169 protein-coding genes and 1 riboswitch (2 of these 170 running past the window's edge) are annotated in these 230,686 nt (G+C 47.6%); of the genes, 4 read left to right on the top strand and 165 right to left on the bottom strand.

What is annotated here, in order from left to right; translation table 11 throughout:
• Together G9F48_RS04265 and G9F48_RS04260 are read right to left on the bottom strand one after the other, a co-directional pair.
• A protein-coding gene (locus tag G9F48_RS04265) for a YoaK family protein (RefSeq protein ID WP_070081855.1) crosses the window boundary here: on the bottom strand, nt 1-433 show its 5' portion. The gene continues 323 nt to the left of window position 1, outside the view; the window shows 433 of its 756 coding nt (coding positions 1-433); it begins with the start codon at nt 431-433; its stop codon lies off the left edge, out of view.
• Nucleotides 434-492: 59 nt separating this feature from the next.
• On the bottom strand, nt 493-927 hold the full coding sequence (locus G9F48_RS04260; RefSeq protein ID WP_003154085.1) for a NucA/NucB deoxyribonuclease domain-containing protein: 435 nt from the start codon (nt 925-927) through the stop codon (nt 493-495).
• 288 nt (nt 928-1,215) lie between these two features.
• On the opposite strand from G9F48_RS04260, the gene G9F48_RS04255 reads away from it, so the two are divergent.
• Nucleotides 1,216-2,427 (top strand): cytochrome P450 family protein, encoded by a 1,212-nt coding sequence (locus G9F48_RS04255; protein WP_165409069.1) that lies wholly within the window; start codon nt 1,216-1,218, stop codon nt 2,425-2,427.
• A 135-nt stretch (nt 2,428-2,562) separates the two neighbouring features.
• Here the strand turns inward: G9F48_RS04255 and G9F48_RS04250 are convergent, their stop codons facing one another.
• The 13 genes from G9F48_RS04250 to G9F48_RS04190 form a co-directional block, all read right to left on the bottom strand.
• Nucleotides 2,563-10,020, bottom strand: a complete 7,458-nt coding sequence (locus tag G9F48_RS04250) for a beta-ketoacyl synthase N-terminal-like domain-containing protein (protein WP_165409068.1) — start codon at nt 10,018-10,020, stop codon at nt 2,563-2,565.
• 13 nt (nt 10,021-10,033) lie between these two features.
• Nucleotides 10,034-26,335 carry a non-ribosomal peptide synthetase gene (locus G9F48_RS04245; protein ID WP_165409067.1) on the bottom strand — a complete coding sequence of 5,434 codons (16,302 nt, stop codon included), beginning with the start codon at nt 26,333-26,335 and terminating at the stop codon, nt 10,034-10,036.
• The gene (locus tag G9F48_RS04240) at nt 26,325-36,866 is read right to left on the bottom strand and encodes an SDR family NAD(P)-dependent oxidoreductase (protein WP_165409066.1); all 10,542 of its coding nucleotides are present in this window, start codon (nt 36,864-36,866) and stop codon (nt 26,325-26,327) included. Before G9F48_RS04240 ends, G9F48_RS04245 begins: the two co-directional genes overlap by 11 nt.
• A 17-nt stretch (nt 36,867-36,883) precedes the next feature.
• Nucleotides 36,884-50,311 (bottom strand): SDR family NAD(P)-dependent oxidoreductase, encoded by a 13,428-nt coding sequence (locus G9F48_RS04235; RefSeq protein WP_165410156.1) that lies wholly within the window; start codon nt 50,309-50,311, stop codon nt 36,884-36,886.
• A gap of 1 nt (nt 50,312) precedes the next feature.
• Nucleotides 50,313-65,267, bottom strand: a complete 14,955-nt coding sequence (locus G9F48_RS04230; protein ID WP_165409064.1) for a non-ribosomal peptide synthetase — start codon at nt 65,265-65,267, stop codon at nt 50,313-50,315.
• Nucleotides 65,268-65,306: 39 nt separating this feature from the next.
• A complete protein-coding gene (locus G9F48_RS04225) occupies nt 65,307-66,056 on the bottom strand; it encodes a polyketide synthase (protein WP_003154094.1) in 750 nt (249 codons plus the stop codon).
• A 9-nt stretch (nt 66,057-66,065) separates the two neighbouring features.
• Nucleotides 66,066-66,839: an enoyl-CoA hydratase/isomerase gene (locus G9F48_RS04220; protein ID WP_060674185.1), complete on the bottom strand. Its 774-nt coding sequence runs from the start codon at nt 66,837-66,839 to the stop codon at nt 66,066-66,068.
• Nucleotides 66,836-68,098: a hydroxymethylglutaryl-CoA synthase family protein gene (locus G9F48_RS04215; protein ID WP_032857383.1), complete on the bottom strand. Its 1,263-nt coding sequence runs from the start codon at nt 68,096-68,098 to the stop codon at nt 66,836-66,838. The genes G9F48_RS04220 and G9F48_RS04215 overlap by 4 nt, the downstream gene beginning before the upstream one ends.
• Before the next feature lie 51 nt (nt 68,099-68,149).
• Nucleotides 68,150-68,398 carry an acyl carrier protein gene (locus G9F48_RS04210; RefSeq protein ID WP_017417810.1) on the bottom strand — a complete coding sequence of 83 codons (249 nt, stop codon included), beginning with the start codon at nt 68,396-68,398 and terminating at the stop codon, nt 68,150-68,152.
• A 65-nt stretch (nt 68,399-68,463) separates the two neighbouring features.
• A complete protein-coding gene (fabD, locus tag G9F48_RS04205; RefSeq protein ID WP_165409063.1) occupies nt 68,464-70,704 on the bottom strand; it encodes an ACP S-malonyltransferase in 2,241 nt (746 codons plus the stop codon).
• 1 nt (nt 70,705) lies between these two features.
• Nucleotides 70,706-71,680 carry an acyltransferase domain-containing protein gene (locus G9F48_RS04200; RefSeq protein ID WP_165409062.1) on the bottom strand — a complete coding sequence of 325 codons (975 nt, stop codon included), beginning with the start codon at nt 71,678-71,680 and terminating at the stop codon, nt 70,706-70,708.
• 136 nt (nt 71,681-71,816) lie between these two features.
• On the bottom strand, nt 71,817-72,686 hold the full coding sequence (gene fabD / locus G9F48_RS04195; RefSeq protein ID WP_165409061.1) for an ACP S-malonyltransferase: 870 nt from the start codon (nt 72,684-72,686) through the stop codon (nt 71,817-71,819).
• A gap of 314 nt (nt 72,687-73,000) precedes the next feature.
• Nucleotides 73,001-73,678, bottom strand: a complete 678-nt coding sequence (locus tag G9F48_RS04190) for an MBL fold metallo-hydrolase (protein ID WP_003154103.1) — start codon at nt 73,676-73,678, stop codon at nt 73,001-73,003.
• Between the two features lie 1,076 nt (nt 73,679-74,754).
• On the opposite strand from G9F48_RS04190, the gene G9F48_RS04185 reads away from it, so the two are divergent.
• A complete protein-coding gene (locus tag G9F48_RS04185) occupies nt 74,755-74,964 on the top strand; it encodes a hypothetical protein (RefSeq protein ID WP_165409060.1) in 210 nt (69 codons plus the stop codon).
• Between the two features lie 397 nt (nt 74,965-75,361).
• Here the strand turns inward: G9F48_RS04185 and mutL are convergent, their stop codons facing one another.
• The 124 genes from mutL to G9F48_RS03565 form a co-directional block, all read right to left on the bottom strand.
• Nucleotides 75,362-77,239: a DNA mismatch repair endonuclease MutL gene (gene mutL / locus G9F48_RS04180; protein WP_165409059.1), complete on the bottom strand. Its 1,878-nt coding sequence runs from the start codon at nt 77,237-77,239 to the stop codon at nt 75,362-75,364.
• A gap of 15 nt (nt 77,240-77,254) precedes the next feature.
• Nucleotides 77,255-79,840, bottom strand: coding sequence for a DNA mismatch repair protein MutS (mutS, locus tag G9F48_RS04175; protein WP_094246926.1), 2,586 nt, complete (start codon nt 79,838-79,840; stop codon nt 77,255-77,257).
• A 116-nt stretch (nt 79,841-79,956) separates the two neighbouring features.
• Nucleotides 79,957-80,502: an outer spore coat protein CotE gene (gene cotE / locus G9F48_RS04170; RefSeq protein WP_003154111.1), complete on the bottom strand. Its 546-nt coding sequence runs from the start codon at nt 80,500-80,502 to the stop codon at nt 79,957-79,959.
• Between the two features lie 253 nt (nt 80,503-80,755).
• The gene (locus G9F48_RS04165; protein ID WP_003154113.1) at nt 80,756-81,187 is read right to left on the bottom strand and encodes a RicAFT regulatory complex protein RicA family protein; all 432 of its coding nucleotides are present in this window, start codon (nt 81,185-81,187) and stop codon (nt 80,756-80,758) included.
• A 2-nt stretch (nt 81,188-81,189) separates the two neighbouring features.
• Nucleotides 81,190-82,719, bottom strand: a complete 1,530-nt coding sequence (gene miaB / locus G9F48_RS04160) for a tRNA (N6-isopentenyl adenosine(37)-C2)-methylthiotransferase MiaB (RefSeq protein WP_003154116.1) — start codon at nt 82,717-82,719, stop codon at nt 81,190-81,192.
• 142 nt (nt 82,720-82,861) lie between these two features.
• The gene (locus tag G9F48_RS04155; RefSeq protein ID WP_165409133.1) at nt 82,862-84,040 is read right to left on the bottom strand and encodes a glycine C-acetyltransferase; all 1,179 of its coding nucleotides are present in this window, start codon (nt 84,038-84,040) and stop codon (nt 82,862-82,864) included.
• Nucleotides 84,041-84,052: 12 nt separating this feature from the next.
• Nucleotides 84,053-85,099: an L-threonine 3-dehydrogenase gene (gene tdh, locus G9F48_RS04150; protein WP_070081843.1), complete on the bottom strand. Its 1,047-nt coding sequence runs from the start codon at nt 85,097-85,099 to the stop codon at nt 84,053-84,055.
• Nucleotides 85,100-85,356: 257 nt separating this feature from the next.
• Complete coding sequence (gene spoVS / locus G9F48_RS04145) at nt 85,357-85,617, bottom strand: stage V sporulation protein SpoVS (protein WP_003154135.1); 261 nt, start codon at nt 85,615-85,617, stop codon at nt 85,357-85,359.
• Nucleotides 85,618-85,816: 199 nt separating this feature from the next.
• Nucleotides 85,817-86,611 carry a TIGR00282 family metallophosphoesterase gene (locus G9F48_RS04140; protein ID WP_003154137.1) on the bottom strand — a complete coding sequence of 265 codons (795 nt, stop codon included), beginning with the start codon at nt 86,609-86,611 and terminating at the stop codon, nt 85,817-85,819.
• A gap of 60 nt (nt 86,612-86,671) precedes the next feature.
• Nucleotides 86,672-88,231, bottom strand: coding sequence for a ribonuclease Y (gene rny / locus G9F48_RS04135; protein WP_003154140.1), 1,560 nt, complete (start codon nt 88,229-88,231; stop codon nt 86,672-86,674).
• 292 nt (nt 88,232-88,523) lie between these two features.
• On the bottom strand, nt 88,524-89,705 hold the full coding sequence (locus G9F48_RS04130) for a serine hydrolase domain-containing protein (RefSeq protein WP_077722212.1): 1,182 nt from the start codon (nt 89,703-89,705) through the stop codon (nt 88,524-88,526).
• A 168-nt stretch (nt 89,706-89,873) separates the two neighbouring features.
• Nucleotides 89,874-90,917 (bottom strand): recombinase RecA, encoded by a 1,044-nt coding sequence (recA, locus tag G9F48_RS04125; RefSeq protein WP_003154145.1) that lies wholly within the window; start codon nt 90,915-90,917, stop codon nt 89,874-89,876.
• 170 nt (nt 90,918-91,087) lie between these two features.
• Nucleotides 91,088-92,338 carry a competence/damage-inducible protein A gene (locus tag G9F48_RS04120; protein ID WP_165409058.1) on the bottom strand — a complete coding sequence of 417 codons (1,251 nt, stop codon included), beginning with the start codon at nt 92,336-92,338 and terminating at the stop codon, nt 91,088-91,090.
• Nucleotides 92,339-92,355: 17 nt separating this feature from the next.
• Entirely contained in the window at nt 92,356-92,937 is a 582-nt protein-coding gene (pgsA, locus tag G9F48_RS04115; RefSeq protein WP_003154147.1) for a CDP-diacylglycerol--glycerol-3-phosphate 3-phosphatidyltransferase, read from the bottom strand.
• A gap of 73 nt (nt 92,938-93,010) precedes the next feature.
• Nucleotides 93,011-93,910, bottom strand: a complete 900-nt coding sequence (locus G9F48_RS04110) for a helix-turn-helix domain-containing protein (protein ID WP_071391819.1) — start codon at nt 93,908-93,910, stop codon at nt 93,011-93,013.
• 18 nt (nt 93,911-93,928) lie between these two features.
• A complete protein-coding gene (locus G9F48_RS04105) occupies nt 93,929-94,720 on the bottom strand; it encodes a DUF3388 domain-containing protein (protein ID WP_003154149.1) in 792 nt (263 codons plus the stop codon).
• 128 nt (nt 94,721-94,848) lie between these two features.
• Entirely contained in the window at nt 94,849-95,106 is a 258-nt protein-coding gene (locus tag G9F48_RS04100; RefSeq protein ID WP_003154150.1) for a DUF3243 domain-containing protein, read from the bottom strand.
• 75 nt (nt 95,107-95,181) lie between these two features.
• Nucleotides 95,182-95,910, bottom strand: coding sequence for an elongation factor P 5-aminopentanone reductase (gene ymfI / locus G9F48_RS04095; RefSeq protein WP_165409057.1), 729 nt, complete (start codon nt 95,908-95,910; stop codon nt 95,182-95,184).
• Between the two features lie 58 nt (nt 95,911-95,968).
• Nucleotides 95,969-97,255: an EF-P 5-aminopentanol modification-associated protein YfmH gene (yfmH, locus tag G9F48_RS04090; protein WP_070081837.1), complete on the bottom strand. Its 1,287-nt coding sequence runs from the start codon at nt 97,253-97,255 to the stop codon at nt 95,969-95,971.
• Entirely contained in the window at nt 97,252-98,532 is a 1,281-nt protein-coding gene (gene yfmF, locus G9F48_RS04085) for an EF-P 5-aminopentanol modification-associated protein YfmF (RefSeq protein ID WP_014305019.1), read from the bottom strand. Before yfmF ends, yfmH begins: the two co-directional genes overlap by 4 nt.
• Nucleotides 98,533-98,683: 151 nt before the next feature.
• A complete protein-coding gene (locus G9F48_RS04080; protein ID WP_165409056.1) occupies nt 98,684-101,803 on the bottom strand; it encodes an MMPL family transporter in 3,120 nt (1,039 codons plus the stop codon).
• Nucleotides 101,803-102,258, bottom strand: a complete 456-nt coding sequence (locus tag G9F48_RS04075) for a MarR family winged helix-turn-helix transcriptional regulator (RefSeq protein ID WP_003154157.1) — start codon at nt 102,256-102,258, stop codon at nt 101,803-101,805. Before G9F48_RS04075 ends, G9F48_RS04080 begins: the two co-directional genes overlap by 1 nt.
• A 106-nt stretch (nt 102,259-102,364) precedes the next feature.
• On the bottom strand, nt 102,365-103,594 hold the full coding sequence (locus tag G9F48_RS04070; RefSeq protein ID WP_003154158.1) for an MFS transporter: 1,230 nt from the start codon (nt 103,592-103,594) through the stop codon (nt 102,365-102,367).
• Nucleotides 103,595-103,706: 112 nt separating this feature from the next.
• Nucleotides 103,707-104,432 (bottom strand): GntR family transcriptional regulator, encoded by a 726-nt coding sequence (locus G9F48_RS04065; RefSeq protein ID WP_015388224.1) that lies wholly within the window; start codon nt 104,430-104,432, stop codon nt 103,707-103,709.
• A gap of 124 nt (nt 104,433-104,556) precedes the next feature.
• Nucleotides 104,557-106,914 (bottom strand): FtsK/SpoIIIE family DNA translocase, encoded by a 2,358-nt coding sequence (locus G9F48_RS04060; protein ID WP_165409055.1) that lies wholly within the window; start codon nt 106,912-106,914, stop codon nt 104,557-104,559.
• A 134-nt stretch (nt 106,915-107,048) separates the two neighbouring features.
• The gene (locus tag G9F48_RS04055; protein WP_003154161.1) at nt 107,049-107,258 is read right to left on the bottom strand and encodes a YlzJ-like family protein; all 210 of its coding nucleotides are present in this window, start codon (nt 107,256-107,258) and stop codon (nt 107,049-107,051) included.
• A complete protein-coding gene (locus G9F48_RS04050; RefSeq protein ID WP_025851243.1) occupies nt 107,255-107,992 on the bottom strand; it encodes a ClpP family protease in 738 nt (245 codons plus the stop codon). The genes G9F48_RS04055 and G9F48_RS04050 overlap by 4 nt, the downstream gene beginning before the upstream one ends.
• Nucleotides 107,993-108,107: 115 nt before the next feature.
• On the bottom strand, nt 108,108-109,775 hold the full coding sequence (gene rnjB, locus G9F48_RS04045) for a ribonuclease J2 (RefSeq protein ID WP_165409054.1): 1,668 nt from the start codon (nt 109,773-109,775) through the stop codon (nt 108,108-108,110).
• A 178-nt stretch (nt 109,776-109,953) separates the two neighbouring features.
• A complete protein-coding gene (gene dapA, locus G9F48_RS04040) occupies nt 109,954-110,823 on the bottom strand; it encodes a 4-hydroxy-tetrahydrodipicolinate synthase (protein ID WP_003154166.1) in 870 nt (289 codons plus the stop codon).
• A gap of 30 nt (nt 110,824-110,853) precedes the next feature.
• Nucleotides 110,854-112,068 (bottom strand): aspartate kinase, encoded by a 1,215-nt coding sequence (dapG, locus tag G9F48_RS04035; protein ID WP_025649453.1) that lies wholly within the window; start codon nt 112,066-112,068, stop codon nt 110,854-110,856.
• An 88-nt stretch (nt 112,069-112,156) separates the two neighbouring features.
• Nucleotides 112,157-113,197 carry an aspartate-semialdehyde dehydrogenase gene (gene asd / locus G9F48_RS04030; RefSeq protein WP_003154169.1) on the bottom strand — a complete coding sequence of 347 codons (1,041 nt, stop codon included), beginning with the start codon at nt 113,195-113,197 and terminating at the stop codon, nt 112,157-112,159.
• A gap of 134 nt (nt 113,198-113,331) precedes the next feature.
• Nucleotides 113,332-113,922, bottom strand: coding sequence for a dipicolinate synthase subunit B (dpaB, locus tag G9F48_RS04025; RefSeq protein WP_165409053.1), 591 nt, complete (start codon nt 113,920-113,922; stop codon nt 113,332-113,334).
• Nucleotides 113,923-113,924: 2 nt separating this feature from the next.
• Complete coding sequence (gene dpaA / locus G9F48_RS04020) at nt 113,925-114,815, bottom strand: dipicolinic acid synthetase subunit A (RefSeq protein WP_025851250.1); 891 nt, start codon at nt 114,813-114,815, stop codon at nt 113,925-113,927.
• 156 nt (nt 114,816-114,971) lie between these two features.
• Entirely contained in the window at nt 114,972-115,229 is a 258-nt protein-coding gene (locus G9F48_RS04015) for a YlmC/YmxH family sporulation protein (RefSeq protein ID WP_003154176.1), read from the bottom strand.
• Between the two features lie 78 nt (nt 115,230-115,307).
• Nucleotides 115,308-116,543 (bottom strand): M16 family metallopeptidase, encoded by a 1,236-nt coding sequence (locus G9F48_RS04010; RefSeq protein WP_165409052.1) that lies wholly within the window; start codon nt 116,541-116,543, stop codon nt 115,308-115,310.
• A 39-nt stretch (nt 116,544-116,582) separates the two neighbouring features.
• On the bottom strand, nt 116,583-117,542 hold the full coding sequence (locus G9F48_RS04005; RefSeq protein WP_146276790.1) for a polysaccharide deacetylase family protein: 960 nt from the start codon (nt 117,540-117,542) through the stop codon (nt 116,583-116,585).
• Nucleotides 117,543-117,654: 112 nt separating this feature from the next.
• Entirely contained in the window at nt 117,655-119,778 is a 2,124-nt protein-coding gene (gene pnp / locus G9F48_RS04000) for a polyribonucleotide nucleotidyltransferase (protein ID WP_165409051.1), read from the bottom strand.
• A 174-nt stretch (nt 119,779-119,952) separates the two neighbouring features.
• Nucleotides 119,953-120,222, bottom strand: coding sequence for a 30S ribosomal protein S15 (gene rpsO, locus G9F48_RS03995; RefSeq protein ID WP_003154182.1), 270 nt, complete (start codon nt 120,220-120,222; stop codon nt 119,953-119,955).
• Between the two features lie 165 nt (nt 120,223-120,387).
• On the bottom strand, nt 120,388-121,329 hold the full coding sequence (gene ribF / locus G9F48_RS03990) for a bifunctional riboflavin kinase/FAD synthetase (RefSeq protein ID WP_165409050.1): 942 nt from the start codon (nt 121,327-121,329) through the stop codon (nt 120,388-120,390).
• 19 nt (nt 121,330-121,348) lie between these two features.
• The gene (gene truB / locus G9F48_RS03985; RefSeq protein WP_003154184.1) at nt 121,349-122,278 is read right to left on the bottom strand and encodes a tRNA pseudouridine(55) synthase TruB; all 930 of its coding nucleotides are present in this window, start codon (nt 122,276-122,278) and stop codon (nt 121,349-121,351) included.
• An 83-nt stretch (nt 122,279-122,361) separates the two neighbouring features.
• Nucleotides 122,362-122,715, bottom strand: a complete 354-nt coding sequence (gene rbfA / locus G9F48_RS03980; protein WP_003154185.1) for a 30S ribosome-binding factor RbfA — start codon at nt 122,713-122,715, stop codon at nt 122,362-122,364.
• Between the two features lie 16 nt (nt 122,716-122,731).
• A complete protein-coding gene (locus tag G9F48_RS03975) occupies nt 122,732-123,010 on the bottom strand; it encodes a DUF503 domain-containing protein (protein ID WP_003154188.1) in 279 nt (92 codons plus the stop codon).
• Nucleotides 123,007-125,151, bottom strand: a complete 2,145-nt coding sequence (gene infB / locus G9F48_RS03970; RefSeq protein ID WP_069013688.1) for a translation initiation factor IF-2 — start codon at nt 125,149-125,151, stop codon at nt 123,007-123,009. Before infB ends, G9F48_RS03975 begins: the two co-directional genes overlap by 4 nt.
• A 19-nt stretch (nt 125,152-125,170) precedes the next feature.
• Nucleotides 125,171-125,473: a YlxQ family RNA-binding protein gene (locus tag G9F48_RS03965; protein WP_003154192.1), complete on the bottom strand. Its 303-nt coding sequence runs from the start codon at nt 125,471-125,473 to the stop codon at nt 125,171-125,173.
• Nucleotide 125,474: 1 nt separating this feature from the next.
• Nucleotides 125,475-125,750 (bottom strand): glucose-induced regulator RulR, encoded by a 276-nt coding sequence (gene rulR / locus G9F48_RS03960; protein ID WP_003154193.1) that lies wholly within the window; start codon nt 125,748-125,750, stop codon nt 125,475-125,477.
• 13 nt (nt 125,751-125,763) lie between these two features.
• Nucleotides 125,764-126,885 carry a transcription termination factor NusA gene (nusA, locus tag G9F48_RS03955; RefSeq protein ID WP_003154195.1) on the bottom strand — a complete coding sequence of 374 codons (1,122 nt, stop codon included), beginning with the start codon at nt 126,883-126,885 and terminating at the stop codon, nt 125,764-125,766.
• Between the two features lie 39 nt (nt 126,886-126,924).
• Complete coding sequence (gene rimP / locus G9F48_RS03950) at nt 126,925-127,395, bottom strand: ribosome maturation factor RimP (protein WP_003154197.1); 471 nt, start codon at nt 127,393-127,395, stop codon at nt 126,925-126,927.
• A 239-nt stretch (nt 127,396-127,634) separates the two neighbouring features.
• Complete coding sequence (locus tag G9F48_RS03945) at nt 127,635-131,948, bottom strand: PolC-type DNA polymerase III (RefSeq protein WP_165409049.1); 4,314 nt, start codon at nt 131,946-131,948, stop codon at nt 127,635-127,637.
• Nucleotides 131,949-132,059: 111 nt separating this feature from the next.
• Nucleotides 132,060-133,754, bottom strand: a complete 1,695-nt coding sequence (gene proS, locus G9F48_RS03940; RefSeq protein ID WP_003154202.1) for a proline--tRNA ligase — start codon at nt 133,752-133,754, stop codon at nt 132,060-132,062.
• A gap of 31 nt (nt 133,755-133,785) precedes the next feature.
• Nucleotides 133,786-135,054: an RIP metalloprotease RseP gene (rseP, locus tag G9F48_RS03935; protein ID WP_007611459.1), complete on the bottom strand. Its 1,269-nt coding sequence runs from the start codon at nt 135,052-135,054 to the stop codon at nt 133,786-133,788.
• Nucleotides 135,055-135,060: 6 nt separating this feature from the next.
• Nucleotides 135,061-136,212, bottom strand: coding sequence for a 1-deoxy-D-xylulose-5-phosphate reductoisomerase (gene dxr, locus G9F48_RS03930; RefSeq protein ID WP_165409048.1), 1,152 nt, complete (start codon nt 136,210-136,212; stop codon nt 135,061-135,063).
• Nucleotides 136,213-136,267: 55 nt separating this feature from the next.
• Nucleotides 136,268-137,065 (bottom strand): phosphatidate cytidylyltransferase, encoded by a 798-nt coding sequence (locus tag G9F48_RS03925; RefSeq protein ID WP_007409796.1) that lies wholly within the window; start codon nt 137,063-137,065, stop codon nt 136,268-136,270.
• Between the two features lie 3 nt (nt 137,066-137,068).
• A complete protein-coding gene (locus tag G9F48_RS03920) occupies nt 137,069-137,851 on the bottom strand; it encodes an isoprenyl transferase (protein WP_003154211.1) in 783 nt (260 codons plus the stop codon).
• A 125-nt stretch (nt 137,852-137,976) separates the two neighbouring features.
• Nucleotides 137,977-138,534 carry a ribosome recycling factor gene (gene frr, locus G9F48_RS03915; protein ID WP_003154212.1) on the bottom strand — a complete coding sequence of 186 codons (558 nt, stop codon included), beginning with the start codon at nt 138,532-138,534 and terminating at the stop codon, nt 137,977-137,979.
• 2 nt (nt 138,535-138,536) lie between these two features.
• Nucleotides 138,537-139,259 (bottom strand): UMP kinase, encoded by a 723-nt coding sequence (gene pyrH / locus G9F48_RS03910; protein ID WP_003154213.1) that lies wholly within the window; start codon nt 139,257-139,259, stop codon nt 138,537-138,539.
• A gap of 145 nt (nt 139,260-139,404) precedes the next feature.
• Entirely contained in the window at nt 139,405-140,286 is an 882-nt protein-coding gene (gene tsf / locus G9F48_RS03905; protein ID WP_003154214.1) for a translation elongation factor Ts, read from the bottom strand.
• Nucleotides 140,287-140,385: 99 nt separating this feature from the next.
• The gene (gene rpsB, locus G9F48_RS03900) at nt 140,386-141,126 is read right to left on the bottom strand and encodes a 30S ribosomal protein S2 (protein WP_003154215.1); all 741 of its coding nucleotides are present in this window, start codon (nt 141,124-141,126) and stop codon (nt 140,386-140,388) included.
• Nucleotides 141,127-141,269: 143 nt separating this feature from the next.
• Entirely contained in the window at nt 141,270-141,743 is a 474-nt protein-coding gene (locus G9F48_RS03895; RefSeq protein ID WP_156735037.1) for a DUF6115 domain-containing protein, read from the bottom strand.
• Between the two features lie 27 nt (nt 141,744-141,770).
• Nucleotides 141,771-142,535, bottom strand: coding sequence for an RNA polymerase sigma-28 factor SigD (gene sigD, locus G9F48_RS03890; protein WP_003154217.1), 765 nt, complete (start codon nt 142,533-142,535; stop codon nt 141,771-141,773).
• Nucleotides 142,536-142,561: 26 nt separating this feature from the next.
• Complete coding sequence (cheD, locus tag G9F48_RS03885) at nt 142,562-143,062, bottom strand: chemoreceptor glutamine deamidase CheD (protein ID WP_003154219.1); 501 nt, start codon at nt 143,060-143,062, stop codon at nt 142,562-142,564.
• Nucleotides 143,059-143,688: a CheY-P phosphatase CheC gene (cheC, locus tag G9F48_RS03880; protein WP_014417781.1), complete on the bottom strand. Its 630-nt coding sequence runs from the start codon at nt 143,686-143,688 to the stop codon at nt 143,059-143,061. Before cheC ends, cheD begins: the two co-directional genes overlap by 4 nt.
• A 15-nt stretch (nt 143,689-143,703) precedes the next feature.
• Entirely contained in the window at nt 143,704-144,177 is a 474-nt protein-coding gene (gene cheW / locus G9F48_RS03875; protein WP_032874920.1) for a chemotaxis protein CheW, read from the bottom strand.
• Nucleotides 144,178-144,199: 22 nt separating this feature from the next.
• Nucleotides 144,200-146,218, bottom strand: coding sequence for a chemotaxis protein CheA (cheA, locus tag G9F48_RS03870; protein WP_156735039.1), 2,019 nt, complete (start codon nt 146,216-146,218; stop codon nt 144,200-144,202).
• 5 nt (nt 146,219-146,223) lie between these two features.
• Nucleotides 146,224-147,291 (bottom strand): protein-glutamate methylesterase/protein-glutamine glutaminase, encoded by a 1,068-nt coding sequence (locus G9F48_RS03865; protein WP_156735040.1) that lies wholly within the window; start codon nt 147,289-147,291, stop codon nt 146,224-146,226.
• Nucleotides 147,288-148,181, bottom strand: coding sequence for a MinD/ParA family protein (locus G9F48_RS03860; protein WP_020955825.1), 894 nt, complete (start codon nt 148,179-148,181; stop codon nt 147,288-147,290). The genes G9F48_RS03865 and G9F48_RS03860 overlap by 4 nt, the downstream gene beginning before the upstream one ends.
• Nucleotides 148,178-149,269 (bottom strand): flagellar biosynthesis protein FlhF, encoded by a 1,092-nt coding sequence (gene flhF / locus G9F48_RS03855; RefSeq protein ID WP_065180270.1) that lies wholly within the window; start codon nt 149,267-149,269, stop codon nt 148,178-148,180. Before flhF ends, G9F48_RS03860 begins: the two co-directional genes overlap by 4 nt.
• Complete coding sequence (flhA, locus tag G9F48_RS03850; RefSeq protein ID WP_003154231.1) at nt 149,269-151,302, bottom strand: flagellar biosynthesis protein FlhA; 2,034 nt, start codon at nt 151,300-151,302, stop codon at nt 149,269-149,271. The genes flhF and flhA overlap by 1 nt, the downstream gene beginning before the upstream one ends.
• 33 nt (nt 151,303-151,335) lie before the next feature.
• Nucleotides 151,336-152,415, bottom strand: a complete 1,080-nt coding sequence (gene flhB, locus G9F48_RS03845) for a flagellar biosynthesis protein FlhB (RefSeq protein WP_007409787.1) — start codon at nt 152,413-152,415, stop codon at nt 151,336-151,338.
• On the bottom strand, nt 152,415-153,194 hold the full coding sequence (gene fliR, locus G9F48_RS03840; protein ID WP_003154233.1) for a flagellar biosynthetic protein FliR: 780 nt from the start codon (nt 153,192-153,194) through the stop codon (nt 152,415-152,417). The genes flhB and fliR overlap by 1 nt, the downstream gene beginning before the upstream one ends.
• 6 nt (nt 153,195-153,200) lie before the next feature.
• The gene (fliQ, locus tag G9F48_RS03835; RefSeq protein ID WP_003154234.1) at nt 153,201-153,470 is read right to left on the bottom strand and encodes a flagellar biosynthesis protein FliQ; all 270 of its coding nucleotides are present in this window, start codon (nt 153,468-153,470) and stop codon (nt 153,201-153,203) included.
• A 14-nt stretch (nt 153,471-153,484) separates the two neighbouring features.
• A complete protein-coding gene (gene fliP, locus G9F48_RS03830) occupies nt 153,485-154,150 on the bottom strand; it encodes a flagellar type III secretion system pore protein FliP (protein ID WP_007409786.1) in 666 nt (221 codons plus the stop codon).
• Nucleotides 154,143-154,796, bottom strand: a complete 654-nt coding sequence (gene fliZ, locus G9F48_RS03825) for a flagella biosynthesis regulatory protein FliZ (protein ID WP_165409047.1) — start codon at nt 154,794-154,796, stop codon at nt 154,143-154,145. The genes fliP and fliZ overlap by 8 nt, the downstream gene beginning before the upstream one ends.
• Before the next feature lie 14 nt (nt 154,797-154,810).
• Nucleotides 154,811-155,173: a chemotaxis protein CheY gene (gene cheY, locus G9F48_RS03820; protein ID WP_003154238.1), complete on the bottom strand. Its 363-nt coding sequence runs from the start codon at nt 155,171-155,173 to the stop codon at nt 154,811-154,813.
• A 26-nt stretch (nt 155,174-155,199) separates the two neighbouring features.
• On the bottom strand, nt 155,200-156,336 hold the full coding sequence (gene fliY, locus G9F48_RS03815) for a flagellar motor switch phosphatase FliY (protein ID WP_165409046.1): 1,137 nt from the start codon (nt 156,334-156,336) through the stop codon (nt 155,200-155,202).
• A complete protein-coding gene (gene fliM / locus G9F48_RS03810; RefSeq protein WP_003154240.1) occupies nt 156,326-157,324 on the bottom strand; it encodes a flagellar motor switch protein FliM in 999 nt (332 codons plus the stop codon). The genes fliY and fliM overlap by 11 nt, the downstream gene beginning before the upstream one ends.
• Before the next feature lie 33 nt (nt 157,325-157,357).
• A complete protein-coding gene (gene fliL, locus G9F48_RS03805; RefSeq protein WP_014305005.1) occupies nt 157,358-157,777 on the bottom strand; it encodes a flagellar basal body-associated protein FliL in 420 nt (139 codons plus the stop codon).
• Complete coding sequence (locus G9F48_RS03800; protein WP_003154243.1) at nt 157,774-157,989, bottom strand: flagellar FlbD family protein; 216 nt, start codon at nt 157,987-157,989, stop codon at nt 157,774-157,776. The genes fliL and G9F48_RS03800 overlap by 4 nt, the downstream gene beginning before the upstream one ends.
• A gap of 39 nt (nt 157,990-158,028) precedes the next feature.
• Entirely contained in the window at nt 158,029-158,805 is a 777-nt protein-coding gene (gene flgG, locus G9F48_RS03795; protein WP_003154244.1) for a flagellar basal body rod protein FlgG, read from the bottom strand.
• Nucleotides 158,806-158,829: 24 nt separating this feature from the next.
• Nucleotides 158,830-159,270, bottom strand: coding sequence for a flagellar hook assembly protein FlgD (gene flgD, locus G9F48_RS03790; protein WP_003154247.1), 441 nt, complete (start codon nt 159,268-159,270; stop codon nt 158,830-158,832).
• Nucleotides 159,271-160,614 (bottom strand): flagellar hook-length control protein FliK, encoded by a 1,344-nt coding sequence (locus G9F48_RS03785; protein WP_165409045.1) that lies wholly within the window; start codon nt 160,612-160,614, stop codon nt 159,271-159,273.
• Between the two features lie 6 nt (nt 160,615-160,620).
• Nucleotides 160,621-161,235 (bottom strand): MotE family protein, encoded by a 615-nt coding sequence (locus tag G9F48_RS03780; protein ID WP_015388236.1) that lies wholly within the window; start codon nt 161,233-161,235, stop codon nt 160,621-160,623.
• An 11-nt stretch (nt 161,236-161,246) separates the two neighbouring features.
• Nucleotides 161,247-161,690, bottom strand: coding sequence for a flagellar export protein FliJ (gene fliJ / locus G9F48_RS03775; protein ID WP_003154253.1), 444 nt, complete (start codon nt 161,688-161,690; stop codon nt 161,247-161,249).
• A gap of 5 nt (nt 161,691-161,695) precedes the next feature.
• Nucleotides 161,696-163,012: a flagellar protein export ATPase FliI gene (gene fliI / locus G9F48_RS03770; RefSeq protein WP_165409044.1), complete on the bottom strand. Its 1,317-nt coding sequence runs from the start codon at nt 163,010-163,012 to the stop codon at nt 161,696-161,698.
• Nucleotides 163,009-163,764: a flagellar assembly protein FliH gene (gene fliH / locus G9F48_RS03765; RefSeq protein ID WP_165409043.1), complete on the bottom strand. Its 756-nt coding sequence runs from the start codon at nt 163,762-163,764 to the stop codon at nt 163,009-163,011. Before fliH ends, fliI begins: the two co-directional genes overlap by 4 nt.
• Complete coding sequence (gene fliG, locus G9F48_RS03760; protein WP_003154256.1) at nt 163,757-164,773, bottom strand: flagellar motor switch protein FliG; 1,017 nt, start codon at nt 164,771-164,773, stop codon at nt 163,757-163,759. The genes fliH and fliG overlap by 8 nt, the downstream gene beginning before the upstream one ends.
• 12 nt (nt 164,774-164,785) lie before the next feature.
• Nucleotides 164,786-166,396 carry a flagellar basal-body MS-ring/collar protein FliF gene (fliF, locus tag G9F48_RS03755; RefSeq protein WP_062623353.1) on the bottom strand — a complete coding sequence of 537 codons (1,611 nt, stop codon included), beginning with the start codon at nt 166,394-166,396 and terminating at the stop codon, nt 164,786-164,788.
• A gap of 42 nt (nt 166,397-166,438) precedes the next feature.
• Nucleotides 166,439-166,759, bottom strand: coding sequence for a flagellar hook-basal body complex protein FliE (gene fliE, locus G9F48_RS03750; protein ID WP_007409777.1), 321 nt, complete (start codon nt 166,757-166,759; stop codon nt 166,439-166,441).
• A 10-nt stretch (nt 166,760-166,769) separates the two neighbouring features.
• On the bottom strand, nt 166,770-167,222 hold the full coding sequence (gene flgC, locus G9F48_RS03745) for a flagellar basal body rod protein FlgC (RefSeq protein WP_003154259.1): 453 nt from the start codon (nt 167,220-167,222) through the stop codon (nt 166,770-166,772).
• Nucleotides 167,222-167,611 (bottom strand): flagellar basal body rod protein FlgB, encoded by a 390-nt coding sequence (gene flgB, locus G9F48_RS03740; protein WP_003154260.1) that lies wholly within the window; start codon nt 167,609-167,611, stop codon nt 167,222-167,224. The genes flgC and flgB overlap by 1 nt, the downstream gene beginning before the upstream one ends.
• A 353-nt stretch (nt 167,612-167,964) precedes the next feature.
• Entirely contained in the window at nt 167,965-168,744 is a 780-nt protein-coding gene (gene codY / locus G9F48_RS03735; RefSeq protein WP_003154263.1) for a GTP-sensing pleiotropic transcriptional regulator CodY, read from the bottom strand.
• A 37-nt stretch (nt 168,745-168,781) separates the two neighbouring features.
• On the bottom strand, nt 168,782-170,185 hold the full coding sequence (hslU, locus tag G9F48_RS03730) for an HslU--HslV peptidase ATPase subunit (RefSeq protein ID WP_014305002.1): 1,404 nt from the start codon (nt 170,183-170,185) through the stop codon (nt 168,782-168,784).
• Nucleotides 170,186-170,201: 16 nt separating this feature from the next.
• Nucleotides 170,202-170,747, bottom strand: a complete 546-nt coding sequence (gene hslV / locus G9F48_RS03725; RefSeq protein WP_003154267.1) for an ATP-dependent protease subunit HslV — start codon at nt 170,745-170,747, stop codon at nt 170,202-170,204.
• A 15-nt stretch (nt 170,748-170,762) separates the two neighbouring features.
• Nucleotides 170,763-171,680, bottom strand: coding sequence for a tyrosine recombinase XerC (xerC, locus tag G9F48_RS03720; protein WP_007409774.1), 918 nt, complete (start codon nt 171,678-171,680; stop codon nt 170,763-170,765).
• Between the two features lie 69 nt (nt 171,681-171,749).
• Nucleotides 171,750-173,057, bottom strand: a complete 1,308-nt coding sequence (trmFO, locus tag G9F48_RS03715; RefSeq protein WP_012117550.1) for an FADH(2)-oxidizing methylenetetrahydrofolate--tRNA-(uracil(54)-C(5))-methyltransferase TrmFO — start codon at nt 173,055-173,057, stop codon at nt 171,750-171,752.
• A gap of 64 nt (nt 173,058-173,121) precedes the next feature.
• Nucleotides 173,122-175,197 (bottom strand): type I DNA topoisomerase, encoded by a 2,076-nt coding sequence (topA, locus tag G9F48_RS03710; RefSeq protein ID WP_165409042.1) that lies wholly within the window; start codon nt 175,195-175,197, stop codon nt 173,122-173,124.
• A gap of 181 nt (nt 175,198-175,378) precedes the next feature.
• Nucleotides 175,379-176,278, bottom strand: a complete 900-nt coding sequence (gene dprA, locus G9F48_RS03705) for a DNA-processing protein DprA (RefSeq protein ID WP_165409041.1) — start codon at nt 176,276-176,278, stop codon at nt 175,379-175,381.
• A 64-nt stretch (nt 176,279-176,342) separates the two neighbouring features.
• The gene (gene sucD / locus G9F48_RS03700) at nt 176,343-177,245 is read right to left on the bottom strand and encodes a succinate--CoA ligase subunit alpha (protein WP_003154281.1); all 903 of its coding nucleotides are present in this window, start codon (nt 177,243-177,245) and stop codon (nt 176,343-176,345) included.
• A 28-nt stretch (nt 177,246-177,273) separates the two neighbouring features.
• Nucleotides 177,274-178,431, bottom strand: a complete 1,158-nt coding sequence (sucC, locus tag G9F48_RS03695) for an ADP-forming succinate--CoA ligase subunit beta (RefSeq protein WP_003154283.1) — start codon at nt 178,429-178,431, stop codon at nt 177,274-177,276.
• Between the two features lie 174 nt (nt 178,432-178,605).
• Nucleotides 178,606-178,887, bottom strand: a complete 282-nt coding sequence (locus tag G9F48_RS03690) for a FlhB-like flagellar biosynthesis protein (protein ID WP_007409769.1) — start codon at nt 178,885-178,887, stop codon at nt 178,606-178,608.
• Nucleotides 178,884-180,587, bottom strand: a complete 1,704-nt coding sequence (locus G9F48_RS03685) for a glycosyl transferase (protein ID WP_165409040.1) — start codon at nt 180,585-180,587, stop codon at nt 178,884-178,886. The genes G9F48_RS03690 and G9F48_RS03685 overlap by 4 nt, the downstream gene beginning before the upstream one ends.
• 16 nt (nt 180,588-180,603) lie before the next feature.
• Nucleotides 180,604-181,371: a ribonuclease HII gene (locus G9F48_RS03680; protein WP_007611398.1), complete on the bottom strand. Its 768-nt coding sequence runs from the start codon at nt 181,369-181,371 to the stop codon at nt 180,604-180,606.
• Between the two features lie 72 nt (nt 181,372-181,443).
• Nucleotides 181,444-182,292 (bottom strand): ribosome biogenesis GTPase YlqF, encoded by an 849-nt coding sequence (gene ylqF, locus G9F48_RS03675; protein WP_007409766.1) that lies wholly within the window; start codon nt 182,290-182,292, stop codon nt 181,444-181,446.
• 142 nt (nt 182,293-182,434) lie between these two features.
• The gene (gene rplS / locus G9F48_RS03670; protein ID WP_003154288.1) at nt 182,435-182,782 is read right to left on the bottom strand and encodes a 50S ribosomal protein L19; all 348 of its coding nucleotides are present in this window, start codon (nt 182,780-182,782) and stop codon (nt 182,435-182,437) included.
• A gap of 140 nt (nt 182,783-182,922) precedes the next feature.
• The gene (gene trmD / locus G9F48_RS03665; protein WP_003154289.1) at nt 182,923-183,654 is read right to left on the bottom strand and encodes a tRNA (guanosine(37)-N1)-methyltransferase TrmD; all 732 of its coding nucleotides are present in this window, start codon (nt 183,652-183,654) and stop codon (nt 182,923-182,925) included.
• Nucleotides 183,651-184,175 carry a ribosome maturation factor RimM gene (gene rimM / locus G9F48_RS03660; RefSeq protein WP_003154290.1) on the bottom strand — a complete coding sequence of 175 codons (525 nt, stop codon included), beginning with the start codon at nt 184,173-184,175 and terminating at the stop codon, nt 183,651-183,653. Before rimM ends, trmD begins: the two co-directional genes overlap by 4 nt.
• 4 nt (nt 184,176-184,179) lie before the next feature.
• Complete coding sequence (locus G9F48_RS03655) at nt 184,180-184,566, bottom strand: YlqD family protein (RefSeq protein WP_003154291.1); 387 nt, start codon at nt 184,564-184,566, stop codon at nt 184,180-184,182.
• A gap of 90 nt (nt 184,567-184,656) precedes the next feature.
• Nucleotides 184,657-184,902 carry a KH domain-containing protein gene (locus tag G9F48_RS03650; protein WP_007611392.1) on the bottom strand — a complete coding sequence of 82 codons (246 nt, stop codon included), beginning with the start codon at nt 184,900-184,902 and terminating at the stop codon, nt 184,657-184,659.
• On the bottom strand, nt 184,902-185,174 hold the full coding sequence (rpsP, locus tag G9F48_RS03645; protein WP_003154296.1) for a 30S ribosomal protein S16: 273 nt from the start codon (nt 185,172-185,174) through the stop codon (nt 184,902-184,904). The genes G9F48_RS03650 and rpsP overlap by 1 nt, the downstream gene beginning before the upstream one ends.
• 105 nt (nt 185,175-185,279) lie before the next feature.
• Nucleotides 185,280-186,620 carry a signal recognition particle protein gene (gene ffh / locus G9F48_RS03640; RefSeq protein WP_003154298.1) on the bottom strand — a complete coding sequence of 447 codons (1,341 nt, stop codon included), beginning with the start codon at nt 186,618-186,620 and terminating at the stop codon, nt 185,280-185,282.
• Nucleotides 186,621-186,633: 13 nt separating this feature from the next.
• The gene (locus G9F48_RS03635) at nt 186,634-186,966 is read right to left on the bottom strand and encodes a putative DNA-binding protein (RefSeq protein WP_003154299.1); all 333 of its coding nucleotides are present in this window, start codon (nt 186,964-186,966) and stop codon (nt 186,634-186,636) included.
• Between the two features lie 119 nt (nt 186,967-187,085).
• Nucleotides 187,086-187,856 carry a phosphotransferase family protein gene (locus G9F48_RS03630; RefSeq protein ID WP_128574587.1) on the bottom strand — a complete coding sequence of 257 codons (771 nt, stop codon included), beginning with the start codon at nt 187,854-187,856 and terminating at the stop codon, nt 187,086-187,088.
• 83 nt (nt 187,857-187,939) lie between these two features.
• Nucleotides 187,940-188,929: a signal recognition particle-docking protein FtsY gene (gene ftsY / locus G9F48_RS03625; protein ID WP_003154301.1), complete on the bottom strand. Its 990-nt coding sequence runs from the start codon at nt 188,927-188,929 to the stop codon at nt 187,940-187,942.
• A gap of 19 nt (nt 188,930-188,948) precedes the next feature.
• Nucleotides 188,949-192,509, bottom strand: coding sequence for a chromosome segregation protein SMC (gene smc, locus G9F48_RS03620; RefSeq protein WP_165409039.1), 3,561 nt, complete (start codon nt 192,507-192,509; stop codon nt 188,949-188,951).
• Between the two features lie 101 nt (nt 192,510-192,610).
• Complete coding sequence (rncS, locus tag G9F48_RS03615; protein ID WP_003154303.1) at nt 192,611-193,360, bottom strand: ribonuclease III; 750 nt, start codon at nt 193,358-193,360, stop codon at nt 192,611-192,613.
• 138 nt (nt 193,361-193,498) lie between these two features.
• Nucleotides 193,499-193,732, bottom strand: a complete 234-nt coding sequence (acpP, locus tag G9F48_RS03610; RefSeq protein ID WP_003154310.1) for an acyl carrier protein — start codon at nt 193,730-193,732, stop codon at nt 193,499-193,501.
• Nucleotides 193,733-193,816: 84 nt separating this feature from the next.
• Nucleotides 193,817-194,557: a 3-oxoacyl-[acyl-carrier-protein] reductase gene (gene fabG / locus G9F48_RS03605; protein ID WP_146283533.1), complete on the bottom strand. Its 741-nt coding sequence runs from the start codon at nt 194,555-194,557 to the stop codon at nt 193,817-193,819.
• The gene (gene fabD / locus G9F48_RS03600) at nt 194,550-195,503 is read right to left on the bottom strand and encodes an ACP S-malonyltransferase (RefSeq protein ID WP_165409038.1); all 954 of its coding nucleotides are present in this window, start codon (nt 195,501-195,503) and stop codon (nt 194,550-194,552) included. The genes fabG and fabD (G9F48_RS03600) overlap by 8 nt, the downstream gene beginning before the upstream one ends.
• Nucleotides 195,504-195,521: 18 nt before the next feature.
• The gene (gene plsX / locus G9F48_RS03595; RefSeq protein WP_003154319.1) at nt 195,522-196,520 is read right to left on the bottom strand and encodes a phosphate acyltransferase PlsX; all 999 of its coding nucleotides are present in this window, start codon (nt 196,518-196,520) and stop codon (nt 195,522-195,524) included.
• Between the two features lie 13 nt (nt 196,521-196,533).
• Nucleotides 196,534-197,100, bottom strand: coding sequence for a transcription factor FapR (gene fapR, locus G9F48_RS03590; protein WP_003154320.1), 567 nt, complete (start codon nt 197,098-197,100; stop codon nt 196,534-196,536).
• Nucleotides 197,101-197,206: 106 nt separating this feature from the next.
• Nucleotides 197,207-199,255 carry an ATP-dependent DNA helicase RecG gene (recG, locus tag G9F48_RS03585; protein ID WP_165409037.1) on the bottom strand — a complete coding sequence of 683 codons (2,049 nt, stop codon included), beginning with the start codon at nt 199,253-199,255 and terminating at the stop codon, nt 197,207-197,209.
• Nucleotides 199,233-200,135, bottom strand: a complete 903-nt coding sequence (gene sdaAA, locus G9F48_RS03580) for an L-serine ammonia-lyase, iron-sulfur-dependent, subunit alpha (protein ID WP_003154324.1) — start codon at nt 200,133-200,135, stop codon at nt 199,233-199,235. Before sdaAA ends, recG begins: the two co-directional genes overlap by 23 nt.
• Nucleotides 200,136-200,155: 20 nt before the next feature.
• Nucleotides 200,156-200,818 carry an L-serine ammonia-lyase, iron-sulfur-dependent subunit beta gene (sdaAB, locus tag G9F48_RS03575; RefSeq protein WP_003154325.1) on the bottom strand — a complete coding sequence of 221 codons (663 nt, stop codon included), beginning with the start codon at nt 200,816-200,818 and terminating at the stop codon, nt 200,156-200,158.
• Between the two features lie 142 nt (nt 200,819-200,960).
• Entirely contained in the window at nt 200,961-202,628 is a 1,668-nt protein-coding gene (locus G9F48_RS03570) for a DAK2 domain-containing protein (RefSeq protein ID WP_003154326.1), read from the bottom strand.
• 15 nt (nt 202,629-202,643) lie between these two features.
• Nucleotides 202,644-203,006, bottom strand: coding sequence for an Asp23/Gls24 family envelope stress response protein (locus tag G9F48_RS03565; RefSeq protein ID WP_003154327.1), 363 nt, complete (start codon nt 203,004-203,006; stop codon nt 202,644-202,646).
• 258 nt (nt 203,007-203,264) lie between these two features.
• Here G9F48_RS03565 and rpmB point away from each other — a divergent pair, with 258 nt between their 5' ends.
• Entirely contained in the window at nt 203,265-203,453 is a 189-nt protein-coding gene (gene rpmB / locus G9F48_RS03560; protein WP_003154328.1) for a 50S ribosomal protein L28, read from the top strand.
• Nucleotides 203,454-203,530: 77 nt separating this feature from the next.
• On the opposite strand, the gene spoVM is transcribed toward rpmB, so the two are convergent.
• The 17 genes from spoVM to G9F48_RS03475 all read right to left on the bottom strand — a co-directional run bounded on the left by spoVM (nt 203,531) and on the right by G9F48_RS03475 (nt 221,085).
• Nucleotides 203,531-203,611 carry a stage V sporulation protein SpoVM gene (gene spoVM / locus G9F48_RS03555; protein ID WP_003154329.1) on the bottom strand — a complete coding sequence of 27 codons (81 nt, stop codon included), beginning with the start codon at nt 203,609-203,611 and terminating at the stop codon, nt 203,531-203,533.
• A gap of 86 nt (nt 203,612-203,697) precedes the next feature.
• Complete coding sequence (locus G9F48_RS03550; RefSeq protein ID WP_003154330.1) at nt 203,698-204,342, bottom strand: thiamine diphosphokinase; 645 nt, start codon at nt 204,340-204,342, stop codon at nt 203,698-203,700.
• A gap of 65 nt (nt 204,343-204,407) precedes the next feature.
• Nucleotides 204,408-205,061, bottom strand: a complete 654-nt coding sequence (gene rpe / locus G9F48_RS03545) for a ribulose-phosphate 3-epimerase (protein ID WP_069013483.1) — start codon at nt 205,059-205,061, stop codon at nt 204,408-204,410.
• 1 nt (nt 205,062) lies between these two features.
• Entirely contained in the window at nt 205,063-205,953 is an 891-nt protein-coding gene (gene rsgA, locus G9F48_RS03540; RefSeq protein WP_007409752.1) for a ribosome small subunit-dependent GTPase A, read from the bottom strand.
• 14 nt (nt 205,954-205,967) lie between these two features.
• Nucleotides 205,968-207,911, bottom strand: coding sequence for a Stk1 family PASTA domain-containing Ser/Thr kinase (pknB, locus tag G9F48_RS03535; RefSeq protein WP_165409036.1), 1,944 nt, complete (start codon nt 207,909-207,911; stop codon nt 205,968-205,970).
• On the bottom strand, nt 207,905-208,666 hold the full coding sequence (locus G9F48_RS03530; RefSeq protein ID WP_015388247.1) for a Stp1/IreP family PP2C-type Ser/Thr phosphatase: 762 nt from the start codon (nt 208,664-208,666) through the stop codon (nt 207,905-207,907). The genes pknB and G9F48_RS03530 overlap by 7 nt, the downstream gene beginning before the upstream one ends.
• 5 nt (nt 208,667-208,671) lie before the next feature.
• Complete coding sequence (rlmN, locus tag G9F48_RS03525) at nt 208,672-209,763, bottom strand: 23S rRNA (adenine(2503)-C(2))-methyltransferase RlmN (protein ID WP_003154339.1); 1,092 nt, start codon at nt 209,761-209,763, stop codon at nt 208,672-208,674.
• 3 nt (nt 209,764-209,766) lie between these two features.
• On the bottom strand, nt 209,767-211,110 hold the full coding sequence (gene rsmB / locus G9F48_RS03520; RefSeq protein WP_003154341.1) for a 16S rRNA (cytosine(967)-C(5))-methyltransferase RsmB: 1,344 nt from the start codon (nt 211,108-211,110) through the stop codon (nt 209,767-209,769).
• On the bottom strand, nt 211,097-212,050 hold the full coding sequence (gene fmt / locus G9F48_RS03515) for a methionyl-tRNA formyltransferase (protein ID WP_165409035.1): 954 nt from the start codon (nt 212,048-212,050) through the stop codon (nt 211,097-211,099). Before fmt ends, rsmB begins: the two co-directional genes overlap by 14 nt.
• Nucleotides 212,051-212,054: 4 nt before the next feature.
• A complete protein-coding gene (gene def / locus G9F48_RS03510) occupies nt 212,055-212,537 on the bottom strand; it encodes a peptide deformylase (RefSeq protein WP_003154343.1) in 483 nt (160 codons plus the stop codon).
• A 24-nt stretch (nt 212,538-212,561) separates the two neighbouring features.
• Nucleotides 212,562-214,973 carry a primosomal protein N' gene (gene priA / locus G9F48_RS03505; protein ID WP_165409034.1) on the bottom strand — a complete coding sequence of 804 codons (2,412 nt, stop codon included), beginning with the start codon at nt 214,971-214,973 and terminating at the stop codon, nt 212,562-212,564.
• Nucleotides 214,970-216,190 carry a bifunctional phosphopantothenoylcysteine decarboxylase/phosphopantothenate--cysteine ligase CoaBC gene (gene coaBC, locus G9F48_RS03500; protein ID WP_165409033.1) on the bottom strand — a complete coding sequence of 407 codons (1,221 nt, stop codon included), beginning with the start codon at nt 216,188-216,190 and terminating at the stop codon, nt 214,970-214,972. The genes priA and coaBC overlap by 4 nt, the downstream gene beginning before the upstream one ends.
• A gap of 90 nt (nt 216,191-216,280) precedes the next feature.
• The gene (rpoZ, locus tag G9F48_RS03495; protein WP_003154346.1) at nt 216,281-216,484 is read right to left on the bottom strand and encodes a DNA-directed RNA polymerase subunit omega; all 204 of its coding nucleotides are present in this window, start codon (nt 216,482-216,484) and stop codon (nt 216,281-216,283) included.
• Between the two features lie 3 nt (nt 216,485-216,487).
• On the bottom strand, nt 216,488-217,102 hold the full coding sequence (gene gmk / locus G9F48_RS03490) for a guanylate kinase (protein WP_025851320.1): 615 nt from the start codon (nt 217,100-217,102) through the stop codon (nt 216,488-216,490).
• 7 nt (nt 217,103-217,109) lie between these two features.
• On the bottom strand, nt 217,110-217,379 hold the full coding sequence (remA, locus tag G9F48_RS03485; RefSeq protein WP_003154355.1) for an extracellular matrix/biofilm regulator RemA: 270 nt from the start codon (nt 217,377-217,379) through the stop codon (nt 217,110-217,112).
• 76 nt (nt 217,380-217,455) lie between these two features.
• A complete protein-coding gene (locus G9F48_RS03480) occupies nt 217,456-218,331 on the bottom strand; it encodes a YicC/YloC family endoribonuclease (RefSeq protein WP_003154356.1) in 876 nt (291 codons plus the stop codon).
• An 81-nt stretch (nt 218,332-218,412) separates the two neighbouring features.
• Nucleotides 218,413-221,085 carry a calcium-translocating P-type ATPase, SERCA-type gene (locus G9F48_RS03475; protein WP_165409032.1) on the bottom strand — a complete coding sequence of 891 codons (2,673 nt, stop codon included), beginning with the start codon at nt 221,083-221,085 and terminating at the stop codon, nt 218,413-218,415.
• A 119-nt stretch (nt 221,086-221,204) separates the two neighbouring features.
• Between G9F48_RS03475 and G9F48_RS03470 the strand changes: the two genes are divergently transcribed.
• Entirely contained in the window at nt 221,205-222,911 is a 1,707-nt protein-coding gene (locus G9F48_RS03470) for an Rqc2 family fibronectin-binding protein (protein ID WP_165409031.1), read from the top strand.
• A gap of 423 nt (nt 222,912-223,334) precedes the next feature.
• Here G9F48_RS03470 and G9F48_RS03465 read toward each other — a convergent pair whose 3' ends face one another.
• The 9 genes from G9F48_RS03465 to pyrF form a co-directional block, all read right to left on the bottom strand.
• Nucleotides 223,335-223,823 (bottom strand): precorrin-2 dehydrogenase/sirohydrochlorin ferrochelatase family protein, encoded by a 489-nt coding sequence (locus tag G9F48_RS03465; protein WP_156735063.1) that lies wholly within the window; start codon nt 223,821-223,823, stop codon nt 223,335-223,337.
• The gene (locus G9F48_RS03460) at nt 223,804-224,589 is read right to left on the bottom strand and encodes a sirohydrochlorin chelatase (protein ID WP_165409030.1); all 786 of its coding nucleotides are present in this window, start codon (nt 224,587-224,589) and stop codon (nt 223,804-223,806) included. The genes G9F48_RS03465 and G9F48_RS03460 overlap by 20 nt, the downstream gene beginning before the upstream one ends.
• The gene (cobA, locus tag G9F48_RS03455; protein WP_077722182.1) at nt 224,590-225,363 is read right to left on the bottom strand and encodes a uroporphyrinogen-III C-methyltransferase; all 774 of its coding nucleotides are present in this window, start codon (nt 225,361-225,363) and stop codon (nt 224,590-224,592) included.
• A 124-nt stretch (nt 225,364-225,487) separates the two neighbouring features.
• Nucleotides 225,488-226,081 carry an adenylyl-sulfate kinase gene (gene cysC / locus G9F48_RS03450; protein ID WP_003154363.1) on the bottom strand — a complete coding sequence of 198 codons (594 nt, stop codon included), beginning with the start codon at nt 226,079-226,081 and terminating at the stop codon, nt 225,488-225,490.
• A gap of 13 nt (nt 226,082-226,094) precedes the next feature.
• Complete coding sequence (gene sat, locus G9F48_RS03445) at nt 226,095-227,243, bottom strand: sulfate adenylyltransferase (protein WP_024085289.1); 1,149 nt, start codon at nt 227,241-227,243, stop codon at nt 226,095-226,097.
• 48 nt (nt 227,244-227,291) lie between these two features.
• Nucleotides 227,292-228,356 carry an inorganic phosphate transporter gene (locus G9F48_RS03440; protein ID WP_101563001.1) on the bottom strand — a complete coding sequence of 355 codons (1,065 nt, stop codon included), beginning with the start codon at nt 228,354-228,356 and terminating at the stop codon, nt 227,292-227,294.
• Between the two features lie 12 nt (nt 228,357-228,368).
• A complete protein-coding gene (locus G9F48_RS03435) occupies nt 228,369-229,070 on the bottom strand; it encodes a phosphoadenylyl-sulfate reductase (protein ID WP_003154369.1) in 702 nt (233 codons plus the stop codon).
• Between the two features lie 127 nt (nt 229,071-229,197).
• Nucleotides 229,198-229,302: riboswitch (SAM riboswitch) on the bottom strand.
• Between the two features lie 101 nt (nt 229,303-229,403).
• Entirely contained in the window at nt 229,404-230,036 is a 633-nt protein-coding gene (gene pyrE, locus G9F48_RS03430) for an orotate phosphoribosyltransferase (protein WP_007611309.1), read from the bottom strand.
• Nucleotides 230,033-230,686 carry the 3' portion of an orotidine-5'-phosphate decarboxylase gene (gene pyrF / locus G9F48_RS03425; protein WP_138092299.1) on the bottom strand. It continues 66 nt past the right edge of the window, so the window shows 654 of its 720 coding nt (coding positions 67-720); the start codon falls outside the window, past its right edge; the stop codon is at nt 230,033-230,035. Before pyrF ends, pyrE begins: the two co-directional genes overlap by 4 nt.

The raw sequence follows: 230,686 nt of genomic DNA, 5'->3' as shown, positions 1-230,686 counted from the left end.
AGCTGAGCAGCATAATCAGCACATAAACAGAAATGGCATCTGCAAAAAAGCAAGAGAACAAAGCAAACAGCAGCAAAACAGCTCCTTCAATAGCCAAAGCGGCAGTTACCGCAGGGGGCCAGAATGATTTCTTTTTATTGCCCACAAGCAAGGCCGCGGCAATAACGCCGGCAATAAATCCGATTAACGAGGTTAACGATTTGAGTACGGCAAGGTGCCATGAGTTGCCGATCGCCAGGCCGAACAGAACGATATTCCCCGTCATATTGGCGGTAAAGATATGTCCCAGGCTTAAATAACCGATCACATCCACAATTCCCGCTGTTAAACAAAGAAGTAAAAGTGCAATATTTCGGTATGTAGTCACTGTCAATGTGATCCAATCCTTTCTCATGCTGATTCCAACATATAAGTTTACTCTTCGCCATTTCATATGTCCAGCCGGCGCGCCGCTTTTTCAAAGCATAAAAAAACTCCGGCGAACCGGAGAAGTTACTGAACGATAAATAATACTCTCGTGCCGTCGGAATAGCCGCTCATTTGATTTCCAACCCATGAACCGGCCCCGCGGTTATCCGACGGGGTTACATATCTGATATCAGCCCCCGCCCCGCCTTCTGTGCAGACTGCCATGGGCCATTCATCACGGTCAAACCCGGGCTTTGTCGGAATTCCTTTCAATGATTCTTTCCTTCTATTCTCCGCTCCGCCCCGATCAATTGTACAAATCTCAGAATGACCTGCCGAAATGGCGTCTTTTATATGATTTCCCGTCTCCGGATATTTTGACAGCGGGAAATACAGCACCTGATCGTATCGGGATGCAGCATGAGCAGCACTGTCCGAATGGATGCCGGCGCCCGTAAGGCCGAACTGAAGAGAGATCACCAAAAGCAGACTTGCCGCCCATTTCATAAACGCATTCATTCACATCCTCCTTAAGAAGTTGATATGAAGCGTAAATATGTATATTAGCCGGATTTAACACACATGATGAAATGGCAAAAAAAGTTTGCTGTTTTGTTGATAATTAACGAAAATGGCGGCTTTACGATTTATCTATTGAACCGGCTTCTGTTTCCTTATATATTTTAGACATACTTATGAGCCGTTGTGATCAGTGTCTTCGGCAGATACAAGGAGGAATGCCGTCCGGTCGGCAGGCATCGGCTGTTGGTTATGTCTTTTCAAAAACATGAAGGCGGGGAAATCCAGATGGAAAAAACAATGTTTCACCCACACTCACCCGAGTTTCACGAAGACCCTTTTGCGGTTTTAAGCAGATTCAGAGAGCAGGACCCCATACATAAATTCGAACTGCAGCGTTTCGGAGGCACCTTTCCGGCATGGCTCATCACGCGTTATGATGATTGTATGGCGTTTTTAAAAGATGGCAGAATTACGAGAGATGTAAAACGGGTCATGCCGAAGGAGCTGATCGCGAAGCTGAATGTCAGCGAAGATATCGATTTTGTCTCAGAGCATATGCTGGCAAAAGACCCTCCGGATCATTCACGTCTTCGATCTTTGGTGCATCAGGGGTTCACTCCCCGGATGATTGAGCAGCTTCGCACCGGGATAGAGCAGATCACAGAAGAGCTGCTGGATGAAATGGAAACAAAAGCAGACCCTGATATTATGAGAGATTTCGCGTCACCGCTTCCGTTTATCGTCATTTCCGAGCTGCTCGGAATTCCGAAAGAGGACCGCGCCAAATTTCAAGTATGGACAAACGCGATGGTCGACACGTCAGAGAGCGGACAAGATGCGACCAACCAGGCTCTCAAAGAATTTAAACAATATATGAAAACACTGATCGAAGAAAAAAGAAAACATCCGGCTGAAGATCTGACAACCAAGCTTATTTACGCTGAAGAGGACGGCCAAAAGCTGAGTGAATCAGAGCTGTATTCCATGCTGTTTTTGTTAGTCGTTGCCGGGCTTGAAACAACGGTTAACCTTCTCGGCTCCGGCACCCTGGCGCTTCTTCTTCACAAAGACCAGATGGAGAAGATAAAGCGGCAGCCCGAAAATATCCAGACGGCGGTCGAAGAGCTTTTGCGTTACACCTCTCCCGTCATCATGATGGCGAATCGATGGGCGCTTGAAGATTTCACCTATAAAGATGTTTCTATTAAAAAAGGCGATATGATATTTATCGGCATCGGTTCAGCCAATCGGGACCCGGAATATTTCGATGATCCTGATACATTAAATATAGCGAGAACACCGAACCGTCATATCTCTTTTGGATTCGGCATTCATTTTTGTCTCGGGGCTCCGCTCGCCCGGATGGAAGCATCCATTGCCTTTACTTCGCTTTTAAAACGGTTCCCGAATATAGAGCTGAAAGGCGCGCCCGAGGATGTAACATGGAGAAAAAATGTGTTTTTGAGAGGGCTTGAAACATTGCCTGTCAGATTTTAATATCGCCCCCTGTTTATCGGGGGTTTTTTTAATGTCTTATAAACAGGAAATCAATATAATAGTGAATATTTAGTACATAATGAATTTAGTTCTATGTATAAAAAAAAACGGCCGGATTGCTCCGGCCGTTCTCTATTACCGTTTTACCAACTCATTTGTTTCGTCCAGCTTTTTTTTGAAAGATTTAAGGAAATTTGCGCTTATCGTTCCTTTGTTTGCGTACAGTTTTTCGCAGAATGCCTTAATGGCGTTTTGCGGCTTTGGTTCCGACAGCATTGTGACATGATTGGAAGAGTGGACGTCCAGCAGGTGAAAGTGTTTCATCTGGTGTTCCCATTCTTTCCAATACGCATCATGGTCTAACGGAATTTGTTCTTCCTCTGCTGTCAGATAACGTTCAAGATCCCCGAGAAACAAACCGCTTTTATTACGGAAGTAGTAGCATTGCAGCGCTTCCGGATGAGGCAGCGGCTTCATGTCATACTCTTCCATTCCGTAAGCGAGCTGCGTCTTCATCATTTGCTCCAGCTGCATCCGGATCGCTTCTTCGGATTTTGGCAGACCGCGCTTTTTGGCAAGGCCGATCAATTCTTTCAATACTTCTTCTTCCTCAGCCTGGACGGTAATGTCTTCTCTGCTGATTAATGCCTCTGCAAGGTTTTCAGGCTTAAGATATGCCGTAAGCATCGTATTGATCGTTTGCAGCATGACTGACTTAACAGATGGTTTTCTCTCTTTCCATTTTTCACTGTACGGGGTGTCGATCATGACGGCGCTTTTTACTGTATGACCTTCCTCCTGCAAGAGGCGCGCGGTTTCATATGCAAGCATTCCGCCCAAGGAATATCCGCCGAGGTCATAAGGGCCTTTCGGCTGTACCGCTTGGATGATTCTCATATAAGAAGCGGCCGTCTCTTCGATTCCTTGCAGCGGCTCTTTCCCTGTCAAACCTCTTGCCTGGATGCCGTAAAAAGGACGCTGACTCTTTTTGGCGAATGGCTGGTATGCTTCAACGCCTCCTGTTCCGCCGTGAAACCAAAAAACAGGACGGCCTTTTTCTCTTTCATTCAGCTTGACGAGTTCGGGAAAATTCCGGCCCGCCTCATGCGGTTGGTTCGTTTTTAACAGCATGCCGATCTCCTGAAGAGTGCTGCATTTCTGAAGAGCTTCCAGACTGATGCGGCTGTCTCCGTCCTCAAGTTTTGTCAGCAGCTGAATAGAGGAGATTGAATCAAAGCCGTATTCAGTCAGCGGCTTATTTTGATCAATTTCCGCTGCCTTCATCCCCAAAATGTCAGCCACAATGTCAGCTGCGCTCTCGCGGCGGAGCTGAGGGTCCTGGGAAACCGGTGCAAGGCTGATCTCTTCTGGCTGACCGCCGTTCCAATACTTGTGGTGTTCAAAAGGATATGTCGGAAGCGGCACTCTTTGAACAGATTTGCCTTGGTGGAGTCTGTCCCACGGTATATCCGCTCCTTTCACCCAGCAAAATGCAAGCTTTTCCAGATTGTTTTCAGCCAACAGCGTCTCCGTGACGACTGTACCGAGAGTCCCTTCCAGTAAAACGCCGATATCTCCTGATCCAGTCTGCTGACTGCCTGTAAAGAAGCTTTTCATTCCATTGCTTTCTTCGGAAAATGCTCTGTACTCTTTCAGTTTTTCCAGCAATTCATCTTGATTGCGGGCAACGAGTGCCAAGCGGCAGTTCATCGCCTCGCGGCCGGTCTGAAGCGTATAAGCAATATCCCGCAATGACGGAGTATCTCCAGTTTGCACAAAATCAGCCAGCTGACCTGCGGCCGCCTTAAGACGCCCTTCGCTCTTAGCAGAAAGCACGATAAGCTGCGGGTCATGCTCAGATTCTTTGTCTTTATGGCTCGGGCTGTACTGTTCCAAGACGACATGCGCATTCATGCCGCCGAAGCCATAGCTGTTAATTGCGGCCCGGCGCGGGATCGGTCTGCCCGTATGGTCGGTGAGCTGTGTCCATTCCTGATTGTCTTCGGTGAAACGGAAGCGGCTTTTTTGAATAACCATTTGCTCATTTGCAGCTGTAAATCCGGGAATGCCCGGGATGGTATGATGCTTCATGGCCATCGCTACTTTTATAAGGGCGGCCAGTCCGGAAGCGAGTTCGCCGTGCCCGATGCAAGGTTTCACGGTGCTGATATAACAAGGCGTGCTTTCCTCTTGATTTGCAGACTCGCCGTAACCCGCTTTGATTGCATTAAACTCCAGCGCATCTGCCATTTCGGAGGCAATGCCGTGCGCTTCAATATAAGTGACGGTTTGCGGATCAACATCGGTGTCTTCGTACGCTTTTTTCATCGCGGCCTTCATTCCCGCCGGATTCGGTGCATGAAGCGACATGCCTTTACCGCCGTGAGACACTCCTGTTCCTTTAATGACCATGTGAATATGATCGCCGTCTTCAATTGCCGCCTCAAGCGGTTTGATGATGATAACGCCCGCCCCTTCGCTTCTGACAAAGCCGTCGGCATCTTTTTGGAACGATTTCGCCCGGCCGTTTTTGCTTAAATATCCCATTGAGTCAAAACCGATAAAACCTTTCGGCGATTGCAGAATATTGGCGGCGCCCACGACAGCCTGCTCACATTCGTTATGACGGATTGATTGAACCGCCCTGTGCAATGCCACCAGCGTTGACGTGCAGGCAGCCTCGTAATATTCACTCGGTCCTTGTAAATTCAAGGCATATGATATCCTGTTCGGAATGATGGACGGAATGGCTGTTCCATTGTTCGGATCGCTGTTGCCCGCGGCAACGAAAACGCCTGTCGTCCTGCTTGATAATGCCTTATTTGTCAGGCCCGCATCCTCCATTGCCTTCCATGTATGCATCAAAAGCAGAAACTGCTCCGGCCCCATTTGTGATGCCTCTTTAGGAGAAATTCCGAAAAAGAGCGGGTCAAATTCGCCGACACCGTCAATAAAACCGCCCCATCTGAGACTCGTGTCATTCTCATCGCCGGCGTAACGGCGCCAGTCCCACCGGTCCGCCGGAATTTCGGTAATACAGTGATCCCCGTTTACGATGTGCCCCCAAAAAGACTGGATATCCGGGGATTGCGGAAACTGAGCCGACATACCGATAATCGCGATTCCTTGCTTGACATCGGCGTTATCACAAGGCGTATGCTGTTTCTTCGGTAAAGTGCGCTCTTCTGTTTCCGTGACCCCGGCCTCTTCTGAATGCTTATGATCGGCAAACAATTGAGAAAACTTGCTCTCATATGCTGACGCGAAGTGGCGGGTCAGCTCCTCCGCCGTCGGATACTCGAAAAACAATGTTGGATTCACATCGATGTCCGCCTCTTGGCCGATCTCTTTTGTCAGCCCGATCAGACTCGCTGAATCAAGTCCCAATTCCATGATATTCGCGTCAGAACGAAGAGATGACGCGGGTTCATCCATCATCTTGGCGAGCTTGCCAAGGACGTAGCTGCGGATATCATCTGTCAGACTGCCGGCAGAAATCGGTGCTCCCGCATTCTTAGCAGCCGTTCGGGCCGGCTGATTCATCTGTTCGGTTTTCGGGCGGAACCGTTTCAAGGCATAGCCTTCAAAACGCATCACCACTTCCGATCGGCTGCTGATGACATCTGCGTTAATCAGAATCATTTCCCCCGTTTGTTTGGCCAGCTTGATGTGCAGCCAGCAATCGGTAAGATTTTCCGGGCTGCTGAAGGTGACGGAATTAATGCCGAACGGCAGATAGTTTTCCGCCTCTGTTTGATCCAATAAAGAAAGCGAGGCCAAGTAAGCACTGTTGGCGATTAACGGATTTATGGCATAATGATGCGCTTGTTGTGAGTCGCTATTGTTCAGGTTCACTTTCGCTAAAACGGCATCAGTGCCTTTGTACAGGCGGGTGATCGTTTTAAATTCTTCTCCCCACACGACGGTTCCCGTTCCGTCTCCGTATAACTCATCTATCCGGCCCACTTCCCGGTAAGAGCGCTGAATGGCCGCCAGATCCGCGTGCTGCTTTTGAAACGGATACGGGCTGCACTCGGCATACGCCGCTATGCTCCAATCAGGAGACGTGCGGCTGCGGTGCATTATGCTCAGTTCAAATCCATCCCCGTTTTGTTTCGATTCTGTTTTCAGCTCGATGCGATCGCCTTTTTTTACGGTAATGGGGCTGACGTAATTCAGTTTTTTAATATGTCCTCCCTCTGCTTCAGGAAAAAGATCACAAAAATGATCGACTGCCAGACTGTTATATGTAGCGCCGACGAGTACCGGTTCTCCGCTGAATTTATGCCCTTTCACGTATGGGTCGTCATCACTGTATACCGCCTGAACGCCGGCAGCGTTTTCTGATTCACCGAAATGAAAAGAAGTCCCGTGGTCAAAAGCGTATGCCGGCAGATGAACGGCGTGCTCTTGCTGCAACTGATCAAACGTGATATTCTCTCCTTTTTCCCATTGCCGCGCACGCCGGCCGATATCAGAATCGGAGAAATTGGCATTCCGCTGATCCATGCGGTAAGCGGCCAGTTTTTCCGACAGTTCCTGAACGGAAGCAGCCGTAAATGCCGCCCGATACTCCGGATGATGCGTTCTTTTTTGCAGCGCGGATGCGATGGCGGCCGGATGAAGAGATGGCGTCTTTTCTAAAAAGGCCGCCAGTCTCTCAAGATAGGCTTCAAAACTCCATTTTGTTTTCGCTGACACAGGGAAAATATATTCCTCATTGCCGTGACGGGCATGATTAGAATTCGGATTGATATATTCTTCTACGATGAGATTTGCATATGCCCCGCCTGCCCCGAAGGAATTGATCATGCTTCTCCGCGGTATGATGTCTCCCGTCTCGGCATCCTTCAGACGCTCCCAATACTCGGTTTTCTCCTGCAGGTAAAAGGCCGTTTGTTCAAGCGCGATATTCGGATTTTGCGGTTTTGCATTAATGGTTGGAACTAATGTTTCCCGCTCCATTTGCAGCAGCACTTTCGCGAGCTGGGACATCCCGGAGGCCGCCTCTAAATGGCCGAGATTTGACTTGACGGATCCAAGCGCGCAAAATCGTTTTTTATCGGTATATTGCGAGAACGCGTTTGTCAGGGCAATGACCTCAATCGGATCTCCCAATACAGAGCCGTTTGCCGCTGATTCAACATAACTGATTGTTTCCGGATTGATTCCGGCCTTGTCAATGGAAGCCGCCATGAGCTTCACCTGCTGTTTCGGATCCGGAGCCGTGTACATCTGCCTTCCGCCGCTATGGCACAACGCGCTGCTTTTAATGATCCCGTAAATATGGTCTTTGTCGGCAACCGCTTTGGAGAGCGGCTTCAAGAGCACTGCTCCGACTCCTTCTCCCGGCATCAGACCCGTGCCGGTTCCGAAGCTTTTGCTTTCACTTCCCTGCTCAAGCAAATTCGCCCGATCAAGCGCATCATATTTAGACGGTTCAAGCGTGAGGTTGACCCCTCCGGCAATCGCCATGGAACAGCTGTTAAGCTTCAGGCTTTCACAGGCGAGATGAATGGCGCTCAGTGAGCTGGAGCATGCGGTCGTAACGCCCATGCTCGGACCCGTTAAATTGAAAAAGTGAGAAATGCGGTTGGCGATATGCCAATCCCCTCCGTTAGAGCTGAGCGCAGCTTTTTCCAATGACGGGATATTCCAGAAATATTGATTGTACATACTGCCCATAAATACACCGATCCCGCTGTCTGATTCCTGCCATTCGTTTACTCTTTCTAACGAGTAGCCGCCGTTTTCAAATGTTTCCCATACGGTTTCAAGGCTTAGACGGAGCTCAGGTGTCATCTCCATCACATGGTCTTCCCGGATGTCAAACAAGTGATGGTCAAAAGCGTCAATATGCTGCAGAAATCCGCCGTACCGTGTTTTGCGTTCTTCTTTTCGTGTTTCTTTTGCCATCGTTTTCAGAAGACCGGACTTCCATCTGTTTTCCGGAGCTTCCGTAATACAGCTGTCTCCGGCTTTTAAATGCTCCCACAGCTCATCGAGGGTTTCAGACTCGGGATAGCGGCCGCTGATGCCGATAATGGCAATGTCGTCACGATCAGAGCGATTATCGGTGACGGTTTCTGTTTCCGGCTTTGGCGCTTTTGGCTCTTTTTGTTCAGTGATAAATCGCCGTGTTTCCGTGACAAGCGGCACCGGTTCATTCATTGCAGGTTCCGGATGCTCCGTTTCAGGAGGCGCTTGATCGGCTCCGAATGCCTGTTGCAGCTTATCCGGGTAAGTTTCCAGCAAATACTCGGCAAGTTCTTTCGTATTCGTGTGTTCAAATAAGACCGTTTTCGGCAGCTCACCCGTCAATGTTTCCAGTTCACGGATAAAATTCACCTGCAAAATGGAGTCGATGCCGTATTTTTCAAAGCTGGTTTCCGCCTGAATGCGCTCGGGAGCAAGCTTTATGGACTTGGCTAACGTTTCTTTTATGAATTGCACCGTCCGGTCTGTGACTGAGAAAGACGGTTCTGTGAAATCAGCCGGCTCTTTGGAAGCCGCAATTTCTTCAACCGCCGTCGCGTCCGGCTGCTTTTGCCTGATGACGCCGTCGCTTTCTGCCGCCACGATCTGCTGGCCGAGGTGATGTGACGATTCCGCCATAAATGTAACGTACCGATATCCCTCGCTTTCCAGCGCAGACTGCCATGCTTCAGGATACAGCCCAGGGCATCCGGGAATGCGCAGTTTGGCGTCTTCATACAGCCACCAGCCTTCCAAAAGACCGAATGTCAGATGAGAATAAACCGAATGGCTGCTGATCTCATTTAATAGCAAAATCCCATTCTTTTTAAGCACCGCTTTGGCATTGCGAAGTGTCCGCCGAATATTTTTTGTCGCGTGAAGCACATTTGCCGCAATGACCGCGTCATATGCACCCGCCTCTATACCCTGCAAAGCCGGGGGCTCTTCCACATTAAACCGCTTATAAGTCAAATACGGATTGTCGGGACCGTATTCTTTTTCAGCATGCATGAAAAAGGCCTTTGACAGATCGGTGTAGCAATATTCTTTCACATGAGGTTTGACCTCTTTTAATCTTTTGAAAACGGCCGCGCTCGTCCCGCCCGTCCCCGCTCCGATCTCTAATATCCGGATTTCCGCGTTCGGGTCTTCTTTCAGGCGTTCTTCAATGAAAGCCGTCAATGTGTCAGCGAGCACCTCATTAAAGTAGTCTGCCGTTTCATTGTTTTTATAGATTCCTTCAACCAATTCCATTGAGGAATCAGGAAACAGAACATCAGTGGCAGAAACTCTGCCGGATAAAATATCCGGCAAAGCTCTGAGAGCGGTCTCCACTAAGGTGATCATCGCCTGTTTGCTGCTGTCCTTGAGTAAAGGAGCTTTCTTTTCATCCCATTCTTGCCACAGAACGTCCGCACGCTCTATCGGACCCGTTAACACATACGTACTGCCAGACTGTTTCAAAAAGCCTTTTTGCACCAAGATGGAGATGCTTTCTTCCAGCCACCTGCCGTAAAACCCCTGCATGACAGGCTGCGTTTCGTTTTCCGTAAAAAATCCGACAGATTTCAGCTGGCCTGCCAATAGTTTGTAAAGAAGATCTTCAGTGTTTTGCAAAGCCGTCCCCTCCTTAACTCAATTGTTGTACATGTCTTGTTACTTTAGGCTGATAGCTTCGCAGTTTTTGCATCGCCGAGCCGTGATGTTCAGGGTATACTTCTATCATTTCTTCCGGTTTTTCCTCCGGCTCTTCCGCCTGTTTCATCATGACGAACTGATTCAATGGGCCGCCGAGCAATCGTTCAAGCGCCGCCATTGCTTCGGGCGCTTCAATTGATCCGACTCCCGCCTGTTTCATCCGTTCTTGATATTCGGCAGATGATACGATTCCGACACTGCCCCAATAGCTCCAATTCATCACTGCCGCCGAATACGGCCGGACTTGAGCCAAATGAGCGGCAAAGGCATCTTTGAAACTGCACCCGGCAGCATAATTGCTTTGTCCGGCCGCTCGTGCAAATGATTGAACAGATGAGAAGAACAAAGCAAAGTCCAGCGGCTCATTTTGGAACACGCGGGCCATATTCACGCTGACATTGACTTTTGCAGCGAGCACGCTTTTCAAACGGCTTTCCGGCATATTCGCCAGGCTCTGATCCTCTAAAACAATTGCGGAATGGATGATTCCGTTAATTTGCGGGTGCGTGCGTTTAATCGTTTCATACGCCCTTGTGAGCTCATCCGGGTTTGCCGCGTCAGCTTCAATATAAATCGGCGCCGGCCCGAATTGGCTGAGTCTGTCGATTTTTTCCTGGATGGCGCTGTTATGTTTTCGTCTGCCGATCCAAACGACTCGCGCCTGATACGTTTTCACGGCATATTCGCTCCATGCCTCGCCGATGCCCCCCGCGCCGCCGATGACGACATAAACGCCGCCTTTTTGGTAAGCGGTCCGGCTTGACACCGGCTGCTGTACAGGAATAAGGCGCTGTTTGTACCAGTGATTGTTGCGGTACGCCCATGTATTTCCTTGCTCATCAAACGGCGCTGAGAACAGCTCCGCCTTTGAAACATCTTCCGGACATCCGGCATCAATCAGCCGTGTTTGCCAGTTCGGATACTCTTTTGCGAGCGAACCGATCAAACCGTGAATGCCTGCATGAGCCGGATCAATGATGTCCGCCGGCTGTACGGACTGTGTTTTTATTGTGACTGCAGTCAAGCTGATTCGCTTGCCTCCGTATCCTAAAGCAAGCATCGCCTTAATCACTCTGTACATCTGGATGACGCCCGCATCTTGAGCTTTCACCATGTCATCAGCGCTGTGAAAAGGAGCGATCCATACGATATGCCCGAAAGACCCTCTTGCTTTCAGCTCAGCCGCAACAGCCTCTATTTCATCCTCCGGGTTGATATGAAGCCGTTTCGCAGAAGGATGATGCAATTGAAAAGCCGCGCTTTCCTCATCCCCTGCGATAAAGACAACCTCTTCCGTCTTATATGCCGGGCTTTGGGCACGGAATTCCGCAAGATCCCATACCGGAGCCAGAAGGTTTGCTCCATTTAATGATGTTTCCGGCGCCGGGCCTTCCATCATTCTGGAAGAAATCCCTTTAATCCTGACACAGACGCGGCCTGTCTCATCGCATAAGTCAATGTCCAGCCGCTGTATTTTTTCATCCGTTCCCCGGGAGCTGACATACGCCCACATGCTTGTCGTGCACGGGCTGAAAATGTCCAGTTCCTCAAGGGCGAACGGCAGTGACAGCTGGTTATCATCTGCATGCAGCTTCAGTCCGATTGTCGCTTGCAAAGCTGAATCAAGCATACACGGGTGAAGAACGTATTGATCTGCCGTTTCTTCGAGGAAGGAAGGCAGACGGAGCTCAGCTAATGCTTGATTGCTTCCGATATGAATGTGCTGAATTCCTTGTTGTCCGGGACCGTAGTCAATGCCGATTTTGCTGAATAAGCCGTAACACTGTTCAGAAGTCAGCATGCTGCGACCGCATTGAGCTTTCAGTGCGCCTATATCACGGTGCGGAGCCTCACCGGCGCCGAGAATGCCGGCAGCCCCCTGACAGTGTATCTGCCTGCCGCTTGCTTCTGTTTGTGAATCCGTGTAAATGTCATACACGATTTCACCGTTTTCCCTCGGAATCAGGCTGATTTGCGCTTCAATCGGGCGGGTTCCCGCTTCTATCGGCCGAACCCAAACGATGTTTTTCAGACGGATGACAGACGGAACTTCCTTTTGCCCTTTGACTGCCTGAGCAACCGCCGCCCTGGCCATTTCCAAGTAGGCAACGCCCGGCATAACCGGCTTGCCTTTAATAAGATGATCGGTGAAAATCGTCTCTTGTCCCGTAAATTCGGATCGGTACCGCTGCTCTGTTAAATCCGATACATTCTCGTGAAGCAGCGGGTGCAGCACCCGCGACGTCGGCACAGCTTGCGGTTTTTCTGCTTTCGGCCGGTTGTCCGTGATCCAGTACCGCTCTTTCGCAAACGGGTAAGCAGGAAGACTCATCCGTTGGGGCTTGATATCAGAATATAAGCCGTCCCATTTGATATCCGCGCCCTGCACCCATAATTCCGCAAGCTTGTCATTCTCCCGGCGGCTTATCAGCTCTTCGATATCCGCTTCGCCGTTTGCGCCTGCCAGAATGGATTTCAGCGGGGTTTTACCCGCTTTTCCTTTATAAATGCCCGCTTTGTCATAACGTCCTTTCGCACAGCTCTTTAGCTTGTCCCGCAGTTCTTCGGCCGAGGAAGCGATAATGGCCGCTCTTTCTTCCATCGCATCACGTCCCTGCTGAAGCGTGTAAGCAACATCGGCAAGATCCGCATCCGTAAAAGAAGCTTGCGCCAGCTGCTGCGCCTGTTCCTGCAGACGTTCTTCTTCTTTGGCCGACAGCACAAAGATTTGAGGGTGTGTGAAAACAGCTGTTTTTCTTTCTTCCTTCGGGATATATTCTTCAATGACGACATGGGCGTTTACGCCGCCGATGCCGAAAGAACTGATTCCCGCACGGCGCGGCAGATGATTGCCGTTTTCGTCTTTCAATGCCGTCCATTCTCTTTTTTCCTGTACGATGTAAAACGGACTGTCTTTCAGCTTGATATACGGGTTGATGACCTCGCTGTGGAGGCTTTTTGCAAGTGTTTTATGCTTCATCTGCATCAGCACTTTGATCACACCCGCGACACCGGCTGCCAGTGACAGGTGGCCGATATTGGTTTTGGCCGATCCCAAACCGCAGTGACTCGCGTAAACGGCGGGATCGCCTGTTTTTTCGTACAGCTTTTGAAAGGCGGATTTCAGGCCGTTGATTTCGACCGGATCGCCAAGCTCCGTTCCGGTTCCGTGCGCTTCTATATAAGTGACGGTTCTCGGATCAATGCCTGCTTTGTCATAAGCCGTTCTGACGACTTCCGCCTGGGCTTTCGGGTTCGGTGTCGTCAAGGAGTTCGCGCGTCCGCCGTGGTTGACCGCGCTGCCTTTAATGACGCCGTAAATATGATCGCCCGCTTTTTCCGCTTCTGACAGCTTTTTCAAAAACAGAATTCCGGCACCTTCACTGACGGCAAATCCGTCCGCCCTGTCGGAGAACGTTTTGCATTTCCCTTCTTTGCTCAGCGCACCCGCTTTGTCATAAGCGATGTGGCCTTGCGGTGTGACGACGGTATTCACGCCGCCGGCGATCGCCATCTCGCAGTTCCCGTTTTCAATGGCGCATACGGCGTGATGAATCGCGACCAGCGAGCTGGAACAAGCCGTGTCGATCGGTTCACTCGGCCCGTGCAGATTGAGCATATAGCTGACGCGGTTCGGCCCTGCTGACGGACTCATATTTGCGGCTGACGCACCGCCGATATCCAGATCGGAAAACAGTGAGCCGTATCCGGTATTCCCCGTGCCGATATACAGGCCTGTTTTCGTGCCGGAAAGGCTTTTAGCGGAATATCCCGCATCTTCTATCGCCTTCCACGCATACATCATTAACAAGCGCTGCTGGGGATCCATCTGTTCGGCTTCCAGCGGTGAAATTCCGAAGAACAGCGGATCAAATTCCGCAACTCCGTCAATAAACCCGCCCCACTTTACATTTGTTTTGTTGGCTTCATTAAGCGGGTCACCGTAATACTCCCGCCAGTCCCAGCGATCCGCCGGCACCTCTGTTATACAGTCTTTTCCCTCTTCTAAATTGCGCCAATACTCATCAATATTTGCGGCCTTCGGAAACACTCCGCTCATGCCGACAATGGCGATCGGTTCCGGTTTATGTTCAGCCGCAGTCTGAACAGGCTGTACGGCAGTTTTTGCAAATCGTTTGTTCCCTGCCAGTCTGATGCCGCCATCATCTGTTACGCCGCTTTGTTTTTCTTCTTTCGGCTGTGTGCTGCCGGCAAATTGCGTTTGATAGTCTTCTGCTAAATGATGCGCCAAGGCTTGAATCGTCGCATATTCAAAAAATATGGTCGGTGTCAGATCAAGCTGATAAGTGTCATTCAGCTTGTTGGCGAATTCCGTCAGCGTAATGGAATCAAATCCGTATTGATTGAACTCCAATTCGATATCGATTTCTTCAATGTTTATTTTCAGAAGCCCGGAAACTTCTTTTGCCAGCAATTCCTGAAGTTTGGCCGCCAGGTCTTTCGGCGCAGGCGTTTCCTCCGTTTTCTTAACCGGTGCAAAAGCGGCTGCGGGAGTCTTTGGAAGCAGTTTTTCCCGCATTACGGCGCGGTTTCCTTCCATGACGAGCACACTTGTTTTCCCCATGCTCCATGCTTTGTAAAGAGCTTCTATTCCGGTTTCAGTGCGCATCGGCGTTACGCCGGTTCTTTTTTCGGTGAGCTTCGCCATTTCTTCATTGACTTGCATTCCGCCGTCTTTCCAAAGCGGCCAATTGATTGACAATGTGTGACCGTGGCGGTACATTGCCGTAACCAGCGCGTTGCGGTATGCCGCATAGCTGTCCATAAATGCGTTTGCTGCCGCATAATCCGCCTGTCCCGCATTCCCGGTGACACTGGAAATGGATGAGAAAACGATGAAAAAGTCCAGCGCTAAATGCTCGGTTGCTTCATCAAGGTTGACAAATCCGTCCGTTTTAGGAGCCAATACACTGTAAAACTCTTCGGTTGTTTTCTTTGCGATATATTGATCTTTCATCACACCCGCGCTATGAATGATGCCGTGAAGGCCGCCATATTCCGTTTCAATTGTTTTGACCAGGTCTGCCGCAGTTAGAGCGTTTGTTACGTCAGCCTGTTTGTATTCCGCTTTTGCTCCGAGTGATTCAAGCGATTGCAGCTGCATCCGCTGATTCTCGCTTAATGCGGAACGGCCTGTCAAAACCAGTGTCGGCTTTTTGACTTTCCGGGCAATTTCTTTCGCGAAAATAAATCCTAAACCCCCGGCCCCTCCGGTAATGAGATAAATGCCTCCGTCGTTCCACGGAATGCGTATTTTTCCGCCGGACACGGCCGTTTCTTTGACATCTGCGCTGTATCGGATGCCGTTTTCATATTTGATATGGCTGTCATCAGCCCTTGTTTTATTTTCTCTGATGATGTCTGTGATTCTGCCGTTTTCCGCCGGTTCTATTTCAATCAGCTGGGTTTTCAGTTTTTTATGTTCCAGGCCGGCTGTTTTTAGCAGAGCTGAAATCCCTGAGAGCAGCTGATGCTTATCTGTTTTAGCGAGAACCGTCTGGATAAGGACGTCTCCTTCCGTCTCTTCCTTCAGCAGTTTTTGCAGCGTCTCCAATATCCGTCCTGTATAATCACGGAAGCGCGTCGCCGCTTTCCCGTGCGGGGAGGTCATTTCAATACATTCAGCTCCCGCGGCTTCAACGGCTTGTTTTAATCCGGCGTCTGTGTCACAAAGCATTACGATATGCCGGGCAAAAACGGGTTCCGTTTGAACGGCAGTTTCATCGCTTCGTGTCCATACCGGCTCAAGCATGAGCGTTTCCGGAGCTTTTTCTTTTTTCTCAGGTTCTTTTTCAGCCGTTCTGAATGACAAACCTTTCAGCCTTACGCACACCTTGCCATTTTCATCACAAATATCAAGATCGCGTGTTTCAACCTGGCCGGCTTTGTGGTCTTCAGAAAGTCTGGCGTATACCCACATCTCGGCAGCGCATGCGCTGAATACTTCAAGCTCCTGAACCGCAAACGGAAGCATCAGTTTTTCATCATTTGTTCCGGTTAATATGCTTGATGCCTGCAATGCAGAGTCCATTAAGCCCGGATGCATGACATACTCCTGTACCGTGTCCGCACAAGCCGCATCAAGAGACAGTCTGCCCAATACGAAATCATCACCTGTATAAATCGCTTTGACACCCCGGAAAGCCGGGCCGTAATCAAAACCGATTTTGCGGTACATATCGTACACTTCATCTGCAGAAAACGGTGTCTCGGCGGATTGTGATCTCAGTTTTTGCAGATCAATGACCGGAGCCTTTGCGTCAGGGCGGACTGATACTGCCCCTTGGCTGTAAACGGACGGCTGATCTGTTTCCCGGCCGCAGTAAATGTCGAATTGAACGTCATTTGCCGTTTCGGGAATGAGACGGATGTTGACATGAACCGGCTCGTCTTCAATGGTAATCGGCCGCACCCAAACCGTATTCTTAAGCTTGACGCTTCCTTGTCCGGCCGGAACTTCAGATGCCTGTTCCATTGCTGCGCGCGCCATTTCAAGATGTGCCACACCCGGTAAAATCGGCACGCCTTTTACAACATGATCCGCAAGGTAAAATTCTTCTCCTGTATAGATTGAGCTGAACCGCTGTTCTGCAAGGTTTGAAGTATTTCTGTGCAGAAGCGGATGAAGCGCGTCTTGTTTTCCGGCAGATACAGTGCTTGTTTTTTCGTGTTTTCCGGTGTGTTTCGCCGCCCAATAGAGGTCTTTTGCAAAAGGATACGACGGTAGGCTCATGCGTTTAGGCGGCCGGTCTCCATACAGCTTCGCCCAATCGACGTTCAGCCCTTTGGCCCATAATTCAAGCAGCTTCGCGTATTTGCCTCGTGCCATCCATTTTTCAACGGCTTCTTGAATTTCTTCATCTTCCGTCAGCATTTGCAGCGTGCCTTTGTCTATTCTTCCTCTGTACAAATCCGCATGCTTATCTCCAGTGATAAACTGTGACAGTTTTTCCTGCAGTTCTTCTGCGGATCCGGCAATAACCGCCAGGCGTTCTTCCATGGCGTCCCTTCCGATTTGGAGAGTATATGCCATAGAAACGAGGCTGGAATGATCGTACCGTTTTTCAGTAAGCGCACGTTTCAGCTGTTTTGCCTGCTCTTTCAGGCGTTTTTCATTTTTGGCGGACAGAACGAAAAGACATGGGTCGATATGAGAATCATCTGCTTCCTCTCTGTCTTCTGGGATGTATTCTTCGATGACGACGTGGGCATTTACGCCTCCGATGCCGAATGAGCTGATGCCCGCGCGGCGCGGCTGTTCGTTTCCGCGTTCGTCCGTCTGCGTCTTCCATTCCATCGTCTCCCGCACCAGGTAAAACGGACTGTCTTCAAGCTGAATATACGGATTTACCGTCTCACAGTGGAGACTTTTGACTAATGTCCGATGCTTCATCTGCAGCAAAATTTTAATAATGCCCGCTGCTCCCGCGGCAAGGGATAAATGGCCGATATTCGTTTTGACCGACCCTAAGCCGCAATAGCCGGCCGCTTTCTCTTTTCCGTCTGCAAACGAGCTGAACGCTTGTTTCAGGCCATTAATTTCAACGGGATCCCCCAATTCTGTTCCGGTGCCGTGCGCTTCGATATAAGAGACTGTTTTCGGATCAATGCCCGCTTTTTTGTATGCGGCTTTAATGACTTCCGCCTGTTGTTTCGGGTTAGGCGTTGTTAAAGATGCCGCACGGCCGCCGTGATTCACCGCGCTTCCTTTAATGACGCCGTAAATATGGTCCCCATCCGCCTCAGCGGCTTTCAGCTTTTTGAGGAAAAAGAGCCCGGCTCCTTCACCATGGGCAAAACCGTCAGCCTGATCGGAGAACGTCTTGCATCTTCCTTCTTTACTCAGCGCGCCCGCTTTGTCAAAGCTGATATACACATCCGGAAGAACAATCGTATTGATTCCTCCCGCCAAAGCCATGTCGCACGTCCCTTCTTCAATTGAAGAAACGGCATGGTGTATGGCAACGAGCGAGCTTGAGCAGGCGGTATCAATCGGTTCGCTCGGCCCGTGCAGATTGAGCGTATAGCTGACACGGTTCGGTCCGACAGACGGACTTGTATTCGCCGCGGATGACCCTTCAATCGCCGCATCGGCATTGGCTAAAAGAGAACCGTAGCCGGTATTTCCGGTCCCGATAAACACACCTGTCTTTGTGCCTGAGAGACTCTTTGACGCATATCCGGCATCTTCAATCGCTTTCCACGCATACGTCAGCAAGAGGCGCTGCTGAGGGTCCATTTGCTCCGCTTCCCGCGGTGAAATCCCGAAAAACAACGGATCAAATTCAGCAATTCCGTCAATAAACCCGCCTTGGTTGACGTTTGTTTTATTGGCTTCTTTTGCGGGATCCCCGTAATAGTCCCGCCAGTCCCAGCGGTCTTTCGGAATCTCGGTCATGCAGTCTTTGCCTTCTTTCAGGTTCTGCCAGAAAGCTTCAATGTCTTCTGCCATCGGGAAAATCCCGCTGATGCCTACGATTGCGATCGGTTCCGGCCCTTGGTCCCGCTGCACTGTCTGCGGAAGTGTCTCAGGCAGAGTGCGGCGCCGCTTAACGGCCGGGCGCGTGATTTGAGTCTCTTTTACCGGTCTTGCCGATTGAACCGTTTTTGTATTTACCGCAAACCGTCCGGCAAATTCCTCTTCGTATTCACTGATTAAATGAACGGCAAATTCATGGATTGTCGGATGATCAAAGAAAATCGTCGGCGTTAACGTAAGCCGGTACGTTTTGTTTAACTGGTTCGTAAACTCAGTCATCGAGATAGAATCCAGCCCGTATTTTGTCATTTCTTCATGAGGATCAATTTTGTCAATGTTTACTTTTAACAGTGAGGCCGTCTGCTGTTTTAACAGATGCTTCACTTTTTCAAGCAGGCTGTCAGCATCAATATCATGACGTACGCCGGTCTCTGCTTCCGGATGATCATTCTCTTTGCGGAACCGTTTTGCTTTCATGTTTTTCACATCTCCTTCAAGAACCGTCATCCGGGCTGTCCCGCTCATCAAGCCTTGATATAAAGCCTTGATGCCGGCATCTGTGCCGAGCGGTGCGATTCCCGCCTCCTGCATCAGCATATCTTCCGTCTGCTTTCCTGCCTGCATTCCGCCTTCTTTCCATAACGGCCAGCTGACAGAAAGCGTCTTTCCGTATCTTTGTCCTGCGGCTTGTAAAGAACGGCGGTACTCGGCATACATCTCCATAAAGACATTTGCAGACGCATAATCAGCCTGGCCGACGCTTCCAAGCACACCTGATAAGGATGAGAAGACAATAAAGACATCTAATTTCTCATGTTGTGACGCTTCATCAAGATACACAAGGCCCTTCACTTTCGGAGCGAGAACGTGTTGGAATTCCTCTGCCGTCTTCTTCACCATGTAGTTGTCTTTTATAATGCCGGCACTGTGAACAATCCCGTCCAGCTTGCCGTGCCGTTTACGGATATTGCGGATCAATCGGTATACTTCTGCTTCGTCCGTGACATCGGTCTGCTCGTAGAAAACAGAAGAGCCGGCAGCACGTACTATTTCCAGCATGTCTTTCTGCTTTTCTCCGAGAGCGGACCGGCCGGTTAGTATGATGACGGCATCTTTTGTACGGTTTGCGATCTCTTTTGCAAAAATCAGACCTAAACCTCCGGCACCTCCTGTAATGAGATAAACGCCTTCGTCTTTCCACGGAATGTCCGGCTCCGCTTGAGAAATATCCATCTCTTCCCAATCAGCGGCAAAGCGCTTGCCGTTTTCATATTTCACATGGACGCTTTCGGCATGCATACGGTTTTCCGCCGCTTTTTCCGCGATGCCTTCAGCACTTTCTTTCTCCTCGGCTTCGATCATTTGACAGATCAGCTTGGAATGTTCAAGGCATGCGGTTTTGAAGAGGCCGGTAATGCCTGAGAACACCTGCTGTAAGCCTGCTGACCGCGTAACAGCCTGAAAAAGAACCCGACCCTTCGGCTTGCTTTTCATTATGGTTTTGATATGGTCAAACAGCTGACCCGCATAAGAATGATACCGCTCTGCAATAGATGCGGGACGATCGTCCAAGATAATGACGCTTGCATGTTCAAGCTTTGCTTCGACAGCTTGTTTAACGGCTTCATCGTACTCACAAAGGAAAATGATATGCTGTTCATACGAAGGCGCATGATCGGCCGGTTCCGGCTGCTCTTTCCAGACCGGTTCAGCGAGCAATGTCTCGGTACGGCTGACGGGAACGCCGGCACCCGCGTTTTCTTCCATGATCCGCGTTGAGAAACCTCTCATCCGCACACAAAGCCCGCCGTTATTGTCATATAAATCAATATCTGCTTTTTGGATAGGATCGCCGGCTTTATTGTTCGCGCTGAATGTGACGTGCACCCACATATCATCAGCGCACGGATTCAGAACGTCCAGCTCCTCTAAAGCAAACGGCAATGCGGCTTTGAATGGTTCCCCGCTTTCTGCCAGCAGCGCTCTCGTCACGTTTTGTAAATATTCGGCGGCCTGAAGCGCACCGTCCATCATACTCGGATGAAGGATATAATCAGCTTTCGTACGGGAGACGGATTCAGGAAGCTTCAATTTAGCAAGCAGACGGTCTTCGCCTTTGTATACAAGCTGTACACCTTTGTAGCCAGGCCCGTAATCAGCTCCGATCATTCCTTTGTAAAACGCTTGAGATCCGATTGTTCCCTGCGTGCACCGGCGCTTCAGCTGCTCAATATCCGCCGCTTCCTCCGGTTCCTTCCGGATGATTTCAGCGATGCCCTGATTATAAAGAGGAGCTTCTTCACCGATAGAATCGTTACCGCCGTACATTCTGTATTGAATCTGTCCGTCCTCTTCTTCATAAAGTCCGATATGGACACGGACAGCGTCCTGATCGGCTATCACCGGGCGGACCCATACGATATTCTTTAAGCGCAGGCCGAGAGAATCCTCTGTTGCCCCGCCGATGCTTTTCTCCGCCGCGGCCCGTGCCATCTCAAGGGTGACGGCAGCCGGCACGATCGCCATTCCTTTAATGATATGCTCGGCAATAAAATACTCTTTTCCCGTAAATTCCGAACTGAACCGCTGCTCCTGCAAGACGGATGTATTCTGATGTACCAGCGGATGCAAAAACTTCGCATCGGTTTGCTTCACAGTTTCTTCCGGCCAGAAGCGCTCCTCTGCGAACGGGTAGGTCGGCGCACTGATTCTTCGCGGCGCGGAATCCTGATACAATAAGCCCCAATCAACACGCGCTCCTTCAATCCAGAGCGCCGCAAGTGCTTTCAGCTTTTCATCACGTGTCTGACATGCCGCAAGCTCTTCCATCTCCTGAGCCGACACTTCTCTGCTTCTCACTTTTTCGCCCCGTAAGATGTTTTGGTCATTGCCGTTGATGAAATCCTGCAGCTGACGCTTCAGATCGTGACGATCATGACTGATAAAAACGGCTCTCTCTTCCATCGCTTCACGTCCGGTCTGATACGTAAATGCCAGATCATGCAAGGAAACATCGTTTTCGGCTTCATCCAGAAAGCCGGATAAACAAGTTGCATAGGCAGTAAGACGCTGCTTATTTCTCGCTGACAGCGGAACGATATAAGGCGGCTGTCCGTCATTTAATCCGCTGATCGTTTTGTTTTCATACTGTTCAAAAATGGCGTGTGCGTTTGTTCCTCCGAGTCCGAATGAGCTTAACGCTGCCCGGTGCGGCGTCTCTCTCTCCGGAAGCGATTTTCTCTTATCCGCCACATAAAACGGCGAACCGCTGAATTTGATATTCGGATTCGGTGACGTGTAATTAATGGTAGGCGCCAGCTCCCGATGATATAAACTCATGGCGACTTTGATGCACCCGGCCAGACCTGCTGCTGTATCCAAATGTCCGATATTCGTTTTTACGGAGCCGATCCCGCAATACTGCTCCCGGTCCGTGTAACGTTTATACACTTGCTGCAGCGCGGACATTTCAATCGGATCACCCAATGTCGTTCCAGTGCCGTGCGCTTCGATATAGGAAATCGTCTCCGGGTGAATATTCGTGCTGTCTAAAACATGCTGGATGACGTCAGTCTGACCTTTTACACTTGGTGCGTAAAATCCGACTTTATCCGCTCCGTCATTGTTCAGACCGATGCCTCTGAGCATGGCGTATATGTGATCTCCGTCCTGAACGGCTTGCGACGCCTTTTTCAGCAGAATGACGGCCGCTCCTTCTCCGCCCGCCATACCGTCGGCTGAAGCGTCAAATGCCTTGACATGCCCGTCGCTTGAAAAATTCAATCCGTTTTGGTGCACATAGCCGATACCGGTCGTTGCATGCAGAGTTGCTCCGCCGACGAGCGCGTATTCCGATTCTCCGCTCGTTATACTTTTATAGGCTGAATAAAGACCGACTAATGATGATGAGCAATTGGAATGAACGAAATAGCTTGGCCCTTTTAATCCGAGCTTATGGGAAACCATCGTCGGAATCGTACCGCTCTGCGCTAACACCCATGAGACATAGCCATCGGGAGATTCATGGCCTTCTGTCGTTTTTTCCGGCAAAAGCGACCGAAACGAATTATTGCTTGCCGACATATATACGCTTGTCTTCGGAATCTCTTTGGATACATATCCCGCGTCCTCGACGGCTTTCCAAGAATGTAGCAGCAGAAGCCGAAGCTGAGGATCCATAAATTCTGCGTCTTTCGGAGAAATGTGAAAGAACTCAGGGTCAAAGAGATCTTTTCCTTCTATCGTCGATAATGCCGGCACATAGTCGGGATTTTCGATCAAATCTTCAGGCACGCCGGCTTCCCGAAGTTCTTCTTCCGAGTAGAACCGGACGCTTTCCTTTCCTTCTCTTAACTGCTTCCAAAACTCATGATGATTTTTCGCGCCGGGGAACTGGCAGGAAATCCCCACTATCGCCACACTGTCGTCAAAGTAAGACGGCACCCCGTTTTGCGGTGTTTGTTCTCTTTCTCTTTCATCTTGGCCTGATACCTCTGATTCAGCCGTCTGTTTAGTTTCAACAATAAATCGGCTGATCGCCTGAATGGTAGAGTGTTCGAATAAATCCGTAACGGTAAAGTCGCATTCGAGCTCCTGTTTAATGCGTTCTGCCGCCGCAACAGCCAAAAGCGAGTCGCCTCCCACATCGAAAAAGCCGTCTTCGGTTTTGATGCCCGCCGTATTCAGCAGGTCTTCCCATATTGCGGTCACTTTCGCTTCCGCTTCTGATAACGGCAGTCTGCCCGTCTTTTCAGACCTGTGAACAATTACCTTGCGCTGTTTTAGGTCTTTGCGGTTCACTTTTCCGCTCGGTGTTAACGGCAGCGCATCCAGACGGATAAAATGAGCAGGCGCCATATAATCCGGCAGACTCGATAAAAGATGGTTGCGGAGCGCTTTTTCATCAGCCGTATGACCGGAGCGGGCCGTATAATAAGCAATCAGCTTTTTATGTCCGTTCTTTTCCTGAACAACAACCGCCTGATCAAGAATGTCCGGATGTTCGTTCAATTTCGTTTCAATCGCTCCCAATTCGATGCGGAAGCCGCGAATTTTCACCTGACTGTCAATCCGGCCGGCATATTCTATATTTCCGTCAGGCAGCCATCTGGCCAAATCACCTGTCTTGTAAAGTTTTTCTCCTTCACTAAACGGATTATCAATAAATGATGCCGCCGTCAGCTCAGGCTGATTGTAATAGCCTCTGGCCAGACCGGCGCCGGCCACGCAAAGCTCCCCGGCCACACCGTCAGGGACGGGGCTGAGCTTTTCATCGACGATATAAAGCCGCGTATTTTGAATCGGTTTCCCGATCGGCGTATTCCTGCTTGTGATTTCCTTTTGGCTGCAGCTGTAGTAAGCGGCATAAATAGATGTTTCCGTCGGGCCGTATATATTTTCAATTCTGGCATGTTTGAAGATGGAAACGGCCTTTTTGACTAAATCTTTCGGAAACGCCTCACCGGCCACCATCACATATTTCACAGGGCCGTCTTCTGTAAATGCCGTATGCCGCTTTACCGTTTCCAGAAATACATTAAACACGGCGGGAGCAAAATTCAGATGCGTGACCTGGTGGGTTTGGATGTATTCCATGCAAAGCTGCGGATTTTTTTCTGCACCAGGCGGCAAAATGACAAGCCGTCCGTTTCCGATAAACCAGCCGAATAATTCAGAAATCGAAACGTCAAATACGTAATTCGTTTTTAACAAATAGGCATCCTCTTGCGCGACCGGATACTCAGCTTCCAAAAACTGCAGCGTATTCATGATGGCCCTGTGCTCAACCATGACGCCTTTCGGTTTTCCCGTGCTTCCGGACGTATATAGAATATAAGCGAGATGATGCGGTTTTGAACGCGGCGTCAGTTTTGCCCCGCTGACAGAACGTCCGCTGTTTTCAATTTCCACCGTGCTCACACCGCCGACGGCCAACTGTTCAATCATGCCGCGCGTCTTTGCTTGCGTTAATACGATTGAAACGCCGCTGTCAGTCAACACGTGCGCCATCCGTTCGTTTGGAAAAGCCGGGTCCAGCGGCACATACGCGCCTCCCGCTTTTAAAATGGCGAGGATGCCGATGACCATCTCAAAAGAACGCTCCGTACAAATGCCGACCGGGCATTCCGGTGTGACTCCCTTTTCTTGCAGGTGCACAGCGAGCGCCGTGCTTCGTTCATCTAATTCGCGATATGTAAGACTGTTTTCACCGAATGTGACGGCTTCTCTGTCAGGGTGGCGTCCGGCTTTTTCCGCAAACACTTCATGAATGCAGCGCTCATTCGGCTGATGGGATGAACGGCTTGCTTCACGTTTTTGATTGAGCAGGCCGGAACAGGCTTCAAAAGTGATCTCCGGATCAGAAAGCACCTTTTCTGCCAGTTTCATATAATGCTCCGCCATCCGTTCGATGAAAGAAGGGCTGTAGACATCCGGGTTGTACAGAAATTGCAGGACGGTTCCTGTTTCTTTTTTATAGACTTCAAGCGCAAGCTCAAATTCGCCTTCCTGATGAATGTCTTCTATCATTTCGATGCCGAGTGATTGATATAGTTCCGCCAGCTTTTCCGCTCCTTCTGTCCGGAAGAAGTTTTGATAGAAAAACGCGGTTTGAAAAACAGGCGAAACCGCAGGCGAGCGTTCCGTCTTCAATTCTTTGACAAGCGCGGGAAACGGATACGCGGCATGGTCCAGCCCTTCTGCCAGTGTCAGCTGCAGCTCCTTCAAAAACGACGTAAAGGATTTGGCGCCCGTCTCCCTGCTTCTGACCGCGATCATATTAATAAAGTATCCGATGACAGACTCAAATTGAGCCTCAGAGCGCCCCATCGTCGGCATGCCGACGATGACATCTTCCTGATTCGTATATTGATAGAGCAGCCCTTTGAAAATAGCGAGATACACAACGGATTCATTGACATTATGTTTTTGGGCGCACACTTTAATCTGCCGGTTCAGTTCATCAGGAAGCAAGCGCTGATACGCCTGCCCTCTGCAAGTTTGAACCGATGATCTCGGATAATCCGACGGAAGCTCAAGCACCGGCAGCGGTCCTTCCAGCTGCTTTTTCCAATAAGAGAGATGCGTTTTTCCCGCTTCGCTTTCCAGCAGCTCTTTTTCCCATTTCACAAAATCATGATAATCTGCGGCCTGCTGAACCATGACAGGTTCTTTGCCTTCACTTGCTTTCACATAAGCGTCCAGCAGCGCCGACATAAACGTCATAAGAGAGACGCCGTCAAAAATGGTATGGTGAATGGTGATTAACACAATCGGCTCCCGCTTCGCCCGCCGGAATACATGAACGCGAAGGAGCGGCCCGGTTTCAAGCGCGAACGGTTCTTTTGCTTTTTCTTTAATAAACGAAAGAACGTCACGCCCGCTTAATTCAGAAAGATCCATTTCTTCAATCGGAAAATGCCGATCCGTATCTTCTATCTGATACGGAAGGCCGTTTTCCTCTTTTATCACACTGGTCAAAATAGGGTGCTGGCGCTGCACGGACAAAAGGGCGTTTTTGAATGTCTCGATATCCAGCTTTTGAAAACGAAAGCATAACGGAATGTTATATGCGCTCATCTCCGGAAACATTTTCTGAAGCATCCACAAACCTTTCTGGCCTTCAGAAAGCGGACGTTTTGCAGTTGTCCGCTTGAAAGCCTGAAGCTTTTGTTCTACTTCAGCGATGGTGAGCGTTCCTGATCTGTAGGCATCGAGAAGTTCTTTATGATTCATAGGTCTTACTCCCTTCTATGATGTCTTGCACTCTTTTAAAATCTAATGTCCCCTCAGAGACCTGTTTCATCATGGCGATGATCTCCTGATCCGTATACTCCTTGTTATCCGGAGCGGCGGCTTCTGTTTCGGTTTCTTCCGTTCGGTAAAACGTTTCGAGCGTTTCTTTGTGTTCTGTCAGGTAATAGCTGATGACGTCTCCGAGCGTGGCATAGCTGTAAAATAACGCCGGAGTGACTTCAATGCCGTAATGACTCGACAAAAGAGCGGCAAATTTGGCTAAATAGATGGAATCAAATCCGAATTCCGCCCAGTTTTTATGCAGGACGAGTTTATTTTTAGATATTTTCAGCAGACTGTGTATCAGCTCTTTCAAATCCGCTTCGAGCCGTTTTTCCGTGCTTTCTTCTGGGATGCGACGGCTCACGGTTTCCAAAAGCGCATCCGTTTTTGATGAATCGTCCCGCCGTATGCCTAAAAATCGTTCGGCACGGCTTCTTTTGCCGGCAATGACAAGGCACTGGGTGTTGTCTTGAGAAATGATGCGCTCAAACAGCTCAATGCCTTCATCTGTTTCCAACAGGCGCTGGCCGCTTGATTTCAGGTACATGCCCGTCGTCTCTTCACCGCCGACGGCCATTCCGCCGTTTTTCCAGACCGGCCAGTTTATGACAAAAGCGTTTCTGCTTTCTGATTGTTCGTTTTTATAGCGGGCATACGCCATTTGGAACCTGTTCGCGACTGCGTAATCACAGCAGCCGAAATCTCCTAAAACAGCCGATGTGGATGAAAAGTAGCAGATGAAATCAGGCGTTTCGTTTTTCAGCCACTCGTCAAGAAGCAGGCTTCCGTTTATTTTCGGTTCAAGCGTACTGCGGAAATTCCCGATTTCATTTTCAAAGACGGATGTTCTGCTTTCGATGCCCGCCGCATGAATGACGCCGTGAATGGCTCCGAATCGTTCTTTCGCGCGCTTGATGCAGTCGCCCATTCCGATCGGATCACAAACATCGGCTTCGGCGTAAAGAACACCCGCGCCGAGATTTTCCAGGTCTTTCATTTTTTCTTTCTTTTCTTCATTGATCGGCGACCGCCCCGTGAGAATGACATTTGCCTGGTAGTTCCGGGCGAGATGGCGGGCAAATAAGTAGCCGAGCCCTCCTAATCCGCCTGTAATGAGATATGTTCCGCCGGTTCTGATCCTGCCGTTTTCTTTCGTTAGTCCGGTTGGTTCGGTGTGATAGACATATCGTTTTCCCTCTTCCAAGAAAACGGTATGATCTGTTTCAGCTTTCAGCTCGTCCCAAATGGTTCTCATCCAGTCCGTTATGGCCGCACCGGCTTTTCTGAAGTGGCCGGTAACACTTGTTTTCGGAAGAACAATGCCGAGCGAACGCTCAAAGCCGATCCATGATTCCAAGTAGCACCTTTCCAGACCGGATGCATATTCCCCCGCCAATAACAGCCTTTCCGGCTGAAGACCGGTCTCAGCCATTGCTTTGAGAATATGGACAATACATGAATAATCTTCGATGCAGCTTTTATCTTCAAGCGCCCATAAATACAAAATGGCGGAAGCTTCACCGTACTCTTTTTGAATATCCGCAAAAGCGTTCACATATGATTGCGGATCTTCCCGCACCACTTGGCAGCGGCCGGCGGACAAGGCCTCATACCGGTCTCCCTGAGCGATAAAAATAACGTCAATGTCACTGTCATACGATTTGATCACAGAGACGGCTTCCTGCTGCTTTTTCTGATCAGTTAAGAAAGAAATCACCGTTTTGACTTGCTTTTCTCCGGCAGCCGGCAGAGCCTGTTCTTTAAGAACTTCTCTAAAAGCCATTACTTCAAACTGCTCCGCCGGATCAGTTTCATCAGCCGGCGCGTTAACGGGCGCGGCCTTGCTTTGTACAGGCTGCTGATGCCAAAAGCGTTCTTTCGCAAACGGATAAGCAGGCAGGCTGATGCGGGCCGGAGGACGGTCTCCGTATAATTTCGCCCAATTGATGTCCAATCCTTTTACCCAAAGCTCAAGCAGCTTAGAATATTTTCTTTTGCTGATCCAAGCGTCTATGATGGTTTCCATATCATCATCCGCCGAAAATACGGCAAGCATCCGTTTGTTTTCTTCCGTGCCGTCACGGTGCAGTCCGGCGCTGTTTTGTCCGGCGATAAATCCATTCAGTTTTTCTTCAAGTTCATGAAGTGAATGAACGATAAAACCGAGACGCTCTTCCATCGGCACCCGGCCAGTCTGGAGAGTAAAGGCTATGCTCAAAAGATCGCGGCCGCTGTATCTTTTTTCACGGATGGCGTCTCTGAGCTGTTTTGCTTTTTCAGTGAGCCGTTCGCTGTTTTTCGCGGACAGGACGATGATGGCGGGCTGATCTGCCGGCGTCTCATCAGGCTCTTTATCTGCCGTATATTCTTCTATGATAAGGTGGGCGTTTGCTCCTCCCGCGCCGAAGCTGCTTAACCCCGCCCTTCTCGGAAGCTCTTTGCCGCCGATGACGGGACGTTTCCACTCACCGAGCTCCTGCTGAACGGCAAACGGTGTATACGCGAAATCAATATTTGGGTTCAGCTGTTCTGCGTGCAGGGACGGCGCAATTTGGCGGTCTTTGAGCTGGAATAATATTTTTGTCAGACCCGCAATGCCCGCGGCGCTTTCACAATGGCCGATATTTGATTTTGCGGAGCCGATGGCGCAAAACTGTTTGTCTGTTGTATCCTCTTCAAATGCTTTCGTTAATCCGGCGATTTCAATCGGATCTCCTAATGCGGTCCCCGTGCCGTGGGCTTCAATATAACTGACGGTGCGCGCCGGGACGTTTGCTCTTTGAAAAGCTTCTTTTATTAAGGCGGCCTGCGCATTCGGATTCGGAACGGTGTATCCGTTCGTTTTGCCTCCGCTGTTAATGGTGCTTCCTTTAATCACACCGTAAATGTGATCGTTATCGGCGATCGCTTGCTCCAACGGCTTTAATACGACCGCTCCCACCCCTTCTCCGTCTACAAAACCGTCCGCGCGGTCTCCGAACGATTTGCACGTGTCGCTTGCGGAAAGCATGTTCATGACTGACAGATTCATATAATGGATCGGGTCGGTCACTATGTTTACGCCCCCGGCAATCGCGCATTCGCTTGAACCGCTGTATATGCTCTCAAGCGCCAGATGAATGGCCGTCAAAGAAGAGGAGCAGGCTGTATCAACGGCAATGCTCGGCCCTTGGAAATCAAAAAGGTAAGATACCCTGTTGGCAATGGACCAGTAGCCGTAGCCTGTCGGGTAGTTTTTGTTCATCGCGCCGGCAAAAACACCGATTTTTCTGCTTTGGCACAGGTTGTCAGGCGTATAGCCGGCATCCTCGATACTCGCATACGCCGTTTCTAAAAATAATCGCTCCTGCGGGTCCATTCGCTCCGCTTCCAAAGGAGAAATCTGAAAGAACAGCGGATCAAACTTGTCCATATCCTCAATGAAGCCGCCCCATTTCGTATAAATAGAGCCTTCTTTACCTTTCTCTTCATTGTAGTAATCCTGCCAGTTCCAGCGTTCCCGGGGAATTTCTTCTATGCAGTTTTTTCCTTTTTTAATATTATCCCAAAGCTCAGCTGCTGTTTTTGCCTGCGGGTAGCGTCCTGAAACACCGATGATGGCCACGTCGCGAACCGAACTTTGCCGGACGGTCTCTTTGGCTGCCCGCTTTTCCCTCCGCCGCCAGTCAGTGCGAAGCGGCTTAGCAGGCTGTACAGCCTGCGGTTCTGGTGTTGCCTTCCGTTCTTCCTGAACAGGCGTTTGTCCCGTCAGTTTGATCATCGCGTCTTTTTTCGTTTTGATTAAGTGAGCGACGAGCGCCTCGATCGTCTGATATTCAAAAAATAAAGTGCTGCTGACTTGGTCCAATACATTTCGTAACGCGTTTGTCAGCTGTACGACGACGATAGAATCAATTCCGTATTTTTCAAGCGGCGCTTTCGGATCAATTTGAGCCGGCGGAATTTTTAACGTTTCTCCGATTAACGTTTTCAAGTACTCGGTGCTTTTTTCTGTTAAAGACGTGTCGCCTTTTTGCACCGTTGTTTGCGCCTGAAGTTCCGGCGTATATGCTGCTTTTGGCGGAGCGGTCCGTTTTCCGGCCCCTGATGTAAGCGTTTTTTGGCGAACAACGCCGTTGCTTTTTGCCGTTATAATCTGATGGCTTAATTCATGTGCCGCTTCTGCCGGGAAGAAGACAGAATGCCAGCCTTCACTTTCTAACACGCGCTTCCAGCTTTCCGGATACAAGCCCGGGCACCCCGGAATACGAAGGGCTGAATCTTCATGCAGCCACCAGCCTTCAAGCAGTCCGAAAGTAATATGCGGGAACAGGCTGTTTCCCGCCATTTCATTTAAGAGCAGCAAACCGTTGTCTTTTAAAACGGCTTTGGCGTTTCTCAGCGTCTGGCGGATGTCTTTCGTCGCGTGGAGCACATTGGCGGCAACGACGATGTCGTATGCGCCCGGCTCTATGTCCTGGCCGGCAAGCGGCGCTTCTGCGTTAAAAAGCTTATACGTCAAATAAGGATTCCGTTTGCCGTATTCCGTCTCCGCATGCACGAGAAAAGCTTTCGATACATCGGTGTAACAGTATTCTTTTATATGGTTTTGATACGGCCTAAGCTTTTCAAATATGCCTGCGCTTGTGCCGCCTGTGCCTGCTCCGATTTCCAGTATGCGGATCTCGGCTTTTGAATGTTTGCTGATGTTTTCTTTCACATACGCCGTTAATGTATCTGACAGAGCGCTGTTAAAGTAATCCGCGACTTGATTGTGCTTATAAATTCCTTCAACAAGTTCCATTGAAGAGTGCGGGAACATGATGTCAGTCGCCGGCACGTCTTCGCGCAGAATGTCCGGCAGTGCTTTAAGCATCGTCTCGGCTAAAACAGTCATCGCTTTTGTATCGGCGTTATTGAGCCATTCCTCTTTTTCCTGCTCCCATTTTTGCCATAGCGAGGCGGTTGTGTCTTCGGCTCGCGCCGACAATTTATATGAATCCGCATTCCCTTCCAGATAACCATGTTCCAGAAGGAAAGCGATCGTTTGATTGAGCCATTTTTTAAAGTATTCGTGTTCGGGCTCATACGCTTTAAGGCTTTGCGGCGCCAGCAAGTCTGCTTCTTTAAGCTGGGCGATCAAAAGCTGATACAGAAAATCATCGAGCTTCTGATGTTCAGCCGCTTTTACAAGACGTGCGCCGGGCGGAGCGGCCTTCAGCTGTTGTGAAGAGACAAGCGGCTGAGACGGATAAACGGAAATTTTTTCTGTTTCACTCATCCCTTCGACCGCGACCGGTTTTGTCGTATGAATGAAAGCCGCTTGATCAACCGGCAGCGTCATAAGGGTTTCAAGCGCCTCCATCGCAGCGTCCGGTTCGATCAATCCCAATCCGATCTGATCCATCAGCTGAATAAAATCGCCGTCTTCAGCCGCTTCGCTGTTGCCCCAATAGCCCCAATTCATGACTTTGACCGGACAATTCCATGTCTGATCAAGTTCTTTCGCAAATGCGTCACTGAAAGCGCATCCTGCGGCATAGTGGCTTTGTTTCACGTTATGGATAAATGCCACAAGCGAGGAGAAGAAGAGCGCAAAGTCAAGCGGCTCCCGTCCAAATACCTCCGCCATGGACACACTGACATCGGCTTTTGCCCGCAGCACCGATTTGAACTCTTCTGTCTTCATATTATTTAAGCTCTGCTCAGACAGATCCATTGCCGAGTGGATGATTCCGTTCATTTTTGTGTGACGCTCTTTTATGAACTGGTAAGCCCGCTCTAAGGAAGCACTGTCAGCGGCATCGGCGGAAACATATTCAGGCGCCGGGCCGAATGCTCTGAGCCGGTCGAGTTTCGCCTGTATGGAATCATTCAGTGTGCTTCTTCCGATCCAAATGATATGTGCTTTGTAGCGGCGGATCATGTATTCACTCCATGCCTCGCCAAGATATCCGGCGCCTCCGATCACGGCATAAACCCCGCCTGTTTGGTACAGCGTGCCGTTTTTCGGCATATTGTCAAGCGGTATCAGCTGCCGCTCAAACAGCTGCTGATTGCGGTACGCCCAAATTTGACCGTTTTTTCCGGCAGAAAGACTGAGCGCCTCTTTGACCGGCCAGCTGCCGTCCGTTTCCGTGTCAATCATGCGGATATTCCAATGCGGATATTCTTTCGCCATTGTTCCGGCAAGTCCGCTGACTGCGGCCTGTGACGGGTCGGCGCTGTCTTGATCGGAAAACGGCTGGGCATTTGCTGTGACGATGCACCAGTCCAAATGTTTTTCTCCGTACCCCAAGGCAAGTAATGCTTTCATCAGCTTGAACACATGAAGAACGTTTCTTTCCTGTTCCTTGAGGCTGCAAGCACTTTCAGCCTGCGGAGCAAGCCAAATGATTTGCTCCAGTTCTTTTTGTCCTTCAAGCATGTGCGTAAGAGATGTGATATCATCCGTACCTCTGATCGGATAATAGGAAGCGTTCGGCAGATGTTCTTTTATGCGCGTATGCGTTCTGTCAGTTTCACCGAAAACCGCAGTCTGCTTTTCCGCCGTTTTTGCTTTCTTCGTTTTTTTAAGTGCAACGGGCTCCCAAGCCGGAATCAGCATCGTATGGCCGACAGGCGCCTCCGGGGTTTCACCGCCTGCTGTTTGGCCTGTATCAAGCGCCCGGACGGACGCGCCTTTCATCCGGACATAAACCGTACCGGCATCATCGCACATATCAATGTCAAATTTTCTTACGTTGTCATCTGCTTTGCTGCCTTCTGTGTACCGGATATATGACCAGATATGTTCAGGACACGGCCCGAACACTTCCACTTCCTGCATCGCAAACGGCAGAGAAAGCTCGTGGCTGTCTGCATCGTCATGTATTGATCGGACAAGCAGACCGACGGAGGCGTGAAAAGCGGCGTCCATCATACTCGGGTGAAGCGTATACTGTTCTTTATTGTCATGTACGGCAGCCGGGAGTGAAATACGGGCCAATAATCGGTCTTCTCCGATCAGCAATTGCTGTACGCCTCTGTATGCCTCTCCGTAATCCAGACCGATCTTCTCAAAAGCACCGTAACATTCTTCCGCAGTCACGGTCCCTGAATTGCAGGAAGCTTTGACAGACTCGATATCAATCTGGGCGCTTCCCGGTTCGGTAATGACCGCTTCACCTTGGCTGTGAATAACCGGATCTTCGCCGTTTTCTGCCTCACTGAATATTTCATAGGTAATCTCACCATTATCTTCTGGATAAAGGGCAATATGTATTTCCTTCGGTTTGTCTTCAATCATGACCGGCCGGACCCAAACAACCTGCCTGAGTGTGACGCTATGGCCTTTTTCCGTCACGGCAGCGGCCTTTTTGACCGCCTCTCTGGCCATTTCCAAATAGGCAACGCCCGGCAGTATTTTTTGCCCGTTGACGACATGGTCAGATAGGAAAAATTCATCTCCAGTAAAAAGAGACGTGAAGCGCTGCTGCGAAAAATCTGACGTATTTTCTTGTAAAAGCGGATGCAGCACTGTGCCTGACACGCTTTTCTCCTGTTTTTTCTGCTGCGGAATCCAATAGCGTTCTTTTGCAAACGGATACGTCGGAACGCTTGTTTTACGCGGTTTACCCGAAGCGTACAGCCTATTCCAATCTATTATTTTCCCTTCTGCCCATAACTCGGCAAGCCGTATCGGATCATCCGTCTCAGGAGCGGTTTCGCTCAGTTCCGGCAGCTCGGCTTGTCCGCGCCAAAGACCGGGGATGTTTTCGTTTCCTTTTACGAAATCATTCAGCTTTTCTTTCAAGTCGCGGGTGTCATTTACAAGGAAGACAGCTCTCTCCTCCATTGCTTCACGTCCTGTCTGAAGTGTATAAGCCAGTTCAGACAGCACCGTCTTTTCTGAAAGCGATCGGGCTAGTTTTTCCGCATAGGCCAGAAGCCTGTCTTTATTTCTTGCTGACAGCGGGATGAGTTTTGCTGCATTGTTCTCAGGTGCAGGCGCTTTTTGTTCAGGCTGAATGTATTCTTCTAAAATGATATGGGCGTTCGAACCTGATGCACCGAAGGAACTGAGTCCGGCCCGGCGCGGATAATGTGTGACTTTTCCGTTTTCTTCGGCTGCCGGCTGCTTCCACGGAGCAGTCTGCTGCTGTACGTAAAAAGGAGATCCCTCAAATTTCAGGTAAGGATTTAATTCCTCAGAATGCAGTGATTTGACAAGCGTTTTGTGATGAAGCTGCAGCGCCGCTTTTGTTAACCCGCTGATCCCCGCCGCTGATTCTGCGTGACCGATATTTGATTTGACCGAACCGATGGAACAAAATTGCTGATCCTGCGTCCCTTGGCTGAACGCTTTTGACAGACCTTCAATTTCAATCGGGTCTCCTAACGAAGTACCCGTGCCATGGGCTTCCACATAACTGACGGTCCGCGGGCTGATACCTGCTTTTTTCAGACAGGCCTTAATGACTTCTGCCTGTGCAGCAGGACTCGGGACGGTAATTCCGCTTACTTTCCCGACGTGGTTAACGGCGCTTCCTTTAATGACCGCGTAAATGCGGTCGCCGTCTTGTTCGGCTTTTTCCAGCGGCTTGAGCAAGACCGCACCGACTCCTTCTCCCGAAACGTAGCCGTCCCCGCCCTCGCCGAATGTACGGCAGCGGCCGTCACTTGAGTGCATGCCCACGCTTCCGTAGCTGAGATATTTCGCCGGGTGCAGCGACAAGTTCACCCCTCCCGCAAGCGCGGCTTCACATTCGCCGCGGCGGATGCTTTCAATGGCCAGATGGACGGCGGTCAATGATGAGGAACAAACAGTATCCACCGCGATGCTCGGCCCGTGAAAGTCACAATAATAGGACACTCTGTTGGCGATCTGCGCATAATTCAGTGAAACCGGAAAAGGATCAGCTTCAGATAATTGTTCTGCGCCGATTAAGGAATAATCTTTATGCATCACCCCTGCAAATACGCCGATCGGATGCTGTTTCTCCCCTTTATTCCCCAGCGTTTCAGGCGTATACCCCGCATCTTCAATCGTTTCCCAGCATGTTTCTAAAAACAGGCGCTCCTGCGGATCCATCGTTTCCGCCTCACGCGGTGAGATTCTGAAAAACTGCGGATCGAAACAGTCGGCATCGTCAATGAAACCGCCCCATTTTGATACTGTTTTTCCAGACGGGGACGTTACGTTTTGATATGTTTTCCAATCCCATCGGGACTTCGGAACTTCAGTGATGCAATCCGTGCCTGCCTTAAGGTTTTCCCAAAACTCCGCCACACTTTTCGCTTTCGGATAGCGGCCGGCCATTCCGATAATCGCGATGTCTCCGGTGTTTTTATGAAGTTCTGGCGCGTCCGGCGCTTCAGCTTCAGACCGTGATGATTCGGCTGCACGTTCCTCCGCATATTCAAATGAACCAGTCTTTTTCAGAAAGGCTGCGAGTTCTTTTATATTTGTATATTCAAAGAGAAGAGTGGGCGCGAGGTCCGCACCCGTCTTTTTACTGATATCCTGTACAATCTCAAGCAAAGAAGATGAATCCAGCCCAAGCTCGTAGTAGCCTGCAAGAACGTCCAGCGTCTCCCAAGTCTGCCCAAGCTTATCAGCCAAAAGCTTCTTTAAAAACAGAATAATGTCTTTTACATCTGCGCTTTCCGGCTCAGCTGCAGCCTGTTGATTCTGTTCGGCTGTATTCGCGTCTTCTTCGAGCCGAACCGCTTTTCCCGTAATGTTTTTAAGCTCCGCCACCTTTTGTCCGGATCGGCTGAAGTACTCGATCGTCATCGTTGTGAGTTCTTTTTCCTGACGGACGCCGGAAGCGGCGATACGCGCCGTGCATTCTGATTGAAGCCTGTCAGCGGCCGTGAACGATTCATAATATAAAGGCAGGTGAAGCCGGTTTGTTTCTGAAAGCAAACCGCTCCCCCCGATCCCGCTCGCATCCAAAAGGGCCGGATGGAATAAAAAGAAATCTTTTCCTTCTTCGCAAGAAAGCTCAGCCAGCATGCCGCCTTCTGTTTCGTACAATCGTCCATTCGATTTCATCATCCCGGAATGAACCAAGTCATGATCCAGACAGCGGTTATACATGTCATCAAGATTCAGAGACCTGGCTGACTGCTTCACATCGCCGAAATCAATGGTTTCGTCAAATGTGACAGCGTCTCTTTTCACCATTTCAGCCGTCGCATATTGTATATTGTCTGACAGCTCGTCACCTTGCTGTTTCTGCCCTGAAAGGGAGATGAGCCACTTTCCATCTCCGCTATCAGAACATTGAATGGTCAGAATGATTGCAGCCGTTTCACTGACGGTTAAAGGCTGATAAATCGTAACGTGCTTCAATTCAAGCTCATTGTATACATAACCGTGTTCCTGAAAAACCTGATAAATCAAATCGATATAAGCAAGACCGGGCAATACCGCTTCACCAAAGACCATATGGCCCTTCATGATGGGATGATCCAGTGAGATATTGATTTTTTCCGATATCATTCCTTCCCACTCCTCTCTTATTTAAATGCTTTCCAAAACATTTTTTTCGCAGGAAGCTCTTGTTTCTCCGCTCGTACGTCAGGTTCTTTTACCAGAGCCTTACGTCTTAATGACGGTACCGGCAGCGGCTTTCTTTTCATTCGGGTATCTTTTTCTTCCCAAGCTTCCAGAATGACGTGGGCGTTCGTTCCGCCGTCGGCAAAGCAGTTGATGGCTGCTGACGGTCTGGCTGCATCCCATTCGCCGGCTGTTTTATGAAAGTGAAAATCTGTCTTTGTTATATCAAAATGCGGCATCGGTTCGTCTCCTGAGAGAAACGGAACCGTTTGTTTATGCTTCAGCATTAATACGACTTTAATGAAGCTTGCGATGCCTTCCGCGCAAAGCGGATGCCCGATGTTCGGCTTGATTGACCCGATGCCGAGCGGAACATGCGGACCTGAGCGGTATACAGATTGAATCGCCTTCAGCTCAAGCAAATCAGTCACCGCGGAACCCGATCCGTTTGCTTCGATATAACTGATGTCTTCCGGCTTTTTGCCGCTTTTGAAAAGCGCGCTTTGCATAACGTCTTTTTGCGCCTGCATATTCGGGGCTGACGGGCCTGCCGTTCTGCCGTCATTGTTCATGGCGGCAGCCTTAATGACCGCGTGTATCGTGTCGCCGTCTTTTTGCGCCTGGCTTACTGTTTTTAACAGAACCATGCCGACGCCTTCACCGAGGACAACTCCGTCTGAACGCTTGTCAAATACGTGAAATGCCGGTTTTTCGTTTAACAGCCCGCGCTCTTGGAACATCCGGTGCGCCGCATCCGTGTTCAGCAGGCTGACGCCGCCAACTACCGCCGCTTTGATATCGCCGCTTCTCAGTGCCTGAACGGCCATGTTCATTCCTGTCAAAGCCGATGAACAAGCCGTATCAAGCACGATACTCGGCCCGCGCAGATCAAAAAATTGCGAAACGTTTGCCGCTAAATAATTCTGCCCGCCCGCAACAATCGGGTTGCGGGTATTCGCAAGACTTTCAGGATCGGGCTGATGCTGGCTGCGGCCTCCGATATACACACCGGCTTCTACGCCCTTGATTTCTTCACGGGTATAGCCGGCATGGCACCAAAGTTTCAAGCTCTCTTCCAGCACCGCCAACGCCTGAGGGTCCATCGCTTTCGCGTCGTTTTCCGGAATGAAAAAGAATTCGGAATCAAAGTGATCCATATTGTCAATCAATCCCGCAACATATTGATTTGCATATCCGAAACGTTCCGCCGGGACGGAGCCGATTGCGGACCTGCCGCTTCTCAGCAAATCCCAATATTGTTCTAACGATTCCGCTCCCGGAAAACGGCAGCTCATTCCGACGACGGCAATGTCTTCAGTTACGGCATCACGCTTTTGTTCAGTGTGAACCGTTTGTACGGCAGCCGGAACCAACATTTCTGTATCAGGTTCCTCCCTTTCTGCAAGCAGCGGCTGACCATTGGATACAAGCCATTCGGCAAACGCGTCAATCGTCGGATGTTCATATAAAACAGACGGATCTAAGTCCTCTTTGAGCGCATGATTCATTTGCTGTAAAAGCTGTGCTAAAATGATCGAATCAACCCCGTAATCCTGAAACGGTTCGTCTGTTTCCAGTTCTTCCGGAGCGATTTTCAGCTCATCGGAAAACAGTTTCACAAGCCACGCCTTCGTATCAAGAAGCAGTTCTCTGTCTGAATGTTTTTCCGCGGCTTTGCCGTTTATTACGGCTTCAATCTCTTTTTGTTTTTTCTCTTGACAGAGCAGCCTGTCAGGATGCCATTCGCTCCGATCAACGATAGCCGGCAGAACGGACGGACGGATGTTTTCAGATAAAATGCGGTCCAGCAAGTCAAGTCCTTCCGCGTTGGACAGTCCCAGCAGCCCTGTCTGCTTCAGGCTTTCTGTGCGGACTTCACCTAATCCGGTTTCCTTCCAGTTCGGCCATTGAATGCTGACTAACGGATATTGATGCTGATGAGCCGCCGCGAAATAATCCATGTACGCATTTGCCATCGCATAATCCGACTGTCCCGCCGCGAGCGCCGGAACGACTGCAGATACTGAAGAAAATAAGACAAAAAATTGCAAAGGATCATTTGTGAAAAGGCTGCTTAATGTTTGAAGCCCGGCGACTTTCGGTTCCAGCACTTCTTGTATATCGTCGGCAGTCTTTCTGATAAACGCCGGATTTACTGAATTAACCGATCCCGCACAGTGAATGACGCCGCCGATCGGTCCCATCGTGCGCCGGATCGTTTCAATTTCCGCTGCCGCCGCATCATGATCAGACAATTTCAGACTGATCACCGCCACTTGCACTCCTTTTGCTTCAAGCTCTTCAATCGCCCGTATCTTCTCTTTCAGCTTCGTATTAACGGCTGACCGTTCATGACGGGGAGGAATCGGCTCCCTGCCTGTCAGCACTACTTTTTTCACGCCGTGTTTTTCTGTGAAATGGCGGGCGCATAAGAGACCCAGTCCCCTCGTCCCTCCGGTAATGAAAAGCACATGGTCTTCAGGAAACGGTGCGGGCTTATGTTCTGCTCGCTTCCCGCTTGGAATCTCGCTGAACAAAGCACGGTATCTCTTTCCATTTCGGCGGCAGACTTCCGGTTCTGTGCTGTCCGCCGAAAATTCATCTGCAATCTGTTTGGCAAGCGTCTGCTGATCCGTATCTGTATCGGCATCCATGTGTCTGGACATCACGTTTTGATACTCATTTTGAAGCATTCTGTACAGACCGCTTTTTGCCGCTCCTGCAAGATGAATCGTTTTCTGCTGAAATGGCTCCAAGCCTTTTGTTACATATAGCAGCGTCAGCGGCCGCGCTTGCCGGCGGCTTGTATCAATCAGAGTCTGGATCCGGCTGATTCCTTCCAGTGAAGGGTCTTCGTCTCCGCATCCCGTCAGATCGATTGCGCCATCTATGTGATTCCAATCGCTAGCTGCAGTGTCAGCGGAATCGGCCGGGAGAATGAACGAATCAGCGAAATGCTTCGCAGTCTCTTCGGCAAGCTCCGCTGTTCTTGCATCAGACAGAATCATGACCGTCCTGCCGCTTTTCTCACCGGCCGAATCGATCTCACACGGAACCCATTGCTTTTCTAAAAGCACAGCCTCGCGCCGGTCTTCTGTTTCCTGCGGTACGGCTTTCGGTTCAGGCAGCCAGTAAGGCTCCTTCGCAAACGGGTAAGCCGGCAGACTGATTCTGCGGGGTTTTTCGTCTTGATAGAGTCTGTCCCAGTCCGTCTGAAGCCCTTTGGCCCACAATTCCGCTATTTTGGCGTATTTTTTCTTATCGAACCACGACCTGACAAGCTGCTTCAGATCATCGTCCGTTTCAAATGCTTTGATTTCTTTTTTTGCCGTTTTGATGTGGGCTTCATATATCCCTTCACCCGTATTTCCGTTTACAAAATCGGTTAAACGGCTGATCAGTTCTTCTCTCGAACCGGCTGTAACCGCAAGACGGTAATCCATCGCATCACGCCCGGTCTGAAGCGTGTATGCCATATCTGAAAGATTGATATTCTGATTAGCTTTTGCAAATTGGATCACAGACTCGGCATAGGTTTTTACCTGCGGCGCTTTTTTCGCCGACAGCACAAAAATGTTTGTCTCATCAGACTTACGGCTTCCCCGGTCTTTCGGCTGATACTCTTCGATAACGAGATGAGCGTTTGTGCCGCTGTAGCCGAATGAGCTGACACAGGCCCGCCGCGGTGCTCCGCCTGTTTCCCAAGGTTTAAGTTCGGTATTGACAAATAAAGGCGAGTCATCGAAATCAAAATGTTCATTCGGCGTGCTGAAATGAAGGGTCGGCACAAGCTGCTGATGTTTCATCGACAGCAGAACCTTCTGGACGCTTGCTACACCTGCCGCCGCCGACGTATGCCCGATATTCGATTTAACCGAACCGATGGCGCAAAATTGTTTGCGGTCCGTTTTTTCCTTGAATACAGAAGATAAGGCTTCTAATTCAATCGGGTCCCCCTGCTTTGTGCCGGTGCCGTGCATTTCCGCATAGGTGATGCTCTCAGGGTGGATGTTGTGCGCTTCATACACTTGACGCTCTAATTCCATTTGGCTTTTCGCGCTTGGTGCGGTAATGCCGTTGGTTTTTCCGTCCTGGTTAATTCCAGATCCGATAATGACTCCGTAAATATGGTCTTGGTCGGCTTCCGCATCTTTCAGCCTCTTCAAAACGAGCGCCCCCGCGCCTTCGCCAGGCACAAATCCGTTCGCACTGTTATCAAATGCTTTACATTGGCCGTCAGGAGACAGCATTCCGGCTTCACACATGCTGATGTATGATTCAGGCGTTAAATACAAGGTCACCCCGCCGACAAGCGCCATGTCAATTTCATGATTCAACAGCGCCTGACGCGCCAAATGAGTCCCGACGAGAGATGAAGAGCATGCCGTATCAATCGGAATGGCCGGCCCTTTCAAATTGAGATAATAAGGCAGGCGGGCCGCCGCGATGCTGAAACTGTTGCCCGTCGCGCTTCCTCCTGTCTGATGTTTGTTTAACATCATGCCGTATTCATTGTTCATAATCCCCAAATAAACGCCGCAATTTTTTCCGTTTAATTCTTTTGAGCTGTAACCCGCATCTTCAAAGGCTTTAAAACCTTCCTGTAAAAATATCCGGTGCTGCGGGTCCATAAGTTCCGCTTCAGACGGAGATATATTAAAGAACAGCGGATCAAACTCTTCAATGCCGTCAAGCATACCGATTGATCTGCAGTATACTTTGCCCTTCTTGTTTAAGGCCGGATCATAGTATTTGTTTACATCCCAGCGGGAAAGCGGGATGTCGCGAATGGCGTTTTTCGCACGGGCTAAGTTGTCCCAATATGTCTTTAGGTCCGGCGCATCCGGGTACTTGCCCGACATGCCGACGATGGCTATCGCGTCCGCTATCTCGTCTTTAGGCTCCCGTTTGGCCTGCACCGGTTCAGGTTCCTTTTGAACCGTTAATCTCTCCGGCTCGGCAGGTGTTTTCTCCTGCGGGGCGGCTTGCTGCGTAAGCGGCTTTGGACGTACGGGAACCGCCTGTTTTTTTCTTCCGCGGACGGACGGCTGCGTGCGCAGAAAATCGGCAAATTGACGGATTGTCGGATAATCATACACTTTCGTTACATTACAGTCCGTGCCATACCGTTTATTGACGGCCTTTATCCATTCAAGACCGGTAATCGAATCCATACCGAGGTCAATAAAGGCCTCATCAATATCCACTTCATGCCGCTCCATGTACAATACATCAGCCAGTGCTTTTGATAACTCGTCATGCACCGCTTCAATCGGTTCTTCCGGTTCGGCGGAAGCTGCTGTTTCAGACATCGCCTCCAGAATATCCGCTTCTGCTTGTATCACATGCTGCTTATGAGCGTTTAAAGGCTGCAGCAGTATGTTTGACGGTTTTTTTACGGCCTCTGTTTTCTGCGGTTCGGCTGCTTCCTCAAGGATCGGTTCTGTCCCGAGCTCTTTTTGCAAGAAGGCCGCAAACTGGCGGATTGTCGGATAATCATATACCTTCGTCACCGTAAGGGACGTGCCGTACGCTTTATTAACAGCCTTTATCCATTCAAGACCGGTGATTGAATCCATGCCGATATCAATAAATGTGTCATCTGCGTCGATATCGTCGGCATCCATATATAAAACGTCCGCCAACCTTTCCGTTAATTCGGCACTTACTTTTTCAGCGGAAACCGCCGGACGGGAAGCAGACTGTACGGTTCTTTTCGGTGTCGCGCCGCTCAAAGGCTGCAATGAAATGTTTGACGGTTTTTCTTTGGCAGTCTCCTCGTGAAGAGTTGTTACTTCAATGACCGGTTCCGGGACGGCCGCCGGTGCGATCGGCGCAGACTGTGTTTCGGCCGGTCTTTTGACAGCTGTATCAGCTGATGTGTCGATCCAATAACGGTCTTTTGCAAACGGGTAGGCCGGGAGACTGATTTTTTGCGGTCTGCCCATTTGATACAGCTTATCCCAATTCAGCGGAAGGCCCTTCACCCAAAGCTCTAATACCTTTGCGGCTTTGCCTTTTTCAAGCCATGCCTCAATGGTTTTTTCCATGTCCTCATCAGCCGCAAACAGCGCCATCGTGTCTTTATTCTGTTTGACTTGTCCGCGGTAGAGCCGTTCAATTGACTCCTTGCCGCCCGTAAATTCGTCAAGCTTTTCTTCAAGCTCGCGCAAATTGCTGACAATCATTCCGAGACGCTCTTCCATCGGTTCACGTCCGATTTGAAGCGTATATGCGATCCGGCTCAGATCCGCTTCCCGGTAACGCCCGCTCCGCAGCGCATCAAGAAGACGTTCCGCCCGTTTTTGAAGCCGTTGCTCATTTTTCGCGGAAAGGACGATCATCGACGGATGAGGTGCGGCAAAAGCCATCTCCTTATCCTCATCAGCGGTATATTCTTCGATGATGATATGAGCGTTGACACCGCCGGCTCCGAATGAGGAAAGCCCCGCGGTTCTCGGCAGTTCTTTATTTACTCCGTTTTCATTTATGACCGGTCTTTTCCACTCTTCAAGCGTCTGCTGCACTTTGAACGGCGTAGCGAGAAAATCAATATTCGGGTTAAGCGTCCGGGAATGCAGTGACGGTGCGAGCTTCTTATGTTTCATTTGCAGGAGCACCTTCGTCAGACCCGCGATGCCCGCCGCGCTTTCACAGTGCCCGATATTGGATTTCGCTGAGCCGATGGCACAAAACTGTTTATCTTGTGTTTGTTCTGAAAAGGCTTTTGTCAGACCCGTGATTTCAATCGGATCACCGAGTGAAGTCCCGGTGCCGTGGGCTTCAATGTAGCTGACCGCCCTCGGATCGGTTCCCGCGTCTTTTAACGCCTGTTTGATCACCGCGGCTTGGGCGTTCGGGTTCGGTACGGAATACCCGTTTGTTTTTCCATCATGGTTTACGGCCGTTCCTTTGATCAGGCCGTAAATATGATCACCGTCCGCTTTCGCTTTAGAAAGCGGCTTAAGGAGTACGGCTCCCACTCCTTCACCGGGCACATAACCGTCCCCGCCTTCACCGAAACTTTCACATCTGCCTTTGCTTGATAAAAATCTGTTCTGGCCGAGCATCAAATATTTATTCGGATGAACGGATACATTGACGCCCCCGGCAAATGCTGTCTCGCATTCCCCGTTCCGCAAGCTTTGGCATGCCAGATGAATGGCTGTTAAAGAAGAAGAGCACATCGTATCCAGCGCCATGCTCGGACCGTTAAAACCGAATACATAGGAAGCCCTGTTCGCAATTGATGACGGATTTCCGGTCAGCGCAAGCGATTTTCCGCGCGCCTGTTCTTCGGCTCCGTAAAGCTGATATTCCTCATACATGACGCCTACGTAAACACCGACATTGGCGCCAAGCAAATCACCCGATTTTTCCGTGAGCTTTTTGCGCGTGTAACCGGCATCTTCCATCGTTTCGTAGACACATTGCAGGAATAACCGCTCCTGCGGGTCCATCAATTTTGCATCCCGGGGCGAAATAGAGAAGAATTGCGGATCAAATTTGTCCACGTCTTTCAAAAATCCTCCCCATTTTCCGTACGTCTTGCCTTCTTTATCTTTATCAGCGTCGTAATAAAGACTGTGATCCCAGCGATCGTTTGGAATTTCGGTTATGCAGTCAGTGCCTTCACTCAAGTTCTTCCAAAATTCCTGAAGATTTTCGGCCTGCGGATATCGTCCTGATATACCGATAATCGCGATATCTTCACGCTCCGTCACTGGATTTTTCCGCGTGTCTGTGCGGACTTGCGTAAAGCCTTTTTTGCCTTCATTCCGTTTGAAAACGGGCTTTACTTTCGCTTTCTCAGACAGCGCCGGTTTGGCTGCGGGGGTTTCTTCTGTTTTCATCCCGGTCACTTCCAGCAGCGTGTCCCGGTGTGCTTTCATAAAATACTGCGCCAGCGATTCGATATTCTGGTACTCGAAGAACAATGTTTTTGACAATGAACCGAAGCTCTTTTCCAGCCAACCCGTCAAATGCATAATCATAATCGAATCAATTCCGTAATCTTCCATAGGCGCCTTGGCGTCAATTTTGCCGACAGGAAGTTTGGTTACTTCCGAAAGCACATGTTTCAAGAAATGCTCTGTTTTTTCTGCAAGCATGTTCTCTCCGCCTGCTGTAAGACCTGCCGTTTCTTCCGTTTCGCTGCCCTTATCCGGCTGATCATCCGCTGATTTTTTCAGAAACGCCCGGATTTTTGCGGCGTAGCCTTCCGTCACCATGATTTGGGATGTGTTTGCCGCCCACCCGCGGTACAAAGCATGGATGCCGTTTTCTGTTTTCATAGGGACCATGCCGCTTTCTTTTGTCAGCATCGCTTCCGTTTCAGCATCAACCGTCATGCCGCCGTCTTTCCAAAGCGGCCAGCAGATTGAAAGGGTGTGTCCATAGCGTTCATTTCGGGCTTTTTTACGGTTTCTTCTTTCACTGAAGGCGTTCATAAACGCATTGGCCATCGCATAATCAGCCTGGCCCGCGCTTCCGGCGCTTCCGGCTCCGGAAGAGAAAAGAATCAGAAAATCAAGCTCAATGTCCTTTGCCGCTTCATCAAGATGAACCAGCCCGGAGACTTTCGGCGCCAGTACATCACGGATTTCATCTTTGTGCTTTTTCAGAATATAGTTGTCTTTTATCGTTCCCGCGCTGTGTATGATACCGTTTAATCCGCCGTACTTCCGGCAGATGTCCGCTGTGAGCGATTGAACTTCTTGTTTTTCCGTCATGTCCGTTTGTTTGTACACGGCTTGCGCGCCGAGATCGGACAGTTCTTGAAGCTGGACTTCTTTACGGTTATCCAACAGAGAACGCCCCGTTAAAATAAGAACGGCGTCTTTTGCATGTCGGGCGATTTCTTTGGCGAATAAAAATCCGAGTCCGCCCGCACCGCCTGTGATCAGATAAACACCTTTATCCTTCCACGGCTTTTCGGCGCCGAACTGTTCAAGCCCTGTTTCCTGCCATTGTGCCGTATAGCGCTTGCCGTTTTCATAGCGAATATGCTTGTCATCAGGATGAGCGCTGCATTCTTTTACATATTGGGACAGCGTGTCTGCTTTGACGTCCGGCTCCAATTCAATCAGCTGGCCGGTCAGGTTCGGGTTTTCAAGCGCCGCTGTTTTCAAAAGCCCCGTTAAGCCGCAAAGGAGCTGCGTATCCGCTTCTTGAGGCACGACAATCTGAATGAGCTCGCGCCCGCCGGAATTTGAAGCGAGGATTTTCTTCACTTCTTCGAACGCCTGAAGCGCACAAGCTTCAAACCGTTCGTCTTCACTCTTATGCTGATCACGGAGCACATGACAGCTGAAGTCTGTCTGTATGCTGTTCATTTGATCCGTAAACCGGTCTGATATCATCACGTGACGGGCTTTGAAATGAGTCGGTGCTTTTTCATGTACAGCGGTCTTCTCTTCCCATACGTGTTCAAAAAATAGTGTATCTGTTTTATCCGTTTCAATTTCCCGTGCGGAATAACCAGTCATTTTCACACATACATTGCCTTGTTCGTCACATACATCAATATCCAGCTTCTGCACGGCATCTTCAGGCTTGCTTTCGCCGCTGTACGCAATGGAAACCCACATATCGCTTTTACAGCTTTTCAACACATCAATCTGTTCGAGAGCAAACGGCAGCATCGGCCTTATGTCAGTCCCGTCTCTGTCAAGCATTAACCCGATTGTCGCGTGGAAGGCCGCATCCAAAAGGCTCGGATGAAGGACAAACTGATCTTTTGTATGAGAAATAGATGACGGGAGTGAGAGCTTTGCGAGCACTTTGCTGTCTTTTGCATAGATTTCCGTGACCGCTTTGTGAGCATCTCCGTATTCAATCCCCATCTGTTTGTATGCCTGATAGCAAGCGTCGGGTGTGATCATCAGACGGCGTGACTCTCTTAATTTGTCAATCTCGATTTTGGCCGGTTCGCCCGCTCGGACAAACGCCGCGCTTCCTTGCGCATAGAGAACGGGCTCTTGTTCCGAGGAAGCCGATTCACTGTAAACCGTGAAGCCCATCTCCCCATTTTCTTCATCATAAAGACGGAGATACAGTTCTGCGGATTCATCCGCCGCTGTAAACGGACGTATCCATGCGACATGTTTCAGGCGGACTGTTCCTTCTTCCTTCGTTTCTGCCGCGTGTTCAACGGCCGCCCGGACCATTTCCAGATAAGCCGCGCCCGGTAACGTCCGCTCGTTTTTGACGACGTGATCTTTCAGGAAAAATTCTCCGCCGCTAAAAGAGGACCGGAAACGGACGCCTGACATGTTTGATACATTTTCATGAAGGAGCGGATGCAGCATGCCTGCCCTGTTTTGCGGCAGCGATTCTCTTTTCTCCGCCTTCGGCACCCAATACCGGATTTTTTCAAATGGATATGTCGGCAGGCTGATCCGATTCGGTTTGTTTTCACTGTACAAGAGATTCCAATCCATCGTTCCTCCGCCGGCCCACTTTTCGGCAATCATCTCCAGACTCCCGGAAGAAAGCCAATTATGTATCAAGTCCGGAGCAAGCTCTGCCTGTTTGCTTTTATCGGCTCGGTTCCGCCAGCATCCGCTGACCGTTTTACCCGCCAGAAAGCCTTCCAGCCGCTCTTTGAGCTGTGTCATATTCTGAGCGGTGAACGCAACCCGCTCCTCCATCTGTTCACGGCCGATCTGAAGTGTATACGCCGCATCCTCAAGCGGCAGGCCGGGATGAATAAATGCAGACAGCTTCGCAACATACTCTTTTAGCCGTTCTTCATTCCGGGCGGAAACCGGGAAAATGAATGTCTGTTCTTCTGCCGGTTCAGCCACTGTTCCGTGTGATTCTTCAGGGATAAATTCCTCCAGAATGAGATGCACGTTTGAACCTGTCGCCCCGAAAGAACTGATGCCCGCACGCCGGGGATATACGGTTTCGTTTCCGTTTTCCTTCACTGAAGGCTGCTGCCATGCTTCGGTATGATGCTGGACGTAAAACGGTGATTGTTCAAAATCTAAATACGGATTCAGCTCCTCGGAATGAAGAGACGGCACCAGAGTTTTATGGTGAAGCTGCAGGGCAACCTTGCTTAAGCCGCTGATGCCCGCCGCCGATTCCGCATGGCCGATATTGGACTTCACTGATCCGATCGAACAGAACTGTTTGTCCTGTGTGTACTGGCGGAACGCCTTGACAAGGCCTTGAACCTCGATCGGGTCGCCGAGAGAAGTTCCCGTCCCGTGCGCCTCAACATAACTGACCGTGCGCGGATCGATACCCGCTTTGTCCAGGCATTCTTCAATCAAATCGGCCTGCGCGACGGGACTCGGCACGGAAATTCCGCTCACTGTCCCCACGTGGTTGACGGCACTGCCCTTTATCACCGCATAAATCCGGTCTCCGTCTTTTACCGCCTCTCGCAGCGGTTTTAATAAAACGGCACCGATTCCTTCAGCCGGTACATAGCCGTCTCCGTCTTTCCCGAATGTATGACAAACCCCGTCTGTTGAAAACATGTCCCATAAACCGTATGTCAGATATTTATTCGGATGCAGCGACAAGTTGACGCCTCCGGCAACCGCCGATTCACATTCCCCGCGCCGAATGCTTTCCGCAGCAAGGTGAACCGCAGTCAGCGAGGATGAACAGACCGTATCGACCGCCATGCTCGGCCCGTGAAAATTGCAAAAATATGAAACTCTGTTTGCGATTTGCGCATAATTAAGAGAAAGCGGGAATACATGATCTTCAGAAGAAGCTTCAGCCCCGACCAACGTATAATCCTTATGCATCACCCCTGCGAAGACGCCGACGCGCTGTCTCTTATTCCGTCCGCGCGCCTCTGCGAGTGACTTCGGCGTATATCCGGCATCCTCAATCGTTTCCCAGCATGTTTGTAAAAACAGCCGTTCCTGAGGGTCCATTGTTTCAGCTTCCCGCGGCGTAATCCGGAAAAATTGGGGATCAAAGCAATCCGGATCATCAATAAATCCGCCCCATTTTGAAATGCTCTTTCCGGAAGGCGACTTTACATTTTCAAACCGGCGCCAGTCCCAGCGAGACTCCGGAATTTCGGTGACACAGTTTTTTCCTTCTTTCAGGTTTTCCCAGAATTCATGAATATTTTCGGCCTGCGGATAGCGGCCGGCCATGCCGATAATCGCAATATCTTCATCTTGCGGAACACTGCTTTTCCGTCTTCTTTCTGTTTGCTTCTCAACCTGCTTCTCTATTTTTGCAGGAGACGCGCTGAAATGGCTTCCGTACTGTTCTGTCAGGAAAGCCGCCAGCTCTGCTGCCGTCGTATATTCAAACAGCAAAGTCGGAGAAAGAGTTTCGCCGATTTTTTCGCTTATCGTTTCGACGACGTCAAGCAGTCCGGACGATGTCAGCCCCATTTCATAGTAGCCGACTTGAGAATCAATCTGTTCAAGCGGCTTGCCGATTTTTTCAGCCATCAGATTCATGACATACCGTTCTGCTTCCTCATGCGGGTGTCCGCCTTCAAGCGATGCCGCAACTTCCGGTAAACCGGCTTTTTCAGGAGACTTCTCAGCAGGCTTACGGTCTGTATTGATCAGCTCGGCATCCCGCACGAGCTTGCTTGTGAAATCTTTCAGCTCGGCTACTTTCCGGCCGGATGCGTTAAAAAACTCCAGCGTAATGTAAATGAGCTCTTTTTCCTGCCGAAGCGACGAACGTTTGATTCTCGTGATGCAGCCGGCCTGCAAAGGTTCGGAAGCTGTAAAAGATTCATAGAAAAGAGGCAGAAACAGCCTCTTTTCCCCATTTAACAGCGATGAGATCAATAGGTTTGCGCCGACGCCGCTTCCGTCAAGAAGAGTCGGATGGAACAAAAACCCTCCGGCCTGTCCCATAGCGTCTTTTCCGAGCGATACATCAAAGGTAACGCCGTCCCGCTCCTCAAACACTTCTCCTTCCGCTTTCATGTATCCGCTGTGAACCAATTCCTGGATTCTGCATTGTGCATACAGCTCATTTAAATCGATGGTGCGTTCCGCCTCGCGTTTGACAGAGTCAAGATCAAGCGTGTCACTGAAAACTGCGGGTGCCGTCTCGTGCATTTCCGCTTTGACGTAAATGCGTTCTTCCGGCTGGACTCGTCCGCCGCTGACCTCAGCCCCTTTTGCGGTAAGTTTCCAGCGCCCTTCTTTTACCTTCGTACATTCAACCGTAAGCTTGACGGCGCTGTCTTCTTTCGCGATAAGCGGCTGATATATGGATAAATGGCGCAGCTGAAGCCCGTCGTATGAATAGCCGCGCTCTTTGAAAATCTGATAAAACATATCAATATAAGCCAATCCCGGAAGGACTTTTTGTCCGTAAACGTCATGATGTAAAATAAACGGATTTTTCAGCGATAAAGTGATTTGCTTATTGAAGTTCTTCACGTTAAACCTCCACTCCATAGGTATCCCAGATGTTTGCCGCAGCTTTTTCGTTCGTTTCTTCTTTGCTGTCCGGCGAAATCAGCCGCTTATTTAATGCAGGCGGTGTTAAAGGGCGGCGCTTGATTCGGCGCCCTTCGTCTTCCTGCCACGCTTCCACAATGACGTGGGCATTTGTTCCGCCGTCGGCAAAGCAGTTAATTCCTGCCGCCGGCATTGGTGACGGCCAGTCTGCCAGAGTGCGGCTGAACTGAATATTGGCCTTTTCTCTATCAAAATGTGTGTTTTCATGCTCACCTGATAAAAACGGGATAAAGCTCTTTTCTTTCAGCATGAGAACAACCTTTATGAAACTTGCAATTCCTTCCGCGCAAAGCGGGTGCCCGATGTTCGGTTTCACAGATCCGATTCCGAGCGGGCCGGCGTCTTTTGAACGGTAGACGGATTGAATGGCCTTCAGTTCTAACAGATCCGTCACGACCGTGCCTGAACCGTTCGCTTCAATATGAGTAATGTCTTCCGGCTGTTTTCCGCTTTTTTCAAGAGCCGTCTTCATGACGGATTTTTGCGCTTCCAGACTCGGCGTAGCCGGGCCTGCCGTTCTTCCGTCATTATTGACAGATGCCGCCTTCACTACGGCATAAATAGAATCTCCGTCTTCAATGGCCTGAGACACGGTTTTTAAAAGAACCATTCCGACTCCCTCGCCCAGCACGACTCCATCGGCGCGTTCGTCAAATACATGGAACGACTGCGCTTTACTTAATATGCCGCGCTGTTCAAATAATTTATGGGTTTCTTCTGATTCAAACAGGCTCACACCGCCGACGACGGCCGCTTTTATTTCTCCTGTTACAAGAGCCTGCACGGCCATATTCATTCCGACTAAAGCAGAAGAACAAGCCGTATCGAGGACAACACTCGGGCCGCGCATATCAAAATATTGAGAGAGATTTGCGGCCAAATAATTCTGGCCCAGCGCGACGATCGGGTTTTTCGCATCCATCAGTTTCTCTTCACCCGGTCTGTGACGGCTGCGTCCGCCGAGATACACACCTATTGCTTCTCCCTTTATCTCATCCGGCGTATAGCCCGCGTGATACCACAGGTTAAGACATTCTTCCAGAGCGGCCAAAGCTTGAGGGTCCATTGCCTTTACATCTTCTTCAGCCAGTAAAAAGAAGTCCGGATCAAATTGATCAATTCCATCAAGCATTCCCGCGTAATAAGGCGTTTTCAAACCCCATCGCTCAGGCGGAACAGGACCGATAGCCGAACGGCCTTCAGCCAAAAGCGACCAGTATGCCTCTAAGGAAGCCGCCCCCGGAAACCGGCAGGACATGCCGACGACCGCGATATCTTCCCGGTGAATCTGTTTTTCGGCCGGCTCTTCTTGCACCTTAACGGCTTGTGTTACAATTACCGGCTCAGCCGGCTTCTTCATAACAGGCTCAGCCGCCGCCAAATCAAACCGTTCTGACAAAACTTCTGTATATCCTTCGAAAAGCCAATTTGCGAAAGATTGAATCGTCGGATATTCATACAGAATGGACGGGTCAAGCGATGCCGAGAGATTCCGATTGATCCGCTGCAGAAGCTGAGCAAGGATAATGGAGTCCACTCCGTAATCTTGGAATAATACGTCTGTCTCAAGCTGATCCTGGTCAATCCGCAGCTCTTCAGAAAATAATTCTTTCAGCCATTCTTCTGTTTTCCTTGTTAATTGAGCGTTGTCTGCGGCAGTATCAGCGGTTTTTTCCGCCGGTTTTACCATAGCAGGGCTCATTGGCTGATCCTGCCTGCTTCGCCGCAGGAATCGCTCCGGCTTCCACAGCTTAGGATTCAGAACGGCCGGCAGCACCGGGCCTCTTGCTGATTCAAGAAGTATGCCGTCAAGGAGCTGTAATCCTTCTGCATTCGTGATGCTGTATAGCCCGCTCTCTTTATAAGCTTTGTTCGTCACTTCGCCCATTCCGGTTTCTTTCCAGTTCGGCCACTGAATGCTTACGATCGGCAGCTGCTCTTTGTATGAGTCTGCAAAATAGTCCATATACGCATTGGCCATGGCATAGTCGGCCTGTCCTGCCGAAAGCGCCGGTATCGCAGCTGACACGGAAGAGAACAAGACGAAAAACTTCAGCGGCTCTTCGCTGAGCACACTGTATAACGCATGAAGCCCGTCTACTTTCGGCTCGAGCACGCGCTGTATGTCTGCATCGGTTTTTCTGATGAATGCGAGCGTCTCTTTATCGGTCACACCCGCGCAGTGAATCACGCCGCCGATAGGTCCGAGCGTCTGTTTGATCTGACTCAGTTCCTGTCTCAGCCCGGCTTCATCAGCTAACGGGACTGACAATACCTTCACTTGTACACCTTTGGATTCCAAGTCGAGAACAGCTTCAATTTTCGCTTTTACAGAAGCCGTCACCCCATTCAGTCCGCCCGTCCACTCACTTCGCGGCGGAAGGGTCTCACGGCCTGTAAGCACCAGTTTTTTCACTCCGTAATGTTCGGCAAAATGGCGTGCGCATAATAGACCGATCCCCCTCGTCCCCCCGGTGATCAGAAGCACATGGTTGTCCGGAAAATCAATTCTCTCGCCTTGCGTATTCATATTTTCTGAGCCGCTCAATACGGCGCGGTAGCGCAAGCCGTCCCTCCGGCAAACTTCCGCGTCATCAGTACGGGCATGAAACTCATCGGCAATCTGCTTCGCCAGTTTGTCATCCGAAAGCGCTCCTTCAAGGTCGAGATGCCTTGAAGACAGATGACTGTACTCGCATGCCAGCATTCTGTACAGCCCGGCCCGTTTTGCTCCCGTTATTTGATTGGCCTTTTTCCCCATTGACTCAAGGTCTTTCGTGACACAAAGCAGTGTTATCCCTTCTTTATGCCCATGCTCAATCAATTGCTGAAGCCATTTGATACCGGTCATATCTCCAGAAGCTTCTTCTTTCGCTGCGCCGAGAAGGTCGATGACTCCGCCAAACGCCTGCCAGTCATATTCACCGGTAAGGTCTGATGTTGTGATAATACGGTGATTCGGCATATGCGCTGCGATCTCTTCTGCGAGATTGATCGTGTCCCCGCCTGTCAAAATCGCAACGGAACGTGGGCACGGTTCACGCAGTTCGAGCGGGCTCGGTTCCCATTGTTTTGTCAGAATACGTTTCATCCGTTCCTCTGTAGGGACCTTATTTTTGTCAGGATTCTCAGGCACCCAATACGTGTCTTTTGCGAACGGATAAGACGGAAGACTGAGTAAACGCGGCGTACCCTTTTCATACAGCCGGTTCCAATTCAACACGCCGCCTTTCACCCATACCTCTGCCAGCTTGGCGAATTTTCCTTTTTTAATCCAGGCGTCAATGACGATGTCCATATCTTCATCTGCCGTGAACAAGGCAAACGTATCTTTATTGCGGTGAGACTGGCCGGTATACAGCCCCGCGATGTTTTTCTCATTTTTCGTAAATGCTTCCAGCTTTGTTTCCAATTCCGCCATCGTCGCTGCAAGAATGGCCAGGCGCTCTTCCATTTCGTCCCTTCCGGTTTGCAGCGTATAAGCGACGCCCGCCAAGTCTTGATCTGTATACGGCGTTTGACGGATCGCTTTTTGCAGCTGCTGCGCCTGTTCAAACAGTTTTTCTTTTGATTTGGCGGACAAAAGGATGATTGCCGGATTTTCCGGACTGTGCTCAGGCTGAGCGGCTGCTTTCGGGACATACTCTTCAATGACGATATGGGCGTTGACCCCGCCGATGCCAAATGAGCTGACCCCGGCCCGGCGCGGAATCGCATTTCCGTTTCTATCTTTCGCTGCCGTCCATTCCTGATTTTCCCGCACGATGTAGAAAGGACTGTCATCGAGCTGAATGTACGGATTGATCGTCTCGCAATGCAGGCTTTTCACCAGCGTTTTGTGCTTCATTTGCAAAAGCACTTTCATGACGCCTGATACTCCCGCGGCAAGCTCTAAATGGCCGATATTGCTCTTGACCGAACCGATGCCGCAGCGGTGATCGGAGACTTCGGGCTCTTGATTTGTTTTCGCCAGCTCGTGAAACGCCGCTTTCAAACCGTTTATTTCAATCGGGTCGCCCAATTCCGTTCCTGTACCGTGCGCTTCAATATACGTGACGGTGCTCGGGTCCACTCCCGCTTTCCGATATGCTTTCACCAATAAATCAGCCTGCAGTTTCGGATTCGGCGAGGTTAACGTATTCGCCCGGCCGCCGTGGTTTTCAGCCGTACCGCGGATCACGCCGTAAATCGGATTGCCGTCACGTTCTGCATCTGTCAGTTTCTTCAGCATCAGAATTCCCGCGCCTTCTCCTCTGACATACCCGTTGGCATCTTTGGAGAAGGTTTTGCATTTTCCGTCTTTGCTGAGCATGCCTGCTTTGCTGTAACTGATATGCGCTTCTTCCGTCAGAATCGTGTTGATTCCCCCGGCAATCGCCATGTCGCATTCTCCGTTTTCTATAGCGGATACCGCCCGGTGAATCGCAACAAGCGAGCTTGAACATGCCGTTTCAATCGGCTCGCTCGGCCCGTGAAGATTTAACAAATAGCTTAAACGGTTCGGACCGATGGAAGGAATCATGCTGCCTGTCGCCGCATGTCCTTCCGGCGCAAGACCTGCCCTTGTGAACAAATCTTTATAACCGGTATTTCCGGTGCCGATAAAGACACCCGTATTTGTGCCGGAAAGGCTTTCCGGCTTACAGCCCGCATCTTCTATCGCCCGCCATGCATAAGTCAATAACAGCCGCTGCTGCGGATCTAAATATTGGGCTTCCCGCGGTGAAATCCCAAAGAACAGCGGATCAAATTCAGCTATTCCGTCGATAAAGCCGCCCCACTTGATATTCGTTTTATTCCTTTCAAGGTTCGGGTCGCCATCAAACGCTTGCCAATCCCAGCGTTCTTTCGGAATGGTTGTGATAGAATCTTTTCCTTCTTTCAGATTGCGCCAAAATTCCTCTATATCCTTCGCGCCCGGGAATCGGCCGCTGATTCCGACAATGGCAACAGGGTCCAAGCGGCGCGGCTCTTGTGTCGCTGCCCTAGCGTTCATTACCGTTGCGAAGCGCTTTTTCCGATGCATTTTCGGTTTTTGGGCTTTTGGCTGCTCTTTTTTCGGAGACTCCTTCTTCTTTTCGCCGAAACGGCCCGGATGCTCTTTTGCCAAATATCCGGCGAGATTGCTGATCGTCCCGTACTCGAAGAAGATCGTCGGTGCCAGCTCCAGCTGATACGCTTCATTTAATTGATTCGTAAAGACGGTAAAGGATACGGAATCAAAACCATATTCACTCAGTTCCGTATCTGTATCAATGTCCTCACGGTCAACTTTTAAAATGCCGCTTACCATGGCTGTCAAAGCGGTGTGAAGCGCTTGAAGAGATTCTTCTGCATCGTGTTTTTCTTCCGGCTGAAAAGGAAGACCTGCTTCTGTTTCATCCGTCAAATACTCTGCTAAACTGCGGATCGTCCCGTGCTCGAAGAAGATCGTCGGCGCCAGCTCCAGCTGATACGCTTCATTTAATTGATTCGTAAAGACCGTAAAGGATACGGAATCAAAACCGTATTCACTCAGTTCCGTATCAATATCAATCTCGTCTTGGCCGACTTTTAAAATTGAACTGACCAATCTGATAAGCGCACCGTGCCATTTGTCTCCCGAAACGGCGGATACAGGCTCTATTTTCTCCACCTGCGGCTTTTCAGTTTCAGAAACGGACAGGAACGACTGTTTTAATTTTGCTGCGTCTCCTTCAGCTGCTAAAAGCTGCGGCCTTTCCTGAGCCATTCCTTCATAAAATGCAGCCAGGCCTGACGCCTTTTGAAGCGGAACCATACCGAAAGCTTTTTTCATCATTCTTTCCGTCTCGTCTCCCGCCTGCATACCGCCATCTTTCCACAGCGTCCAGTTAAAGGCGATCGTTTTTCCGTGCCGCAGGCCATTCTCCGTAAGGGATTGCCTGTAAGCGGCGTATGCATCCATAAACGCGTTGCCGGCGGCATAATCAGCCTGCCCGACATTGCCGAGAACGCCGGAAACACTGGAGAACAATACGAAAAAGTCAAGATTGCAGTCTTTGCTGGCTTCATCTAAATAAGCGGTGCCGATCACTTTCGGATCAAGCACTTCCCTGAACTCTTCCTTCGTTTTTTGCAGCAGGAAACGGTCTTGTATCACTCCCGCTGCGTGAATAATTCCGTTAAGCTCCCCGAATTCCGCCGTAATCTCTTTTATCAGCGCTTCATTTTCCCGCCGGTCTGCCGCATTCAGCTTTTTGTAGACGACATTTGCGCCTGAGTCCTGAAGCATAGCAAGCTCACGCTGTTTGGCTTCTGTCAGATTTGAGCGGCCGGTCAGAATGATTTTCGGGTGTTTTACGCGACCTGCGATTTCTTTTGCGAACATCAACCCCAGGCTTCCTGCGCCTCCGGTAATCAGATATACGCCTTCGTCCTTCCAGACGGCGCCGCCACCTGCAGGATGCATTTCTTCCCAAGCCTTCACATACCGTTTTTCTCCTGTATAACGGATATGTTTATCATGCGGCCGATGACTGTCGTTTTTCAGTTTTTGAGCGACAGCCGGCATTTCGCCGATTGATTCCATCTCGATGAGCTGACAGTCAAGTTTTCCGTATTCCAGCTCTGCTGTTTTTAACAAACCTGTTAACCCCGCAAACAATTGCTGGCTGCCGTCTGCTGAAATAACGGTCTGAACCAGAATGCGGCCCTGCCTTTTTTCGCTGATGATCCGCCGGATGTGTTCAGCGATTGTCTGCGCAAAGCTTTGGAAGCGTTCAGCGGCTGTTTCACCCTCACCTTCTGCAATCAGCAGTTCGGCGTCTTTCAGGCCGGATGCCGCTTTATCTTTTATACGGCAGGCATCTTCACAAAGTATGATCAAATGCTCATCAGCATGGACAGAAGCTTTCTCGGATGCGGCGGCTTCTTTCCAAACCGGTGCAAACAAGACCTTTTCCGAGCCTGATGGCCGCTGAGCCGATTCTGCATCGCCTTCAAGCACTCTCGTAGAGAATCCTCTCACCTTCACGCAAAGCGCTCCTGTTTCGTCGAACAGGTCAATGTCAGCTTTCTGCACGGAATCACCGGTTTGATATCCTTCGCTGAAGCGTGCATGCGCCCGCATAGTCGGTGTGCATGGTTTGACGACTTCAAGGTATTCCAGCGCAAACGGCAGAATCAGCTTTTGTCCGGAAAACTCCTGCATAATGCAGATCGTCGCCGTCTGAATAGCCGAATCAATGATGCTCGGATGAAGCGTAAATTGTCCGTTCGTATGAGAAACAGAATCCGGAAGCTGTATGTCCGAAAGCACTTCTTTCTCGCCGATAAAGGCGGACTTAATGCCTTGGAAGGCTTTTCCGTGGAACATCCCCCTGCTCCGTCCTTCCCGATAAAAGGCCGCCGGATCAAGAATGTCCGCTGTGCATCTGTTTTGTATGGCAGAAAGGTCGGCCTCAGGCTCTCGTTCAGCCTTTATGATTTCAGCCCGTCCTTGGCTGTGCAGCACTTCTTCATCGTCAGCGTTTACGCTGTACATGTCATATGAGATGATGCCGTCCTCTTCAGGAAACAGCGCAATATGGACCTGGCGCTCTTGTTCGTGAACGACGATCGGTTTCATCCAGACGGTATGATGGAGCGTTATTCTGTCTTGGTCTTTTAATAAGCCGCCAAGCGCCCGTTTTACCGCTTCATAAGACATTTCCAAATATGCCGCTCCCGGAAGCACCGCTTTTTCCCTGACCACATGATCCTTCAGGAAAAATTCTGAGCCTGTAAACCGTGAGCTGAACCGCTGAACGGCCAAATCTGACGTGTTTTGCTGCACGAGCGGGTGTAAAACTGAGACTCCGGTGTGTGCGGCAGATGTTTTCTTTTCTGCTTTTTTCGGCCAGTACGGCTCCTTTGCAAACGGGTAGACCGGCACGCTGATCCGTTTCGGATGCTTGTCTTTGTAAAGCTTGTGCCAATTGATGGCGACACCTTTACTCCACATTTCACAGAGCTTCGTTCCTTTTCCTTTCGCAAGCCATTTCTCAATGAGTTCAGCACTGTCATCATCATCAGAAAGCCAGGCAATATCTTTCGCCTGCTGTTTTTCTCCTCTGAAGCAGCCTGTTACAGCCGGCTTATCATTGATAAAATCGGCAAGCTGCCGCTTGAGCTCCGCAGTGCCGCTTGTGATAAAGGCCGCGCGCTCTTCCATCGCTTCCCTTCCGACTTGGAACGTGTAGGCAAGATCAGCGAGGCCGGCGTCCGTTTTTCTTTCCAGAAAAGCCAGCAGCTGTTTTGCGTACTCCTTCAGACGATCTTTTTTTCTGGCAGACAACGGAATGATGAACGGACCGGCAGCGTCTGCTGCTTCGGATGCATCCGGATATTGTTCAAAAATCGCGTGTGTGTTTGTTCCGCCAAGACCGAAAGAGCTTAAAGCCATGCGGTGCGCTCTGTTCTCACGGGTTAACTCTTTCTTTTCTCCCGCTACGTAAAACGGAGAGTCTTCTAAATGAAGATTCGGGTTCGGCTCTTTGTAATTGATGCTCGGCGCGATTTCCTGATGATATAAGCTCATGACAACCTTGATGCAGCCCGCCATTCCGGCCGCTGTATCCAAATGCCCGAGATTTGTTTTGACTGAACCGATGCCGCAGTATTGTTTTTTATCTGTATATCGGCCGTACACCGATTGAAGTGCGGACAGTTCGATCGGGTCGCCGAGTTTTGTTCCTGTGCCGTGAGCTTCGACGTACGCGATCGTTTCAGGATGGATGCCCGTCTGATCAATGACCTTCTGAATGACCTCAGCTTGTCCTTTGACGCTCGGCGCATAAAATCCGACCTTATCCGCTCCGTCGTTATTGACGCCGATTCCGCGCAGCAGCGCATAAATATGGTCGCCGTCCTTAACGGCATCCGACGCTTTTTTCAAGAGCACGGCGCCGGCTCCTTCACCGCCGATCATTCCGTCAGCAGCCGCGTCAAACGCTTTAATATGCCCGTCGCTTGAAAAATTCAGCCCCGGCTGATGAACATAGCCGGCACTTGATTCCGTATGAAGGGTCGCACCGCCGACAAGGGCGTACTTGGCTTCGCCGGACTGCAGGCTTTGAAAAGCCGAATGCAGGCCGATTAACGAAGATGAGCAATTGGCATGGACAAAATAGCTCGGCCCTTTCAACCCGAGTTTATGAGAAATCATCGTCGGAATCGTACCGCTTTGGGCAAGCACCCATGACACGTAGCCGTCCGGCGTTTCCAGCTGTGCTGTCGTCTCCTCCGGCAGCAGGCTGCGGTAAGAGTTCGTGCTGGCAGACATATACACGCTTGTTTCCGGAATTTCTTTTGAGATATATCCCGCATCCTCGATTGCCTTCCATGAATGGAGCAAAAGCATTCTCAGCTGAGGGTCCATATACTCCGCATCTTTCGGCGAAAAGCCGAAGAAACCGGGATCAAACATTTCTTTCCCCTCTAAAACTGATTTAGCCGGAACGAAGCCGGGATGATCAGCCAGTTCTTCAGAAACACCGGATCGGCGGAGCTCCTCTTTTGAAAAGAAGGTGATGCTTTCTTTGCCTTCTTTGATGTTATTCCAAAATTCATAATGATCTTTCGCTCCCGGAAACTCACAGGATATACCGATAACCGCGACACTGTCCTCATAATAATCGGGAATTTCTCCCGCTGGGTGTTCCCGGTCTTCTGTATTCACTTTCTTTTGCGGCACAGGAGCCAAAACGGTTTCTTTCGGTTTTTGTTCTGTGATGTACCGGCTGATGTCTTTTACCGTCGCGTATTCAAACAGCTCCGTTACACTGAATTCACAATCCAGTTCCTGCGTCATCCGGTCAGTGACAGTCACGGCAAGAAGCGAATCTCCCCCCGCATCAAAAAAGCGGTCATCAAGCTCTATATCTTTGCTTTTCAATACATCCTGCCAAATCGCCAGCACCGCCTGCTGGATATGAGATGATGAAAATGTTTGTGTGTCCGGCTGCTTTTCCGTCAGATCGCGCGCAGCAAGAAGCTTGCGGTCAACTTTTCCGTTCGGTGTGAGCGGCAGCTCTTCAAGACGGATAAACGAAGCTGGCGTCATATAGGCCGGCAGCGCTTGTTTCAAATGATTGCGCAATTCCTTCGCGGATGGAAGCGGCTCTCCGTTTTTCAGGATATAAAATGCGCAAAGCTTTTCATTTCCGGAGTGATTGTTCACAACCACTACGCTTTCCTGTACGGCCGGATGGGCATTCAGCCGGCTCTCAATATCTCCGGGTTCAATCCGGTAGCCGCGGATTTTGACTTGAGTGTCCATCCGTCCCATGTATTCAATGCGGCCGCCGGGAAGAAAACGCGCCATATCGCCTGTTTTATAAAGCTTTGATCCCAGTTCGAGCCGGTGGCTGACGAAAGCTTTATCTGTCAGCTCAGGCTTGTTGAAATACCCTCTTGCCAATCCGTCTCCCGCAATACAAAGTTCTCCCGGCACCCCTTCTAAAACAGGGTTGAGACCGGAATCCATAATATACACGCGGGTATTGGCGATCGGGCGCCCGATCGTAAGCGCGCTCTCATTTTCCGTTATACGCTGCACCGCGGACCAGATTGTCGTCTCTGTCGGCCCGAACATATTCCAAGCCTCACTTTTCGTATCGAGAAACTGCTGCTTCAATTGTTCGCTAAGCGCCTCTCCGCCGCAAAGGATTTTCACTTTTTCTTCATTTGACCATCCGGAATGAAAGAGCATTTTCCACGTAAACGGCGTCGCCTGCATGATCGTCGGTTTGTACTCTTGAATCAGCTCTTTCAGCTTCCGCGCGTCTTTTGTGACTTCTGTCTTACAGATGTTGCACTCCGCTCCTTTGATTAAAGGAAGGTACAGCTCCAGTGCCGCGATATCAAAGCAATATGTCGTGACGGCAAGCAGTTTGTCTTTAGACGAAAGCCCCGGTTCATTCGCCATCGAGATTAAGAAATTGGTCAGCGCCCGGTGCGGAATCATCACGCCCTTCGGTTTGCCCGTGCTGCCCGACGTGTAAATGACGTACGCCAGATCGTCAGGTGTCACTAACCGCTTCAGCGACGTTCTTTCCGCGGCTGTACTTTCAATACGAGACCAATCGCGGTCAATGGCAGTTGTCTGCACGCCTCCCCAGTTCAAGGAGTACTCTAAATCAGCTGTCGTCAGACACATTGAAATTCTGCTGTCGGCGATCATATATTCCAATCTGTCAGCGGGATAAGAAGGATCAAGCGGCACATACGCTCCCCCGGCTTTTAAAATGCCGAGAAGGCCGACAGCCATATGCAATGAACGGTCTGTATAAATGCCGATGAGATCATCAGGGCCTGCACCGTGCGCCTGCAAATAGAGCGCCAGCTTCGTGCTTTTTTCATCAAGCTCACGGTACGTCAGCTTTTGCTGTTCATACACGACCGCACAAGCGTCCGGCGTTTCTGCCGCCTGACGTTCGAATAATTCATGGAAGCAGGCATCCGGGTATTCACGGCTTGTCTCATTCCAAGTCTTAAGAATCATGTGCTCCTCTCTTTTTGTCATGAGAGAAACGTTCTCAAGCGGCATATCCGGATTCGCCGTCAAAGCTTCAGCGGCCTGTACAAATTGGCTGAAAAGTCTGGCCGCCCCTGCTTCGTCGAATAATTCGGTGCTGTATTTAATCGTAAGATCCATGCCTGAAGCTTCTTCCCACATTTCAAATACAAGATCATATTCCCCCTCCTGATGAATGTCTTTTACAAACTCACAGGAGAATTCCTTGTATTCATCCAGCATCGATTGATAGCTTGAATGCTGCAGAAAGTTCTGATAGAAAAAGGCATTGCTGAAAACAGGCGAACCGTTCTGCAGGGGTTTCGCATGCACATCACGCACCATTTTCGGAAACGGATAAAAGGAGTGATCCAGTCCGTCCAGAACGGCATCCTGCACCTTTTGAACAAAGTCAGCAAATGTTTCTTTTCGTCCGGCTCTGCTCCGTATAGGAAGCATGTTGAGGAAATGGCCGACCACTCCGTCAAAGCGTTCTTCAGGTCTGACCATCGCAGGCATGCCTGTCACAATATCTTCCTTATCTGTATATTTGCTTAAAAGCACCATATAGCAGCTCAGCATAACGGTAGACAAATGAATCGAACGGGATGCGGCAAACGCCGTTAGATTATTCAGCAGCCGTTCGGGAAGACGGCGTGTCAGCGTATCTTCTGTAAACTCCGGAACGCTGCTGTCCGTGCGCATCGGCGGAAGCTGAAGGTCAGGCAGATCTCCCCCGAGCTGTTTCATCCAGTAAGCGCGGGCAGCTTTGCTTTCTTCACCCGCTAAATACCGCTTTTCCCAAGCCGCGAAATCGGGATGAATGCCGCGAGCGGCGGCCGCAAACTCTTCTTTTCCCTCCAGCAGCGCCTGATAATGATCCAGCAGACTATGAATAAATGTAATGGATGAAATGCCGTCAAACACGATGTGGTGAATGACCGTCAAAAGATAATGTTCCGAGGCGGATTTTGAAAGCAGCCGCACGCGCAGCAAAGGCCCGCCTTCTTTGACAAACGGCTCTTTCACTTTTTTCCGTATCAGAGCGGGTATTTGTGATTCATTGACGTCAGAAATATCTTCTTCCGAGAATACAAAAGGATCTGCCGCTTCTATGAAATAAAACCCGCCGTCTGTTTCATTCACGGCGCTTTTGAGCATCGGATGCTGCTTTAATACGAGCTGAAACGCCTGTTTCAGTTTCTCTTTGTCGATTCCGGTTGTGAATCGGAAACAGAGCGGGACATGGTATGCAGTCGTTTCAGGCGACATTTTCTGCAATGTCCACAGCCCTTTTTGGACTTCTGAAAGCGCCGGCGCCGTTTGCCGGCTCTCCCGTTCTGCCGGCGGTTCGGCTTTTTGGGAATGATGCTCCGCTGACATGTTTGCCGCTTTTTCAGCAGTATAAGCCGCTAAAGCGCCAATCGTCGGGTTTTTGTGCAGCTCTCTTGCCGTCAGCCGGATGTGATACGTTTTTTCAATTGATCTGGCGAGTTTCATCATCTTGATGGAATTGACGCCAAGACTTTGAAACGGTGTATTTGGATCAACAAGCTCATCCGCGATGGAAAGTTCCTCTTTCAGAAAACGGATAAAATCCCGTTCAATTTCTTTCTCTGCAGAAGCCGTGTCTGAATTGCCGCCTTCTTGTCTGTTATTATGTAATGAATCAAATTGCCCTTGTTCGAATGAATGTTTCAGCTGAGTACGCTGGATTTTCCCGATCGCCGTCTTAGGAATGTCTTCTTTTGCGACCGGAAGCAGATAATCAGGGGTAACGCCGATTCTCTGTGTCACGTGCTGGTGAATGTGATGAAGAAGCTTCGTCATGCGGTTCTCATCCAACGGAATGGATGTCACAAAGAAAATCGCCAGCTCATCTGTCGTGCTTTGATTCGGCCGGACGGCGCATGCCGCTGTATATGACGTTTCAATTTCCGGCAATTCCTCAACCGCTGATTCAATGGCGTGGCTGTAATAATTCACACCGTTGATAATGATGGCATCTTTCGTGCGCCCCGTTATCGTCAGGCGGCCTTCACGCAGAAATCCGAGATCTCCCGTTTCAAACCAGCCGTCTTCTGTAAAGACACTCTCATTTAAGTCCGGGCGCTCATAATATCCGCTCGTTACAGTCAGACCGGACACTTGAAAGCGGCCGATTTCTCCTTCCTCCACCACTTGATTGCGGTCATCCGTAATTCTCATATTAAATCCCGGGATCGGCAGACCGATCTCGACGAAACGATCGTCGTCACTCGTGTTTTCCAGTGTAAACTCATCTGAGAAAATAACGCCCGAAGACGTTTCGGACATTCCCCATGCGGGACGGATGGCATTAGCCGGCAGACCGTGCGGCTCTAAAAGCTCCATAATTCTGCGTCCGACTTTCGCAACCGCGGCCTCCCCGCCGTTCAGCATGTAACGCATGGAAGATAAGTCCCATTTCCGTGTTTGAATCTCTTCTGCGAAATCGGCAAGCAGCCCAAAGGCAAAATTGGGGGCCCACGTGACCGAAGCGCGGTAATGATCAATCAGGTCGAGCCATTTTAAAGGATCCATCAAAATGGATTCGCTCGGTATGTTGATTTCCTCACATCCGAGATAAACATCACGCAGATGAAGCATTCCGATGCCGCCGACATGGTCAAAAGGCATCCAGTTAAACGTGACATCCTCACTTGTATAGCCCTGCATCTGAATATTTCCTTTGACCATGCAGACGATGTTTTCATGGCTGAGCATCACGGCTTTCGGCGTGCCCGTGCTTCCCGAGGTCAAAAGCAGCATCGCCAAATCTTCCGGACGGGGATGATGACAGTCCGTATCCATTTCATGCGCACTGAGATCTTCTGCCGCCAAAGCGCAAAACCCGGAAAGCTCCTGCTCCTCCGCCCATTCAGTCATCTCCGGCAGCACGTCACGGCTTGTGATGACATACGGCTGATTCAAAAGCGTCCAGGCGTCTTTCAATTTTTGCGTCCCGCTGTTCATTTCTGTATAAGCCGGAGCGGCCGCAAGCGGAACCGGGATCGCTCCTAAAAAAACACAGCCCCAAAAAGCAGGAATCAGCTGGGAATTGTCACTGAGCTGTAATATGACTTCATCCTGAGCCTTCACCCCTGATTGGCGGAGCCCTTTCACAATCGAAAGGGCGATCTTTTTCAGGCCGCTGTAAGTCTGATACACTTTGGTGCCGTCAGGCTGTATATATGTGATGCCCTTTTGATCTCCCGCTGCCGCGGCGGTTTTGTGCAGGACTTCAGGAATCGTCATCGGCTGATCCGCTGAAAGCCGCAATGGTTTTCCATAGCTGACAGATGGCTTGAGTAACCCGCTTGCCTTCATATCACTTTTCATAGAGCTGCCTCCATTTCATCTGTATGTAAGATGTATGTCTTATACTCCGTACATCGTCGTGATTCGTTTTTTCACTTCATCATCATGAAACGTCTCATCGTGCATGATTAACTCCTTCTCAATGACAGCCGGAAGCTGCTCGCGAAACGGCGTCACCAAGTGCCTTTTCAATGTAATTAAAGAGTTTCTCGGTTTTTCCGCAAGCTCACGGGCCAATTCCTGCGCATAGTCTAATACTTCCTGCCGCGGAAGCACCGGAAATGGCACCCCTCTTTTCTCCAGATCACCGCCGCGGTAGTGGCCGCCGTTTAACAGCATTTCATGGCCGAGGCTTGCCCCAAGCTTCTCCGGAACGATAAAAGTAGCCCCCATTCCGGGGGTGAAACCGTATTTCATAAAGTTTGCGGTATACACGCTTTCTTTGCTTAAAATGACAAAATCACTGAAAAGCCCCATGACAAACCCGCCTCCGATTCCGTGGCCCTGCATGGCGGAAATGACGGGGATATCACATTCCAGCGCCAAAGAGTACATGCGGTCTTCCGTAAACTTTGTGATGCCCTGCTGAATCCTGAGCAGACCTTCCTGTGTGCCTCCGGAAGCAAAGTAATGGCCGTATCCTGTTAAAATCACAGCTTTATAGACTGACGATTTTTTTATACGGGTGAATGCTTCCATCAATCCATCCGTCAGTTCTTTGGAGAAGGCGTTTTTATGGGCTTTATCCTGCATTGTCACTTGGATAATATCCGGTTCAATTTCGAGCAGTTCAACTGCGGCGTTCGGCATGATATCCTCCTAACTGTTCTCCGTTTCCCAAGGAAGCCGCCCCGTTTCTGCATAACGGAAAATGGCTGATTGGTTATCCGGATCTGAAAACATCGCTTGATTTTCGGCTAGAGCAATGGATTTCGAACGATGAACAAGGTCGTTTAAGGAATCCATGTATTTTTTATAGCGGATGACTGCTTTTTTCGACAGCGGGCGAAGGCGCAGCAAATGCTTTCTCAGCTCTGTTGCTGAGTCCGGGACGCATACGTCACAAAGTCCCCATTCAAGCGCCTGGCGCGCCGGCACGGGCTTTGTCATAATCGTCATATAATGCGCCTTTTGAAATCCGATTCTTTGAATTAAAAACGGCAGAACGCAGGCTGGATAAAGTCCGAATAACAGTTCAGATAAACTGAACGAAGCACTCTCCTCTGCAATGACGATATCGCACGCGGCGGCAAAACCGACACCTCCCGCATTTACTTTTCCGCGGACGCGGGCGATTGTGATGTACGGCCCGGATTTTAATGCCAGCCACAAACGGTAAAGCGGCTCCTGCGATTCCGCATGCTGCATTCCCTGCCTCATTTTTCGGTACATCTCATCAAAATCCGCCCCGAAACAAAATACCTCCGGCTGCCCTTCAAGCACTACGGAGGTCACGGAGTCCTCACATTCAGAAAGAACGTGCAGGCATTCCTCCACTAAACGCTCATTAATCGTATTGTTGGCTTCAGGCCGATCAAAGGTGATGAAGCAGACATTTTGCTGAAAACGGACGTTGATCGTCTCATAGGTCACGGGATCCACCTGTATTTCCGATGAAATTCCGTGATTTCTTCCAAATATAAACGAGGGCTCCCGGCATGATGGTCTAAAATGTTCGGAATCATATTCATATCCAATTTGACATTCCGGGTTCCGAACTTCACCAGACCGCTGCCTTTAAACAGTTCTTCATACTCTTCCATGGACAGCCTGTATCTGTTGTTCAGATGCTCTTCTATTTTGAAAGAATGCTGCCGCGTTTGTCCTTCAGGCGTCACAACGCCGCTGTAAAATTCTGAACAGCATCCGGAGCCGTACGAGAAACAGCCGATCCGCTTAGAAGTGTCGAATGCCCCTTGGTCAATCGTGCTTGCAAGAGCCAGTAAAGAGGCTGCCCCCATAATGTTTCCGACTCTTTGGCAGTAGCGGAGCCCCGGCTCTACCCTGGTTTGAAAATCCTGTTCGATCTCAGCGTTTTTCGCTTTTGCAAGCTTACGCATCATCGTCCGGTGAGCTCCTTTGACCATGCCGCCAAACGGTGTATGGAAGGCAAGATAGTGAAACGTCTCTTTATAGTCAGCGCCCGGCACACGGTTTTTGTACTCGCGAAATGTCTGTTCACAGCAATCGAGATAAGACATCAATGACAAGTCGGCGTCACCGGCTTCACTGTCCGGGATCGGACGGCATGTATCCATCACTTCATAGCCGTAATAGCCGTTAGCGCCCGCATCCGCCTGAAATACGATTGGGTTTTCACCGATCAATAAGGCGACGGCACCCGCTCCGGCGCTCGGTTCGGCGTAAGACCAATCCTCGCTTAACGCATCGCCGCCTTCGGCAATTAAAAACCGGGAAATATCCGTCGCGACGACAAGCGCCTTCGCTCCGGGGGATGTCTGCGACAAAATAAAGTTAAGCGCCATCTGCAAACCCGCCGTTCCTGAATAACAGGCCTGCTTCAGTTCAAATAAACGGCAGTTCCGGTTGAGACCTAAGTAATCATGAATATATGTACTGAGTGATTTTCCGAAGTCAATGCCGGACTCCGAGCAGGTAATCAGCAGCTCGATTCTGTCTTTTTCAGCCTCTGTCAATCGGTCGATAATCGGCTTTGCCGCGTTAACGCCGAATGTGACGGGGTCTTCGTACGGAAGCGCCACCGCTTTTTCTTTCATCAGTAAATTCTCAAATCTGGCAGGGTCTAAGTTTCTGTACTCCGCCAGCTGCATGACATCAAGGTATGCCGTCCCGCCAAACACATTTATCGCTTCTATTCCGGCAGCCGCCATGAACTTCGCCTCCAATATGAATTTTGAGTTTCCGATTTTTTCACCGTTTTATCAGACAGCCTGTACCTTTTCATAAAGCTTTGCCGCCAATTCGCCGATGTTTGACACTCCCGTCAGCTCAACACGCGGGATCTGCAGTGATAATTCTTCAAGCATCATCGTGATAATTTCGGCGCGGTCCACTGAGTCCGCCCCCAGATCAACTAACCGGTCTTCCTGTGAAAGCTGTTCGCCTTCTAAATCAGGCAAAACCTCGTAGATTGTGTTCTGCAGCAATTCAAAGATTCTTTCTTCGCTCATTGTCAGTTCCTCCCTGTTTCATCTTTTATGAATATTCCATGTTTTCAATCTATCATTTCGTCTTGTCAACACGTTTGCAGAAATGAACCTAACTTCTGATTCAAAAGCGAGGCCGTCTCTTCCATAAGACGAAGGCCGATACCATCGGCATGGCGGTTTTTCCAGGACTCCAGCTCCGTACCTTTCACCCATTGATTAAAGGCGCCTAATGCCGGCCCGCAATGAATCTGGAAGTCTACCTTGGCATCCGGGTCTCCTTTAATCGCCGAAGCAGAGCTTTGCCTGAAATACCATTTGAATATGAGCGCCATTTTCTGTTTCGGATTCCGTTCGGCTTTTGAAATGTCTTCATTCGAATAATGAGCCTTCACTTTGTCATAAATACTGCTTACACTTGCCTTAAAATACTTCTCTTCTATTTGTCTGAGTGTCTTTTCATCAATTTCTTCAATTGAGCGGTGACGCTGATACAGTTCATGCAGCTTAGAGGCCCGGGTCGGAAAGAACAGCCCTTTCTTTAATACCTGCACCTTGCTGCCTGATTCAAACATATCGCCGGCCGGCGCGTAGGCCGTGTCCTGTACATTCATCTGCTGCAGGAGATCCTTTACAAGGCCGCTCGTCGCTGCTTCAACGGTGCATTGGTTAATGGATCCGGTCACAATAAAATCAGCGCCGAGCATAAATGCGGCCATGGCAGCCTCAGGCGTTCCGATTCCCCCTGCGGCTCCGATGCGGACGGTTTTGCCGTATCGGTATTTTTTCATCATGTCATCTCGTAAACGGATGATCGCCGGCATGAGACTGTAAGCAACTCCGCCGTCAGTGTGGCCGCCTGAATCAGCCTCTACGCAGATGTCATGCGCAACGGGTATTTCTCTCATCAGACTTGCTTCTTCAGCGGTAATTTTGTTTTCGGCTGCAAGTTTCTGCAGAATGTGATCAGGCGCCGGGCTGAGAAACGCTTCCGCTACTTCCGGACGGGACAGCTTGGCGATAATCCGCTGACGCGCTATTATTTGTCCGCCGGCACCGCGTTTTAACCCCTTAGCGCGAAACCTTACTAAAGCGGGAGTAACCGTTAAAAATGCTGATGCTTCCAAGTTCTGAATCCCATGCTTCAGTAAAAGATCAATCATTTTTTCTTCTGAATCTGTATGCTTCATGTTATGTACAATATTTATGCCAAAGGAACCGCCGTCACGAAGCTCATGCTGAATTGACAAAATGGCGTCCTCAACGTGCGCGATGTTCAAACCGCCCGTTCCGAAAAAGCCCATCATTCCTTTTTCGGCCAGTTTGACGACCATTTCCTTCGAAGAAATTCCGCGGTACATGCCGCCGGCCAAGTAGGCGTATTTCAATTGATAATCGCGCTTAAACTCTTCATTTCCTAAAGACGCCGCCGTAATTGAGCTTTTTCCAGCCTCAGCCGGGACTTTGATTTCATCTGTTATCGGCTCCGCTTCAGCCGTAATTCTTTGAATCAGCCCTGTCAGCACTTTTCCGGGACCGATTTCCTCAAAACTCATGTTCTTTCTTCCCATTAAGAAACGGATGCTGTCTGTCCAGTTCACCGATTCCGTTATTTGTCCGGTGAGTGTCTCTTTCAGCTCGGTCTGCTCATATGGTCTTGCCGTCACATTTGAAATGACCGGGATGGACAGCGGCTTAAAATGGAAAGTTTCAATAAACCGTGAAAATTCCTCCTTCGCTTCCATCATATATCTGGAATGAAAGGCGCCGCTGACATTTAAGCGGTGAACCATTTTTACGCCGTTTACGGCTTCAAAAACGGATGCGGCTTTTTCAATATCTTCTTTATATCCGGAAATGACAATTTGCTGCGGTGTGTTCATGTTGGCGATATCAATCGTATGCAAGTGATACTCTTTTAAAACGTCCGTCACCTGCTCATGAATCAGGCCGATCACCGCTGCCATGCCGCCTCCTTTGGCGCGGCTCATCAGTTCGCCCCTTTTTTTGACCAGCTGTAGGCCTTCTTCAAAATCAAACGCGCCCGAGGCGTATAACGCGTTATATTCGCCTAAACTGTGTCCGGCGGTAAAATCCGGTTTCAAGCCGGTTTCTTCTGTTTTTTTCAAATAACTGAGGGCATTGACGACATAGAGCGCCGGCTGAGTGAATTGAGTCTGATTGAGACGTTCTCCGTCCCGGCACAGCTCCTGAATGGAATATCCGAGAATGTGATCGGCCTTTGCGGTTAATTCAGGATAGCGGCCGAACAGGTCCTCTCCCATCCCTATTTTTTGCGAGCCTTGGCCTGGAAAAACAAAGCTGATCATCTTACAGTCTCCTTCCGGGCGGTGATAAAATGCTGTCTTCTATTTGCTGCAAATGGGTTTGTTCTTTATGAAACGGCGTCATAATGGCACGGATGCGTTCAGCCGATCCTGCGGGAAGAATCTGTTTGGCAAATGCGGCCAACGTTCCGGAAGGCCCGGCATCGATATACAATCCTTTTTGGCGGCTGTCTGCGAATTGAAGCGCTTCACGGAATCGAATCGGCTTTCTTACGATATCCCAGAAAAAATCCGCTTGTATATCGGTCTCAGCCTCTCCGGTCGCACTGGAGATGTACGGTATAGACGGAGTCCGGATTGATTTCTGAGCTAAAAAGCGCTTGTACGGCTGTTCCGCCTGATCAACCAGCGCTGAGTGAAACCCGTAAGATACCGGCAATAGCTGATGAGGAATCTGCTTTTCTCTCAGATCGTCCATGATCTTGTTGATATGTTCCCACTCTCCCGAGATGACAAAGTGAGAATGATAGTTTACAGATGCCAATTCACTATGTTCGCCGAGCAGCGGATCATCTTGATATAAAGCCGGATCACCCAGTATCGCAAGCATGCTGCCATTACGGCAAGTTTCCGTAATGATTCGGGCCTGTTCCAGCACGCAATCTAAAGCATCCTCAGCGCTCAGCACACCCGACACAGCGGCCGCTGCATACTCTCCAAGGCTTGCTCCGATCACATAATCGGGACGTATGCCTCTTTGCTCCAAAGCATATGCAAGTGCGTACTCAGCCATAAAAATGGCAGGATGGCTGAAAAGAAGGCGGTCAAATGGATCAGACAGACGATTGCCTGTATGATAAACCTCTTTCAGGACAGAGTAACCGAAACGGCTGACTGCAAAATCGTCCAAGTCAAGCATTTTCTGCCGAAAAGCGGCGTTATGTGCAAACAGCTCTTTCCCCATTTGATAGTATTGGGAACCCTGTCCAGAAAACATGAAAACAATTGGCTGGTTCATTTGTTCTCCTTTTTGCTCTTTATTTTTTTAAAATATTGATTTGTAAGTTTTTCTTGATGTTGTGTGCAGGTGAAGTGGTCGTGATGTTGTATGGCTGGCACTATTATGTGAGATAAGAATTTTGACTTGCGTTCCGCTACATGGCGGGTGAAGCTTCAGTTTCTTTTTTGATGCGGTGAATAAGTCCTGTCAGCACATGGCCCGGGCCGACTTCTTCAAATTCCATCCGCCCTCTGTCCAGCAGATAGCGGATGCTGTCGTTCCATCGCACTGAGTGGTCGATCTGATCGGCCAGAACGGAGTGGATTCCGTCTTGCTCATAAGGTCTGGCATGCACATTAGAAATGACAGGAATTGATATAGCAGAAAAATGAAATGACTGTAAAAATTTTTCGAACTCTTGTTTTGCTTCGCTCATATATCTCGAGTGAAAAGCGCCGCTGACGTTTAACGGATGAAACATCGTAACGTCTTTTAATCCTTCGAATACGCTTTTGGCTCTTTCAATGTCTTCTTTGCGTCCGGATATGACAACTTGGTGAGGAGAATTCATATTGGCAATATCAATCGTATGTAATACGTTCGTTTGAAGGGCGTCTGACACTTGAGCTGCAGTTAACCCCATAATGGCGGCCATTTTTCCGTCAGTGGCCATACTCATTAATTCGCCTCTTTTACGGACAAGCTGAAGGCCGGTAATAAAATCAAAAGCACCTGCTGCAAACAGCGCATTATATTCTCCCAAACTGTGGCCGGCCACATAATCCGGCTTTATGCCATTGTCTTGGGTTTTTTTCAAATAGCTTAACGCGTTTACAACATATAAAGCAGGCTGGGTGAACTGCGTCTTGTGAAGGTTGGAATACGGATTCTCAAGACAAAGCCGTTTCATGGAATATCCGAGTGTTTCATCAGCCTGCTCCGTTAAGTCTTTAAATTCATCAAACAATGAGCTCCCCATTCCCTGCTTTTGAGAACCTTGTCCGGGGAATAAGTATGTGATCATTTTCTCAGCCATCCTTTCTCGGATTCAGTTAAGAAGCATGTTCAAGTTGATAGTAACTTCACAAAAATACCATGTCAAGTTAATTTATCCTATGCGAACTCCTGAATAATGCCTATTTTTCCCTGCCAGAAGGCGGACTCAGGGCTTTTGGAACAGACGTAAGCAGAATGTCCCATTCGGCCTGCCCGGCGCTTTTATCCGCAAACTACCGTTACTCAGCCATTCATCACCAAAAAGCGAGCAATAACTATCATTTCATTTCAGAAGTTCCGTGCCCCAAAAGAAAAACTAGTTATATAGAACCAAATTATACGCTACTTAAAATGAAACAGCCCTTTTTGATTTTTTCTGTTGCGGAAATTCACAAAATGTTCTTTTTTTTCAATCTGAAAGTAAATATTGTTTTTCAAAAGACTCTCCATTTTTTGACCCGGCTTCTCCCCGAATGAGTGCCCCGGATACACACGCACATGCGGCGGAATAGAGGCTTTGATCCTCTGTATACTGTGAAACATATCTTCAGCTGAGCTGCCCCTGTCCTCACATATACCGCACCCTTCTGTAAACACGGTGTCACCGGTAAAAAGGTGATCAGATAGTAAATAGCACATTCCTCCGGCCGTATGTCCCGGGGTCAGTATACTTCTGATGATAAACCCGCCGGCCGCAAAGGTTTGGCCGTCTTCAAGCGCTATTAAGTTTCTGCACCGGAATTGATAGAAATCGATTTCCGCCGACGACATGTATATATCAGAATGATAGATTTGCTGAAGCGGCTCCGCCAAGTTTACATGGTCATAATGCGAATGTGTTAATAAAATAGCTGATAAATCAACATCCAATTCATGCAGTTTATCGGTTATTTTATCGATTTCCCAGGACGGGTCCACCGCTATCGCAGATTTTTTTGAGCGGTCTGCGATAATATAACAATAGTTGGACCACATCTGGTGATAAGTTTTGATTTGATGCACTTCATATGTATGATCCATTGTCACCATTCCCATTTAAAAGATCCGGGCAGACTGCTGCCGCCGCCCAGCCGACTGTAACCACTTTACCAGATGGCACCACGTTTTTCCATGGATTTTCCGGTAAAGTTTAAAAAACTTTCTGCTCCCGCCAAAAGCACCAGTCCGGGCCTTTTTTACAAATTGCTATGCTGATATATAAGGAAATCAGAATATTAATTCAGATGAATTCTTTAGGGAATTTTATTCAGAAAATGAAGGATGATATAATTTTCGGATAAAAAGAAAGAAAAACAAATCGAGTTTTTATTTTGAAAAGAATTGTCTCGAAGTAGCCTGAGAGGATACTCAGTCTTTAAATGACATTCAATCTAGATTCTTATTTCAATCCTTTTCTTCAAGATAACCTAAACCCATACGGCTTCCTCAAAATATATCAGAATACCTTAGCTCCTTACACCGAATTCAACGTTATGTTGACATTAACATAATTGAACTGAGAAAAGTACGGCGTAATTTACACTCTTTTCTTTTGCGAGAAAACCGTTCAAAAACCAGTCTAGCTGCAACAATTCACAAAAGCGTCGCGCATGAAAAAAGACGTCAGTTGAAGACGATTTATATGTGATTATTGACAAGGAGCTCAGATGTTTTTGTTAGGGCTAAATAAAGTTATCTTTTTACTGTGCAAAAACAAAACTAACATAAAATCATTAAGTGTAAAAAGTAAATATTAAGATTTAGACAAATAGACTATGTGATATGGTCGGAGTTTACTGTTCAAGGTGATTTGTCCTGAGCTATAAAAGCACTGAGAGCAGCTTGGGACGCAATACCTACTAAAGTTAAAGCTGCTATGGGTGGAATCGGTAGTTTTGAAATAATTCATAATATCATTGGCAATTTTACTGGTGCAGTTGAAGATGCGTGCTATGCGGATGCTCTAAAAGTAACTGGCAACCCGGCAGCAACTTTGTGGATTACTAAAACTCTTATGCTTTTCCTTTAAACGGGGCTATTGTTGGTGTTTAACAAATTTATCCTGTGTTAAGCTTTAAAGTGATTATTTTCTAAAGTGTTTAAGATCGGAGGTAACTATGGAAGATAAAAGTAATGCTGAACCGAGCCCAAAAGCTATAAGAATTCTAACTTACATCATTCCTATAATTTTAATAGGGCTTATCCTTGTCCTTAAGAATATTAACACCGCCGCAGCGGAAATTTCATTTTATATTGTTGCTGTCGGTGTAGTTCTCTTAGTGGTTTTCAGTTTAATCAAAAATAGAAAAAACCACAGGAAGAACTAAATATAAGGGGGCTAATTACTAGCCCCCCTTGACTAACTTGCGGATAGTATAACCCGCCAAATTCCAATTTTATTTAAATTCTTCACAAATAGCATGAGATTTTTCAGGAATCGTTTTCTCCATTATTTCACTACTAATGCAGTCAATTGACGATATAGACGGTTCCACCAAACACAGGATACTACATCGCCAACCCCAATTACTACCCATAAACAATTTTTATATGACAGAAAAACAGCTGGATGTTAAACAAATTATCTTCATGATTTACGGTATACCATGCAACACTATGCCAGAAATTAAAAAACTCAAAAGTTATCTCTGAAAGGCTGGGTCATTCAAACTAGTAAGGCTGCTTGTGGGTAAATAACGGTTTAGTCTCACATAAACGTTGTTATTACATCACACGCTTAAACATTTTCTCCATCTCATACGTACTGTGATGGATAATGATCGGCCGGCCGTGCGGGCATGTGAACGGGTCTGTCGTTCGGCGCAGATCGTCCAAGAGCGCTTTGATTTCGTCGTTTCTCAAATGGCGGTTCGCTTTGATTGAGCCTTTGCAGCTCATCATAATGGCCGCTTCCTCCCGCAGTTTTTTAATATCGATCTGTTTGGCGTCAAGCACCTGCTGAATGATTTCTTCAATCAGTTCAGCTTCTTCCCCTTTTGGAAACCAGGCCGGATGGCAGCGGACGATGTAGCTGTTCGTGCCGAATGCTTCTAAAAATACTCCGACGCTTTCAAGCTCATGCTGATGCTGGTCAATGATCAGCGCTTCATTTGCCGCATAATGAAAGGTGAGCGGCACGAGCATATCCTGTACTTCAGGCTCGACCTGCCCGACTTTCTCCCGGAAATATTCGTATTTAATCCGTTCTTGCGCCGCATGCTGGTCAATGATATACAAGCCGTTTTCGTTTTGGGCTAAAATATATGTCCCGTGCATTTGGCCGATCGGATACATCACCGGAACTCTTTCTTCCCGTATTTCTTCGGAGTCAGCCTCCACTTCAGGCTCCGGAATATCGGAAACAGGCGCTTCCGTTACCGGCATGCCGAGCTCCGGCGGCACTCCGTGACCTGCTTCATCCGTCAGGGACTCTTCTTCTATGACCGGCTCAGGCTCTTTTACGACCGAACTCAGCTTCATCGGTGAGTAAGACGGCTCAGGCGTTTTTTCAGGAAGTTTCCGCTCAGGCGCGCTTTCCTCGAATGTCATAAATTGCTGTTCGTTTTTGGCCGGTGCCGGCGCTGATTTTTTCGGTAGCTGGGCGCTCGGAATAAGCCGCTGCTTTTGAAACACTTCCTTTATCCCGTCACGGATCAGCTCATGCAGCTCCGTCTCTTTGCTGAGGCGGACTTCAAGCTTCGACGGATGGACATTGACATCGACCAAAATCGGGTCCATCGTAATTTCGATAAACGTAATCGGATGGCGGCCGATCGGCAGAAGTGTGTGATAGCCCTCATGCACCGCTTTTACAAGCGGGAAATTCTTAATGTATCTTCCGTTAATGACAGATGACATGTAGTTTCTGGATGCACGCGTGATTTCCGGAAGCGCAATGTAGCCCTTGACTTCAAAATCAAGCGAGCTGACATGGAGCGGTATCATTTTTTTCGCAACCGCCGTCCCGTAAATTGCGGCCAGCACATGGCGCACGTCCCCGTTACCGTTTGTCTGCAGCAGATTTTTCCCCTGATGGCGGAGACGGATGGATACTTCCGGATGCGCAAGAGCAATCCGGTTGACGACATCCGTAATATTGCCGAGCTCCGTATGCACGGTTTTCATATATTTCAATCTGGCGGGTGTATTGAAAAACAGGTTGGTAACGATAATCTCCGTTCCTTTTCTGCTGGAGGATTTCTGTTCAGAAATGATATTCCCGCCCTGAAGAATGAGATGGGTTCCAGCTCCCTCACCGATGCTCGTTTTGATTTCCAGATGAGAAACAGACGCGATACTTGGCAAAGCTTCTCCGCGGAAACCGAGTGTTCTCACCCGGAACAGGTCGTTTTCATCTTTGATTTTGCTGGTCGCGTGGCGGCGGAAAGCCCGCTTGCAATCATCGGTTTCCATCCCTTCGCCGTTATCGAGCACCCGAATCGACGAAAGCCCCGCTTCCTCTATGTCGATTTCAATGACTGTGCTGTTTGCGTCAATGGCGTTTTCCACCAATTCTTTAACGACTGAGGCAGGCCGTTCGACCACCTCGCCGGCCGCTATTTTATTTGAGAGTTCATCTGACAGCTGGATGACTTTTGCCAAGTCCGTCACCTCTTTCTATTTTAATTTTTTTTGCAGCTTGTACATTTCATTCATCGCCTCAAGCGGCGTCATATCGAGAATATTGATTGACTTAAAAGCTTCAAGCACTTGTTTTTCTTTATTAGAAACAGCCGGTGTCTTCTGTTCTTTTTCACCGTCAGCAAAAAAGGACAGCTGTGCCGGTTCTTCTTTGACGGCGGGCTTTTTCTCAGGTGCCGCCGGAAGCTCCGGTTTATCTCCCGTCTGCTCAAGCTGTTTCAAAATCTCCTGCGCGCGGCTGATCAGATCGTCCGGGAGCTCCGCAAGCTGGGCGACATGAATGCCGTAACTTTTATCTGCGGCTCCTTCTTTGATTTGATGGAGAAACACGACCGTTCCGTTATATTCCTCTGCGCGCACATGAACGTTTTTCAGCTGAGGAAGCTTATCTTCTAGCACCGTCAGCTCATGGTAATGCGTGCTGAACAGTGTTTTAGCGCCGATATGATCATGAACATATTCAATAATCGCCTGTGCCAGCGCCATTCCGTCGTACGTTGATGTCCCGCGGCCGATTTCATCAAACAGGATCAGGCTGTCTTTTGTGGCGTTCACAATCGCGTTTTTCGCTTCCAGCATTTCCACCATAAAGGTGCTTTGTCCGGAAATCAAATCATCCGCCGCCCCGATTCTCGTGAAGATTTGATCAAAAATCGGCAGAACCGCTTCTTTTGCGGGCACAAAACAGCCGATCTGAGCCATGATCGATAGAAGTGCGATCTGTCTCATGTACGTGCTTTTACCTGACATATTCGGACCCGTAATCAGGAGCATTTCCCGCGAATCGCCCATCAGGCAGTTGTTCGGCACGTATTCTTGACTGTCCATCACCTTTTCAACGACGGGGTGTCTCCCTTCAATGACTTTTACTTCATTATCAGAAAAGACGGGCTTTGTGTAATGCCTGTTTTCACTGATCGTAGCAAAGCATTGCAGCGCATCCAGCTCACTCATTTGTTTGGCAAGACGCTGCAGACGCGGAATAAATTGTTTCACCTTTTCACGCAGTCCGGCAAAAAGCTCATATTCCAGCTCGCAGATGTTGTTTTCCGCTTCTAAAATAAGCGCTTCTTTTTCCTTCAATTCCGGCGTAATGTACCGTTCGGCGTTTGTGAGGGTCTGCTTCCGCTCATACCGCCCGTCCTCAAGCAGATGAAGGTTTGCTTTTGTGACTTCAATATAATAGCCGAACACTTTATTGAAACCGACCTTTAATGAACGGATGCCCGTATAAGCGCGTTCCTGCTGCTCCAGTCTGGCAATCCAGTCTTTACCGTTTTTGCTGGCGTCACGGTACTCATCGAGCTTCTGATGATAGCCGTCTTTAATTAAGTTGCCTTCTTTTAACGATAACGGCGGGTTTTCATGAAGGGCTTCTTCTAACAGGTCAAGCAAATCTCCGCACGGATCAATCAAGCCGGCGCGTTCTTTTGCTTTTTTATGGTTAAGAGACCCTACAAGCTCTTTAATGCTCGGCACTTGTTTTAAAGATTCTTTCAGCTGGATTAAATCCCTTGCGTTGACGTTTCCGAATGCGACCCGGCCCGCCAGACGTTCTAAATCGTATACTTCCTTCAGGCGCTCGCGCAGATCTTCACGCTCAAACAGATGATTGATCAGCGTCTCGACCATTTCCTGGCGTTCTTCGATTTGGGATGCCCTGATCAGCGGACGGTCAATCCATTGTTTGAGAAGCCGGCCGCCCATCGCTGTTTTCGTCTCGTCTAAAAGCCAAAGCAATGACCCTTTTTTGCTTTTCGAACGGATCGTTTCCGTCAGCTCAAGATTCCGTTTTGAATACAGGTCAATTTTCATCGCTTCTTCCAATTCATATACTTGAACCGGCTGCAGATGATCCAGGCTCCGTTTTTGCGTTTTCTGCAAATACGTATATAAACGCATAAACGTCTCTGTCAGCTCTTCGCCCGGCAAGTGCTTTGCGATTTCAATGCGTTCTGTTATTTCCCCGTCTTCGATCGAAATCGTTGCGCTGCACCGTTCTTTCAGCTGAGCAGCTGTATGTTCGTTAAACTTGCTTGATACGACAATTTCCTTTGCGCCGACTGAGTAAATTTCTGACATGACATCTTCAATCCGCTCAATAAATACGGCCAGGTTTTCTCCGGTCGTTAAGTCCGATAAAGCGAGACCGTATCCGTTACGAAATTCGGAAACGGAAGCGATAAAGTTGTTTTCCGACTCATGGATGCCTTTTCCATCCATCACGGTTCCCGGGGTGATCAGCTGGACGACTTCTCTTTTTACAACGCCTTTAGCCGCCTTCGGATCTTCCGTCTGCTCACAGATCGCCACTTTATAGCCCTTTTTAATCAGCTGTTCAATATAAGCCGCCGCGGAATGATACGGCACGCCGCACATCGGAATTTTATCAGCCGAACCTCCGTCTCTGCTTGTCAGTGTAATTTCAAGCTCTTGCGACGCTTTTTTTGCATCTTCAAAAAACATTTCATAAAAGTCACCAAGCCGAAAAAATAAAAAGGCATCTTGGTGCTCTGCCTTTATCTTCAAGTATTGCTGTATCATAGGCGTGTAACTAGCCATCATTTAATCCCTCACTATGTATCTTCTCTTATCCGAATCCCATTATAACATAAACAAGAGTGATATCTTTATATATAAAAAAGAGACTTGGGGTGTTAAACTCCCCTAGCCTCAACTTATTCTTCAGGATCTCCGACTAAAAATTCAGGGTTAATGTCCTCTAATTCTTCATCAAGATCGTCTTCCCAATCATCATCATCGTCTTCTTCCCAGTCAGGATTGACTTCGACGACGACTTTCGTTTCACCGACCACTTCTGCTAAAAATTCTCTCTCTGCCTGAACCACGATTTTATTTCCGTTAGGAGAAATGGTGACTTCAAGACAATTCGGCTGCTGCAGCACTTTGGCAATGACTTCGTGTTCGTCATCTAAGTAATTTGTGTCTCTGTATCTGAGTTTAATCACATCGACATACTTTACTCTCTCGGTTACAACTTCCGTTTTTGTATTATCGGCGTAAGAGTACCAGACGTTTATATCATAATACCCTTCAATTTCTACAGTCTTCCCGATCTTTTCGGCATCGTACTTGTGGTTGATAATCCAGCCGCCCAATATACTTGACGGTTTTTCTCCAGGCGAGATCGTGTTGGTGCATTGGGTGAATTTTCTTCCTTTCGCAACTACCGCTTTCGTAATAATTTCCCTGTATTCAGACATTCCGGCAGGCCTCCTTGTTCTTCTTCGTGTTATCTTATGCTGGGCATTTGTCTCATGTGCATTTTTATAATAAAAATATAAAAATACAAAGTTTCTGTTTCATTGTATGCAGCCCTGCCCAGAAACTTTACTTTTAAGTATGATAAAACTTTCCAGTAAAAATAGGACAAAACGTTGAGATAATGAAAATTTAGTACATATTTCAATTAGTTCTCAAACAGCAAAAAAACACGGGCCGATGAAGGCCCCGTGTTTAAATAGAACAGCTGTTATTCGAATGTTTTACTTTTGAACCGGTTTCTCCCGTCAGCAGGTTGCCTCCGGTAGATGTAATGATTTCGTTTGTCACCTGATTTGAGATCGTATGAGCGACAAGCTGAAGAAGGTCATTGACCTCAATCTGGGAATCTCTGAATTCCTGAATGATCGGAATCCCTTCAAGCTCTTCCTGCAGGGCGTCAATTTTACTTTCCACTTGTTTCAGCGCTTCAAGCTTTTCGTAGTGCTTCAGGTTAACGGCTTGCTTTTGCAGGGTTTTAATCTGATTAATAATCGCAGAGACTTTTTCATTTTCGTTAATCTGCGCCTCGGCGCGTTTGAAAAAATCAACTTCTTCTGTTTCAGAAATCATTTTCGCAAGGTTCCTAGCCTGCTGTACAATGTCTTTCTTTGAGTAAAGCGTCATTATTATTTCACCTCGATTGCTTCTCCTGCCATCACACCGTCAAGCGACCATGTTTTCGCCTGTTCGATTTTGACGCGTACAATCTTGCCGATGGCGTCTTTCGGCCCTTTGAAGTTGACGAGCTTGCTTTTTTCCGTATAGCCGGCAAGAATGTCAGGGTTATTTTTGCTTTCTCCCTCAACTAATACTTCGACAGTCCTGCCTTCATATTCCTTCATTTTTTTGGCTGAAATTTCTTTCACCAAATCATTGAGGCGCTGAAGACGTTCTTTCTTGACCCTCATCGGAACATTGTCTTTCATCTTCGCCGCCGGCGTGCCTTCACGAGGAGAGTAAATAAACGTATATGCGCTGTCAAATTCCACTTCGCGATATAACGAAAGCGTTTCTTCAAATTGTTCATCCGTTTCATTCGGAAAACCGACAATAATATCGGTCGTCAGTGAAGCGTTCGGCATCGCCGCTTTAATTTTTCCGACAAGCTCCAGATAGCGTTCTCGGTCATATTTACGGGCCATCATTTTTAACATCGCTGAGCTTCCTGATTGAACCGGAAGATGGATATGGTCTAAAAGGTTGCCGCCTTTGGCGAGCACTTCGATCAGATGATCATCAAAGTCACGCGGATGACTCGTCGTGAACCGGATTCTCGGAATATCAATTTTACGCAGTTCGTCCATTAAATCACCGAGACCGTACGTCATATCCTCAAAATCTTTTCCGTACGCATTCACGTTTTGACCGAGCAGCGTGATTTCTTTATAGCCTTCGCTTGCAAGTCTTCTGACTTCCTGGATGATTTCCTCAGGACGGCGGCTTCGTTCTTTTCCGCGGGTATACGGTACGATGCAGTATGTGCAGAACTTGTCACAGCCGTACATAATGTTGACCCAGCCTTTAATTTTTCCGTTGCGGACTTTCGGAAGGTTCTCAATGACATCCCCTTCCTTCGACCACACTTCAATGACCATCTCTTTTGATAAATATGCCTCTGATAACAGTTCCGGCAGACGGTGAATGTTGTGTGTGCCGAAAATCATATCGACAAACGGGTGCTTCTTAAGGATGCGGTTTACGACTGATTCTTCCTGTGACATGCAGCCGCAGACGCCGAGAATCAAGTCCGGGTTGTTTTTTTTAAGCGCCTTTAAATGGCCGAGCTCTCCGAACACTTTGTTTTCAGCGTTTTCCCGGATGGCGCAAGTGTTTAATAAAATAACGTTCGCGTCATCAACCGAATTTGTCGCTTCATAACCGAGCGCCATAAAAATACCCGCCATGACTTCCGTATCATGCTCGTTCATTTGGCATCCGTACGTGCGGATATAAAATTTCCTGCCTTCACCGAGGCCTTTAAATTCTTCAGAGATTTTAAAATCGTTATGATATTGAACGGATTCTTTGCCCCGTTTTTTCGCATCTTTTAAAGAAGGCGGAATATATACGGCTTCAAAATACTTGCTGTAATCCTTTTCGGATTTTTTGTCCGCCGGATTCACTTGTCCGCTTTCCTGCTTTTGCTTTTCATTCATGTTCGAATGTCTCCTTTCAACCGAAACTTCCACCCTCAAGTATACTGGTTAAAAGCGTTTGGCACAACCGCCAGCCTATCATTGTACACCTTATTGAGAATAAGAATCAATAAGAAATAAAAAAGAGGGAATCATTTCCCCCTTACACAAGCTGAAGCTCTTTTGCGGCTGAACGGATTACTTCCAGGGCCTGGTCAAGCTCCTCTTTTGTATGCTCCGCCGTAATAATGGTGCGGATTCTCGCTTTTCCTTGGGCGACCGTCGGATACACGATGCTTTGTGCAAACACGCCGCGGGTCAATAAAAGGTCTGATAATGCCTGGGCTTTTTCTTCCTCCCCTATTAATATCGGCACGATCGGTGTTTCGCTTTTTGTGAGGGTCAGCCCCATTTGAACCAGTTTGTCTTTGAAATACGCCGTGTTCTCCCATAGCTTTTCCATATGCTCCGGCTCTTCCAGCAGGACGTCAATGGCTTCTATGCATGCGGCCGTTACCGCAGGCGGATGAGAAGTGCTGAATAAGAAAGGGCGCCCTTTATGGCGCAGGTAATCGATCAGAACCTGCGACCCTGCGGCGTAACCGCCAAGCACTCCGATGGCTTTGCTTAATGTGCCCACTTGTATGTGGACTCTTCCGTCAAGCCCGAAGTGATTAACCGTTCCCCTTCCGTTTTTTCCGAGTACGCCGGAAGCATGCGCGTCGTCGACCATCACAAAGGCATCGTACGCCTCTGCAAGTTTGACGATGTCAGGCAAAGGAGCGATGTTGCCGTCCATTGAGAATACGCCGTCGGTGACGATCAGGCGCATGCGGTAATTCATTGACTTTTTCAGCACCCTTTCCAAATCGTCCATATCAACATGGCGGTACACCTTTTTATCTGCTTTCGTCAGCCTGATCCCGTCAATGATGGAAGCATGGTTCAGTTCGTCAGAGATCACGATATCCTCTTTTGTAAGAATGCTTGATAAGACGCCCTGATTCGTTGTGAACCCCGATTGAAAAACAAGTGCCGCTTCTGTTTTTTTAAAGTTTGCCAATTTTTTCTCCAGCTCATTGTGCATTGTGAATGTTCCGGCGATAGTACGGACGGACCCCGTACCCGCTCCGAATTCTTCCGCGGCGCGTTTGGCCGCTTCGACAAGTCTCGGATGCGACGTCAAACCGAGATAATTGTTCGATGAAAGCTGTATCACGTTTTCCCCTTTGACTTCCACCGACGGACCCTGCTTCGTTTCAATTTGTTTCATTTGCTGCCACGTTTTATTTTCTTTCATTTTATCAAGCTCTGCTTTTAGAAATTCAAATTCTTTCATTATAGAACCCTCCCCTTATGGAATCAAAATGACTTTGCCGCACTGTCCCTTTCTCATCAGGTCAAACCCTTTTTCAAAGTCTTCAAGCGGAAACTGATGCGTGATCACCGGCGTCAGATCAACAAGGCCGGATTCAAGCAGGTGCGATACCTGCCGCCATGTTTCAAACATTTTTCTGCCTGTGATGCCTTGGACGGTAAGTCCTTTAAACACCACGTCATTTGTCAGGTCAACCGTCACCGGACGTTCCGGCAGACTCAGCATGTGGAACCTTCCCCCGTTGGCCGCCATCTTTAATCCTTGTGTTATGGCTGCCGGGTGGCCTGACATTTCGCAGACAAGGTCGATCCCTTCTCCGCCTGTTAAGGTGTCGATCACCTCAAGCGGATCTTCCTCGTCAGCTGAAATGGTGATCGCAGCTCCCAATTTCTTCGCAAGAGCCAGCCTGTAATCATTTTTATCAATGGCCGCAATAAGGGATGCACCGGCCGCTCTAGCCACCGCCACCGCCATCAGCCCGATCGGTCCGCAGCCGATAATTGCAGCGGAACCGCCCGCAAGCCGGCTGCTTTCCAGCACCGTATGCACCGCGTTGCCAAGCGGCTCTTGAACAGAGGCGACGGCGGGGTCCATATCAGCGGGGTTTTTCCAAACATTTCGGGCCGGCACTTTGACATATTCAGCGAAGGAGCCGGCTGTATCTACGCCGAGGATCTTTGTATGGGTGCACACATGATGTTTTCCTGTTAAACACGGGACACAAGTACCGCAGACGAAGTGGGTTTCAGCCGAAACGTAGTCACCTATTTTGACATTTGTGACGTGCTTGCCCGTTTCCGCTACGATACCGCTGAATTCATGTCCGAATACTTGAGGTGTTTTGATTCGTTTCTGCGCCCATTGATCCCAATTATAAATATGCACATCTGTACCGCATATAGATGCGGCCTGTACTTTAATGAGAACTTCATTCTCATTAATGGAAGGTATGGGAATTTCTTTCAGTATTGCTCCGAAAGCGTTTTCATTTTTGACGATAGCTTTCATCTTTCCTCCCAACATGTACACTCCTCCTCGAAAAAACACTGTAATAACTGGATTGTAACATGAGTTAAAAAGGAGGTAAATACCAGTGTCCACTCCAAGAAAACAACTGCTTCCGTCCGGAAAAATGGGCGGGATTTTTTTTGAATATTATATGAATAAAGCCATTTATCATCTCTTCGTACTATTAATATAATATTGTGAGAAAATATGACAGCAATAAAAACAACCTGCTCGCCTTACGCAAGCAGGTTGAGAATGTCATGTTTTTGTTTTTAACGGGGTTCGACGATTAACTTAATCGCCGTTCTTTCTTCTCCGTCAATCTGTATATCTGTAAAAGCCGGAATACAAATCAAATCTACGCCGCTTGGCGCGACAAAGCCTCTGGCAATCGCAACCGCTTTAACAGCCTGGTTTAAGGCACCCGCCCCAATTGCTTGAATTTCGGCGGCTCCGCGTTCCCTCAATACGCCGGCAAGCGCTCCTGCTACTGAATTTGGACTTGATTTTGCTGAAACTTTTAAGATTTCCATTTCTGCTCCCCCTTAGTTTTACAATGGATAAGTGAGTGTTCATTAGAACAATCATTATTAGATGTTGCTATCCAAAAAGCCATCCCCACAATGCTTTTCAAAAATAGCGGGCTACCTTCCATTTCTACTATATTCACTAAGAAGTTGCTATATTCCTGCTTTTCCTTTTAATATTTTTATAAAATAAACACATGATCACCTATTCAAAGAACATATGGTCATCATTGATTAATATCCGTTCGATATTTACGGCCTTTTTCGTTTGATCGTCGATGTCAATGAGCACTCCGCTCAGCGTAGTTTTACCTTCCGCCACCGTAAACCGGACGGGAAGATTGGTTTTAAACCGCTTGATGACCGTTTCTCTGTCCATACCGAGAATTCCGTCGTACGGACCCGTCATGCCTACATCAGTAATATATGCCGTTCCTTTCGGCAAAATGCGGTTATCTGCCGTTTGCACGTGTGTATGGGTGCCTACCACGGCAGAGGCTCTTCCGTCTGTGTACCAGCCGATCGCAATTTTTTCGCTTGTCGCTTCGGCGTGAAAATCAATAAAAATGTACGGCGTGCGCTTTTTCGCTTCTTCTATTAATTCATCCGCTTTAGCAAACGGATCATCAAGCGGCGGAAGAAACGTCCGCCCCTGTAAATTAATGACGGCAAGCTCTTTTCCGTTCGATTTAATATAGGTAATGCCTTTGCCCGGCGTACCTTCCGGGAAATTCGCCGGCCGGACAAGATGCGGCACATCATCAATAAAGTCGAAGATCTCTCTTTTATCCCACGTATGGTTTCCCATTGTAATGGCATCTGCTCCCGCTTCCATCAGGCTGTGGTAGATCTTTTCCGTCAGTCCTTTTCCGTGCGCTGCATTTTCTCCGTTAATAATTGTAAAATGCGGTTTATGTTTCGCTTTCAGTTTCGGGACATATTCTTTTACCATGTCGCGGCCCGGGGAACCGACAACATCTCCGATAAATAAAATTCTCATACATTCCATTCCTTCCTTTTCAGGGACTCAAAAAAATAAAGTGATGCGCTAAGCATCACTTTATTTTGCATACTCTACGGCTCGAGTTTCTCTGATTACGGTCACTTTAATGTGACCCGGATAATCAAGCTCGTCCTCAATTCGTTTACGGATATCACGCGCCAAACGATGGGCTTCTAAATCATTAATGGAGTCCGGCTTCACCATGATGCGAACTTCACGGCCAGCCTGAATCGCAAATGATTTTTCAACACCTTCGTAAGACTCGGAGATTTCTTCAAGCTTTTCAAGTCTGCGGATATAGTTTTCGAGCGTTTCACTTCTCGCGCCCGGTCTTGCGGCTGACAGTGCATCAGCGGCAGCGACCAGAACGGCGATAATGGAAGTCGGCTCTTCGTCTCCGTGGTGTGACGCAATACTGTTAATGACGACTGGATGCTCTTTATATTTGGTCGCAAGCTCCACTCCGATTTCCACGTGGCTTCCTTCCACTTCATGGTCAATTGCTTTACCGATGTCATGCAGAAGACCGGCCCGCTTGGCAAGCTTTGCATCTTCTCCAAGCTCGGAAGCCATTAAACCGGCTAAAAACGCAACTTCCATAGAATGTTTCAGTACGTTCTGCCCGTAGCTTGTACGGAATTTCAACCGGCCGAGGATCTTGATCAGATCCGGGTGGAGTCCGTGAACGCCGACTTCAAACGTCGTCTGCTCACCCATTTCCCGGATATAGTCATCAACCTCACGGCGGGATTTTTCAACCATTTCTTCAATGCGCGCCGGATGAATACGGCCATCCTGAACGAGTTTATCAAGAGCGATTCTTGCCGTCTCCCGTCTGATCGGATCAAATCCGGAAAGAATGACTGCTTCAGGTGTGTCATCAATAATCAGGTCAATACCTGTAAGCGTTTCAAGCGTACGAATGTTACGCCCTTCACGGCCGATGATACGTCCTTTCATCTCATCATTCGGAAGATTGACGACCGATACCGTCGTTTCGGCAACATGATCTGCTGCACAGCGCTGCAAAGCAAGCGACAGAATGTTTTTCGCCTTTTTATCTGCCTCTTCTTTCGCACGGTTTTCGGTTTCTTTTGTCATGATGGCGATGTCATGTGAAAGCTCATTTTCAACCCGGTCAAGAATGATTTGTTTCGCTTCATCCCGTGTCAGGCTCGAAATGCGTTCGAGTTCTGACTGCTGCATACGAATCATCTCATCCACTTTGCTTTCCATCTCTTCAATATGTTGTTGTCGTTCATTCAGAGAATGATCTTTCTTCTCCAACATCGCTTCCCGTTTATCAATTCCTTCGTGTTTACGGTCAAGATTTTCTTCTTTTTGAAGTAAACGGTTTTCTTGTTTTTGAAGCTCATTTCGTCTTTCACGAACTTCCTGTTCAGCATCTATTCGAAGTGTATGGATTTCGTCCTTTGCTTCAAGCAGAGCTTCTTTTTTCAGTGCTTCAGCATCACGCTTTGCATCTTCAAGGATTTGCTCGGCAGCACCGCGTGCGCCCGCAATCTTTGCTTCGGCAATGGTTTTACGAACATAGTAGCCAACAACTAAACCGAGCAGAGTCAGCAAAATGGAGATGAGAACCGTCATTGGGGTCATACTTTCACCTCCTCTTGCTATGAACTTGGTTTTTGCTTAAATAAGTGCCGGCATGTACATTGTCTGATTTTCTCAACATACAGAACCTTCACAGGGAATGAGTCTCTCATGCCCTTGTCAAGTTTAAATGGTTTAACAATCATGTTAAAAAAACAAATGTTACAACTTCATTGTAATTGTGTCGGAAATACTTGTCAAGCTTGCCAGCTTAACGATTCGCCTTCAGCTCGGATCGTCGCCCATGTATATATCATACCATACCTTCATCCGCTTTTCGTGAATGACGGCTCTGTCAGTCCGCCTGGTTAAGCAATTGGTAAATTCTATTGTTTACCTGTCCTAATTTGGCGTTATTCTGAATGTTTGACAGTAATATGACATATTTGCTTGCCGAATGGCTGAAGCTGTTCAAAATGTTGTAACCGGGCATAACACCGTGATTGGAATAGCTGCCCGGATCAATGTAAAACCCCATCCCGTAAGCGGCACTGCTTCCTGCTGTAAACATTTTTGTGAAGCTTTCTTTTGAAAGGAGCGTGCCGTTTACGATCGCTTTATCAAATTTATAGAGATCTTCAGCGCTCATATACATGTCGCCCGCCCCGTACAGCTGCGATAAGTCCAAAAGGTGCGGCGTTACAAGACTGCCGCTCTCATCGACTTTGTAGCCGACGGCAGGATATTTGGCTTCAGCAAATGTTTTGTAAAATCCGGCATGCTTCATTCCGGCCGGTTTGAACACGTGTTCTTTTATATATTGTTCATAAGACTCCCCGCTGACCTGAGATACGATATAAGCAAGCACTGAATAGTTGGAATCCCTGTAATCCCAAACCCCGGGCTGCCGTTTAATTCCGCGGTATTCTATATCCTTGATTAAATCAATTGGAGAAATCGGTCCCCGACCCTCAATATGCCCGTTTATGCCGGACGTATGATTGAGCAGGTTTTTCAATGTAATGCGCGTGCCGTTAGGAAAATTCGGCAAGTATGTACTGACGGGGTCACTCGTCTGCAGCAGCCCTTTTTCTTCAAGCTGCAGGACAGCCGTCGCGATTAACGCTTTTTGTGAAGAACCGATATAATATGATGTCTCCGGATTGTTTTTAATTTTTTGTTTTCGGTCCGCATAGCCAAAGCCTTTTTTCAGCACAACTTTTCCATCTTTTACGATCATTGCTGTGCCGCTGAACCCGATCTGTTGCAAGTAATTGCTGATCTGTTTATTGCGATCGATTGATTTAGGTGTTTTCTCTTTTTGCGTCTTTTCTTTTTTCTGTTGAGTCTGGTCTTTTGAAGTATCAGATTGAGCGGCGGGAGCATTTTTAACGGATTCCTTCTCCCGATGATGCGCTGTGACGGTCCAGATCATAATAAAAACAGTGACAAGCAGCAGAAAAAGAAACAGCCCTCCCGTTTTCATCAGCTTCTTCTTTCTTTTTTTATTTATTCTTGTGCGGCGGGGGCTCGTCATCTTTTTTCCTCCTCAGATATAATTTCAACTTTCGCCATGATGTTAGACGAGTGAAGGGTGAAAAAAGTTGTAACATTCCAGATAAAATTTTCCGAAACAGCCAGTGTTTTTTTGAAACACACAAAAAAAAGAGCGGAAATTGCTTACTCCGCTCTTTTGATCGTGTTTTTATTCTTCTAATTCCATCTCTTCCTGAACTTCTTCCGCTTTGTCCGTTACACCGTTATTGTCTAAACCGTAATATTCACGGATTTGTTCCTGAATCATCAGCATGATGTCTTTATTTTCTTTTAAGAACTGCTTGGCGTTTTCACGGCCCTGACCGAGGCGTTCTTCTTCATAAGAATACCACGAACCGCTTTTTTGCACGATATCCAGTTCAGTTCCAAGGTCGATGATTTCCCCTTCTTTGGAGATTCCTTCACCGTACATAATGTCCACTTCAGCCGTACGGAACGGAGGAGCGACTTTGTTTTTTACGACTTTAATTCTCGTTTTATTCCCCATCACGTCGTTGCCCTGCTTTAATTGCTCGGCACGGCGCACTTCAAGGCGCACGGAAGAATAGAATTTCAGCGCGCGGCCGCCCGGTGTCGTCTCCGGATTTCCGAACATAACGCCGACTTTTTCACGAATCTGGTTAATAAAGATTGCGATTGTTTTAGATTTATTGATGGCGCCGGAAAGCTTACGGAGCGCCTGAGACATAAGACGCGCCTGTAAACCGACGTGTGAATCACCCATGTCACCTTCAATTTCAGCTTTTGGAACAAGCGCCGCAACAGAGTCAACGACTACGATATCAACAGCTCCGCTTCGCACCAGCGCTTCAGCAATCTCAAGCGCCTGCTCTCCCGTATCCGGCTGAGAAAGCAGAAGCTCTTCGATATTGACACCGAGCTTTTGCGCGTAAACAGGATCAAGAGCATGCTCAGCATCAATAAATGCGGCCTGTCCGCCTTTTTCCTGAACCTCAGCGATTGCGTGAAGCGCTACAGTCGTTTTACCTGAACTTTCAGGTCCGTATACTTCAATAATCCGTCCGCGCGGGTATCCGCCTATTCCGAGAGCGGTATCAAGTGCAAGGGAGCCGCTTGGCACCGTTGAAATTCTTGTATCCGTTTTTTCTCCGAGCTTCATGATGGAACCTTTGCCGAATTGTTTTTCTATTTGCTTAAGAGCCATATCTAAGGCTGCCTGACGATCACTCATTTATTTTTTCCTCCTTTATCTTGCCACTACATATACTATACCTTGTTTACTGGCATTTGCCAAGAAAAAAGCGAACGCATATTCGGATTTTTTCCGCGTTCGCTTTTCTGCAAAAGAGCATAATTTCCCTTATAAAACTTAAAAATCAGAGAAAACGGCTCTTTAAAACTTTATTTTTGATCCAGCATTTTTAAAATGAGATGGCAGCCGTATTTAGCGGCGCGCTTTCTGATTCCGGTTCTTGAGCCGGCAAAGTGAAATTCGTGCACCTCTTCTTTTCCTTCCGCCGAAATGCCGATAAAGACGCGGCCCGGCGCATGCCCTTCCTGCGGATCGGGGCCCGCAACTCCGGTAAAGCTGATGCCGATATCGCTTCCGGTCAGCTTTCTCACACCGGCTGCAAGCTCTTTCGCACACTCTTTGCTGACCGCTCCGCTTTCTGCGAGCGTCTCAGCTTTCACGCCGAGCACATGCTGTTTCACGCTGTCGGAATAGCAGACAACGCCCCCTGCAAATAGTTGAGACGCACCGCTTAAATCAGTCACCCACTCTGAAAACAGGCCGCCTGTAAAGCTTTCGGCAGAAGAAATCGTCATTTTGTTTTGTCTGCATGCTTTTGAAAGCTCCTTCACCAGGGACGTATCATCATATCCGTAGAAAAATTCACCGACACGTTCTAAAATGGCGGCTTCCGTTTCTTTTAAAAGCCGTTCTGTTTCTTTTTCGTCAGCATGTTTCGCCGTTAAACGCAGCGTGACCTCGCCGTCAGCAGCAAGCGGCGCAATCGTCGGATTCGTCTGCGCGTCAATGATATCTTCTAAATCAGCTTCAAGCTGGGATTCACCGATTCCGAAAAACCGCAGCACGGTTGAAACGATTTTCTCATTAGAACCGAGCTTTTTAAGAAGCAGCGGCTTCGCTTCATTTTCAAACATCGGACGCAGCTCGCTCGGCGGTCCGGGAAGCAGCATATAAAGCCTTGAGCCGTGCTCTGCAAGCATTCCCGGCGCCATGCCGAAATGATTCGCCAAAACGTCCGAGCCCTCAATGACGAGCGCCTGTTTGCGGTTATTCGGCGACATGGTCCGTTTTGTTTTCACGAAATATTCTTCGATCGACCGGAATGCTTCGTCATTCAGAACGAGCGGGCGCCCCAGTGTGTTTGCAATGGTTTCTTTCGTTAAATCGTCCTTGGTCGGCCCGAGGCCGCCTGAAAAAATAATCAGGTCTGAGCGCTCTTCGGCAATGCGGATGACTTGCTTAAGCCGCTCCGGATTGTCACCGACAGCGGTATGGTAAAACACGTTTACACCGATTTCCGCCAGCTCTTTACTGATAAACTGCGCGTTCGTATTGGCGATCTGGCCGAGCAGAAGCTCCGAGCCGACCGCAATGATTTCTGCTTTTTTTGCTATTTCCATCTTTAAGTCCTTCTTCCTTAGTTAGATGTTTTTAACGCATCCCAGTTCTTCGCAAAATAATCCCAGCCGGAAATGACTGTGAAGAGCACGGCCACCCATAAAGCGATATCGCCGAACGGGAAAGAAACGAGCTCAAACGGAAGATTATGCAGCAAAAGCGCGGCAACAGCGATGATCTGGGCCCATGTTTTAATTTTCCCCAGCATATTGGCGGCTACAACTTCCCCCGTTCCCGCCAGCACAAGTCTTAATCCCGTTACGGCAAATTCGCGGCTGATGATGATGATGACCATCCACGCCGGCGCAAGGTCAAACTGCACAAGCGTAATTAATGCCGCGGACACCAGCAGTTTGTCAGCCAGCGGATCTAAAAATTTCCCGAAGTTTGTCACGAGGTTCAGTTTTCTGGCGTAGTAGCCATCCACCCAGTCAGTCGTTGATGCGATAATGAATAAAACAGCTCCCGTAAGATGCGCGACCGGAATCGATTCATCCCCTATATGAACGCTGCCCCAATGAAAAGGAACAAGCATGATAATCATAAATACAGGAATTAAAGCGATTCTTGCCAGTGTGATTTTATTCGGTAAGTTAAACATAAAGCCCCTCCAATAATATGTACTCGGACGTGAAGAAAAAGTCATCTTAATCGTTCAGATGACTTTTCCCCTTTTATTTTTTCATCTTGATTGTGATGGTCTGCGCCATCACATCATGCGGATTGAGTTCATAGGACAGAACCTCTCCGTTGATTTTAATTTTCAGGTTAGGGGCATAGCCCGTGCGGATTTCAATCTGCTTTTGATCCGTGACGTCTTTTTTAAAGGTTTCGCCTTTTTGCAGCGTTCCTTCTTTTAAAGAACCGCCGCTGTCATCACGGACGCGGATCCATGCGCTGTCAGAAGCAATCAGTTCAAGCTTATACTTATCTGCCCCGGAGACGTTGTATGAAGAAGCCGAGCCTTCCGTTCCGGCCGCTTTGATCTCCGTCTTATCACTGCTTTTTTCTTTCTTTTTCTGCTCTGACGCTTTTGTGTCCTTTTTGTCTTTTTTGCTGTCAGATTGCGCTTCGTCGTTTGTATTGCCGTCGTTTTTCAGCGCAGAATCCTTAGGAATCTCATACTTGCTCTCACTTTGGGTGACGGCCTTATCTCCGTCTGTCTGCCCGGATTTGCTCATTCCGAACTGAATAATCGCATAAATGATCGCGATGACGATAATGACACCGATGACGACAAGGACGGTCGGAAGCCATTCCGCCGCCTTTGAAGCGGACTTAGGAAGCTCCCTTTGCATGGCGAGACCGGAGATTTTTTCCGACACATCGTCATGGTACGTGTTAGGGATGTCTTTTTTATATTCTTCAAATAACTGATCTGAATCAAGCCCGACAGCCTCAGCGTATTGCTTGATAAACGCCCGCACATAAAAATTGCCGGGAATGACGTCATAATTGCCTTCTTCCAGAGCGGTTAAGTATCTTTTCTGAATTTTCGTCGCCGCCTGGAGTTCATCCAATGACATCCCTTTTTCCTCTCTGGCTTCTTTAAGCCGGATTGCTAATTCTGTCACAACAAACACCTTCCAATATTAAAAATCAAAGCTTGAAAAACCGGTCTGATCAAACATTTGCGGTTCTTCTGCATGTTCATATGTAATGACTTCGTCAGGATCATTTCTGAGTTCGATAATATAATCGAAATCATCGAGCGTATACTCCGAATTTTGAACAAAAATATCGGGGTGCTCCACGACCTTTGTCGCCGGAAGCCGCATAATTTCACTGACGAGCTGAAGATGGCGCTCAGATCCCCGTCTTGTCGAAACGATGCCGTCGAGGATAAACACGTTTTCCGTGCTGTATTCATCGGCAACCAGCTGGCTCCGGATCGTTTGTTTTAGCAGCGTTGATGATACGAAAAGCCATCTTTTGCTGGCACAAACGCTTGACGCAACGATGGACTCCGTTTTTCCGACCCTCGGCATTCCTCGGATTCCGATCAGTTTGTGCCCTTCTTTTTTAAACAGCTCGGCCATAAAGTCAACCAGAAGACCGAGCTCGTCCCTTTCAAAACGGAAGGTTTTTTTGTCATCGGCATCACGCTGAATGTATCTTCCGTGACGGACTGCGAGACGGTCGCGAAGCCTCGGTTCTCTCAGCTTCGTTACTTTAATGGTCTCCATTGTTTTTAAAATTGATTCCAATCGTTTAATTTGATCTATATGCCGGCATCTGAGCAGCATTCCCCTTCTGGAAAGGTCGACACCGTTAATTGTGACAATATTAATTGACAGCATCCCGAGAAGAGATGAAATATCCCCGAGCAGGCCGGGGCGGTTCACTTGAATTTCATATTCAAAATACCATTCGAGCTTTGCCAAATGATATACCCCCTCCATTGTGGCAAATTTTTACCTTCCTTTATCATAAAACATTTTTCTCTAATTAGAAAGAAGAATGTTGCTCTATAGAGGAAAACATAAAAAAAGAGAGGAGAAATCCCCCCCTCTTAATGAGTGCTGTTATTTTCAACAAGCTTCACCATCATATTTGCGATGGCGCGCTGTTCATCTTCAGAGGCAACGCTCCAAAGATCAGCAAGCACTTTTTCCTGATGGTTTTTCGAGTCGACTTCGTTCGCAAGGTAACCGCCGATTTCTGTAGCGAGGTCAGTGATTGTTTCATCACTCATCCCTTTTTCCTGCGCATAGTTCAATCTGTCGCCAAGGAAATTCTTCCAATTATCCCAGTTTTCTAATACTGACATGTTGGGTTCCTCCATTTCATCTGTTGTTACAAAATTATTTTGTCCGTGCAGATGCAAACTATACACACATTTTTTTCAGCAGTGCCAGCCGCCGTTTACGGATAATATATGCCCCGTAATATAGGAAGCCTTGTCCGATAATAAAAAGGCCGCCGCTTCGGCGATTTCCTCCGGCTTTGCCAGCCGGCCCGCGGGAATTTCCTCTGTCAACGCTTCTTTTTCATCAGACGTGAACTGATCAAGCATATTTGTATCAACGGCACCCGGCGAGACTGCATTCACGCGGACGCCGCTCGGAGCGAGCTCTTTGGCAAGCGCTTTGACGAACGAATGCTGCGCTCCTTTGACCATGCTGTATAATACCTCGCACGATGCGCCTGTTTCTCCCCAGACGGAACCGATCGCGACGATGCCCCCGCTTTTTTTCCGGATCATGCCGGGCACCAGATTACGCGCCAAAAGAAACGGACTCGTCACATGCAGCTGCACCATCTCCCGCGCCGTGTCATCCGTAACGTCCGTAATCAGGCCGAAATGACTTTTGCCGCTGTTTAATATCAGAGCATCCACAGGCTGCTTAACGGAACGGCTGAGTGTCTCCGCGCCATCCGGTGAGGACAGATCCGCCTGTATAACGGAGGCTTTTACGCCGAATGATGCGCTCAGCCTTTCCGCAAGCCTGTGTGCGGCTTCCTTATGAGAATGATAATGCAAAAGGACGTCATATCCGTTTTTTGCGAGGACTTCACTTATACTTTGTCCGATTCCGCCGCTTGCTCCGGTTACGAGCGCTGTCTGTTTCATCAATCAATACTCCTTCTTTCCCCAGAAAAACATCCCTCAGGGCGTGAGGGATGTTTTGTTATGATTTTGGCACGACTTTGCAGACTGTCAGCCTGTCTTCTGATATTTCTTCTTTAATGACCCGCTTTACGTCTTCCAGGGTGATCTGCTCCAGTACGGTTACGACATCAAACAGACTCATATCTAAAAAGGCGTAGCGTGTGAATTGGTTGGCGATATATTCAGGTGAATTGAGCGCTTTTAAAAATGACCCGATTTTCTTTTTTCTCGCAAGGTCAAGTTTTTCCGCAGTCACGGCTGATTCTGCATCAAGAAGCATCTGTTTTAATTCGTCAGCGAGCTTATCCGGCTCCGGTGTATCTCCTCCGACAGAGGCAAAACCGAATCCGTATTCAGCCGTGTAATCAAAGCTGAAGGTTTCATCAATGTAGCCTTTATCGTACAAGTTGCCGTAATGCGGTGAGCTTTTTCCGAAGAGACATTCAAGCATGAGGTTCATGCTGAGCTCGTGCTTCAACAGCTCCCGCCCCGTTTTATAAGGGTCTTTCGCCTTTAAGCCGACAAGACATTTTGAGCCTTGCACGTTCATTTTTAATTCCTGCTCCCGGCGGAAAACCGCTTCCTGCTCCTGAACCTCTTTACGTTTGATTTCAGGCTGGTCTGTAAACGGCTTTTTCTCCTGGTTTTTCCGCACCTGGCTGATGACCGCTTCAGGATCTGCGGGACCGACGATAAAGAGCAGCATATTGCTCGGGTGATAAAACGTTTCGTAGCACTCATACAGCAGATCTTTCGTAATATGAGAGATGCTCTCCACCGTTCCGGCAATGTCAATTTTCACGGGGTGGTCTTTATACATATTTTCAATAAGGCCGAAAAACAGCCGCCAATCCGGATTATCATCATACATATTGATTTCCTGGCCGATGATGCCTTTTTCTTTTTCAACTGATTTTTCCGTGAAATACGGGTCCTGAACAAAATCCACGAGTGTTTCCAGGTTTTTTTCTACATTAGAAGTGCTGGAGAACAGATAAGCGGTTCGTGTAAATGATGTAAAGGCATTTGCCGACGCCCCCTGCTTACTGAAGTCCTGAAACACGTCGCCGTCCGCTTTTTCAAACAGTTTATGCTCCAGAAAATGCGCGATTCCGTCAGGGACGTGTACCATTTCTTCCTTATTTAAAGGAACGAATTGATTGTCAATAGAACCGTACTTTGTCGTAAACACGGCGTATGTTTTATTAAACCCCTGTTTCGGCAGCACATAGACATCAAGGCCGTTTGCCATTTTTTCATGATACAGCGTTTCCTGAAGCTGTTCGAAGTTTATCGGTTTAGTCAAGATGCTCCCCCCGTCCCTTTTAAGAAATAAGTCGTATCCAGCTTAATGTTCTTTCCGACATTGATAATGTCCTCTTTTGTCACTTTCTCGATATTGTCGAGGAAAGTTTCGATCGGTATTTCCACTTGGGCTGAAGCCTGCTGATACAGAAATTCCGCTAAGCCGTATGCCGTATCAATCGTTTCTAACACTTGATTTTTAATAACGGCTTTCGTTTGGGCGATATCGTCCTCTGAAAAGTCACCGTTTTGCATAGCCTGAAATTGTTCTTCGATTATGGTGACGGCCTGCTTATAATTTTTCACCTCAATGCCCGACATGACCATCAAAAGCCCTTTGAAGCTTTCCACCCTTGAGGCTGCATAATAGGCAAGGCTCGCTTTTTCACGGACATTTATAAACAGCTTTGAATGAGAGAACCCCCCGAACAGCCCGTTAAACACCTGCAATGCCGGATAATCCGGATCTGTATATGTCGTATTGGTCCGGAATCCGATATTCAGCTTGCCCTGCTTGACGTCCTCTTCATCAATGACTTCCTTCGGATCGGGCTGTTCATTCGCCGCGCTTCTTTCAAAAGGCTGCAGCTCCCGTTCTTCCGTTTTAAAATACGTATCAACGGCCGTTTTCACCTGATCTGAATCAACATCGCCGATGACGTACAGGTCCAGCTGATCTTCGCGTATGGCTTTTTGATAGGCTTCATACAAATCTTGCGGTGTAATGTGTTCAACATCATCGAACTCGCCGTTGACGTGAAGGGCATACGGTTCGCTTTTGCACATTTCCTGAACGAGACGCAGATTAGAATATCTCATCTTATCATCATATACGGCTTGAATCCGCTGTTTCAGCGTCCGTTTTTCCTGCGTGACATAAAGGGGCAGGAAGGCGCCGTTTTCCAAAGCGGGCGAAAAGACAAGCTCTGATAAAAGCTGAAGGCCTTTTTCCAATAACGGTGTGCGGTCCTTCAGATACTTTTCATTAGGAATCTCAAGTCTGAACGTAATGACATGACGTTCTCCCTTTTTTGTCAGATCAGCTGAAACGGATGTGCCGTACAGCTCATCAAAATAAGAACGCAGATCAGCGGTTTTCGGGCGGCTTTCTGTTCCGCGCAGAAGCACATGCGGAAACAGCGCCCTTTTTGTTACGAGCTCTTTCGTTAAAGGAGCCAGCATTTTAAACGTCAGCGAAACGGTTTTAAATTTCTCAGTCTTTACGATATGGGCGGTGATCCCGCCGTGCTTTGACTTCATTTCATTTACATAAGTCATGTGAAACCTCCTTCGTTCATTCTTTAATAGTATGTATTATGACCAAATTTCAGCATTCGCAAAAAAGAGTGCGCAGATGTAATTATATCAACTGGAGGATTTATAAGGAAACAAAAAACCTCTGCCCGAAAACAGGCAGAGGCATTGTACGTTATTTTTTCAAATTGAAAGGCCACCAGTTGGCTCTTCCGAATATTTTCACCATGACCGGTACAAAAAACGGAAGGACGACAATTGCGTACATGAGAAGGCCTGTTAATACCACGGTTGCAATCTGTAATAAGGAAAGAACGCCTGACGGCAGCATGGCCGCAAAGGTTCCCGCTAAAATAATCGCCGCAGAAATGATGACGGAACCCATATTTTTCATACTGCTGATCATTGCGGGCCCCGTTCCTTCTTTTTTCAGCTCATTAAAGCGGTCCATTAAAAAGATGGAATAATCCACACCAAGAGCCATCAAAATAACAAAGCCGAAGAACGGTACGGCCCAGTTTACGCCCGGATACCCGAAGAAGTGTGTAAAGATGTATTCCGTCACGCCGATGGATGCGAAATACGTCAGTACGAGCGACGCCACTAAATAAACAGGCATAATGAGAGAGCGCAGCATCAGGATGAGAATCAGAAAAATTCCCGCCAGCATAAACATTGCCGTCCGTTTGAAGTCTGAATCCGATACTTCTTTCAGATCGGCATTCATGCTGGAGACTCCCGAAACGCCGAAAGAGGCATTCTTCAGATCCGTGTTCGGAATGGCTCTTTTTACGCTCGCTTTGATCGCTTGAATATCTTGAATGGCCGTATTTGAGTAAGGATTGTTATCAAGAACGACGGTCAATTCTGTCGTTTTTCTGTCATCTGACATGTACGTATTAAACACGCTTGTGAAATCACTGTTTGTCAACGCGTCTTTCGGCACAAACCAGCCTGTCATTTCTTTATCTGACGCCTTGTGAAGCTCACCCAGGTAATCATTCGCCCCCATCATGCCGCTTGATACTTTCTTAAGCCCTTTTACACTATCGTTAAGGCCTGAAGAAAGATCGCTGAGCCGGGAAGAAAAATCACCGAGACCGCTCTTCATTTTTTTCTGACCCTCCGCGAGCTGTCCTGCCGCCGATTCAAGGCGCGGCATTTGTCCTGCAAGAGCCCCCTGTCCGTCTGACACTTGCTGCAGACCGTTTTCAATACTGGTCAATCCATTGATCATTGCGTTAATTTGAGTGTCAATCTTCTTCTGAGCGGCTGCCAGCCGGGCAAATTGTTTTTCAGCTTGCTGCAGATGATCCTTTTGACTGTCGACCTGTTTAGAAAACGCTTCTGCATCCGCGTTTGCCTTGGAAACGGCTGACTGTACACCCGTAAAGGCCGATTTGATTTCTTTGTAAGAGGGATCGGTTTTGACTGACGGTATTGACGCTTCCAATTTTGCAAACGGCAGCCGGGCAAGCTGCTTGTTCAAATCGGCAAGCTGTCTGCTGGCTTCATCTTTCATCGGCAGGACGGTTTTTACCAATTTTAAAGCGTTTTGCGTTTCTGAAGCGAGACCGCTGTTTTGTTTTAGCTGTGAAGTCAGCATTTGTTTTTGCTCTTCAATCTGATTTCTCATCCGGGCGACGCCGGCTTTATTCTCATTCACGCCAGCCTGCAGTTTATTCAGGTTTTCTCCTATATCAGAAAGCCCGGATTTCAGAGACAATGTTCCGTCAATAAGCTGATTGACGCTTTTCCCCGATTCTTCGATCTGCGGCTGTGAATCAGCTAACGACTTTGCGGCATGCCCTAATCCGTCCGTGATTTTTTCAAGTCCTGTATTGCCTTTATCAAGCCCTTCTTGAAGCTGCTTTGCCTGATTTGTGACAAATAATTGATTCAATCCGTTTCCGGCAGGGCGCGTGGCGCTTCTGACCGTTTTTACACCCTCTGTTTTTTCAAGTTCTCTGCTGATTTTTTCGATATCAATCAGGTGTTTTTCGGTATTTAATGGCTCATCATTTTTGATGACGACTGTGGCCGGAAGAAGTTCTCCCGGGCCGAATGCGCCTGAAATCGTATTAAACGCGCGGACGGATTCATATTTGTCCCCGATTTCGTCAAGGCTGTTGTAAGATAGCGATCCTTTGTAAAGAAGGATAGGCGGGACGGTGAATACCGCAACGATTGCAAGACTGATGAGCGGCCTTTTAAATGAAAACCGCCCTGCCGTTTCCCATGCTTTGCTTTGAGGATGGGAAATATCGCCCTTAACAGGCCAAAACAGTCTTTTTCCTAAAACAGCCATAAAAAACGGCACGATCGTCATGAGCGCAAGCAGCAGCACCGCGACACCGACCGCAACGGCCGCTGCCGACTGATACAGCTTAAATGTCGCAAATCCGATGCAGGCAAATCCGATCAGCACCGCACCGCCGCTGTACAAAACCGTCTTTCCGGCCGTTTTGTAGGTGACGACGATCGCTTCTCTTATATCAGCGCCATGCGACAGTTCTTCTTTAAATCTGCTGAGAAGCAGAATGCAGTAGTCTGTACCGATTCCGAACATAATCGCAACCATAAAAATCTGCGTAAAAGTTGAGAGCGGAAAATTCAGCTGGTCGACTAAAAATGCGACAATCGACTGGCTGACTAAATAAGATATCAATACAGATAAAAGCGGCACAAACGGAGCGACCACTGACCGGAATACAAGGATCAGCACGATCAGGATAAAAGCGACCGTTATATATTCAGTCTTTTTCAAGCCGTCCTGTGAGCTTTTTAACACATCTTCGTCAATCAGCGACTGGCCTGTAATGCCGTATGATACGCCGTACGGTTTCAGCTCTTTATCAATTTTATTTTTGATTTCGAGGATATCGTTTTTGGATGTATCCAGCTGCAGCTGAACGAGCATCGTTTGTCTGTCTTTTGACAGCAGCTGTTTTTTGATGTCGTCATTTTTCTCCCCGAAGTATGAAGTCACCGTTTTAATCTGAAGCGCTTTTTTCTGTTCAGACAAAGTGCTGACGGCTTCTTCCAGACGATCTTTTTTGTCTGTCATTAAGCCTTTTTCGTGAAATACGATGACGGCAGAAGAAGACGGTGCATCTGAATCAGACATTTCATCAAGCAATTCATGGGCATAAGAAGAGGAATATCCGTCCGGTACGGAAATCTGCCCTTTCTCCCGTGTCAATTCAGCCATATCAGGCGCTGTAAGCATAAATATCACCGTTGCGGCGATCCATAACGCGGCGATGATCCAGCGGGCTCGGATAATGTTTTTCATTATGTCTGCTGATCCTCCTCTGTCATCATCAATCGATATAATTTTTCATATGTATTAACGAACATCTCCGCCTCGTCTTCATCAAAATACATAATATATGAACGGACGAGTTCCTCAATCCGCCGCTCCACACGGTGAAATACTTCCGTCCCCTTTTCCGTGACATTTAAAAGTATGCTCCGGCGGTCGCTTTGGCTGCGTTCTCTATTGATGTAGCCTTTTTCATACAAGCGGTTCGTCATCGATGTAATGGCGCTTTTGTTGACGTGGCACACCGCGGCCAGTTCAATTGATTTGCAATCCGGATTGAGCATAATATAGCGGAGTATGTAATATTGATCCAATGTCAGCTCTTTGTTCACTTTTTCAGCGATAATGCTGTCAATTTTTTTTAAGACGTGCAGGTATACATCGGAATAACGCTGAATCAGCTGCTTCACTTTTTCTTCATGCACCTTTTCCCCCTCCTTCCAATAGTTAAAATGTTTAACTATTAAAAAGGATAACGACTTGACGGTATCATGTCAATCTTCAAAATAAAATAAAAAAAGACAGTGCAGATTACACCGTCTTTAATGATTCCTTTTTTTCTTTAGCTTGTGATGAGATATTTAACAGCGCTAAAAATACAGACACAATTCCGCAAAAAGCGGATAAAATAAAAATCAGCCAGCCTGCATTTGACATCAGGGCAGCAAAGATCGGCGGTCCCGCCGCTACTCCGATAAACCGCATGCTGTTATAAAATGAGGTGATGGTTCCCGATTCCTCGTTGTCTACGCCTTCTGTGATGACAGCGTCTAATGCCGGTAATGCTATTCCGATACCGATACCGCTGACACACAAAAAGATAAATAATAAATAAAAACTGTGATTCCACCATAGGCCGATAAACGACAGTGTCACGGCACTCATTCCGAAAACAATGCAAAACTTCATTTTGCCTTGGTCTTTCCCGATTTTTCTGCCTGATATATATGAACTGACGGATAGAAATAAAAGCGGGATTGCCAAAAGCGCTCCTTTAGCCACACCGTCAATTCCGTATTTCTTCTCCAGTGAGTCTGATAAATAAAAAAGAACCCCGAACAGCAAAAACATAATCACGCAGCCGATGATAAATACCGTAAAGAGCCAGCGTCCGTCACGCTTAAATATGCGGCCGACATTTTTCACAAATTCGGAAATAGAAGGCGCTTCTTTTTGTTTCTCCGGCTTTGCCACCAAAAACAATACGAGAAAAAAACTGATAAGCGAAAAAAACGGAATGAACCAAAACGGCATAAACCAAAACCATGCAGCCAAGAGCGACCCGAGAATCGGACTTAATACTTTCCCGGCCGTGTTTGACGTCTCAATGTCGCCGAGCCCCGCGGTAATCCGCTCATCATCCCCTTTGAATAAATCGCCGATAAACGGCATCACTACAGGAGCCGCCCCTGCCGAACCGATTCCCTGCAGCACCCGCCCCGCCAAGATAATGGGATAAGGATGCTTGAACGCGGTGGAAGCTATCGCGGCAAGCGCTCCGCCCGCACCGGCTATGAGAAGACAAGGCAGAAGAACCTTTTTTCTTCCGAATTTATCGGACAAATATCCGGCAATCGGAATACAAATAATCGCCACAATCGAATAGACCGTTATAATTAACGATACTTGAAAAGACGATATGGACAGCTTCTTTTCAATCATCGGAAGCACCGGAATCAGCATGGAATTCCCGAGTGTCATCACGAGCGGTACAGAAGCCAGAGCAATGATATTTTTTGTTCCATTTTTCTTCTTACTCAACTTATTCACCCATTCACTATACTTGGTTGTTTCCTGTTTTATTGTGCCTTGCGGAAAACAAAGTATGTATTGAAGCGGCAAATAAAAAAAACAGACACATGACGCGTCTGTCTTAAAAACGTTTTCTTACAACATGAAAACTGAACTTATCAGCCCGGAAATAATTTAATGAATACAGCACAGGTTCATCATTCTGATTATAGTGGGTTTGCTTCAGCAATAAAAGCGCCGTCTCCGGCTCGCATTCCAAAACCGGTGAAATCGTATCGTGATATCCGATCGGTTCGATATCAGCAACGGCATAGCTGATCACAGACCCGGAGTTTTTTTCCAAAAGATCAAAAATAGATTCCTGTTCATGACAGAAAGAATTCGGCAGAATGTGCATCGGAATCGTATCTAAACAGTAAACGACCGGAGTGCCGCTTGCCGTTCTCACGCGTTCCAAATAAAAAAGCTCCTGCTCAGGCTCAAGCCGGAATCTAGCGATATCTTCATCAGACGGCGTGATGACCTGAGACGACAAAAAAATCGTACCCGGCACCATGTTCGCCTGCTGAATCATTTTCGTCACGCTGTTGAGCTGTTCAATACCTGAAAGAAACAGCGGTTTTGTATGGACGAAAGTGCCCACACCGTGCCTTCTGATAATCACATGCTCCTCTTCAAGGATACGCAAAGCTTCACGCAGAGTTGCCCGGCTGACACCCATAGATTTTGAAAGCTCAAATTCAGAAGGAAGCTTTTCCTTTTCGGTGTAAATTCCGTTTTGTATATCCTCTTTGATTCGCTCAATCACTTTTAGGTACAAGTGACGATTGTCAGCTTTTGTAGACATGTTTCCCCTCCGTAAACCACTTTCATAAATTATTGAACAATTGGGACAACTATATCATGTTTTAATAAAAAAATAAATAGGAATGATTTTGGTGATATCATTTTCAGTGAAAACTCTCTCCTTTTTAAGAAGAGAGCTCATCATATTGTTCCTTAGATAATAGTACTTCCCTCGGTTTGCTTCCTTCATACGGCCCGACGACACCCCGTTCCTCCATTGCGTCAATCAGACGGGCTGCTCTCGTATATCCGATTCTGAACCGCCTTTGAAGCATGGAGACTGATGCCGTCTGCATGCCGATAATCAAATCGACCGCTTCGTCATAGAGATCATCCGTTACTTCACTGTGTGTTTCCGACACTTCTTCCGGAATCATCTCTTCTTGATACTGCGCTTTTTGCTGCGTAATGACATGATCGACGACATGCTCAACCTCTTCATCCGATAAAAATGCTCCCTGGACCCGGACAGGCTTATTCGCGCCTACAGGCAAAAACAGCATGTCTCCGCGCCCCAGAAGCTTTTCAGCGCCGCCCATGTCTAAAATTGTCCGTGAATCGGTCTGAGATGAGACACTGAAGGCAATTCTTGACGGAATGTTGGCTTTAATAACACCGGTAATGACATCGACTGAAGGCCGCTGTGTCGCGATAATCAAATGAATTCCCGCCGCCCTCGCCATCTGTGAAAGTCTCGTAATTGAATCTTCCACGTCGGAAGAAGCAACCATCATCAGATCGGCAAGCTCGTCAACGATGACGACGATGTATGGCAGCTCAGGCTGCTTGACTTCTTCTTCGGCATTTGACCGCTTAATATGGTCGTTATAGCCTTCTATATTTCTCGTACCCGTATGGGAGAACAGCTCATAGCGGCGCTCCATCTCATTGACGACCTTTTTCAAAGCCTGCGAGGCCTTTTTCGGATCTGTCACGACCGGCGCAAGCAGATGAGGAATGCCGTTATACACATTCAGCTCAACCATTTTCGGGTCAATCATCATCATCTTCACTTCATGCGGTTTGGCCCTCATCAGAATGCTCGTAATAATACCGTTGACACAGACGCTTTTTCCGCTTCCCGTTGCCCCCGCTACAAGCAGGTGGGGCATTTTGTTCAGTTCGGCAAGCACGGCTTCCCCGGAAATATTTCGTCCCAAGCCGATCAGAAGCTTCGCGTCCGGCTTGTCATTGAGCTTGGATTCAAGCACTTCTTTTAACGAAACCATCGCAACTTCAGCATTGGGCACCTCGATGCCGATTGCTGATTTACCCGGAATCGGCGCTTCTATCCGGATATCCTTGGCGGCAAGCGCGAGCGCAAGGTCATCGCTCAGATTCACGATTTTACTGACTTTGACCCCGACGTCCGGATACACCTCATATTTTGTGACCGCCGGGCCGAGATGAACTTGGGTCACTTTCGCTTTTACCCCGAAGCTTTGAAAGGTCCGTTCGAGTTTTCTTGCATTCTCGTAAATGTTTTTCTTATCGGTCTGCTGGCCGGTATGTTTCGGGTCAGCCAGGATGTCCAATGAAGGCATTTGATAATCTTTATTTTCAAGCTCTGTAAACGTCATCGGCGGAGCGGCAGCCGTTTCGCTGTCTTGAGCGCCGCCGGAAGGCTCATCTTTTGCCGTTTGCACCGTCTCCTGCGTTTTTTCCGGAATCAGCGGTTCGACGCGTTCTTCCTGACGGTCTGAAAAGCTTGAAATAATCGGCTCTGAATGGATGATCGGCGAAATGATTTCCTCATCCTCTTCTTCGGGCTCAGGCATTTCTTTTTTCTTTTGAACCCGTTTTTGTTTTTTGCCCGATTTGGTTTTTGTTTTCGGCGAAGACATATTCGTTCTGACCGTCTTCATATCCTCAAGAAATGCCTGCCATTGACTGCGGATAAACCGGCCGACGGGGCTCGTCCACTTTTTGAGCGTTTCCTGCAGTGAACGCCCCGTTACAAGAATCAGCCCCATTAAGATCAGCACGATCGCCATGATCTGTGAACCCGTTGATGCAAATAAAAAGTGGGAAGCTGCAAACAGTACCGCGCCGATCATGCCGCCGCCCAAATCAGGGGAAGCAGCCTGCTGTTTCATGTCAATCATAAACAGCTCCCACGTGTTGCCGATGACACTTGCCGACCGAATCGACCCGTGATGAGACAGATTTTTAAAGAGCTGCACGTGAGACAGCAGCAAAATACTGGCGATAATACAGTACAACCCTGCCTTTCTTCTCGTTAAAAGGCTTGGACTCTTCTTTTTCCAAAACAGCGAAATTCCGAGAAGGAAGAGCCCAATTAAGCATAAAATAAACCACTCTCCGGCAAAAAAACGGAACAAGTACACAAATGTCTGTCCCACAACGCCGAGCTGCAAAACAGCAATAATCGAGATTGCAACACAGAGCAGTCCGCTTAGTTCGTATTTTAGATTGAGCTTACTCTCTTGTTTCTTTTTAGATTTCCGTTTTTTCTTTGCCACACTCATCACCTTACTGCGTTAAAAAATGTAAAATCATACATCATGAAGAAAAGCAGCCTTTTGCCGGCTGCATTTTTCTGTAGGATTCCCCTATTATAGCATATTTTGCCCCCGAGAAACGGACTGAATGCCGGTTAGATTTTCAGCTTGATTTTTTGTCCCGGAGCGATGTCCGGATTCAGAAAATCCATCGGGTTCGTACTTAAAATCTGTACGACTTCAGCTTCATTTCCCTTCATCTCAACTAGCAGCGGCACGCCGGCGTAATCTACCTGTTCATGCACGCTTTGCTCTATATCCTGACCGTAAACGACTTCTTGGGGCATGACGGTATAAAGGATCATTGAATCATCCTTCCTTCCTCGCCCTTTCGTTCCTCTATCAGCTGATTCAGCTTTTTTATCGCCTGTCCGACGCCGCCCACGTCATCAATTAGTCCGTAATCAGCCGCATCTTTGCCGACTACGTTCGTTCCGATGTCCCTGGTTAAGTTTCCTTTTGAAAACATCAGCTCTTTGAATTTTTCTTCGGAAATATTTGAATGATGGGTCACAAAGTTGACAACCCGCTCCTGCATTTTATCCAGGTATTCAAACGTTTGCGGAACGCCGATAACCAGACCTGTAAGCCGAACGGGGTGAATGGTCATTGTCGCTGTCTCCGCGATAAAACTATGATCACATGACACGGCGATCGGCACACCTATGGAGTGGCCCCCGCCGAGTACGATTGAGACGGTCGGTTTTGATAAGGATGCGAGCATTTCCGCAATCGCAAGCCCCGCTTCCACATCGCCTCCGACGGTGTTTAAGATGATCAGAAGTCCTTCGATTTTCGGATTTTGCTCAATGGCGACGATTTGCGGAATGACATGTTCATATTTGGTTGTTTTATTTTGCGGCGGGAGCTGGACGTGCCCCTCAATTTGGCCGATGATCGTCAGGCAGTGAATATTGGTATCTTGGGACATTTGCGGCAGAGATGTCTCTCCCAGCTGCTGAATTTTGCTCATAATGCTGTCTTTCGCATCTGATTTTTCGGGCTGCTGTTCCTCGGTGTTTTCCATACGATGATCCATTTTATCTTTCACCCTTTCCGAATGTCTCTTTGTATTATGAACAAAGATGATGATTTCCATCCGGGACATGAACAAAAACAAAGCCGGAGCATGATGCGCTCCGGCTTTGTATACATTATACTTCCATAATGATCGGAATGATCATCGGCTTGCGTTTTGTTTTTTCATAAAGGAATTGATTCAGCGCATCACGCATTGCTTGTTTCAGCGTGGACCATTCTACGGCAGATGTTTCTGTCGCTTCAGTCACGATAGAGCGGACGAGCTCAGTAGCTTGTACAATTAACCCCTCTGATTCTCTGACATACACGAAACCGCGCGTAATGATCTCAGGGCCTGAAACAAGGTTCTTCTTCTGCTTATCGAGTGAAATCACGACGATGAGAATGCCGTCTTGTGACAATAAGCGGCGGTCTCTCAGCACGATGTTGCCGATGTCGCCGACTCCGAGGCCGTCAATCAGAACGTTTCCGTATGTGACTTTATCCCCGATTTTCACATTCTGGCCGCGGAATTCAACGACATCACCTTTTTCAATCAAGAAAATATCGCTGCGTTTCATGCCGATCTCTTCTGCGATTTTGGAATGCGCTTTTTGCATTCTGAATTCACCGTTAACCGGAATTAAATATTTCGGTTTCAGCAAATTAAGCATGAGTTTCAATTCTTCCTGCGAACCGTGACCGGACACATGCACTCGTTTTTGGGCGAAAATCACTTGAGCGCCGGCGCGGGCAAGCAGGTTGACGGTTTTGGAATATATCAATTCATGCCCCGGAATCGGTGTTGATGCAATGACAACGGTGTCTCCTTCTTCAATGTTAAGCTGCTTGTGCGCCTGCTTGGCCATCCGCGTAAGAGCGGCCAGCGGCTCACCGTGGCTTCCGGCTGTAACAATTGCCACGTCCCGCTTCGGATATTTTTTCACATCCTGCACAGGAATAAACATTTCATCTTCGGCTTCAATATAGCCGAGCTTGCGCCCAAGCTGAAGCACGTTTTGCAGATTTTTTCCGGCGATTGCAAGTTTGCGGCTGTTCTGGACGGCAGCCTGTATCACTTGCTGGATCCGGTTGATATTAGACGCGAATACAGCAATGATGACACGGTTTTCTGAATTGTTCATCGCATCGGAAATTTCACCGCTTACATATGCTTCTGACGGAGTATACCCCGGGCGCTCCGCATTGGCGCTGTCAGAAAGCAGGGCGAGCACGCCGCTGTTCCCGATTTTGGCAATTTCGCCAATATCACATGATTGATGATAAGCAGGCGTCTGGTCAAATTTGAAGTCTCCCGTGCATACAATAGAGCCAAGTGATGTTTTGAAGCTGACTCCCACTGAATCCGGAATACTGTGGATCGTTTTAAAGAACGATACTTTCGTTGATTCAAATGTAATGACTGATTTAGAGTGAACTTCACGTAAATCAGCTTTTCGATTATGCCCGTACTGCTTGAGTTTTTCTCTCAGTAATGCAAGCGTAAGCTTCGTTCCGTATACCGGCACCGACAGCTTGTTCAATAAATAAAAGACGCCCCCGATGTTTTCATCGTGCCCGTGTGTCAGAAAGATGGCCTTCACGCGGTCAGCCCGTTCTACTAAGTAGGAAATATCCGGAATGACGACATCAATACCGAGCATTTCATTTTCAGGGTGCATCAGACCTGCATCCACTACAAATATGTCTGAGTCAATTTCAATGACATATAGGTTCTTCCCAATTTCTCCGACGCCGCCAAGGGCGATAATTCTGACGTTTTCTGTATTTTTCTTTTTCAAAATCTGTATCCTCCTAGTCTCATACCCGTCCATCATCACTTGTTCCTATTATAACTGATATCAATTTTAGAAAACAAGAAGAAGCGGAAGGTTTAGGGAAAACCAATATGTATACAAAACGGTCAAACTCACGATAAAAATGAGAATGACCGCGTATTTCAACTGTATAAATTTTTTCTTACAGTTCGCTGATGACGCTGCTCAGGCTCAGACGTTCATCTTCATTCAGCGGGATAAGAGGAAGACGCACAGATCCGACATCAAGGCCTTTCAGCTGCAGCGCCGTTTTGACCGGAGCCGGATTAGGCGCTTTAAAGAGCTCCTTCATGATCGGCAGAAGCTTCTGATGAATCAGTGCCGCGGTTGCCGTCTGCCCGTTCGTATAGTTTTTAATCATCTGCTGCATGTCAGAACCCACGATATGGCTGGCCACTGACACGACTCCTCTTCCGCCGACTGCGAGAATAGGAAGCGTTAACCCGTCATCACCTGAATAGACGTAAAAATCTTCCGGTGTTTCGGCAATAATTTTCGTAATGGCATCAAGATCGCCGCTCGCTTCTTTAATCGCAGAGATATTCGGAATCTCCGCAAGTCTGATGGCCGTTTCCGGCGCAAGCGAAGCGACCGTTCTGCCCGGCACGTTGTAAAGCATCACAGGAAGAGACGTTTCTTCAGCTATGGCTTTAAAATGACGGTACATCCCCTCTTGGGAAGGCTTATTATAATACGGCGTGACAAGCATAACGCAATCGACGCCGGCTTCTTCAGCTTTTTTTGTCAGTTTAATGGAGTCTTTCGTATTGTTGCTTCCTGTACCCGCAATAACAGGCACGCGTCCGTTCACTTCTTTGACTGTAAATTCAAAGAGTGCAATTTTTTCTTCCGTTGAAAGTGTCGGGGATTCGCCGGTCGTGCCTGCGACGACTAAAGAATCCGTGCCGTTTTTCAACAAATAGTCGATTAATGTAGACAGTTTTTGAAAGTCTACATTCCCTTTACTGTCAAAGGGGGTAATCATCGCTGTAGATATATTTCCGACATTCATTTTTTTCACCTCATCATGATTCAATCACATTTACTTTGAAAGTTCAAACACTTCATGCAGCGCATTTACGGCCGTTACCATATCTTTTTCATGAACGAGCACCCAGATCGTCGTATGGCTGTCGGCAGATTGCAGAATCGGAATGCCTTTATCAGAAAGTGCGGAGACGATTTTTGACGTGACACCCGGAACACCCATTATTCCGGCGCCGACCGCTGACACTTTCGCACAGCTTTCCGTCACTGTCGGTTCATATCCTAATTCAGCCAAAATGCTGCGCGCGGCTTCCGTTTTACTGCCGGCTACGGTATATACGATTTCACTCGGCGTAATGTTAAAGAAATCTACGCTGATTCCGGCATTTGCCATTGCTTTAAAGACTTCAGTTTGAACGTTGTATTGCCCCATTTTGGCGGGAACCTTAAATTGCGTCACATCTTTCACATGTGCGATCCCTGTGATCAGCCGTTCGAATACATCGCTGCCGACGTTGGACGAATGATGGGACGTCACCAAAGTGCCTTTGTCTTTTGAATAAGTGGAGCGCACGCGGATCGGCACCTTTGCCTGCATGGCGATTTCCACCGCGCGCGGATGAATGACTTTCGCGCCTTGATAGGCAAGGTTGCAGATTTCCGTATATGTGACATTCGGAAGCGGCTTAGCATTTTCCACGATTCTCGGATCGGCTGTCATAACACCTTCCACGTCCGTAAAAATGTCGATAAACTCAGCATCAACCGCCGCGCCGAGCGCTGCCGCTGATGTATCGCTTCCTCCTCTGCCGATCGTCGTCGTGTCGCCTTTTTCAGTCGCTCCCTGAAACCCTGCGACAACGACGGCATCATGGCTGGCGAGTGCAGCGAAAAGCCGCTCTGTTTTCATTTCTATAATTTTGGCGTCAGTATGCTGGGCATTGGTTAAAAAGCCGGCCTGGGCTCCTGTTAAAGCTGCGGCTTTTATGCCGTTTTCCTTCAGCATACTGGAAAAAACAACGGACGAAATCGTTTCTCCGCAAGACAGAAGCATATCCTGCTCTCTCGGAGAAATGTCGGACTGGCTGCCGTAAAGGAGCCCGATTAAAGAATCTGTCGCGTACGGGTCTCCTTTTCTTCCCATCGCCGATACGACAACGACAACCTTATAACCTTCACTTATGGCATCTTTAATGTGTGCTAGCGCAAGCTTGCGGCCTTTGTCATCTTTTACGGATGTTCCGCCGAATTTTTGAACAATGATCTTCACTATTTTCACTCCAAATTAGTCTGACGTAACAGAAGAGAGCAGGCAGAGCCTTACTCTCTTCTGTTCGCCTATAGAAAATACGTTTGTTTTATACGAGGTTCAGTTTTTGCAGGCTTTCCGCGATTTGAACTGAGTTCCAAGCGGCGCCTTTTAACAGGTTATCAGAAACAACCCACAAATGAAAACCGTTTGCTCTGTCCAAATCTTTCCGGATTCTTCCTACAAATACATCGCGTTTGCCGACGCAATCAGCAGGCATCGGGTAAAGCTGCTCCGCCGGATCATCCTGAAGCGTAACACCCGGAGCTTCTTTTAAAAGCTGTTTAATATCTTCAACGGTTGCGTCATCACGGTCAAGCTCAATGTAAACAGATTCTGAGTGCCCTGTTTCAATCGGCAGTCTGACACATGTCGCAGCCACTTCCAGCTTCGGCATATGCATAATTTTTTTCGTTTCATTAATCATTTTCATTTCCTCAAACGTATAGCCGTTGTCTTGGAATTTATCAATTTGCGGAATGGCGTTAAATGCGATTTGATAATGCTTTTTGTCGCCTTTAACCGGCATAATGGACGGTTCTGCGGGTTCATTGTTTAAAATCGCCTTTGTCTGGCTGTACAATTCTTTCGCCGCTTCATTGCCGGCTCCGGACACAGCTTGGTAAGTAGATACAATGACTTTTTTCAAACCGTACGCTTTACGGATCGGTTCAAGCGCAGCCACCATCTGAATCGTTGAACAGTTAGGGTTGGCGATAATGCCGTTATGTTTGTGCAGATCACCTTCGTTCACCTCAGGCACCACGAGCGGTGTATTTTCGTCCATACGGAATGCGCTCGTATTGTCAATCACGATGGCTCCCCGTTTTACAGCCTCAGGCGCCAAGCTTTGTGATACGCTTCCGCCGGCGCTGAATAACGCGATATGAACGCCTTCGAAGCTTTCAGGAACAGCTTCCTGCACTGTATATTCTTCGCCTTTAAACGTTACTTTCGTACCAGCAGAACGCTTTGAGGATAGTAGTGTGAGTGTTTCGATTTCAAAGTTTCTGTCTTCCAGTGTTTTCAGCATTTGCTGTCCTACGGCTCCCGTCGCTCCGACAACTGCTACGTGTAATCCTCTTCCCATCTGTAAAACTCCTTCCGCCAATTAAGCATCATTTGTTGAATTGACTTTGCATTTTACGTTTTATTTTACCATAGAATAGTCACGGATTGACCGAATTTTTTTATTCCGGAATGATTTTCTGTCATCATGATTTTTTATTCATAATGGTGTACGAGCACCGGCTGAACCTGCTGGTGCAAAAGAGCTTTTTCTACCGTAATCGGAAGGAGATCCATTCTGGCGACGAGCGATGTCGGTTTTTTCACGTGGTCATCCTGGCCGAACGGGATGAAATATATGTTTTTTGCGGACATCAGCCTCATTAAATTCGTTCCGTTTAAACCGAGTCCGTCATTTGTTGAAATTCCGAGCACGACCGGGCGGCCGTTGCGGATCGTGGCTTTCGCAGCCATAAGGACGGGGCTGTCGGTCATCGCATTTGCGAGTTTGCTCATTGAATTTCCGGTTAAAGGGGCGATGACCATGCAGTCGAGCGGAAGTTTCGGCCCGAGAGGCTCCGCTTTTACGATGGAATCAATCGCCTCAAAGCCTGTTGCTTCTTCAATTTTTCTGACCCAATCTCCCCCCTCCCCAAAGCGGGTATCGGTCGATTGAACGGTTGACGTCACGACCGGCCGGACTTCAGCTCCTTGACTGATAAGCGCCTCTATTTGCGGAAACACTTCCTCATATGTGCAATGCGAGCCGGTTAATCCGAATCCGATTCTTTTCCCTTTCAGAGACATGGCTATTTCCCCTCTTTCTTTAAGTCTGCCAAAAGCTTGCTCAATACGTTCGCAATAATCTGTCCGGCTGTTTTCGGGGCCACAATTCCCGGAAGACCCGGAGCAAGCAGCGCTTTAATGCCTTGTTTTTCAGCATATTTGAAATCCGTTCCGCCCGGACGGGATGCTAAATCCAAAATCAAGGTCTTCGGCGTCATGCGCGATAAAACGCTTTGATTCAGAATCAAGCTCGGTACGGTGTTAATGCAGATATCAATATCATTTACATGTTCAGTAAGCTCTTCAAGTTGAAAAGGAGAAAGCCCCATTTCCGATATACGGGCTAAATGAGCCGAACTCCGCGCGCCCACTTTTACTTTCGCCCCTAACGCTGCAAACGTCCGGGCGATCGTCATACCGGTGCGCCCCATGCCGAGAACGGCGACATTTGATCCGTGAATGGTATAATCCGTATGCTGAATCGCCATCATGATTGTTCCTTCAACAGTGGGAATCGAGTTGAATATCGCGATGTCGTCCCGCTCAAATAATTTCACAAGCTTACGGCCGGCTTCGCTGGCGATCCCCTCAAGATATGCATTGGAGATGCCTGAATAAATGACGCAATGCTCCGGTGTCCGCTCAAGATAGCTCTGCTTTAATACCACTTCTTCATTTGAAAAAACCGTGGAAACAACGCCTTCTCCGGTCGTTGCCGATACAGGCAGGATGATACTGTCTATTTTTTGAAAGGGAATCTCATCAATTTTGCATTTGACGGTTCCTGTAAAACCGTCATCCAATTGGTCAAACCCTGCAAGATAAATATCGGCATGCTGTTCTGTCAGCTTTCTTATAATCTCAAGCTGTCTTGCGTCACCGCCAATGATCGCAATTGTTAATCCGGTTAACATCTGAAACGTTCACCTTCTTTACAGTTACTGGATCTTTTAAGTGTCATCCTCCTCTTCATCGTATGTGCAAAGAGAAAGGGCGGTGAATGTACAGCGTCTTTTTCATAAAAAAAGCACCGGCTGTATGAGCCGGTGCTTGCAAAAAATGAATAAGATCTACTCTTCGGGAGGCGTGATCTCCCCCGGAACGTCTAAAATGATCATGTCTGACCCGATTTTTTGGATATGGTTCCAGGGGACGCGGATGTCGTGGCCTTGTTTTCGCAATCCGAACCATTTTACCGTCGGTATCAACAGCGCGGTAATTTGTCCGTCCTGTTCATTAATTTCCAAATCGGTCTGGCCGAGCACGCCGAGCCGCTCTGCCCGTTTAATGTCCACAATTTCTTTACCTGACAGTTCACTGAGCCTCATGATAGCCACCCCCTTGTACTATATGACCCGGAGCAAAAAAAAATGCCTGCCCCGTATAGAGGCAGACTGCTTTGCAGCTTAAGACGAGGCCGGTATATTGCCGGTCGGGCTGATGAGCGATAGTGCGTAATCATCCGTAAATAAGCGGCGGCTGAGGCCGTTGACGCTTTCCAGGCTGACCGCATTTAATTCAGCGATAATTTCATCCATGGTCTTATGCTTTCCGAGCAGAAGTTCGTTTTTCCCGTTCCGGCTCATTTTGCTGTTTGTGCTTTCTAAGCTGAGCATTAAGCTCCCCTTCATTTGCTCTTTGCTGTTTTCCAGCTCTTTCGGGGTGATACCGTCACGTTTTAGAAGCGATAACGTTTCCTGAATGGTTTCAGACAGAAGTCCGAGCTGATTCGCGCCGGTGCCTCCGTAAATCGTCAGCATACCGCTGTCTTCATAGGAACTGTGATAGCTGTATACAGAATAGGCCAGTCCTTTATCTTCGCGCACATCCTGAAAAAGACGGCTGCTCATGCTTCCGCCGAGCACGTTGTTTAAGACGATCAAATCGTAAATGTCCGGATCTCCGACTTTCAGGCCTTTGAAACCGAGACAGAGATGCGCCTGTTCGGTGTCTTTTTTTCTGGTCAGCTTTTCATAATGAAACTCAGGCTCGCTGATGCCGCTTGCTTTGCCCTTCGCTTCGTATGTACCGAACCATTTCTCCACGTCTTTAATGAATTGTTCCGTTACATTTCCGGCGACAGAAATGACGACGCGGTCCGGCGTGTAAAAGTCATCCATATGCTGTCTGAGAGAATCGCCGTTAAACGATGAAAGCGTTTCCTCCGTCCCGAGAATCGGGTATCCGAGCGAATGATTGCCGTATGTCGCTTTGCTCAGCAGATCGTGGACAATGTCATCCGGTGCGTCTTCATACATTTTGATTTCTTCATATACGACGTTCTTTTCTTTTTTGAGCTCATCTTCGTCAAAAGCAGAATGAAAGAACATATCAGCCAGCACATCAAGTGCGTAGTTTGCATGCTCATCCAGCACTTTGGCGTAATAGCACGTATATTCTTTTGAAGTGAAGGCATTCACTTGGCCGCCTATCCGATCGAAGGATTCTGCGATTTCACGTGCGGACCTGGTATTTGTTCCTTTAAAAAACATATGCTCGAGAAAGTGCGAAATACCGTTTGTCTCCGGCGTTTCATGACGTGATCCCGTCCCGATCCAGACGCCGATTGCCACAGACCGCACCGTTGGATTATTTTCAAGCACAACTCTTACACCGTTTTGGCATGTATAGCGTTTTATCAAGTCTGTTCCTCCTATTCAAAGACAGGCAACTGCCGCCTGCTACTTCATCAGCCTGTTTTCATCCATTAAGTCAGACACTGAGCCGAGCGCGTAGCCTTTTTCTTTGATTTTTGCAATCAGTGTATCCAGGCTTTTCGCAGTCGGATCAGTCGGATGCATTAAAATCATGGCTCCGTTATGTATTTTGCTCAACACCCTTGTTTGTAAAACAGCGGGAGACGGTTTTTGCCAGTCAATGGTGTCAACGGTCCACATGATGGTGCCCATTCCTTTTTCCGCCGCAAGGTCGACCACGGCTTTTCTGAAGCTGCCGCTTGGCGGCGCAAACCATTTCGGCTTCATGCCGAGCGTCTCGCTGATTTGTGCATTGGTTTTGTCAAGCTGTTCGGAAATGCTTCCTGAAGTCAGTTTGCTCATATCAGGGTGATTGTATGAATGATTTCCGATTTCATGTCCGTCTGCCGCTATTTTTTTCCCCAGTTCCTGATTGTTTTTCAGCCATTTCCCTTCAAGAAAGAAAGTTGCTTTGACCTGGTGCCGCTTCAGAATAGGCAGCATTTGCTCCACGTATTCATTTCCCCAGGCGACATTTATCAGGAAAGCGACCATCGGTTTGTCGGGATTTCCTTTATAAATGGGTTCGGGCGCGAGAGAATCAAGATGGACTTTCGGCTTTACCTGCTCATAGACAAGGTCGTCTTCGTGAAATTCTCCGTCCTTTTTCATTTGTTTATAGGATTTTTCCACATTGACTTTTAAACCGTTATATCCCGGTATACTCTTCCATATTTTATCAATCCGCGCGTCTTGCGGCTTCACTTCATACTCTGACGCTTTTTGCAGTAATTCTTCATAGAGCGGATCTTTTGATGCTGACACAGTTACCGCGTCTTTTTTCATTGCGTCTATGTAATCAACTGTATACGGGTTTTTTAACATTTCAAACGAAACAAAAAAAAGAAATAAAAAAACGGCAAACGGCACGAATTTTTTCAACATGTCCTTCCCCCCTCATCACACATTATGTATGAGGAGGACAAGGTAGAACCCGTCAGTTGTCTTTCTCAAAATAAAGAAGCCGGGTCTCCCAGGCTCCTTGTTAGGTTTTCATTTAAGATTGTTGTTGTTCCTGTTCTTTTTCTTTCTCTTCGCGCAGCACTGCTTTACGCGACAGATTCACTCGTCCCTGTTTGTCAATTTCAGTTACCTTCACAAGGATTTCGTCACCGATTTTCACAACATCCTCCACCTTGCCGACCCGTTCGAGCGCTAGTTCAGAGATGTGAACGAGACCGTCTTTTCCGCTGAAGATTTCAACGAAAGCGCCGAATTTCTCAATCCGTTTCACTTTACCGAGGTAAAGCTGGCCGACTTCGACTTCTCTGACAAGATCTTCGATGATTTTTTTCGCTTTTTGGTTGCTGCTTTCATCAGTAGAAGAAATAAAGATGGTGCCGTCTTGTTCAATGTCAATTTTAACACCGGTATCTTCAATGATTTTGTTGATTTGTTTACCGCTCGGTCCGATAACGTCACGGATTTTATCCGGATTAATGGTCATCGTTAAAATTTTCGGCGCATATTGAGAAAGTTCTTTTCTTGATTCACCAAGCGTGCTGAGCATGCTGTTTAAGATTTCCATTCTTCCTTTTTTCGCCTGCTGAAGCGCTTCTTCAAGAATTTCTCTTGAAAGGCCTTCAATTTTAATGTCCATTTGCAGCGCTGTCACGCCTTTTTCCGTGCCGGCTACTTTAAAGTCCATGTCACCGAGGGCGTCTTCCATCCCTTGAATATCCGTCAATACTGTATAGTACTCGCCTGATTTCACAAGTCCCATCGCGATACCTGCAACAGGGGCTTTAATCGGAACACCTGCGTCCATCATGGCAAGCGTACTTGCGCAGATGCTGGCCTGTGAAGTGGAACCGTTTGATTCAAGCACTTCAGATACGAGGCGGACCGTATACGGGAAGTCTTTTTCATTCGGAATGACCGGCTCAAGCGCACGCTCTCCAAGAGCACCGTGACCGATCTCACGGCGTCCCGGTCCGCGCATCGGGCCTGTCTCCCCTACGCTGAACTGCGGGAAGTTATAATGATGCATAAAGCGTTTTGACTCTTCCACGCCTAAACCGTCAAGAATCTGAACGTCTCCAAGGGCGCCTAATGTACAAACGCTGAGCGCCTGCGTCTGTCCTCTCGTAAACAGCCCGGAGCCATGCGTTCTCGGCAGAAGGCCGACTTCTGAAGAAAGCGGGCGGATTTGATCAACGCCGCGGCCGTCCGGACGGACTTTTTCTTCTGTGATCAAACGGCGCACTTCGTTTTTCACGAGTTTAGACAGTGTCTGTTTCACTTTTTTAATCGTATCTTCATCATGCTCTTCTTCTTCGAATTTCGCGACAACTGCATTTTTCACTTCATTGATCGCGTCTTCGCGAGCATGTTTTTCGTGAACCTGAATGGCGCTGAGAAGATCCGGCTCCGCAAGGCTTTTTACTTTTGCGCTGAGCTCTTCGTCAATTTCATACAGTTCGATCTCTGTTTTCTCTTTGCCGACTGCTGCGACGATTTCTTCTTGGAATGCGATCAGGCGCTTAATTTCTTCGTGACCGAACATAATCGCCTCAAGCATGATTTCTTCAGGAACTTCATCCGCTCCGGCTTCCACCATGTTGATGGCATCTTTTGTGCCTGCAACGATGAGGTTGATATCACTTTTTTCAAGCTGGTCAACCGTCGGATTGATGACGAATTTCCCGTCAATGCGGCCTACCGTCACACCCGCGATCGGGCCTTCAAATGGGATATCGGAAACGCAAAGAGCGAGTGATGAACCGAACATTGCAGCCATTTCAGATGAGCAGTCCTGATCAACACTCATGACAATGCTGATGACCTGTACTTCGTTACGGAATCCGTCTGCGAAAAGCGGGCGGATCGGACGGTCGATCAGACGGCTGGCTAAAACGGCCTTTTCACTTGGACGGCCTTCTCTTTTAATAAAACCGCCCGGAATTTTACCTACTGCGTATAATCTTTCTTCATAGTTAACGGTAAGCGGGAAAAAATCTAGCGGTTTCGGTTCTTTTGATGCGGTTGCTGTGCTGAGCACTGCAGTATCGCCGTAGCGGACCATGACAGCGCCGTTTGCCTGTTTGGCAAGCTGGCCGGCTTCTACTGTAAGCTGTCTGCCGGCCCAATCTATGGTAAAGACATGTTTCTCTTGTCCCATTCGATTACGAGCTCCTCTCTTAATGTGTGAAATAATCAATTACTCCTATTATGAACGAAATGAATTGAACATATCAATGTCAAAGTAGTATGTAAAAGGATTTCATTGTTTTTTTATTATTATTTTTTTCGCTTTAATACGATAAAAAAGCGGGAATCCTCCCGCTTTTTACGATTATCGACGTAAGCCTAGTTTGTTAATTAACTCACGGTAACGAGTTACGTCTTTATTACGCAGATACGTAAGAAGATTACGACGTTTACCTACCATTTTAAGAAGACCGCGACGTGAGTGGTGATCTTTCTTGTGAGTACGCAAATGCTCGTTCAAGTTGTTAATTGAGTCTGTTAGGATAGCGATCTGAACTTCTGGAGAACCAGTATCAGATTCGTGTGTTTTGAACTCGCTGATGAGTTGATTTTTACGCTCTTGAGTAATTGCCATCCTGTTTCACCTCCATATCATAATTAGCCCCAGTTACCTAGCAACCGTCGGTGACTTCGGATTGCCAAGCAATGGTTTTAAGACTACGAAACATATGATACTAAAAATCGCGCCCATATGCAAATCTTTTAGAATAAAATTTGTGTACTTTTGATGTTTTTTCCGTTATTTGCTGAAAAAACGGATCGCTTCTTGTTTGTCTTTCCCGATCTGAGCCGTCAGTTCATCGATGCCGTTAAACTTCCGTTCGCTTCGGATTCGTTTGTACCACTCGATTTTAACGTCTTCTCCGTATACATCCTGTTGAAAATTAAACAAATGAACTTCAATTGACGGCTGATCGGGACGCTTTTCATAAAAGGTCGGTTTGTAGCCGATGTTGCAGACGCCTTCATACACCTCGCCTTTTATTTCGGCTTTCACTGCATACACGCCTGTCGGCGGCACGATATAGCTGTTGTGCAGGCCGACATTCGCGGTCGGAAAACCGATGGTGCGGCCTCTTTTGTCTCCGTGAATCACAGTGCCCCGGATAAAATACGGCTGGCCGAGAAGAGTGTGCGCAAGTTCAACGTCACCATCCTGGAGCGCTGACCGGATATAAGTGGAGCTGATCTTTCTGGCCTGCTCGGTCTGTTTCTCGACAGTCGTGCATCCGGCCTTGCCGTTTAAATCGTCCGGCAGCGTCTCCATCGTGCCTTTTCCGTATTTTCCGTACGTAAAATCGAAGCCTCCCACAGCGTGCCGCGCGTTCAACCCTAAAATATACTCCTCGGCAAACTGTTTTGGAGACAGAGACGCAAACGCTTCATCAAACTTTACGACATACAGCACATCAGCGCCTAAACGCCCGATCTGGCTGATTTTATCTTCAAGCGGCGTAATCAGATCCTTTGGCTCTTTGTCCCTGCCCAACACATGGGAAGGGTGTGGATGAAACGTCATAACGGCCAGCGACAGGCCTTTTTCTTCGGCAATTTGTCTGGCTGTTCCGATTACTTTCCGGTGTCCCAAATGAACGCCGTCAAAGTAGCCGAGCGCCATGACAGACGCCGGCTGCTCTTCTTTTTGTAAATGATGCGGATGAGAAATATGTATCGTCTTCACAGAACGGTCACCTTTTTTCTTATTGTTCGCTTTTTTGCATGAGCACTTTAGCCGGTTTCAGCAGTCCTTTTTTTGAAGGATGCGGCATATAAATGGCCACACATTCTCCGTCTTCAGTACAGACCGCTATACGGGCGTCAGCTGTCATTGCAGAAAATTCCGCCGGGATGTCAAACACCGACCCGTTTTCAGCTTTCTTAGCTAATGTATCACTTATGACCCATTTCGGCAAATGATTGAGCGCTCTATCGATCGGCACGGCATGCTCTGCAACCGTTCCGTCCGAAACCTGCTGTTCAAGTTCCTCAAACGTGAAACATTCATCAAGGCTGAAATCGCCCGAAGCAGTGCGGATGAGATGCGACATATGCGCGGGATAGCCGAGTTTTTCACCGATTGTCACCGCCAACGTTCTGACGTAAGTGCCTTTTGAGCACGTGACTGTAAAGCGGAATGATGCTGTGTCTTCGTTATAAGTGACAGGGGAAGTGAGCGCGATATCTTCAATCGTGATATTCCGCTTCGGCCGCTCCACTTCAATACCCGCTCTGGCGTATTCATAGAGCTTTTTCCCGTTGACCTTTACCGCGGAATACATCGGCGGCACTTGCTCCTGCGGTCCCTTCAATTCGTCTAAAACGGCTTTGATATCCGCTTCTTCCAGCGGCTCCCTGACAGGTTTTACGCTGACCGTTTCTCCCGTCTGGTCTTCGGTCGATGTGGAGAAACCGAGAGTGATCTCAGCATCGTACGTTTTTGACTTGTCGGTGACGTACTCAACGATCTTTGTAGCCCGTCCGACACAGATCGGCAGTACGCCTGACACTTCCGGATCAAGGGTTCCCGTATGCCCGACTTTCTTTGTTTTTAACAGTTTTCTTATTTTCATTACACAGTCGTGAGAAGTCATGCCGACCGGTTTATGTAAAAGGAGAACTCCGTTAACCATCTGTCTTTCGCTCCTTTGTTATCAATTGTATCCCGTAAAACGCAGAAAAGAGGACAGACGACACTCGCCCATCCTCTTTCCCGTTATTCAGACGGTTTATCTGAATGCAGTTCGTGAATCAATGTTTCAATACGATTGCCGTACTCAATTGATTCATCAAATTCAAATTCAAGCTCAGGCGTTTTGCGGAGTCTGATTCGGCTGCCGATTTCGGAACGGATAAATCCTTTCGCTTTCTCAAGCCCTTTCAGCGCCTCCTCTTTCTTTTTCTCTCCGCCGAGGACGGAGATATACACCTTCGCTATTTGTAAATCACCTGAAACACGTACGTCTGTTACAGTGAGAAATCCGATTCTCGGATCTTTAAGCTTTCGGCTGATAATATCCCCGAGCTCTTTTTTCATCTGCTCGCCGACACGGTTTGCTCTCATACTCAATTCAATCACCTCTAAGTTAAAACCACTCTGTTCTAGTGATCGTCCGTTCTATCTCGGGAAAGGAGTCAATAAACGCGAGTACACGCTGGATCTCCTTTTCCGCCTGAACGTGAGAGGAGGAGACGACGGCGATTCCGAAGCTGGTCCGCTGCCAAGTGTCCTGATAGCCGATTTCTGCGGCCGACACGTTGAACTTATTCTGAACCCTCGTTATAATCCGCTTCAGAACGGCTCGTTTCTCCTTTAATGATCCCGCATCATAAATGATGCATTCACATTCCGCAAATCCGATCACTTTCTTTCGATTTCCTGCATGACATACGCTTCAAGGACGTCGCCTTCGCGAATGTCATTGTATTTCTTAATCGTTATACCACATTCATATCCTTGTGAAACTTCTTTCACATCATCTTTGAAGCGTTTCAGAACGTCTACTTCCCCTTCGAAGATGACCACGCCGTCACGGATCAGGCGGAGTCCGCTGTCACGTGTAATGTGGCCGTCTGTTACATATCCGCCGGCAATCGTGCCGATTTTCGATACTTTGAATGTTTGGCGCACTTCAACCTGACCGATGACTTTTTCTTCGTACTCAGGATCAAGCATTCCTTTCATCGCCGCTTCAATTTCTTCGATGACTTTGTAAATGATACGGTGAAGACGGATATCTACATTTTCAGCTTCAGCCGTGCTCTTAGCATTTCCGTCTGGGCGCACATTAAACCCGATAACGATTGCATTTGAAGCAGATGCGAGAATGATGTCTGATTCCGTAATCGCACCGACGCCTGTGTGAATGATTTTCACTTTTACGCCTTCTACTTCAATTTTTTGAAGAGCGGCTGTTAACGCTTCGGCTGAACCTTGAACGTCAGCTTTTACGATTAAGTTGATGTCTTTGACATCGCCTTGTTTAATTTGTTCAAACAGATCATCGAGGCTCAGCTTCGCTTTGTCGCTGCGCTGTTCTTCCAGTTGCTTGGAAGCGCGTGCTTCACCGACAGAACGGGCTGTTTTTTCATCTTTAAAGACGAGGAATTGATCGCCAGCCTGCGGTACGTCGTTTAAGCCCGTGATTTCTACAGGTGTGGACGGTCCGGCTGTTTTCACGCGGCGGCCGAGATCATTGACCATGGCCCGCACGCGGCCGAATGTATTTCCGACAACGATCGGATCTCCGACATGCAATGTTCCCGTTTGAACGAGAAGTGTCGCGACAGATCCTCTTCCTTTATCGAGCTCAGCTTCAATAACCGTTCCTTTTGCCTGACGGTTCGGATTGGCTTTCAGCTCTTCCACCTCACTGACAAGCAGAATCATTTCGACAAGCTCGTCAATTCCCTTGCCTGTAAGAGCGGACAGAGGAACGAAAATCGTTTCTCCTCCCCATGCTTCAGGAACGAGTCCGTATTCAGTCAGCTCCTGCATGACACGGTCAGGGTTCGCGCTTTCTTTATCCACTTTATTCACGGCAACGATAATCGGAACCTCAGCCGCTTTCGCATGGTTGATGGCTTCGACTGTTTGCGGCATAACACCGTCATCAGCCGCTACGACTAAAATGGTAATATCAGTTACTTCCGCACCGCGCGCACGCATTGTTGTGAACGCCGCGTGTCCCGGAGTATCTAAGAACGTGATTTTTTTGCCGTTTTCTTCGATCTGGTACGCCCCGATATGCTGGGTGATTCCGCCGGCTTCACCTTCAACAACCTTTGTTTTTCTGATGCTGTCAAGAAGGGTCGTTTTCCCATGGTCAACGTGGCCCATGATCGTCACGACAGGCGGACGAATTTGAAGATCTTCTTCTTTGTCAGCCTCTTCATATTTTTCAAGCTCAGTTTCTTCGAGCACAATCACTTCTTCTGTTTCCACACCGTATTCAGATGCGATCAGTTCGATTGTGTCTTTGTCAAGCTCCTGGTTAATCGTAGCCATTACGCCCAGAAGCATCAGTTTTTTAATGAGTTCAGACGGTTCTTTGCCAAGTTCTTCGGCTAAGGCCCCGACTGTTAAAGAGCCGGAAAACGTAATTTTCTCAGGAAGCTCTTTTTTCGGCTTCAGCGGTTTTTGCTGATACTGATTTTTGTTGTTATGATTGCGTTTGTTTTTGTTTTTGTTGTTGTTCTTCTTGTTTTTGTTAAATTGATTATTCTGCACGTCATTCTTCTTTCCGTCTCGAATTTTGTTTGGTTGATTCCCAGCAGGCTGCTGATTAATCCCTTGCGGCTTGTTTTTGTTCGTTTCCGCAGGCTTCTGAGATGTAACGCCGGCGCCGCCTTTTTTAAATTTCGCATCAAGCTGCTTAATGGTCTTTTCTTCAAGCATTGCCATATGGTTATTTACTACTATATCCATGTTTTTCAGCGCAGTCAAAATTTCCTTGCTTGAAACATTGATGGCTTTTGCATATTCGTAAACTCTCATTTTAGCCATTCGTTCACCCCCAAAAATATTAATCGAGCAAGCTGATCAGCTTATTCGCAAAACCTTGGTCAGTGACGGCGACAACGACACGTGATTCCTTGCCGATAGAGCGGCCGAGATCCGCGCGGCTTTCGACTTTTTTATAAGGCACTTTATAATAATTGCATTTATCGGATACTTTTTTTGCAGTATTCGCAGATGCATCTTCTGTCAGCAGAACAAGTTTTGCACGCGCATTTCTAATTTCTTTTATAACCAAGTCCTCGCCCGACACGACCTTACGAGCTCGATTGGCCAGACCCAGCAAGGGAAACCATTCCATTCCAGACATGTTATTTTTTCACCTTTTCCGCCAGTTCCAGCAATTCTTCGAAAATCTGGTCATCGATTTGTGATTGAAATTGATTTTGCAATGTGTTTTTCTTTTTCGCAGCTAAGATGCATTCTTTCTCAAGGGTGATATAGGCACCCCGCCCGTTCTTCTTTCCGGTCGGATCGACTGAAATCTCTCCTTCTTTAGAACGGACAATTCGGATCAGTTCCTTTTTAGGCTTCATTTCCCCCGTTACCACGCATTTGCGCAGAGGAATTTTTTTTCGCTTATTCACCTAAAGTCACCTCTTATTCATCCGATTCGGCTGTTTCAGGCTCCATAAAGAGCGGCTCTAAATCGTCATCTTCTTCATGCTCTCTCGGATAGATGCCAAGGTCTCTTGCATCCGTTTCACTTTTGATATCGATTTTCCAGCCTGTCAGTTTCGCGGCTAAGCGGGCGTTTTGCCCTCTTTTTCCGATTGCCAGAGAAAGCTGGTAATCAGGAACGATGACAGTCGTGGCTTTTTCTTCTTCGCTGACGATGACATCCAGCACTTTAGACGGGCTGAGCGCATTGGCAACAAATTCAACCGGATCATCAGACCAGTTGACGATATCAATTTTTTCGCCTTTCAGTTCATTGACGATCGCCTGCACCCGCTGGCCTTTAGGACCGACGCATGAACCGACCGGATCAACGTCAGGGTCATCAGTGCGGACGGAGATTTTAGAGCGGTCGCCCGCTTCTCTGGCAACGGATTTCAGTTCGACCGTTCCGTCATAAATTTCCGGCACTTCGATTTCAAAAAGACGCTTCAACAGGCCAGGATGCGTTCTTGATACATAGATCTGCGGCCCTTTTGTCGTTTTTTCGACTTTTGTGATAAATACTTTAATCCGATCGTGCGGTTTATAGCTCTCATTCGGCATTTGTTCATTGACGGGCAGCAGCGCTTCAATCTTGCCGAGAGACACGTAAATAAACTTGCTGTCTAAGCGCTGTACAATTCCAGTCATGATGTCTTCTTCACGATCGATAAATTCTGAGTAAATCACGCCGCGCTCAGCTTCACGGACACGCTGCGTCACCACTTGTTTCGCCGTCTGCGCAGCAATGCGGCCGAAGTCTTTCGGCGTTACTTCTATTTCAACGACATCTCCGACAAGGTAGTTCGGATGGATGTGCTGGGCGTCGTCAAGCGAGATTTCAAGTCTTGAATCGTATACCTCGTCTACGACATCCTTTCTTGCGAACACGCGGATCGTGCCCGTCTCACGGTTCAGATCGACCCGTACGTTTTGCGCCTGGTTAAAATTTCGCTTATACGCGGAAATTAAGGCAGCTTCAATTGCTTCGATGATAATGTCTTTACTGATGCCTTTTTCTTTTTCAAGAATAGTGAGAGCATCTAATAGTTCACTGCTCATGTTAGCGGTCTCCCCCCTTAAACACTAATACTTCATTCATTAAAATGTTACAGCTAATCTTGCGTTAGCTATTTTTTCATACGGAATATTGACCCGTTTCTTTCTTGTTTTGACCGTCATCTCTATTGTAACAGTTTGTCCATCAAATTCAGCCAATTTGCCTTCAAACACTTTTAAACCGTCAATCGGTTCGTACGTTTTCATGTACACATTTTTGCCCAGTGATTTTTCGAAGTCGGCTTTTTTCTTTAATGGACGCTCGGCTCCAGGAGAAGATACTTCAAGAAAGTAGTTCTGAGTGATCGGATCGGCCTCATCCAGCTTTTCGCTTAACGCTTCGCTGACTTTGGCGCACTCCTCAATATCAACACCGTTATCGGAATCAATAAACACGCGAAGGAACCAGTTTTGACCCTCTTTGACAAATTCAATGTCTACGAGTTCAAGCTGAAGGTCATCCAGTATGGGCTGAGCCATTCCTTGAACGGTATCAGTCACTTTTTTGCTCATGTTTTTCCTCCTTGTGCTGTCGATATCATATCAGCCGTTCCTCTGCATAAAAACCCTGCTTCAAAAGAGCAGGGGCATTGAGAAAACGATGGACATGTCGAGGCAAAATTGCCTGTTCAATACAAAAGAGCGGGTTTCCCCACTCTTTGCCTCGGTAATCGTTAGCATTTCCAATAAAACTATACCATAACCATATATTTAATGCAAATCAAACTCCGCTCGGCGGCTGTGCACAAAGCTTAAAACAGAGACAGCTGATTTTGGTCCGGAAGCGACTCAAGACAGCCGTGACGATCTAAATACTCTAAAATGGTTTTTGACACTTTTCCGCGTTTTTGAAGATCCTCTTTTGAAAGGAACTCCCCTTCTTCCCGCGCTTTCACAATATTGAGAGCGGCGTTGGTTCCGAGTCCCGGAATTGAGTTGAACGGCGGGATGAGACTGTTGCCGTCAATGATAAATTCCGAAGCGCTCGAACGGTATAGATCTACCTTCTGGAAGGAATAGCCGCGCTCACACATTTCAAGCGCAAGCTCTAACACGGTAAGGAGGTTTTTCTCCTTCGGCGAAGCATCAAGCCCTTTAGAGCTGATATCATCCATCACCGCTCTGATGGCGGTTGAGCCTTTAATCATTGTATCAATGTCAAAGTCATCTGCGCGGACGGTAAAATACGCAGCATAATATAAAAGCGCGTGATGCACTTTAAAATAGGCAATCCGCACCGCCATCAGCACGTATGCGGCGGCGTGGGCTTTCGGGAACATGTATTTGATTTTTTTGCATGAATCAATATACCAGTTCGGCACATTGTTCTTTTTCATTTCTTCTTCCCATTCCGGCGTCAGGCCTTTGCCTTTACGGACGAATTCCATGATTTTAAAGGCCAGTGAAGGCTCAAGGCCCTGATAAATCAAGTAAACCATAATGTCATCACGGCAGCCGATCACTTCGCTCAGTTCACACGTATTGTTGTGTATCAGTTCCTGCGCGTTGCCGAGCCATACGTCCGTTCCGTGGGAAAGCCCGGAAATCTGGACAAGCTCGGAGAACGTCGTCGGCTTCGTATCCTCAAGCATCTGCCGCACAAATCGCGTCCCGAATTCAGGAATGCCGAGCGTCCCCGTTTTACAGCCGATCTGCTCTTCAGTGACGCCGAGCGATTCTGTGCCTTGGAAAATCTTCATAACCTCCGGATCATCTGTCGGAATCGTCTTCGGATCAATTCCGCTTAAATCCTGGAGCATCCGGATGACTGTCGGATCATCGTGCCCCAATATATCAAGCTTCAGCAGGTTGTCATGAATGGAGTGGAAGTCAAAATGAGTCGTTTTCCATTCAGACCCCGTCGCATCTGCCGGGAATTGTATCGGGGAAAAATCGTAAATATCCATGTAATCCGGGACAACGATAATCCCCCCCGGGTGCTGGCCGGTCGTTCTCTTAACGCCGGTGCAGCCCTGCACCAGACGGTCGATCTCCGCGCCGCGCATGTGTAGGTTGTGGTCGCCCGCATAGCCTTTCACATATCCGTAAGCCGTCTTTTCCGCAACTGTGCCGATCGTTCCCGCGCGATACACGTTATCTTCACCGAACAATACTTTCGTGTAGTTATGGGCATGCGGCTGATACTCACCTGAGAAGTTCAAGTCGATATCGGGTACTTTGTCACCTTTAAAGCCTAAGAACGTTTCAAACGGGATATCATGCCCGTCCTTTTTCAAAGGTGTGCCGCAAGACGGGCAGCTTTTATCCGGAAGGTCAAAACCGGAACCGACTGATCCGTCATTAAAGAATTCGGAATATCGGCAGCTCGGGCACACATAGTGCGGAGCGAGCGGATTCACTTCAGTGATTTCCGTTAAGGTCGCCACAAGCGATGAACCGACGGACCCCCGGGAGCCGACGAGATAACCGTCATCCAGAGACCGTTTTACAAGCTTATGAGAGATGAGATAAATAACGGCGAATCCATGACCGATGATGCTTTTTAATTCTTTTTCTATTCTCGCTTCCACAATTTCGGGAAGCTCTTCACCGTAAATACTTCTGGCGCGCTGATAGCTCATTTCACGGATTTCTTCATCGGCTCCGTCAATTTTCGGCGTGTACAGATCGTCTTTGATCGGTTTGATCTCTTCGATCATCGAAGCGACTTTCTGTGTATTGTCAACCACGATTTCTTTCGCTTTTTCCGCACCGAGAAAGGAGAAAGCATCCAGCATTTCATCTGTCGTTCTGAAGTGCACTTTAGGCAGTTCGTGCCGGTTTAACGGGTTGGCGCCGCCTTGGGAAGATATTAAGATCTTCCGGTAAATTTTATCCTCATCGTTTAAGTAGTGGACATTTCCGGTGGCAACGACCGGCTTATTCAATTTTTCCCCGAGCTTCGTGATGTTGGCGATGATTTCTTTCAGCGCTTTTTCATCCCGGACGAGCTCAAGCTGCAGAAGGTGTCTGTATACTTCCGGCGGCTGCACTTCAAGATAATCATAGAAGGATGCGATATCTTCAACCTCTTCAGGTGATTTTTGCATCATGCCTTCAAAGACCTCTCCCCTGTCACAGGCAGAGCCGATTAACAGACCTTCTCTGTATTTATTAAGCTGCGACCTCGGAATGCGCGGCACTCTGTAGAAATATTGAATATGAGAAATGGACACAAGCTTAAACAGATTTTTAAGGCCGGTCTCATTTACGGCGAGCAATGTAGCGTGATAAGGCCTTGATCTTTGATAAGCATTGGATTGTCCCATATTCTCATTCAGCTGATCATGATAAAAAATGTCTTTTTCAGCGGCATCTTTGAGCATTTTCAACAGCAGGTAGCCCGTTGCTTCAGCGTCAAAGACCGCTCGGTGATGCTGGGTTAATTCGATATCAAACTTCTTACATAACGTATTTAAGCGGTGATTTTTAAACTCAGGATACAGGAAACGCGCGAGTTCCAGCGTATCAATAACCGGATTTTTCGCTTTTTCCGTTTTCAAAAGACGCTTGTACGCCACATTTAAAAATCCCATATCAAAGCTGGCGTTATGAGCCACAAGCACGTCATCGCCGATCCATTCTTTAAAATCCCGGACGACGTCAACGACATCGGGAGCGTCGCGGACCATGTCGTCCGTTATCCCGGTAAGCTCTATCGTCGTTGCTGACAGCGGATGGTGCGGATTGGCGAACGCTTCGAATTTATCGATGATTTCTCCGCCTCTTATTTTGACTGCGGCAAGCTCAATGATGGTGTCATACACTGCGGACAGACCTGTCGTTTCAACGTCAAAGACGACGTATGTGTCTTCTTCCAGGAGACGGTGAGCTGGATTGTATGCGATCGGAACGCCGTCATCTACGATATTGGCTTCCATTCCGTAAATCATTTTAATGCCGTGTTTTTTCGCGGCGGAATAGGCATCCGGGAAAGACTGCACAACGGCGTGATCAGTTAACGCAATCGCTTCATGTCCCCATTTTTTCGCCTGTTCGACAAGCTTTCCGATGCCCGTTACAGCATCCATTTGGCTCATCGGAGAATGCAGATGAAGTTCAACCCGTTTTTCGCCTTCAGGAGCGGTGTCTTCACGGGTTTTGGCTTTTATTTCATTCACGTCATTTGCAATCATGACGAGGTCTCTGACGAATGTATCGTTTTGAATGCTTCCCCGCGCCTTCACCCACATGCCTTTTTTCAGCGTTTTCATCAAAGCGGCGTCTTCTTTTTCTCTGGCGAACATTTTTACTATAATACTGTTTGTATAGTCCGTGATTTTGAAAATGCAGAGCGTGCGTCCGCTTTTCAGCTCACGTGTTTCAGCATCAAACACAAACCCCTGCACCGTGATTCTTCTTTCTTCATCCATGATGCTGTCAAGCGTCCGGATTTCTTCGTTCTCTTTAATTTGATAGCCGATGACAAGCGGTCCGGACGGTGCCTGATCCTCATCGCCCTCTTTTTCCTTCTTCTCCATCTCGATAAGCGCCTGCATCGCCCGCTCCTGATCTTCAGCAAGCTTTTGCTCGCGGAATTTCTGGACTTCTTGGTCAGATACGAAAATTTCGGTATCCAGCTGCAGTTCCGGAAAGCCGAATTGGCGGTAGCTGTGCTGAATCAGTGCGCTGTATTTATTTTTGAGCGCAGATGCTTCTGTATCTGTTTTTGTTTTCACGATCAGCTTGTTTCCCTTGAGCTTCGGTTTCTGCTGATTCAAAAGAGCCACCATCGGCGGCGAGGTTCCTTCAAGCTCTTCAATACAGCGTGTCCAATAATCCTGTACAAGCTCCTCTGTCACTGTAGGGTCGATGACCTGAACAGACGATGTGACACGGGCGATGTGAGCAAACGATTGTGTTAACCTCATCATGAATGAATCATATATTTGATACGGCAAAAGAGCCTTAAAGCGAAATTGGAAATGCCAGGCTTTTTCTGCTTTATGGATTGTCAGTTTATCAATCTCTCCGTCTTCAAAGTATGTCATGAAGGTATCATCTGTCATATTAAGCTGCTGCAGAAGAATCTGAAACTGTCTTCTGTTTACTGATAACTGTTCCATTCAGACAGTATCCCTCCCTTAAAACATCATAAGTGAAGGTACCTCCGCAGGTGATGAGGTACCTTCTTTTTTCTCTATTTTAACATGATTTTGTACGATTCGTTATGGTGATTACTTCGTCTTAATAAATTCAGAAAGCTCATCCACTGAAACTTCGGCAGATTCACCGGTTTTGCGGATTTTCACTTCTACGATGCCTTCGTCGGCACGTTTTCCGACAGTGATGCGGATCGGAAGGCCGATCAGATCAGAATCAGCAAACTTCACGCCTGCGCGCTCAGCACGGTCATCGTATAATACCTCATAACCTTCCGCCTGGAATTTACCGTAAAGCTGTTCAGCAAGCTCTTTTTGCGCTTCGTTTTTCATATTCAGCGCCAAAATATGAAGATCATACGGAGCAACGCTCTTCGGCCAGATCAAGCCTTTTTCGTCGTGATGCTGTTCAGCGATGGCTGAAAGCGTTCTGGACACGCCGATTCCGTAACATCCCATCAGCATCGGCTGCGCACGCCCGTTTTCATCAAGGTATGTCGCATTCATCGCTTCAGAGTAACGCGTGCCTAGTTTAAAGACTTGTCCGACCTCAATCCCTTCAGCGAAACGGATCGTGCCTTTTCCGTCAGGTGACGGATCGCCTTCCTGAATGATTCGAAGATCGGCATACGCTTTTACAGACGCGTCACGTTCGATGTTTACGTTTCGGTAATGACGGTCTTTTTCATTCGCGCCGCAAACGGCGTTTACCATTACTTTCACGGCTTGGTCGGCATAAATCTCAATGTCGCCGGCAGCGCCGATCGGCCCCGCAAATCCCGGCTCCGTGCCAAGTTTCTCCGCTACTTCTTCATGAGACGCAAGCTCAACCACTTCCGCGTTCAGAAGGTTTTTCACTTTCACGTCATTGACCTCATGATCGCCTCTTACTAACACGAGAACAAATCGGTCATCCGCTTTAAACAGCATTGATTTGATGCAGGCGCTCGGCTCGATCTGCAAGAACGAAGCGAGCTCTTCAATGCTTTTGACATTCGGCGTATCAATTTTCTCCAATGCCTCGGGTGTTTCATCTGACGGCTCGCTGTTCATGACAACTTCCGCCATTTCCGTATTGGCTGCGTAAGAGGATCCATCGGAATAAGCGATGGTATCTTCCCCTATTTCAGAAAGAGCCATAAATTCATGCGTGTCTTTTCCGCCCATCGCGCCCGAGTCGGCAATAACGGGACGGACGTTTAATTCACAGCGTGCGAAAATGCTGCTGTATGCGCCGTACATGTTTTGGTACGTTTCCTCCAGACTTTCTTCAGAAGCATGGAAAGAATACGCATCTTTCATGATGAATTCGCGTCCGCGCAATAAACCGAAACGCGGGCGTTTTTCATCTCTGAATTTAGACTGGATCTGGTAAAGAGTGAGCGGCAGACGCTTATAAGATTTCACCTCATCGCGCACGAGAGAAGTAATGACTTCTTCATGTGTCGCTCCTAAAGCAAATTCACGGCCGTGGCGGTCTTTCAGACGCATTAATTCAGGTCCGTACGTATACCATCTGCCTGATTCCTGCCATGTTTCAGCCTGCTGAAGGGCCGGCATCAGCATTTCCACCGCGTTGATTTTTTCCATTTCTTCACGCACGATCTTCTGAATGTTTTGAATGACCCTGTAAGCCAGGGGCATGTAGCTGTAAACCCCGCTCGTATTTTGTCTGATAAATCCCGCTCTCAGCAGAAGCTTATGGCTTTTTGCTTCAGCATCAGCCGGCACTTCTCTCAGGGTCGGAATAAGCGTCAAACTTTGTCTCATGTCTTCGCACCTCTGATTTTTTACTAGTCAATTATAAGAATAAACGCTGGATATCGTTCCATGTGACAACCAGCATAAGAAGCATTAAGAAAGCTACGCCGATAAATACGACAAATGCTTCCTTGTCACGGTTTATCGGCTTGCCGCGGATTGCTTCAATGAATAAAAACAGCAGCCGTCCGCCGTCAAGCGCCGGTATCGGCAGCAGGTTGACGATTCCCAGGTTGATGCTTAAAAACGCCGCAAACTGGAATAGGTTGATAATACCGGTTTTTGCAACTTGATCCGTCATATCATAAATGCCGACAGGACCCGAAAGCATATCAAGCTTAAACTGGCCTGTCACAAGTTTGCTCAGATTGGTCAGGATCGCTTTTGTAACATCAACGGTAGATGTCGCGCCGTAAGCAATCGCTGCAAGCGCGCCTTTTTCAGTCGGCGCATAAGAGCCGAAGCGGCCGATTGTTTTTTTATTTTCATCTTTTACAGCTTCAGGTGTAACCGAGATATGAAACGATTTGCCGTCCCGTTTGACGGCGACATCGATTTTTTTCCCGGGATTTTCTTTTACCGCTGTCACGATGTCGGTCCATGACCTCATTTTTTCACCGTTAATGCTCTGGATATAGTCGCCTTCTTTTAAACCGGCAGCAGCTGCGCGTCCATTGTCTGTCAGCTTCCCGAGCTCAGGCTGATTTGAAGGCACGCCTTGAATGAATCCGAGCATGACGAGAATGACATACGCTAAGATGAAGTTCATTATCGGACCGGCAGCAATCGCCTTAATCCGCTTCCATACGGGTTTAGACCCGAATTGTCGATTGTAAGGCGCAATCTGCACTTCTTCTCCGTCTACGATAAAAAAAGAGGTCTGACTGACAGTAAAGCCCGCCAGTTCATCTTCTTTCCCCTGCTCGTACCCGGTAATCTTCATTTCGTGCTCAAGATCAGCCGTCTCCACCTCGATAATTAAAGCGTCGGGATATTTTTCCTTTTGATTAATGATGACTTTTTCCACTTCGTCATCTTTATTAAAAAGAAGCCCGACGGTATAACCGGGTTTGACTTCAATCATCTCCGGGTCTTCACCGGCCATGCGGACGAACCCCCCGACCGGAAGGAGTCTGATTGTATACACGGTTTCATTCTTTTTAAATGAAAAGATTTTAGGGCCGAAGCCGATCGCAAATTCACGGCAAAGGATTCCCGCTCTTTGGGCGAGCAATAAATGCCCGAGCTCATGGAAAAAAACGAGCGTTCCGAAAATAATAATAAACGCGATAACTGTATTCACGAACATACCACCTTATGTGAGTATTGAATTAACGTATCCCCGGGTGTCTTTGTCCACTTCTTGGATATCCGCAAGACTCGGATCCTGAATTACGCTGTGGCGGTCCAATGCTTTTTCAATCAGGTCCTCAATCGATAAGAATGAAATCCGTCCGGCAAGAAAAGCGGCAACGGCTTCTTCGTTGGCCGCATTTAAAACCGTCGGCATCGTTCCCCCTATTTTACCTGATTCAAAGGCAAATTGTAAGCAGCGGAACCTTTCAAAGTCAGCTTTCGCAAAATGAAGGCTTCCGATCTCCCATAATTCAAGCCTTTTTGTTTCAGGCAGAGGCAGCCGGTCCGGATATGTCAGCGCGTATTGAATCGGCACCCTCATGTCCGGATTTCCGAGCTGGGCGATGACGCTCTTGTCGTGAAATTCAACCATCGAATGAATGATGCTCTCTTTATGTAATACAACGGCAATCTGTTCATACGGAATGTCAAACAGCCAATGCGCTTCAATGACTTCAAGCCCTTTATTCATCATTGTAGCCGAGTCAATCGTAATCTTTGTGCCCATCGACCAGTTCGGGTGATTAAGGGCGTCGGCAATCGTTACAGACTCAAGCTCCTGCCGCGTTTTATCTCTGAAACTGCCGCCGGAAGCCGTAATGATCAGGCGCTCGATATTTTTGCTCTGTTCGCCTTGCAGCGCCTGAAAAATAGCGGAATGTTCGCTGTCGACCGGAAGAAGAGGAACGCCGTATCGTTTTGCGTGTCCTTTCACTATATGCCCGGCAGTGACGAGAGTTTCCTTATTTGCAAGCGCAATTGTTTTTTTCTGTTCAATCGCTTTCAAAGTCGGGATTAAACCGACGCTTCCAAGCAGCGCATTGACCACGATATCCACTTCGTCCATGACTGCCGCTTCAATCAGGCCTTCTTCCCCGATGCCGATTTGACATTCATGAGAAAAAGACGCTTCTTTCACTTTTTGATATGTATCCATGTCGCCGACTGCTACATATTTCGGCTGAAACGTTCTGATCAACGGGATCGCTTTCTCGGCGTTTTTACCGAAAGTCATCGAGACGAGACGGAACTGATCTTGATGCATGCGCAATACGTCTAACGTCTGCTCCCCGATTGATCCTGTTGCTCCTAAAAGACAAATATTCTTCAAAATGCCACTCCCATTCTATGCGTCCAGATCGGTCTTATTTTCATATTAGCCTTTCTCATGAAAAAAGCGCAAGCAGAAAGTATAAGAACGGCATGACAAACAAAAAGCTGTCAAATCGGTCTAAAATGCCGCCGTGCCCGGGAAGGATTTTCCCCGAATCCTTCACATCATAGTGCCGCTTAAGCGCTGATTCAACCAAATCCCCGATCTGTCCGAACACAGACAGAACAAGCGTGATGACCAAAAGAACCGGGTATGAAATCGGAAGGTGCGCAAACAGCTGAAAAACAGCCGTAAAAATAAGGGCGATGACAATACCGCCGAGAAACCCTTCCACCGTTTTGTTGGGACTGATTTCGGGCCACAGCTTCCGCTTCCCGAGCGACTTTCCGACGAAATATGCGCCTGAGTCCGTTGACCATATGACAACGCAGGCATAAAAGATATACAAAAGCCCGTTTGTTTCAATGTTTCTGATTTCAATAAAATAATGAAAACACAGTCCGATATATACCGTCGCGAGAACGATAAACCCGACTTCGTCAAACGTAAAGGTGTTTTTCACGAGCACCGTATAGCTGAGCAGAATCAATACGGCGAAAATCGTTACTTCCATTTTCGCATCGAAAAAATGATATTTGTCCGGCATCATATACAGCCATAACAACAAGAGGCTGATCAGACCCGGAAAAGAAAAAAATCTGAGCTTTTTCATCCGCAAAAGCTCAAAAAGTGCTATACTTCCCATCACGTAAACAAATACGGTGAACGGCAATCCTCCGAAAATAACCAAAAATAAAAATAGTGCCGCTGCCAGAACACCTGTTAACAATCGTTGTTTCATTTCCACCATCCTCTAAATTCCGCCAAACCTCCGGCCCCGCTGCTGAAATTCTCCCACTGCCTGCAGAAAGTGATCTTCTTTAAAATCGGGCCACAGGACATCTGTAAAAACAAATTCACTGTAAGCCACCTGCCAAAGCATAAAGTTGCTCAGTCTGATTTCTCCGCTCGTTCTGATGAGCAGCTCCGGGTCTTGGATTGATTCTGTCATTAAATGCCCGGAAAAGAGCGCTTCATCAATGTCTTCGATATTCAGCGTGCCGCTTTTCACCTGTTCGGCCAGTGCTTTTGCCGCATTGACGATTTCCGTGCGTCCGCCGTAGTTCAAAGCGAAATTGAGAATCAGCCCGTCATTTTGTTCTGTATCTTTTACGGCCTTCTCAATCGCCCTGTACGTATGAGAAGGGAGCGCGGATTCATCTCCGATAATTTTCACCTGTACATTTTCCTCTATCAATTCAGGAAGATACGTATTCAGGAACTCTTCCGGAAGCTTCATCAAAAAGTCGACTTCCATCTTCGGGCGCTTCCAATTCTCAGTTGAAAACGCATAAAGAGTCAGAACTTTAACGCCGAGCTGATTTGCGAGCTTTGTCACCCTTTTTACCACTTTCATTCCTTCATGATGTCCGGCAATCCGCGGGAGTGAGCGCTTCTTCGCCCAGCGTCCGTTTCCGTCCATAATAATGGCAATGTGTGCGGGAATTTCACCCTTCAGTATGTCTTCTTTTGTATACCGTTCTAAGTTGGAAGCCGCATTCTGCTGATTCTTCCAATTTTTGAGTATGTTGAGCATGAGATTCCTCCGTCACCCAAAAAGGTTGCGTTGCTGATGATCAATGTAATCAACAGTATTAACAAAAAAACCCCCTGTAAACATGAGAGGGTCTTTTCACATTATCTATTGTACATAGTTTTTCATTAAACTTCCATGATTTCTTTTTCTTTGTCCTTCGTGACACTGTCAATTTTTGACACATATTCATCTGTCAGCTTTTGAACGTCTTCACTGGAAGCACGAAGCTCGTCTTCTGTAATGTCCCCGTTTTTCTCAAGTTTTTTGAGGTCGTCGTTGCTGTCACGGCGGACATTACGGACTGCTACTTTCGCTTCTTCCGCGTATTTTTTCACGACTTTGACAAGTTCTTTACGTCTTTCTTCCGTCAGAGCCGGGATCGCGATGCGGATAATTGTTCCGTCACTTGTCGGAGTTACGCCAAGATCAGCTTTCAGGATCGCTTTTTCAATATCGCCGATTGCCGTTTTGTCATACGGTGTGACAACAAGCATACGCGCTTCAGGCACATTGATGGAAGACAGCTGGTTTAAAGGTGTTTGGGCACCGTAGTATTCTACTGTCACTTTATCCAATAGAGATGGGTTGGCACGTCCCGCGCGGACTGACGCCAATTCACGTGAATAAGCGGCAACCGCTTTTTCCATGCGTTCTTTTGTTTGTGTTAATACTTCGTTTGACAACGTTATTTCCCCCTTACGATCGTTCCGATTGATTCGCCGATTACGGCACGCTTAATATTTCCTTCTTCCATAATAGAAAAGACGATCAGCGGAATATCATTATCCATACATAGTGAAGAAGCCGTAGAATCCATGACTTCCAGCCCGTCTTTTAACACATCGAGATAAGATAATTTTTCGTATTTAACGGCTGACTCATCTTTTCTCGGATCGGCATTATACACACCGTCGACATTATTTTTCGCCATTAAAATCACATCCGCTTCGATTTCAGCGGCACGCAGCGCTGCGGTTGTGTCCGTAGAGAAATAAGGGTTTCCTGTTCCCGCGGCAAAAATCACAACGCGTTTTTTCTCCAGGTGGCGGATGGCTTTTCTTCTGATGTAAGGCTCAGCGACCTGACGCATTTCAATTGATGTCTGCACTCTGGACTGAATTCCGAGCGTTTCCAGGCTGTCCTGCAGGGCAAGTGAGTTCATGACAGTAGCAAGCATGCCCATATAATCGGCCGTCGCACGGTCCATTCCTAAGTCACTGCCTGTTTTTCCGCGCCATAAGTTGCCGCCGCCTACAACTACGGCCACTTCGACGTCAAGCTCAGCGATTTCTTTTACCTGTTTAGCGATGGATTGGATAACAGTCGGATTAATGCCGTTTCCCTGCTCTCCTGCCAATGCTTCTCCGCTAAGCTTTAAAACGATACGATTGTATTTTGGTTTTTCCATAATAACCTCCAAGTGTAAACATTGCCGTTTCCTATTATGCAAGAGAAAAAAAGGTTTGTAAATATAGTTTTAAAAATAGGGAACACAAGTAGTGTCCCCTATACTGCCTGAAAAGCCGCGAAAGATTCGCCAAGGCTTTCCGCCATTATTTTTTCACTTGGTTCATAACTTCTTCAGCAAAGTTTTCTTGGCGTTTTTCAATACCTTCTCCAACTTCGTAGCGGACGTAAGTTTTAACAGATGCGTTTTTCGCAGCCACAACTTGTTTCACTTTTTCGTCTGGGTTTTTAACGAAAGCTTGGTCTAATAAGCAAATTTCTTCGAAGAATTTGTTCAGACGGCCTTCAACCATTTTAGCTACGATGTTTTCCGGTTTGCCTTCTTGAAGAGCTTGTTGAGTCAGGATCTGACGCTCATGGTTTGCTTCTTCTTCAGACACTTGGTCGCGGGAAATATAACGAGGATTTACCGCTGCAACATGCATCGCGATGTCTTTTGCAAGATCTTCGTCAGTTGTTCCGCTAAGAACGGATAATACGCCGATGCGGCCTCCCATGTGAAGGTAAGCACCGAACGCTTCGCTGTCTTCTTTTGTAAGAACAGCAAAACGGCGAAGAGTGATTTTCTCTCCGATTTTAGCAACGTTGCTTGTGATGTATTCTTCAACAGTAGAACCGTTTTCCATCTTTTGGCCCATCGCTTCTTCAAGATCAGCAGGAGCGTTTGCAAGAAGGTGGTCAGCAAGCGTGTTCAGAAGCTCTTTGAAGCCTTCGTTTTTCGCAACGAAATCAGTTTCAGAGTTTACTTCTAAGATAACGCCTTTGTTGCCGTCAGTTTTAATAAGAGTAGAACCTTCAGCAGCGATACGGTCAGCTTTTTTAGCCGCTTTCGCAATTCCTTTTTCTCTCAGAAGGTCGATTGCTTTGTCCATATCTCCGTCAGTTTCAGTCAATGCTTTTTTACAGTCCATCATACCAGCGCCTGTTTTTTGACGCAGTTCTTTTACCTGCTGTGCAGTAATAGCCATTTGAATTCCTCCTTATATGTGTAAACAAGATATGTATAGATACATTTTTCTTGAAAAAAGGTGATAAAAGGCAGTCCCTCTTATCACCTTTTGATTAGGTTACGCAGTTGTCGTTTCTGTTTCAGGTGCAGTCTCTTCAGCAGCTTCCGCTTCTTCTTCGCCTTGCTTCGCTTCAAGAATAGCATCTGCCATTTTAGAAGTAAGAAGTTTGACAGCGCGGATTGCGTCATCGTTTGCAGGGATTACGACATCAATTTCATCAGGATCACAGTTTGTATCTACGATTCCGATGATAGGAATGTTCAATTTGCGAGCTTCCGCAACAGCGATGCGCTCTTTGCGAGGATCGATGATGAATAATGCATCAGGAAGATCCTTCATGTCTTTAATTCCGCCGAGGAATTTTTCAAGACGCTCTAATTCTTTTTTCAATTGAACAACTTCTTTTTTCGGAAGTACTTCAAATGTACCGTTTTCTTGCATTTTCTCGATGTCTTTCAGACGCTTAATGCGTTTTTGGATTGTTTCGAAGTTTGTCAGTGTACCGCCCAACCAGCGTTGGTTGACATAGTACATGCCAGAGCGTACAGCTTCTTCTTTAACAGAATCCTGAGCTTGTTTTTTTGTGCCGACGAAAAGGATTTTTCCGCCTTCAGCAGCAAGGTTTTTCGTGAAGTTGTAAGCTTCCTCTACTTTTTTCACTGTTTTTTGAAGGTCAATGATGTAGATTCCGTTACGCTCCGTGAAAATGTAACGCTTCATTTTTGGGTTCCAGCGGCGTGTTTGGTGGCCGAAGTGAACACCAGCTTCAAGCAATTGTTTCATAGAAATAACTGACATGTGATTTCCTCCTAATAAAATGGTTTTTTTCCTCCGCTTAGGTCATTTTTGTGCAGAACTGCCGTTTGCAGCACCCTCTGCATAAATCGTTAAGCGTGTGTATTTAACACCAAGACATAATATAACACAGCTTTATGCGACAATCAAGAATCCTTTACAGCTTTGCCGCGAAATTTTAAAAACAGCTCGATTTCTGTCTTTCCGCTCTGCATCCGTTTGGCGATTTCCGCGGGGGTGAGCCCTTGTTCATATAATTCTGAAACACGTTCTTCAAACGAATGCGCGCCGCTGTTTTCATCACTTTCAGCCCGTTCCGTTGCACTGATGAGCTTTTCCATGTGGTCCGGAATATCAGGCTCTTTTTTCGGTTCCGGCCGGGGTTCGGCGTCTTCTGCGTCAGGCGCTTGATCATTCCGGCTTTTTGTGTCTTCGAGTCTTTCATTTTCTTCTTTCAGCTCAAGCAGAAACGCTGCAAGGGTGTTTTCCGTCTCTTCAAGAATCTTCTTCTGCTGGCGCTCCGTCTCCTTGAGGGCTGAAAACCTCGTGTACAAAATAATGACGGCATAAAGCAGTACGCCGTGAAGCACAAAGCTTAAAAGCCATAATAGTGTTGACATGTTTTTCACTCGCTAACCATGAGTTCATTATTGAATTACTTTTTCAAGCAGGTGCTTTAATTTAAACAGCGCCTTTGAATGAATCTGTGAAATCCGCGACGTCGAAAGGTTCAGGACTTGTCCGATTTCGGTCAAAGTCAGTTCTTCTTTATAGAATAAACTGACGACAAGCTGCTCTTTTTCAGAGAGCTCGTGAATTTTGCCCGCAAGCTGAGCGATCAGCTCATCCTTCATGATTTTTTCTTCCGGCGGCACATTTTTGTCATCTCTGATCATCACTTGAATATTCTCACCGTCATCCTGGTCGTGAAGCTTTTCATCAATTGATAAGAGATTGGCAAAAAAACCTTCATTCATCGTTGATACTACGTCCTGCTCCGTCATCCCCAGCTCTTCTGCGATCTCTGAAGGCGTCACATTCCGAAGGTAGCGCTGTTCAAGTTTTTCGATTGCCGCTTCGACTTTTTTTGTCTTCTCCCGTGAAGTTCTGGGCAGCCAATCTTCTTTACGCAGCCCGTCGATGATTGCACCGCGAATTCTAAACGAGGCATAGGTATCAAATTTTAAATCCCGGCCGGGGTCAAATTTTTCCAGGGCATCATATAAACCAAGCATACCAAGGCTCATTAGATCGTCTTTATGCACCGATTTCGGCAGTCCGACGGAAATTCTGCCGACATGATATGTGACCAGCGGCATGTAACGGCGCATTAAATCATCACCGGCTTTAGGATCTTTCCACTCTTTCCAGCGCGACCAAAGCACCTGATCTTCATAATTCAAGGATTGCATTGTTATCCCCCTACCTCATACCTTTATTAAATCGTTGTTTCACCTTGTTTAACAGTTCGAATGTGCAGCATGCAGGATTTTGGCTCAAATTCAATCGTCCGGCCGCTTGAGCCGCCCGTATCTTCACTGATGACCGGAATGTTATACAATGAAAGCTGCTCTTTGATAGCCGCTACATTCCTCGGACCGATTTTCATCAGGTCGTTTGTCATTTTAAACTTAAACATCTCCGCTCCCCCGGCGAGTTTTGCCTTCAGGGCAAACTTGCGGCAGCCGGCTTTCAAAAGCATATCAATTGTCATCTTAACGGCGGTGTCCGCGTATTTTGCACGGTTGAGCTCCGCCGTTTTTGATAAACCGGAGTCCGGCAGCATGACGTGAACGAGTCCTGCCGTTTGTTTGTCTTTATCGTATAAAACCAGCCCCACGCATGAACCGAGTCCCGAGGTTCGGATTTTATCCGGGTAACGCGCGACTTGAACATCCGCAATCCCCACTTTAACGACTGCGGCTTCCGCACGGCTCATAAAGCCGCACCCAATGAGACGAAGAGCTTTTCAAAAGAATCATAGTCCGGGAGCATAAACATATGGGCTTTGAGCTCCTGCCGACTGCCCTGGTCAAAAATAGAAGTATCCACGACAATGGCATGCTCTCCGACTTGGCTGAGCTCCATCAGTCCTTCACTGATAACCGCGCCGAACATATCAAGTGAGATTTCCGGCACGCTCGGGTAAATCTCAAGCTTTGTCAAATCAGCCAATGCCGTTAAATAGGAGCCTGCTAAAATATTGCCGAACTCATGTAAAGCAGAAGAACTCAAATGATCTTCACCCAACTGGTCAATATCAAAATCCGGATTTCCGATCAGCTCTCTGATAAACTGTTCCGCTTGATCAAAAGGCATGATGAGAAAGATAGAACCGGTCATGTCGCCTTCCATTCTTAAAAAGATACTGGCGACCGGCGTTTCAGCCCCGCCGAAAAAATCAGCGAGCTCATCAAATGTCAATAAAGTCGCAAACGGCACTTCCATGTCTATCTTTCTGTTCAGCAGCTGAGCCATGGCAGAAGCCGAGTGACCCGCCCCGATATTTCCGACTTCCCGCAAAATATCCATCTGCTCTTCTTTGATCGCTTCAAACTTACTCATGTTGTCTTTTCCCCTTTAAGCATTCGGCTCTCCGGACGCAGATGCCGAAGCACCTTTATCCAGCACCGCATGCGCATCGATAATATTGAGGAGCCTGTTATCTTGCTTGACGATCTGTTTAATCCACACATCCGTTTCCTTTGTCTGGCTTTCAGGCGCGGATTCAATTTCATTTTCATGCACGGTGATGACGTCATTGGCCTCATCCACGACCCATCCGACATCGGCGTCACGGTAAGAAATGATGATAATCCGTGTCTCTTCTGTGATGTCCTGTTCAGGCTGGTTCAGACGTTTTCTTAAATCAAGAACCGGGGTAATCACTCCGCGCAGATTGATAACGCCGCGGATATAAGATTCCACACCCGGGATCCTCGTCGGTTTTTGCCACTTTTCAATTGATTTCACCTGGGAAACTGAGATAGCGTATTCTTTCCCGTTTATCATAAACACAATCATTTTTTCACCTGTTTTGATTTCAGCAGTCATGCGGGCACCTCCTCGTGTCGTTTTAGTAGATCAGCGCATTGCAATCAATAATCAGCGCCACTTCTCCGTTTCCGAGAATCGTAGCGCCGGAAATCGCAAAGACGTTCGTCAAATAGTCGCCGAGTGATTTCAGTACGACTTCCTGCTGTCCGATAAAAGAGTCCACGACAAAAGCAGTGGATTTATCGCCCTTTTTCACGACGATTACATGGAACTGATCGGCATCCTGTTTTGAATCCGTAATGCCGAATTCTTTTTTCAGATAGACGATCGGAACGATTTGGCCTCTGAAATCAATCACTTCTCTGTCATGCGTCTGCAGGATATCTTTCTTATCAATAACAGCCGTCTCTATAATAGAAGAAATCGGTATCGCAAACGTCTCTTCTTCCAGTTTAATGAGAAGAACGGATATAATTGAAAGTGTCAGCGGAAGCTGGATACTGAAAAGAGAACCTTGGCCTTCCGCGGATTTGACACTGACAGAGCCGCCGAGTGATTCGAGTTTATTTTTTACGACATCCAGACCGACGCCCCGACCTGAAATGTCAGAAATTTGATCGGCAGTCGAGAAGCCAGGAGCAAAAATAAGCTCGTAAATCTCATTATCTTCAAGCGTTTCAGCATCACGTTCGGTGATTACACTCCGCTCGAGCGCTTTTTCAAGAATTTTCTTTCTGTTCAGGCCGGCCCCGTCATCTTCAACCTCAATAAAGACATGATTGCCGCTGTGATATGCCTTAAGCACGACATGACCCGATTCCGGTTTTCCTTTATTCACCCGCACTTCAGGCGATTCAATGCCGTGATCGATGCTGTTTCTGATTAAATGCACAAGCGGATCGCCGATTTCATCAATCACCGTGCGGTCCAGCTCCGTTTCAGCTCCTATGATGGACAATTCGATTTTCTTGTTTAATTCCTTTTGAAGCTGGCGGATCATTCTCGGGAAACGGTTAAAGACGGTTTCTACCGGCACCATCCGCATATTAAGAATAATAGACTGAAGGTCGCCCGAAATTCTGGTCAGGCGTTCAACGGTTTCAGTCAGCTCATTGTGGTCAAGCTCTTTGGCGATCTGCTCAAGACGTCCGCGGTCAATGACAAGTTCTTCAAAAAGATTCATTGAAGAATCCAGTCTTTCAATGTTGACACGAATCGTTTTCGAGCCGCTGTGATGCTTCGGCTGTTCTTCCGTTTTCGCTTGCGGCTTCGGCGTTTTTTCAGCCTTTTTAACCGGAGTTTCCTTCACCGGTTCAGCCGTTTGCGGTTTTTCGGCCGTTTTTAACGGCGCACCGGCAGAAATTTCGACTTTCTCCACTTCTGAAATGCCGCTGATGAGTTCTTTAATTTCTTCAGCAGGCTGCTTTGTCAAGAAACACACCTGAAAATCCGTTCCGAAATCTTCCGTCTCAAGTACTTCCGCGGCGGGTATCGTTTTTGCGACTTCCCCGGCTTCATTCAGCTTTTCAAATATCATGTACACGCGCACGGCTTTGAGCATGCAGCTTTCATTCAGGGAAACCGTTATTTCATAGCGGCTGAATCCTTGCTCTTCCGCCTCTTCAATAACAGTCCGTTCGAACTCATCATAATTCCATTCAGTTGAAGTCTGTTGTTTTGAAGCCGGCGGTTCTGCTGTTTCGGCTGAAGCCGCAGTCTCATGCACCGCATTTACGTCGAGCTTCGCACTTACTTCAGAAATATCACGTTTGCCGTCTCCTCCGTCAATAATGGACTGCACCATCTCTTCAAGATGATCAAGCGCTTCAAACAGCACGTCCAGCCAATCCGATGTAACGGGCATTTCTCCGTTGCGGATGGCGTCCAGCACATTTTCCATCAGGTGGGTTAAATGCGCCAGATCTGTATATCCCATCGTTGCGCTCATGCCTTTCAGCGTATGGGCAGCTCTGAAGATGTCATGCACAAGCTGAAGGTCTGCCGGATCTTTTTCCAACAGCAGCAGCTTTTCGTTACATGTCTGTAAGTGCTCTTTACTTTCATCAATAAAGACATCTAAATATTGATTCATATCCAATTGATTCACACCCTCTCTTTTTTCACACATCCAGTGATGGATGCCGCGATATCTTCCACATGTTTAATCTCATGAATGAGGCCCGCCTTTATCGCTGACTTCGGCATTCCGAACACAACACAGGATTCGTCCGATTCCGCAATCGTTTTAACGCCGCCTGTTCTGAGCATTTCTTTTACGCCTTCGGTTCCGTCGCTGCCCATGCCTGTCATAATGACGGCTACCTTTTCGTAATCGGATAAGCGGCTTGCCGACCGAAACAAATAATCGGCTGACGGTTTATGCCGGCTTTCCGTATCATGAACGTCAAGAATGATGCAGAGCCTTCCGCCTTCCTCTGCAACCGTCATATTTTTTCCGCCGGGCGCGATGTACACCCATCCGTCTTTCGCTTCTTCACCGTTTTCCGCTTCTTTGACCTGAATATCTGACAAATGGTTGAGTCTGTCTGCAAGTGAAGCGGTGAAGCCTTCAGGCATGTGCTGAACGACAAATACAGGCGCCTTTAAATCCTTCGGCAGTTTCGGAATCACCTTTTGCAGGGCACGCGGTCCGCCTGTAGAGGTCGCGATGAATACGGCCTGCTTGGCGGATTTTGCTTTCGGTCTTTCAAATCCCGCCAAAGCCGGACGTTCCGGGATAGAAGGCTCTTTCACTGCCGCCTCAGGTTTTTGTGCGCGGGACAGCCCGGCTGCAATCACTCTCTCAATCAGCTGCTCTTTAATTTTATAAAGATCAAGTGAAATCGATCCGGAAGGCTTGGTGATAAAATCAAAAGCGCCCATTTCCAGGCAGTTGATCGTTCGGTCCTTCCCTTGCTGTGTCTGGCTCGATACCATGATGACGGGAAGTTTATATATGCTGATGATCTTCCGTAATGTATCCGTTCCGTTCATGACCGGCATTTCAATATCAAGCGTGACAACATCCGGTTTGAGAAGCTCTATTTTCTTCAGCGCCTCTTCCCCGTTTCTGGCTGTCCCGATGACTTCTATCTGCACTTCCGCAGCCAGAAAATCGGTAATCATCTTTCTCATAAAAGCTGAGTCATCAACGACAAGCACACGAATCACTGTAAAGTCCTCCTCAATAAAAAAGAAGATAATCTCTCAATAAATGCCGGTTTCTCTTCTCTTGGTTTGTTTTCTTCCGTTTGAAACAAGACATCCGTCAGAAGACGGACGGACCTGCTGGCTTTTGCTTGAGGACTTTTTATTAAAAAAGGCACCTGGTCAATGACGGCTTGACTTACTAGCGGATCATCGGGTATGGAGCCGGCGAAACGCACCTCCGCGCCTAAAAACGTGTGAATCGCATGAGAAAGGCGGTTGTACGTGTCCAGCGCCTGTTTTTGGGCACGGGCGCGATTGACGGCAATGTTTACGGTCAGCCGTTCATCCGCGAGCAATAGATGTTTGATCGCGCTGTAGGCATCCATAATGGCCGTCGGCTCAGGCGTTGTCACGGCGAGAATGTCTTCCGCCGATAAAATAAACGGCAGCTGTTCTTTTGAAAGTCCCGCTCCCATATCAAACAGAACGTAATCAAAATCGCTTAATACAGCGGAAAGACCATTCATAAAAGCCGACCACTTCTCTCTGTCTGCTTGATAGATCGCCTCAAGCCCCGTTCCTCCGGATATGTAGCGAAGGCCTTTCGGACCGGAGGAAAGTGATTGAGCCAACGCGTGCCGATTCTCCATCACATCAATAATGGTGCGGGAAGAAGCAGCGCCGATCAGCACATCAATGTTGCCCATTCCGATGTCAAGATCAATGATGAGTGCTTTTTTTCCTTTTTCCTGCAGGGCAACTGCCATGTTTAATGTTAAATTAGATTTTCCGACGCCGCCTTTACCGCTGATGACGGCTAATGTCTTCGCTTTTTTCTCATAAAGCTCCGGCTTGATCATTTGCCGCTCTCTCATTTTCCTTCTTAATGACTCTGCCTGATCGGGTTTCATGCCAAAAGCATCCTTACAAACTCTTTTGGTGAAGCCGATAGGATGTCTTCAGGCACATCCTGTCCATTTGTCAAATAGGCGGCGCCGATTCTTGATTCCGACAGCACTTGAAACACGGAGCCGAGTGAGGCGGTTTCATCCGTTTTCGTGAAAATGAATTGATTGACCGGCACACCGGAAAACTGTTTCAGCACCTGTTTCATATCTTCATATTTTGCAGATGCCGATAATACGAGAAAGGATTGTAATCCTGATTCAAACGGAATCATCTCTTGTAATTCCGTAATATACTGCTCTTCTTTAAAGTTTCTGCCGGCTGTATCAATGAAAACATGGTCGTATTCAGCGAATTTTTCCAGTGCCTTCAGACATTCTTCCTTTGAATAGCATACTTCAAGAGGAGCCTGAAGCAGCTCCGCATATGTCTTCAGCTGCTCGACCGCGGCAATCCGGTAAGTATCCGTCGTCATAAAGGCAATTTTTTTATGCTCTGTCAGCATTGATGAGGCCGCGAGTTTCGCAAGTGTAGTCGTTTTGCCGGCCCCGGTTGAACCGAAAAGCACGACGTATTTTGATTGAATCCCTTCCTGCCACCTGTCTGCCGAAGGGAGTTTTTTCACTAACAAATCCTGCAGTTTTGAGCTGACATTATCTTCAGTTAAATCTCCGGAAACAATTGAAGAACTGAGCAATTCACTGAGTACGGCGTTTTGCGTATGATCAGGAAGCCCGGCTTGCTTCAATAGTCTCTCGGCTTTTTTTAATGGTTCAGGGAGCACTTCTTTCAAATGCGCAAGTTCGCCGGAAATACTTTGATCCGGAAGACGCGGCGGCTGAACAGGCTCAGCTTTCTCCGCCGTTTCCGTCTTTTTCATTTCTCCAGCGGCAGCCGGCGGCGTTTTTCTCGCTTCCCTGACGTCACGATCTAAAACCGCTATCACTTCGACGGCCTGCTGCGACCGCAGCCCCAGCCATTTTCGTTTCTTTACTTGTTTGGAATGTAAAATAACGGCATCATTGCCGAGTTCCTTTTTGATTTGCTTCGCGGCATCCTGCATTGAAGCGGCTGTGAATTTTTTTATTTTCATTAAATATCCACCACTCCAATGCTCTGTACTTCAACATTTGCTTCCAGCTCATTATAAGAAAGAACCGGAAGATCAGGGAAATACCGTTCTAACAGCTGTTTTACATACATTCTGACAGCAGGCGAGCAAAGAAGAATCGCTGACTCCTGACGGATGGAAAGCTGCTCGGCCTCTTTAGCGACAGAACGGATGATGCTGTCTGAAACCTCAGGGTCGAGTGACAGGTAATTGCCCTGTTCAGTCTGCTGTACCCCGTCTGCAATCGCTTTTTCCACCCGGCCTGAGCATGTGATGACCTTCAGCGTTTCATGCTCTCTCGCATATTGTGCCGTGATTTGTTTGGCAAGCGACTGTCTCGCGTATTCTGTCAAAAGGTCTGAATCTGTCGTTAATCTTCCGTAATCGGCAAGAGTTTCAAAAATGGTCACCAAGTTTCTGATTGAAACTTTTTCTCTCAGCAATTTGGCAAGCACCTTTTGAATATCGCCGACAGAAAGAGGGTTTGGCGTGACTTCCTCAACAAGCACAGGGTAATTTTCCTTCAGATGATCGATCAGCTGCTTTGTTTCCTGTCTGCCGACCAGTTCATGAGCATGCTGCTTAATTTTTTCTGTAATATGCGTAGATACGACTGACGCCGGATCAACAACTGTATACCCCAGCATGTCCGCTTCATCTTTTGCAGCTTCGCTGATCCATTTTGCGGGAAGTCCGAACGACGGTTCAATCGTTTCAATGCCTTCAATGACGTCATCTTCAGGCGTCGGTGACATCGCTAAGTAATGATCTAGCAGGAGCTCTCCTTTAGCGACTTCATTGCCTTTAATTTTCAATCTGTATTCATTCGGCTGGAGTGCGATATTATCCCTGATGCGCACAACCGGAATGACAAGTCCCAATTCAAGCGCAAGCTGACGTCTGATCATGACGATGCGGTCAAGAAGATCACCGCCCTGCCCCGCGTCTGCAAGCGGCACGAGTCCGTATCCGAACTCAAATTCAATCGGATCAATATGTAAAAGCTGCACAACGCTTTCCGGGCTTTTCAGTTCATCCGCCTGAGCCTCTTCTTCAAGAATTTCTTCCTCTTCTTCGCTCGGCTTATCCGCTTTGGACAGCATATAAGCGCCGAATGCAAGCAGACCGGCGATCGGCCCCGTCAGCAGAATGCCGATCGGTGTAAGAAGACCGAGCAAAAGTACAGTTCCCGCGGCTACATACAAGAGCTTCGGATAAGCAAACAGCTGGCCTGTAATATCGTGACCGAGGTTTCCTTCAGATGCCGCTCTCGTCACGACAATCCCCGTAGCCGTTGAAATGAGCAAGGCCGGCATTTGAGAAACGATACCGTCACCGACCGTCAGCATTGTAAAGTGAGACGCAGCTTCTTGTATGCTCATCCCCTGCTGCAGCATGCCGATTACGATTCCGAAAATAATATTGATCATCACGATGATGATCCCCGCGATGGCATCCCCTTTGACGAATTTGCTCGCACCGTCCATGGCGCCGTAAAAATCCGCTTCCCGGGCGACTTTTTCACGTCTGTGCTTTGCATCCTGCTCCGTAATCATGCCGGCATTTAAATCCGCGTCAATACTCATTTGCTTTCCGGGCATCGCATCGAGCGTAAATCTCGCCGCCACTTCCGATACCCGCTCGGCGCCTTTTGTAATGACGATAAACTGAATAATAATCAAGATAATGAAGACAACAAGCCCTACCAGCACATTTCCGCCGACAACGAAATTCCCGAATGTCTCAACAACCTTTCCCCCTTCTCCGTGAGAAAGAATCGAACGTGTCGTCGACACATTGAGCGCAAGCCGAAACAGCGTCAATAACAGCAGCAATGACGGGAATATCGAGAATTGCAGCGGTTCTTGCATATTCATTGTGGTGAGAAGCACGATCAACGCAAGAGAGATATTAATGATGATCAAAATACTTAACAACCATGGAGGGAATGGAATCACCAGCATTGCCACAATGAGGACAACACTTATTAAAACCGATAAATCTCTTGTTGACATGCTGTTTTTCTCTCCTTTTGAATCTGAAATTCACTATACTTTTTGTTTCGTTTTATATACATAAGCCAAAATTTCCGCAATGACTTTGAAAAACTCTTCCGGCACAGCCTGGTCAATGTCAACCTGATCATATAACGCACGCGCGAGCGGCCTGTTTTCAATCGTCATGACATCGTGTTCTTTGGCGATCTGCCTGATTTTTAATGCGAGATGGTCGACCCCTTTGGCAACAATGTAAGGGGCGTCCATTTTCTTTTCATCATATTTTAAAGCAATCGCATAATGGGTCGGGTTGGTAATGATGACATCCGCTTTCGGCACTTCCTGCATCATCCGCCTCATCGCCATTTCCCGCTGCTTCTGCTTAATTTTAGACTTGATAATCGGATCACCCTCCGATTTTTTGTATTCATCTTTTATATCCTGCTTTGACATTCTGATATTTTTCTCATAGTCAAAACGCTGATATAAGTAATCAAGCCCGGCCAGCAGCATTAAAGCCCCTGATCCCGCAAGCCCCATCCAAAGCGTGAGCTTAGAAACGAAAGTGAGCACTTCCGCAGGCGTTAAAAGCGGAAGGCGGAGAATATCGCCATAATGCAGCCAGAGCACCATAAAGGCGGCAAAACCGACCACAGTAATCTTCAAAATGGATTTGACCAGTTCAACAATCGCCCTCATGCTGTAAATCCGCTTAAATCCTTTCAGCGGGCTGAGCTTATTCAAGTCAGGCTTGAGGACTTCCGCAGAAAACAGAAAACCCACCTGCATGTAATTGCTCACGACACCTGCCACAAGCGCGACCAGCATTATCGGCGCGAGAATGAGGCTGATATCTTTTACCGTATCCACGAACAGTTCATGCACGGCAGATGCTGACAGATGTAATGATATCGATTTCGTATAAAACGTTTTAATAAAGGACAGCAGCCTGTCCCGCATATAAGGACCGAGCGCGATCAGCGAAAGAAAGATAATCAGTAAAGAAACGGCTGTATTCACATCCGTACTTTTCGCGACCTGTCCTTTCTTTCTTGTATCCTTCCGTTTTTTCGGAGTGGCTTTCTCCGTTTTTTCACCGGCAAAGAATTGCAGATTCAGTCTGAGTCTCATCATGTCACACCGACCAATGCCAATAGATTCCGCATGGTTTCAACGGTAAGGCTGAAGATGTTGCGGACGACGACAAACATCACCGCCATACAAACGATCAGCATAATAAAGCTCACGGCTATTTTCAGAGGAAGCCCGACAACGAAAACATTCAGCTGCGGCACCGTTCTCGCCACAATACCGAGCGCCAAATCAACTAAAAACAGACTGGCCACAACCGGCGCAGACATTTGAAAAGCGATAATGAACATGGCATTGAAGCTTTTTGCGATAAAAAGTCCAAAGTGATCATTTCCAAACGACGGAAATGCCTGATCAAGCGGAATATACTGAAAGCTGTAATAAATCCCGTCCAATAAAAGATAATGGGCGTTTACGCTGAGCATAAATAACAGCGCCAGCGTATAAACGAATTGTCCGATCAGCGGGCTTTGCGTTCCTGATTGCGGATCAATAACATTGGCGATGGAAAAGCCCATCTGAAAATCAATAAAGGAACCCGCTATCTGAATGGCTGTCATCATCATGAAAGCAATCAGCCCGAGGCTCAAGCCCACAACGGCCTCTTTTATGACAAGCAGCATATACTGTTCCCCTATTTCTATTTCCGGCGCATGTTTCAGCGTGCTGAAGCAGATCACCGAAAGAAAAAAAGCAAAGCCGATCCGGTGAACCGCCGGCAGATTCCGATGTCCGAACACCGGCACCGTTACAAAAAAAGCAGAGATTCTGATAAAGACCAATAAAAAAGCGGGAAATAAATCAATGATGGAATTCATTTGATTCTACCCTGCAAATCGGTTCAGATGAGAGAACAGATCAGTTGTGAACGAAAGAATCGTCGACAGCATCCAAGGACCGAAAAAGATCAGTCCAAGCATCACCGCCACGATTTTCGGAATGAACGCTAGCGTCTGTTCCTGGATTTGAGTTGTCGCTTGAAAGATACTGACGAGCAAACCGACGATCAGCGCGATCGCAAGCAGCGGCCCGCTGATCATTAGTGTTACATATACGGCTTTTTCCGCCATGGAAATTACAAATTCTGAACTCACAATTAGCACCTACCCTAAAAGCTGTCAAGCAAAGATTTCACGATTAAATACCATCCATCGACCAAAACGAAAAGCAATATTTTAAAGGGCAGAGAGATCATAACCGGCGGAAGCATCATCATTCCCATTGACATTAAGACGCTCGCCACGACCATATCGATAATTAAAAACGGAATAAAAATCATAAAGCCCATTTGAAAAGCGGTTTTGAGTTCTGATATCGCATAAGCGGGCACCATCGTCGTCAAAGGAATATCCTGAATCGATTCAGGTTTTTTCATTTTGGCATAGTTCATAAACAGCGCCAGATCCTTCTGCCTTGTATGCTTGCTCATATACTCTTTAATCGGCTTCTCGGCTTTTGTATATGCTTCATCGAGACTGATTTTGTTGTCCATCAGCGGCGTTAAGGCTTCCTTATTAATCTCTGAAAAAGTCGGCGCCATAATAAAAAACGTCAAGAACAGCGCAAGGCCGATTAAAACCTGGTTCGGAGGCATGTTCTGCGTCGCCAGTGAGGTTCTCACAAAAGACAGAACGATGACGATTCTCGTAAAGCAGGTCATCAAAATCAGAATCCCCGGCGCTACTGAAAAGACAGTCAAAAGCAGCAGTAATTTAACAGTGGAGCTGACTTCGGTCGGACTGCTTGAATTAAAAAGATTAATGAATTCATTCATGATGATAAGGGCCTTTCTTCTTTCCTTCAGAACGGCTTTGTTTCAGCTCGTTCAGCTGTTCTTTCAGCGCTTTTGAAAACGACGGAAGCATCGTTTGCGGCTTTTTTTCTCCATCCTTACGCGGATTTACGAGCTTGGTCCATTCCACTTTTGAAGACATCGACTCTTCGTATTGGCTCAGAATCGCCTCGCGCTCTTTTTCATCTTCAATTTCTTTTAAAAGCTGTATCGTTTCGCCCACACCGACTACGAGAACGCTGTTTCCCACTTTAATCAGCTGCACGGAACGATTTTGGCCGACTGACGTTCCGCCGATATTTTCTACATATTGAAACGGCTTCAGCAGACGGTTTCTTCTATTCATCAGTTTGACAAATCCATAGATCAGCAGAATGACGAAAATTAACGCCCCGATCATCTTTACAAAATCAAAAGCGGAGACAGAAGATGCAGAAGCATCCCCTATCTCTTGATCAGCCGTTTGTTTCGATGTATCGCTTTTTTTCTCTGTTTTGTTTGTTGATTGTTTGTCAAACCATTCGTTGACGGTGGAATTGTCAGACTCCGCCGCAAAAGCAGGGAACGGATGTACATTGAGTAAAACGAAACAACAAATCAAAGCTAGTAAACCATGACTCTTTTTCAACAGTCGTACACCCTTTAGCTTAATGTTTTATTAATGGCTTCAAGCACGCGGTCCGCTTGGAATGGTTTCACGATAAAGTCTTTTGCGCCGGCTTGAATGGCGTCAATAACCATTGACTGCTGGCCCATAGCCGAACACATGATGATTTTCGCCTGCGGATCGATCTGTTTAATTTCCTTTAGAGCTGTAATCCCGTCCATTTCAGGCATTGTAATATCCATTGTCACTAGGTCGGGGGAATGCTCTTTGAATTTTTCGACTGCCTGCGCTCCGTCTGAAGCTTCAGCTACAACGTCAAAACCGTTCTTCACTAAAATATCCTTGATCATCATTCTCATAAATGCTGCATCGTCTACAATTAAAATTCTGTGTGCCATAATCTGTTTCTCTCCTCTATGTTCGCTTATTTTAAATTGTTAAGGCGGTCTGCCTGACTTAAAATATCAGTGACTCTCACGCCGAAGTTTTCTTCTATGACAACGACCTCGCCCTTTGCCACGATCCGCTGGTTGACCAGGATGTCAACAGGTTCACCAGCCAGCTTGTCAAGCTCAATAATGCTTCCCGCAGAAAGTTCAAGGATTTCTTTGACGCTTCTCTTCGTTCTGCCGAGCTCAACCGTAACGGAAAGCGGAATATCCATCAGCATATCAAGGTTATTCCTTGATCCTTGCGCCGCTTCGTTATGATCAAACGCCTGGAATTCTACCGGAGCGACTTGAACAGGTGCAGCTTTTTTTGCGGTTCCCTGTCTCTTCGGAAGCTCGGGTTTTGCCTGCGGCTCCGGCTGCATGGCAGGTTCCGGCTCCGGCGTTTCGTATGTTTCCTGTGGTTCTGAGACGGTTTCTGCGGCCTCTGACTCATGCTGGTCTGCAGTCATCAGTTCTGCGATCAGATCTTTCGCAAACGTAATCGGATAAAGCTGCATGATGCTCGAATCGATTAATTCACCGACTTTCAGACGGAATGACACTTTTACGAGCAGGTCATCCTCAGGTATTCTGTCGGTCCCTTTTTCTTCCGTCACATCCAGAAGTTCAACCCTTGGCGGAGAAATGTCAATCTTTTTACTGAATACGGTCGACATTGACGTAGCAGCCGAGCCCATCATTTGATTCATTGCTTCCTGCACGGCGCTCAGGTGGATTTCACCGAGTGACGGATCGGCGCCCCGGCCGTCTCCGCCGATCATCAAATCCGCGATGATGGCCGCGTCGCTTTGTTCGACGACGAGCAAATTGCTGCCGTCAAAGCCTTCTGTGTAGTTCACTTCAATGGCAACATACGGATGAGGAAATTCATCACTGATTTTGCTTTTTGAAATGACGGTCACACTCGGCGTCGTAATGTCCACTTTTTGATTTAAAAGAGTGGACAGCGCCGTAGCCGAGCTGCCGAACGAAATATTCCCGATTTCTCCGATCGCATCGCGCTCAAGTTCAGACAAGTTCGCCCCTTGAGGCTGTTCTGTATCCTCTGACTGACTGCTTGTGCCGTTAAGAAGAGCATCGATTTCATCTTGAGATAATCTATTGTTCATCTTGTTCACCTCTTATGTCGTGATCTAAAATTTGCACTGCCTGTCTTCGATTCACCCGGCCGGCCTGCCCTAAAAACTTCGGTTTGTTTCCGACCAATACAGTAAGAGGATCAGTCACTGATTTGTCCAGAGTTATACAGTCCCCGACTTCCAAACTTAAAAATTCTTCTATTGTCAGTTCAGAAGCGCCCAAGAGAGCCACAACGGGAATTTGAGCCGTCATGATGCGCTTTTCAAGCAGCTTCGTTTCTTCGGGCTTCGCTTCATTCCGGTCTGATTGCATCCAATAATGTACGGAAAGCTTAGGGATAATCGGCTCAAGTACGACATGGGGAATACAAAGATTAATGACACCGCTGATTTCACCTATCTGTGTATTGAGAGAAATGACAACGACTGTTTCATTTGGGGAAACCATCTGTACAAACTGAGGATTCACTTCAAATTCAGTCATTTCAGGGTCAATATCAGCAATCGATTGCCAAGCTTCTTTGTAGTTGCCCAGTGCATTTTCAAATAAGTTAGAAATAATATTCGTTTCAATTTCCGTAAGGCTGTCAGCTTTGTTATGAGTGATGCCGATGCCTCCCATGACGCGGTCCAGCATTGCGTATGCGATGGTGGGATTAACCTCCATCATAATTCTGCCTTCCATCGGATGAACATCGAATAAATTTAAAATCGTCATGTTCGGTATGGAACGGATAAATTCTTCATACGGCACCTGGTCAACTGAGCTGACGGATATATGAATATACGTTCTGAGCTTGGCGGAAAAGTGTGTTGTGAGAAGCCTCGCAAAGTTATCATGTATCCGGGTTAAACTGCGTATCTGATCTTTCGAGAATCTGAGAGCCCGTTTAAAATCATATACCTTTACTTTTTTCTCTTTAACTTCCTTTTTCAGCTCTTCCGCATCCGCCTCACCCGTGGAAATGGCGGAAAGCAGTGCGTCTATTTCATTTTGGGAGAGAACTTCTCCTGACATTTTCTTCACCTCCGTATTCTGTCAAATTTGTTTTTATTGCAGATTAAAGGAGGTAATGTACACTTTCTGAACTTTTCCTTCTTGGAGATAGCTGTTTACTTTCTCTTTTAATGATTGTTTAAACGCTTCTCTTCCTTTATCTCCCTCAATCTCTCCGGCGCTTGTGTCAGCTAAAATGGAAATGATGTTGTCTTTCACCTGAAAATCGCGTTTTTCAAGTTCTTCCTTCGCTTTAGCCGAGTCGGTTTCAAGCTTGATGCCGATACGGATGATGCTGTCAGACTTTAAGTTTGTCGTGATATCGTCGACAGACACAGTGGCTGCAACGACTTCGTCAATTGTCGGCTTTTTATCTTTGCCGGAATGTCCGCTGACGACAAAATATGCTGCCGTTCCGAGGCCGGCAATGACAACTAAAATAATCAGCAAAATGATGACTAATTTTTTCTTCATTCTTCTTCCTCTATTCCCTGATCCAGTGAAAATATTTGTATGCTATGGTAAAACGATATGACTTTTTTGAGAACTGCTTCTTCCGGTTCTTTCACTACGAACTTTTTGCCGTTGGACAGTGTAATCGTCGTGTCGGGGAAGCACTCAATCTGTTCGATAAACAGCGCGTTCAGCGTAAAAGGCTGGCCGTTTAAACGGGTGACTTGAATCATGCAATCCGGAGAAGCGGCCTAACCGCCTCTCCTCCCTCCTTACCGTTTCAGATTAACCAGCTCCTGAAGGATTTCATCTGAAGTCGTAATGATTTTTGAGTTTGATTGGAAACCGCGCTGAGCAACGATCATTTCGGTAAATTCATCTGTCAGATCTACGTTTGACATTTCAAGATAGCCTGCCAAAAGCTTACCCGTTCCGTTTTCGCCCGGAGTGGTGACTGCGCTCGCAGCTCCTGAACTTAATGATTCTCTGTAAAGATTGCCTCCGATTTTTTCCAGACCGGCGCTGTTAGGGAACGTGACCAGACCGATTTGTCCGGCATCATGAACCGCATCCCCTGCATCAGTGTATGTAACGGTTCCGTCTGCACCGATGCTGTAATCTTTCGCATCAGTCGGAATATTGATTTTGCCGCCGCCGATTTTTTCAAGGTAGTACCCGTCAGTCGTAACAAGGTTGCCTTGATTGTCCTTTCCGAAATTCCCCGCACGTGTGTAAACGATTCCCGAACCTGTATTAATCTGAAAGTATCCGTCTCCGTCAATGGCTAGGTCGGTTTTATTCTGTGTAGCCTGCGGGGCGCCGGTTGAATGAACGACATCAATGGAAGAAGTCGCGGCACCCAAGCCGATTTGTTTTGAATTGGTCACGTTTGAACCGCCGGCGACTGTCTGGCTGATCATATCTTTAAATGTAACGCGGCTTTTCTTAAATCCCACTGTGTTGACGTTGGCGATGTTATTGCCGATTACATCTAGTTTTGTCTGAAAGTTTTTCATGCCGCTGATACCGGAATATAATGAACGTAACATGTTAAATTCCCCCTGGGTTTCTTTTTATTTAGATGTTTCGCTGACGGCCGTGACATTCCACGGACTGACCTCTTTGCCATTTTCAAGCACGAGCACGTAATTGCCGTTTGAATGCTTGACTGAATTGACTGGGCTTGTCTGATCCTTCCCGTCGCTGTCGCTGAATGTGACATTTTTGCCGATCCAGTTCACATACATCGTAAACGGATCTTGATTTTCTACAAATTTAGTCATCGTCGTATTCATATTCATCATTTGCTCCAATGAAGAAAATGTCGCCATCTGGCTGATGAATTCTTTGTCATCAACCGGATTGAGCGGGTCCTGGTTTTGAACCTGTGTCATTAAGATCTTCAGAAATTCGTCTTTCCCTAAATTCGTGCTGCTGTTTACTGCGGAGGTGCTCTTCGCGTTTGAAGTGGTTGAAGCGCCCGCCGCGGCATAATCCGAGTTTACTGATGTCAACTATTCTTCCTCCATTTCATTGAGAGAAAGCTCCTCCAGCATATCTCCGAAATCGCCTGACTGCTGCTGGTTCTTCTGTTCTCTCTGTCCCTGATGCTGCTGTTTATTGTGATCGGCCGTCTGCCCGTAAACAGGCTGCTGATCCCCGCCTTGAAGCGGGACTGTAAAACGGTCGACCTGGACCGACATATTCGGAAGCGACTGTTTCAGCTGAGGAAGATGCTGTTCCAGCAGCTCTTTCGCGGACTGGCTGGATGCGATTATTTTGCTTTGAAACATCCCGTTTTCGTTTGTCACCTTAATTGTGACAAATCCGAGGTTCTCGGGATTAAGACGAATCGTAAAGCTTCCGGTTGCTTTCCCGAAAGGCGTGTATTTCATCTGTTTCCAGCCGCTGATAACCTGATCCGTTAACGGTTTATTTTCTGCCGGCTGCTGTTCAGCTCCTGCGGACGCTTGCTGAATGCCGGCAAGGCTTCTCGTTCCCGAAAACAGTATATGTGCAGACAATTTGCTGTCAGGCGCCTTTGCGTGAGAAACCGTGCCGCCGTTTTGCTGTTCCGTTTTCCCGGCTGACTCTTGGGATGATTCAGATGATTGAGATAACACAAAAGCTTTCAGCTCAGTTTCAGCCATATCCCATTCCTTTGTTCCCTTTTGAGAAAGGCCCGCAAGCTGCTCCGCGACGCTTTGAAAGCTCTTCAGCTCAGCGGCTGTCATGGAGTAAAGTTTAGATGCAGATTCGTTTTTCGGAAAAAATGTCTGCCGCAGGTCTTGAATCACGCGGTCCGGAACACCTTGTTTTTTCAATGCCTCTAATAAACGGGCGCCTTCCCGGTAAACCGCCTTTGCCTGCGTGCTGTCAGGCAGTTCCTGCTGAGATGTGAAGAGCCGGGATACGGCTTCTTGAATGAAAAGCAAGCCCTTCTCAAGCGCATCCTTGACGGAATCCCCGTCTTTTGCGGAAGAATCCGGCTCATCCGTTTCAGGCTTCGCCCCCTGCTGTTTTCCCGCTAACATGTCTTCAACGGATTCGGCAAGCTGTTTCAATAAAGGAAGAGCTGTTTCAGCCGTCTGCTTTCCTTCAAGAGCTTTTACCGCCTCAAGCAGCTGTTTAAGCTGCAATTCTTTATCTTCCGGGCCGGCTTTCAGCCAATCACCGATTTTCGATAGGGCATCATTCAGCTCTGCGTCACTTGTTTTTGTTTCATCTCCGGGCTGCCGGGGAGAAGTGATTTCCGACAGGAGCCAGTTCTGAAATAGACCTAAGCTGTTTACATTCGTCTTCACATTGCTGTTTTGCGCAGTCTGCGTACGATTACCCGTTAATTCAAGCAGCTTCAACTTACATCACTCCTTATTTCCGTCAGCGGATAGTTTTTCTGTATATTTAGCCGCTTGTTCAGGAGTCATTTTCGTCAAGATTTCAGCAAGCTGCTTTTTACTTAATCCATTTAAAATATCGAGGGCTTCTTTTTCTTTCAGCTTTACGATAATGCTTGCCGCTTTACCGCTGTCCATACTTTTATAGATGTTGATCATTTTATCTTTTCCGGCTGAATCCGAAGCATCTTTTTTTGTTTCATCCGTCTTCGTTTTCTGCTGCTGTTCAGCTTCCTGTTTCAGCGAACGGATTTTCTGATTCAGATTATCGATTTCGGACTTGCTTGTGTCTAAATCTTTATTCAAAATGTTAATTTCACTTTTTTGTTCCTTTATGGTCTTTTCAAGAGAAGCCGTTCTGTCTTCCTTCTGCTTTTCCGCCGCGCTTTTCATTTCTTTCGTTTCGGGAACCAATTCTTTTAAAACAGGCGTTTTAGCGGCTGTTTCCTGAATCGGCTTCATCACATCAACGCCGGCAGCCCAAAGGATGATGCTTGCGACGATGATCAGAAAAATCAGCGGGATCATGATAAAAAGCAGGATTGAACCGAACTTTCCAGATCTCTTTTCTTTATCGGCCATTTCATTCGCTCCTAATGCCCCTGAATCATAAACTGCTTGATTGAAATGTCGTCCATTTCCCTCATCTCTGCAGCTTTATCTTCAAGTGCGAACATATTAAATTGTTTTTCCCGCATTTTTTCAAATTTCTTTACTTCAATGTTTTTTTCGGTGAGCTGTTCCTGCTTCTCATTCATTTCATTTCGTTTCATGATGACAAGCTTTTGATAATGATAGATGGTGTTCTCAAGATTGGAAACGAATTGCTGATAATGTCTCATTTCCTGAACGCTCATCCCGCATTTCAGCTTTGATTCTTTGTCTTTTTCGAGCAATTCTTTTTTGCTCATATTTTCATATAGTTTTTCAGCCACTGTCTCAAATTCAGAAACCGATTGTCTGTATTCAGTCAATGTTTGGTCTTTTTCATTTTCTTTTAATTCCAGCAGCTTTTGAAATCTGAATTGGTACGCCATGATGTTTATTCCTCATTTCCTGTCAGACTCGTCAATGCCGCAATGCTGTCTTCCAATTGAGCAGGTTCTTCCGTTCCTTGTTTTAAAAATTGAATAAGCTGCGGATAAAACTGAATCGCTTCATCAATTTCTCTTGATGACCCTCTTTTGTAAGCTCCGATATTAATGAGATCTTCAGAGTTTTGATAAGTTGACAGAAGATCGCGGAATTTGTTGGCCGCCTCTATGTGCGCTGTGTCTGAAATATTAGACATGACCCTGCTGATGCTTTTCAGGATGTTCACGGCCGGAAACTGCCCCTTGTTGGCAAGCGCCCGGTCGAGAACGATATGCCCGTCTAATATTCCGCGCACCGTATCGGCAATCGGTTCGTTCATGTCATCTCCGTCAACGAGAACCGTATAAAAAGCGGTTATCGTTCCTTGTTCATTCGCGCCCGTTCTTTCCAGCAAACGGGGCAAAATAGCGAACACAGAAGGTGTATATCCTTTTGTTGTCGGCGGTTCTCCCGCTGCCAGGCCGATTTCCCGCTGAGCCATCGCGACCCTAGTGACGGAGTCCATCATGAACATCACATTTCGGCCTTTATCGCGGAAATACTCCGCAATGGCGGTGGCCGTATACGCCGCTTTCAATCGCATTAAGGCAGGCTGATCAGAGGTCGCGACTACGACTATCGAGCGTTTCAGGCCTTCTTCGCCTAAATCCTTCTCGATGAATTCACGCACCTCGCGCCCCCGTTCACCGACAAGTGCGATAATGTTTAAATCAGCTTCAGTCTGCTTCGCAATCATTCCCATCAAGGTGCTTTTCCCGACTCCGCTTCCGGCAAAAATCCCGATTCTCTGCCCTTTTCCTACCGTCAGCAGACTGTCAATCGATCTGACGCCGACGCCCATCTTTTCCCGTATCGGCGGGCGTTTCATCGGGTTGGGCGGCGGCTGTTCCGTCGAAACGGGGGACAAACCTTTCGGAAGCGCCCGGCCGTCAAGAGGTTCGCCGAACGCGTCGACAACTTGTCCGATTAACCCCGCCCCTACTTTGATGCGGAGCGACTCGCCAGTGGCCTCCACAATGCTGCCCGGCGCGATGCTGGCCGCTTCCAGATAAGGCATTAGCAGAATGTTTTCATCCTGGAAGCCTACAACCTCAGCTTTAATTGCTTTTTTCGCATGGCCTTTCGGATAAATGAGACAAACATCTCCGATTGAGCTTTCGGGCCCTTTTGATTCAATCATCAGCCCGATGACCCGTTTAACCTTGCCGTAGCGTTTGTACGGATCCGCTGTTTCAATTGAGTCTATTAAATACTGTGTCTTCATTGCTCCGCTCCCGCCTCAAGCGCCGTTAAAAGCTTTTGCTTTAATTGCATCAGCTGGGTGTCTATGCCTGCATCAACACGTCCGAACGGAGTTTCTATCGAGCACGTTCCCTTCGCGGCTTTTTCATCGGCATATAAGCTTAATCTGCATTCTTTGTATAACAGCTGCTGAATTTCGTCCATATGCTGATGAACCGTCTCATAATATTCAGGGTCCACATAGATGGAGATGTCATCATAATCTTTTACTTCGGCTACTACCTGTTTGACCAGCAGAAGGAAAGCCTCTTTATCGTCACTTTTTTGCCGCCATACTTTTTTAGCGAGCGCAACGGAAAGCTCAATAATTTCTTCCTCAGCGCTTTCCAGTTTTTCCTCGACTGACTGTCTCGCCATTCCCATAACGGCATTGGCCCGGCTGATGAGATTGGCATATTCAGCTTGAGCCTCGGCTTTTCCCAATGCCATGCCTTCTTTATATCCTTCTGCCTTCGCTTCTTCCATCAATCTTTGTTTTTCTTCCGCCCAGCGGTTTTTCTCTTCTTCAATCTGCCGAAGAGTGTGATCCAATTGACTTTTCGCTTCTTCAGACACCCTGTCGGCTTCGGCCTTGGCAAAGGCCATGAGAGCCTCCGGATTTTCAAGTTCCTCCCGGTCTGGCTGGGAATGTGTTTTCCTGACTTCCTGCAAGGAAAGCTTACGCCGTTTTTGTTCAGGAGAAAATGATGATTGCTGTTTAATGATATTAGACAATAATATCGTCTCCTCCGCCTCGCGCGATTACAATTTCTCCGGCTTCTTCCAGCTTGCGGACGACGCCCACGATTCTTGATTGCGCCTCTTCCACATCACGCAAACGCACAGGCCCCATAATTTCCATTTCCTCTTTAAACGTTTCAACCATACGCTGTGACATATTGCTGAAGACGATCTCTTTGACTTCCTCGCTCGCAACCTTCAATGAAAGCAGGAGGTCGTCGTTTTCAACGTCTCTGATCACGCGCTGAATCGCACGGTTATCAAGGGTGACAATATCTTCAAAGACAAACATCCGTTTTTTGATTTCATCCGCCAATTCAGGATCTTGGATTTCTAATGAATCAAGGATCGTTTTTTCCGTTCCTCTGTCTACGCCGTTTAACACTTCAACAACGGCTTCTATGCCGCCGGTCTGCGTATAATCCTGCGTAAAGGAGGAGGACAGCTTTTGTTCAAGGACCCGCTCCACTTCATTTATGATTTCGGGAGACGTTCTGTCCATAACCGCAATCCTTCTTGCCACCTCAGCCTGAACGTCCGGGTTCAGCTCAGACAAAATCTGTCCGGCCTGAACCGGGTCAAGGTAGGATAAAATCAGCGCCATCGTTTGCGGATGTTCCTGCTGAATGAAATTTAAAATCTGTTCGGGCTCCGCTTTTCTCGCAAAATCAAACGGCTTTACCTGCAAAGAAGAGGTGAGCCTGTTTAAAATGCTTACCGCTTTGTCTTCTCCGAGCGCTTTTTCAAGCACTTGGCGGGCGTAATTTAAACCGCCTTGTGAAATATAGTCCTGAGCGATTGCGATATTATGAAATTCTTCAATGATTTCATCTTTTCTTTGATGATCGACGCTTCTGACTCCCGAAATCTCGAGAGTCAATCTTTCAATTTCTTCTTCAGACAAATGCTTGTACACAGAAGCTGATACATCAAGGCCTAAGGAAATCATGAGGATGGCTGCTTTTTGTTTTCCTGTAAGCTTGTTCTGATCACGTTTCGCCATTTTCCATTCCCCCTAATCCTCGTCCAGCCAGCTTCGAAGCAATTTAGCAAAGTCTTCCGGTTTTTCTTTAGCCATTTTTTCAAGCTGTTTTCGTCTGACTGTTTCTTCCGTTTCAATTTTCTCTTCGTTGATATCAGGCAATCGAACCGGCTCCGGCGGTGTTTCATATTCATATTCTTCGTATTCATCCTCTTGTGAGCGTTTCTTTCTGATGAGGAGAATAATAAGCAGAATAATGGCCGCAAGCAGTACGCCGCCTGTAATGTATACCCAGATCGGAAGACCTGAAGATTGTGCCGAATCTGTGTTCAGGCTTGTTTTTCCGTCAAACGGCTGAACGGATACAACGATTTTATTGTTGATATCATTGTCTGTCAGGTTTTGATTTTGCGTTTCGTTTTTATCAAGAGACGTTCTGACGACCGTTCCTAAAATCTTCTGTATATCAGCCTGTCTCTGTGCTGATAAGGAAGCGGCATTTTTCGGATTAGGCGGCTCCACCATGACTTGAATGCCTAAATCACGCACTTTATACGGGCTTTCCGCGATTTCTTTATGAATGCGGTTGACTTCATAGTTGATTTTATTGCTGCTTTTTTCGTAGTCCCCGCTGTTTGAACCGCCGTTTGTCTCGGCATAGTTCGCGGTGTCATTGCTTCCCGTTCCGGCCGTGCCGCCGTTGGCCGCGCCGTCGCCTTTATACGTTTCCGCAACTTTTTCGGCGCTTACCGCTATGCCTTCCATGTTATCTTTATCGACAGGTTCGACAGTGTCTTCAGTGCGTTTTTCCTTCGTAAAGTCAATATCCGCCGTTACGGAAACAACGACCTTATCCTGCCCCATCATTGTGCCGAGCAGTGACTGAACATGTTTTTGAATGTCCTTTTCGACCTGCGACTTAATACCTTGCTGAGATGCATAACTGTCAGAAACGGACCCTGCACCGCTGTCACTTTTGTCATAATATGTAGAATTTTGATCCATTATGACGATATTATCTTCTTTTAAGTTCGGAACACTTTTAGAAACGAGATGGTACAGCCCGTTGATCTGGTTTTGATCAAGCGAGTAGCCCGGTTTCATCTGCAAAACGATGGATGCGGACGCTGCCGGCTGATCTTCACCGACGAACACGGCTTCTTTCGGCATATTGATCATGACCTTCGAGTTTTTAATACCGTCCATTTCATTTATCAGGTTTGACAATTCGGTCTGAGTCGCCTCAACCTTTAAAACGTCAAACTCATTATCTGTCAGGCCGAAGCCCGCATTTTGTCCGAAAAACGAATAATCAATTGATCCCGTTTTCGGCAGGCCTTCCGCTGCAAGCTGGACTTTAAGCGAATCCACTTGGCTCTCAGGAACCTTTATGACCGTGCCGCCGTCAGCAAGTTCAGAAGACACCTTTTTCGTATCGAGCTCTTCTTTAATCTTCCCCGCTTCTTCCGCGGACAAATCTTTATAAAGAGGCACCATCTTTTCAGACGAAGTAAAAATAATAACGACGATGAGTAAAATAATGAATGCGGCCAAGCCGCTTACCATGAGTATCTTCTGTGTTTTTGATCTGTTGTTCCAAAACGCTGCCGTTTTGGTTTTCATTTGCATTAGAGTACGATTCATGTTAACCCCCGGTCATTCCAGTCATTCTCTTCAATCTGACCACTACATCTGCATTCTCATGATTTCCTGATAGGCTTCCACGGCTTTATTGCGGAATTCGGTAGCGGCCGTCAGAGAGATATTTGCTTTTTGGGCAGCGATCATGACCTCGTCAAGGTTTACATCCTTTCCTGCAGCCAGTTCGTTCGTTATTTGGTCAGATTTCACTTGTGACTCATTTAACGAATCAATAGAGTTTTTTAAAAGCTCCGAAAAGCTTGTTTGGTTTGAAGAATCAGTTTTTTGAGTTTGGTTTAATTGATTCGTTACGTTTTGAGTGTTTTGGGTTTGTTGAAGCTGAAAAGGAGTAATAGCGTTAACCACTTACATCACCTTACTTTCCGATTTCTAAAGCCTTCAAAAGCATGCCTTTGGAGGCGTTTAATGCAGTTACGTTTGCTTCATATGATCTCGTGCTGCTGACAAGATCCACCATTTCTTTTAATGGGTCTACATTTGGTTTTTGTACATATCCGTCTTTATTCGCATCAGGATTCTCCGGATCATAAACGAGATTAAAAGCGGACGGGTCTTCCGTAACGCCAGATACCTTTACGCCATTTCCCGCGCTTCCTGTTCCGTTCATCTTGGAATGTAAAAGGGACGAAAATGATTCGCCTCCGGATTGGAGAGATACCAGCTTTCTTCTGTAAGGCACCCATTCGCCATTTACCTGCTTCGCTCTCGTTGTATCCATATTGGCCAGGTTGGACGATACGACGTCCATCCGGACACGCTGTGCAGTTAAAGCGGAGCCCGAAATATTTAAGCTTTGAAAGCCACTCATTATTTTCCTCCTGTCAAGACGGTTTTCAGAGAATTGAATTTGCCGCTCATTCTTTCAACCAAAGCCTGATAATTAATTTGGTTTTCGGCTAAATCTGTCATTTCTTTGTCGATATCGACATTGTTTCCGTTTTGCTGGTACGATGTATCACTGCTGGACACGATAGAATAATCGTCCCCTGAACCCGTAAAGTCAACGTGCCGATAGTCGGTTTTTACCGCCTCAAGATTGGATGTTTCCTGATCTAACAAATTTCGGAAAGAGACTTTTTTTGCCTTATAGTTCGGTGTATCTATATTGGCGATGTTATTAGTTAAGACTTTTTGCTTAATGTCCGCTCTCCCCAAGGCATTCTCAAGATTTTGTATAGTTCCAGAAAATAAGTCCAAATCCACTTACCTCCATTTCAGATATTTTTCTCCTAAAAATCCTTGTCGAGAATTGTAAAACCATATGCTTATTGTAAGAAATAACAGGCTTAAAGTCTATGAAGTTAGGCTAAAAAAAAGTGCTCAATTATATCTATTTTGCATGTAGGTATTAAGTCCTAGAGTATTTGGACTACAAGCATTTGTTTAATATAAGACTGAAAATAGCAGAATTTCTGTATCTTCCTCCTTTTTTCACACAGCAAGATGGATTATCTCAGATCAGCTTCCAATAAGCAACTTTAAACTGCAACTTTTCACCTATTGTCCATAAAAAAAGCAGGACCCCCATTTTCAGGGATCCTGCTTTTGTCTTAATGAGATTTAAGGTTTTCCAATTCAATAAGGAATTTGTTGTTCAGAACTTTAATGTACGTCCCCTTCATTCCCAGTGATCTGGATTCAATGACGCCTGCGCTTTCCAGCTTTCTCAGCGCGTTAACGATTACTGAACGCGTAATGCCGACACGGTCCGCAATCTTACTTGCCACAAGCAAGCCTTCGTTTCCGTCAAGCTCTTCAAAGATATGCTCAATCGCTTCAAGTTCACTGTAAGACAGAGAACTGATCGCCATTTGAACAACCGCTTTGCTTCGCGCCTCTTCTTCGATTTCTTCCGCTTTTTCTCTTAAAATCTCCATCCCTACAACGGTTGCTCCGTATTCAGCAAGAATGAGATCATCATCTTCAAATTGATCCTGCAGACGGGACAGAATCAGCGTGCCCAGTCTCTCTCCTCCGCCGATGATCGGCACGATCGTTGTTAAGCCCGCTTGGAACAGGTCTCTGTTTTCCACAGGAAACGCCGTATATTCGCTGTTGATATCAAGGTTTGAAGACGTCTCCGGAACATTGAAAAGATTTCTCGTGTACTCTTCCGGGAACTGGCGGTCTTCAAGCATTTTTTTCATACGGTCATTTTCAATCTGCTGATTAATAGAGTAGCCCAAAAGCTTTCCTCTGCGGCTGACGACGAAAATATTAGAATCAATGACGTCACGAAGCGTTTCAGCCATTTCTTTAAAGTTTACGGGTTTGCCTGCCGCAGCCTGCAGCATGCTGTTAATAATTCGTGTTTTTTGTAGTAAAGCCATGATAAATAATCCTCCTAGAATTCCTCTTATTAAATTTTCACAATATAAATTGACTTAGATCTTTGTTGTTTGCAATCGTTCCGAGCTTTTCTTCAACGTATTGCGGCGTGATGGCGACTTTTTCCATCGTCACGTCCGGCGCTTCAAACGACAGGTCTTCCAAGAGACGTTCCAATATCGTGTGAAGCCTTCTCGCTCCGATGTTGTCCGTATCCTGATTCACATGATAAGCCACTTCGGCGATCTTACGAATAGCTTCGTCAGAAAATTCAAGAGATATACCTTCTGTCTGCAATAAAGCCTGATATTGTTTTAACAGCGCGTTATCGGGTTCGACGAGAATCTTCACAAAATCATCCACCGTCAGCTTGCTCAATTCTACACGAATCGGAAAGCGGCCCTGCAGCTCCGGAATCAGATCAGACGGTTTGGCCATATGGAATGCCCCGGCTGCGATAAACAGCACGTGATCTGTTTTGACGGAGCCGTATTTCGTGACGACGGTAGATCCTTCGACAATCGGAAGGATATCTCTTTGAACGCCTTCTCTCGATACATCTGCTGAGGAAGAAGCCCCTCCGTTTTTTGCGATTTTATCTATTTCGTCAATAAAGATAATGCCGCCCTCTTCAGCTCTTAACACGGCCTCTTGGCCGACTTCATCCATATCGATTAATTTGCCTGCCTCTTCATTGGTCAGAACCTTCCTTGCTTCTCTGACCGTCATTTTGCGGCGTTTTTTCTTTTTCGGCATCAGATTGCTCAGCGCATCCTGCATATTCATGCCCATCTGCTCCATCCCGGAGCCTTGCAGCATGTCAAACATCGACGGCTGCTGCTCTTCCACCTCTACGGAGACGTAATGGTCTTCGAGCTCTCCCAATGCGAGCTGATGCGCCATGCGTTTTCTTTTTTCTTCAAGGCTTGCTTCTTCCTGCTGGTCGGCTTCATCATCATTTGCCGTCTGGCTTCCTCCGAAAAGCATTTCAAACGGATTTTTCACACCCGCTTGTTTTTTCTTTCCCGGAACGAGAAGCCGCACTATACGTTTGTTTGCATTTTCTTCAGCCTGTTCTTTCACTTCGCTGATTTTTTCTTCTTTAATGAGCCGAACGGATGTCTCAACAAGGTCTCTGACCATTGATTCGACATCTCTGCCTACATAGCCGACTTCTGTAAATTTTGTCGCTTCAATTTTTATAAATGGCGCACCGGTAAGCTTGGCGATCCGTCTGGCGATCTCTGTTTTCCCCACCCCGGTCGGGCCCATCATCAGGATGTTTTTGGGAACGATCTCGTCTCTCAGTTTTTCATCAAGAAGACTTCTGCGATAGCGGTTTCTTAATGCCACGGCGACAGCTTTTTTCGCATCCTGCTGTCCTACAATGTATTGATCCAACCGATCTACGATTTGTCTCGGTGTTAACGGTTTGTTTTCCATGCGCCTCAAGTCCTTTCTATTCAAGTTCTTCCAAAATGATCTGATCGTTTGTGTACACACAAATCTCGCCTGCGATTTTCAAAGCGGCTTTTGCAATATCTTTGGCGGACAGATTCTCTCCGGCATAGGTTTTCAGCGCTCTGCCTGCTGACAGGGCGTAGTTTCCGCCGGAGCCGATTGCCAAAATGCCGTCATCCGGCTCAATCACTTCACCTGTTCCCGATACGAGAAGCAAGGTATCCTGGTTCATGACAATCAGCATGGCTTCCAGCTTGCGCAGCACTTTATCGCTGCGCCATTCTTTCGCAAGCTCAACCGACGCACGTTTTAAATTGCCGTTGTATTCTTCAAGCTTCGCCTCAAACATTTCAAAAAGTGTGAAAGCGTCTGCAACAGATCCCGCAAATCCGGCCAGAACCTTTCCGTTAAACAGCTTTCTCACTTTTCTCGCAGTATGTTTCATGACTACAGCCTGACCGAATGTGACCTGGCCGTCTCCTGACATAGCGCTTTTCCCGTTATGCTGGACGGCAAAAATCGTTGTCGCATGAAAAGATGACATGAGAAGGGCCTCCTTTTAATTTTCTTTAAAAGCTCTCGGGTGGTGGGACATATATGTGTTTCTCAGCATTTCCTTCGATACATGCGTGTATATCTGCGTAGAAGACAGATTGGAATGGCCCAAAAGCTCCTGGACGCTTCTTAAATCAGCCCCTTCATTCAGCAGATGAGTCGCAAACGTGTGCCGAAGCATATGCGGGTGTATATGTAAAGTGCCGGATGCTTTTTTTACAAGCCCGCTTAAAATATACCGGATTCCTCTGGCGGTCAGCGGGCCGCCTCTTTGATTGACAAACAGCACATCATGAGGCTCTTTTGCTTTTTCAAGCAGGCACTGCCTTCCGCTGTTGATATACAGCTCCAGCGCATCACGGGCATATGAGCCGAACGGGATATAGCGCTGCTTCTTGCCTTTCCCGTGAACGAGCACCGTATCCATGAACAGGTCAAGATCGCCGACAGTGAGCGTACAGCACTCACTGACCCTCATTCCGGTCGCATAAAGAAGCTCAAGCAGGGCCTGATCGCGCATCCCTGACGGCTGACTTCTGTCTGAGACAGCGAATAGCTCCTCAAGTTCTTTTTCATAAAGAAACTTCGGAATCCGTTTCTCTTGTTTCGGCAGATGAACAAGCTGAAACGGATTCTCTTCAACAAGCTTTTCCCTCATTAAAAATTTATAGAAGCTTCTCAAAGCTGAAATTTTCTTGCTGATTGTTTTTCTTGACAGGCCTTTTTCATAAGCCTCTGTCAAAAATATTCTCACATCATGATATGCAGCTTCTTTCATTCCATTTATATTTTGAGCATGCAGAAACATCCCAAATTCTTCAATCGAATTAACATAATTCACAATAGTATATTGTGAATAATTTTTTTCAATTTGTAAATATTCAACGAATAACTTTAAAAAAAAGTTAACATTCTCAGTCATTATAAAGACCTCCCTCTCCGAAGGGCTTTTAAATGGTATCATATAATGCATCGAAGTTGCAATGAAAAGCTATATCGTTTTCGAAATAGTTTGAATAGTCTCAATTGCGCGTTTAGCGTATTCTTCATTTCGTTCTTTTTTGTTTTTAATTTTTACAGGCAATTCTTTTAAGAGGCCGAAGTTTGCATTCATCGGCTGGAAGTTCTTCTGATTTGTCGTCGTAATGTAGTGAGCCATGCTTCCGATCGCCGTCTCCTGCGGGAATGTCACAAGATCCTGACCGAGCACAAGTTTGGCGGCATTGATTCCCGCTACAAGACCTGAAGCGGCAGATTCAACATAACCCTCTACACCGGTCATTTGGCCCGCGAAAAACAGATCGTTCCGCTGTTTAAATTGATATGTCGGGTTCAAAAGGCTCGGCGAGTTGATAAATGTGTTTCTGTGCATGACGCCGTATCTGACGATATCAACATTTTCAAGGCCGGGGATCAGTTTAAGCACTTCTTTTTGGTCTCCCCATTTTAAATGTGTCTGAAAACCTACAATATTATAAAGCGTTCCCGCCGCGTCATCCTGTCTGAGCTGAACGACTGCATAAGGGCGCTTGCCTGTTTTCGGATCTTCCAGTCCGACCGGTTTCATCGGTCCGAACAGCATCGTTTTCTTGCCTCTTTTCGCCATGACTTCAATCGGCATACAGCCTTCAAAGAAGATTTCTTTCTCGAATTCTTTTAAAGGAACCGTCTCAGCCGTCGTCAATGCTTCATAGAAACGGTCGAACTCTTCCTCTGTCATCGGGCAGTTTAAGTATGCCGCTTCTCCCTTGTCATAACGGGATTTTAAGTACACTTTCTCCATATCAAGGCTGTCTTTTTCGACAATCGGCGCCGCCGCGTCATAAAAATACAGATACTCTTCTCCCGTGAGCTCTTTCAGCTGCTGTGAAAGCGATTCTGACGTAAGCGGCCCGGTCGCGATCACCGTCGGCCCTTCCGGAATTTCTGTTACTTCCTCAGTAAGAACCGTTACGTTCGGATGGTTTTTCACGAGATCCGTCACGCTTTGCGCAAATTCATGGCGGTCAACGGCAAGCGCTCCCCCTGCGGGAACCGAGCATTTATCAGCAGATTGAATGATTGCTGAGTCAAGCGCCCGCATTTCTTCTTTTAATACGCCTACCGCATTGGCGAGTGTATTTGAACGGAGGGAGTTGCTGCATACCAGTTCAGCGAATTTATCAGTATGATGGGCTGCCGTCTGCCTGACGGGCCGCATTTCGTATAGTTTTACTTGAATTCCTCGTTTTGCAAGCTGCCATGCCGCTTCACTTCCGGCAAGGCCTGCTCCGATTACATTAACTGTTTGCTGGTTCATTTCTTTTCATCTCCTGTTGTTTGTCCCTTCCACACAAAGAAGGTGAGCAAGGCTCTGCTCACCGCTACTTCTGTGGTTCTTCCTTATAATCGCATTCGACGCATTGGACTTGTATGCCTTTTTTAAGCTTTTTCTCTACGAGCATATTTTCACATTTCGGGCATTTTCGTTCAATCGGTTTGTCCCAAGATACGAAGTCGCATTCAGGATAACGGTCACAGCCGTAAAAGACGCGTTTCTTTTTTGATTTTCGTTCGACAATGTTTCCTTCATGGCACTTCGGACATTTTACGCCGATTTGTTTGACAATCGGTTTTGTATTCCGGCAGTCAGGGAAGTTGGAACACGCCATAAATTTACCGTATCGGCCCATTTTATAAACCATCCGGGAGCCGCATAATTCACAATCTTCATCTGCGTATTCAGGTTTAATTTCCACTTCTTTCATTTCAGCTTCCGCTTTTTTCACGCGTTTTTCGAAATCGGTATAGAAGCTGTCAATGATTTGAACCCATTCTGTCTGGCCATCTTCAACATGGTCAAGGTCTCTTTCCATTTTAGCCGTGAATTCAACGTTGATGATTTCCGGGAAAAACTCCATGATAAGATCCAGCACGATCTGCCCAAGCTCAGTCGGCACAAACCGTTTATTGTCTAATCCCACGTAACCGCGGCGCTGGATGGTGTCAAGAGTCGGCGCATATGTCGAAGGACGGCCGATCCCCAGTTCTTCAAGCGTTTTAACCAGGCGCGCCTCTGTATAACGCGGAGGCGGCTGAGTAAAGTGCTGCTCAGGCTCAATATCTTTCGATAAAACCGTGTCTCCCTCTTTAAGGTCCGGAAGCATGCGGTCTTTTTCTTCCAGCTGATCGTCTTTACCCTCTACATAGACTTTCATGAAGCCGGCGAATTTGACTTTACTTCCGTTTGCCCGGAATGTCAATCCGTTATTGCTGAGATCGACGCTCATCGTATCAAGTACGGCAGGCGCCATCTGGCTTGCAACAAAGCGCTCCCAAATCAGCTTGTATAGTCTGAGCTGGTCTCTTCCAAGCACCGCTTTTAAGTCGGCTGGTTTTCTGAGCACTGAAGTCGGGCGGATCGCTTCGTGGGCATCTTGAGCGTTTTCATTTTTCTTTGCCGGCTTCCGTTTTCCCGCTAAGTACTCTTTTCCGTACGCCTGATCAATAAAAGCTGATGCCTCTTCAACGGCTGTATTGGAAATCCGCGTTGAGTCCGTTCTCATATACGTGATGAGTCCGACTGTCCCTTCTTTGCCGAGATCAATTCCTTCATATAATTGCTGAGCGATCATCATCGTTTTCTTCGCTCTGAAATTCAGCTTCCTGGCAGCCTCCTGCTGCAGAGTGGACGTTGTAAACGGCAGAGCGGGATTTCGTTTGCGCTCTTTTTTCGTAACCTTGTCAACTGTATACTTATTGCCTTTCAGCTGAGCAAGGACGGCTTTTACGTCTTCTTCGCTTTTTAAAGGAAGCTTTTTGCCGTTTTTCCCGAAAAATCCGGCTTCAAACGTCTCTTTTCCCTTTAAAAATGAGCCGGTAATCGTCCAGTACTCTTCAGGTTTAAAGTCATTGATTTCCTTTTCCCGGTCGATGATCAGACGGAGCGCAACGGATTGCACACGGCCCGCACTGAGGCCTTTTTTTACTTTTTTCCAAAGAATCGGGCTGATTTTGTATCCGACGAGTCTGTCTAGTATGCGGCGCGCCTGCTGCGCATCGACAAGATCCATGTTAATCATGCGCGGATGTTTAAATGATTCTTTAATGGCGTCTTTCGTTATTTCATTAAAGACGACCCGGCAGTCCGAGCTGAGATCCAGATCAAGACTGTGTGCGAGATGCCATGCAATCGCTTCCCCTTCTCTGTCGGGGTCGGCCGCGAGATAGACTTTTTTTGCTTTCTTTGCCGCTGTTTTTAATTCTTTTAAAACAGGGCCTTTTCCGCGGATCGTAATATATTTCGGTTCAAAGTTCTGTTCGATGTCAACTCCCATTTGACTTTTCGGAAGATCCCGGACATGTCCCATTGAAGCTTTGACTTTATATTTCTTCCCTAAATAACGTTCAATCGTTTTCGCCTTTGCCGGCGATTCCACGATGACTAGATAATCAGACATTTTCATCCCCCTCAAGAGGTGTTCTCTCTCTTTTCAAGTATCAATTCATTTTAGAGCTGCCTTTTTATGGCTTTCAACATTTCATTCTTTATGATGAACGTCATTTTATACATGAAAATAATATGCAACTTTAAATCCTCACTATTATTAAATATTACAATACCGTTTGTCAAACGATATTTCAAAAGGGTTCCGTATACTGAACGCATCGGGCGGTCAGCTCTCCGTCAATATCCTCTGCGCATAATACAGCTTTCGCCCCTTCTTGAATGAGTTTTATAGGTCCTCCGGAATATGGATTAAATATGGAACCCGGAACGGCAAATACCTCTCTGCCTTGATCGAGGGCCTGGTAAGCTGTGATTAATGAACCGCTTTTTTCTTTTCCCTGCACGACCACAATTCCTTCACTTAGTCCGCTGATTATGCGGTTTCTCATCGGAAAATGCCATTTTTTCGGCTTTGTTTCAGGAGGATGTTCTGAGAGTAGGAGATGGTGTTCAGCCATGTATTCTGCTAACAGGAGATTTTCCCGGGGATAGATGTGATGGAATCCGCCGGCTATCACGCCGATCGTAAGCCCTTTTGCCCTGATGCTCGCCTTATGAGACAATCCGTCTATACCGGATGCAAGCCCGCTTACAATGACCCAGCCTTTTTTTGAGAGTTCGGCGGAAAGATGCCCAGCCGCTTTTATTCCGTCTTCCGTCGGTTTCCGCGTTCCTACAATCCCGATTTTTCTGCCTTTTTCAAGAAGCGGCGTGTTCCCTTTTGCATACAAGACAGCCGGCGGATCATAAATCGATTTAAGCCATGTTGGGTAGCGGCTTGATGAAATCGGAATGACAGTAATGCCTTCGCGGCGGTAATCGGACAGAACTTCATCAAGTTCCGGATCCTTGCGCTCTATTTCCCGAAAAATTGCTTCGGGCACTGTTTTCCCTTCTGATAAAGCAGTTAATGGATGCGGATCCGGTAAAAAAGACAGAGAGTGATCAGCTTTCCACCATTTTAATAGAAGAGACGGGGAAATGATTTGATTAATACTGCAGACCATTAAACAGCGCGATGCTTGATCCAAATCGGGCAACCTCCTCTTTTTTCAGCAAAAACAGGAACAGCCGTTACGGCTGCCCCTGCTTCGATCAGTGCGTTTTGCACGTTTCAAATAAGCCTTTTTCTTTTAACACCTTAATCAGCGTTTCACCCATTACAGAAGGGGTTTCCGCGACTTCAATTCCGCAGGCGTTCATCGTTTTGACTTTTTCTTCTGCCGTGCCTTTTCCTCCGGAGATGATGGCGCCCGCATGGCCCATGCGTTTTCCCGGAGGCGCGGTTTTACCGCCGATAAAGCCGACAACAGGCTTCGTCATGTTTGCTTTCACCCACTCAGCCGCTTCTTCTTCAGCTGTGCCGCCGATTTCTCCGATCATGATGACGGCATGTGTTTCAGGATCTTCATTGAACGCTTTTAACACGTCAATAAAGTTCGTGCCGTTGACCGGATCGCCGCCGATCCCTACAGCGGTAGACTGGCCTACGCCGGCTTCTGAAAGCTGATGGACGGCCTCGTATGTCAATGTTCCTGAACGGGATACAACGCCTACATGACCCTTTTTATGAATGTATCCCGGCATAATGCCGATCTTGCATTCTTCAGGTGTAATAACACCCGGGCAGTTCGGCCCTATTAATCTCGTTTTCTTGCCTTCCATAAAGCGCTTCACTTTCACCATGTCCAAAACCGGAATGTGCTCAGTGATACAAATGACAAGATCAATTTCCGCGTCAACCGCTTCCATAATTGCGTCCGCCGCAAACGGAGCCGGCACGTAAATGACTGACGCATCAGCGCCCGTTGTGTGAACCGCTTCTGCGACCGTATTGAATACCGGTACGCCTTCCGCTTCCGTTCCGCCTTTTCCAGGTGTTACACCGCCAACGATATTCGTGCCGTATTCCAGCATCTGCTTTGTATGAAATAAAGCGGTAGAACCTGTAATCCCCTGTACAATAACTCTTGTATCTTTATTGATAAAAACACTCATTATCTGGTCCCCTGCCTTTCATTCTTTCCTAAACTAAGGATACGATTTTCTGTGCGCCGTCTGCCATTGATTCCGCAGATGTGATGTTTAAGCCTGATTCATTCAGGATTTTCTTTCCTAAATCTACGTTTGTCCCTTCAAGGCGCACGACCAGCGGCAATGTCAATCCGACTTGTCTCGTCGCTTCAACAACGCCCTCGGCGATGACATCACACTTCATGATGCCTCCGAAAATATTAACGAAAATTCCTTTTACGTTTTGATCGGAAAGAATGATTTTAAAAGCTTCCGTCACTTTTTCTGCGGTTGCGCCGCCCCCGACATCAAGGAAGTTTGCAGGTTCTCCGCCGTAGTGTTTAATGATATCCATTGTAGACATTGCAAGACCCGCGCCGTTTACCATACAGCCGATATTTCCATCAAGGGAAATGTAGCTTAAATCGTATTTTGACGCTTCGATTTCTTTCGGATCTTCTTCATCTAAATCTCTGTATTCCATAATGTCTTTTTGTCTGTATAACGCATTGCTGTCGAAGTTCAGCTTAGCATCCAGCGCCATGACGTTTCCGTCCCCCGTAACGACGAGAGGGTTGATCTCGGCGATGGAGCAGTCCTTCTCAACAAATGCTTTATATAAACCGAGCATAAATTTAGCGGCTTTGCCGACAAGCTCTTTCGGGATGTTAATTGCGAATGCAATTTCCCTTGCCTGATAGCCCTGAAGGCCGACAGCCGGATCAATTACCGCTTTTTTAATTTTTTCAGGTGTTTTTTCCGCTACTTCTTCAATCTCCGTTCCGCCTTCTTCAGACGCCATTAAAACGATTCTTGAAGTAGCGCGGTCAAGTACAAGCCCGACATAGTATTCCTTTTTAATATCGCAGCCTTCTTCAATAAGTAAGCGTTTTATTACTTGTCCGTCCGGACCCGTTTGATGTGTGACGAGCGTCTTGCCTAACAGTTCTTCGGCATACTCTTTCACTTCATCTTTTGTTTTTGCAATCTTTACCCCACCAGCTTTGCCGCGGCCGCCAGCATGGATTTGCGCCTTTACGACATAAACCGAGCTTGACAGGCTCTCTGCTTTTTCAACTGCTTCCTCTGCTGTAAAAGCCACTTTACCTTCAGGAACAGACACCCCGTATTTTCTGAGGACTTCTTTTCCCTGGTACTCATGGATATTCATTTCCCATCCTCCTAACTTATGTAGCAAAACTAAAAATAGACTGCGCTTTCATTCTATATAATACTGGAAGAATTGTCTAGGGTTCAAAACAAAATCTTTATATCCTTCCAAACATTCTAACTTTTATTTTATTGAAAATATAAATTTAAACGGAGTCCGGGAAATGAATGGTCCTTATTTTTCGTTTTTCAGGGTTTCGTCCAGTCTGTAAACAAATGAAAAAATTTCGGCAACGGTTTCATAGAGCGCCTCCGGTATCTGATCGTCAACCGTCAAATGGCGCATTAATTCGACAAGGGTTCTGTCTTCCTGAATGGGAACCCCAGCCTTCTCAGCTTCTTTTATAATATTTTCCGCCACATGCCCCCTGCCTGTTGCGACAACCTTCGGGGCTTGGTCTTTCTGCCGGTCGTAATGCAGGGCGACAGCTCTTCTTAACGGCGTTTGCTCTTTCATATTTTCACATCCACTTTTCTTCCGCCGTCTTTTTCTATAAACTCTTCCACAAGAGCGCTCTGGTCTTTCGGGCGCCGTTTTTTAGACGTGACGCCTGACAGGCTGAAGCCCGTTTCTTTTACGGCTTCCTTTAAAGCCGGTACGAGAGGGTCGATGGCCGCCTGAAGCTCAAAATCAGTCTCAACCGTAATGGTCATTACATTTTGCTGAATCATGCAGTCCACAACGGTTTCTTGCAGTGTTTCAAGATGCAGCAAAAACAGGAGCCTGCAATGTGACGGATCGAGTTTTCCGTCCGGCTTCTTCCGTCCTTTAAAGAGAACTGTGATGTCATTCTCATACGCGGACGCTCCCAGCGGAAATGACAGCACCATCTGCGTAAAAGAAGGGTTATGCTGCTCAATAAACAGCTGGCCGTTTAATTTATGAATAAGCGGTTCCGCCTCTTGTTTAACGGATTGGGGCGCTTCTTGAAGCGTCCGGACGGCTTGGAGGGCCGTTTTCAGCGCTTGTTTCTCCGGCTGCGGAGATACGCCTTTTTCAAGCGCTGTAATGAATGATAATTCATCACGCGTGCCCAATCCTTTTTTGATTTTCTGCAAAAGGCTTAATACATCATGTTTTTCCGCATATTTCAATTCGGTGAGCTGAACGGCTTTTTCGAAAACAGCCGCCTCCTGTTCTGTCAGATGTGCTTTTTGAAGAACAGGTGCTGTTTTAAATGTTTTTTCTTGAGAAATGAAAGCCTTAATGATCTCCGCCGTTACTTTTACGGGGCGGTTTTCAGTTTTTTCTGCCGATGTCATTAATTTCTCTATAATCTGTTTTGCCGTTTTTTCAGGAAGTTCCGGATCTGTCCGCGCACTCGGAGGAGAAGGTTGGCTTGAGACTGCCTTTCCGTTTTCACGAGTCTCTCGGACAAATGGTGATTGTTTTGATTCCGTCCGTTCTTCTTCATCCATCAGCCCGGTTTCTGGGATCGGCATGCGTGCAGCCTCGGCAAGCTTCTTCAAGAGACGTTCTGCATGAAGATCCGTTTCCGCGTTTAACACGTCAGAAACCGCCTCTTTGAGCACAGACAGCTCTTTTGCCGATTGCGGAGCCTGATTGATTGCCTGAAGCAGTCCTGAGAGGAGGCGACGGGTCGGAACCGGATATTTAACGGCATGAATGGCTGACAAGACTTCCGGATGTGCGGGCAGTTCCCGTTTCAGCGCAAATACGATTGTTTCCGCCGCTTTTTTCAATTCGGCGGCCGGAAGCGATTCAGCCCAGCGGATGCAGGCTTTGAGGCTGTTTTCCGTCATCGGCAGCTTCTGCTGCATAAACGTTTCGGCAATCTGCAGAGACACAGGGCCCGGTTTGACGGAAAGAGCGTTTAACAGTCTACCCGCCGCTTCCTGAACGGTTTTCGGGCTTCCTTCGAATTGGTCGATGACATGAAGCCGGCCCGTTTTTTCCGCCGGCTGTTTGTCATAAGAAAACCAGTAATACGCCTGCGGCCGGAGGGCGGTTTCAAGCTTTCCCTGCATCGTCCGGCCGCCGATCTGGATAAGAGCGCTTTGATCGTCCAGCAAACGGAGAACCTTCCCTAACAGCAGCCTTTGAGTACCGCTGTCTTTACCGCCGTCCTGCCGGTCCGGAGGGATTTCCGCCGTCAGCTGTCTGAAAGCCGCTTGGATTTCGCCGCTAATGTTCATGTCTTAAGCCTCTTTTCTAACAATAAGATTGAACGGGAGCGAACGTTTTTCGGTGAATAGTTGTCGGTCCGTATGCCTGAAGAGCTTCAAGATGTTCTTTCGTTCCGTAGCCTTTATTTTTTTCAAAGCCGTACATGGGGTAGGTTTTGGCGTACTCAGCCATGAGACGGTCCCGCGTTACTTTTGCTATGCAGGCTCCGGCGGCAATTGACACGCTTTTGGCATCCCCTTTTATAACTGATGACTGCGGAATGTCAAGCGGAAGGGTCATGGCATCAACAAGCAGATAATCAGGTGTTTCCGTTAAAGCATTGACGGCTTTTACCATCGCCAGTCTCGCGGCCTCATAAATGTTGATCCGGTCAATGACGTCCGCATGGACAATGCCGACTCCTACAGCCGCCGCTTCTTCCGTGATCCGGCTGTAATACTCCTCGAGCTTCTTTTCCGACAATTTCTTCGAGTCCGTGAGACCGAGAATCTCGCATTCTGCCGGCAAAATGACGGCGCCGGCTACAACCGGTCCGGCAAGCGGCCCTCTTCCGGCTTCGTCAACACCCGCAATCAGGCGGAAGCCCTTTTTGGATGACAGTCTTTCGTATGCCGTCATGTTCAGCCATTGCTCTTTAAGAGCTTTTTCCTTCGCATGCTTTTTCAGCCATTGCTCTAAAAGCGTCTGTACGCTTTTTCTCGGGTCTTTCTCACATTGGGCAAGGAAGGGGTCGCTTTCGTCCCTGACCTCTTGCAGGCGTTCTTTTACGCTTTTTACGGTTAATGTATTCACGTTCTCTTCTCCCTTACATTATGTATATCGGAATTCTGCGGAAAAAATAAAGACCCGCATCGCTGCGCGTCTTTATTCTGATGGTGTTTCAAATGAAAGCCTGCCGAATTTTTCCGTACGGATGTCCCGAATGATGACTTCCGTTGTTTTATCATAGTCAACCATTCCGCCGCCCATCAAACAGCCGCGTTTTTCACCGATCGCGTCGAAAAGAGCGGCGATATCCTCAGGGATTTCCTGAAGTCCGTAGCGCTCCTTCAAGCGATCGGGATAATGCTCTTCCAGAAAGCGCAGCCCGAAAACAGCCACATCCTGCAGGTTGATAATCGTATCTTTAATCGCCCCGGTGATCGCCAGGCGCAAGCCGACAAGCTCATCTTCAAACTTAGGCCATAAAATTCCCGGTGTATCGAGCAGCTCTAATTCCTTGCCTACCTTTACCCACTGCTGTGAAGTGGTAATGCCGGGCCTGTCTCCCGTCTTGGCAATGTTTTTTTTGGCCAGCCGGTTAATGAGCGTAGACTTGCCGACATTCGGAATGCCGATGATTAATGCGCGGATTGCTCTCGGCCTAACACCTTTTGCTTTCATTTTATCGAACTTATCCTTCAGCAGCTCTTTCGAGGACGGCACGATTTGATGCAGTCCCTGCCCGTTAACGGAGTTTATTGAAAGAGAGGGAATGCCCTGTTCCTGAAAGTGGTCCTTCCACTGGGCAGTCACAGCCGCATCCGCCTTATCGGCTTTATTTAAAAGCATAATGCGCGGCTTATTTTTTAAAATCTCCTCAATCATCGGATTTCTCGATGACATCGGGATTCTCGCATCCACCAATTCGTATACGATATCAATTAATTTCAGTTTTTCTGTTACTTCCCGTCTCGCTTTAGCCATATGGCCCGGGAACCATTGAATGGTCATGTGACTTCGACACCTGCCTTATTTACCGGAACCGGATGTTCCGATGATCTCTTATGTATTTTACGTTGCTTGTTCCGCTTTTACAAATGTCATATAAAAAAAGAGCCTGTTACGGGTAACAAGCTCTTTTCGTTCGTTATCATTATCGTCTGATTTCTTTAATACGAGCCGCTTTTCCGCGAAGTTCACGCAGGTAGTAAAGCTTAGCGCGACGTACTTTACCGTAACGTACAACTTCGATTTTCGCGATTTTTGGTGTGTGTACAGGGAATGTACGTTCAACGCCAACACCGTAAGAAATCTTACGAACTGTGAACGTTTCGCTGATTCCACCACCACGACGCTTGATCACAACACCTTCGAAGATCTGGATACGCTCACGGTTACCCTCAACAACTTTTACGTGTACACGTAAAGTGTCACCAGGACGGAACGCAGGAAGATCAGTGCGAAGCTGTTCTTTTGTGATATCTTGAATTAGTTTTTGCATCGTTTTCAACTCCTTCCAACAGATGCTCTTGGCCACAACTGCAAGGCACAGCGGAACATCGTTTTCAAGCTTCTGAAGGATAAGCCTCCTTAAGCCACAAGTAGTATCTTATCATATCTTCATCACCTGCGCAATAGAATCTATTCGTTTTCCCACTCGGAAATCCATTTTCTTTGCTCATCAGTGAGAGGATAGTTTTCAAGAAGATCCGGACGTCTTAAAAAGGTTCTTCTGATTGATTCTTTATTGCGCCATTCTTGTATTTTGGCATGGTTGCCGGACAGAAGGGTCTCAGGCACTTTTAAGCCTTTATAATCTGCTGGCCTCGTATAGTGCGGATGCTCTAAAAGCCCCGTGCTGAAGGAATCCTCCACGTGGGATGCTTCTTTTCCGAGGACGCCAGGCAAAAGCCTGACAACGCTGTCGGCAATCATCATGGCAGGGAGCTCTCCCCCGGTCAGCACAAAATCCCCGATGGAGATTTCATCAGTGACAAGATGTTCCCGGATCCGTTCATCATACCCTTCATAATGTCCGCAAATAAACATGAGATGTTCCTCTTCCGCCAGCTCCTCGGCTTTCTTCTGCGTATAACGCTCACCTTGCGGGCAGACGAGAATAATGCGCGGCTTGGCGTCCGTACCGGCTGTCAGCTTTTCAACCGCATCAAATACGGGCTGCGGCTTTAACACCATCCCGGCTCCCCCGCCGTACGGGTAATCATCAACCGTTTGGTGTTTATTATCCGAAAAAGCCCGGAAATTGATGACGTCAAAACGGACAGCCTCTTTTTCCTGTGCTTTTTGCAGAATGGATGAGCCGAGCACCCCTTGAAACATTTCGGGAAACAGTGTTAAAAAGTCGATTTTCATTCGTCTATTAACCCTTCCATTACATGAATCTTAATTTTCTTCTCATTTATATTAATATCCTTTACCACAGAAGCAATATACGGAATGAGCGCATCTTTTTTGCCTTTTCTTGCAACCACCCATACGTCATTAGCCCCGGGCGTCAAGATTTCCTTCACTGTGCCGATCAGTTCCCCGTCTTCTGACACAACCTCGCAGCCGATGATTTCATGAAAATAAAATTCATCTTCTTCAAGCTCTCCCAAGTCTTCTTCAGGGACTTTGATCACCATGTTTCTTAAGTGTTCGACTTCATTGAGACTCGGCATTTCTTTGAATTGCAGCAGGTGAAACTGTTTGTGGAGCCTGTGGGCGCTGACCGTTACTTTGATTGGCTCCGCAGCCCCTTCCGCAAACAAATAGAGCGTATTGCCGGGCTTGTACCGTTCTTCGGCAAAGTCCGTTTTAGAAATGACCCGCACTTCGCCTTTAATGCCGTGGGTATTTACAATTTTGCCTACATTAAACCATCTGTTTGTCATATTATCACCTCGGGCGGATTTCAATTACTACCCCGTCTTTTATGACGATGGTATTTGCCGCTGTTTTTTCATGCCAGTTATCACCGACATTGATTGAAAGCAGCGCATCGATCTCCTTTTCCTTCACTTCGCTTCCAAGCGGGAGCGACTCTGTCTGGCTTATTTGGAAATCGATCATTTTGATTTTGTCTTGTCTTTTTTCAATGGCTTTTTTAAAAGATTCCGCTACATCGGGATTCTGCTGATCTTTTTCATGTTTTCTAAGCTGAAAATAGAGCTGGCTGCATTCTCGTTCAAGCGTTTGCTTTTTTTCTGCAAAAGAGGCCAAAAGCTTTTCCTTGCTTTGCTCGGTCAGAACCTGCATAACGGTTACCCTGTGAATAATCTGCATAGGACCAGACTCCCCACTCTTCCAACATATTTCTGTTCATTTGCCTTTTTTACGTGTAAAAAAAGGGGAGGTGCCGGCCCTCTCCCTTTTTCAGTCAAATATTTCAAATTGAACTTTCTTAGAAGACTGTGCGCCAGCTGCAAAAACGACGGTTCGAATCGCTCTTGCAGTCCGGCCTTGCTTTCCGATAATCTTACCGGTATCTGACTTATTGACAGATAAGCGCAGCGCAATCTTTTGATCAGTCTCTTCCTTTGTGACCGTTATGTCTTCCGGATGGTCGACAAGCGGAGCCACAATGCTGACAATCAAATCTTCCAAGTTCTGATCAGTCATTACTTGCCTTGTTTAGCGTTGTGGAATTTTTCCATAATTCCTTGGCTTGAGAACAAGTTGCGGACTGTATCAGAAGGTTTAGCTCCTGTTTGAAGCCATTTAAGAGCAAGCTCTTCGTTGATTTTCACTTCAGCCGGCTTTGCAACCGGGTTGTATGTGCCGACTGTTTCGATGAAACGGCCGTCACGCGGTGAACGAGAATCTGCTACAACAATACGATAGAAAGGAGATTTTTTTGCTCCCATACGTTTTAAACGAATTTTTACTGCCATTTTACTAGCACCTCCGAAAATATTTCAACAAGATAGTATATTAACAATGATAAAAGTGTTTGTAAAGTGTTTTTTCTTAACAACGGTTTTATCATGTATAACCGATTACATAAAAGGTAATTTAAAGCCTTTTTTCTTCCCTTTTGACATGTTGGTCATCTGCTTCATCATTTTTTTCATTTCCTCAAACTGCTTTAAAAGACGGTTGACTTCCTGAACGGATGTTCCGCTTCCTTTGGCAATCCGCTTCCGCCGGCTGGCGTTAATAATATCCGGCTGTTCTTTTTCAAGAACAGTCATTGATTTAATGATCGCTTCCACATGATTCAGCTGTTTTTCATCGACTTGGATGTTTTTTAAGCCTTTCATTTTGCCTGCGCCGGGCATCATTTGCAGCAGTTCGTCAAGAGGCCCCATGTTTCGGACCTGGCCGAGCTGCTCCAGAAAATCATCCAATGTGAAGCTCATCGTTCTCATTTTCTGCTCAAGCTCTTTGGCTTTGTCTTCATCAACGGTCGCCTGAGCTTTTTCAATCAGCGTCAGCACGTCACCCATTCCGAGAATCCGGGATGCCATCCGTTCAGGATGGAACGCTTCAAGAGCATCGAGCTTTTCTCCCATTCCGGCGAATTTAATCGGCGTTTCGGTGACCGCGCGGATAGAAAGCGCCGCACCTCCGCGGGTATCCCCGTCAAGCTTTGTTAAAATGACGCCCGTTAAACCGAGCTGGTCGTTAAAGCTTTTGGCGACGTTTACCGCATCCTGACCGGTCATTGAGTCGACGACAAGGAAAATTTCCTCAGGATTTGCGACTTCCTTTACACCGGAGAGCTCATCCATCAGTTCATGATCGATGTGCAGCCGTCCGGCGGTATCTAAAATCACATAATCATGATGCTCTTCCTTCGCTTTTTCAATCGCCTGTCTGGCAATTTCCACCGGGCTGACCTGATCGCCAAGCGAAAAGACCGGCATATCAAGCTGTTTCCCCAGTGTTTCCAGCTGTTTAATCGCGGCGGGGCGGTAAATATCCGCAGCCACGAGCAGCGGTTTGCGGTTATGTTTTTTGCGCAGCAGGTTGGCAAGCTTCCCCGTGGTTGTCGTTTTACCGGCACCTTGGAGCCCGACCATCATAATAACGGTCGGCGGGCGTTTGGCGGCGGCAATTTTGCTTTCTTCGCCGCCCATCAGCTCGGTAAGCTCTTCTTTTACGACTTTAATAACCTGCTGACCGGGTGTCAGACTCTGCATGACGTCCTGTCCGACAGCCCGTTCACTTACTTTTTTCACAAAATCCTTTACGACTTTAAAGTTAACGTCAGCCTCAAGAAGCGCAAGACGGACTTCACGCATCATCTCTTTTACGTCTTGTTCGCTGACTTTTCCTTTTCCGCGGATTTTTGAAATCGTCTTTTGCAGTCGGTCGGCTAATCCTTCAAATGCCATTGTTTGCCGCCTCCTAATCTAATTTCTCAAGCGCTTCAATCAGAGCCGTCATTTTTTCCTCTTCCTGCAAGCCGGAAGCAAGCTCTTTCAGCTTTGTAAACATTTCTTTACGCTCCTGAAACTTTTTAAAAAGGAGCAGTTTTTCTTCATATTGTTCAAGCATCGCTTCAGTCCGTTTGATGTTATCGTAAACGGCTTGCCTTGAAACGTCATACTCTTCGGCTATTTCACCAAGGGAGAAATCGTCCAGATAATAAAGCGACATATAGCTCTTTTGTTTTGACGTCAGCAACGACTGATAGAAGTCAAACAAATAGTTCATTCTCGTCGTTTTTTCGAGCGACATTTGAGCTCTCCCCTTTGTTAAGTCAAATCCCTTTACAAAAACTTAGTTTACATGGTTTCAGAGCGTGTGTCAAGTTTTTATCTTGTCAAAGCATGATGCTCTTTTTACATAATAAGTTTTCAAAAAAATTCATACAGACCGTCGTTAAAATACTCGAATTCTTGTTTTGATACACGATAGCGGCAATAGCCTTCGTAAAAAGCATTGAGGCATGCTTCATTTGTGACAAAACGACTGATCGCTAATGATTCATCATAACGCGGATCTCCCGCCGATATTCCCGCAGCATCGATAAACAGATAGACCTCTCCGTCTTTCACCAGCACATTATCAGTCGTGCAGTCACCGTGAATCATTGTCTGCTGAACAGGAACAGGCCTGTACCTGTCCAAATCCTTCAAAAGCTCTGCACTTCCTTCAGCTTGTCCTTTTTTGACATATTCCGCGGCTCGTTTGATTTGCAGATCGAGCCAGTCTGTTTCCGGCTGTAAACCAGAGACCATTTCGGTTTCATGCAGCCGTTGCAGAAACTGGCCGAAACTTTTGATCAGCTTTTTCTTTTCAGTATCCCCTTTTGCTTTTCTTAAAGCCGAAGTCAGGGTGATTCCATCCTCAAATGACATGATGATATGGCTGGCATGCTGTTCCTGTATCATCCCATAATAAATAGGAACAGGCAGACGACGAGTTTCCGTCAGTTGTTGTAAAACGAAGGCTTCTCTCATTAACCATTCCCGATACTTCTGTTGAAAAGAACTTTTCAGCAGAAATGCGTCTTGGCCGGTCACTATTTTCCGAACGGTTGAAGTGCCTCCCTGTTCATCCAGCAGCGACATATGGTTTATCGCGCCGATCTTACTTTCCAATTCAGCTTTCAGCCATTTGTCCAACAACTGCCCCCTCCATTCCGATCTATCAATGCGTATAAAAAAACGAGTATAAAACCGTCCATTTTATACTCGTTTTTTATTCATTAATCCTCGGCTTTTTCAACTAAATCCGAAAAGAGACCGTATACGTAAGATTCTGCATCAAACCGCTGGAGATCGTCAACCTTTTCTCCGAGGCCGACCAGTTTCACGGGGATGTGAAGCTCATTGCGGATCGCCAGGACGATACCGCCTTTTGCGGTGCCGTCAAGCTTCGTTAATGCGATACCCGTCACATTCGTCGCTTTGGAGAATTCTTTCGCCTGCGCCATCGCATTCTGGCCTGTCGTCGCGTCAAGCGCAAGGAGAACCTCATGCGGGGCCTCAGGCACTTCGCGTTCGATGACGCGTTTGACCTTTTCAAGCTCTTTCATTAAGTTAACTTTATTCTGAAGGCGGCCGGCCGTGTCACAAATCAGCACATCCGCTCCTCTTGCTTTAGCCGCGTGTACGGCATCATAAATAACCGCCGCAGGGTCGCTTCCGGCAGCCTGCTTAATGACAGGCACGCCTGTACGCTCTCCCCACACTTCAAGCTGTTCAATCGCCCCGGCTCTGAAGGTGTCTCCGGCAGCGAGCACAACGGATTTGCCTTCATTCTTCAGCTTATGGGCAAGTTTTCCGATCGTTGTCGTTTTTCCGACACCGTTTACCCCGACAAGCAGAATAACGTTCAGGCGCCCGTCCTGAATATTTAATTCAGAAATCTGTTCGTCGCCGCTGTTATAAATGTCGACAAGCTTTTCAGAAATGACGGACTGCACTTCCTGAGGATCCTGGATGTTTTTCAGCTTCACTTCTTTTTTGAGCTCATCAATCAGCTCCATGACGGTTGTAAAACCTACGTCAGCGCCAATCAGCACTTCCTCAAGCTCCTCGAAGAAATCCTCGTCGACTTTCCGGTAGCGGGAGACGAGTTCGTTCACTTTATTTGAGAAGGAATTTCTTGTTTTTTCAAGACCATCTTTAAATTTTTCAGAGACGGAGTCTGTCTGTTTCGTGATTTTCTCTTTTAATTTTTTAAAAAAGCTCATCTTTCAACCTCTTTCCTCGTTACTGAACGAATTCTTTTGTTTCTTCCAGTTTGACCGAAACCATTCGGGAAACGCCGGATTCCTGCATCGTAACACCGTAGAGGACATCCGCTTCTTCCATGGTGCCTTTTCTGTGGGTGATGACGATAAACTGGCTTTCGCCGCTGTATTTTTTTAAATATTGCGCAAACCTGAATACATTGGCTTCATCAAGCGCAGCTTCCACTTCATCAAGGACGCAGAACGGCACGGGCCTTACTTTCAGAATAGAGAATAAAAGGGCAATGGCAGTCAGCGCCCGTTCTCCCCCTGACAAAAGATTTAAGTTTTGCAGTTTTTTGCCCGGAGGCTGCGCGATAATGTCCACCCCGGAATTAAGAAGATCATTCGGATCAGTCAGCTTCAGTTCAGCCCGTCCTCCTCCGAATAAAGAACGGAACACATCGTTGAATTGAGAACGGATCTGGATAAACGTTTCATGGAATCGCTTCGTCATTTCAGAATCCATTTCTTCAATGACTTGAAACAGTGTGTTTTTCGCTTCCGTCAGGTCATTTTTCTGCTCTGTTAAAAACTGATACCGTTCGTTTACTCTTTCAAACTCATCGATGCTGCCGAGATTGACCGTTCCGAGCTCTTCAATTGAAAGCTTGATCAGTTTGACCCGTTTTCTCGCCTCTTCAGGCTCGAGTTCAAGCTGATATTGTTCTTTTGCCCCTTCAAAGGATAAGCTGTACTCCTCGCGTAAATACTGCAAGAGATTATCAAGCTCAACTTCCATCCGGCCGAGTTTTACCTCTTCATCTTTCAGAATGTCCGTTTTTTGCTTGTACAGACGCTTCATCTCTTTCAATTCAAGCTCGTTCGTATCAAGCGCCCGCTGGAGCTTCACACGCTGATCGCGCCGGCTGGCGATCAATTCGATCGTTCTCGTTTTATCGTGAAGCTTATGATGGGCTGCTTCTTCAAGCTGCTCCTCACCGCTTGTGCTGGACGTCATCTCTGAGGTCAGGAGGCTTAAATCTTCCCGTGTTTCTTTCAGAGCGAGCTGCGTTTCTTCAAGCTCTTTTTTCAGCCTTTTGAGGTTGTCTTCCTCACTCGAGCACGCCTGTTCTTTTTTCGCAGCGGCCACTTTACATTCCGTCAGTTCATGAGAGAGCGTTTCTTTTGTTGAGGATAGGGTCTGCTTTTGTTTTGTCAGCCTTTCCATCTCTTCCTCAAGCTCTTTCAGCTGGCCGGATGCCTCACTCAGCTGTTCTTCCAGAGCTGATTTGCGCGTCTCTTTTTCCCGGCTGCTTTCCGTCAGTGATGCTTTCTCCTGGTCGTAAAGCTCCAGATGGGTATTGATGTTCTTTTCAGCAACTTCGAGTTCATACAGCCTGCCTTTTACATCCTGCTGCTTTGTTCTGAAAGCCTCACCGTCTTCACGGAGACCGCTCAGCGTATGTTCAAGCTCTTGAATGGCCTGCTTCAGCGCTTTGACCTCTTTTTCGAGCAGAGCTGTTTTTTCTTCCATTTCGGCAAGCCGCGCAGTCACCGTCTCAAGCTCGCGGCTTCTGCCGAGCAGAGAATTGTTTTTCTTTTTGACCGCGCCGCCTGTCATTGATCCGCCTGGATTGACGACATCGCCCTCAAGCGTCACGATGCGGTAGCGGTGCCCGAGAAGCTTGGCCAGTTCATTCGCGCCTTTTAAATCTTCAGTGATCAGCACGGTGCCGAGAAGGTTTTGAATGACATTCCGATACGCCGCATCATATGTGACAAGCCCGCTCGCTGTGCCGAGGAAAGACGGATGCTTTGATGCCGTCTGTTCATCACGGGTTTGGAGCTGGCGCGGTTTCATAACCGTAAGCGGCAGGAACGTCGCGCGGCCGAAGGAATTCTGTTTTAAATATTGAATCGCTTTCCGCGCCGCCTGCTCATCGTCTGTGACAACGTGCTGCGCCGCTGCGCCGAGTGCAATCTCAATCGCCGTTTCATATTTTTGTTCGGTGGCAATCAGTTCGAGAACGGCGCCGCGGATGCCGCCGAGCTGCTCTTTCTGCTTCAGCACTTCTTTTACGCCTTGGTAAAATCCTGAAAAATCGCCTTGCATCGTTTCAAGCATATCTTTTTTGGATCTGGCCTGCTGGACGAATTGATATGCCTGATACAGCGCTGATTCTTTCTTTTCATACTGGCGTTTTTTCTGTTCATATGCTGTCTGGACTTCGCGAAAGCGGACGACCTGATTGTGAATATCCTCTTCAACGGCGGCCAATTCCTCTTCGCACGCCGCTTTGCGGACTGCAATATCGTTACGTTCTTCAAGATATTTTTCATTGTTTGCGGTCAGTCTCGCCTGCTGGACCGCAGATTGGGACATCTGGTCATCTAAAAGCTGCAGCTCGTTGCGAATCGACGCCTGGCTGTTTAACAATTCAAAGTAATCGCTTTTTAATTGTTCGATTTTCTCTTCTACATTTTCATTATGCAGACTGAGAGCCTGCTGCTTTTCTTTCACCTGGGCGTTTAACCGCTTCACTTCCGCACGAAGTTTATCATAGACGGCAGACTGCTTTTCAATGTCTGCTTTCAGTTCGGCTTCTTTGTTCGTGTAATGTGTAACGGATTCCTCTAGCTGTTCCCGGTTTTGCGCGGCGTTTTTTTTACGCTCTTTCAGCACTTCTTTCCGGCCTTCCAGCTTTTCCAGCTCTTCACTTGTCACGAGCAGAACCTGCTGCAGTTCGTTGACGGATTCATCAAGCGCGTGGATTTTATCTCTCGTCTCTTCTATCATCGCTTCTTTTGCGGACAGAGCAGATGATTCCGCCAATTCTTCTTCTTTAGCAGCCTGCACCTTGTCTTTTAAACCCGACCATCTGCCATGCAGTTGTTCGATGTCAAAGGCGGTAAGGGCGATTTCGACATGCTCAAGCTCTTTCTTTTTTTCTAAGTAGTCTTTGGCGATTGATGCCTGGATTTTCAGCGGTTCGACCTGATCTTCAAGCTCGTGGAGAATATCTTCCACCCTGTTTAAGTTATCCTGCGTCTCAAACAGTTTGTTTTCCGCTTTTTTCTTTCGTGTTTTATATTTCAGCACGCCGGCCGCTTCTTCGAAAATACTGCGGCGGTCTTCCGCTTTGCTGCTGAGAATCTCTTCGACTTTTCCCTGGCTGATAATAGAGAATGCTTCTTTCCCAAGCCCGGAGTCCATAAATAAGTCAATGATGTCTTTCAGGCGGCACTGCTGATTGTTGATGAGAAATTCACTTTCTCCGGAACGGTACACCCGTCTCGTCACGCTGACTTCATGATAATCGATCGGGAGAAATTGATCTTCATTATCAAGCGTTAACGTGACTTCGGCAAGGTTCAGCCGCTTGCGCGAATCACTTCCCGCAAAAATGATATCTTCCATTTTTCCGCCCCGAAGCGAGCGGGCTGATTGTTCGCCGAGCACCCAGCGGATGGCTTCGGTAATGTTGCTCTTTCCGCTGCCGTTCGGACCGACAACGGCCGTGACGCCTTTTACAAAGTCAACGGATATCCGTTCTGCAAATGATTTAAATCCTATAACGTCTAAACGTTTGAGGAACATCCCAGATCCTCCTTATCGTATAAGTATCTCAATATTATCATAATCACCCGCTTATATCAGGCGCAGACATACTGAAATCCCCCTAGGGATACAGGGGGATTTTATTGTTTCGTATGATGTTTTTGCAATTTTGCAAGAGCTTCCTGTGCCGCATGCTGCTCGGCTTCTTTTTTGGAACGTCCGTTCCCGATACCGAGCGCCTCACCTTTAAGAGAGACCAGCGCCTCGAATTCCCGGTTGTGGGCAGGCCCTTTTTCATTGAGAATTTTGTACTCAAGCGATCCTTTTCCGTCCCGCTGTACAAATTCTTGAAGCTGGCTTTTGAAATCCATCACATGAGAAAAAGCACCATCGTTTATTTTAGGGAACACGTACTCTTTCAGGAATTGCTGAACCGGCTCAAGGCCCTGATCCAGATACAGTGCGCCGATAAACGCTTCAAACACATCCGCTAAAAGCGCAGGACGCTTTCTGCCGCCCGTCATTTCTTCTCCTTTTCCCAAGAGAACAAGATCGCCGAATGACAATTCGTGGGCAAGTGAGACGAGTGACGGCTCGCATACGATAGCGGCTCTCAACTTCGTCAAATCTCCTTCACTCATGGCCGGATATTTGGCAAATAAGAATTGGGAGATCGTCAGTTCCAAAACAGCGTCACCTAAAAATTCAAGCCTTTCGTTGTCTTCATACGGCTTTTTCCGATGCTCATTCACATAAGATGAATGTGTAAATGCTTGATACAAAAGTTTCTCGTTTTGAAAATGAACCGAAATCCGTTCTTGGAACTCTTTAAATTGCTCTATTTTTTTATAGAACTTTTTTTTATCTTTAAAATGTGAGTGTTTTGACATAGTAACCTCCATAGGCACATCAGGTTCACCGCGCTCCCCGCCGTAAACGGAATCAGCAGCGCGTACAGCGTCAGACGCCGGTAACCGAACGATTAAAGGGCTAAAGCCCCGCTGTCAGGCGGGACTTTTAGCATCAGCTTATTGCTGGTTTTGTATGTAGTTCACAGCGTCGCCGACTGTTGCGATCTTTTCAGCATCTTCGTCAGAAATCTCCATATCAAACTCGTCTTCAAGTTCCATAACAAGCTCAACTACATCTAGGGAATCAGCACCTAAGTCTTCCTTGAAAGAAGCTTCAAGTTTGACGTCAGCTTCATCAACGCCAAGGCGGTCTACGATGATTTTCGTTACACGCTCTAATGTATCTGCCATAGCAATTCACCTCCCCTCAAGTATTATAGAGGATTCGTTTTTAAAAAACTAGAGAAACTAGGATGAAATTTTAAAAACAAATCTTTACATCACCATTCCGCCGTCAATATGAAGGGTTTGGCCCGTCATATAACGCGATCCTTCAGAAGCAAGGAACGTAACAACGCTGCTGATATCGGAAGGATCACCGAAACGCGCGAGCGGAATCTGCTTCAGCATTTCATCTTGGACTTCTTTAGAAAGCTTGTCCGTCATATCCGTGGAAATAAAGCCCGGAGCAATGGCATTGACCGTAATATTTCGGCTCGCAAGCTCTTTGGCTGATGACTTCGTTAAGCCGATTACTCCGGCTTTTGCCGCCACATAGTTTGCCTGGCCGGGGTTTCCGCTGACGCCGACGATTGATGATACGTTGATAATCCGGCCGGAGCGCTGTTTCATCATCTGTCTTGTAACGGCTTTCGTGCAGTTGAATACACCTTTTAAGTTAATGTTAATGACATCATCCCATTCATTTTCTTTCATTCTCATCAGAAGATTGTCTTTTGTGATCCCCGCATTGTTCACGAGAATGTCGATTGAAGAAAATGCAGCGACAGCCTCTTTCATCATGTTTTGTACTTCTTCGGAATTTGATACATCGGCTTTTACCGCGATCGCGTTTTTGCCCAAAGATTTGATCTCATCTACGACTTCGTTCGCTTTCGCTTCATTCCCGGAGTAGTTGACTACTACGTTACAGCCGTTTTTCGCAAGATCAAGCGCGATCGCCCGCCCGATTCCGCGGGACGCCCCCGTTACCACTGCTGTTTTTTCATTAAGCATCCTGATTCTCCTCCTTCAGCGTTTGAATCGCCAGTTCGATGGTTTCATGGTCAGAAACCGCGATTGTTTTAAGGCGGCGGTTCACTTTTTTCACAAGGCCTGAAAGCACTTTTCCGGGCCCGATTTCAACAAACGTCGTGACGCCTTCGTCAATCAGTTTGTTAATGGTTTCTTCAAAGCGAACAGGCGAATACAGCTGTTCGATCAGTTTTTTCTTGATATCGTCTTTTTCTGTCATAACGTCAGCCGAAACGTTTGAAATCACGGGAACAGCCGCATTTTTCAACTCACAGGCGCAGAGCACCTCCTCGAGTTTTTGCGCTGCCGGCTTCATTAATTCAGAATGGAACGGTCCGCTTACTTCTAATGGGATCGCCCGTTTTGCTCCGTTGTTTTTCGCTTCCTCTGAAGCCAGCTCCACGCCTTTTGCCGTTCCGGAAATGACGATCTGGCCGGGGCAGTTCAGGTTTGCAAGCTGTACGAGATGACCGTTTTCCGTCACTTGATCCGTCACCTTTTTCAAGGACTCCGCATCCATTCCGAGAATAGCTGCCATGGCGCCTTCTCCGGCCGGCACGGCTTCATTCATGAATTCTCCCCGTTTTCTTACCGTGTAAACGGCATCTTTAAATGTCATCGCTCCCGCCGCAACAAGCGCAGAATATTCTCCGAGGCTGTGGCCGGCGGTGAAATCAGGGGTGATGCCTGATTCTTTAAACTTTTCCAATACGGCGATGCTCGTTGTCAACAGCGCGGGCTGCGCATTGTATGTAAGGGTCAATTCTTCAGCGTCACCTTCAAAAATGAGCGAGCTCAGCTTTGTTTCAAGCGTTTCATCCGCTTCATCAAAAATACGTTTTGACGCTTCTTCGCGTTCGTACAGGTCTTTTCCCATACCGATATATTGTGATCCCTGTCCGGGAAATAAAAATGCAATCTTACTCATGATGCGGTAACCTCCAGACTACTCATCTGTTTTTTCTTCTTTTACTTCTTCTTCTATAAATGCGGCCACGTTTTGGCTGACCATTTCTCTCGCCTGGCGCAGCGCATGGTAAACAGCGCGTGCGTCAGAAGAGCCGTGCGCTTTAATGACGGGCGCTTTCAAACCGAAAAGACTCGCCCCGCCGTACTCAGAATAGTCCATTTTCAGTTTCATTTCCATCAGCTTCGGCTTCAGCACTCCCGCTGCGAGCTTAGAAACAAAACTTGAAGTCAGTGTATCTTTCAGCATTTTGAAAATCGATAACGCTGAACCTTCCAATGTTTTCAACGTGACGTTGCCCGTAAAGCCGTCTGTGACGATGACGTCAGCAGCGCCTTCGAGCAAGTCTCTCGCCTCAACGTTTCCGACAAAATTCACGTTTGTTTCTTTTAATAATTCAAACGTCTTTTTTGTCAGGTCGTTTCCTTTCTTTTCTTCCGTGCCGACATTTAACAAGCCGACGCGGGGCGAGCTGATTCCGAGAACCTGCCGGGCATATACAGATCCCATAATTCCGTACTGGACGAGATGCTCCGGTTTGGCATCGACATTGGCGCCCACGTCCAAAAGAAGGAAACCGTCGCCTGAAACGGTCGGAAGCGTCGGCGCAAGCGCAGGCCGGTCGATTCCTTTAATTCTGCCGACGATAAACAGTCCCGCTGTCATGAGTGCGCCCGTATTCCCCGCTGAGATGCAGGCGTCCGCTCTGTTTTCAGCCACTTCCTGCGCCATCAGCACCATAGAAGAGTTTTTCTTTCTGCGTACGGCGCGGACCGGTTCATCCGTCGGTTCAATCACTTCATCGGCGTGCAACACAGTGATGCGGTCTGATGTTGTTGGCAAGTGTGATTCTATTGTTGTCTTGTCACCGACCAGCGTAATATGAAGATCGTCAAATGCCTCAATACTCTTCATTACTCCGTCAATAACAGCTTTGGGTGCGTTGTCGCCTCCCATTGCATCTACAGCTATTCTCATGCATGCTCCACCTTTATGATTGTTTTGAACGGTACATGTCAAAGCTGCCGGAGAACACGACTTCTTCTCCCACATAGCTGTTGACTTCAACTACCGTTCTGCCTTTTTCTTTTTCGACTGCCGTCACTTTGGCTTTCGCAACGACGCGCTCGCCTTCTTTCACCTGTCTTGTAAAGCGGATATTTGCGCTTGCGGTCAGCGCCAGCTCATCATCAATGACGGCAACGGCGAGTGAGTTCGCCTGCGCAAACAAATGATGCCCCCGCGCAATTTGATTGCGGCTGAAGACATGTTCGCGTCTTACTTCTAATATGGAAATGGCCTGGCCGTCAAGCTCCAGATCAATGATTTCACCGATCACTTCGTCTAAAGACAATGATTTCACTTCATCATCAAGCGTTTGTTCTGCCACGTTTTTAATTCTTTCCCTCAGCTCCGGTATTGAGAGCTCTAAGCGGTCTAAACGGATCGTCTGAATGCTGACGCCGAATTTCCCCGCTAATTCTTCATCTGTGATGAAGGGTGTCGATTTGATCGTCTGCTGCAATAATTTTTGGCGTTCTTTCTTGCTTCTTCTCATCTGTAAACACCATCCGGACAATTAAGACTAGGTACTAATAGTAGTATATAATCTCATAGATTGGAATGCAATGATTGTTTTTTGAAAGCCGCCGAATTTTACAGAATCAGCTTAATTTCTCCCCTTCTAAGACGCCGCTTGAAAGTAATTGACCGCGCAGCATGCGGTATTCGTCATCTTTCCAAAAAGCCTCTGAAGACACCAGGTTGGCCGCATCCTGGCGGGCCGTTTCCAAAGCTCTGTAGTCATGAACCATATCCGCTACCTTGAACTCGGGCATACCGCTCTGTTTTTTTCCGAAGAAATCACCGGGGCCGCGCAGTTCAAGGTCCTTTTCAGACAGCTCGAAGCCGTCGTTTGTCTCTGACATGATTCTCATCCGTTCCTTCCCGGTTTCGGATTTCGGATCGGCCATCAAGATGCAGAAAGATTGGTGGTCTCCCCGCCCGACCCGGCCGCGGAGCTGATGGAGCTGAGATAATCCGAAACGGTCGGCGTCATAGATGACCATAATCGTCGCATTCGGCACGTTCACCCCGACTTCTACGACGGTTGTTGACACAAGTACCTGACATTGATTGGCGCTGAATTCTCTCATCACTTGATCTTTTTCATCAGAATGGAGCTTCCCGTGCATCAGGCCGACATTCCATTTACCGCGGTAAACGTCAGACAGCATGTTATATACGTCAATCGCATTCTGTACATCCAGTTTATCGGACTCTTCAATGAGCGGGCAAATAATATAGGCTTGCCTTCCCTGCTTCAGCTCTTTTTCTATAAAAGCCAAAATCCGCTCCAGCATGTCGTGTTTCACCCAATACGTTTCGATTTGTTTTCGCCCCGCGGGCATTTCATCTATCACGGAAACATCCATTTCTCCGAAGACGGTAATGGCCAACGTTCTCGGAATCGGGGTGGCTGTCATAAACAGCACATCCGGATCCTGACCTTTATTCTTGAGTTTTTTGCGCTGTTCGACCCCGAACCGGTGCTGCTCGTCCGTAATAACAAGACTCAGCGCTTTGAATTCCACTTCATCCTGGATTAAAGCATGGGTCCCTACTAAAATATCAATCTCTCCGAGAGCAAGCCGCTCCAAAAGCTCCCTGCGCCGCTTTCCTTTTACAGAACTCGTCAAAAGCGCGATATTTACATCTTCATTTGCAAACAACGACACGAGAGAGTCGGCATGCTGTTCGGCCAGAATTTCAGTCGGCACCATTAATGCCCCCTGATACCCCGACAGAATCGCAGCGTACAAAGCGATGGCGGCGACGGCTGTTTTCCCTGAACCGACATCACCTTGCAGCAGACGGTTCATTCGGTAAGGGGATGTCATATCAGCGGTAATTTCCCGAAGCACGCGCGTCTGTGCGGTCGTGAGCGAAAACGGCAGGCTGTCTGTGAAAGCGGCGAGCTTTTCAGCAGGAAACACATGGCTGATGCCTTTTGACTGTTCCCTTTCCGCTTTACGGAACGCCTGCATTTTCAGCTGAAATAATAAGAATTCCTCGTAAACAAACCGGCGTCTTGCCTGCTGTAACGATTCCCTCGTTTCAGGCTGATGCATCGTCTGCAGGGCATGTTTGTAATCAGGCAGCTTATAGCGGATTCTCAATTTTTCAGGAAGCGGATCGGCTGCACTGTCCAAATGATGCTGCAGCGCTTCCTTAATAAACCGTCTCATCATTTTTACGGTGACGTTTTCTTTAACGGAATAAACAGGCTCAATGCTTTTATCTTCTTGATTAGGACCGTTTTTTAATTCCTGCACGGAAACGGTCTGTCTGTGTTTATCCCATTTCCCGGATATCGTGACGACAGAACCTAACGTCAGTTTCTTTTTTAAGTAGGGACGGTTAAAGCAGACCGCGGTAATTAAATAATTGCCGACAAGCACCCTGAATGTCAGCCTGTTTCGTTTTTTGCCGTAATAGGTAAGAGAAGGTTCTGAATGAACCTTCCCTTCTACCGTCACTCTTTCTTCATGTTTTACTTCTTCTAAATCCCTCAGCTCATAGTCGTCATAACGGTAAGGGAAATAATTCAGAAGATCAGAAATGTCATAGATACCAAGTTCGTGCAATGTTTTTTCTGTTTCCGGCCCAATGCCCTTAATTTCCGCTATACTAGTTTGCTGATGGTGTGTCACTTGATTTCAGCGCTCCTCCGAAAATTTTTTTCTCTAATTCTCTTCCCGTCGGTGTCGCAGCTAAACCGCCTTGTCCCGTTTCACGCAGTGCTGTCGGCATTGTCTGGCCGATTTTGTACATCGCGTCAATCACCTCATCGCAAGGAATGCGGCTTGTAATCCCGGCCAGCGCCATATCCGCCGCGATCATCGCGTTGGATGCTCCCATTGCGTTTCGTTTGACACACGGCACTTCTACCAATCCGGCGACCGGGTCACATACGAGACCGAGCATATTTTTCAGTGTAATCGCCATTGCTTCCGCTGATTGCTGAGGCGTTCCGCCCGCCATTTCCACAATCGCAGCCGCTGCCATGCCTGATGCTGACCCGACTTCCGCCTGACAGCCTCCTGCCGCTCCTGAAATACTCGCATTATTTGCTACGACAAAACCGAACGCGCCGGCTGTAAACAGAAAACGGATCATTTGTTCTGTCGTAGGGTTCAGCTTATGCTTTACGGCGAATAACGTGCCCGGCACAACCCCGGCAGAGCCGGCGGTCGGTGTAGCGCAGATCGTTCCCATCGCCGCATTGACTTCATTTGTCGCCACAGCTTTAGAAACGGCGTCTAAAATCAGATTGCCCGACAGGCTTCTTCCCGATTGGATGTATGCCTGAAGTTTCACGGCATCTCCGCCTGTTAAACCGGTCTGACTCGTGACGCCCTTCAGCCCTTTTTCAACAGCTGCTTCCATGACGGAGAGATTGCGCTCCATTCCTTGAAAGATTTCTTCCCGTGTTTTTTGCGTCACTTCCATCTCTTGGGTGATCATCACTTCCGAAATCGGAATTTGTTTTTCTTGGGTGATTTCTATTAATTCTTTTACATTACGAAACATGTCATTTTCCTCCTGACTTTTTAGTCAGCTATCTTAGTAACCTGTATAATATTAGGAAGTGTTGAAAGTTCGTCAAGCACTTCTTCTTCAATATTCTGATCGACCTCAATTGTCATCAGCGCAAGCTGGCCGACGTCCTTACGCGCCACTTCCATATGTCCGACGTTGATGGAGAATTTCGCAAGCACATTGGCAACGCCTGCAATCGTGCCGAATTTATCATTATGAACGACTAAAATAGCCGGGTGATTTCCGGAAAGACGCAGCTCAAAGCCGTTGAGCTCCGTGATTTCTATTTTTCCGCCGCCGATGGAAATACCGGTAAGGGCAAGCTCTCCCTCATCATCAGAAATGACGATACGCGCCGTATTCGGATGAACGGGCACGGCATCCTCTGTACGGAACTCTACATATATGCCCTTCTCTTCCGCAATTTGAATCGCTGTTTTAATCCGTTCATCAAATGTATCAAAATCAAGCAGGCCGCCGATAATCGCGACATCAGTGCCGTGACCCTTATACGTTTCTGCAAATGATCCGTAAAAAGACACAACGATCCGGCGGGGCTCCCGCCTGAATAAGCTTCTGGCCACTCTGCCGATCCGGGCGGCGCCTGCGGTATGTGAACTGGACGGCCCGATCATGACCGGGCCGATAATATCAAAAACGCTTCTATACTTCATGCTGGTTTGCTCCTCCTTAACATCACTTCATTCAGCGCTTTTCTTTAGACTAATTGAACATTTCTCAATTGGCAAGCAGGCACACTGCCGCACTGCCGCAGGTAAATAAAGGCATAAGAATAGAAGGGCCTGATAAGCCCTTCTATTCTGCCGCAAATATATATGGATACAGAGGCTGTCTGCCGTTATGGATTTCAACCTCGATATCTTCACAGACGCTAGCAATATACTCAGCGAGTTTCTCAGCTTCTTCTTCCGGCGCGTCCTCTCCGTACAGGATGGTGACGATTTCATCTTCTTCCCCGATCATTTCATCCAGCAGCAATTTCGCCGCACTTATCCGATCTTCGGCGCTGCCGATAATTGAACTGTTTAAAATACCGATAAAATCACCTTTTTTAATATCTTTGCCGTCAATATGGGTGTCTCTGACTGAATATGTCACCTGTCCGCTTTTCACATTCCGGATGGCCTCAAGCATATTGGCTTCATTTACATCAGCCGGCTGGTCAGGGTTAAACGCAAGCAGGGCGGTCATACCTTGAGGGACCGTTTTTGCCGGAATGACAATGACATTTTCTTCAGCCACGCTCGCCGCCTGATTGGCAGCCATCACAATATTGGAATTGTTCGGAAGAATGAAAACCGTCTCCGCATTGACAGACTGAACGGCTTCAACAATATCTTCCGTGCTCGGATTCATTGTCTGGCCGCCTTCGATTACGTGTGAAGCGCCGATGCTCGTAAACAATTCAGAAATACCCTCTCCCATTGCCACAGTCACGATGCCAAAAGGCTTACGGGCTTCTTTCATAACGCCGGCCGGCTTTTTTTCATCATGTTCTTGGCTGATGATTGAAGTATGCTGTTCCCTCATGTTTTCAATTTTAATTTTAATCAAATCGCCGTAACGCTGTGCGAGATTGAGTACGTTTCCTGGTTCTTCGGCATGAATATGAACTTTCGCCAGCGTATCATCAGCCACGACCAGCAATGAATCGCCGAAACGGCTCAGTTCGTTTCTGAACGCCTCTTCCTTGAACGTCCGTTTATCTTGATCCAGCCTCACCATCACTTCCGTACAAAATCCGAATTCAATGTCTTCTGTACTCAGCATGCTCTGCGCGCTTTTATGATGCTCGGCATTCACCATATCATCGAGTGCCGGAAGAACCGCTTTTTTCGGTACGGCCTCTCCTTTTAAAGCAGCCAAAAAGCCTTCATATACACAAAGCAGACCTTTTCCGCCGCTGTCAACGACACCGACGTCCTTTAAAACAGGAAGCAGATCCGGCGTGCGGTTGAGCGACGCTTCCGCTTCTTCAATAACGGCCTCCATGACCGAAATAATATCGGTTTCTTCTTTGGCCGATGCGACAGCTTTTTTAGCCGCATCCTTGGCCACGGTTAAAATCGTTCCTTCAACCGGTTTCATAACCGCCTTATATGCCATATCCACTCCCGCTTGGAGTGCTGCGGCAAATTCTTGGGCATCTATTTGGTTTTTGTTTTCAATGCTCTTTGTGAAACCTCTGAACAATTGGGACAAGATCACCCCTGAGTTTCCTCTCGCTCCCATAAGCAGGCCTTTTGACAGGGCGATGCCGACTTTGCCGATGTCGGGTGAGTCAATGTGCTCTACCTCTCTTGCACCGGATGACATCGATAAATTCATATTTGTTCCGGTATCGCCGTCAGGCACGGGAAACACGTTCAGCGCATCCACCGCGGATGCGTTTTGAGACAATGTCTCAGCCCCCGCCAGAATCATTGCCGCAAAAGCTCTCCCATCTAAGTTTCGTCTAGACAATACTCATCCTCCTCACTACGGGTTCGTTACTCGTACGCCTTGGACATAAATATTTACAGAATCAACTGCAAGTCCGATTGTTTGATTTACTGTGTATTTTACCTTCGTCTGAACATTGTGGGCTACTTCGGATATTTTAGTGCCGTAGCTGACAATAATGTACATGTCGATATGTATTTGTTCGGCTTCCTGACGGACATGTACGCCTTTTGCGAAGTTCTCTCTCCGGAGGATTTCAGACAAACCGTCTTTAATCTGGTTTTTTGAGGCCATCCCCACTATTCCGTAACAGTCAATGGCAGCGCCTCCGGCAACCATTGCGATGACTTCGTTGGATATATCAATCTGTCCGTATTTTGTCTTCATTTCAATGGACACACAGGTTCCTCCTTCAGATGCATAGAGTTATCATTATTCTACTATATGTATCCCATTATGAAAAGAAAAGATACAGACAGCGGCCTTCAGCGCGGAAATGTGATTGGTTTTACATGTCAAGTGATTTTTCTTGAAAGTAAGGGAAACAATAGTTGCAAACGGTTTTTAGCTGTGGTAAATTATTTAAAGTATTGTATAACGAAAGCATCTGAGACACTATGTTTAAAAAGATGTTTCGCGCAGTTAGGAGGGAAACAAATGGCACGTAAATGTTTTATTACAGGTAAAAAAACAAAAGCCGGAAACAACCGTTCTCACGCAATGAACGCTTCTAAGCGTACTTGGGGCGCCAACCTTCAAAAGGTCCGCATCCTCGTTGACGGCAAACCTAAAAAAGTGTATGTATCTGCCCGGGCTTTAAAATCCGGTAAAGTTGAGCGTGTATAAGCAAAAATGAACGCCTGCCCTTTTATGCGGCAGGCGTTTTTTATGCGTTCAAAGAGGGCAATTTCAGCTTCTTGGGCTTACTCTTTTCTAAATGAGCCCAGCATCGCCCGGACAATTCCTCCTAAAAACTTCGGCAATTTAATGGTATAAAATTTCATTTTGTCCCCTCCTATAAGTCCCGTATCCGCTGCGTTCATCACTTTAGGATTCATGGTTTTTTCCGCATATGGCAGAAGCCGCTTTTCTAATCCGCGCTCCTTACCATTATTAATATGCCTTTTGCAAACGAAAAAGTACCTCGTGAATGAATGAGTTCGTTACTAATACATAGTGTGGAACCCAGAGGAATATGACAATTATCAAGGGGATATTTAAAACCGTCGAGTGTCAGGCCGTCTGCCGCTTCCGTAAACGGAATGAAAGAAATATAGCGTCTGCGCGCTTTTTCTTCAATTGTATAACGGCCGGGCCCGAACATCTGAATGTCATTCTGCCGGTCGATCAGCTTGACATCGGTATGCTTATGTAAGGCTTTATACAGCAGCTGGATGTTCCCTAAAAAGTGATCGGCTCTTCCGCCCGTCACACCGAATACCCGAATATTTTCCGGTTCTTTTTGTAAAGCCCAGTCAAGGGCGAGTTCAAGATCGGTATAATCTTTTTCCGCCTGATACACATGGAGGGCCGGCGCCGCTTTTTGAATCTGCATGAGCTCCTCTTCCGTAATGCTGTCAAAATCACCGAAAGCTTCCTGCGGAATGATTCCGGCCTCCAAAAGAGCAACCGTTCCTTTATCAACTCCGACCCACGTCGTATCTCCGTCTGTGTATTCGGATAGATCGGGAATAAGCTCCCGCGGGCCGCCCGCAACGATATTGATTGTCTTCATATGCTATCCTCTCTCTTAGACGCGAAAAGAGCCGGCGGCTTTCACCGGGCTCTTTTTCAGCATGTTTATGATACGTTTCGGATGTCAGCGATGGCTTTTTTCCGATCCGGCTGATTATATACGGCAGACCCGGCAACAAGCAGATTGGCGCCCGCTTCAGCGCATAAAGGGGCTGTTTCTTTATTAACGCCTCCGTCCACCTCGATTAAAAGCTCAGACAGGCCTTTCTCTTCAGCCAGCTGTTTGACCTGACGGATTTTCGGCAGAACCGAATGAATGAAGCGCTGCCCGCCAAAACCGGGGTTAACCGTCATTAACAGCACAAGGTCAAGCTCCTCGATCACATGTTCAATCATTTGGACGGGCGTATGCGGATTAAGCACAACTCCCGCTTTTACCCCCTGCTCTTTTATCAACTGAATGGTCCGGTGAAGATGCGGACACGCTTCAGCGTGAACGGAAAGGATGTCCGCACCGGCTTTTGCGAATGCCGGGATGTAGCGGTCCGGGTTTTCAATCATAAGATGGACATCCAGCGGCAGATCAGTCACCGGACGGACGGCTTCAACGATAAGCGGCCCGATTGTAATGTTAGGGACGAAATGGCCATCCATGACATCAATATGGATATAGTCCGCCCCTCCTTTTTCCACGTCTTTAATTTCCTCGCCCAGTGAAGCAAAATCGGCGGAAAGAATTGACGGCGCAACCTTAATCATATTAATACCTCGGCTTTCTCTCTTTTATTTCCTGCATAAATTCTTTGTAATGCTCATAGCGGTACGGCTGAATCTCTCCTTCTTCCACCGCTTGCTTTACCGCGCATTTTGGCTCCTTAAGATGCAGACAGCCTCTGAATTTGCAGGAGGCGCTTATTTCTCTGATCTCAGGGAACGTGCTGCCCAGCTCTTCTTCCTCAATGCCGGTAAATTCAAGCGAACTGAACCCCGGAGTATCCGCAACCAGACCGCCTGATGTATGAATGAGCTCCACATGGCGCGTCGTATGTTTTCCGCGTCCCAAATGCGCGGAAATCTCGTTTGTTTTCAGCTCAAGCTCCGGGCTGATCGCATTTAAAAGCGAAGATTTTCCGACTCCGGACTGACCGGCAAACACCGTCGTTTTGTTCTCGAAGTGTTTCACAATGCCTGTTAAGCCGCTGTTTTCTTTTGATGACGTCACATATACGTCATAACCGATCGCCTGATAGTCTTTCACGTAAGAAAGTATCGCCTCTTTCGATTCCCCGTCTGCAGCTAAGTCCATTTTGGTTATGCAGATGATCGGGTGAATGCCGTTGGCTTCCACAAGGACGAGAAAACGGTCCAATAAAGACGTGCTGAACGCCGGCTGAACGGCAGAAAAGACGAGAACGGCCTGATCGACATTTGAAATCGGCGGCCTGATCAGCTCATTTGTTCGTTCTTTGATTTCCAGCAGGTAGCCTTCTTTATCATTTTCAGCCTGATAAACGGCATAATCGCCGACCAGGGGCGTTATTTTATTTTTTCTGAAAATGCCCCGGCCCCTGCATTGAATGATCTTATCCTGTGATTCATCCAAGACGTAATAGAATCCGCTTAACGCTTTTATAATTTTGCCCTCAGGCATAGGGTTCCTCCTTGTCAGTCATTATCTTTCGGGTATTCAATCGTTTTGTAGCTGACGACTTTATGATCGACCATCACTTGATAATACCCCTTCTGTCCCTGATCAATCTTCAGTTCAATTGTTTTTTCAGTCGGCTCTTTTATTTTAAATGAGTCATACGTATCAGAGATGCTGTGGTCCTTATCATCGATGGCGATTTGCACTTCAAGCTCGTCCCCTTCATGTTCAGGTTCGTAAGGAATGCTGATTTTTTCTTTTACCGTTTTCGCCGGTTTTTCTTCAGGTCCGAGCGAGAACGTCACTTCAACATTACTTCCCGGCTTAACCGCAGTGCCGGCTGACGGCTCTTGTTTCATGACTTGTCCTTCCGGCACGTCATCTGAATGGGCTTGTTTTTCAACAAGCTGCAGGCCGTTATCTTCAAGATACCCTGAAGCCGCTTCTTTGCTGTAAGTCTTTAAGTCCCTCAGCGTAACGTCCGCCGGGCCCAGGCTGACCGTTAGATTGACTTCATCGTCGCTTGCGACCATATCGGTGCCGGCTGACGGGTCCTGATCAATTACGGTGCCGGCCTCGCTGTCATCGTTTTCTTCTTTGACATTAACATGTTTGAAGCCTTTTTCCTTCAGCGCTTTTTTTGCGTCGCCGATCTGCCGTCCTTTCACGTCGAACAGCTGGGTTTTCGGTTTTCCGATGCTTTTGTACAGTTTTACAGAAGAACCTTCTTTAACGGTAGACCCCGCTTTTGGGTCCGTTTTGACCATTAATTCCTCTTCTATTTTTTCATCTTCAATGTCCGTTATATCAGGATCAGCCCGGAGCCCGTTCTTTTCAAGCAGGGCTTCCGCTTTTTCGTACTTCATGCCCCGTACGTCGGGGACGCTTACATCTTTAGGCATAAATAAAGACGGGAACACGGTGACCGCAAGAACAGCCGCCATAATGAAAATGAAACAGACGGCCAGCAAAACCCACGGCCATTTCCGTTTTTTCTTTTTGGCTGGCTGCTGTTCCTTATCATCCGTCTCCCCCGGCGTTTCCGCCTGAGACGCGGCTTTTGGAACGTCAGTAATAACGGGAATGGCTTTTGTCATTTCCTCATCATCCTGCACGGAAAATTTTTGTTCATTCAGCCTGCCGGCGTCAAAAGCCGTTCTGATGTCCGCCTCCATGTCTTCGGCGCTTTCATAGCGGTGAAAAGGGTCTTTGGCGGTTGCCTTTAAAATAATGTTTTCAACGCTCTGCGGAATGGAAGGGTTCCACTTTCTGGCGGAAGGCGTTTCTGTTTGCAGATGCTTTAGCGCTATGCTGACGGCTGATTCTCCGTCAAAAGGGATTTTGCCTGTTAAAAGCTCAAACAGCACGATGCCGAGAGCGTAAATATCTGATTTTTTCGTTGCCAGACCGCCTCTCGCCTGCTCCGGAGACAAATAATGAACCGAGCCCAGCACAGAATTCGTATGTGTGATTGTCGTAGACGTAAGCGCTGTGGCGATGCCGAAATCCGTCACCTTGATATGCCCTAAATGATCTATCAATATATTGTGCGGTTTAATATCCCGGTGCACGATATGGTTTTGATGGGCATGGGCGATGGCCGAGACGATCTGCTCCATAACGGACAGCGCTTCTTTCGGATGAAGCGGTCCGTGTGCGGTTATGTATTCCTTTAATGTCATGCCTTCCACATATTCCATGACAATGTAATAAATATCGCCTTCCTCCCCGATATCGTAAATACTGACGATATTCGGATGATCGAGGCTTGATGCCGACTGTGCTTCTCTTCTGAAACGCCTGATAAAATCAATGTCATTCACAAAGTCAAACCGCAGAATTTTAATTGCGACTTCACGTTCGAGAATGATGTCCTCAGCTAAAAAAACGTTTGCCATTCCGCCGCCGCCAATGGGCCGGAGGATATGATAACGCCCGCTGATCCGCTTGCCGGTTAGCACTTGTCTTCACCCTCTTTTGCATCTGCGGAAAACTCAATCAACACAGCCGTGATGTTATCTTCGCCGCCGTTTTGATTTGCTTTGCTGATGAGAAGGTCTACTTTTTCCTGAGGATCAGATTCGGCTTGAAGCATTTGTTTGATCTCGTGATCTTCTATTTTATTTGACAGTCCGTCAGAGCATAAAAGCAGCTGATCGCCGTCAGACAGTTCAAAAGAACGGGCGTCGGGGCTGATGGTTTCATCTGTCCCCAGCGCTCTCGTCAATACATTTTTCCGCGGATGGTGCTCGGCGTCCTCTTTCGAAATTTCCCCCGTCTTGACCAGCTCATTCACAAGCGAATGGTCCTCAGTCAGCTGAGTGAATTCCCCCTCTTGAAGCAGGTAGCACCGGCTGTCTCCGATATGAGCCACAGTGACAAACTTCCCCGTGAATAAGGCGCAAACAATGGTGGTGCCCATTCCTCGGCATTCTTCATTCGCTTTAGCGTGGTCATGTACTTTGACATTCGCCTCATGAATCCGGTCTTTCAGCCAATCCTCGCAAGCAGACGGCAGAGAAGGAACCGTTTCGGTCCGGTTCCACTGCTCTTCCATCGCCGCAACCGCCATCCTGCTCGCTACATCTCCGGCAAGATGACCGCCCATGCCGTCGGCGACAACAGCAAGCACCGCGTCTTCTTTTGTGAAAATGCCCGCCGCATCTTCATTATGCCGGCGGACTTTACCTGTATCTGTTTTCAAGGCTGTAATCAACCTCTTCACCTCGTCTCGTCTTGACGCTCCTTCGCGCGAAGCTGACCGCAGGCCGCGTCAATGTCATGGCCTTGCTCTCTTCTGATCGTGACATTTACACCGCGGGATTTTAACGTTTTTTCGAATGCGAAAATCTGATCTCTCGGTGTGCGGACGTAATCCCGTTCAGGCACATAGTTTACCGGAATTAAATTGACATGGCATTTCACGTCTTTTAACAGTTCTGCAAGCTCTTCTGCATGTTCGACCTGATCATTTACGCCGCCGAACAGCCCGTATTCAAAGCTGATCCGTCTGCCTGTTTTCTCGATGTAATATTTGACGGCCTCCATAAGGTCAGGAAGCTTATAGGCTTTGTTAATCGGCATCAGACGGCTTCTGATTTCCGTATTCGGAGCATGCAGAGAAATCGCGAAATTGATCTGCATTTTTTGATCGGCGAAATCGTAAATCTTCGGAATGATTCCGCTGGTGGAAACTGTGATATGACGCGCTCCGATGTTCAGCCCTTTATCGTGGTTAATGATTTTTAAGAAAGCGAGCATTTCATTGAAATTATCAAACGGCTCTCCGATTCCCATGATGACGACTGAGCTGACGCGTTCATCCGTTTCATCAAGCGCCTTTTGCACTTTCACGACTTGAGCGACAATTTCTCCCGCTTCAAGATTCCGTTTCAGACCGCCGAGCGTTGACGCGCAAAATGTGCAGCCGATCCGGCAGCCGACCTGTGTCGTTACACATACAGAATTACCATACTCGTGTCTCATTAAAACCGTTTCGATCGTATAACCGTCATGAAGCTCAAATAAAAATTTCATCGTGCCGTCTTGAGATGTCTGTTTTACAGCCGTTTTCAGCGTTGTCAGCACAAAATTGCTCTCGAGTTTTTCACGCAGGCTTTTTGAGAGGTTTGTCATTTCATCAAATGAAGAAACCCGCTTTTCATAGAGCCATTCAAAAATCTGTGCTGCGCGGAACGGCTTTTCGCCATTCTCGGTCAGCCATTGTTTGATTTCATCTAATTCAAAAGAGTAGATGGACGGCTGCTCAGTCCGCAGCTCTTTCCGTACGCTTGTCTTTTTTAATTGTGTCATTTTTTATCCCTTCTTTCTCATGCTGCTAATAAAGAAACCGTCTGTTCCGAAATAATGCGGAAGAATTTGAAGGCTTCCATCCTGAACAAAGGGTCTCGCCTTTTCAGGCAGCCGCTTTTCAAGAGACAAATCGGGTTCAAACTCAGGGTGTTCTTGTATAAACGCATGCATAACTTCTTCATTTTCTGTCCGATCCATTGTACACGTACTGTATACGAGTGTGCCACCTTTTTTTACTAATGGGGCGATTTCCCTTAAAATGCCGAGCTGGATTTCTGACAGCCGTCTGCTGTCCTCCGGCGTCTTCGTATATTTCATATCGGGTTTTCTTCTGATGACGCCGAAACCTGAGCAAGGCGCATCAACGAGAATACGGTCAAACCGTTCTGCGCCAAAGGCCTCTCCCGCTTTTCGCGCATCCATCGTTTGCGCGTCGATGATCGTAAGTCCGAGCCGTTCTGCGCCCTCTTTAATCAGCTTCACTTTATGGCGGTGAAGATCAAGCGATGTGAGGCTCCCCTCGTTCTCCATCAGTTCCGCAATGTGAGCCGACTTTCCGCCCGGTGCGGCGCATGCATCTAAAACGGTTTCGCCCGGCTTCGGGTCCAGCGCCCGCGCGACAAGCATTGAGCTTTCATCCTGTATGGATACCCGGCCGTTTTGGAAAAATGCCGTGTTCGCGATGCTTCCTTTCAAAAGCTTAATCGCATCAGGAGAAAGGTCTCCGGCTTCCGCTTCCAGACCGGCATTCTCCATCTCATTCAGCACCGTTTCCCTGTCGCTCTTTATGTGATTGACACGGAGCGTCTGCTTCGGCGGAATGAGATGAATCCGGCAGATCTTTTCAGCCGCCTCAAAGCCGTACGCCTCGACCCACTCTTTTACGAGCCATTCGGGATGGCTTGTCTCTGTAGAAAGACGGAGAACCGGGTCTTCAATTTCAGCGAATGACGGCGCCCCCTCACGCTGCAGGGAGCGGAGGATGCCGTTGACAAAGGACGCAATGCCCTTATGCCCGCGTTTTTTGGCGATTTCAACCGCTTCATGGATGGCGGCGCGATCCGGAATTTTTTCTAAATACTCCATTTGATACGCGGACAGACGAAGCAGCTGAATCACCCACGGCTTCACCTTATTCGGCTTGCGGATAAAAGGCTTCAGCATATAGTCTAAGGCGATTTTATTTTGCAGCGTTCCGTAGACAAGCTCTGTCAGCAGTCCTCTGTCCTGATCGCTGAGCGTGTTCGTTTTGATAACCGATGTAAGAAGCAGGTTGCTGTATGCCTGATTTTGCTCAAGCTTCTCAAGCGCTTCAAGGGCGAGCTCCCGGACATTAATTTTCTTCATTTGCTGCTCCTAACACGTCACCGGGCTGCACATTTTTGCCTCTTACAAAATCTTCGCCCTTCATCCGTTTTTTCCCCGCCGGCTGCAGCTCAGTGATTAAAAGGGCGGTGCTGTTTCCTGATGCGACGACAATGCCGTTTTGCTCCGTGCGGATGACTGTTCCGGGCGCAGCTTCAGTTTTTGCAGCAACTTTTTCAGAAGCCCATACTTTAATAGTTTGACCGTTCAAAGTTGTATAGGCGACAGGCCAAGGGTTTAAACCTCTGATCTGGTTGTAGATCTCTTCTCCGGGCTTTGCCCAATCAATCCGCTCCTGCTCACGCTTAATGTTAGGCGCGTAAGTCGCTTTTGATTCGTCCTGTTTGATCGGTTTAATATTTCCGGAAATGACGTTCGGGACGGTCTCTGACAAAAGCTTTGCCCCCGCTATGCTTAATTTGTCGTGCAGCGTGCCGACGTTATCCGTTTCATCAATTTCCACTTCGATTTTAGAAATCATATCGCCCGCATCAAGCTTTTCAACCATATACATGATCGTCACGCCTGTTTTCTTCTTGCCTTGGAGAATCGAATAATGTATCGGCGCTCCGCCTCTTAATTCGGGCAATAGTGACGCGTGTACGTTGATACAGCCGTATGTCGGGCCGTCCAGCAGCTGCTTGGGCAGGATCTGTCCGAATGCCGCCGTAACAATCAGGTCCGGCTTCAGGCTGAGCACTTTTTCTATTTCTTCTTCGAGCCTTACTTTTTCGGGCTGAAGCACGGGAATGCCGTGACGTTCAGCTTCAGCCTTTACAGGAGGGGGCGTCATGATTTTTTTTCTGCCTTTCGGGCGGTCAGGCTGCGTAACGACACCAACCACATCATATCCGTCTTCAATAAGCTTGCGCAGGACGGGAACTGAAAAGTCGGGCGTTCCCATAAAAACGATCCTTGTCATCCAATCATCCTTCCATTTCTGCCAGTTCTTCTTCAGTGTAGTAAGCCGTAATTTTTGATGTGAATAAAATGCCGTCTAAATGATCCATTTCATGCTGAACGGCTCTGGCCAAAAAACCCTCCGCTTCTAAAATAAACGGTTTTCCTTTACGGTCGTGGGCTTTTACCTTTACGTAATCCGGGCGGGTGACATCACCGAAAACCCCGGGGAAACTTAAGCAGCCCTCGACTCCGGTCTGTTCACCGCTCTTTTCAAGAATAACCGGATTTACAAGGTCGATCCGGCCGCTTTCTTCACCGATGTCCACGACGGCCGCTCTTTTCAAAATGCCGATTTGCGGCGCGGCGAGACCGACGCCATCCATTTCGAGCATCGTATCGTACATATCGTCAAGCAGTTTTTTTAATTTTTTATCAAACACTGTCACTTCATCGGCCGGTGTTTCCAGAACCTCCGCCGGGTGTGTGACGATTTTTTTCACAGCCAAAATTTTGCCCTCCAAAAACTAATGTTACATCAGCATGTACGGATTCATATCGATTGAAATCATTACATGCTTTTGCGCAATGTCGCGTTTATAGTGCTCCAGTATCTTTTTCAACTGAATCTGCAACTCGTTTTCCTGTCTGTATTTTATCACGCATTGATAGCGATATCTATCTTTGATCCTGGCAATCGGGGAAGCCGCCGGCCCGAGAATTTTCGTATCAGGCCCGCATCCGGCTCTTAAATAGTTTGTAATCTTTTCTGCGGTGACCGCGGCTTTTGCCGCCTCTTCATGAGAAACAGTCACCAGTGCCACGAAATAATAAGGCGGGTATGACTGGGCCCGTCTGTGCGCCATTTCCTGCTGAAAAAAAGTTTCATAGTCGTGCGTTTTCGTCAGCTGAATGCTGTAATGAGACGGTGTATACGTTTGAATGACCACCGTTCCCGGCTTTTCATGCCGCCCGGCCCGTCCGCTTACCTGCGTCAGCAGCTGGAATGTCTTCTCCGCGGCCCTGAAATCTGGGATGTGAAGCGTCGTATCTGCGCTTAATACTCCGACGAGCGTCACGTTCGGAAAATCAAGCCCTTTTGCGATCATTTGCGTACCGAGCAGGATATCCGCCTTCCCTTCACCGAACGCTGACAACAGTTTTTCATGTGCGCCTTTTCTTGAAGTGGTATCCACATCCATCCTGATCACGCGCGCCTGAGGCAGCACTTTGGTAAGCTCCTCCTCCACACGCTGCGTTCCCGTGCCGAAAAAGCGGATATGTTCGCTGCCGCATTCCGGGCATGTTCCCGGGACAGGTTCCTCATGGCCGCAGTAATGGCATTTCAGCCTTTGTCCGTAGCGGTGATAAGTCATGGAAATGTCGCAATGCGGACATTGCGGCACATAACCGCAGTCCCGGCACATCACAAACGAGGAATACCCCCGTTTATTCAGAAAAAGGACGGCCTGCTCTTTTTTTGCAAGCTTCTCTTCCAGCTGTTCCATCAGCTCTCTTGAAAACATTGATCTGTTGCCGTTTCTCAGTTCTTCTCTCATATCAACGAGAGAAACGTCAGGCATGAGCTGGCGGTTTACGCGATGTTTTAACGGAAGCAGCTCATAAACGCCTTTTTTCGCCCGCGCAAATGACTCCAATGTCGGCGTGGCGCTCCCGAGGACGACCGGACAGCTGTGATGCTCGGCCCGGCGGATGGCTACGTCCTTTGCATGATACCGCGGCATTTCCTCCTGCTTATAGGAAGATTCGTGCTCTTCATCAATAATGATCATGCCGAGATTTTCAAACGGGGCAAAGATGGCCGATCTGGCTCCGACGACAAGCCGGACTTCCTTGCGCTGAATCTTCCGCCATTCATCGTATTTTTCACCTGTGGATAATCCGCTGTGCATGACCGCAACCTGTGAGCCGAAGCGGCCTTTAAAACGGTTGACCATTTGCGGTGTCAACGAGATTTCCGGAACGAGCACGATGGCTTCTTGTCCTTTTGCCATCACTTTTTCTATGGATTGCAGGTAAATTTCCGTTTTGCCGCTTCCCGTGACGCCGTGAAGCAGAAAGACGTGGTGGACATGATCGGCTACGGCTTGTTTAATCGGCTCAAAAGCGGCCTGCTGCTCTTCTGTAAGAGAGAGCGGTTCTGTTTTTTTGAACATTCTGTCCTGATAAGGATCGCGGTAAACCTCCTCAAAGCTTTCCGTAAGGAGCCCCTTTTTAAGAAGCGTTTTCAGCGTCGCGGAACTGGAATCGGTCTTTTTGCAAAGTTCAGCCGCGGAAATCTTTTCTCCTCCGCCGATAAAATAAGTAAGCACGGCGAGCTGTTTAGAAGCCTGCTTTGTCAATGAATCTGCGTGCCGGGCGAGTTCTTCTTTGTCTGCCCCCGCTTCGATCATGCGGATCATTTTTTTATTCGTTTTTTGGGCGACTTTATATGTGACATCAATGCTTCCTTTACGCACGAATTTCTGAAGCGACGAAAGAATGCTTTCATCGGTAATATCCGAGTACAGAAGACTTTTTTGATTCCTGAAAAGCTGTTTGATGTCCGGGGTCAGCGCTTCTTCGTCAACGACTTTCAGCTCTTTCTCGTACTTCGCCTTCAGTGCGGCGGGCAGCATTGCCTGAAGCGCCGTGATTTTAAACGACAGCGTTTTGTCAGAAAGCCATGAAGACAGCTGCATCAGTTCCTCAGTCAGAACTGGCGTCAAATCAAGAAGCTTCTCGACTTCCTTCATTGAGCCGCCGTTTAATTCGGACGAATCTTTCAAACCGGTCACAAATCCTTGAAGCTTGCGCGGGCCAAACGGGACAATCACCCGCATGCCGACTTCGATCATCCCTTTTAAATGATCGGGAATTTTGTAATCAAAGGGTCTGTCAATGTTTTTGGAGCTGACATCGACAATGACTTCTGCTACATTCATACGGGTTTTCGGTCCTCGGCTTTCAAAGCGGTCATTTCCTTCAGCATTTCAAAGGAAACGTCAAGTTTAGACATAAGCGCAAGCTCCCGTTTTCTTCCGTCCCGGAAATAGAAGGTGACGACATTCGTATCCGTGCCAAATCCGGCCCCTTCCGCTTTCACATCATTCGCAACGATCATATCAAGGTTTTTCTGTTCGAGTTTTCTGCGCGCATAGCGTTCGACGTCTTGCGTTTCAGCCGCAAATCCGACCAGCAGCTGGTGTGTTTTCCGTTCGCCGAGTTCTTTCAGTATGTCTGCTGTACGGTTGAATTCGATCACGAGCGAACCGTCTTTCTTCTTCATTTTGTGATCGGAAACAGCCGCCGGCGTAAAATCGGCCACGGCCGCCGTCTTAATCACCATGTCGCATGAATCAAACACAGAAAGCACGGCTTCTCTCATATCAGCTGCCGATTGCACAGGAAGAAACTGATACAGCCCGACTGGTGCCTCTATTGACACCGGGCCTGAAATCAGCGTCACCCGCGCCCCGAGACGGACGGCGGCTTCAGCAGCAGCGTAGCCCATTTTGCCGGTGGATTTATTTGTGAAGAAGCGGACAGGGTCCACGGCTTCGCGCGTCGGACCGGCCGTAATGACAATATGTTTTCCTTTCAGCGGCGCATCGTCTTCAGGCTCCTTAAAATGCTCTCTGACACGTTCAACAATAAGCTCCGGCTCCTCCAGCCTTCCTTTTCCGACATATCCGCATGCCAAATAGCCTTCACTCGGCTCGATAAAGCGGACCCCGTCCTGATAAAGCACAGAGATGTTCCGTTTCACCGCCGGATGATCATACATATGGACATTCATCGCAGGCGCCACCCAGACCGGGGCCTCAGCCGCCAGCACCGTCGTTGTGAGCATATCGTCAGCAATTCCGTTGGCAAGCTTGCCGATGATATTTGCCGTAGCGGGCGCGACAATAATTAAATCCGCCCAGTCAGCGGCATCAATATGAGAAATCACCTTCGGATTTTGTTCATTAAATGTATCTGTATACACTTCATTCCGGCTCAGCGCCTGAAATGTCAGCGGAGAAACAAACTCACGCGCGGACTCAGTCATAATCACTTTGACGTTTGCGCCGGCCTGAACCAGCTTGCTCGTGAGTGCGGAAGCTTTATAAACGGCAATTCCCCCGCTTACGCATAGCAAAATGTTTCGGTTTTTCATGAAGTCTTCTCCCCTTTATGAAAGCATTGGACAAATCCCAAACGGAAAAAAATAACAACCTATGTAGAGATAGGTTGCTACGTGTGCTTGTTATTCGCTGTCTTCTCTTTCAAACGAAAGCAGGCCCGCGTCAATTTCTTCTAAAGCTTTGCCTACATATTTGTGAGAAATGGTATGTTCAATCTGCTGGTCTTTTTTGATCTGCATTTCACGCGCGCGTCTTGCAGACACGGTCACCAGCGTATATTTAGAATCTAATTTATTCATTAAAGAGTCAATTGACGGATCTAACATAAGTTATTCTACCTCCAGCATTTTCTTGTATCTCGGAGCGACGCGTTCACGTTTTAAGTGCTCGGCGAGAACGATTGCGTTAATCTTATCACAAGCCGTTTGGATATCGTCGTTTTCAACGACATAATCATACGCGTCCATCATTTCGATTTCAGCTTTTGCGGCATTCATTCTGTTTTCGATTAAATCGTCGGTTTCAGTCCCTCTTGTCACGATTCTGTTTTTCAGCTCAGAAAGACTCGGCGGCGCTAAGAAGATAAACAGGCCTTCCGGAAATGCATTCCGCACTTGGAGCGCGCCCTGCACTTCAATCTCTAAGAAGACGTCTTTTCCTTCTTGAAGCGTCTGTTCGACATAATCAACGGGCGTTCCGTAATAGTTGCCGACATATTCTGCCCACTCAAGCAGTTTGTTGTTTTCAATCATGCGTTCGAATTCTTCTCTGGATTTAAAGAAATAATCGACGCCGTCGACCTCGCCCTCTCTCGGGTTTCTCGTCGTGACTGAAATTGAGTATTCAAATTTCGTGTCCTGTTGTGAAAATATTGCTTGCCGAACCGTTCCTTTTCCAACTCCGGAGGGACCTGAGAGAACGATTAATAACCCTCTTTCTTTCATGCGGCAATTACCCCTGCCCTTCATCCATAATTTCTTCTTTCACAGAAAGTCTGTGTGCAACTGTCTCAGGCTGGACGGCAGATAAGATAATGTGATCACTATCCATGACGACAACTGCACGGGTTCTTCGTCCGTATGTAGCGTCTATTAGCATTCCGCGGTCTCTTGCATCCTGGATCATTCGCTTTATTGGCGCAGACTCCGGGCTGACAATCGAAATCATCCGATTGGCGGAGATGATATTGCCAAATCCGATATTAATCAGTTTAATCGTCATCTTCTACGTTCCCCCTGTAAAATAGACGTCTCTAGTGTAACCTGAAGAGACCGTCTGTAAACAATACGCACAGTCGCTATTCTATATTTTGCACTTGTTCCTTCAATTTTTCAATAGAACTTTTCATTTCAACGACAAGCTTTGTGATTTGATGATCATTGGCTTTTGAGCCGATCGTGTTCGCTTCCCGGTTAAGCTCCTGAACAAGGAAATCAAGTTTGCGGCCGACTGCCCCGCCTTCTTTTAATATATCACGGAATTGAACAAAATGGCTCTTTAACCTGGTAATTTCTTCCGTTATATCAGAACGATCGGCGAAAATGGCGCATTCCGTGATCAGCCTGCTTTCGTCGAGCGCGTCCTCCGTCCATTCCTTCATTCGGGCGTAAAGACGCTCGCGGTATTGAATAACAACGGCCGAAGCGCGCTCTTTCACCTGTTCGGACAGCGTCTCAAGCCGCTCAATGTGCAGAAAGCAGTCTTCCGCCAAAAGCCGGCCTTCTTTTTCCCTCATGTCACAAAGTTCCTTTACAGCCAGCTCAGCGGCTTCCCTGATGACTTCTTCAAGCTTGTCATCACGCATCTGTTCTTCGTGAATCTGCGCAATATGTTCAAATCTAAAGAAATCCATTGCATCGGGTTCTGCGGCCAGGCTGTAGCGCTCTTTCATCGCGCGTGCGGCGCTCACATATTCATCAAGGAGCTCCCAATCGATGTTCAGGCTTCTTTTTATGAGCGCGTCACTGTTTACAGTGAGAAACAGCTCTACTCTTCCGCGCTGTATATGCTGCAATATCGTTTGTTTCAGCTTATCCTCTACATATAGCAAAGGCCGTGGCAGGCGGGCGTTCACTTCTTTGAACCGGTAATTGACGGATTTCAATTCAACGGTTGCCGAGAGATCGCCTTTTGTGCTGCTTGCGCTGCCGAAGCCTGTCATACTCCGTATCATATGAAACACCCAATTCTTTCCCGTTATCAAAATAAAAGGGCAATAGACATGCTATTACCCCTAAGATTATATCATATGGAATTATTTTTTTCTTGTCAAAAGTGAACCCGCCAGCAAAAAAGTAGGTATGCCAGACATCCCGATAATCAGCATCCAATCGCCCGGCGTAATCGGCACTGTTTTGAAAATCGGCTGCAGCGGCGGATAATAGATGACGATGGCCATCAGGAAGACAGAAGAAATGATGGCGCCGAGCAGATAAATATTTTCAAACGGATTCCGGGAGAAAACAGACGTTTCGCTCCGGCAGTCAAACACGTGTATAAGCTGAGCCAGGACAAGAGTCGCGAATGCGACGGTCTGTGCGTAGGGCAGATTTTCAGGATTGCGGTGATAGACGATGATAAACGCTAAAATGGTTGCGGCTCCGATTAAAAACCCTCTTGATACGACTTTCCAGCCCAGTTTTCTCGCAAACACTCCTTCTTTCGGATGCCGCGGCTTCCGCCTCATCAGGTCTCCTTCCGGCTGATCCATACCGAGGGCCATCGCCGGCAGCCCGTCAGTGACTAAGTTCACCCACAATATCTGAATCGGAACGAGCGGCAGCGGCAGAGCGAGAAGCATCGCAAACAGCATCACTAAAATTTCACCGACGTTGGAGGCGAGCAAATACCGGACGAATTTTCTTATATTTTCATAGATATTCCGTCCCTCTTTTATGGCTGATTTAATCGTAGCAAAGTTATCATCCACCAGAATGAGAGAAGAGGCTTCCTTTGCCACATCCGTTCCCGTCACGCCCATGGCAACACCGATATCTGCCTGCTTTATGGCCGGCGCGTCATTAACCCCGTCTCCCGTCATGGCGACGACGTGTCCGTTTTCCTGAAACGCTTTGACGATTTTCAATTTATGTTCAGGTGACACGCGTGCGAAGACGTAGACATCATCGACCGTTTCGATAAGTTCTTTCTCCGTAAGCTCATTCAGCGTCTTGCCGTCCATCACACGCCCCTTTTTCGGAAGAAGACGCAAATCTTTTGCAATGGCCTTTGCCGTTTCGACGTGATCTCCTGTGATCATAACCGTTTTAATGCCGGCCTCACGGCATTCTTTAATGGCCTGTCTGACCTCCGGACGGGGCGGATCAATCATGCCTGACAAGCCGAGCATCGTCAGATTTTTTTCCGCCTGCTCCATTGTCGGCTTTTCTCCGGGCTTAAGCGGTTTATAAGCAATCGCGATCGTACGCAAAGCTTGCGACGCCAGCTCTTTCAGAACCGCTTCCGTTTCTGCTTTCTTTTCTCCTGAAAAAGGCGTACTTCTTGCGCCGTGCATCAGATGTGATGAGCGGTCAATCAGCACATCGGGCGCTCCTTTAGTGATGACGAACTGCTTTTTTTCCTGATCCTCTACAATGACGGTCATCATTTTGCGGACGGAGTCAAACGGAAACTCGGCAACCACGCGGTAATGCCCGCTGAGCCAATCGTTTGAATAGCCGCCCTTTCTTGCAGCCGTCAGCAGCGCTCCTTCTGTCGGATCACCGTCGAGTACATAACGGCCGTCTTTCAGTGCGATTTCGGATGTGTTGCACAACGCGCCGAAAACCAGCATCTGTTCAAGAATCTTCTCATCTTTCGGCTTGATTTCCCGCTCATCTCGGGTGAAAACGCCCTCCGGCACATAGCCGATGCCCGACACTTTATAAATTTTGCCGCCTGACCACATATGGGTGACGGTCATTTTGTTTTGTGTCAGCGTGCCGGTTTTATCAGAACAAATGACAGAGGCGCAGCCCAATGTTTCAACCGCCGGGAGCTTTCTGACAATTGATTTTTGTTTGATCATGCGCTGAACGCCGATTGATAATGCCACCGTAACAATGGCGGGAAGCCCTTCCGGAATCGCGGCGACGGCCAATGACACCCCGGCCAAAAACATGCTGTAAAGATCATGTCCCTGTAAGACGCCGACTGCAACGACCAATACCGTTAAAAGGAGCGCGACGATAATTAAAATTTTGCCGAGCTCTTCAAGTCTTCGCTGCAGCGGTGTTGAAAGGCTGCCGGCGGATTCCAGCATATCGGCAATTTTCCCCATTGCCGTATTCATTCCTGTACCGACGACGACGCCGACACCGCTGCCGCGCGTTACGATCGTACCCATAAACGCCATATTGCTGATGTCGCCTAACGAAACATCCGGCTTTCTCAATTTATCGGCTTGTTTAACCACCGGAATTGATTCCCCGGTCAGCGCCGATTCCTCAATTTCAAGGCTTTTCGCTTCAACGATCCGCACATCCGCGCCAATCCGGTCGCCGCTTGAAAATTTCATGATATCGCCGGGAACGAGCTCCTTGGACTGAATTTTCTTCCAGCTCCCGTCCCGCAACGCTGACACATACGGCGTTGACAGCTCTTTTAATGCATGTAAAGACTTTTCCGCCCGCCGCTCTTGAAAAAAACCGAGAACCCCATTGACAAATACAATCGCCATAATCGCTACGGCATCTACATATTCGCCTAAAAACCCGGATATTAAGGTCGCCGCCAGCAGCACGAGCACCATAAAATCTTTAAATTGGGCGAAAAACACGGCGATCGCCGGTGTCCTCTTGCCCTCCTGAAGCTCGTTCGGTCCGTGCTTTTCAAGGCGTTTTTTCACCTCTTTTTCGGTCAACCCCTGTTTAATGGACGTATTTGTTGCTTTCAGCAAATCGGTTTGTCCCATTTCATGAAACTTCATTCTTCTCGTCCACTCCCCTGCCTCGCTTTAGAGATGTCACTCTGTAAACAAGCTTATTCTGACTCGCCCCTTTTCATGCTATAATTATCGAATGCAGGAAGAAGGAAAGGGTGTTTTATATGTCTTTTGATGGCATGTTTACATACGGAATGACACATGAATTAAACAGCCGGATCACCGGAGGACGGATCACGAGAGTCCATCAGCCTTTTAAGCACGATGTGATATTCCATATCCGCGCCAACGGAAAAAACCACAAATTATTATTGTCGGCGCATCCGAGCTATTCACGGGTGCACATGACAAACCAGGCCTATGAAAATCCGAGCGAGCCGCCGATGTTTTGTATGCTGCTCAGAAAGCATATAGAAGGCGGATTTATTGAGAAAATAGAACAGGCCGGATTAGACCGGATTATGATATTCCGCATAAAAAGCAGAAATGAAATCGGCGACGAAACCGTAAGAACGCTGTATGTTGAAATTATGGGACGGCACAGCAATATTATTCTGACTGACGGAGAAGGATCCATCATCGACGGGCTGAAGCATTTATCTCCGTCAATGAACAGCTACCGGACCGTTCTGCCGGGTTATGATTACAAGCTTCCTCCCGCTCAGGAAAAAGTTTCGCCGCTTGCCGCGGATGAAGAGGACGTTTTGCGTTATCTCAGTTTTCAGGAAGGACGGCTTGACCAGCAGATCGTCAGACATTTTTCCGGTGTTTCTCCGCTGTTTGCAAAAGAAGCCGTTCACAGAGCGGGTCTCGCTAACAAAATAACGCTTCCGAAGACGCTGATTGAAATGTTCCATGCCGTGAAAGATTGCAGGTTTACACCGAACATTACGACAGCCGGCGGAAAGGAATACTTTTATCTCCTGTCTCTCACACATGTAAACGGAGAGGAGCGCACCTTTCACTCACTGAGTGAGCTGTTGGACCGGTTTTATTTCGGCAAAGCGGAACGCGACCGCGTCAAACAGCAGGCTCAGGATCTCGAGCGGTTTGTCGCAAATGAACGGAAAAAGAACGCCAATAAGATAAAAAAGCTGGAAAAGACGCTCGACTACTCAGAGAATGCGAAGGAATTCCAGCTATACGGCGAACTGCTGACGGCAAATTTGTATATGCTGAAAAAAGGTGACAAAGAAGCGGAAGTCATCAATTATTATGATGAAGAAAGTAAGACGGTGACCATCCCTTTAAATCCGAACAAAACACCGTCAGAAAACGCGCAGATGTATTTTACAAAGTATCAAAAGGCGAAGAATTCCGTCGAGGTGGTAAAAGAACAGATCCGTCTGGCCGAGGAGGAAATCGCTTATTTCGATCAGCTGATCCAGCAGCTCTCCTCCGCCTCCACAAAAGATATCCATGAAATAAGGGAAGAGCTTGTGGAAGGCAAATATCTGCGTCCGAAACAGCAGAGAGGACAGAAAAAACAGAAGCAGCACGTTCCTGTTTTGGAGCAATATGAATCTTCACGCGGATTGACAATTCTTGTCGGCAAAAACAATAAACAAAATGAGTACTTAACGACAAAAGCTGCCGCAAGGGATGATTTATGGTTCCACACGAAAGACATTCCGGGTTCCCACGTTGTGATTAAAAGCAGCGATCCGGATGAACAATCCATACTGGAGGCCGCTGCGATCGCCGCTTATTTTTCCAAAGCGAAAGATTCCGGCTCCGTTCCGGTTGATTATACAAAAATCAGACATGTGAAAAAGCCAAACGGCGCAAAGCCCGGATTTGTCACCTATGACAGCCAGCATACCGTATTTGTCACACCTGATGCCGACCTTGTCATACGGCTGAAAAAATAAACGCACCTCCAAGCTGAAACCCGCACTCAGCTTGGAGGTGTTTTTTATTACGTATAAACAGAGACGAAGCTCTCCCAGCCGTCAGAACCGATCTTTACAGTATCTGATCAGTTTCCCGTCATGTCTGCCTGATCCGCCGGGCCGTCTGTGATTAAAACGGTCACGCCTGATTTGGCGGCGGATACTTTCACCTTCCCTCGCCGAACCTGAGCACATCCGGGCGGGTCTCTGACCTTTCCTTTGTATGCGGGCGGAATTCAGGGGGCATCGGGATCACATACATATTCCGCATCACTTCGCAATCCTGACCGCTTGTCGGCATATACCATTCAAACTGCCCGCTTTCGTTTTGAATTTTTCACATTCGGCGGACTGTCAGGACAGTATAAAAAACACCCTGCCTGATGACAGACAAGGTGTTTTTTATGGTCTTCTTCTTTTCTCAAATAATCGATCCACTTCTTCAGCCAAATCAGCAGTAATGAGAGGTTTTATGTCCTCAGCCAGTCTTTTCGTATGTGCCGGGCTTGCGCCGCTTGTTGATACGGATACTTGAATGCGCCCTTTGCGGATGATCTTCGGCATATACACGCTGCCCCGTTCAGCCTCGCTTACACAATTGACCAGCTGCGTTTCAGAAGCGCCCGCGGCTATCTCCCGATTCACGCTGCGGTCATTTGTCGCGGCAATGATGAAAAAAGCGGGCGCGAGATCCTTCATTTCAATTTTACGGGAAACCCAGCGGATACGTCCTTCATCTGCCAGCTGTTTAATTTCAGGCAGGGCATCGGGACTGATTACAGTAATATCCGCGCCTTCCGGAAGCACTGTTTTGAGCCTTCTTAAGGCAACATTGCCTCCGCCCGCGATGATAATTCTTTTTCCGCTTAAATTAATGTGCAGAGGCAGCATACTGTCCCCCCTTAAAATCAAACTGACCGCCGGGGTTTCGGACAGCTTCTGTCACACGGTTCAAAAACGCCTGCTTAATATGCGGGTGAAAACCTAAGTATGATGCGAGATGAACATTTTGATTAATCGTTTGAAGCTTTTGAACTTCCCGTTCAATCTCAGTCATTAAAAGCCCGGTAAACAGAAGATATGGAACGATAAAAACGGGTGCTCCGTCATCCTCTTCAAGCCCGGCAAACACTTCTTTATAGTGCGGGTCACATGCTGTTAAAAAACAAGGGATGACTTCTTTAACAGGTGTAATCGCCTCAAGTTTTCCGGCAATCTCACTGACTGCGTTTTTAACGGCCGGATCTGTGCTTCCTCTTCCGATCAGCACCACTTTCGCCTGCTCAATGGGCACTCCGGTATCTTCAATGCGATGATGGACCGCTTTTACGACTTCATCGTCCACTCCGATCGGAACACCATATGTCACTTTTATACCGGGATGCAGGGCCGCCGCACGGGCAATTTCAGCCGGAATGTCATGTTTTGCGTGGGCAGCGGTCAACAGCAGCAAAGGCACGGCCGCAATATGAGTGGCGCCTTGTCTGACACAAGCTTCAAATCCCGCTTCAATAGACGGTTCCTGCAGTTCTAAAAAACAGATTTCCTGAATGGGAGCGTCAGCGTGCGGCATACACCCTTTTAAAAACGCCGCCGACTCTGTCTGCGCTTTTTTCAGCCTGCTACCGTGCCCGATATATAAAATCGCCTGCTTCATTTACAACGCCTCGCTCAAATCCGGATTTTTCTGTTCAGATGCATACCAGTCCAGTTTGCAGTGATAATTGACGACATCACCGATAACAATTAAGCTCGGGTTTTTGATTTCTTCTTTTATCACTGTATCTGAAAGCGTGCCGACGGTGCAGACGACTGTTTTTTGCCTGTCCGTCGTTCCCCAATGAATAAAGGCTGCCGGAGTGCCGCCGTCTCTGCCGTTTTCCAGCAGCATTCTTTCAATCTGCCGGATATTTTTAATTCCCATATAAATCACCAGCGTATCAATGCCCGTCGCCAGCGCTTTCCATTTTTCTTCAAAGTCGTCTTCTTGTTTATAATGCCCCGTAACGAATGCAACATTGGAGCTCGCCTCTCTGTGCGTCACCGGAATGCCGGCATAAGCAGCAGCCGCGATTCCTGATGTAATGCCGGGAACGATCTCAAACGGAATGGCGTTTTGTGCGAGAGCCTCCGCTTCTTCGCCTCCGCGGCCGAAAACAAACGGGTCGCCCCCCTTGAGCCTTACAACGGTTTTCCCCTTTTTCGCATACTTCACAAGGAAACGGTTGATCGTATCCTGTTTCATAATGTGAAAATCCGGGAGCTTGCCGCAGTAAATCAGATCCGCTTCTTCTCCGGCGTACTGTAAAATCTCTTTGCTTACCAATCTGTCATATAATATAACGTCCGCTTTCTGTATGGCTTTCATTGCCTTCACCGTTAATAAGTCCGGATCTCCCGGACCGGCTCCAACGATAAATACTTTCCCCATAGCATGTCTCCCCGATCCGTTTTGAAATCTTCCCAGAACAGCCGCGAGGCCGCACTTCAGCTATTTTACCATATCCCGCCATTGCGGGGGATATCCGGCTGATTGCGCGGCCTTTTTGGACCTATTATGCTAAGCTGTTTTTCACAAAGTCAACCAGTCTTCCGGTGCATTCTTCACGTTCAAATTTGCCTGAATCAAGTACGAGCTCAGGCGCTTTCGGCTCTTCATACGGTGAGTCGATCCCCGTAAAGAACGGAATTTCACCATTTCTTGCTTTTTTATATAAACCTTTCGGATCGCGCTTTTCACATATATCGAGGTCGCATTTCACGTAGATTTCATTAAATTCGCCCTCTGCCACAAGCTCTCTCACCTGATCTCTGTCCTCACGGAAGGGAGAAATAAAAGCCGTGATGACGATGGTTCCCTGCTGAACGAAAAGCTTCGCCACTTCCCCGATGCGGCGTATATTTTCCTTGCGGTCATCATCGGAAAAACCTAAGTCCTTGTTTAAGCCGTGGCGGATGTTATCACCATCAAGCACAATGACTTGATAGCCCTGTTCAAACAACTCGCGCGCTGCGGCGTTTGCAATTGTGGATTTCCCTGAACCGCTTAAGCCCGTCAGCCAGAGGATAGAGCTTTTATGCTTGTTTTTCTGCTGGTATTCTTCTTTCGTTATTGAGGCTTCATGCCATACGATATCACGATTTGTCACTCTATTTTCCTCCTTAAGAAACGCCTGCTTCTTCTTTCGTTTTCAGCCCTTTAATCAACACCTCGACAACTTCAGGACGGCTGAATTCCGCCGGCGGCATGACGCCGCTTCGCAGCATTTCTCTGACCTTTGTTCCTGACAGAATGACGTGGTCTTCTCTGTCATGAGGGCATGTTTTGGCCGTTCCCATGTTGCCGCATTTCTGGCAGAAGAAGCTGTGCTCGAATTTCATCGGTGTAATCCCGAGTTCATCCGCTGTAAATTGATCAAACAGCTCTTGCGCTTCATATGTGCCGTAGTAATCACCGACGCCGGCATGATCGCGGCCGACAATAAAATGCGTGCAGCCGTAGTTTTTGCGGACAAGCGCGTGGAAAATGGCTTCTCTCGGCCCCGCATACCGCATAGCCGCCAAAAACACGCCGAGGAAAACGCGGTCTTTCGGATAATAATGATCGAGAAGCACTTGGTAGCTTTCCATTCTGACATCCGCCGGAATGTCATCTGATTTTGTTTCACCGACGAGCGGGTTCAAAAACAGGCCGTCAACCGTCTCAAGCGCGGTTTTTTGGATATATTCGTGGGCGCGGTGGACCGGATTTCTCGTTTGGAAACCGACGATGGTTTTCCAGCCCTTTTCTTCGAAGCTTCGTCTTGTATCGGCAGGTTCAAATGTAAACTCAGGAAACTGCTTTGACGCTTTTTTAATTAATGTGATCGGCCCGCCGACATACGTATCGCCGCGTGAAAATAATTTTTTCACGCCCGGATGCGCGGCATCATCGGTTTTATATACGTGAACGGCTTCTTTTTGTTTATCCGGCGTATAAATATCTTCGATGTCGACGACGCCGTATGTTTCTCCGCCGTAAGTCAGTTTCACCGTGTCGCCGACGGCAAGCTCAGCCGCTTTTTCTGAATCGACCGGAAGCGTGATCGGCAGGGACCAGACAACCCCTGATGCCAGACGCATATTTTCAACGACTGATACGTAATCTTTTTCTGTGAAAAATCCTTCAATCGGGCTGTACCCCCCGATCCCGATCAGCTCTAAATCAGCGAACGAAATCAAATCAAGCTCAATTTCTTTGTGGACGGATGTAAGATCATACTGCTCATTCACCCGATTAATTAAAGTTCCTCCGTGCGGTGCTAAACTCATAATACATGATTCCTCCCAGTTAACAGATAAATAAACTCAGATTAATAGTTAAATGCCCCCGCCTTGTTCATGGACAGAGCGTTTCTCTTTTCGGATGGCTTTCATCAGACTGGCGGCTCCGCCAGCTGCCAAAAGTACGCTGGCCATCATAAAGATGGAATAATAATCTCCTTTTAACAGCAGGGAGACAAGCAGATACGAAATCGACAGTGACAAAAACGGTGAAACGACCCAAACTTTGAGCATCGTTTTCACGACTTCTTTATGAAAAACGTTCGGCCCGTTTTTGGCCATTCCGATACCGATAATTGATGATGATGTGACTTGCGCCAATGGGACCGGCAGACCGAAGACGGAACTGATAATGACAAGCCCCGCGCCGGTTCCTGAAAGCAGTATGCCTTCTCCGGCTGAAAATCTCGTAATCTTTTTCCCGTTGGTTTCAAGCACTTTACGTCCTAAAAGCAGAGCGCCGAGAGCGACAAAGATGCCTCCGTACAGCGTTCCTTTTGACACGCTGAGTACGCCTGCTGCCACCAAAGGGCCCACCGCATTTGCGACATTGTTCATTCCGGCTGAAAAAGCTTCCCAAAACCCCGCAAAAAGCAGCACAATCCCTAAAATCTTCTGTTTCCGTTTCGAAATGACTCGAATATTCAGAGAACTGAATACCTTCGATACGAGAAAGGTGAAACAGAACGCGACGAACGGTACGAGCACCCAAAAAATCACGATGACAAAAAGATGCTGTAAAAACAATACTTTGTACGCGACGCCGACACCGACAATCGCCCCGACAGTGACCTCACTCGTCGACAGCGGAATGCCGAGCACATTCGCCGTGAATAACGATAGCGCCGCCGCTCCGATTATAATGCAGACAATGGTGAGCGTAATGGTTTTTTCGGGAATGATTCCGCCGCTGATCGTCTTAACGACTTCACCGCCGCCGATAACCGCCCCTGACAGGACTCCGGCCGCGCAGATGATCAGCGCATATGTTTTCTTTTTAACGGCGCCGGACCCGTAAGCGACTCCCATTGATGCCGCGGCTCCGCTGGCTCCGATATTCATGGCAAAAAACAGGCAGAATAAAATAGCGGCTAATTCCATCGGGCAGCTCCTTTATTCATGCAGTCCGCATTCGGTTTTCGCCATGCCGTTCCATCTGCCGCTCCGCAAATCTTCCGCGGTAAACGCAGGTGAAGTGCACGGTTCACAGCCGATGCTCGGATACCCCTGATCATGGAGGATATTGTAATCCAGCTCATGCTTGGAAGTATATCTCCAGATGTCTTTCCATGTCCAATGGATCAGCGGGCATACTTTAATCGATTGAAACTTGTCGTCTTTATTCAGGAAATTCGTATTCGCCCGGCTCGGCCCTTGATCCCGGCGAAGGCCGGACAGCCATGCCGGATGCCCTGCGAGCGCTTCTCTTAACGGCAGAATTTTTCTGATGTAGCAGCACTGGTTCGGTTCTCTTTCCCACAGTTTATCTCCGTGAGCCTCGGCCTGTTCCTCGAGAGTAAGGCTGGGCTTTTTCAGGATAATGTTCAGCCCCGGATAACGTTCTTTCACTTTTTCGATCGTTTCATATGTTTCTTTAAAGTGAAGACCCGTATCGAGAAACACGATTTCCGCGTCTTTCTTTACTTTAGAAATTAAATCGATCAGGACGATGCCCTCAATCCCGAAGCTGCACGCGTAAACAAGCTGGTCTCCGTAGTGGCCGTATGCCCATTTTAAAACGGACAGCGCGCCTTTATAGGAATCGTCTTCCGGAAATGTAATCGCCGGTTCCTCCCATGTGTCATACGTTAGCATTTTTTCTTTCCTCCTCCCGGAGACAATCAAACAGCTGTTGTTCTCTGCCGGTTGTCTTATCCCTCAATCTTTTTTTCATATAAAAAACTTTCAATCCAGCGGAATGAAAGACAGTGACCCGGTATAGCCCTTATCTTCAAAATGCTGTGCATTTTTCTGGATGCGGCACCTTGCAATACACGCAGGTTGCCGGGCGTCATCGGTCCAGTCCCTCAGCCGCTCTTGATAAGCTTTTTAGATTTGTACTAAATTTTAGCACAATTCTAACAGAAGTCAACCCGAGTTTTTTGATAGGAATAATAAAACAGGCCCTGAGGCCTGTTTTTATTGTCATTATTTTTTAAACCAATCTTTTGACTCGGGATTCAGTTTCCATGATTTCAGTTTTTCAATGTCAGCTGAATGAATCGTACCGTTTTCAAGCGCGACTTCAATCAGCGTGTCATAATCGGTTAACGAGTAATAAGGAAGACCCGCTTTTTTAAAGGCTTCTTTTGCTTTCGGCAGTCCGTATGTAAAAATGGAAATGACGCCGAGGACTTCCGCGCCCTCTCTTTGAAGGGCCGCCGCAGCTTCAAGCACGCTGCCCCCGGTAGAAATCAAGTCTTCAATCACGACTGTTTTTTGTCCTTTCTTAATGGCGCCTTCTATTTGATTTCCTTTGCCGTGCGCTTTCGGTTTGCTTCTGACGTAGCACATCGGCGCGCCCGTACGGTCTGCGAGAAGCGCAGCATGCGGAATGCCCGCCGTTGCAGTGCCCGCGATCATCTCCGCCTCGGGGAAATGCTCCTTCAGCAGTTTGCCGAGCCCGTCCGCCACATCATTTCTCACTTTTGGATACGACAATGTCAGACGGTTGTCACAATAGATCGGTGATAAAATGCCGCTCGCCCACGTAAACGGCTCATTCGGACGTAAAAAGACAGCTTCAATGTGTAATAGATGTTTTGCGATAGCCTGTTTCATCGGCGAACGCCCTCCCATTCCAGTTTAATTGCTTCATATGCTTTAACGGGGTTTCCCGCTTTTGTAATTGAGCGGCCCACGACGATGGCTGACGAACCGTTTTCTTTCGCAAATGACGGAGTCGCCGTCCGGACTTGATCGTCAGCTGCGTCACTGGCCGTGCGGATGCCCGGCGTGACTGTCAGAAATGAAGGCCGGACCGCTTCATAAATGGCTTTTGTTTCATGGACCGAACATACCACTCCGTCCAGCCCGCACTCTTCCGCCATTTTGCCGTAGTGCACAACCGTTTCTAACAGCGGCTTTTGCAGCAGAAGCTCTTCCTTCGCCACCTGCTCTGAAGTGCTGGTCAGCTGAGTCACCGCGATTAAAGACGGACGTTTTCTGCCTGCCGGCGTGCCTTCTTCAAGCCCCTCAAGGGCCGCGCGCATCATGCGTGCGCCCCCTGCCGCATGCACATTGACGAGATCAACACCGAGGCCGGCCAGCCGCTTCATCGCTTTATTGACCGTAGTCGGGATATCATGAAGCTTTAAATCTAAAAATATATCACAGTTCCGTTCTTTTAATTGGTGAATGATGGCGGGGCCTTCCTGATAAAAAAGTTCCATCCCCGTTTTGACAAAGAGCCTTTCCTTTTCAAACAAGTC

The sequence above is a fragment of the Bacillus sp. EKM420B genome (assembly GCF_011065565.1).
GTDB classification, from domain to species: domain Bacteria; phylum Bacillota; class Bacilli; order Bacillales; family Bacillaceae; genus Bacillus; species Bacillus velezensis.
The sequence above is the reverse complement of the archived record's forward strand: the minus strand, read 5'-3'. Positions and strand labels throughout refer to the sequence as shown.

Coding starts and splice junctions, on each gene's coding strand:
- G9F48_RS04260 (WP_003154085.1), bottom strand. CDS start 927: ATGAATGCGTTTATGAAATGGGCGGCAAGTCTGCTTTTGGTGATCTCT.
- G9F48_RS04255 (WP_165409069.1), top strand. CDS start 1,216: ATGGAAAAAACAATGTTTCACCCACACTCACCCGAGTTTCACGAAGAC.
- G9F48_RS04245 (WP_165409067.1), bottom strand. CDS start 26,335: ATGAATCATAAAGAACTTCTCGATGCCTACAGATCAGGAACGCTCACC.
- G9F48_RS04240 (WP_165409066.1), bottom strand. CDS start 36,866: ATGATATCGGAAAAAATCAATATCTCACTGGATCATCCCATCATGAAG.
- G9F48_RS04230 (WP_165409064.1), bottom strand. CDS start 65,267: ATGAAAAGTGATATGAAGGCAAGCGGGTTACTCAAGCCATCTGTCAGC.
- G9F48_RS04225 (WP_003154094.1), bottom strand. CDS start 66,056: ATGCCGAACGCCGCAGTTGAACTGCTCGAAATTGAACCGGATATTATC.
- G9F48_RS04215 (WP_032857383.1), bottom strand. CDS start 68,098: ATGGCGGCTGCCGGAATAGAAGCGATAAATGTGTTTGGCGGGACGGCA.
- G9F48_RS04210 (WP_017417810.1), bottom strand. CDS start 68,398: ATGAGCGAAGAAAGAATCTTTGAATTGCTGCAGAACACAATCTACGAG.
- fabD (WP_165409063.1), bottom strand. CDS start 70,704: ATGATCAGCTTTGTTTTTCCAGGCCAAGGCTCGCAAAAAATAGGGATG.
- G9F48_RS04200 (WP_165409062.1), bottom strand. CDS start 71,680: ATGAACCAGCCAATTGTTTTCATGTTTTCTGGACAGGGTTCCCAATAC.
- fabD (WP_165409061.1), bottom strand. CDS start 72,686: ATGATCACATACTTATTCCCCGGACAAGGTTCTCAAAAGCAGGGAATG.
- G9F48_RS04190 (WP_003154103.1), bottom strand. CDS start 73,678: ATGGATCATACATATGAAGTGCATCAAATCAAAACTTATCACCAGATG.
- G9F48_RS04185 (WP_165409060.1), top strand. CDS start 74,755: ATGGAAGATAAAAGTAATGCTGAACCGAGCCCAAAAGCTATAAGAATT.
- mutS (WP_094246926.1), bottom strand. CDS start 79,840: ATGGCTAGTTACACGCCTATGATACAGCAATACTTGAAGATAAAGGCA.
- cotE (WP_003154111.1), bottom strand. CDS start 80,502: ATGTCTGAATACAGGGAAATTATTACGAAAGCGGTAGTTGCGAAAGGA.
- G9F48_RS04165 (WP_003154113.1), bottom strand. CDS start 81,187: ATGACGCTTTACTCAAAGAAAGACATTGTACAGCAGGCTAGGAACCTT.
- miaB (WP_003154116.1), bottom strand. CDS start 82,719: ATGAATGAAAAGCAAAAGCAGGAAAGCGGACAAGTGAATCCGGCGGAC.
- tdh (WP_070081843.1), bottom strand. CDS start 85,099: ATGTTGGGAGGAAAGATGAAAGCTATCGTCAAAAATGAAAACGCTTTC.
- spoVS (WP_003154135.1), bottom strand. CDS start 85,617: ATGGAAATCTTAAAAGTTTCAGCAAAATCAAGTCCAAATTCAGTAGCA.
- G9F48_RS04140 (WP_003154137.1), bottom strand. CDS start 86,611: ATGAGAATTTTATTTATCGGAGATGTTGTCGGTTCCCCGGGCCGCGAC.
- rny (WP_003154140.1), bottom strand. CDS start 88,231: ATGACCCCAATGACGGTTCTCATCTCCATTTTGCTGACTCTGCTCGGT.
- G9F48_RS04130 (WP_077722212.1), bottom strand. CDS start 89,705: ATGACGAGCCCCCGCCGCACAAGAATAAATAAAAAAAGAAAGAAGAAG.
- recA (WP_003154145.1), bottom strand. CDS start 90,917: ATGAGTGATCGTCAGGCAGCCTTAGATATGGCTCTTAAGCAAATAGAA.
- G9F48_RS04120 (WP_165409058.1), bottom strand. CDS start 92,338: ATGGAAATAGCAAAAAAAGCAGAAATCATTGCGGTCGGCTCGGAGCTT.
- pgsA (WP_003154147.1), bottom strand. CDS start 92,937: ATGTTTAACTTACCGAATAAAATCACACTGGCAAGAATCGCTTTAATT.
- G9F48_RS04100 (WP_003154150.1), bottom strand. CDS start 95,106: ATGTCAGTATTAGAAAACTGGGATAATTGGAAGAATTTCCTTGGCGAC.
- ymfI (WP_165409057.1), bottom strand. CDS start 95,910: ATGAAACAGACAGCGCTCGTAACCGGAGCAAGCGGCGGAATCGGACAA.
- yfmF (WP_014305019.1), bottom strand. CDS start 98,532: ATGACTTATGTAAATGAAATGAAGTCAAAGCACGGCGGGATCACCGCC.
- G9F48_RS04080 (WP_165409056.1), bottom strand. CDS start 101,803: ATGAAAAACATTATCCGAGCCCGCTGGATCATCGCCGCGTTATGGATC.
- G9F48_RS04065 (WP_015388224.1), bottom strand. CDS start 104,432: ATGTCTACAAAAGCTGACAATCGTCACTTGTACCTAAAAGTGATTGAG.
- G9F48_RS04055 (WP_003154161.1), bottom strand. CDS start 107,258: ATGATCCTTTATACCGTCATGCCCCAAGAAGTCGTTTACGGTCAGGAT.
- G9F48_RS04050 (WP_025851243.1), bottom strand. CDS start 107,992: ATGGATCATCGTATGGAAAACACCGAGGAACAGCAGCCCGAAAAATCA.
- dapA (WP_003154166.1), bottom strand. CDS start 110,823: ATGAATGTCGGAAATATATCTACAGCGATGATTACCCCCTTTGACAGT.
- asd (WP_003154169.1), bottom strand. CDS start 113,197: ATGGGAAGAGGATTACACGTAGCAGTTGTCGGAGCGACGGGAGCCGTA.
- dpaB (WP_165409053.1), bottom strand. CDS start 113,922: ATGTCTCTGAAAGGGAAAAGAATCGGATTCGGATTAACCGGCTCGCAT.
- dpaA (WP_025851250.1), bottom strand. CDS start 114,815: ATGTTAACCGGATTAACAATTGCGATCATTGGCGGTGACGCAAGACAG.
- G9F48_RS04015 (WP_003154176.1), bottom strand. CDS start 115,229: ATGAGGCTCAGTGAACTGTCAGGTAAAGAAATTGTGGACATTAAACGG.
- G9F48_RS04005 (WP_146276790.1), bottom strand. CDS start 117,542: ATGTTGAAAAAATTCGTGCCGTTTGCCGTTTTTTTATTTCTTTTTTTT.
- pnp (WP_165409051.1), bottom strand. CDS start 119,778: ATGGGACAAGAGAAACATGTCTTTACCATAGATTGGGCCGGCAGACAG.
- rpsO (WP_003154182.1), bottom strand. CDS start 120,222: ATGGCAATTACTCAAGAGCGTAAAAATCAACTCATCAGCGAGTTCAAA.
- truB (WP_003154184.1), bottom strand. CDS start 122,278: ATGGTTAACGGAGTTCTCCTTTTACATAAACCGGTCGGCATGACTTCT.
- infB (WP_069013688.1), bottom strand. CDS start 125,151: ATGGCTAAAATGAGAGTTTACGAATATGCAAAAGCCATCAATGTTTCA.
- G9F48_RS03965 (WP_003154192.1), bottom strand. CDS start 125,473: ATGTCTGGAATGGAATGGTTTCCCTTGCTGGGTCTGGCCAATCGAGCT.
- nusA (WP_003154195.1), bottom strand. CDS start 126,885: ATGAGCAGTGAACTATTAGATGCTCTCACTATTCTTGAAAAAGAAAAA.
- rimP (WP_003154197.1), bottom strand. CDS start 127,395: ATGAGCAAAAAAGTGACTGATACCGTTCAAGGAATGGCTCAGCCCATA.
- G9F48_RS03945 (WP_165409049.1), bottom strand. CDS start 131,948: ATGGAACAGTTATCAGTAAACAGAAGACAGTTTCAGATTCTTCTGCAG.
- proS (WP_003154202.1), bottom strand. CDS start 133,754: ATGAGACAAAGTTTGACGCTTATTCCGACCCTGAGAGAAGTGCCGGCT.
- rseP (WP_007611459.1), bottom strand. CDS start 135,054: ATGTTCGTGAATACAGTTATCGCGTTTATTATTATTTTCGGAACGCTC.
- G9F48_RS03925 (WP_007409796.1), bottom strand. CDS start 137,065: ATGGTGGAAATGAAACAACGATTGTTAACAGGTGTTCTGGCAGCGGCA.
- G9F48_RS03920 (WP_003154211.1), bottom strand. CDS start 137,851: ATGCTCAACATACTCAAAAATTGGAAGAATCAGCAGAATGCGGCTTCC.
- pyrH (WP_003154213.1), bottom strand. CDS start 139,259: ATGGAAAAACCAAAATACAATCGTATCGTTTTAAAGCTTAGCGGAGAA.
- tsf (WP_003154214.1), bottom strand. CDS start 140,286: ATGGCTATTACTGCACAGCAGGTAAAAGAACTGCGTCAAAAAACAGGC.
- rpsB (WP_003154215.1), bottom strand. CDS start 141,126: ATGTCAGTTATTTCTATGAAACAATTGCTTGAAGCTGGTGTTCACTTC.
- G9F48_RS03895 (WP_156735037.1), bottom strand. CDS start 141,743: ATGTCAACACTATTATGGCTTTTAAGCTTTGTGCTTCACGGCGTACTG.
- sigD (WP_003154217.1), bottom strand. CDS start 142,535: ATGCAATCCTTGAATTATGAAGATCAGGTGCTTTGGTCGCGCTGGAAA.
- cheD (WP_003154219.1), bottom strand. CDS start 143,062: ATGAGCCGTGCGGAAGCCGCAGTCGTTAAAGTGGGGATTGCGGATGTT.
- cheC (WP_014417781.1), bottom strand. CDS start 143,688: ATGAGTAAGTTTGAAGCGATCAAAGAAGAGCAGATGGATATTTTGCGG.
- cheW (WP_032874920.1), bottom strand. CDS start 144,177: ATGACTGCTGAAATCAAAACAGGTGAAAAAATGATTGTGTTTATGATA.
- G9F48_RS03860 (WP_020955825.1), bottom strand. CDS start 148,181: ATGAAACCCGATCAGGCAGAGTCATTAAGAAGGAAAATGAGAGAGCGG.
- flhF (WP_065180270.1), bottom strand. CDS start 149,269: ATGAAAATAAAAAAATTCACAGCCGCTTCAATGCAGGATGCCGCGAAG.
- flhA (WP_003154231.1), bottom strand. CDS start 151,302: ATGTCAACAAGAGATTTATCGGTTTTAATAAGTGTTGTCCTCATTGTG.
- flhB (WP_007409787.1), bottom strand. CDS start 152,415: ATGAGACTCAGACTGAATCTGCAATTCTTTGCCGGTGAAAAAACGGAG.
- fliR (WP_003154233.1), bottom strand. CDS start 153,194: ATGAATTCCATCATTGATTTATTTCCCGCTTTTTTATTGGTCTTTATC.
- fliP (WP_007409786.1), bottom strand. CDS start 154,150: ATGAATGAATTCATTAATCTTTTTAATTCAAGCAGTCCGACCGAAGTC.
- cheY (WP_003154238.1), bottom strand. CDS start 155,173: ATGGCACACAGAATTTTAATTGTAGACGATGCAGCATTTATGAGAATG.
- fliY (WP_165409046.1), bottom strand. CDS start 156,336: ATGAACAATAGATTATCTCAAGATGAAATCGATGCTCTTCTTAACGGC.
- fliM (WP_003154240.1), bottom strand. CDS start 157,324: ATGTCAGGAGAAGTTCTCTCCCAAAATGAAATAGACGCACTGCTTTCC.
- fliL (WP_014305005.1), bottom strand. CDS start 157,777: ATGAAGAAAAAATTAGTCATCATTTTGCTGATTATTTTAGTTGTCATT.
- G9F48_RS03800 (WP_003154243.1), bottom strand. CDS start 157,989: ATGATTCAAGTCACCCGTTTAAACGGCCAGCCTTTTACGCTGAACGCG.
- flgG (WP_003154244.1), bottom strand. CDS start 158,805: ATGTTACGTTCATTATATTCCGGTATCAGCGGCATGAAAAACTTTCAG.
- G9F48_RS03780 (WP_015388236.1), bottom strand. CDS start 161,235: ATGGCCGATAAAGAAAAGAGATCTGGAAAGTTCGGTTCAATCCTGCTT.
- fliJ (WP_003154253.1), bottom strand. CDS start 161,690: ATGGCGTACCAATTCAGATTTCAAAAGCTGCTGGAATTAAAAGAAAAT.
- fliI (WP_165409044.1), bottom strand. CDS start 163,012: ATGAAGACACAGTATTTAATAGACTCAATTGAAACAGCGGATCCGTAC.
- fliG (WP_003154256.1), bottom strand. CDS start 164,773: ATGGCGAAACGTGATCAGAACAAGCTTACAGGAAAACAAAAAGCAGCC.
- fliF (WP_062623353.1), bottom strand. CDS start 166,396: ATGAATCGTACTCTAATGCAAATGAAAACCAAAACGGCAGCGTTTTGG.
- flgC (WP_003154259.1), bottom strand. CDS start 167,222: ATGAGTGGCTTTCAAAGCTTAAATATTTCGGGCTCCGCTTTAACTGCA.
- codY (WP_003154263.1), bottom strand. CDS start 168,744: ATGGCTTTACTACAAAAAACACGAATTATTAACAGCATGCTGCAGGCT.
- hslU (WP_014305002.1), bottom strand. CDS start 170,185: ATGGAAAACAAACCGTTAACACCGAGACAAATCGTAGATCGGTTGGAT.
- hslV (WP_003154267.1), bottom strand. CDS start 170,747: ATGTCATCTTTTCATGCGACAACGATTTTTGCCGTCCAGCATAACGGG.
- xerC (WP_007409774.1), bottom strand. CDS start 171,680: ATGACTGAGAATGTTAACTTTTTTTTAAAGTTATTCGTTGAATATTTA.
- trmFO (WP_012117550.1), bottom strand. CDS start 173,057: ATGAACCAGCAAACAGTTAATGTAATCGGAGCAGGCCTTGCCGGAAGT.
- topA (WP_165409042.1), bottom strand. CDS start 175,197: ATGTCTGATTATCTAGTCATCGTGGAATCGCCGGCAAAGGCGAAAACG.
- sucD (WP_003154281.1), bottom strand. CDS start 177,245: ATGAGTGTTTTTATCAATAAAGATACAAGAGTTATTGTACAGGGGATT.
- sucC (WP_003154283.1), bottom strand. CDS start 178,431: ATGAATATCCATGAGTACCAGGGAAAAGAAGTCCTCAGAAAATACGGG.
- G9F48_RS03690 (WP_007409769.1), bottom strand. CDS start 178,887: ATGAAAGAGCAAACGCCGTTAAGAAGAGCTGTCGCCCTGCATTACGAC.
- G9F48_RS03685 (WP_165409040.1), bottom strand. CDS start 180,587: ATGAACATTAGCGGCGAAATCCAAGCGGCTTTCAGACAGCTGACGGCG.
- ylqF (WP_007409766.1), bottom strand. CDS start 182,292: ATGACCATTCAATGGTTCCCGGGCCATATGGCTAAAGCGAGACGGGAA.
- rplS (WP_003154288.1), bottom strand. CDS start 182,782: ATGCAAAAACTAATTCAAGATATCACAAAAGAACAGCTTCGCACTGAT.
- trmD (WP_003154289.1), bottom strand. CDS start 183,654: ATGAAAATCGACTTTTTAACACTGTTTCCCGAAATGTTTCAAGGGGTG.
- rimM (WP_003154290.1), bottom strand. CDS start 184,175: ATGACAAACAGATGGTTTAATGTAGGCAAAATTGTAAATACCCACGGC.
- G9F48_RS03655 (WP_003154291.1), bottom strand. CDS start 184,566: ATGCAGATTATTCACAGGGTAACCGTTATGCAGGTTCTGACCGAGCAA.
- G9F48_RS03650 (WP_007611392.1), bottom strand. CDS start 184,902: ATGACTGATCAGAACTTGGAAGATTTGATTGTCAGCATTGTGGCTCCG.
- rpsP (WP_003154296.1), bottom strand. CDS start 185,174: ATGGCAGTAAAAATTCGTTTAAAACGTATGGGAGCAAAAAAATCTCCT.
- ffh (WP_003154298.1), bottom strand. CDS start 186,620: ATGGCATTTGAAGGATTAGCCGACCGACTGCAAAAGACGATTTCAAAA.
- G9F48_RS03635 (WP_003154299.1), bottom strand. CDS start 186,966: ATGTCGCTCGAAAAAACGACGAGAATGAACTATTTGTTTGACTTCTAT.
- ftsY (WP_003154301.1), bottom strand. CDS start 188,929: ATGAGCTTTTTTAAAAAATTAAAAGAGAAAATCACGAAACAGACAGAC.
- smc (WP_165409039.1), bottom strand. CDS start 192,509: ATGTTCCTCAAACGTTTAGACGTTATAGGATTTAAATCATTTGCAGAA.
- rncS (WP_003154303.1), bottom strand. CDS start 193,360: ATGTCAAAACACTCACATTTTAAAGATAAAAAAAAGTTCTATAAAAAA.
- acpP (WP_003154310.1), bottom strand. CDS start 193,732: ATGGCAGATACATTAGAGCGTGTAACGAAAATCATCGTAGACCGCCTT.
- fabG (WP_146283533.1), bottom strand. CDS start 194,557: ATGCTTAATGAAAAAACAGCAGTGGTAACGGGGGCGTCCCGCGGAATC.
- fabD (WP_165409038.1), bottom strand. CDS start 195,503: ATGAGTAAGATTGCATTTTTATTTCCCGGACAGGGATCACAATATATC.
- plsX (WP_003154319.1), bottom strand. CDS start 196,520: ATGAGAATAGCTGTAGATGCAATGGGAGGCGACAACGCACCCAAAGCT.
- fapR (WP_003154320.1), bottom strand. CDS start 197,100: ATGAGAAGAAGCAAGAAAGAACGCCAAAAATTATTGCAGCAGACGATC.
- sdaAA (WP_003154324.1), bottom strand. CDS start 200,135: ATGTTTCGTAATGTAAAAGAATTAATAGAAATCACCCAAGAAAAACAA.
- sdaAB (WP_003154325.1), bottom strand. CDS start 200,818: ATGAAGTATAGAAGCGTTTTTGATATTATCGGCCCGGTCATGATCGGG.
- rpmB (WP_003154328.1), top strand. CDS start 203,265: ATGGCACGTAAATGTTTTATTACAGGTAAAAAAACAAAAGCCGGAAAC.
- spoVM (WP_003154329.1), bottom strand. CDS start 203,611: ATGAAATTTTATACCATTAAATTGCCGAAGTTTTTAGGAGGAATTGTC.
- G9F48_RS03550 (WP_003154330.1), bottom strand. CDS start 204,342: ATGAAGACAATCAATATCGTTGCGGGCGGCCCGCGGGAGCTTATTCCC.
- rpe (WP_069013483.1), bottom strand. CDS start 205,061: ATGATTAAGGTTGCGCCGTCAATTCTTTCCGCCGATTTTGCTTCACTG.
- rsgA (WP_007409752.1), bottom strand. CDS start 205,953: ATGCCTGAGGGCAAAATTATAAAAGCGTTAAGCGGATTCTATTACGTC.
- rlmN (WP_003154339.1), bottom strand. CDS start 209,763: ATGACACAATTAAAAAAGACAAGCGTACGGAAAGAGCTGCGGACTGAG.
- rsmB (WP_003154341.1), bottom strand. CDS start 211,110: ATGAAGAAAATTAATGTCCGGGAGCTCGCCCTTGAAGCGCTTGAGAAG.
- fmt (WP_165409035.1), bottom strand. CDS start 212,050: ATGACAAGGATCGTTTTTATGGGAACGCCCGACTTTTCAGTTCCCGTC.
- priA (WP_165409034.1), bottom strand. CDS start 214,973: ATGAATGTAGCAGAAGTCATTGTCGATGTCAGCTCCAAAAACATTGAC.
- coaBC (WP_165409033.1), bottom strand. CDS start 216,190: ATGAAAAACCGAAACATTTTGCTATGCGTAAGCGGGGGAATTGCCGTT.
- rpoZ (WP_003154346.1), bottom strand. CDS start 216,484: ATGTTAGATCCGTCAATTGACTCTTTAATGAATAAATTAGATTCTAAA.
- gmk (WP_025851320.1), bottom strand. CDS start 217,102: ATGAAAGAAAGAGGGTTATTAATCGTTCTCTCAGGTCCCTCCGGAGTT.
- remA (WP_003154355.1), bottom strand. CDS start 217,379: ATGACGATTAAACTGATTAATATCGGATTTGGCAATATCATCTCCGCC.
- G9F48_RS03480 (WP_003154356.1), bottom strand. CDS start 218,331: ATGATACGGAGTATGACAGGCTTCGGCAGCGCAAGCAGCACAAAAGGC.
- G9F48_RS03475 (WP_165409032.1), bottom strand. CDS start 221,085: ATGAAGTTTCATGAAATGGGACAAACCGATTTGCTGAAAGCAACAAAT.
- G9F48_RS03470 (WP_165409031.1), top strand. CDS start 221,205: ATGTCTTTTGATGGCATGTTTACATACGGAATGACACATGAATTAAAC.
- G9F48_RS03465 (WP_156735063.1), bottom strand. CDS start 223,823: ATGCTGCCTCTGCACATTAATTTAAGCGGAAAAAGAATTATCATCGCG.
- G9F48_RS03460 (WP_165409030.1), bottom strand. CDS start 224,589: ATGAAGCAGGCGATTTTATATATCGGGCACGGTAGCAGGCTGAAAAAA.
- cobA (WP_077722182.1), bottom strand. CDS start 225,363: ATGGGGAAAGTATTTATCGTTGGAGCCGGTCCGGGAGATCCGGACTTA.
- sat (WP_024085289.1), bottom strand. CDS start 227,243: ATGAGTTTAGCACCGCACGGAGGAACTTTAATTAATCGGGTGAATGAG.
- G9F48_RS03440 (WP_101563001.1), bottom strand. CDS start 228,356: ATGGAATTAGCCGCTATTTTATTCTGCCTGTTTTTTGCCATGAATATC.
- G9F48_RS03435 (WP_003154369.1), bottom strand. CDS start 229,070: ATGCTAACGTATGACACATGGGAGGAACCGGCGATTACATTTCCGGAA.
- pyrE (WP_007611309.1), bottom strand. CDS start 230,036: ATGAAACAGGCTATCGCAAAACATCTATTACACATTGAAGCTGTCTTT.